Annotated in this window: 211 protein-coding genes, 6 pseudogenes and 1 riboswitch (1 of these 218 running past the window's edge); of the genes and pseudogenes, 93 read left to right on the top strand and 124 right to left on the bottom strand. The window is 72.4% G+C overall.

Going from position 1 to position 225,521, the window contains the following annotated elements:
• On the top strand, positions 1 to 327 hold the end of the coding sequence (locus tag AB0C04_RS25180) for a cell division protein DivIVA (protein ID WP_357058670.1). The gene continues 369 nt to the left of window position 1, outside the view; the window shows 327 of its 696 coding nt (coding positions 370-696); its start codon lies beyond the left edge, outside the window; its stop codon occupies positions 325 to 327.
• Positions 328 to 395: 68 nt separating this feature from the next.
• On the opposite strand, the gene AB0C04_RS25175 is transcribed toward AB0C04_RS25180, so the two are convergent.
• Positions 396 to 1,052: an SDR family oxidoreductase gene (locus tag AB0C04_RS25175; protein WP_357058667.1), complete on the bottom strand. Its 657-nt coding sequence runs from the start codon at positions 1,050 to 1,052 to the stop codon at positions 396 to 398.
• 50 nt (positions 1,053 to 1,102) lie between these two features.
• Between AB0C04_RS25175 and AB0C04_RS25170 the strand changes: the two genes are divergently transcribed.
• Together AB0C04_RS25170 and gcvP are read left to right on the top strand one after the other, a co-directional pair.
• Entirely contained in the window at positions 1,103 to 1,996 is an 894-nt protein-coding gene (locus tag AB0C04_RS25170; protein ID WP_357058664.1) for an NAD-dependent protein deacetylase, read from the top strand.
• Positions 1,997 to 2,104: 108 nt separating this feature from the next.
• Positions 2,105 to 2,203: riboswitch (glycine riboswitch) on the top strand.
• A 73-nt stretch (positions 2,204 to 2,276) separates the two neighbouring features.
• Positions 2,277 to 5,099, top strand: coding sequence for an aminomethyl-transferring glycine dehydrogenase (gene gcvP / locus AB0C04_RS25165; RefSeq protein ID WP_357058662.1), 2,823 nt, complete (start codon positions 2,277 to 2,279; stop codon positions 5,097 to 5,099).
• 116 nt (positions 5,100 to 5,215) lie between these two features.
• On the opposite strand, the gene AB0C04_RS25160 is transcribed toward gcvP, so the two are convergent.
• Positions 5,216 to 5,416, bottom strand: coding sequence for a DUF5999 family protein (locus AB0C04_RS25160; RefSeq protein ID WP_350874477.1), 201 nt, complete (start codon positions 5,414 to 5,416; stop codon positions 5,216 to 5,218).
• A 146-nt stretch (positions 5,417 to 5,562) separates the two neighbouring features.
• On the opposite strand from AB0C04_RS25160, the gene AB0C04_RS25155 reads away from it, so the two are divergent.
• Positions 5,563 to 6,735: a chorismate-binding protein gene (locus tag AB0C04_RS25155; RefSeq protein ID WP_357058659.1), complete on the top strand. Its 1,173-nt coding sequence runs from the start codon at positions 5,563 to 5,565 to the stop codon at positions 6,733 to 6,735.
• Positions 6,736 to 6,745: 10 nt separating this feature from the next.
• On the opposite strand, the gene AB0C04_RS25150 is transcribed toward AB0C04_RS25155, so the two are convergent.
• Both AB0C04_RS25150 and AB0C04_RS25145 read right to left on the bottom strand, forming a co-directional pair.
• Complete coding sequence (locus AB0C04_RS25150; protein ID WP_357058656.1) at positions 6,746 to 7,558, bottom strand: ABC transporter permease; 813 nt, start codon at positions 7,556 to 7,558, stop codon at positions 6,746 to 6,748.
• Entirely contained in the window at positions 7,555 to 8,514 is a 960-nt protein-coding gene (locus tag AB0C04_RS25145; RefSeq protein WP_357058654.1) for an ATP-binding cassette domain-containing protein, read from the bottom strand. Before AB0C04_RS25145 ends, AB0C04_RS25150 begins: the two co-directional genes overlap by 4 nt.
• 74 nt (positions 8,515 to 8,588) lie before the next feature.
• Between AB0C04_RS25145 and AB0C04_RS25140 the strand changes: the two genes are divergently transcribed.
• The gene (locus AB0C04_RS25140; protein ID WP_357058651.1) at positions 8,589 to 9,377 is read left to right on the top strand and encodes a TetR/AcrR family transcriptional regulator; all 789 of its coding nucleotides are present in this window, start codon (positions 8,589 to 8,591) and stop codon (positions 9,375 to 9,377) included.
• Positions 9,378 to 9,387: 10 nt separating this feature from the next.
• Positions 9,388 to 9,897, top strand: coding sequence for a peptide deformylase (def, locus tag AB0C04_RS25135; protein WP_357058649.1), 510 nt, complete (start codon positions 9,388 to 9,390; stop codon positions 9,895 to 9,897).
• A 104-nt stretch (positions 9,898 to 10,001) separates the two neighbouring features.
• Here the strand turns inward: def and AB0C04_RS25130 are convergent, their stop codons facing one another.
• The 4 genes from AB0C04_RS25130 to AB0C04_RS25115 all read right to left on the bottom strand — a co-directional run bounded on the left by AB0C04_RS25130 (position 10,002) and on the right by AB0C04_RS25115 (position 14,310).
• Positions 10,002 to 11,579 (bottom strand): VWA domain-containing protein, encoded by a 1,578-nt coding sequence (locus AB0C04_RS25130; RefSeq protein WP_357058646.1) that lies wholly within the window; start codon positions 11,577 to 11,579, stop codon positions 10,002 to 10,004.
• A gap of 228 nt (positions 11,580 to 11,807) precedes the next feature.
• The gene (locus tag AB0C04_RS25125) at positions 11,808 to 12,578 is read right to left on the bottom strand and encodes a GNAT family N-acetyltransferase (protein WP_357058644.1); all 771 of its coding nucleotides are present in this window, start codon (positions 12,576 to 12,578) and stop codon (positions 11,808 to 11,810) included.
• A 1-nt stretch (position 12,579) separates the two neighbouring features.
• Positions 12,580 to 13,353 (bottom strand): TSUP family transporter, encoded by a 774-nt coding sequence (locus tag AB0C04_RS25120; RefSeq protein ID WP_350874467.1) that lies wholly within the window; start codon positions 13,351 to 13,353, stop codon positions 12,580 to 12,582.
• Between the two features lie 54 nt (positions 13,354 to 13,407).
• Positions 13,408 to 14,310 carry a LysR family transcriptional regulator gene (locus tag AB0C04_RS25115; RefSeq protein ID WP_357058640.1) on the bottom strand — a complete coding sequence of 301 codons (903 nt, stop codon included), beginning with the start codon at positions 14,308 to 14,310 and terminating at the stop codon, positions 13,408 to 13,410.
• Positions 14,311 to 14,561: 251 nt separating this feature from the next.
• Between AB0C04_RS25115 and AB0C04_RS25110 the strand changes: the two genes are divergently transcribed.
• From AB0C04_RS25110 to AB0C04_RS25095, 4 genes and pseudogenes are all read left to right on the top strand, one after another.
• On the top strand, positions 14,562 to 15,341 hold the full coding sequence (locus AB0C04_RS25110) for an endonuclease/exonuclease/phosphatase family protein (RefSeq protein WP_357058638.1): 780 nt from the start codon (positions 14,562 to 14,564) through the stop codon (positions 15,339 to 15,341).
• 141 nt (positions 15,342 to 15,482) lie between these two features.
• Complete coding sequence (locus AB0C04_RS25105; protein WP_357058636.1) at positions 15,483 to 17,591, top strand: M14 family zinc carboxypeptidase; 2,109 nt, start codon at positions 15,483 to 15,485, stop codon at positions 17,589 to 17,591.
• A gap of 81 nt (positions 17,592 to 17,672) precedes the next feature.
• Positions 17,673 to 18,323 (top strand): fasciclin domain-containing protein, encoded by a 651-nt coding sequence (locus AB0C04_RS25100; protein ID WP_357058634.1) that lies wholly within the window; start codon positions 17,673 to 17,675, stop codon positions 18,321 to 18,323.
• Between the two features lie 219 nt (positions 18,324 to 18,542).
• A pseudogene (locus AB0C04_RS25095) lies at positions 18,543 to 18,830 on the top strand (low temperature requirement protein A); the annotation flags it as partial.
• A gap of 55 nt (positions 18,831 to 18,885) precedes the next feature.
• Here the strand turns inward: AB0C04_RS25095 and AB0C04_RS25090 are convergent.
• Positions 18,886 to 19,881 (bottom strand): tyrosine-type recombinase/integrase, encoded by a 996-nt coding sequence (locus AB0C04_RS25090; protein WP_357058632.1) that lies wholly within the window; start codon positions 19,879 to 19,881, stop codon positions 18,886 to 18,888.
• 54 nt (positions 19,882 to 19,935) lie between these two features.
• Between AB0C04_RS25090 and AB0C04_RS25085 the strand changes: the two genes are divergently transcribed.
• Complete coding sequence (locus tag AB0C04_RS25085; protein ID WP_357058630.1) at positions 19,936 to 20,514, top strand: AAA family ATPase; 579 nt, start codon at positions 19,936 to 19,938, stop codon at positions 20,512 to 20,514.
• Positions 20,515 to 20,876: 362 nt separating this feature from the next.
• Here the strand turns inward: AB0C04_RS25085 and AB0C04_RS25080 are convergent, their stop codons facing one another.
• Entirely contained in the window at positions 20,877 to 21,992 is a 1,116-nt protein-coding gene (locus AB0C04_RS25080) for a DUF4185 domain-containing protein (RefSeq protein WP_357058628.1), read from the bottom strand.
• Positions 21,993 to 22,128: 136 nt separating this feature from the next.
• A complete protein-coding gene (locus AB0C04_RS25075) occupies positions 22,129 to 23,139 on the bottom strand; it encodes a fructosamine kinase family protein (RefSeq protein ID WP_357058625.1) in 1,011 nt (336 codons plus the stop codon).
• A 69-nt stretch (positions 23,140 to 23,208) separates the two neighbouring features.
• Between AB0C04_RS25075 and AB0C04_RS25070 the strand changes: the two genes are divergently transcribed.
• The gene (locus AB0C04_RS25070; RefSeq protein WP_357058623.1) at positions 23,209 to 23,631 is read left to right on the top strand and encodes a DUF6223 family protein; all 423 of its coding nucleotides are present in this window, start codon (positions 23,209 to 23,211) and stop codon (positions 23,629 to 23,631) included.
• Between the two features lie 113 nt (positions 23,632 to 23,744).
• Here the strand turns inward: AB0C04_RS25070 and AB0C04_RS25065 are convergent, their stop codons facing one another.
• The 6 genes from AB0C04_RS25065 to AB0C04_RS25040 all read right to left on the bottom strand — a co-directional run bounded on the left by AB0C04_RS25065 (position 23,745) and on the right by AB0C04_RS25040 (position 29,691).
• Positions 23,745 to 24,407, bottom strand: a complete 663-nt coding sequence (locus tag AB0C04_RS25065; RefSeq protein ID WP_350874451.1) for a response regulator transcription factor — start codon at positions 24,405 to 24,407, stop codon at positions 23,745 to 23,747.
• Complete coding sequence (locus AB0C04_RS25060) at positions 24,404 to 25,543, bottom strand: histidine kinase (RefSeq protein ID WP_357058620.1); 1,140 nt, start codon at positions 25,541 to 25,543, stop codon at positions 24,404 to 24,406. Before AB0C04_RS25060 ends, AB0C04_RS25065 begins: the two co-directional genes overlap by 4 nt.
• Positions 25,544 to 25,635: 92 nt before the next feature.
• Positions 25,636 to 28,017: an excinuclease ABC subunit UvrA gene (locus AB0C04_RS25055; RefSeq protein WP_357058618.1), complete on the bottom strand. Its 2,382-nt coding sequence runs from the start codon at positions 28,015 to 28,017 to the stop codon at positions 25,636 to 25,638.
• A gap of 53 nt (positions 28,018 to 28,070) precedes the next feature.
• Complete coding sequence (locus AB0C04_RS25050; RefSeq protein WP_357058616.1) at positions 28,071 to 28,481, bottom strand: VOC family protein; 411 nt, start codon at positions 28,479 to 28,481, stop codon at positions 28,071 to 28,073.
• 5 nt (positions 28,482 to 28,486) lie between these two features.
• Complete coding sequence (locus AB0C04_RS25045) at positions 28,487 to 28,936, bottom strand: helix-turn-helix transcriptional regulator (protein WP_357058613.1); 450 nt, start codon at positions 28,934 to 28,936, stop codon at positions 28,487 to 28,489.
• Positions 28,937 to 29,022: 86 nt separating this feature from the next.
• On the bottom strand, positions 29,023 to 29,691 hold the full coding sequence (locus tag AB0C04_RS25040; RefSeq protein WP_357058610.1) for a TetR family transcriptional regulator: 669 nt from the start codon (positions 29,689 to 29,691) through the stop codon (positions 29,023 to 29,025).
• Between the two features lie 59 nt (positions 29,692 to 29,750).
• On the opposite strand from AB0C04_RS25040, the gene AB0C04_RS25035 reads away from it, so the two are divergent.
• Complete coding sequence (locus AB0C04_RS25035) at positions 29,751 to 30,617, top strand: SDR family NAD(P)-dependent oxidoreductase (RefSeq protein WP_357058608.1); 867 nt, start codon at positions 29,751 to 29,753, stop codon at positions 30,615 to 30,617.
• A 161-nt stretch (positions 30,618 to 30,778) separates the two neighbouring features.
• Here AB0C04_RS25035 and AB0C04_RS25030 read toward each other — a convergent pair whose 3' ends face one another.
• From AB0C04_RS25030 to AB0C04_RS25000, 7 genes are all read right to left on the bottom strand, one after another.
• Complete coding sequence (locus AB0C04_RS25030) at positions 30,779 to 32,935, bottom strand: FtsX-like permease family protein (protein WP_357058605.1); 2,157 nt, start codon at positions 32,933 to 32,935, stop codon at positions 30,779 to 30,781.
• The gene (locus AB0C04_RS25025; RefSeq protein ID WP_357058603.1) at positions 32,932 to 33,609 is read right to left on the bottom strand and encodes an ABC transporter ATP-binding protein; all 678 of its coding nucleotides are present in this window, start codon (positions 33,607 to 33,609) and stop codon (positions 32,932 to 32,934) included. Before AB0C04_RS25025 ends, AB0C04_RS25030 begins: the two co-directional genes overlap by 4 nt.
• Complete coding sequence (locus tag AB0C04_RS25020) at positions 33,606 to 34,130, bottom strand: PadR family transcriptional regulator (RefSeq protein ID WP_357058601.1); 525 nt, start codon at positions 34,128 to 34,130, stop codon at positions 33,606 to 33,608. The genes AB0C04_RS25025 and AB0C04_RS25020 overlap by 4 nt, the downstream gene beginning before the upstream one ends.
• Positions 34,131 to 34,254: 124 nt before the next feature.
• Entirely contained in the window at positions 34,255 to 35,853 is a 1,599-nt protein-coding gene (locus AB0C04_RS25015) for a beta-N-acetylhexosaminidase (protein WP_357058599.1), read from the bottom strand.
• A gap of 299 nt (positions 35,854 to 36,152) precedes the next feature.
• A complete protein-coding gene (locus tag AB0C04_RS25010; RefSeq protein ID WP_357058597.1) occupies positions 36,153 to 36,728 on the bottom strand; it encodes a GNAT family N-acetyltransferase in 576 nt (191 codons plus the stop codon).
• A gap of 44 nt (positions 36,729 to 36,772) precedes the next feature.
• The gene (locus tag AB0C04_RS25005; protein ID WP_357058595.1) at positions 36,773 to 37,192 is read right to left on the bottom strand and encodes a DUF6086 family protein; all 420 of its coding nucleotides are present in this window, start codon (positions 37,190 to 37,192) and stop codon (positions 36,773 to 36,775) included.
• Between the two features lie 10 nt (positions 37,193 to 37,202).
• Entirely contained in the window at positions 37,203 to 37,970 is a 768-nt protein-coding gene (locus AB0C04_RS25000) for a class I SAM-dependent methyltransferase (RefSeq protein WP_357058592.1), read from the bottom strand.
• 165 nt (positions 37,971 to 38,135) lie between these two features.
• Here AB0C04_RS25000 and AB0C04_RS24995 point away from each other — a divergent pair, with 165 nt between their 5' ends.
• The gene (locus AB0C04_RS24995; RefSeq protein WP_357058590.1) at positions 38,136 to 39,554 is read left to right on the top strand and encodes an OFA family MFS transporter; all 1,419 of its coding nucleotides are present in this window, start codon (positions 38,136 to 38,138) and stop codon (positions 39,552 to 39,554) included.
• Positions 39,551 to 39,676, top strand: coding sequence for a hypothetical protein (locus AB0C04_RS24990; protein WP_350874432.1), 126 nt, complete (start codon positions 39,551 to 39,553; stop codon positions 39,674 to 39,676). The genes AB0C04_RS24995 and AB0C04_RS24990 overlap by 4 nt, the downstream gene beginning before the upstream one ends.
• A gap of 61 nt (positions 39,677 to 39,737) precedes the next feature.
• On the opposite strand, the gene AB0C04_RS24985 is transcribed toward AB0C04_RS24990, so the two are convergent.
• Positions 39,738 to 40,466 (bottom strand): SDR family oxidoreductase, encoded by a 729-nt coding sequence (locus AB0C04_RS24985; protein ID WP_357058588.1) that lies wholly within the window; start codon positions 40,464 to 40,466, stop codon positions 39,738 to 39,740.
• A gap of 76 nt (positions 40,467 to 40,542) precedes the next feature.
• Between AB0C04_RS24985 and AB0C04_RS24980 the strand changes: the two genes are divergently transcribed.
• From AB0C04_RS24980 to AB0C04_RS24970, 3 genes are all read left to right on the top strand, one after another.
• Positions 40,543 to 41,376 (top strand): patatin-like phospholipase family protein, encoded by an 834-nt coding sequence (locus AB0C04_RS24980; RefSeq protein ID WP_357058586.1) that lies wholly within the window; start codon positions 40,543 to 40,545, stop codon positions 41,374 to 41,376.
• A 47-nt stretch (positions 41,377 to 41,423) separates the two neighbouring features.
• Positions 41,424 to 41,876 (top strand): peroxiredoxin, encoded by a 453-nt coding sequence (locus tag AB0C04_RS24975; protein ID WP_357058583.1) that lies wholly within the window; start codon positions 41,424 to 41,426, stop codon positions 41,874 to 41,876.
• A 75-nt stretch (positions 41,877 to 41,951) separates the two neighbouring features.
• The gene (locus tag AB0C04_RS24970; RefSeq protein WP_357058581.1) at positions 41,952 to 42,647 is read left to right on the top strand and encodes a hypothetical protein; all 696 of its coding nucleotides are present in this window, start codon (positions 41,952 to 41,954) and stop codon (positions 42,645 to 42,647) included.
• A 55-nt stretch (positions 42,648 to 42,702) separates the two neighbouring features.
• On the opposite strand, the gene AB0C04_RS24965 is transcribed toward AB0C04_RS24970, so the two are convergent.
• Complete coding sequence (locus AB0C04_RS24965; protein ID WP_357058579.1) at positions 42,703 to 43,161, bottom strand: MarR family winged helix-turn-helix transcriptional regulator; 459 nt, start codon at positions 43,159 to 43,161, stop codon at positions 42,703 to 42,705.
• A 96-nt stretch (positions 43,162 to 43,257) separates the two neighbouring features.
• Here AB0C04_RS24965 and AB0C04_RS24960 point away from each other — a divergent pair, with 96 nt between their 5' ends.
• On the top strand, positions 43,258 to 43,719 hold the full coding sequence (locus AB0C04_RS24960; protein WP_357058577.1) for a MarR family winged helix-turn-helix transcriptional regulator: 462 nt from the start codon (positions 43,258 to 43,260) through the stop codon (positions 43,717 to 43,719).
• Positions 43,720 to 43,799: 80 nt separating this feature from the next.
• Here AB0C04_RS24960 and AB0C04_RS24955 read toward each other — a convergent pair whose 3' ends face one another.
• Genes AB0C04_RS24955 through AB0C04_RS24945 form a run of 3 tightly spaced genes read right to left on the bottom strand, consistent with a single transcriptional unit; the run spans position 43,800 to position 47,328 of the window.
• Entirely contained in the window at positions 43,800 to 44,837 is a 1,038-nt protein-coding gene (locus tag AB0C04_RS24955; RefSeq protein WP_357058575.1) for a nitronate monooxygenase, read from the bottom strand.
• Positions 44,838 to 44,897: 60 nt separating this feature from the next.
• A complete protein-coding gene (gene cydB, locus AB0C04_RS24950; protein ID WP_357058572.1) occupies positions 44,898 to 45,896 on the bottom strand; it encodes a cytochrome d ubiquinol oxidase subunit II in 999 nt (332 codons plus the stop codon).
• Between the two features lie 16 nt (positions 45,897 to 45,912).
• Positions 45,913 to 47,328, bottom strand: coding sequence for a cytochrome ubiquinol oxidase subunit I (locus tag AB0C04_RS24945; protein WP_357058739.1), 1,416 nt, complete (start codon positions 47,326 to 47,328; stop codon positions 45,913 to 45,915).
• 229 nt (positions 47,329 to 47,557) lie between these two features.
• Between AB0C04_RS24945 and AB0C04_RS24940 the strand changes: the two genes are divergently transcribed.
• The 5 genes from AB0C04_RS24940 (at position 47,558) to AB0C04_RS24920 (ending at position 52,298) form a co-directional block, all read left to right on the top strand.
• Positions 47,558 to 48,334 carry a lysophospholipid acyltransferase family protein gene (locus tag AB0C04_RS24940; protein WP_357058570.1) on the top strand — a complete coding sequence of 259 codons (777 nt, stop codon included), beginning with the start codon at positions 47,558 to 47,560 and terminating at the stop codon, positions 48,332 to 48,334.
• The gene (locus AB0C04_RS24935) at positions 48,331 to 49,218 is read left to right on the top strand and encodes an SDR family NAD(P)-dependent oxidoreductase (RefSeq protein ID WP_357058736.1); all 888 of its coding nucleotides are present in this window, start codon (positions 48,331 to 48,333) and stop codon (positions 49,216 to 49,218) included. Before AB0C04_RS24940 ends, AB0C04_RS24935 begins: the two co-directional genes overlap by 4 nt.
• A gap of 106 nt (positions 49,219 to 49,324) precedes the next feature.
• Positions 49,325 to 50,092 carry a glycerophosphodiester phosphodiesterase gene (locus AB0C04_RS24930; protein WP_357058568.1) on the top strand — a complete coding sequence of 256 codons (768 nt, stop codon included), beginning with the start codon at positions 49,325 to 49,327 and terminating at the stop codon, positions 50,090 to 50,092.
• A 15-nt stretch (positions 50,093 to 50,107) separates the two neighbouring features.
• The gene (locus tag AB0C04_RS24925; RefSeq protein ID WP_357058566.1) at positions 50,108 to 51,496 is read left to right on the top strand and encodes an MFS transporter; all 1,389 of its coding nucleotides are present in this window, start codon (positions 50,108 to 50,110) and stop codon (positions 51,494 to 51,496) included.
• Positions 51,497 to 51,581: 85 nt separating this feature from the next.
• Positions 51,582 to 52,298 carry a thymidine kinase gene (locus tag AB0C04_RS24920; protein WP_350874414.1) on the top strand — a complete coding sequence of 239 codons (717 nt, stop codon included), beginning with the start codon at positions 51,582 to 51,584 and terminating at the stop codon, positions 52,296 to 52,298.
• Here AB0C04_RS24920 and AB0C04_RS24915 read toward each other — a convergent pair.
• Complete coding sequence (locus tag AB0C04_RS24915) at positions 52,265 to 53,419, bottom strand: low temperature requirement protein A (RefSeq protein WP_357058564.1); 1,155 nt, start codon at positions 53,417 to 53,419, stop codon at positions 52,265 to 52,267. The two genes, AB0C04_RS24920 and AB0C04_RS24915, sit on opposite strands and share 34 nt — an antisense overlap.
• A 68-nt stretch (positions 53,420 to 53,487) precedes the next feature.
• Entirely contained in the window at positions 53,488 to 53,898 is a 411-nt protein-coding gene (locus AB0C04_RS24910; RefSeq protein WP_350874516.1) for a hypothetical protein, read from the bottom strand.
• A gap of 165 nt (positions 53,899 to 54,063) precedes the next feature.
• Between AB0C04_RS24910 and AB0C04_RS24905 the strand changes: the two genes are divergently transcribed.
• Genes AB0C04_RS24905 through AB0C04_RS24895 form a run of 3 tightly spaced genes read left to right on the top strand, consistent with a single transcriptional unit; the run spans position 54,064 to position 57,393 of the window.
• A complete protein-coding gene (locus AB0C04_RS24905) occupies positions 54,064 to 55,773 on the top strand; it encodes an acyl-CoA dehydrogenase family protein (protein ID WP_357058562.1) in 1,710 nt (569 codons plus the stop codon).
• Between the two features lie 37 nt (positions 55,774 to 55,810).
• Entirely contained in the window at positions 55,811 to 56,986 is a 1,176-nt protein-coding gene (locus tag AB0C04_RS24900) for a hypothetical protein (protein ID WP_357058560.1), read from the top strand.
• 35 nt (positions 56,987 to 57,021) lie between these two features.
• On the top strand, positions 57,022 to 57,393 hold the full coding sequence (locus tag AB0C04_RS24895) for a VOC family protein (protein ID WP_357058558.1): 372 nt from the start codon (positions 57,022 to 57,024) through the stop codon (positions 57,391 to 57,393).
• 306 nt (positions 57,394 to 57,699) lie between these two features.
• On the opposite strand, the gene AB0C04_RS24890 is transcribed toward AB0C04_RS24895, so the two are convergent.
• Positions 57,700 to 58,698, bottom strand: a complete 999-nt coding sequence (locus AB0C04_RS24890; protein WP_357058556.1) for a tyrosine-type recombinase/integrase — start codon at positions 58,696 to 58,698, stop codon at positions 57,700 to 57,702.
• 87 nt (positions 58,699 to 58,785) lie between these two features.
• Here AB0C04_RS24890 and AB0C04_RS24885 point away from each other — a divergent pair, with 87 nt between their 5' ends.
• A complete protein-coding gene (locus tag AB0C04_RS24885) occupies positions 58,786 to 59,799 on the top strand; it encodes a YafY family protein (protein WP_357058554.1) in 1,014 nt (337 codons plus the stop codon).
• A gap of 6 nt (positions 59,800 to 59,805) precedes the next feature.
• On the opposite strand, the gene AB0C04_RS24880 is transcribed toward AB0C04_RS24885, so the two are convergent.
• Entirely contained in the window at positions 59,806 to 60,693 is an 888-nt protein-coding gene (locus AB0C04_RS24880; protein WP_357058552.1) for a dihydrodipicolinate synthase family protein, read from the bottom strand.
• Positions 60,694 to 60,764: 71 nt separating this feature from the next.
• Between AB0C04_RS24880 and AB0C04_RS24875 the strand changes: the two genes are divergently transcribed.
• Entirely contained in the window at positions 60,765 to 61,664 is a 900-nt protein-coding gene (locus AB0C04_RS24875; protein ID WP_357058550.1) for a LysR family transcriptional regulator, read from the top strand.
• An 80-nt stretch (positions 61,665 to 61,744) separates the two neighbouring features.
• Here AB0C04_RS24875 and AB0C04_RS24870 read toward each other — a convergent pair whose 3' ends face one another.
• The 6 genes from AB0C04_RS24870 to AB0C04_RS24845 all read right to left on the bottom strand — a co-directional run bounded on the left by AB0C04_RS24870 (position 61,745) and on the right by AB0C04_RS24845 (position 65,080).
• On the bottom strand, positions 61,745 to 62,170 hold the full coding sequence (locus AB0C04_RS24870) for an Hsp20/alpha crystallin family protein (protein WP_357058548.1): 426 nt from the start codon (positions 62,168 to 62,170) through the stop codon (positions 61,745 to 61,747).
• A 103-nt stretch (positions 62,171 to 62,273) separates the two neighbouring features.
• The gene (locus AB0C04_RS24865) at positions 62,274 to 62,768 is read right to left on the bottom strand and encodes a GNAT family N-acetyltransferase (RefSeq protein ID WP_357058546.1); all 495 of its coding nucleotides are present in this window, start codon (positions 62,766 to 62,768) and stop codon (positions 62,274 to 62,276) included.
• Between the two features lie 183 nt (positions 62,769 to 62,951).
• Positions 62,952 to 63,377, bottom strand: a complete 426-nt coding sequence (locus AB0C04_RS24860) for a DUF6069 family protein (protein WP_357058544.1) — start codon at positions 63,375 to 63,377, stop codon at positions 62,952 to 62,954.
• Positions 63,378 to 63,453: 76 nt separating this feature from the next.
• Positions 63,454 to 63,927, bottom strand: a complete 474-nt coding sequence (locus AB0C04_RS24855; protein ID WP_357058542.1) for a MarR family transcriptional regulator — start codon at positions 63,925 to 63,927, stop codon at positions 63,454 to 63,456.
• 57 nt (positions 63,928 to 63,984) lie between these two features.
• Entirely contained in the window at positions 63,985 to 64,500 is a 516-nt protein-coding gene (locus tag AB0C04_RS24850) for a DUF2087 domain-containing protein (protein ID WP_357058540.1), read from the bottom strand.
• Positions 64,501 to 64,582: 82 nt separating this feature from the next.
• Positions 64,583 to 65,080, bottom strand: a complete 498-nt coding sequence (locus AB0C04_RS24845) for a MarR family transcriptional regulator (RefSeq protein WP_357058538.1) — start codon at positions 65,078 to 65,080, stop codon at positions 64,583 to 64,585.
• A gap of 68 nt (positions 65,081 to 65,148) precedes the next feature.
• On the opposite strand from AB0C04_RS24845, the gene AB0C04_RS24840 reads away from it, so the two are divergent.
• The 3 genes from AB0C04_RS24840 (at position 65,149) to AB0C04_RS24830 (ending at position 69,479) form a co-directional block, all read left to right on the top strand.
• On the top strand, positions 65,149 to 66,387 hold the full coding sequence (locus AB0C04_RS24840; RefSeq protein ID WP_357058536.1) for an MFS transporter: 1,239 nt from the start codon (positions 65,149 to 65,151) through the stop codon (positions 66,385 to 66,387).
• 90 nt (positions 66,388 to 66,477) lie between these two features.
• On the top strand, positions 66,478 to 68,028 hold the full coding sequence (locus AB0C04_RS24835; RefSeq protein WP_357058534.1) for a glycosyltransferase family 39 protein: 1,551 nt from the start codon (positions 66,478 to 66,480) through the stop codon (positions 68,026 to 68,028).
• Positions 68,029 to 68,297: 269 nt separating this feature from the next.
• The gene (locus AB0C04_RS24830) at positions 68,298 to 69,479 is read left to right on the top strand and encodes a low temperature requirement protein A (protein ID WP_357058532.1); all 1,182 of its coding nucleotides are present in this window, start codon (positions 68,298 to 68,300) and stop codon (positions 69,477 to 69,479) included.
• A gap of 21 nt (positions 69,480 to 69,500) precedes the next feature.
• Here AB0C04_RS24830 and AB0C04_RS24825 read toward each other — a convergent pair whose 3' ends face one another.
• Both AB0C04_RS24825 and AB0C04_RS24820 read right to left on the bottom strand, forming a co-directional pair.
• Positions 69,501 to 70,010 (bottom strand): DinB family protein, encoded by a 510-nt coding sequence (locus AB0C04_RS24825; RefSeq protein ID WP_357058530.1) that lies wholly within the window; start codon positions 70,008 to 70,010, stop codon positions 69,501 to 69,503.
• Between the two features lie 17 nt (positions 70,011 to 70,027).
• Positions 70,028 to 71,056: an aldo/keto reductase gene (locus AB0C04_RS24820; RefSeq protein WP_357058528.1), complete on the bottom strand. Its 1,029-nt coding sequence runs from the start codon at positions 71,054 to 71,056 to the stop codon at positions 70,028 to 70,030.
• 336 nt (positions 71,057 to 71,392) lie between these two features.
• On the opposite strand from AB0C04_RS24820, the gene AB0C04_RS24815 reads away from it, so the two are divergent.
• The 3 genes from AB0C04_RS24815 (at position 71,393) to AB0C04_RS24805 (ending at position 78,348) form a co-directional block, all read left to right on the top strand.
• Positions 71,393 to 74,587: an efflux RND transporter permease subunit gene (locus tag AB0C04_RS24815; RefSeq protein WP_357058526.1), complete on the top strand. Its 3,195-nt coding sequence runs from the start codon at positions 71,393 to 71,395 to the stop codon at positions 74,585 to 74,587.
• Between the two features lie 158 nt (positions 74,588 to 74,745).
• Positions 74,746 to 75,111: a hypothetical protein gene (locus AB0C04_RS24810; RefSeq protein WP_357058524.1), complete on the top strand. Its 366-nt coding sequence runs from the start codon at positions 74,746 to 74,748 to the stop codon at positions 75,109 to 75,111.
• A 39-nt stretch (positions 75,112 to 75,150) separates the two neighbouring features.
• Entirely contained in the window at positions 75,151 to 78,348 is a 3,198-nt protein-coding gene (locus AB0C04_RS24805) for an efflux RND transporter permease subunit (RefSeq protein ID WP_357058522.1), read from the top strand.
• Between the two features lie 17 nt (positions 78,349 to 78,365).
• Here AB0C04_RS24805 and AB0C04_RS24800 read toward each other — a convergent pair whose 3' ends face one another.
• The 3 genes from AB0C04_RS24800 to AB0C04_RS24790 all read right to left on the bottom strand — a co-directional run bounded on the left by AB0C04_RS24800 (position 78,366) and on the right by AB0C04_RS24790 (position 81,589).
• Complete coding sequence (locus AB0C04_RS24800; RefSeq protein ID WP_357058520.1) at positions 78,366 to 79,166, bottom strand: AfsR/SARP family transcriptional regulator; 801 nt, start codon at positions 79,164 to 79,166, stop codon at positions 78,366 to 78,368.
• 382 nt (positions 79,167 to 79,548) lie between these two features.
• Positions 79,549 to 80,664 (bottom strand): ATP-binding protein, encoded by a 1,116-nt coding sequence (locus tag AB0C04_RS24795; protein ID WP_357058517.1) that lies wholly within the window; start codon positions 80,662 to 80,664, stop codon positions 79,549 to 79,551.
• Between the two features lie 247 nt (positions 80,665 to 80,911).
• The gene (locus tag AB0C04_RS24790) at positions 80,912 to 81,589 is read right to left on the bottom strand and encodes a response regulator transcription factor (protein WP_357058515.1); all 678 of its coding nucleotides are present in this window, start codon (positions 81,587 to 81,589) and stop codon (positions 80,912 to 80,914) included.
• 169 nt (positions 81,590 to 81,758) lie between these two features.
• Here AB0C04_RS24790 and AB0C04_RS24785 point away from each other — a divergent pair, with 169 nt between their 5' ends.
• Genes AB0C04_RS24785 through AB0C04_RS24775 form a run of 3 tightly spaced genes read left to right on the top strand, consistent with a single transcriptional unit; the run spans position 81,759 to position 84,129 of the window.
• Complete coding sequence (locus AB0C04_RS24785) at positions 81,759 to 82,730, top strand: ABC transporter ATP-binding protein (RefSeq protein ID WP_357058513.1); 972 nt, start codon at positions 81,759 to 81,761, stop codon at positions 82,728 to 82,730.
• Positions 82,727 to 83,569, top strand: a complete 843-nt coding sequence (locus tag AB0C04_RS24780) for an ABC transporter permease subunit (RefSeq protein ID WP_357058511.1) — start codon at positions 82,727 to 82,729, stop codon at positions 83,567 to 83,569. Before AB0C04_RS24785 ends, AB0C04_RS24780 begins: the two co-directional genes overlap by 4 nt.
• Before the next feature lie 17 nt (positions 83,570 to 83,586).
• The gene (locus AB0C04_RS24775) at positions 83,587 to 84,129 is read left to right on the top strand and encodes a hypothetical protein (RefSeq protein ID WP_357058509.1); all 543 of its coding nucleotides are present in this window, start codon (positions 83,587 to 83,589) and stop codon (positions 84,127 to 84,129) included.
• Between the two features lie 13 nt (positions 84,130 to 84,142).
• Here AB0C04_RS24775 and AB0C04_RS24770 read toward each other — a convergent pair whose 3' ends face one another.
• Positions 84,143 to 84,514, bottom strand: coding sequence for a hypothetical protein (locus AB0C04_RS24770; protein WP_357058748.1), 372 nt, complete (start codon positions 84,512 to 84,514; stop codon positions 84,143 to 84,145).
• Positions 84,515 to 84,526: 12 nt separating this feature from the next.
• Here AB0C04_RS24770 and AB0C04_RS24765 point away from each other — a divergent pair, with 12 nt between their 5' ends.
• Positions 84,527 to 85,438: a hypothetical protein gene (locus AB0C04_RS24765; RefSeq protein ID WP_357058507.1), complete on the top strand. Its 912-nt coding sequence runs from the start codon at positions 84,527 to 84,529 to the stop codon at positions 85,436 to 85,438.
• Positions 85,439 to 85,463: 25 nt separating this feature from the next.
• Here the strand turns inward: AB0C04_RS24765 and AB0C04_RS24760 are convergent, their stop codons facing one another.
• From AB0C04_RS24760 to AB0C04_RS24750, 3 genes are all read right to left on the bottom strand, one after another.
• Positions 85,464 to 86,246: a hypothetical protein gene (locus AB0C04_RS24760; RefSeq protein ID WP_357058505.1), complete on the bottom strand. Its 783-nt coding sequence runs from the start codon at positions 86,244 to 86,246 to the stop codon at positions 85,464 to 85,466.
• Between the two features lie 79 nt (positions 86,247 to 86,325).
• The gene (locus AB0C04_RS24755) at positions 86,326 to 87,105 is read right to left on the bottom strand and encodes a class I SAM-dependent methyltransferase (protein ID WP_357058503.1); all 780 of its coding nucleotides are present in this window, start codon (positions 87,103 to 87,105) and stop codon (positions 86,326 to 86,328) included.
• Between the two features lie 31 nt (positions 87,106 to 87,136).
• A complete protein-coding gene (locus AB0C04_RS24750; RefSeq protein ID WP_357058501.1) occupies positions 87,137 to 87,760 on the bottom strand; it encodes a GNAT family N-acetyltransferase in 624 nt (207 codons plus the stop codon).
• Positions 87,761 to 87,803: 43 nt separating this feature from the next.
• Here AB0C04_RS24750 and AB0C04_RS24745 point away from each other — a divergent pair, with 43 nt between their 5' ends.
• Positions 87,804 to 87,899, top strand: coding sequence for a DUF3418 domain-containing protein (locus tag AB0C04_RS24745; protein ID WP_357058499.1), 96 nt, complete (start codon positions 87,804 to 87,806; stop codon positions 87,897 to 87,899).
• A gap of 6 nt (positions 87,900 to 87,905) precedes the next feature.
• Here AB0C04_RS24745 and AB0C04_RS24740 read toward each other — a convergent pair whose 3' ends face one another.
• Complete coding sequence (locus AB0C04_RS24740; RefSeq protein ID WP_357058497.1) at positions 87,906 to 88,625, bottom strand: DinB family protein; 720 nt, start codon at positions 88,623 to 88,625, stop codon at positions 87,906 to 87,908.
• A gap of 182 nt (positions 88,626 to 88,807) precedes the next feature.
• Positions 88,808 to 89,656, bottom strand: a complete 849-nt coding sequence (locus AB0C04_RS24735; RefSeq protein ID WP_357058495.1) for a carbon-nitrogen hydrolase family protein — start codon at positions 89,654 to 89,656, stop codon at positions 88,808 to 88,810.
• Positions 89,657 to 90,171: 515 nt separating this feature from the next.
• On the opposite strand from AB0C04_RS24735, the gene AB0C04_RS24730 reads away from it, so the two are divergent.
• Positions 90,172 to 90,927, top strand: coding sequence for a VOC family protein (locus AB0C04_RS24730; protein WP_357058493.1), 756 nt, complete (start codon positions 90,172 to 90,174; stop codon positions 90,925 to 90,927).
• A 176-nt stretch (positions 90,928 to 91,103) separates the two neighbouring features.
• Positions 91,104 to 91,550: an ATP-binding protein gene (locus AB0C04_RS24725; RefSeq protein WP_357058491.1), complete on the top strand. Its 447-nt coding sequence runs from the start codon at positions 91,104 to 91,106 to the stop codon at positions 91,548 to 91,550.
• Here AB0C04_RS24725 and AB0C04_RS24720 read toward each other — a convergent pair.
• The 3 genes and pseudogenes from AB0C04_RS24720 to AB0C04_RS24710 form a co-directional block, all read right to left on the bottom strand.
• Complete coding sequence (locus AB0C04_RS24720) at positions 91,453 to 92,229, bottom strand: maleylpyruvate isomerase family mycothiol-dependent enzyme (protein WP_357058489.1); 777 nt, start codon at positions 92,227 to 92,229, stop codon at positions 91,453 to 91,455. The genes AB0C04_RS24725 and AB0C04_RS24720 overlap by 98 nt on opposite strands.
• A gap of 49 nt (positions 92,230 to 92,278) precedes the next feature.
• Positions 92,279 to 92,548: pseudogene (locus AB0C04_RS24715) on the bottom strand (S9 family peptidase); the annotation flags it as partial.
• An 80-nt stretch (positions 92,549 to 92,628) separates the two neighbouring features.
• Positions 92,629 to 93,453 carry a nitroreductase/quinone reductase family protein gene (locus tag AB0C04_RS24710; protein ID WP_357058487.1) on the bottom strand — a complete coding sequence of 275 codons (825 nt, stop codon included), beginning with the start codon at positions 93,451 to 93,453 and terminating at the stop codon, positions 92,629 to 92,631.
• Positions 93,454 to 93,913: 460 nt separating this feature from the next.
• Between AB0C04_RS24710 and AB0C04_RS24705 the strand changes: the two genes are divergently transcribed.
• Positions 93,914 to 95,338 carry a transposase gene (locus AB0C04_RS24705; RefSeq protein WP_357058485.1) on the top strand — a complete coding sequence of 475 codons (1,425 nt, stop codon included), beginning with the start codon at positions 93,914 to 93,916 and terminating at the stop codon, positions 95,336 to 95,338.
• Between the two features lie 11 nt (positions 95,339 to 95,349).
• Here the strand turns inward: AB0C04_RS24705 and AB0C04_RS24700 are convergent, their stop codons facing one another.
• The 3 genes from AB0C04_RS24700 to AB0C04_RS24690 all read right to left on the bottom strand — a co-directional run bounded on the left by AB0C04_RS24700 (position 95,350) and on the right by AB0C04_RS24690 (position 100,116).
• Positions 95,350 to 95,835 carry a DUF1062 domain-containing protein gene (locus tag AB0C04_RS24700; protein WP_357058483.1) on the bottom strand — a complete coding sequence of 162 codons (486 nt, stop codon included), beginning with the start codon at positions 95,833 to 95,835 and terminating at the stop codon, positions 95,350 to 95,352.
• A 356-nt stretch (positions 95,836 to 96,191) separates the two neighbouring features.
• Entirely contained in the window at positions 96,192 to 98,789 is a 2,598-nt protein-coding gene (rph, locus tag AB0C04_RS24695; RefSeq protein WP_357058481.1) for a rifamycin-inactivating phosphotransferase, read from the bottom strand.
• A gap of 313 nt (positions 98,790 to 99,102) precedes the next feature.
• Positions 99,103 to 100,116, bottom strand: a complete 1,014-nt coding sequence (locus tag AB0C04_RS24690; protein WP_357058479.1) for a WYL domain-containing protein — start codon at positions 100,114 to 100,116, stop codon at positions 99,103 to 99,105.
• A gap of 151 nt (positions 100,117 to 100,267) precedes the next feature.
• Here AB0C04_RS24690 and AB0C04_RS24685 point away from each other — a divergent pair, with 151 nt between their 5' ends.
• Entirely contained in the window at positions 100,268 to 101,368 is a 1,101-nt protein-coding gene (locus tag AB0C04_RS24685) for a winged helix DNA-binding domain-containing protein (protein WP_357058477.1), read from the top strand.
• Between the two features lie 77 nt (positions 101,369 to 101,445).
• On the opposite strand, the gene abc-f is transcribed toward AB0C04_RS24685, so the two are convergent.
• From abc-f to AB0C04_RS24665, 4 genes are all read right to left on the bottom strand, one after another.
• Positions 101,446 to 103,083 (bottom strand): ribosomal protection-like ABC-F family protein, encoded by a 1,638-nt coding sequence (abc-f, locus tag AB0C04_RS24680; RefSeq protein ID WP_357058475.1) that lies wholly within the window; start codon positions 103,081 to 103,083, stop codon positions 101,446 to 101,448.
• A 222-nt stretch (positions 103,084 to 103,305) separates the two neighbouring features.
• A complete protein-coding gene (locus AB0C04_RS24675) occupies positions 103,306 to 103,866 on the bottom strand; it encodes a GNAT family N-acetyltransferase (RefSeq protein WP_357058473.1) in 561 nt (186 codons plus the stop codon).
• 103 nt (positions 103,867 to 103,969) lie between these two features.
• On the bottom strand, positions 103,970 to 104,449 hold the full coding sequence (locus tag AB0C04_RS24670; RefSeq protein WP_357058470.1) for a DUF1992 domain-containing protein: 480 nt from the start codon (positions 104,447 to 104,449) through the stop codon (positions 103,970 to 103,972).
• Between the two features lie 66 nt (positions 104,450 to 104,515).
• Complete coding sequence (locus AB0C04_RS24665) at positions 104,516 to 105,193, bottom strand: TetR family transcriptional regulator (RefSeq protein WP_357058732.1); 678 nt, start codon at positions 105,191 to 105,193, stop codon at positions 104,516 to 104,518.
• 102 nt (positions 105,194 to 105,295) lie between these two features.
• Here AB0C04_RS24665 and AB0C04_RS24660 point away from each other — a divergent pair, with 102 nt between their 5' ends.
• Positions 105,296 to 106,723 (top strand): DHA2 family efflux MFS transporter permease subunit, encoded by a 1,428-nt coding sequence (locus AB0C04_RS24660; protein ID WP_357058468.1) that lies wholly within the window; start codon positions 105,296 to 105,298, stop codon positions 106,721 to 106,723.
• Positions 106,724 to 106,919: 196 nt separating this feature from the next.
• Positions 106,920 to 107,570: a LysE family translocator gene (locus AB0C04_RS24655; protein ID WP_357058466.1), complete on the top strand. Its 651-nt coding sequence runs from the start codon at positions 106,920 to 106,922 to the stop codon at positions 107,568 to 107,570.
• A 43-nt stretch (positions 107,571 to 107,613) separates the two neighbouring features.
• On the opposite strand, the gene AB0C04_RS24650 is transcribed toward AB0C04_RS24655, so the two are convergent.
• Positions 107,614 to 107,940, bottom strand: a complete 327-nt coding sequence (locus AB0C04_RS24650) for a hypothetical protein (protein ID WP_357058464.1) — start codon at positions 107,938 to 107,940, stop codon at positions 107,614 to 107,616.
• A 53-nt stretch (positions 107,941 to 107,993) separates the two neighbouring features.
• Between AB0C04_RS24650 and AB0C04_RS24645 the strand changes: the two genes are divergently transcribed.
• From AB0C04_RS24645 to AB0C04_RS24620, 6 genes are all read left to right on the top strand, one after another.
• Positions 107,994 to 108,509, top strand: a complete 516-nt coding sequence (locus AB0C04_RS24645) for an MFS transporter (protein WP_357058461.1) — start codon at positions 107,994 to 107,996, stop codon at positions 108,507 to 108,509.
• A 103-nt stretch (positions 108,510 to 108,612) separates the two neighbouring features.
• The gene (locus AB0C04_RS24640) at positions 108,613 to 109,785 is read left to right on the top strand and encodes a hypothetical protein (RefSeq protein WP_357058459.1); all 1,173 of its coding nucleotides are present in this window, start codon (positions 108,613 to 108,615) and stop codon (positions 109,783 to 109,785) included.
• A 153-nt stretch (positions 109,786 to 109,938) separates the two neighbouring features.
• Positions 109,939 to 113,091, top strand: a complete 3,153-nt coding sequence (locus tag AB0C04_RS24635; RefSeq protein ID WP_357058457.1) for an amino acid adenylation domain-containing protein — start codon at positions 109,939 to 109,941, stop codon at positions 113,089 to 113,091.
• Between the two features lie 7 nt (positions 113,092 to 113,098).
• Positions 113,099 to 118,744 (top strand): amino acid adenylation domain-containing protein, encoded by a 5,646-nt coding sequence (locus AB0C04_RS24630; RefSeq protein ID WP_357058455.1) that lies wholly within the window; start codon positions 113,099 to 113,101, stop codon positions 118,742 to 118,744.
• The gene (locus AB0C04_RS24625; protein ID WP_357058453.1) at positions 118,741 to 120,054 is read left to right on the top strand and encodes a phosphotransferase; all 1,314 of its coding nucleotides are present in this window, start codon (positions 118,741 to 118,743) and stop codon (positions 120,052 to 120,054) included. The genes AB0C04_RS24630 and AB0C04_RS24625 overlap by 4 nt, the downstream gene beginning before the upstream one ends.
• 75 nt (positions 120,055 to 120,129) lie before the next feature.
• Positions 120,130 to 120,720 carry a pyridoxamine 5'-phosphate oxidase family protein gene (locus AB0C04_RS24620; RefSeq protein ID WP_357058451.1) on the top strand — a complete coding sequence of 197 codons (591 nt, stop codon included), beginning with the start codon at positions 120,130 to 120,132 and terminating at the stop codon, positions 120,718 to 120,720.
• Positions 120,721 to 120,775: 55 nt separating this feature from the next.
• Here the strand turns inward: AB0C04_RS24620 and AB0C04_RS24615 are convergent, their stop codons facing one another.
• Complete coding sequence (locus AB0C04_RS24615; RefSeq protein ID WP_357058449.1) at positions 120,776 to 121,132, bottom strand: DUF1349 domain-containing protein; 357 nt, start codon at positions 121,130 to 121,132, stop codon at positions 120,776 to 120,778.
• A 536-nt stretch (positions 121,133 to 121,668) separates the two neighbouring features.
• On the opposite strand from AB0C04_RS24615, the gene AB0C04_RS24610 reads away from it, so the two are divergent.
• The gene (locus AB0C04_RS24610) at positions 121,669 to 122,010 is read left to right on the top strand and encodes an RNA polymerase-binding protein RbpA (protein WP_007460094.1); all 342 of its coding nucleotides are present in this window, start codon (positions 121,669 to 121,671) and stop codon (positions 122,008 to 122,010) included.
• A gap of 60 nt (positions 122,011 to 122,070) precedes the next feature.
• On the opposite strand, the gene AB0C04_RS24605 is transcribed toward AB0C04_RS24610, so the two are convergent.
• The 4 genes from AB0C04_RS24605 to AB0C04_RS24590 all read right to left on the bottom strand — a co-directional run bounded on the left by AB0C04_RS24605 (position 122,071) and on the right by AB0C04_RS24590 (position 126,810).
• Positions 122,071 to 122,586: an FxsA family protein gene (locus tag AB0C04_RS24605; RefSeq protein ID WP_357058447.1), complete on the bottom strand. Its 516-nt coding sequence runs from the start codon at positions 122,584 to 122,586 to the stop codon at positions 122,071 to 122,073.
• 71 nt (positions 122,587 to 122,657) lie between these two features.
• Positions 122,658 to 123,467 carry a polyprenol monophosphomannose synthase gene (locus AB0C04_RS24600; protein ID WP_357058445.1) on the bottom strand — a complete coding sequence of 270 codons (810 nt, stop codon included), beginning with the start codon at positions 123,465 to 123,467 and terminating at the stop codon, positions 122,658 to 122,660.
• A 36-nt stretch (positions 123,468 to 123,503) separates the two neighbouring features.
• Positions 123,504 to 125,093: an apolipoprotein N-acyltransferase gene (gene lnt / locus AB0C04_RS24595; RefSeq protein ID WP_357058729.1), complete on the bottom strand. Its 1,590-nt coding sequence runs from the start codon at positions 125,091 to 125,093 to the stop codon at positions 123,504 to 123,506.
• A gap of 130 nt (positions 125,094 to 125,223) precedes the next feature.
• Complete coding sequence (locus AB0C04_RS24590) at positions 125,224 to 126,810, bottom strand: FAD-dependent oxidoreductase (protein WP_357058443.1); 1,587 nt, start codon at positions 126,808 to 126,810, stop codon at positions 125,224 to 125,226.
• Positions 126,811 to 126,885: 75 nt separating this feature from the next.
• Between AB0C04_RS24590 and AB0C04_RS24585 the strand changes: the two genes are divergently transcribed.
• Positions 126,886 to 127,470 carry an XRE family transcriptional regulator gene (locus AB0C04_RS24585; protein WP_357058441.1) on the top strand — a complete coding sequence of 195 codons (585 nt, stop codon included), beginning with the start codon at positions 126,886 to 126,888 and terminating at the stop codon, positions 127,468 to 127,470.
• A gap of 528 nt (positions 127,471 to 127,998) precedes the next feature.
• Here the strand turns inward: AB0C04_RS24585 and AB0C04_RS24580 are convergent.
• Genes AB0C04_RS24580 through AB0C04_RS24555 form a run of 6 tightly spaced genes read right to left on the bottom strand, consistent with a single transcriptional unit; the run spans position 127,999 to position 134,759 of the window.
• Positions 127,999 to 129,333, bottom strand: a complete 1,335-nt coding sequence (locus AB0C04_RS24580) for a glutamate mutase L (protein WP_357058439.1) — start codon at positions 129,331 to 129,333, stop codon at positions 127,999 to 128,001.
• Positions 129,330 to 129,722 carry a hotdog domain-containing protein gene (locus tag AB0C04_RS24575; RefSeq protein ID WP_350874356.1) on the bottom strand — a complete coding sequence of 131 codons (393 nt, stop codon included), beginning with the start codon at positions 129,720 to 129,722 and terminating at the stop codon, positions 129,330 to 129,332. Before AB0C04_RS24575 ends, AB0C04_RS24580 begins: the two co-directional genes overlap by 4 nt.
• Positions 129,719 to 130,498 (bottom strand): OAM dimerization domain-containing protein, encoded by a 780-nt coding sequence (locus AB0C04_RS24570; protein WP_357058437.1) that lies wholly within the window; start codon positions 130,496 to 130,498, stop codon positions 129,719 to 129,721. The genes AB0C04_RS24575 and AB0C04_RS24570 overlap by 4 nt, the downstream gene beginning before the upstream one ends.
• A complete protein-coding gene (locus AB0C04_RS24565; RefSeq protein ID WP_357058435.1) occupies positions 130,495 to 132,057 on the bottom strand; it encodes a lysine 5,6-aminomutase subunit alpha in 1,563 nt (520 codons plus the stop codon). The genes AB0C04_RS24570 and AB0C04_RS24565 overlap by 4 nt, the downstream gene beginning before the upstream one ends.
• 22 nt (positions 132,058 to 132,079) lie before the next feature.
• The gene (locus AB0C04_RS24560) at positions 132,080 to 133,645 is read right to left on the bottom strand and encodes an amidohydrolase (protein WP_357058432.1); all 1,566 of its coding nucleotides are present in this window, start codon (positions 133,643 to 133,645) and stop codon (positions 132,080 to 132,082) included.
• Between the two features lie 4 nt (positions 133,646 to 133,649).
• Positions 133,650 to 134,759 (bottom strand): zinc-binding alcohol dehydrogenase, encoded by a 1,110-nt coding sequence (locus AB0C04_RS24555; RefSeq protein ID WP_357058430.1) that lies wholly within the window; start codon positions 134,757 to 134,759, stop codon positions 133,650 to 133,652.
• Between the two features lie 93 nt (positions 134,760 to 134,852).
• Here AB0C04_RS24555 and AB0C04_RS24550 point away from each other — a divergent pair, with 93 nt between their 5' ends.
• Positions 134,853 to 136,259: a lysine 2,3-aminomutase gene (locus tag AB0C04_RS24550; RefSeq protein WP_357058428.1), complete on the top strand. Its 1,407-nt coding sequence runs from the start codon at positions 134,853 to 134,855 to the stop codon at positions 136,257 to 136,259.
• 109 nt (positions 136,260 to 136,368) lie between these two features.
• On the opposite strand, the gene AB0C04_RS24545 is transcribed toward AB0C04_RS24550, so the two are convergent.
• Both AB0C04_RS24545 and AB0C04_RS24540 read right to left on the bottom strand, forming a co-directional pair.
• The gene (locus tag AB0C04_RS24545) at positions 136,369 to 136,710 is read right to left on the bottom strand and encodes a YnfA family protein (protein ID WP_350874351.1); all 342 of its coding nucleotides are present in this window, start codon (positions 136,708 to 136,710) and stop codon (positions 136,369 to 136,371) included.
• Positions 136,711 to 136,787: 77 nt separating this feature from the next.
• Positions 136,788 to 136,982, bottom strand: a complete 195-nt coding sequence (locus tag AB0C04_RS24540) for a CsbD family protein (RefSeq protein WP_357058426.1) — start codon at positions 136,980 to 136,982, stop codon at positions 136,788 to 136,790.
• A gap of 168 nt (positions 136,983 to 137,150) precedes the next feature.
• Here AB0C04_RS24540 and AB0C04_RS24535 point away from each other — a divergent pair, with 168 nt between their 5' ends.
• Positions 137,151 to 137,759 (top strand): histidine phosphatase family protein, encoded by a 609-nt coding sequence (locus AB0C04_RS24535; RefSeq protein ID WP_357058424.1) that lies wholly within the window; start codon positions 137,151 to 137,153, stop codon positions 137,757 to 137,759.
• On the opposite strand, the gene AB0C04_RS24530 is transcribed toward AB0C04_RS24535, so the two are convergent.
• The 3 genes from AB0C04_RS24530 to AB0C04_RS24520 form a co-directional block, all read right to left on the bottom strand.
• The gene (locus AB0C04_RS24530; RefSeq protein WP_350874348.1) at positions 137,692 to 138,195 is read right to left on the bottom strand and encodes an Lrp/AsnC family transcriptional regulator; all 504 of its coding nucleotides are present in this window, start codon (positions 138,193 to 138,195) and stop codon (positions 137,692 to 137,694) included. The two genes, AB0C04_RS24535 and AB0C04_RS24530, sit on opposite strands and share 68 nt — an antisense overlap.
• 110 nt (positions 138,196 to 138,305) lie before the next feature.
• The gene (locus AB0C04_RS24525) at positions 138,306 to 139,448 is read right to left on the bottom strand and encodes an acyl-CoA dehydrogenase family protein (RefSeq protein WP_357058421.1); all 1,143 of its coding nucleotides are present in this window, start codon (positions 139,446 to 139,448) and stop codon (positions 138,306 to 138,308) included.
• Positions 139,445 to 140,560: a Xaa-Pro peptidase family protein gene (locus tag AB0C04_RS24520; RefSeq protein WP_357058419.1), complete on the bottom strand. Its 1,116-nt coding sequence runs from the start codon at positions 140,558 to 140,560 to the stop codon at positions 139,445 to 139,447. The genes AB0C04_RS24525 and AB0C04_RS24520 overlap by 4 nt, the downstream gene beginning before the upstream one ends.
• Before the next feature lie 231 nt (positions 140,561 to 140,791).
• On the opposite strand from AB0C04_RS24520, the gene AB0C04_RS24515 reads away from it, so the two are divergent.
• The gene (locus tag AB0C04_RS24515; RefSeq protein WP_357058417.1) at positions 140,792 to 142,171 is read left to right on the top strand and encodes a glycosyl hydrolase family 18 protein; all 1,380 of its coding nucleotides are present in this window, start codon (positions 140,792 to 140,794) and stop codon (positions 142,169 to 142,171) included.
• Positions 142,172 to 142,283: 112 nt separating this feature from the next.
• Here the strand turns inward: AB0C04_RS24515 and AB0C04_RS24510 are convergent, their stop codons facing one another.
• Entirely contained in the window at positions 142,284 to 143,771 is a 1,488-nt protein-coding gene (locus AB0C04_RS24510; protein WP_357058415.1) for a hypothetical protein, read from the bottom strand.
• A 138-nt stretch (positions 143,772 to 143,909) separates the two neighbouring features.
• Positions 143,910 to 144,818 (bottom strand): winged helix-turn-helix transcriptional regulator, encoded by a 909-nt coding sequence (locus tag AB0C04_RS24505; protein WP_357058413.1) that lies wholly within the window; start codon positions 144,816 to 144,818, stop codon positions 143,910 to 143,912.
• Positions 144,819 to 144,904: 86 nt separating this feature from the next.
• On the opposite strand from AB0C04_RS24505, the gene AB0C04_RS24500 reads away from it, so the two are divergent.
• Positions 144,905 to 146,170 carry an MFS transporter gene (locus AB0C04_RS24500; RefSeq protein ID WP_357058411.1) on the top strand — a complete coding sequence of 422 codons (1,266 nt, stop codon included), beginning with the start codon at positions 144,905 to 144,907 and terminating at the stop codon, positions 146,168 to 146,170.
• A gap of 14 nt (positions 146,171 to 146,184) precedes the next feature.
• Here the strand turns inward: AB0C04_RS24500 and AB0C04_RS24495 are convergent, their stop codons facing one another.
• Positions 146,185 to 147,276: a DUF4037 domain-containing protein gene (locus AB0C04_RS24495; RefSeq protein WP_357058409.1), complete on the bottom strand. Its 1,092-nt coding sequence runs from the start codon at positions 147,274 to 147,276 to the stop codon at positions 146,185 to 146,187.
• Between the two features lie 168 nt (positions 147,277 to 147,444).
• Here AB0C04_RS24495 and AB0C04_RS24490 point away from each other — a divergent pair, with 168 nt between their 5' ends.
• On the top strand, positions 147,445 to 148,365 hold the full coding sequence (locus AB0C04_RS24490) for a 5'-3' exonuclease (RefSeq protein WP_357058407.1): 921 nt from the start codon (positions 147,445 to 147,447) through the stop codon (positions 148,363 to 148,365).
• A 153-nt stretch (positions 148,366 to 148,518) separates the two neighbouring features.
• Here AB0C04_RS24490 and AB0C04_RS24485 read toward each other — a convergent pair whose 3' ends face one another.
• Positions 148,519 to 151,320 (bottom strand): DEAD/DEAH box helicase, encoded by a 2,802-nt coding sequence (locus AB0C04_RS24485; RefSeq protein ID WP_357058405.1) that lies wholly within the window; start codon positions 151,318 to 151,320, stop codon positions 148,519 to 148,521.
• 86 nt (positions 151,321 to 151,406) lie between these two features.
• On the opposite strand from AB0C04_RS24485, the gene AB0C04_RS24480 reads away from it, so the two are divergent.
• Complete coding sequence (locus tag AB0C04_RS24480; protein ID WP_357058403.1) at positions 151,407 to 152,177, top strand: HAD-IA family hydrolase; 771 nt, start codon at positions 151,407 to 151,409, stop codon at positions 152,175 to 152,177.
• A gap of 20 nt (positions 152,178 to 152,197) precedes the next feature.
• Here AB0C04_RS24480 and AB0C04_RS24475 read toward each other — a convergent pair whose 3' ends face one another.
• On the bottom strand, positions 152,198 to 153,052 hold the full coding sequence (locus AB0C04_RS24475) for a LysR family transcriptional regulator (protein WP_357058401.1): 855 nt from the start codon (positions 153,050 to 153,052) through the stop codon (positions 152,198 to 152,200).
• 69 nt (positions 153,053 to 153,121) lie between these two features.
• Between AB0C04_RS24475 and AB0C04_RS24470 the strand changes: the two genes are divergently transcribed.
• On the top strand, positions 153,122 to 154,033 hold the full coding sequence (locus AB0C04_RS24470; RefSeq protein ID WP_357058399.1) for an EamA family transporter: 912 nt from the start codon (positions 153,122 to 153,124) through the stop codon (positions 154,031 to 154,033).
• On the opposite strand, the gene AB0C04_RS24465 is transcribed toward AB0C04_RS24470, so the two are convergent.
• The 6 genes from AB0C04_RS24465 to AB0C04_RS24440 form a co-directional block, all read right to left on the bottom strand.
• Positions 153,996 to 154,922 (bottom strand): diacylglycerol kinase family protein, encoded by a 927-nt coding sequence (locus AB0C04_RS24465; RefSeq protein ID WP_357058397.1) that lies wholly within the window; start codon positions 154,920 to 154,922, stop codon positions 153,996 to 153,998. The genes AB0C04_RS24470 and AB0C04_RS24465 overlap by 38 nt on opposite strands.
• Before the next feature lie 105 nt (positions 154,923 to 155,027).
• Complete coding sequence (gene tatC / locus AB0C04_RS24460; RefSeq protein ID WP_357058395.1) at positions 155,028 to 155,981, bottom strand: twin-arginine translocase subunit TatC; 954 nt, start codon at positions 155,979 to 155,981, stop codon at positions 155,028 to 155,030.
• Positions 155,982 to 155,999: 18 nt separating this feature from the next.
• Positions 156,000 to 156,296 carry a Sec-independent protein translocase subunit TatA gene (tatA, locus tag AB0C04_RS24455; protein ID WP_350874330.1) on the bottom strand — a complete coding sequence of 99 codons (297 nt, stop codon included), beginning with the start codon at positions 156,294 to 156,296 and terminating at the stop codon, positions 156,000 to 156,002.
• A 241-nt stretch (positions 156,297 to 156,537) separates the two neighbouring features.
• Entirely contained in the window at positions 156,538 to 156,786 is a 249-nt protein-coding gene (locus AB0C04_RS24450; RefSeq protein WP_357058392.1) for a hypothetical protein, read from the bottom strand.
• 10 nt (positions 156,787 to 156,796) lie between these two features.
• On the bottom strand, positions 156,797 to 157,852 hold the full coding sequence (locus tag AB0C04_RS24445; protein ID WP_357058391.1) for a YafY family protein: 1,056 nt from the start codon (positions 157,850 to 157,852) through the stop codon (positions 156,797 to 156,799).
• On the bottom strand, positions 157,849 to 158,847 hold the full coding sequence (locus AB0C04_RS24440; protein ID WP_357058389.1) for a WYL domain-containing protein: 999 nt from the start codon (positions 158,845 to 158,847) through the stop codon (positions 157,849 to 157,851). Before AB0C04_RS24440 ends, AB0C04_RS24445 begins: the two co-directional genes overlap by 4 nt.
• 145 nt (positions 158,848 to 158,992) lie before the next feature.
• On the opposite strand from AB0C04_RS24440, the gene AB0C04_RS24435 reads away from it, so the two are divergent.
• A complete protein-coding gene (locus AB0C04_RS24435) occupies positions 158,993 to 159,994 on the top strand; it encodes a cation diffusion facilitator family transporter (protein WP_357058387.1) in 1,002 nt (333 codons plus the stop codon).
• A gap of 60 nt (positions 159,995 to 160,054) precedes the next feature.
• Positions 160,055 to 161,146: a DUF3866 family protein gene (locus tag AB0C04_RS24430; RefSeq protein ID WP_357058385.1), complete on the top strand. Its 1,092-nt coding sequence runs from the start codon at positions 160,055 to 160,057 to the stop codon at positions 161,144 to 161,146.
• Positions 161,147 to 161,161: 15 nt separating this feature from the next.
• Here the strand turns inward: AB0C04_RS24430 and AB0C04_RS24425 are convergent, their stop codons facing one another.
• From AB0C04_RS24425 to rfbA, 5 genes are all read right to left on the bottom strand, one after another.
• On the bottom strand, positions 161,162 to 162,304 hold the full coding sequence (locus AB0C04_RS24425) for an oxalate decarboxylase family bicupin (protein WP_357058383.1): 1,143 nt from the start codon (positions 162,302 to 162,304) through the stop codon (positions 161,162 to 161,164).
• A gap of 235 nt (positions 162,305 to 162,539) precedes the next feature.
• Positions 162,540 to 162,734: a hypothetical protein gene (locus AB0C04_RS24420; protein WP_350874321.1), complete on the bottom strand. Its 195-nt coding sequence runs from the start codon at positions 162,732 to 162,734 to the stop codon at positions 162,540 to 162,542.
• Between the two features lie 69 nt (positions 162,735 to 162,803).
• Entirely contained in the window at positions 162,804 to 164,162 is a 1,359-nt protein-coding gene (gene pafA, locus AB0C04_RS24415) for a Pup--protein ligase (RefSeq protein ID WP_350874320.1), read from the bottom strand.
• 68 nt (positions 164,163 to 164,230) lie between these two features.
• The gene (gene rfbC / locus AB0C04_RS24410) at positions 164,231 to 164,854 is read right to left on the bottom strand and encodes a dTDP-4-dehydrorhamnose 3,5-epimerase (RefSeq protein ID WP_357058381.1); all 624 of its coding nucleotides are present in this window, start codon (positions 164,852 to 164,854) and stop codon (positions 164,231 to 164,233) included.
• Between the two features lie 55 nt (positions 164,855 to 164,909).
• The gene (gene rfbA / locus AB0C04_RS24405; RefSeq protein WP_357058379.1) at positions 164,910 to 165,797 is read right to left on the bottom strand and encodes a glucose-1-phosphate thymidylyltransferase RfbA; all 888 of its coding nucleotides are present in this window, start codon (positions 165,795 to 165,797) and stop codon (positions 164,910 to 164,912) included.
• Positions 165,798 to 165,885: 88 nt separating this feature from the next.
• Here rfbA and rfbB point away from each other — a divergent pair, with 88 nt between their 5' ends.
• Genes rfbB through AB0C04_RS24375 form a run of 6 tightly spaced genes read left to right on the top strand, consistent with a single transcriptional unit; the run spans position 165,886 to position 171,156 of the window.
• Complete coding sequence (gene rfbB, locus AB0C04_RS24400) at positions 165,886 to 166,887, top strand: dTDP-glucose 4,6-dehydratase (RefSeq protein WP_357058377.1); 1,002 nt, start codon at positions 165,886 to 165,888, stop codon at positions 166,885 to 166,887.
• Positions 166,884 to 167,765, top strand: coding sequence for a dTDP-4-dehydrorhamnose reductase (gene rfbD / locus AB0C04_RS24395; RefSeq protein WP_357058726.1), 882 nt, complete (start codon positions 166,884 to 166,886; stop codon positions 167,763 to 167,765). The genes rfbB and rfbD overlap by 4 nt, the downstream gene beginning before the upstream one ends.
• A complete protein-coding gene (locus AB0C04_RS24390) occupies positions 167,762 to 168,133 on the top strand; it encodes a DUF2304 domain-containing protein (RefSeq protein ID WP_357058375.1) in 372 nt (123 codons plus the stop codon). Before rfbD ends, AB0C04_RS24390 begins: the two co-directional genes overlap by 4 nt.
• Positions 168,126 to 168,827, top strand: coding sequence for a glycosyltransferase family 2 protein (locus AB0C04_RS24385; RefSeq protein WP_350874314.1), 702 nt, complete (start codon positions 168,126 to 168,128; stop codon positions 168,825 to 168,827). Before AB0C04_RS24390 ends, AB0C04_RS24385 begins: the two co-directional genes overlap by 8 nt.
• Positions 168,824 to 170,131, top strand: a complete 1,308-nt coding sequence (locus AB0C04_RS24380; protein ID WP_357058373.1) for a polysaccharide biosynthesis protein — start codon at positions 168,824 to 168,826, stop codon at positions 170,129 to 170,131. Before AB0C04_RS24385 ends, AB0C04_RS24380 begins: the two co-directional genes overlap by 4 nt.
• On the top strand, positions 170,128 to 171,156 hold the full coding sequence (locus tag AB0C04_RS24375) for a glycosyltransferase family 2 protein (RefSeq protein ID WP_357058371.1): 1,029 nt from the start codon (positions 170,128 to 170,130) through the stop codon (positions 171,154 to 171,156). The genes AB0C04_RS24380 and AB0C04_RS24375 overlap by 4 nt, the downstream gene beginning before the upstream one ends.
• Positions 171,157 to 171,585: 429 nt before the next feature.
• Here the strand turns inward: AB0C04_RS24375 and prcA are convergent, their stop codons facing one another.
• From prcA to arc, 7 genes are all read right to left on the bottom strand, one after another.
• Entirely contained in the window at positions 171,586 to 172,413 is an 828-nt protein-coding gene (gene prcA, locus AB0C04_RS24370) for a proteasome subunit alpha (protein WP_357058369.1), read from the bottom strand.
• A gap of 56 nt (positions 172,414 to 172,469) precedes the next feature.
• Complete coding sequence (gene prcB, locus AB0C04_RS24365) at positions 172,470 to 173,309, bottom strand: proteasome subunit beta (RefSeq protein ID WP_350874310.1); 840 nt, start codon at positions 173,307 to 173,309, stop codon at positions 172,470 to 172,472.
• Positions 173,228 to 173,680, bottom strand: a complete 453-nt coding sequence (locus AB0C04_RS24360; RefSeq protein WP_357058367.1) for an endonuclease VII domain-containing protein — start codon at positions 173,678 to 173,680, stop codon at positions 173,228 to 173,230. The genes prcB and AB0C04_RS24360 overlap by 82 nt, the downstream gene beginning before the upstream one ends.
• 127 nt (positions 173,681 to 173,807) lie before the next feature.
• Positions 173,808 to 174,023: a ubiquitin-like protein Pup gene (locus tag AB0C04_RS24355; RefSeq protein ID WP_088993750.1), complete on the bottom strand. Its 216-nt coding sequence runs from the start codon at positions 174,021 to 174,023 to the stop codon at positions 173,808 to 173,810.
• A gap of 105 nt (positions 174,024 to 174,128) precedes the next feature.
• Positions 174,129 to 175,646: a depupylase/deamidase Dop gene (dop, locus tag AB0C04_RS24350; protein WP_357058364.1), complete on the bottom strand. Its 1,518-nt coding sequence runs from the start codon at positions 175,644 to 175,646 to the stop codon at positions 174,129 to 174,131.
• 123 nt (positions 175,647 to 175,769) lie between these two features.
• Positions 175,770 to 177,659, bottom strand: a complete 1,890-nt coding sequence (locus tag AB0C04_RS24345; protein WP_357058362.1) for a hypothetical protein — start codon at positions 177,657 to 177,659, stop codon at positions 175,770 to 175,772.
• Between the two features lie 256 nt (positions 177,660 to 177,915).
• Positions 177,916 to 179,697 carry a proteasome ATPase gene (gene arc, locus AB0C04_RS24340; protein ID WP_350874307.1) on the bottom strand — a complete coding sequence of 594 codons (1,782 nt, stop codon included), beginning with the start codon at positions 179,695 to 179,697 and terminating at the stop codon, positions 177,916 to 177,918.
• A gap of 178 nt (positions 179,698 to 179,875) precedes the next feature.
• On the opposite strand from arc, the gene AB0C04_RS24335 reads away from it, so the two are divergent.
• Positions 179,876 to 180,172: a ferredoxin gene (locus AB0C04_RS24335; protein WP_357058723.1), complete on the top strand. Its 297-nt coding sequence runs from the start codon at positions 179,876 to 179,878 to the stop codon at positions 180,170 to 180,172.
• A gap of 72 nt (positions 180,173 to 180,244) precedes the next feature.
• Here the strand turns inward: AB0C04_RS24335 and AB0C04_RS24330 are convergent, their stop codons facing one another.
• From AB0C04_RS24330 to AB0C04_RS24320, 3 genes are all read right to left on the bottom strand, one after another.
• Entirely contained in the window at positions 180,245 to 180,817 is a 573-nt protein-coding gene (locus tag AB0C04_RS24330; protein WP_357058360.1) for a hypothetical protein, read from the bottom strand.
• Positions 180,818 to 180,901: 84 nt separating this feature from the next.
• Positions 180,902 to 181,915: a tRNA (adenine-N1)-methyltransferase gene (locus AB0C04_RS24325; RefSeq protein ID WP_350874305.1), complete on the bottom strand. Its 1,014-nt coding sequence runs from the start codon at positions 181,913 to 181,915 to the stop codon at positions 180,902 to 180,904.
• Positions 181,912 to 182,970 (bottom strand): M50 family metallopeptidase, encoded by a 1,059-nt coding sequence (locus tag AB0C04_RS24320; protein WP_357058720.1) that lies wholly within the window; start codon positions 182,968 to 182,970, stop codon positions 181,912 to 181,914. Before AB0C04_RS24320 ends, AB0C04_RS24325 begins: the two co-directional genes overlap by 4 nt.
• Positions 182,971 to 183,152: 182 nt before the next feature.
• Between AB0C04_RS24320 and AB0C04_RS24315 the strand changes: the two genes are divergently transcribed.
• The 5 genes from AB0C04_RS24315 (at position 183,153) to AB0C04_RS24295 (ending at position 189,720) form a co-directional block, all read left to right on the top strand.
• On the top strand, positions 183,153 to 184,067 hold the full coding sequence (locus AB0C04_RS24315; protein ID WP_357058358.1) for a RecB family exonuclease: 915 nt from the start codon (positions 183,153 to 183,155) through the stop codon (positions 184,065 to 184,067).
• Positions 184,068 to 184,143: 76 nt separating this feature from the next.
• Entirely contained in the window at positions 184,144 to 185,337 is a 1,194-nt protein-coding gene (locus AB0C04_RS24310; protein WP_357058356.1) for a sensor histidine kinase, read from the top strand.
• A gap of 25 nt (positions 185,338 to 185,362) precedes the next feature.
• A complete protein-coding gene (locus AB0C04_RS24305) occupies positions 185,363 to 186,043 on the top strand; it encodes a response regulator transcription factor (RefSeq protein ID WP_357058354.1) in 681 nt (226 codons plus the stop codon).
• Positions 186,044 to 186,397: 354 nt separating this feature from the next.
• Positions 186,398 to 187,165, top strand: a complete 768-nt coding sequence (locus AB0C04_RS24300; RefSeq protein WP_357058352.1) for an ABC transporter ATP-binding protein — start codon at positions 186,398 to 186,400, stop codon at positions 187,163 to 187,165.
• A complete protein-coding gene (locus AB0C04_RS24295) occupies positions 187,165 to 189,720 on the top strand; it encodes an FtsX-like permease family protein (protein WP_357058350.1) in 2,556 nt (851 codons plus the stop codon). Before AB0C04_RS24300 ends, AB0C04_RS24295 begins: the two co-directional genes overlap by 1 nt.
• Positions 189,721 to 189,771: 51 nt before the next feature.
• Here AB0C04_RS24295 and AB0C04_RS24290 read toward each other — a convergent pair whose 3' ends face one another.
• The 3 genes from AB0C04_RS24290 to AB0C04_RS24280 form a co-directional block, all read right to left on the bottom strand.
• A complete protein-coding gene (locus AB0C04_RS24290) occupies positions 189,772 to 190,425 on the bottom strand; it encodes an HAD family phosphatase (protein WP_357058717.1) in 654 nt (217 codons plus the stop codon).
• Positions 190,426 to 190,547: 122 nt separating this feature from the next.
• Positions 190,548 to 191,291 (bottom strand): neutral zinc metallopeptidase, encoded by a 744-nt coding sequence (locus tag AB0C04_RS24285; protein WP_357058348.1) that lies wholly within the window; start codon positions 191,289 to 191,291, stop codon positions 190,548 to 190,550.
• A 149-nt stretch (positions 191,292 to 191,440) separates the two neighbouring features.
• Positions 191,441 to 191,647: a hypothetical protein gene (locus AB0C04_RS24280; protein WP_357058346.1), complete on the bottom strand. Its 207-nt coding sequence runs from the start codon at positions 191,645 to 191,647 to the stop codon at positions 191,441 to 191,443.
• Positions 191,648 to 191,696: 49 nt separating this feature from the next.
• Between AB0C04_RS24280 and AB0C04_RS24275 the strand changes: the two genes are divergently transcribed.
• From AB0C04_RS24275 to AB0C04_RS24265, 3 genes are read left to right on the top strand one after another with little or no spacing between them, the layout of a single operon-like run.
• The gene (locus tag AB0C04_RS24275) at positions 191,697 to 192,557 is read left to right on the top strand and encodes a class I SAM-dependent methyltransferase (RefSeq protein WP_357058344.1); all 861 of its coding nucleotides are present in this window, start codon (positions 191,697 to 191,699) and stop codon (positions 192,555 to 192,557) included.
• A gap of 45 nt (positions 192,558 to 192,602) precedes the next feature.
• A complete protein-coding gene (locus AB0C04_RS24270) occupies positions 192,603 to 192,995 on the top strand; it encodes a YciI family protein (RefSeq protein WP_357058714.1) in 393 nt (130 codons plus the stop codon).
• Between the two features lie 3 nt (positions 192,996 to 192,998).
• Entirely contained in the window at positions 192,999 to 194,243 is a 1,245-nt protein-coding gene (locus tag AB0C04_RS24265; RefSeq protein WP_357058342.1) for a DUF6596 domain-containing protein, read from the top strand.
• Between the two features lie 48 nt (positions 194,244 to 194,291).
• Here the strand turns inward: AB0C04_RS24265 and AB0C04_RS24260 are convergent, their stop codons facing one another.
• The 3 genes from AB0C04_RS24260 to AB0C04_RS24250 form a co-directional block, all read right to left on the bottom strand.
• On the bottom strand, positions 194,292 to 195,392 hold the full coding sequence (locus AB0C04_RS24260; protein ID WP_357058340.1) for an ionic transporter y4hA: 1,101 nt from the start codon (positions 195,390 to 195,392) through the stop codon (positions 194,292 to 194,294).
• A gap of 103 nt (positions 195,393 to 195,495) precedes the next feature.
• On the bottom strand, positions 195,496 to 195,684 hold the full coding sequence (locus AB0C04_RS24255) for a hypothetical protein (protein WP_357058338.1): 189 nt from the start codon (positions 195,682 to 195,684) through the stop codon (positions 195,496 to 195,498).
• Between the two features lie 124 nt (positions 195,685 to 195,808).
• Positions 195,809 to 197,659 (bottom strand): glycoside hydrolase family 15 protein, encoded by a 1,851-nt coding sequence (locus AB0C04_RS24250; RefSeq protein ID WP_357058336.1) that lies wholly within the window; start codon positions 197,657 to 197,659, stop codon positions 195,809 to 195,811.
• A gap of 286 nt (positions 197,660 to 197,945) precedes the next feature.
• On the opposite strand from AB0C04_RS24250, the gene AB0C04_RS24245 reads away from it, so the two are divergent.
• The 5 genes from AB0C04_RS24245 (at position 197,946) to AB0C04_RS24225 (ending at position 201,471) form a co-directional block, all read left to right on the top strand.
• Positions 197,946 to 198,554 (top strand): DJ-1/PfpI family protein, encoded by a 609-nt coding sequence (locus tag AB0C04_RS24245; protein ID WP_357058334.1) that lies wholly within the window; start codon positions 197,946 to 197,948, stop codon positions 198,552 to 198,554.
• Positions 198,555 to 199,074: 520 nt separating this feature from the next.
• A complete protein-coding gene (locus AB0C04_RS24240) occupies positions 199,075 to 199,251 on the top strand; it encodes a hypothetical protein (RefSeq protein ID WP_357058332.1) in 177 nt (58 codons plus the stop codon).
• A 193-nt stretch (positions 199,252 to 199,444) separates the two neighbouring features.
• Positions 199,445 to 199,684 (top strand): hypothetical protein, encoded by a 240-nt coding sequence (locus tag AB0C04_RS24235; RefSeq protein WP_357058330.1) that lies wholly within the window; start codon positions 199,445 to 199,447, stop codon positions 199,682 to 199,684.
• A 279-nt stretch (positions 199,685 to 199,963) separates the two neighbouring features.
• Positions 199,964 to 200,281 carry a hypothetical protein gene (locus AB0C04_RS24230; protein ID WP_357058328.1) on the top strand — a complete coding sequence of 106 codons (318 nt, stop codon included), beginning with the start codon at positions 199,964 to 199,966 and terminating at the stop codon, positions 200,279 to 200,281.
• Positions 200,282 to 200,310: 29 nt separating this feature from the next.
• Positions 200,311 to 201,471, top strand: coding sequence for a hypothetical protein (locus AB0C04_RS24225; protein WP_357058326.1), 1,161 nt, complete (start codon positions 200,311 to 200,313; stop codon positions 201,469 to 201,471).
• A gap of 440 nt (positions 201,472 to 201,911) precedes the next feature.
• Here AB0C04_RS24225 and AB0C04_RS24220 read toward each other — a convergent pair whose 3' ends face one another.
• Positions 201,912 to 202,319 carry a DUF2267 domain-containing protein gene (locus tag AB0C04_RS24220; protein ID WP_357058324.1) on the bottom strand — a complete coding sequence of 136 codons (408 nt, stop codon included), beginning with the start codon at positions 202,317 to 202,319 and terminating at the stop codon, positions 201,912 to 201,914.
• 417 nt (positions 202,320 to 202,736) lie between these two features.
• On the opposite strand from AB0C04_RS24220, the pseudogene AB0C04_RS24215 reads away from it, so the two are divergent.
• The 5 genes and pseudogenes from AB0C04_RS24215 to AB0C04_RS24195 form a co-directional block, all read left to right on the top strand.
• Positions 202,737 to 202,952, top strand: a pseudogene (locus tag AB0C04_RS24215) (hypothetical protein); the annotation flags it as partial.
• A gap of 121 nt (positions 202,953 to 203,073) precedes the next feature.
• Positions 203,074 to 204,054, top strand: a complete 981-nt coding sequence (locus AB0C04_RS24210) for an SRPBCC family protein (RefSeq protein ID WP_357058322.1) — start codon at positions 203,074 to 203,076, stop codon at positions 204,052 to 204,054.
• 11 nt (positions 204,055 to 204,065) lie between these two features.
• On the top strand, positions 204,066 to 205,241 hold the full coding sequence (locus AB0C04_RS24205) for a zinc-dependent alcohol dehydrogenase (RefSeq protein WP_357058320.1): 1,176 nt from the start codon (positions 204,066 to 204,068) through the stop codon (positions 205,239 to 205,241).
• Between the two features lie 151 nt (positions 205,242 to 205,392).
• A complete protein-coding gene (locus AB0C04_RS24200) occupies positions 205,393 to 205,605 on the top strand; it encodes a hypothetical protein (protein ID WP_357058317.1) in 213 nt (70 codons plus the stop codon).
• 153 nt (positions 205,606 to 205,758) lie between these two features.
• Positions 205,759 to 206,505 (top strand): annotated as a pseudogene (locus tag AB0C04_RS24195) (glycosyltransferase); the annotation flags it as partial.
• Here AB0C04_RS24195 and AB0C04_RS24190 read toward each other — a convergent pair.
• On the bottom strand, positions 206,502 to 206,693 hold the full coding sequence (locus AB0C04_RS24190; protein WP_357058315.1) for a hypothetical protein: 192 nt from the start codon (positions 206,691 to 206,693) through the stop codon (positions 206,502 to 206,504). The pseudogene AB0C04_RS24195 and the gene AB0C04_RS24190 sit on opposite strands and share 4 nt — an antisense overlap.
• Positions 206,694 to 207,016: 323 nt before the next feature.
• Positions 207,017 to 209,017, bottom strand: a complete 2,001-nt coding sequence (ctaD, locus tag AB0C04_RS24185) for a cytochrome c oxidase subunit I (RefSeq protein ID WP_357058313.1) — start codon at positions 209,015 to 209,017, stop codon at positions 207,017 to 207,019.
• Between the two features lie 636 nt (positions 209,018 to 209,653).
• Here ctaD and AB0C04_RS24180 point away from each other — a divergent pair.
• The gene (locus AB0C04_RS24180; RefSeq protein WP_357058310.1) at positions 209,654 to 210,847 is read left to right on the top strand and encodes a low temperature requirement protein A; all 1,194 of its coding nucleotides are present in this window, start codon (positions 209,654 to 209,656) and stop codon (positions 210,845 to 210,847) included.
• Between the two features lie 610 nt (positions 210,848 to 211,457).
• Here the strand turns inward: AB0C04_RS24180 and AB0C04_RS24175 are convergent.
• Complete coding sequence (locus AB0C04_RS24175) at positions 211,458 to 212,171, bottom strand: SDR family NAD(P)-dependent oxidoreductase (RefSeq protein ID WP_357058308.1); 714 nt, start codon at positions 212,169 to 212,171, stop codon at positions 211,458 to 211,460.
• A gap of 152 nt (positions 212,172 to 212,323) precedes the next feature.
• Between AB0C04_RS24175 and AB0C04_RS24170 the strand changes: the two genes are divergently transcribed.
• Both AB0C04_RS24170 and AB0C04_RS24165 read left to right on the top strand, forming a co-directional pair.
• Positions 212,324 to 213,181 (top strand): helix-turn-helix transcriptional regulator, encoded by an 858-nt coding sequence (locus AB0C04_RS24170; RefSeq protein ID WP_357058306.1) that lies wholly within the window; start codon positions 212,324 to 212,326, stop codon positions 213,179 to 213,181.
• The gene (locus AB0C04_RS24165; protein WP_357058303.1) at positions 213,178 to 214,035 is read left to right on the top strand and encodes an oxidoreductase; all 858 of its coding nucleotides are present in this window, start codon (positions 213,178 to 213,180) and stop codon (positions 214,033 to 214,035) included. Before AB0C04_RS24170 ends, AB0C04_RS24165 begins: the two co-directional genes overlap by 4 nt.
• A 107-nt stretch (positions 214,036 to 214,142) precedes the next feature.
• Here AB0C04_RS24165 and AB0C04_RS24160 read toward each other — a convergent pair whose 3' ends face one another.
• Both AB0C04_RS24160 and AB0C04_RS24155 read right to left on the bottom strand, forming a co-directional pair.
• Entirely contained in the window at positions 214,143 to 215,219 is a 1,077-nt protein-coding gene (locus AB0C04_RS24160) for an MBL fold metallo-hydrolase (RefSeq protein WP_357058301.1), read from the bottom strand.
• Between the two features lie 89 nt (positions 215,220 to 215,308).
• Positions 215,309 to 216,256, bottom strand: a complete 948-nt coding sequence (locus AB0C04_RS24155) for an NmrA/HSCARG family protein (protein ID WP_357058299.1) — start codon at positions 216,254 to 216,256, stop codon at positions 215,309 to 215,311.
• A 766-nt stretch (positions 216,257 to 217,022) separates the two neighbouring features.
• Here AB0C04_RS24155 and AB0C04_RS24150 point away from each other — a divergent pair.
• Positions 217,023 to 217,207, top strand: a pseudogene (locus tag AB0C04_RS24150) (MerR family transcriptional regulator); the annotation flags it as partial.
• Positions 217,208 to 217,321: pseudogene (locus AB0C04_RS24145) on the top strand (IS5/IS1182 family transposase); the annotation flags it as partial.
• A 321-nt stretch (positions 217,322 to 217,642) separates the two neighbouring features.
• On the opposite strand, the gene AB0C04_RS24140 reads toward AB0C04_RS24145, so the two are convergent.
• The 9 genes from AB0C04_RS24140 to AB0C04_RS24100 all read right to left on the bottom strand — a co-directional run bounded on the left by AB0C04_RS24140 (position 217,643) and on the right by AB0C04_RS24100 (position 225,190).
• Positions 217,643 to 218,122 carry a Rieske (2Fe-2S) protein gene (locus AB0C04_RS24140; RefSeq protein ID WP_357058297.1) on the bottom strand — a complete coding sequence of 160 codons (480 nt, stop codon included), beginning with the start codon at positions 218,120 to 218,122 and terminating at the stop codon, positions 217,643 to 217,645.
• Positions 218,123 to 218,433: 311 nt separating this feature from the next.
• Positions 218,434 to 219,168 (bottom strand): alpha/beta hydrolase, encoded by a 735-nt coding sequence (locus AB0C04_RS24135; protein WP_357058294.1) that lies wholly within the window; start codon positions 219,166 to 219,168, stop codon positions 218,434 to 218,436.
• Positions 219,169 to 219,408: 240 nt separating this feature from the next.
• Positions 219,409 to 220,203, bottom strand: coding sequence for an FAD:protein FMN transferase (locus AB0C04_RS24130; protein ID WP_357058292.1), 795 nt, complete (start codon positions 220,201 to 220,203; stop codon positions 219,409 to 219,411).
• A 50-nt stretch (positions 220,204 to 220,253) separates the two neighbouring features.
• Positions 220,254 to 220,760: an FMN-binding protein gene (locus tag AB0C04_RS24125; RefSeq protein ID WP_357058290.1), complete on the bottom strand. Its 507-nt coding sequence runs from the start codon at positions 220,758 to 220,760 to the stop codon at positions 220,254 to 220,256.
• A 115-nt stretch (positions 220,761 to 220,875) separates the two neighbouring features.
• The gene (locus tag AB0C04_RS24120) at positions 220,876 to 222,258 is read right to left on the bottom strand and encodes a ferredoxin reductase family protein (RefSeq protein WP_357058288.1); all 1,383 of its coding nucleotides are present in this window, start codon (positions 222,256 to 222,258) and stop codon (positions 220,876 to 220,878) included.
• A 50-nt stretch (positions 222,259 to 222,308) separates the two neighbouring features.
• On the bottom strand, positions 222,309 to 222,746 hold the full coding sequence (locus tag AB0C04_RS24115; protein ID WP_357058286.1) for an ATP-binding protein: 438 nt from the start codon (positions 222,744 to 222,746) through the stop codon (positions 222,309 to 222,311).
• Between the two features lie 35 nt (positions 222,747 to 222,781).
• Entirely contained in the window at positions 222,782 to 223,432 is a 651-nt protein-coding gene (locus AB0C04_RS24110) for a VTT domain-containing protein (protein ID WP_357058284.1), read from the bottom strand.
• Positions 223,433 to 223,990: a phosphatase PAP2 family protein gene (locus tag AB0C04_RS24105; protein ID WP_357058282.1), complete on the bottom strand. Its 558-nt coding sequence runs from the start codon at positions 223,988 to 223,990 to the stop codon at positions 223,433 to 223,435.
• Positions 223,991 to 224,122: 132 nt separating this feature from the next.
• Complete coding sequence (locus tag AB0C04_RS24100; protein ID WP_357058280.1) at positions 224,123 to 225,190, bottom strand: PQQ-dependent sugar dehydrogenase; 1,068 nt, start codon at positions 225,188 to 225,190, stop codon at positions 224,123 to 224,125.
• Positions 225,191 to 225,521 lie beyond the last annotated feature (331 nt).

Raw genomic sequence — 225,521 nt, 5'->3', positions numbered from 1 at the left:
CGGCGGGTCGCCGAGTACGCCCGGGTGCAGTACGAGAGCTACATGCGGGCGGCGGCGGAGGAGGCGAAGCAGGAGGCCGAGCGGGCGGTGACGGAGTATCGCAGCGCGGCCGGGCCGAGCTTCGACGACACGGTCGCCACCCGGGAGGCGCTGCGGATCTTCGGCGAGATGATGATCTCGCACATGCAGGCCGCGGCGCGTCATCTCGACGACGGCAGTGAGCATCTGGCCCGGACGATGGACCGGATCGCGAGGGAGACCCCGGGGGCGCCGTTCGTCTCCGGTGGGCCGCAGCCGGCGGCGTTGCCCCGGCACCAGCAGCGCTGAACGGTCTCCGGTCGGCCTGCGGCTTTGCGCGGGTCGACCGGAGCCGCTGGTGGCGGTCGGGAGGGTGCTCAGGCGGTGGCGGTGGCGACCGCCTCGCCCAGCGGAGTGTTCCCGCCGACGAGTTCCAGGATCCGCCCGGCGCTGGCCGGCCGGTCGAGCAGCGCGACCAGTACCTGGGCGACGTCGGCGCGGGTGACGGCACCCCGCGGTGCGTGCCGGGCCAGGGTGACCCGCCCGGTCGGCTGCTCGTCGGTGAGGCGCCCGGGGCGTAGCACCGTCCAGTCCAGGTCGCGGGAGGTCACGTCGTCCTCGGCGGCCTTCTTCGCCCGCAGGTAGGCGACGAACACCTCGTCGGTGCCGGGCGCCGGGTCGCGCTCCACGCCCATCGAGGAGACCAGCAGGTAGCGGCGCACGCCGGCGCGCTGCGCGGCGTCGGCGAGCAGGCCGGCGGCGGCCCGGTCGACGGTGTCCTTGCGGGCGGCGCCGCTGCCCGGGCCGGCGCCGGCGGCGAAGACCACCGCGTCGGCGCCGGAGAGGTGCCCGGCGACCTCGGCGACGTCGGTGTGCTCCAGGTCGCAGACGACCGGTTCGGCGCCCGCCACGGTCAGCGCAGCGGCGTGTTCGGGGTTGCGGATCAGGCCGACGGCGGTGTCGCCGCGCCCGGCGAGTTGCCGCTCCAACAGTCGGGCGATCTTGCCGTGGCCTCCGGCGATGACGACGCGCATACCCGCCAACCTAGCCCGCCGGTGGGCGCGGGGGTGCGGGCTGAGGCAGCATGGACGCCGTGACGGAGACGATCGACGCGTTGGCCGAGCGGATGGCCGGCGGTGGTGTCGTGGTGCTGAGCGGGGCGGGGCTCTCCACCGAATCGGGCATCCCGGACTACCGGGGGCCGAGTGGCGTGGCCCGCCGGCACACCCCGATGACCTACCAGGTGTTCACCCGTGACCCCTTGGCGCGGCGCCGCTACTGGGCGCGCAGCCACCTGGGGTGGCGACTCATGGCCCGGGCGCTGCCCAACGACGGGCACCGGGCGGTGGCCCGGCTGCAGCAGCACGGCCTGGTCGACGCGGTGATCACCCAGAACGTCGACGGGCTGCACACCGCCGCGGGCAGCCCGGCCGTGGTGGAGCTGCACGGCCGCCTCGACGAGGTGATCTGTCTCGACTGCGGCAACCAGACCTCACGCGAGGAGTTGGACCGGCGGCTGCGGGAGGCGAACCCCGGGTTCGACGCGCGGGTCGCGGCCGTCAACCCGGACGGTGACGTGGACCTCGACGAGGCGGCGGAGGGCCGGTTCCACGTCGTCGACTGCACGTTCTGCGGCACCGGCACCCTCAAGCCGGACGTGGTGTTCTTCGGCGAGACGGTGCCCGCGCCGCGGGTGGCGCGCTGTTTCGAGCTGGTCGAGCGGGCCCGGCTGCTGCTGGTGCTGGGTTCGTCGTTGACGGTGATGTCGGGCCGCCGGTTCGTGCTGCGCGCGGCGAAGCTCGGCATCCCGGTGGTGATCGTCAACCAGGGGCCGACCCGCGGTGACGGGTACGCGGCGCTGACCGTCGACGCGCCGCTGGGCCGGCTGCTGACCGGGCTCGCCGAGCGCACCGCAGGCGCGGTGCGCCCCGGTGCGGTGCCCGCCGGGCTCGACGCCGCCGCGCCGGTGGCCGGCTGACCGCGCTCCAGCCGGGCCACGTCCGGCCGTCCGCAGGCCCCGATGATCACACTTGGGGGTACGACATCGGCCGGAAACATGTGCGCTGGTAGCGTTGGCAATGCCGGTAACACCCACGTGGGAGAGACCGCCCAACAGCACCCGGGGCGGCGCCGAAGGGGCAAATCCTCCCCGGAACCTCTCAGGCAAAAGGACCTCGTGGGTCAGGCACTGTGGAGCGCTGCGCGGCGCGACAGAGGGGGAGGCCGACCTGTCGACCTCGCCCTCGGGAGCGCCGCCCATGACCACAGAGCAGTTCGCCACCCGTCACATCGGCCCCGGCCCCGACGGTGAGCGCCGGATGCTGCAGGCCGTCGGCTACGACTCGATCGACGAGTTGATGGACGCGGCGATCCCCGAGGTGATCCGCTGGCACGGCACGCTGGACCTGCCGGAGCCGGCCAGCGAGGCCGAGGCGCTCGCCGAGCTGCGCGCGCTGGCCGCCCGTAACACGGTCGCCGTCTCCATGATCGGCCTGGGCTACCACGGCACGCACACCCCGGCGGTGATCCGCCGCAACGTGCTGGAGGATCCGGCCTGGTACACCGCCTACACCCCGTACCAGCCGGAGATCAGCCAGGGCCGCCTCGAGGCGCTGCTGAACTTCCAGACCATGGTCACCGACCTGACCGGGCTGGCCACCGCGAACGCCTCCATGCTCGACGAGGGCACCGCCGCGGCCGAGGCGATGACCCTCGCCCGCCGCGCGTCGAAGAGCAAGAGCCCGGTGTACGTGGTCGACGCCGACGCGCTGCCGCAGACCGTCGCGGTGATCGCCAGCCGGGCCGAGCCGCTCGGCATCGAGGTGCGGGTGCTCGACGTCGAGCGCGACGAGTTGCCGGCGGAGTTCTTCGGCCTGCACCTGCAGTACCCGGGGGCGTCCGGGGCGGTACGCGAGCACGCCGGGCTGGTCGAGGCGGCGCACGCCGTCGGTGCGCTGGTCACCGTCGCCGCGGACCTGCTCGCGCTGACCCTGCTGCGCGCGCCGGGGGAGATCGGCGCCGACATCGCCGCCGGCACGACCCAGCGCTTCGGCGTACCGATGGGCTTCGGTGGCCCGCACGCCGGCTACCTGGCGGTCCGCTCGGGGCTGGAGCGGATGCTGCCCGGGCGTCTGGTCGGGGTGTCGAAGGACGCCGACGGCAATCCCGCCTACCGGCTGGCGTTGCAGACCCGCGAGCAGCACATCCGTCGGGAGAAGGCGACCAGCAACATCTGCACCGCGCAGGTGCTGCTCGCGGTGATGGCCGGCATGTACGCCGTCTACCACGGCCCGGACGGGCTGCGCGCCATCGCCCGGCGTACCCACGAGATGGCGGCCCGGCTCGCGGCGGGCCTGCGCGCCGGCGGGGTGGACGTCGCGGACGTCGCGTTCTTCGACACCGTCACCGCGACGGTGCCCGGGCGCGCCGGCGAGGTCGTCGCGGCGGCCGCCGAGCGCGGCGTGAACCTGCGGCTGGTCGACGCCGACCGGGTCGGGGTCTCCTGCGACGAGACGACCACCGCCGCGCACCTGGCGGCGGTGTGGGCCGCGTTCGGCGTCGCCGGGGTCGACGGGGACGTCGACGCCCCGCTGCCTGCCGAGTTGCGCCGCTCGTCGGACTTCCTCACCCACCCGGTGTTCCGCAGCCACCACTCGGAGACGGCGATGCTGCGTTACCTGCGCCGGTTGTCGGACTTCGACTACGCCCTGGACCGGGGCATGATTCCGCTCGGCTCCTGCACGATGAAGCTCAACGCGACCACCGAGATGGAGCCGGTGAGCTGGGCCGAGTTCGCGCATGTGCACCCGTTCGCGCCGGCGGAGCAGACCGCCGGCTACCGGGAGATGATCGGCCAGTTGGAGGGGTGGCTGGCCGAGCTGACCGGCTACGACGCGGTCAGCGTGCAGCCCAACGCCGGCTCCCAGGGTGAGCTGGCCGGCCTGCTGGCGATCCGCGCCTACCACCGCGACCGCGGCGAGCAGCACCGCGACGTGTGCCTGATCCCGTCGTCGGCGCACGGCACCAACGCGGCCAGCGCGGTGATGGCCGGCATGCGGGTGGTCGTGGTGGCCTGCGACGACGAGGGCAACGTCGACCTGGTCGACCTCGACGCGAAGATCGACAAGCACCGGGACGCGCTCGCCGCGATCATGGTCACCTACCCGTCCACCCACGGGGTGTACGAGACGGGCATCGCGCAGTTGTGCGCGAAGGTGCACGACGCCGGCGGGCAGGTGTACGTCGACGGGGCGAACCTCAACGCGCTGGTCGGGTTCGCCAAGCCGGGCCAGTTCGGCGCGGACGTGTCGCACCTGAACCTGCACAAGACGTTCTGCATTCCGCACGGTGGCGGCGGGCCGGGCGTCGGCCCGGTGGCGGTGCGCGCGCACCTGGCGCCGTTCCTGCCCGGCGATCCGCTGGGCGGGCAGGTCGAGGGCCGGCCGGCGATCTCCGCGGCCCGGTACGGCTCGGCGGGGATCCTGCCGATCCCGTGGGCGTACCTGCGGATGATGGGCGCGGCGGGGCTGACGCGGGCGACCGGGGTCGCGGTGCTGGCGGCGAACTACGTGGCGGCGCGGCTGCGGGACCACTTCCCGGTGCTGTACGCCGGCAACAAGGGCCTGGTGGCGCACGAGTGCATCCTGGACCTGCGGCCGCTGACCAAGGCGACCGGGGTGAGCGTCGACGACGTGGCGAAGCGGCTGATCGACTACGGCTTCCACGCGCCGACGATGTCGTTCCCGGTGGCCGGGACGCTGATGGTGGAGCCGACCGAGAGCGAGGACCTGGCCGAGCTGGACCGGTTCTGCGACGCGATGATCGCGATCCGGGCGGAAATCGACAAGGTGGGCGCGGGCGACTGGCCGGCGGGGGACAATCCTCTCGCGAACGCGCCGCACACCGCGGCGATGGTCAGTGGCGACGAGTGGCCGCACGCGTACCCGCGGTCGGTGGGCGCGTACCCGGCCGGGGTGGACCGGGCAGGGAAGTACTGGCCGCCGGTGCGGCGGATCGACGGCGCGTACGGCGACCGGAACCTGGTCTGCTCGTGCCCGTCGCCGGAGGCGTTCGAGAGCTGACGGCGGCGCGCCGGGGCGGTCATCCGCCGCCCCGGCGGGGTCGACCTGGGCGTGGCTGTCCCGTACCGGGGAACTAGCCTGGTCGACGCTGGCAGGTGTTACGCAGCGTGTTCGTGTCAGGCCACGAGGGCGTGGCGGGCGGGGCCACGGTGCGGTGCGATGCAGCTGCCGTCGGGGAGCAGCTCGCCGGTGTCCTCGAAGACGATGACACCGTTGCAGAGCAGGCTCCAGCCCTGTTCACGGAAGCAGGCGATGACCCGGGCGGCTTCCCGGTCAGTCGCGTCGGCGGAGGGGCAGGTCGGTTGGTGCTGGCACATCGGGTTCTCCGGACTGTGGGGGCACTGTGTCATGGTTCACATGACCAGTGACGCACAGTACCAAGCGAAAGTGGCCAACATCGAGCAGGTGTACGCGTGGGTGGCGCGAATCCACTGAACGGACGAGGGAGAATGGGCCGGACGGCGTGGAAACCCTTCCAATTGCGGTGATCGATGTGCCGGGGGCGCCGGCGGGGTGCCGCCGCACCCTGGTCGAACGGGCCCGGTGGGAGTGGCGCCCGGCCGACGGCGGCGACCCCGCCGCCACCGCGCAGGAGTTCCTCGCCGCGTACGGGCTGCCCCTGCACGACCTGGGCCGACCGGCCCCCGAGCACGACCCGGCCGGGCCGTGCGGCGCCGCCCTCTACGTCTCCGCCGCCGCCGGCGCGCTGCTGGCCGGCGCGCCGCCCGGCGCGGCCAACCCGGCGCCCGCCCTGCCGGAGGTCGCCGTGGTCGTGTACGGCCACGCCGACCAGCCGACCCCGCCTGCCCGCCCGGCCGCCGGGCGCTGGTGGCTCGGCGACTGGGCGGAGAGCTGGCGCCCCGCCGAGCACGCCGCCGCGGTGCAGGCGGTACGCGACGCCATCGGCCGGGGCGACGTCTACCAGGTCAGCGTCGTCGGGCACGCCGCCGCCCGGTACGCCGGCGACCCGCTGCCGGCGCTGGCCCGCCTCGGCGCGCTGCCCGGCGCCCGCTACGGCGGCACCCTGACCGGCGCCGGGTGGGCCATCGGCTGCGCCTCACCGGAGACGCTGATCGAGCTGACCGACGGGCGGCTGGTCACCCGACCGATCAAGGGCACCCGGCCGGCCACCGCCACCGGCCGGCGGGAGCTGCTGGCCAGCGCGAAGGAACGCGCCGAGCACGTGATGATCGTCGACCTGGAGCGCAACGACCTGGCCCGGGTCGCCCGCACCGGTTCGGTCCGGGTCGACGAGCTCTTCGCGGTACGCCGCTGGTGCGACCTGTGGCAGGCCGAGTCGACCGTGTCGGCGCAGGTCGGCGACGGCTTGGGCCTGGCCGACCTGCTGCGCGCGGTCTGCCCCGGCGGGTCGGTGACCGGCGCGCCGAAGCGCGCCGCGCTGGAGCAGGTCGCCGCCTTGGAGCCGGTGGGCCGCGGGGCCAGCATGGGCGGGCTCGGCTGGGTGGCCCCCGGCCGGATCGACCTGGGCCTGACCATCCGCACCGCCGCCGCCGACGCCGAGCGGCTGCACGTCTGGGCCGGCGGCGGCATCACCTGGGGCAGCGAGCCGTGGGCGGAGGTGGCCGAGGCCGCGGCGAAGACCGTCCCGGTGCGCGCCGCCCTCGCCGGGCACTGACCCACCGGGGTCAGCGGCTCAGCTGCCGGTAGCGGCGCACCGACAGGGGCAGGAACACGGCGATGAGCAGCACCGGCCACGCCACCGCGAGGCCCAGCGCGTGCTGCGCGGCGAACGACTCCCCACTCCAGCCGGGGTTGCCGAACAGCTCCCGGCAGGCGGCCACGGTCGCCGACAGCGGGTTGAACTCGGCGATCGCGGCGAGCCAGCCCGGCATGGTCTGCGGGGCGACGAACGCGTTCGAGGTGAACCCGACCGGCCAGACGAGGATCTGCAGCACCATCACCGACTCCGGTCGGCGCAGCACCAGCGCCAGGTGGATGCCGACCCAGATCAGCGCGAACCGCAGCAGCAGGAGCAGCCCCACCGCCGTCAGGGCGGCGCCCAGCCCGTTGCGCCACTGCCAGCCGACCAGCCGGCCGCAGGCCAGCATGACGGCCAGGCCGGCGGCGGAGTGCAGCAGGTCCGCGGCCGCGCGGCCGGTGACCACCGCGCTGCGGGCCATCGGCAGGGACCGGAACCGGTCGGTGACGCCGCGGGCGGTGTCGGTGGCCACCGCGGTGTAGCTGGCCTCGAGGCCGAAGGCCATGGTCATGGCGAACATGCCGGGTAGCAGGAACTCCCGGTAGTCGCCGCCGCCGGGCACCGCGATCGCGCCGCCGAAGAGGTAGCCGAACATCAGCACCAGCAGCACCGGGAAGAGCAGCCCGATGATCAGCTCTGCGGGTTGCCGGGCCCAGTGCGTCATCGCCCGGCCGGTGAGCACCAGGGTGTCGGCCACGGCCCAGCGCAGCCGGCGCGGGGCGAGGGAGAGGCTGCTCATGCCGGCACCTGCTCGCGCTCGCCGGTGAGGCGCAGGAACACCTCGTCGAGGGTGGGACGGCGTACCGCCACGTCGGCGGCGCGCAGCCCCGCCTCGTCCAGCCCGCGCAGCACCGCGCTCAGGGCGGTGACCCGGTCGTCGACCGGCACGCTGACCCGCAGGGCGCCGGGGTCGACGTCGCAGGTCGCGGCGGTGCTCGCGGCGATCACCGCGGCGGCGCGCGGCAGGTCCTCGGCGCGCGGCAGCAGCACGTCGAGGCGGTCGCCGCCGAGCTCGTCCTTGAGTTGTTCGGGGGTGCCGGCGGCGACGACCCGGCCGGCGTCGACCACCGCGACGGTGTCGGCGAGCTGGTCGGCCTCCTCCAGGTACTGGGTGGTGAGCAGCACGGTGGTGCCGTCGGCGACCAGGGCGCGGATGGCGTCCCACATCTCGCCGCGCCCGCGCGGGTCGAGCCCGGTGGTGGGCTCGTCGAGGAAGAGCACCGGCGGGGCGAGGATCAGGCTGGCGGCCAGGTCGAGGCGACGGCGCATGCCACCGGAGTAGCCGGCGACCGGCCTGGCCCCGGCCTCGGTCAGGGCGAACCGGTCGAGCAGTTCGTCGGCGCGGGTCCGGGCGGCGCGCCGGGTCAGGTGGTGCAGCCGGCCGAAGAGCACCAGGTTCTGCCGGCCGGTGAGCACCTCGTCGACCGCGGCGTGCTGCCCGACGAGTCCGATCGCGGCGCGCACCCGGTCGGGGTGGCGCGCCACGTCGTGCCCGGCGACCCGGGCCCGGCCGCCGTCCGGGCGCAGCAGGGTGGTCAGGACCCGCACCGCGGTGGTCTTGCCGGCGCCGTTGGGGCCGAGCAGCCCGCACACGGTGCCGGCCGGCACCGTGAGGTCCAGCCCGGCCAGGGCGGTGGTGCCGCCGTAGCGCTTGCGCAGCCCCTCGGCCTCGATGGTTGGTGTTCCGCTTCGCATCCCGTGCTCCTCCCGACGTACACCGTACGACGTACCGTACATCGTACGGTGAGGGCGTCGGTAGAGTCCGGGGAGTGACCACGGAGTACAGCGGCACCGGCGACCCCGCGCGCAGCCTCGCCCTGCTCTGGCGCACCCGGGAACCGGCCAGCCGCCGAGGTCGCACCGACCTCACCGTCGACCGGATCGTGCGGGCCGCCATCGAACTCGCCGACTCCGAAGGGCTCGCCGCGCTCTCCATGCGCCGGGTCGCCGAGCGCCTCGGCGTCGGCACCATGTCGCTCTACACGCACGTGCCGGGCAAGGGCGAACTGCTCGACCTGATGCTCGACACCGTCTACGGCGAGACGGTCTCGCCCGACGCGCCATCCGCCGGCTGGCGGGCCCGACTGGAGGACGTCGCCCGGCAGAGCTGGGCGCTCTACCTGCGCCACCCGTGGCTGCTGCAGGTGGCCACCACCCGCCCCCCGCTGGGGCCCAACCTGATCGCCCGCTACGAACAGGAGCTACGCGCCGTCGACGGCATCGGCCTGACCGACCTGGAGATGGACGCCGTGGTAACCCTGGTCGGCGGGTTCGTGCACGGCACCGTACGCGGCGCGGTCGAGGCCGCGCAGGCCGCCGAACGCACCGGGATGACCGAGGAGCAGTGGTGGGGGGCGCACGCCCCCTACCTGGAGAAGGCGATGGACCCGCGCCGTTTCCCGCTCGCCGCCCGGGTCGGCGCCGCGGCCGGTGAGGAGTACCAGGCGGCCAGCGACCCGGCACGCGCGTTCGAGTTCGGCCTGGCCCGCATCCTCGACGGCATCGAGACGCTGGTCCGCGACCGCCCGGGCGCACCCGCCCCGTCCGCCGACGGTTAACCTTTCCGACATGACGATGCGCCCCATCCGGATCATTGGCGACCCGGTGCTGCGCACCTCGTGTGCGCCGGTGACCAGCTTCGACGCCGAGCTGCAGGCCCTGGTCAGCGACCTGATGGACACCCTGCTCGGCGCGCCCGGCCGGGCCGGCGTCGCCGCCCCGCAGATCGGGGTCGACGCCCAGGTTTTCGTCTACGACGCCGACGGGCACCGCGGTCACCTCATCAACCCGACCCTGGAGCTCTCCGACGAGCTGCAGGACGACGACGAGGGCTGCCTGTCCATCCCCGGGCTGTACTTCCCGACCCAGCGGGCCCTGCACGCCACCGCACGCGGCTTCGACCAGCACGGCGAGCCGTTGACCATCTCCGGCAGCGGCTTCCTGGCCCGCGCGTTGCAGCACGAGACCGACCACCTCGCCGGGCGGCTCTACGTGGACACCCTGCGCGGCGAGACCCGCCGGCGGGCGCTGCGGGAGATCCGCGCCGGACGATTCGACTCACCGAGCCGCCGCGGCTGACCCCGGCCCGCCCCGACACGGGCTGACGGACCGGTCGCGCCGCGCCCCGGCCGGCCGGCGCGATGGTGCGGGGGTGATCGACCGGCCACCCCCGCACCGCCGGCTCACTTCGGCGGAGGCGCCACCAGGCACACCGCCGCGGTGGAGACGTTGCCCGCGTCGTCCACCCCGGTGATCAACGCGTCACCGCGCAGCGTCACCTTGTAGTCGATGTCCCCGGTGCCGTCCTTCACCCTCGACTGCCCACCCGGCGCCTGCACCAGCTTGATCTTGGTGCCGGCGACGAACGGCCCGAACCGCACCGACGGGGCCGCCCCGTCGGCGATGTAGACCGCCACCGCGGTGTCCACGATGTCGGTCGCGGTCAGTTCGTAGAACCCGTCCGGGTTGTACGAACCGGGGGTGTTGCCGCCGCTGGGGTTGTTGGTCGGCACGCAACCGGTGCTCGGCGCCGTGGTGTCGACCACCCGCATCACCGCCGTGTCGTTGCCGGTGTTCCCGGCGGCGTCGGTGGCGGTGCAGGTGACCGTGGTGGCGCCGAGCGGGAACGTGGCGCCCGACGGCGGCGCGCAGGTCGGGGTCAACGGCCCGTCGACGTTGTCGGTGGCCGTCGCCGGGTAGTCGATCACCGCGCCGGCGGGGCCGGTCGCCTCCACCGTCCGGTCGTCGACCACCACGCCCGGCGGGGTGACGTCGTTGACCCGTACCCGGATCCGCTGCACGAACGCCGGACCGCCGGCGAGGCCGTTGAGCAGGAACTCCACCGTGCAGGTCAGCACCGCGCCCTGCGCGGCGTCGGCGGCCACCGTGATGGTCTCGGCGATCGGCACGTCCGTGCCGGACTGCTGGGTCCGCGACGCCGCGTCGAAGCTCACCGCCAGGCCCGCGTCGCACGAGGTCACCGTCGGGGTGACGGTGACGTCGAGGTCGCGCAGGCCGTCGAGGATCGCCGCGGTGACCGTGTCCGGGGAACTGCCGACCAGTTGCCCGCCGGTGGCCGCGACCACCGCGGCGGCCTGACCGGTGGCGTCCAGGCCGCCGGCCCCGCCGGAGACGTCCACCGCCAGCACCCGGGTGTCGTCGGCCTGCAACGCCGCCGTGGCCTGGCCGAGGGTGTGCCCGGCGCTCGGGTCGTGGCTGGGCGCGTCACCGACCAGCACCACGATCCGGCTGCTTCCGGCCCGGTAGGCGATCGCCCCGTCGGAGACCTGGAACAGCGCGTTCACCCATCCCTCCGGGGCGTCCCCGCCGCCGCCGGCGGCCAGGGCGTCGACGGCGTCCTGCAGGGCCGTCGCGTCGTCGGTGACGTTCTGCCGGACCCGGAACAGCTCCGCGCCGTCACCCTCGTCCCGGTACGAGGCCACCGCGAACTGTGCCCCGGGCTGCGCGGCCCGTACGTCGGTGATGACCTGCTGCAGGTTGGTCCGTACGTTGGCGATCGCCCCACCCATGCTGCCGGTCGTGTCGACCAGCAGGACCACGTCGGGCTTCGGGGGGATCGGCGGGGTGGAGACCACCTTGCTGACCGGGATCGTCGTACCCGGGTCGGTGTCCTGCTCGACCGTCGCCGGGGTGACCCCCGGCGCGGCCATGGCGGGCGTCGCCAACCCGGTCAGCAGGGCGGTGACGGCGGCGGCGATCACCGTCCGTTGTCGGTGTGTAGGTCGTGCGGATGGCGCCATGTGGTGCTCCTTCAGCTCCGCCGCGCGCGGTACGCGCGGCCTCTGCCCGCAGACGCTAGGCGCGCGAAGCCGACTCGCCACCGCGACATCAGACCAGCTCAGGGTCGGGTTGCTGACCCTGCGTGGCGGCTGGACAAGGTACCGGGGAGCTGCTGGCCGCCACCGCTGGGCCGGGCGTGCCAATCCGCGCGAACGAACGGCCGGCCGGCTCCACCGGACGGCCGGGGCTCAGCGCCGAGCGGTCAGCGAGTACTCACCGTAGTCGGCGACCGTGGTGAAACCGAGTCGCTCGTAGAGCCGCACGGCGGCGGTGTTGTCCGCCCGCACGTTCAGCGTGAGGTGATCGACGGTGCCGAGCAGCCGCCGGCACAGCGCGGCCACCACCGCGCCCGCCACACCCCGCCCCCGGGCCGCCGGGTGGGTGGTGACGTTGCCCAGCGCCGCGACCCGGTACGTCGGTGACCAGACGTGCACGCCCGCCACCGCGACCAGCGCGTCACCGTCGCGCACACCCAGGTACTGGCCGGTGTCCAGCATCCGCGCATCGAACCAGTTGCCCGGGTACGCCTCGGCGTAGAGCGTCCGCAGCCGCGGCAGGTCCGCCGCCCCCAGCGGCACCCCGGCCGGCGCGACGAGGGCCAGCCGCGCCGGGTCGGTCAGCGCCATCTTGCAGTGCGCGGCGCCGCCCCCGTCAAACCACGGGGACAGCGCCGCGTCCAGGCCGGGGGAGAGGTGCGCGTACAGCCGGGCGGGCAGCAGCGGGCCCAGTTCGCCGAGGAGCGCGGCCAACTCGGCGACGTCCGGGGGCGCGGCGAACGCCAGCAGCGTCGGCGGGTCCGCGCCGTGGTAGAGCAGCGCCACCTGATCACCGCGGCGGAACCACGAGGTGTACGGCCAGAAGAAGTCGTCCAGGTCGCCGAGCTGGTAGGCGTGCAGCACCGGATCCCGGCCCAGCAGCCCGGCCAGGACCTCCCGATCGTGTTCGGCCCGCACCGGCATGTCAGCCCGCCAGCCACTGGTCGTAGCCGAGCTTGCCGACCAGCGCCAGCACCACCACCAGCAGCACGATCCGTACGAACCCGGCGCCTCGCCGCAGCGCCATCCGCGCCCCGAGCACCGCCCCGGCGATGTTGCACACCGCCATCCCCGCGCCGAGCAGCCACCACACGTGCCCGGTCGCCGCGAACACCACCAGCGCGCCCAGGTTGGTGCCGGCGTTGACCACCTTCGCCATCGCCGAGCCGTGCACGAAATCCGCGCCGATCAGCGCGGTGAACGCCAACACCAGGAACGTGCCGGTGCCCGGACCGATCAGCCCGTCGTACAGGGCGATGCCGACGCCGGCGACCGCGATCGCGACGACCACCCGGGTCGGGGTGCGCCGCTGCGGCGCGGCCACCACCCCCAGCCGGGGACGCAGCAGCACGAACACCGCCACCGACAGCAGCACCACCAGCACCACCGGCCGGTACGCCGAGGCCGGCACCGAGCCGGCCAGCGCGGCGCCCAACCCGGCGCTGAGCACCGCGAGCCCGGCCGCCGGCCCGACCACCCTCCAGTCGACCTTGGTGCGTCGCGCGTACGTCGCCGCCGCCGTGGCGGTGCCGGCGATCGCGGCGAGCTTGTTCGTGCCCAGCGCGGTGGCCACCGGCAGACCCGGCGCACCCACCAGCAGCGCCGGCAGCAGCAGCAGACCCCCGCCGCCCACCACGGCGTCCACCCAGCCGGCCATCGCGGCCGCGGCGAGCAGGGTGGTCAGCGATACGGGGTCCACGGCCGGCAATTCTTCCCACCCGCCCACCACACACGCCGCCGCCTGTGTCCAGCCTCACCCGGCATGGGGACCGGCGACGGCGCGCAGCGCGCCCAGCAGGGTGTGCACGGCCGGGGTGGTGGGGGCGGACTCGCGCAGCGCCGCCCAGATCACCCGGACCGGCCGCGGATCGCGCACCGGCCGGACCCGCACCGCCGGGTGCACCCCACCCAGCCCGGTCTCCGGCAGCAGGCTGACACCCAGCCCGGCGGCCACGAACCCCTGCGCGGTCGGGTAGTCCTCGCTCTGCACCACCACCCGCGGGGCGAAGCCGGCCGCGGCGCAGGCGGCCAGCACCGCGTCGCGGCACGAGCCCGGCCCCTCGCTGCCCACCCACGGTTCGTCGGCCAGCTCGGCCAGCTTCAGCACCCGCCGATCGGCGAGCCGGTGCCCGGCCGGCACCACCGCCCGGTAGGCGTCGTCGCGCAGGTGCACGAAACGGATCCCGTCCACCGGCGGTGCGTCCGCAGCGCGTACCACCAGCGCCACGTCGGCGCGCCCGTCGCGCACCTGCGGCAACGCGTCCTGCGGGTCGGCCAGCCGCAACTCGACCCGGACGCCGGGCAGCTCGCGGCGCAGCGTCGCCACCGCCGGGGCGACCAGGCTCGCGCCGACGGTGGCGAAGTAGCGCAGCGCCACCCGACCGGCCCGACCCGCCCGCAGGTCGTCGAGCCCCGCCTGCGCCTCGGCCAGCTGCTCGCCGATCACCGCCGCGTACCCGGACAGCAGCCGCCCGGCCTCGGTCGGGCGTACCCCCCGCCCGGAGCGCTCCAGCAGCTGCGCCCCGGCCTCCCGCTCCAGCACGGCCAGCTGCTGGCTCACCGCCGACGGGGTGTAGCCCAGCTCCCGGGCGGCCGCGCTGACCGACCCGTTGACCACCACCGACCGCAGCACCTGCATCCGCCGCACATCCAGCATGCAGCGCAGCTTAACGACACCTGGAGAAGCTGTTGCTCGGCTAACGAGACGCGACGGGGGAGCGCGCCACGGACCGGCCGGGCTCACCCCGGAGGAGCTCCGGTCACCCGACGGAGCCCGGCGGCGCGCTCACCGGCCCCGGCGCCGCCGCAGCCACACGCCCACGGCCCCCACCATCACGAACACCAGCACGGAACAGAGCAGCACCTTGACCACCCGGCAAGAGTGCCACGGGGACGTAGGGTGCAGGAGTGCGCCTGGCCACCTTCAACCTGCTGCACGGTCGCTCGCTCACCGACGGGCTCGTCGACCCCGACCGGCTCACCGCGGCCGTCACCGCGCTCGACGCCGACGTGCTCGCCCTGCAGGAGGTCGACCGGGACCAGAGCCGCAGCGGCCACCTCGACCTCACCGCCATCGCCGCCCGCGCCCTCGACGCCCCGCACCACCGCTTCGCCGCCGCCGTCGTCGGCACCCCCGGCGAAGGGTTCCGCCCGCTCAACCACGACGACGACGGCCACGGCGAACCCTGCTACGGCATCGGGCTGATCAGCCGCTACCCCGTACGCACCTGGCAGGTCACCCGGCTCAAGCCCGCGCCGGTGCGCTCCCCGGTCTACGTCCCCGGCCCCGGCCGGGGGCTCGTCCTGCTCCACGACGAACCGCGGGTCGTGCTCGCCGCCGTCCTGGACACCCCCCACGGGCCGCTCACCGCTGCCGCCACCCACCTGTCCTTCGTGCCCGGGTGGAACCTGCGTCAACTGCGCCAGGTCGTCCGCGCGCTGCGGGCCCTGCCGGCGCCGCGCGTCCTGCTCGGCGACCTCAACCTGCCCGCCGGTGTGGTACGCGCGGTCTCCGGCTGGCGACTGCTGGGCCGTCGCCCCACCTACCCGTCCGGGGAGCCCCGGGTGCAGCTGGACCACATCCTCGCCGACCGGCACGCCCACCATCGGCTGCCTGCGGTCACCGCCGTCAGCACGCCGCTGTCCACCATCTCCGACCACCGGCCCCTGCTGGTCGACCTCGGCTGACACCGTCAGCGGCGGCGGGGGAGAGGACCCCTTACTGTTCCCAGCCGCAAGATTCCCTCAAGATCGTTGCGTCGCAGATCCATGCCGATCATGCTGGTGCCCACCGCGCCAAGGTCAACCAGTCCGCGCCATGGAGGCCAGATGAAACGCCAGCGGTCCCTGCTGATCGCACTGTCCACACTGCTCGCCGCAAGCCTCGCGACCGTCGCGACCCCGGCCAGCGCCCAACAGGCAGCCGAACCCAACCAGGTCAGCGCACTCACCGTGCGCCAGGCCGACGGCTACGCCACCCTCGCCTGGCAGCCCGTCGACGGCGCCACCGACTACCAGATCGAACGCACCGCCGTCGACGCCAACGGCACCGCCACCGGCACCCCCACCATCGTCGGCGTGTGGCGCCCCAACCGGCAGATCAACCAGCAGTCACCCACCTTCGCCGACGCCGGCTTCAACCCCGGCGACCGCTTCAGCTGGCGGGTACGCGCCCGCACCGGCACCACCGAACAGCCGTACTCCGAGCCCGTCGTCGGCACCACCACCGCCCCCTGGGGCAACCCCGCCACCCCCGGCGAGCAGCTGCGCACCCAGTGGGAGACCACCCACGCCGCGCAGTACACCAGCGACACCGACGAATACGCCTACACCGCCGCCATCGACCAGCTCAGCGACCGCGTCCGGGTCGTCGAGATCGGCCGCACCGTACTCAACCGGCCGATCAACATGTTCGTCATCGGCTACCCCACGCCGCCGGCCACCCCGGCCGCCGTCGCCGCCACCTCACCGCTCGCCGTCAACTGCAACGTGCACGGCAACGAGCCCGGCGACCGCGAAGCCTGCCTCATCATGGCGCGGCAACTCGCCTTCAGCACCGACCCCCGCACCATCGACCTGCTCAGCCACACCACCGTCCTGATCGTCCCCACCATCAACGGTGACGGCCGCGCCGCCAACACCCGGGGCAACTCCACCGGCCAGGACCTCAACCGCGACTACTCGCTCATCCGCCAGCCGGAGACCGCCTCGTACGTCAAGATGATCCGCGAATACCGGCCCATCGCCGGCTACGACGGTCACGAGTTCGGCAACTCCCGCGCCGGCGACCTGCCCATGCTGCCGCCCCGGCACCAGAACGTCGCCCAGGCCATCTTCGACGAGTCCCAGAACATGATCGAAGGCCACATGTACGCCAAGGGCGCCGAAGCCGGCTGGTGGCCCTGCCCCTACGGCTGCGAAGGCGGCGGCAACGTCGGCCTCAGCGAGGAAACCATCCTGCGCAACACCCTCGGCCTGAAGAACGTCGTCAACAGCCTGCTCGAACTGCGCAGCTCCGGCGGCCAGACCCGACCCGACGAGGGCAACAGCGCCAACAACCGCCGCCGCAAGACCTTCTCCGCCCTCTGGACCTTCCAGCAGTTCCTCGACTACCACCGCGCCAAGCTCGCCGACATCACCGGCGCGCGCGCCGAAGCCATCACCTTCCAGGCCGCCAACACCGGCCGGCTCGTCTTCCGCGGCTCCCGCCCCATCCCCGCCCACCCGGCGCCGCACCCCGGCGACAGCCCGCCGCCGATCGACGCGCCGCCGGCCGACCTCATCCTCGACAACGCGCCCTGCGCCTACAAGCTCACCGAGGAGCAGTACCGCGGTGCCCGCACCGACGGACCCGGCGGCGTCGGCACCACCGTCGCCGACCGCATCGCCGCGCACGGCTGGAAGGTCGTCAAGACCGCCGACGGCTACTACGTCCCCCTCAACCAGCCCGAACGCGGCCTCATCCCGCTGCTGCTCGACGGCCAGGGCGTGGAGAACCTCACCGACGGCGAACGCGTCTACCCGACCCTCACCGGCCGACGCAACGGACCACTGACCGTCACCGGGTTCACCTGCCTCGCCGACGCCACCGTCAACGGCCCGATCACCGTCCGGCCCGGCTCCGCACTCGTCGCCACCGGCAGCACCGTCAACGGCCCGATCGCCGCCACCGGCGCCGCCGGCGTCCTGCTCGCCGACAGCACCGTCAACGGCCCGCTGCGGGTCACCGGCACCACCGGCGCGGTCTCCGTCATCGACGTCACCGTCACCGGCCCGGTCGACCTCTCCGCCAACACCACCGGCACCGACACCCCGCTGATCGCCGGCAGCACCGTCCGCGGCCCGCTCAACTGCACCGCCAACACCCCCGCGCCGATCAACCTCGGCATCCGCAACACCGTCCAGGGCCCCCGCGCCAACCAGTGCGCCACCCTGTGACACCCACCCGGTGACAGGTGCCGGCAGGACGGGCCCCACGCCCGTCCTGCCGGCACCACACCCGAGCCAGTGGAGACCGCCGTGTCGTACCCCCGCACCAACACCCCGCGGCGCGCCGCCCGCCTCGCCGCGGCGGCCCTGCTGCTCGCCGCCACCGCCGCCTGCACCAGCGCCGACACCAACCCCGACCCCAGCCCGGCCGCCGCAGCGGCAGTGCAGGTCAGCGGGCCGCTCTGCGCCGCCCTGCCCACCGGCACCGAACCCGGAAACCCCACCTTCCTCGCCGGCCAGCCCGTCGACGACGCGCTGCGCTGGATCCCCACCATCACCACCTTCGAGGCGGCGATGCGCGCCAGCGGCCTGCTCACCGACCTCGACCGCGACGGCATCACCGTGCTCGCACCCACCGACGACGCCTTCGCCGCGAAGTTCAACGACGACACCTGGGACACCCTGATGACCCGGGACCACGAGAAGCTGCGCACCCTGCTCAAAGCGCACCTGATCACCGGCACCCACACCGTCGACGAACTCGTCGCCGCCGGCACCGCCACCACCGTCGACGGCACCAGCCTCACCGTCACCCGCACCGGTGCGAGCGCCCGCTTCGCCGACAAGGCCGACGCCGTCTGCGCCGACTACCAGGCCACCGGCGCCCGCATCCACCTCGTCAACGCCGTGCTCGGCCCGCTACCCACCACCGCCGACGGCACTGGACACCGCGCCCACTGACACGTCGCCGCCCGCCGCCGGGTCGACGCGCCCCCTGCGCACCAGGGGCAGCTGCTCCAGCCGGCCCTGGCGGCCGGAGCACCGCCGAGCGGCCAGGCCCGGACGGCAAGCCGGGCGAAGAAGCCCGCTCGGCGTGGCGAAGCACGAAGTTGACGTGATGGGGCGGATCCAACGGTCACGGGCGGTCATGACGCGGAGACCCACCGGACGACCCTCTTCGAGATCTTCTTCGACCTGGTGTTCGTCTTCGCCCTCATCCGGGTCACCCAGTTCATGACCGCGCGGCCCACCCCGGTGACCCTGATCCAGGGACTCGTCGTCCTGCTGCTGTTGTGGATCTCCTGGCTGGTCTACGCCTGGCTGAGAAACTACGCCCGAATCGACGCCGGGCTGCTCCGCGTCGGCACCACCCTCGCGACGGCCGCCGTCTTCCTCAGCGCCCTGGTCATCCCCGAGGTCTGGGAATCCGGTCCAGGAACGGCGGAACCCCGGCTGACCATGGTCCTGGCCTACATCGTGAGATGCTCGCCCCGCACCGGCCCCCGGCCCACCGTGACGACAGCTACCTCGCGGTTGCGGGGACGGCCAGCGCGCGGTTGGTCCGGTTCGACCGCACCGCCGCGCGCTGCTGACCCGCCGTCACCTCGATGTACGCCTGCGACGCCGCCAACGACGCGTGCCCCAGCAGGCGCATGATCTCCGCCGCGCTCGCCCCGTCCTCCGCCAGCCGCGTCGCGAACGTGTGCCGCAACGCGTGCAACCGCGCCCCGCGCGGCACCCGGTCGGTGATGCCCGCGCGCCGATAGCATGACTCCACCAGGTACTGGAGCCCACCCCGGCGCAGCGGCTCGCCCCGGCGGTCCACCATCAACGGCGAATCCGGCCGCACGCTGCGCGCCCCGAACCGACGCCGGCGGCTGTCCAGGTAGTCGGCCAACACCCGGTCCAGACCGTCCTCGATCGGCACCGAACGCGGCCGCCCACCCTTGCCGAGCACCTCGATGCGGCGTTCACCGGCGCGACCGGCCAGGGACGCCACCCGCAGCGCCAACAACTCGCTCAGCCGCAGCCCGGCGCAGAGCGCCACCGCCAGCACGGCGAGGTCGCGCTCCGGCCAGGGGTCGCGCTGCCGGCCGGCCTCGCGGACGACCGCGGCGAGCAACTCTTCCGGCGTGTCCTCACCTCGCAGTGGCTTGGGCTGGGGGAGCGGCGCGCGAGGGCGGCCCACCGCCGGCATCGGATTTCCCGCTACCACCCCCTCGGCGACGAGAAAGGTGAAAAAGGTGTTCCAGGTGGACCAGGCACGGTGGACGGACGCGGCGGCGCGGGGCGCGGCGAACCCGGCGAACGCGGCCCGCATGACGCGGGGGGAGAGGGCGCCGACCGGCAGCACGTCGAGGGGGAGGGGAGGGGTGAGCACGTCCCCGGCCAGCGCCGCGACGCTGCGCAGGTCTCGCCGGTACGCCTCCAGCGTGTGTGGGGAGGGCTTGCGGGTGGCCCGGGCGGTCAGGAACTCCTCGATCAGGTCGGCCACCGAGTTGTCCTGTTTGTCATGCATAAGGGATATTATGCATGATTTTCGCGTTTCCGGACAGGCGGGGGGAGTGCGGAGATGCGCCGATATGTGCTGACCGGCGCGCCGGGGGCGGGCAAGACCAGCATCGCCGAGGAGCTTCGGCGGCGGGGATATCCCGTCGTCGCCGAGGCGGCGACCGATGTGATCGCCGTGCAGCAGGGGCGGGGCAGCGACGAGCCGTGGAGCGAGCCCGGCTTCGTCGAGGCCGTCGTGCGCCTTCAGCGACACCGCCAGCAGGCGGCCGACGCGCGAAGCCACGTGCAGGTGTACGACCGCTCACCACTGTGCACCCTGGCGCTGGCGCGTTACCTGGGTCGGCCGGTGGGTCCCGAACTGGCCGCCGAGGTGAACCGGGTCATCCGGCAGGAGATTTACCAGCGCCAGGTTTTCCTGGTCGAGCCGTTGGGCTTCGTGACACCGACGGCGGCGCGCCGGATCAGCCTCGCCGAGTCACTGGAGTTCGCGCGGGTGCACGCCCACGTGTACGTCGAGCACGGCCACGAACTGGTCGCGATCCCACCCGGCTCCGTCATGCAGAGGGCGACCGCGGTGGCGACGTATCTCGGGCCACCAACCCCGATCGAGGAGACCCCCGATCCGGTCTACTTTACATAATGTACATTATCGAACTTGCGAGGTGCTGACCGACGCACCACGCCAACCCTCGTGAGACAGCTGTCCTTTCTCATTCGTCCCGAGCCACCTTCTCGACAACCTGAGCCTCTTGAGCCCTGCCCACTCGGCGCGAGGTCGAATTCCTCGCCGCCGAGCGGCGCTGGGTGCGGGAGGCGGTGTAGACGCCCGGAAGGCATCCAGCGCGGCCCTACCGGTCACCCGCTTGTGGTGGCCCTCGGCCGGAACGTGAAGGTCGAGGCGGCCATCGAGATGTGCTGCGCTCCCCCGTCGCGTCAAAGGCGAGGGCGGCGCGCCTTCGGGCATGCCCATCGTCCGAGCGTGGACCGGGCGGCCGGCGCCGCTCAGGCGGTGCCGACGAACTGGCTGACGTGGTAGGCCGTGCTCCGGCCGTCGGGCATCCTGGTCCACTTCGAGACCATCAGGTGCAGGTCGTTGGTCTGCCGGCTCGAACGCGGGTGGATGAAACCGCCGTAGAGCCCCGGCTCCTGCCAGGAGGTGACCTGCACCTTCTCCGGCGTCCAGACCTGGTCGGGCCCGCTCGCCGTGCGGGTGACGATGCAGCCGGTGGCGCAGTTGAGGTAGGACATCACCCAGGTGCCGTCGGCCAGCCGCCGGACCGACGGCTCGCCGAAGCGGCCGCTCAGGATCGGTGTGCAGGGCCGGCCCCACCCCCAGTTGCTGCCGTTCCAGCCCCAGCCCTCGTACGACTCGGGGTAGAACAGCCGGTCCCAGCGGACCCGGCGCAGCATCATCGGGCCGTCCTGGCGTCCCGAGCGCACCGAGAAGACGTACACCCAATCCCCGTCGCGTTGCATCGTCCACATCTGGAACGGGTCGGTGTTGGTCCCGTTGTTCCACCACTTCAGCGGCGTACGGATGAAGTCGTTGCCGTTGTCGCTATAGGCCAGGCCGGCGTAGCGCGACCGCCAGTGCGGCCCGGCGGGCCCGGCGGAGGCCCAGTTCTCGATGCTCATGTACGAGATGAGCTGACGGCCGGTCTCCGGGAAGCTGATGCCGTCGTTGGGGATGACGGTCACCTCCCACAGATCGTCGATGCCGATTCCGTTGTGGCCGTTGTGCATCAGCTCCGGCGCCCGCCCGTTGCCGGCGATCCGGGCCGCGCTGTCGAAGACGACGCCGCCGGCGGCGCCGGGGTGGATGTCGGAGCGCAGCATCACCGGCGAGCGCCAGTCGTTGGGCAGCGGCGGACCCTCCGGCCACGGAGTGTTGAAGGTGTCGCCGAAGAGGTAGCCGATGGAGCCGTTCTCCAGCACGTAGGGGATGCCGAGGTCGGTGCCGGCGACCCGCCACCGGTGGTTGGTGTCCAGATCCGCGCCGGTGAGGCGCTTCTTCCAGGACGCGGCCCGCGCGGCACCGGGGGTGAGCAGAGCACCGGTCGCCGTGGCAGCGCCGACCACGGCGACCCTGCCGAGCAGGGTGCGGCGATTGATGGTCATGACGGTAGTCAAGCGGTGCCGGGACGCCGGAGGATGTTTTCGGGCGGCCCTTCTCGCTCTGACGGAATTTTTCGCCATTCCATTGACATGTGTCGTGGTGTCTCTTGAGAAGGGACATCAGCCGTCGGGCCCCTGGTCAGGTTCGCGTCCGGAACGGCGCGAGGGTGGCACGGATCTGGTCGGCCGCGCCCCAGTCGTCGTCGAACTGGGCCAGCACGGCGAGGTGTTGCCGCAGCTGGACAATCGGCATGCGGGCCCGCCAGTCGTCATCGAGGGAGGTCAGCTCCGCATAGACGTCGAAGAACCGTTGCGCCTCGGGCGGAGGCGCGGTGGACCACACATGCGCGAGGTCGACCTCGGCCCACATGTAGGACACGGCCGGGTCGATCAGCGCGGGCTGCCCGTTCGGGGTGGCCAGGACGTTCTGTGCCCACAGGTCGCCGTGCGTCAGGCAGGCCGGCCGGTCCGGCAGCAGGTCGGGCAGCCGGTGACACAGCCGCTCCAGCGCCGCCCGGTCTCCGCGGTCGAGCGCCGCCTCGACGCGGGGCTCTCCGAGCCACCGAAGCAGCCGGTGCTGCGCGAAGAATGCGAACCCGTCGTCATCCCACGTGTTGATCTGCCGGCGCCGACCCAACCAGTTGTCGCGGCGCCATCCGAAGCGCGGATGAGTTGTGCTCAGGTGCAGGCGGGCGAGCGCGTGCGCGAACTGCTCCCAGAAGCTCTCGCTGCGCGGCCTCGGCCGCAGCACCGACAACACCAGCAGTTCCCGGTCCGCCACGATCACCTCCGGTGTCGCCACGCCTCCGAGCTCGTGCAAGGCGGCCAGGCCTTCGGCCTCCGCGACGAAGACGTCATCGGCCGGCGGGTCGGCGAAGGCTTTGACGAACACCGGTGGCGCCTCTCGACGGGTGACTATGCCCGCGAGCGCCGCGACCCCGCCCGTCGCCGGCTCCACTGTGACGACATCGCGCATCCCGGCGCGGAGCAGACACTCCCGCAAGAAGATCGTCGACCGCATGAGGAAATGATCGACTTCCGGCGGTCGAAACGCACACTCGCCGCTTGACTCCGCGGCGGGACAACCCCGGAGGTACGCGGCCCCGAGCGTTGACAACCCCGGTGGTACGCCCACCCGCAACTGCGGCATGACGACGGGTGACCACGCCGGTACATACGCTGCCGCCTGTACCCGTCATGCGAGCAAAGGGGATCCTCGATGTACGTCCGTCACCTGCTTGCCACCACCCCGACCGCCCTGCTCGGGGCCTTCGGGTTCGCCGCCCCGGCGGCCGCGCACTCCTCGCTCCAGCCGGCCGCCGCCGATGCCTTCACCATGAGCGCCGGGCGACTCGGGGCCTCCGTGGCCGCCGTGGTGGGCCTGATCGGCGTGGTCATCGGTGGGCTGGCGCTGGCCCGTCCGGCCACCCGGATCGGCACCGCCAATGGCCGAGGCGGCGCCGTCGTGGCCCTGGTGGCGGGGCTGATCGGCATCGTCCTCGGCGGGCTGGTGGTGGCCACCTCCGACGGTGGTATCGGCACCGGCAACGGCCGAGGCGGGGCCTTCGTGGCCCTGGTGGTGGGGGTGGTCGGCATCGTTCTGGGTGGGCTGGCGCTGGCCCGCGCCCGCCGCGCCGGCTGACCAACTTCCGGCTGGCGGCTCGGGCACCTTGCCGGTACCCGTCCGCCCGAGCAGGCGGGCGTCGGCACGCCTGCTCGGGCGGGCGATTGCCGAGGTGGTGTCTCCCCGCCGCGTCAGGGGCCGGCGAGCCAGCCGGGGACGGTCAGGCCCGACTCGTACGCGAGGATCACCAGCTGGGCCCGGTCCCTGACCTGGGCCTTGGTCATGATCCGGCTGACGTGCGTCTTCGCGGTGGCCGGGCTGAGCACCAGCCGCGCGGCGATCTCGTCGTTGGACAGGCCGGCGGCGACCAGCGCCATCACCTCACGTTCCCGCTCGGTGAGCGCGCTCAGCCGTGGCCTCGGGTCCGGATGTGTGGCCCGGGCGGCGAACTCGGAGATCAGCCGGCGGGTGATCGACGGCGCGATCAGCGCGTCGCCGCGCGCCACCACCCGCACCCCATGGATCAGCTCCGCCGGCTCGGTGTCCTTGACCAGGAAGCCGCTCGCGCCGGCGCGCAGCGCGCCGTAGACGTAGTCGTCCAGGTCGAAGGTGGTCAGGATGATCACGCGGACGTCGGAGTTCGCGGTGATCTCCCGGGTGGCCGCCAGGCCGTCCAACCGCGGCATCCGGATGTCGAGCAGGGCGACGTCCGGTCGCAGCTGCCGGGCGAGCCGGACCGCCTCGGCGCCGTCGACGCCCTCGCCGACCACCTCGATGCCGTCCTCGCCGTCCAGAATGGATCGGAAGCCGGCGCGTACCAGGGTCTGGTCGTCGGCGAGCAGCACCCGGATCACGCCGGCGCCCCTGCCGGCACCGGGCGCAGCGGGAGGCGGGCGTGCACCCGGAAGCCGCCGTCCGGCCCGGGGCCGGTGGTGAGCGAGCCGCCCAGGGCTCGGGCCCGCTCCCCCATGCCGAGGATGCCGTTGCCGGGCCGGCCCGGTGTGCCGGTGCCGTCGTCGTCGACCTCTACGAGCACGTCGTCGCGGTCGGGTCGGACCCGGATCACCGCGGTGGTCGCGCCGGCGTGCCGGGTCACGTTGGTCAGCGCCTCCTGGACGATCCGGTACGCCGCGAGGTCGAGCTCCGGCGGCAGCGGCCGGGTCTCGGTGAGTTCGGTGCGGATCGCCAGCCCGGATTGCCGGGCCGTGGTGACGAGTTCGTCGAGGCGGTTCAGGCCGGGTGTGGGCGTGTTCGGCGCCTCGCCCTCCTGTCGCAGGATGCCCAGCGTCGTGCGCAACTCGCGCAGCGTCTCCTTGCTGGTCTGTTTGATGGCGGTGAGTGCCTGCAGGGATCGGGTGGGGTCGGGGCGGTGCAGTGCGGCGCTGGCCTGCACGTTGATCAGTGAGAGGTGGTGGCCGAGGGCGTCGTGCAGCTCGCGGGCGATGCGCAGCCGCTCCTCGGTGGCCCGGCGCCGGGCCTCCTCCTCCCGGCCCTGCTCGGCGGCGAGGGCCCGGGCCTGCGACTCGGCGAGGTAGGCCCGGCGGTTGCGGGTCACGCCGACGATGACCGCGACGAGCCAGCCGGCGTGCAGCAGCGTGGCCCCGTTCGCGGTGTTGGCCGTGGGGTCGTAGTTGTCCGCGAGGGCGAAGGCGGCCACGGAGGCGAGACCGAGCCCGATGGCGACCGCGAGGTGGCCCTCGTCGACGACGGTGTAGAGCGCGACGACGAAGACCAGCATGATGGGGCCGGGGCGGTGCAGCAGCGCCCCGTACGCGCCGACGGCGGCCAGCGCCACCACGCCCACCGCCACCGGGTGACGGCGGCGCAGGTGCAGCGCGCCGGTGGCGGCCAGCACGGCCAGCAGCGCTGCCCAGTCGGCGGTGGTGTCGATGCCGCGTGACTGCGCCAGCAGGCCGACGAGGGCGACCAGGCCGACTCCGAGTATCAGGGCCGTGTTCGCCGCCCGGCCGTGCCATCGCCAGCTGGACATGCGTCGAAGCCTAACCTCCGGTGAGGGGTGGAAGAAGGCCCGGCCGGGCGGGGCGGCGCTGCGGCCTCCCCGCCTCGGGCTGCGGATGAAGGTCAGCGGCCGACGTAGTCCGCGAGGTGTTCCCCGGTGAGGGTGGAGCGGGCCGCGACGAGGTCGGCGGGGGTGCCTTCGAAGACGATCCGGCCGCCGTCGTGGCCGGCGCCCGGGCCGAGGTCGATGATCCAGTCGGCGTGGGCCATGACCGCCTGGTGGTGTTCGATGACGATGACCGACTTGCCGGAGTCGACGAGCCGGTCGAGCAGGCCGAGCAGTTGCGCGACGTCGGCGAGGTGCAGGCCGGTGGTCGGTTCGTCGAGGACGTAGACGTCGCCCTTGTCGGCCATCTGGGTGGCCAGCTTGAGCCGCTGGCGTTCGCCGCCGGAGAGGGTGGTGAGCGGCTGGCCGAGGGTGAGGTAGCCGAGTCCGACGTCGGCGAGCCGCTCGAGGATCTTGTGGGCGGCAGGGGTGCGGGCGTCGCCGTCGGCGAAGAACTCCTCGGCCTCGGTCACCGACATCGCGAGCACCTCGGCGATGTTGCGGCCGCCGAGCGTGTATTCCAGCACCGATGCCTGGAAGCGCTTGCCGTCGCACTCCTCGCAGAGGGATTCGACGGTGGCCATGATGCCCAGGTCGGTGTAGATGACGCCGGCGCCGTTGCAGGTGGGGCAGGCGCCTTCGGAGTTGGCGCTGAACAGGGCCGGTTTCACGCCGTTGGTCTTCGCGAACGCCTTGCGGATCGGCTCGAGCAGGCCGGTGTAGGTGGCGGGGTTGCTGCGTCGCGAACCGCGGATGGCGCCCTGGTCGATGACCACCACGCCGTCGCGGCCGGCGACGGAGCCGTGGATCAGCGAGCTCTTGCCGGAGCCGGCGACGCCGGTGACCACGCAGAGCACCCCGAGCGGGATGTCGACGTCGACGTCTCGCAGGTTGTGGGTCGAGGCGCCGCGCACGGTGAGCGCGCCCGAGGAGGACCGTACGGTCTTCTTGAGGGTCGCCCGGTCGTCGAGGTGGCGGCCGGTGGTGGTGTCGCTGCGCCGCAGTTCCTCGACGGTGCCCTCGAAGCAGACGGTGCCGCCCTGCGCGCCGGCGCCGGGGCCGAGGTCGACGACGTGGTCGGCGATGGCGATCGTCTCGGGCTTGTGCTCGACGACGAGCACGGTGTTGCCCTTGTTGCGCAGTCGCAGCAGCAGGTCGTTCATGCGTTCGATGTCGTGGGGGTGCAGGCCGATGGTCGGTTCGTCGAAGACGTAGGTGACGTCGGTCAGCGACGAGCCGAGGTGCCGGATCATCTTGGTGCGCTGGGCCTCTCCCCCGGAGAGGGTGCCCGCCGGGCGGTCGAGTGAGAGGTATCCCAGGCCGATCTTCGCGAAGGAGTCGAGGAGGTGTTGCAGGCCGGTGAGCAGCGGGGCGACGGACGGTTCGTCGAGGTCCCGGACCCAGTCGGCCAGGTCGCTGATCTGCATCGCGCAGACGTCGGCGATGCTCTTCCCGTTGATCTTCGAGGACCGGGCTTCCGTGCTGAGCCGGGTGCCGTCGCATTCGGGGCAGGTCGTGAAGGTCACCGCGCGTTCGACGAAGGCGCGGATGTGCGGTTGCAGCGCGTCGACGTCCTTGGACAGGAACGACTTCTGGATCTGCGGGATGAGGCCCGCGTACGTCAGGTTGATCCCGTCGACCTTGATTTTGGTCGGTTCCCGGTGGAGCAGGTCGTGCAGTTCCTTCTTGGTGTATTTGCGGATCGGCTTGTCGGGGTCGAAGTAGCCGCAGCCGCGGAAGATGCGGCCGTACCAGCCCTCCATGCTGTAGCCGGGGATGGTGATGGCGCCTTCGTTGAGCGACTTGCTGTCGTCGTAGAGCTGGGTCAGGTCGATGTCGTTGACCGAGCCCATTCCCTCGCAGCGCGGGCACATGCCGCCCAGCCGGTGGAAGGTCGCCTTCTCGGTCTTCGTCTTGCCGGCGCCGCGTTCGACGGTGATCGCACCGCTGGCCTTCACCGAGGGGACGTTGAAGGAGTAGGCGTTGGGCGAGCCGATGTGCGGCTGCCCGAGCCGGCTGAACAGGATGCGCAGCATCGCGTTGGCGTCGGTGGCGGTGCCGACGGTGGAGCGGGGGTTGGCGCCCATCCGTTCCTGGTCGACGATGATCGCCGTGGTCAGGCCCTCCAGCACGTCGACCTCGGGGCGGGACAGCGTCGGCATGAAGCCCTGCAGGAAGGCGCTGTAGGTCTCGTTGATCATCCGCTGTGACTCCGCGGCGATGGTGCCGAACACCAGCGAGCTCTTGCCCGAGCCGGAGACGCCGGTGAACACGGTCAGCCGGCGCTTCGGGATCTCGACGCTGACGTCCTTGAGGTTGTTCTCGCGCGCGCCCTGCACGCGGATCAGCTCGTGGCTGTCGGCGTCGTGCAGCCCGGGCGACCGGGTGGCCATGCTCATCGTGTCTCCATCTGTGCAGGTGGTGCGGACCAGGGTGGTGAGCGCGGGGCGGCTCAGCGCAGCTCGTTGATGCGGATGAGGTTGCCGGTGGGATCGCGGAAGGCGCAGTCGCGAACACCGTACGGCTGCTCGGTGGGCTCCTGGACGACCTCGGCGTCGCTGGCCTGCAGTCGCTCGAAGACGCCGTCGAGGTCGTCGGTGGCCAGGGTGATGGCTCCGTAGCTGCCCTTGGCGATCAGTTCGAGGATGGTGCGGCGCTCGTCGTCGGTGATGCCGGGATCGGCGGCCGGCGGGTGCAGGACGATGGAGGTGCCCGGCTGATCGGCGGGGCCGACCGTGAGCCAGCGCATCCCGGAGTAGCCGACGTCGTTGCGAACCTCGAAGCCGAGGGTGTCGCGGTAGAAGGCCAGGGCGGCCTCCGGGTCGGTCTGCGGGAGGAAGGCGTAGTGAATGGTGATGTTCATGGCCGTCACGCTAGTTGCGGCTGGCTGGCCCGCGCTTCTCGATTCCTGATCGGTCTGGTGACCTGTTTGGCCAGGCACGGGGGGATCTCCGCGGTGGCGGGGGCGGTCTGGGCCCGGTAGGTGCTCGGCGGCACGCCGACCAGCTCGGTGAAGCGGGTGCTGAAGGTGCCCAGCGACGAGCAGCCGACGGCGAAACAGACCTCGGTGACGGTGAGGTCGCCGCGGCGCAGCAGCGCCATCGCCCGTTCGATGCGGCGGGTCATGAGGTAGGAGTAGGGCGATTCGCCGTAGGCCTGGCGGAACTGGCGGCTGAGGTGCCCAGCGGACATGTTGGCCCCGCGGGCGAGCGCCTCGACGTCGAGGGGTTTGGCGTATTCCCTGTCGATGCGGTCGCGGACGCGGCGCAGCCGGGCGAGGTCGCGCAGGTGCTGCTCCTCGGCGGGTCTGCTGGTCACGTGCTGGATGGTGCCACACCGGGCCGACAGTTGCCCACGCCCCGCGCCGGGTGGGCGTGGTACGCCGGTGGTGCGGAGCTCGCCGGTCAGGTGGTGGCTTCGGCGCCGGCCCGCATCCCGGTCAGCAGCGCGGTGAGGATGCGGGTGAGCTGGGGGCCGAGGTCGACCGCGGCGTGGGCGAGCTCGGGGTGGGTCTCGTAGAGGGTGCGCAGCTGGGTGCCGGGGGCGGCCATCTGCCAGAGGGCGCCGGCCATGCTCGTGGCGGTGGCGACGACGTCGACCGCTTGGCGCTCGGTGACGTCGAGGTGCCGGCGTAGCTCCTCGACGATCGCGGCGACCTGGCTCAGGGCGATCGTCTTGAACCGGTGGGCGGCGTCGAGTGACACGTTGCGTTCGAGGTTCAGCGGGGCCTGGGAGAGCAGGTCGCAGAAGAAGGGGCGAGCGGTCAGCGTGTCGGCGAGGGCGGCCCCGATGGTCTCGGGGGTGGCCGGGTCGAGGGTGTCGAGGGCCGCGCGGACGGCGGCGGACCACTCGCGCCACCCCTCGGCGGTGAGGGTCAGGAAGATCTGCTCGCGGGTCTCGAAGTAGCGCAGCATGGCGGACTTGTGCATGCCGACGGCTGCCGCGATGTCGGTGAGGGTCACCTCGCGGACGGTGTGCTGGGCGCCGAGGGTGCGCGCCGCGTCGAGGATGGCGCGTTCGCGAAGCTGCTTGGCCTCGCCGCTGCGGGCACGTTTCGGAGGGGTCGTGAACATCACATCCAGCTTAACACAACCCGGTTGCACTAATAACGAAACCGTGTTTCGCTAGATGCATGGCAAGGACATGGTTCATCACCGGCTCGACCCGCGGCTTCGGGCGGGCCCTCACCAGCGCCGCCCTCGATGCCGGCGATCAGGTCGTCGCCACCGCGCGGACGCCTGAGCAACTCTCCGACCTGGTCGAGCAGTACGGCGACCGCATCCTGCCGGTGGCCCTCGACGTGAGTGACCAGGCTGCGGCCGTGGCCGCCATCCAGACCGCGGTCGACCGCTTCGACCGCATCGACGTCATCGTCAACAACGCCGGATACGCGAACCTCGCACCGATCGAAACCGGCGCCGACGAGGACTTCCGACGCCAGTTCGACACGAACTTCTGGGGCGTCTACCACGTGTCGAAGGCGGCGCTGCCGGTGCTGCGGGCGCAGCGCGGCGGCACGATCATCCAGTTCTCGTCGATCGGCGGGCGGGTCGGCGGCAGCCCCGGCCTGGGCTCCTACCAGGCGGCGAAGTTCGCCGTCGACGGCTTCACCCGGGTCCTCGCCGCCGAGACGGCCCCGTTCGGCATCCGCACCCTCGTCGTCGAGCCCAGCGGCTTCGCCACCGACTGGGCGGGCTCGTCGATGACGGTGCACGACGTCCCGCCGGAGTACGCGGACACGGTGGGCCTGCGTCGGCAGAACAACCCGCTGCTGACCGCCGGCGACCCCAAGCGCGCCGCCGAGATCCTGGTGCGCATGGTGCACCGCGGCGACCTGCCGTCACACCTGCCGATCGGCGCCCTCGCGGCGACGATGGCACTGGACTACTCGCGGCAGCAGATCGCCGAGGCCAGCGCGTGGGAGCAGGTCAGCCGGTCGGCCGACTTCGACCAGCCGTACCCGGTCGACCTGCCGCCGCAGCCCGCGGCGAACGGCTGAGCCGGCCGCACCGCCGCGTCGCCGCGGGTCCGGGTGACCCGCGGCGACGCGAATGCGATCAGGACCGCCTCGAGGGAGGTCAGCGGCGGCGCGGCCGGGTGCGGAGCGACGGGGCGCCGATCGGCCCGCGCCCGCCCACCCGGCCGCGCCACGTGGGAGGGCTACTCGCTGCGTGCGGTCTCCGGTCCGGTGACGCGCTCCAGCAGCGGCATCGTGGCGGCGATGACGCCGAGGCAGGTGGCCAACCCGACGACGATGATCAGGTAGAAGCGCGGTTCCGGAGCGACGAGCGTGTAGTCCATCTGCGCCCGGAGGAACAGGTGGGCGGCGAGCAGGCCCATCCCGACGGCGACGGCGGCGACGGCGAGCATCGGTACGGCGCTCTCCAGCGCGACGACCCTGCGCAGGACCCGCACCGGTGCGCCGCTGAGGCGCAGCAGGCTGAACGGTCGTCGGCGCTCGGTGAGGCCGCCGATCACGCTGACCGCGAGGCTGCACCCGCCGAGCGCGAGGCTCGCGATGATGATGACGTTGGCCAGCTGTTCCCAGCCGCGCAGCGTGTCGGCGAAGTCCGACTCGAAGTCGCCGGGCACGTTCGGCCCCACCCAGAAGGTCGGGTACGCGATCTCGAGCACGGTGCGCGTGCGTTCGATGGCGGTGGCGGAACCGTCCGTACCGACGACGATCGACATGACCGGCAGCCGCTGAAGCTCGTCGAGCGTGAGCGACGCGGCGTGCCAGACCTTCGTGGACGACGCCGATTCCCCCCAGAGGCTGAGGCCCAACGGCACCTCGGCGACGGTGGCGCCCTCGGCGCACCGGCCGTACGCGCTCGGAAGGTCGGTGCACGCGATCACCCCGACCTCGCTGGAGGTGGTCAACTCCGGGTTCTCACGGATGGCGGTCGCGGACCGCACGCCGGTGATCGCGTGCAGGTCGGCGATCAGAGTGTCGGGCACCGACGGTGCCTTCTCGTCGAAGACGGTTGTCACCGTGCCCGCGTCGGTCGAGCCGACCGGGGCCGGGCCGCGGTTCGCGACGATCGTGGTGATCACGCCGACGGCCACGCTCGTGACGAAGAGCGCGAGCATGATCCCGCTGATCGCGCGGAAGCCGGCCTTCGGGTTGTCGGCGAGACGTCGCGCGGCGATGAGCGTGGCCGGGCGACTGGCGTAGCGGGCCATGACGCGGGCGCCGACCATCGTCAACCACGGGCCGGCGAAGACCAGGCCGGCCATGATGAGCAGCAGGCCGGGCAGGAACACCGCCGTCTGACCGTCGGACGTCTCGGGCCGCAAGCCGATGGCGAAGAACAGCACCGCGACACCGAGCAGGGCCGGGATCAGCCGGTACGGGCGCGGGGCGCGGGGGGTGACCCGGCGGGTGACGCCCAGCGGCGAGATCCGTACGCGGCGCAGCGATACCTGGGCCGCCACCGCCGCGCCGGCGGGTACGCCGAGGGCGACGAGCAGGACGTCCAGCACGCCCAGCGACATGTCGCTGGGGTAGAACGGCATGCCGGTGAACGGGATGCCCGCGAGCGGGCCGCGGAAGGCGTAGAACAGCAGGAAGCCGACGGCGGTGCCGGCGACTGCCGCGGCGGTCGCCTCCACCGCGGCGACCACCGAGATCTGCTTCGGTGTGGCGCCGACCAGGCGCATGGCGGCGAAGCGCTGCTCCCGGCGGGCCGCGCTGAGCCGGGTGGCGGTGCCGATGAAGATCAGCACCGGGAAGAGCAGCCCGCCGGCGATGACGCCGAGGATGAGGTTCACCGTGGTCTCGGGAAGCGCGGGGGTGTCGCCGACGCTGGTGAGCTGCCTCGCGTTGGGCAGTTCGGCGACCTGGTCGGGGGTGCCGCCCACGATGGCGAGCAGGGTGTCCGGTGAGGCGAGCCCGGTCGGGCCGACGGTGCCGAGGTCACGCCCGGGGTAGCGGTCGCCCAACTGGTCGGCCGGGTGGGCGGCCAGCAGCCGCTGCAACGAGGGCGAGGCGTAGTACTCACCGGGGCCGGGAGTGCTCGGGATGCCGACCGGGGTGGGCGCGCTCGCCCCGGTGGCGGCGACGTCGATCCGGATGATCTGTTTGCCGTGGAAGTAGTCGTCCCGGGTCGACCACCACAGCGGGTCGGCGTCGCCGCCCGCCGAGGCGCTGGGATAGATCGACGCGTACCGAGTGAGCTGCGCGTTGACGGCATTGACCCCGGCGAGGGTGGTCAGCAGCAGCCCCGCGCCCACCGCGACGGCGGCGGCGATGACGGTGAGGCGGGTGAGCGCCTCCCGGCCGCCGGCCACGGCGAGGCGTAGCCCGAAGCGGATCACGACGCGATCCTGTCCGGCGCGTTGACGCGCCCGTCGCGGACGATGACCTCGCGGTCGGCGTACGCGGCGACCCGTGGCTCGTGGGTGACCAGGATGACCGTGGTGCCCTGCTCGCGGGCCGCGGCGACCAGCAGGTCCATGACCTGCTCGCCGGTGAGCGAGTCGAGCGCGCCGGTCGGCTCGTCGGCGAAGAGGACCTCCGGACCGGCGACCAGGCCACGGGCGAGCGCGACGCGCTGCGCCTGCCCGCCGGACAGCTCGCCCGATCGGCGGTGTTCCAGACCGTCCAGGCCGAGGCGCTCGAACCAGGCGTACGCCTTGTCGAGCGCCTGCTTGCGGCGGACGCCGCTGAGCAGCAGCGGCAGGGCGACGTTCTCCACCGAGGTGAGCTCGGGGACGAGCTGGCCGAACTGGAACACGAACCCGAAGCGGTCCCGCCGCAGGCTGCTGCGGGAGGTCTCGGGCATGGCGTCGATGCGGGCGCCGCCGAACAGGACCTCGCCGGAGTCGGGCACGAGGATGCCGGCCAGGCAGTGCAGCAGGGTCGACTTGCCCGAGCCGCTGGGGCCCATGATGGCGAGGATCTCGCCCTGGTCGACGGCGATGCTCGCGCCGCGCAGCGCCGGGGTCTCGCCGAACGAGAAACTCACGTTCTTCGCTTCGATGATGGTCATGGCCGCACGGTCCGCTTCAGGGCGTCCAGCCGGGCGCCGGTCATCTCGATCCATCGCAGATCGGCCTCCAGGTGGTAGAGGCCGTGGTCGGCGAGGAGCGCGTCGACGAGGCTGCCGCTGCGTTTGATCTCGGTGAGCTCGCGCATCCGCTGCAGGTGTGCGGCGCGCTGGGTGTCGAGGTACTCGCCGGCGGGGCGGTCCAGCATCAGCGCGAGCACGACCTTGGCGAAGAGCGTGCTCTGCAGGTGCGGCTCCGGCTCGACCGGCTGGGTCAGCCACTGCTCGACCTCGGTCGCGCCCAGGTCGGTGATGATGTAGCGCTTGCGGTCGGGCCCGGCGCCCGGGCCGACCTCACTGATCATCACCTTGCCGTCGCGGGTCAGGCGGCTGAGGGTCGAGTAGACCTGGCCGAACGGCAGCGGCTTGCCGCGCCCGAAGTAGGTGTCGTAGTCGCGCTTGAGGTCGTAGCCGTGGCTGGGCTCGCGTTCGAGCAGGCCGAGGAGGGTCAGTGGAACGCTCATGCCAGCAGACTACACCGAGGGTATACCTCGCGTATATACACTCGGGTAGAGGTGCCGCCGGGTGGTGGCACAGGAGAACGGACCGCGCGGGTGGGGGCCCGGTGCGGACCCCCACCTCAACTGCTCAGACCCACGGCACCTGCGGCGACGGGTAGAAGTCGACCTGCTGCAGGCGCCAGCGCGGCGCCTGCTCCCCCAGCCGCGTCCGGAACGACTCCCAGTCGTGGCTGGCCGCCGTCGACCAGCCGAGTTCGGCGATCGCGGGCAGCCGCGGGAAGGCCATGTACTCGATGTCGTCGAGGCTGCGCAGCGTCTCCGACCACAGTGGCGCCTCGACGCCCAGGACGGCGCTCTCGCCCACGCCGGCGACCCGCTGCGCCGGATCCCAGTCGTAGGCGTCGCGAACCTCGATGTAGGCCGCCCACGACAGGCCGAGACGGGTGTTGCGGTCGTACTTCATGTCGAGGTACGCCTTGTTCGCCGGTGACATGACCACCTTGTTGCCCCGGGCGGCGGCCTCGGCCAGGTCGGCGTTGGTCGTGCCGGTGCCCCAGAACTGGGCCACCACGTCGGTCGGCGGGTCGACCTGCATGACCTCGTTCCAACCCGAGGCGCGCTTGCCGTACTTGGCGACCAGCGGCAGCACCCGCTGCATGAACGTGCGGTACTCCTCGTCGGTGGTGGCGTGCGCCTCGTCGCCGCCGATGTGCAGGAACGGCCCGGGCGTGATCGCGGCGAGCTCGCGGATGACGTCCTCGACGAACCGGTAGGTCACCTCGTCGTCGATGCAGAGCGAGCTGTAGCCGACCGCGATGTCGGTACGCGGCGCCGGGGCGACCCCGTCGCAGTTGAGCTCGGCGTAGGTGGACTGGGCGGCGTTGGTGTGCCCCGGCATGTCGATCTCGGGGACGATGGTGATGTGCCGGGCGGCGGCGTAGGCGACCACGGCCTTGTAGTCGGCCTTGGTGAGGTAGCCCGGCCCGACGCCGTCGACGCCGGTGCCCGGGCCCCCGCCGACCGTGGTGAGCCTCGGCCAGGAGTCGATCTGGATGCGCCAGCCCTGGTCGTCGGTGAGGTGCAGGTGCAGATAGTTGATCTTGTATTGGCTGAGCAGGTCCACGTAGGCGGTGATCTCGTCGACGGTGTGGAAGTGCCGGGCCAGGTCGAGCATCGCGCCCCGGTAGGCGAAGCGCGGGTAGTCCACGATCCGGCCGCCGGGAACGCTCCAGGTGACCCGCTGCCGCTGCGACGCCTCGATCTTGGCCGGCAGGAGCTGGCGCAGCGTCTGGGTGCCGGCGAAGAGCCCGGCGGCGGTGTTCGCCCGGATCGTCACGCCGCGGCGGGTGACGTCGAGCTGGTAGCCCTCCTGGCCGACGCGTGCGTCCGCGCCGCCCAGCAGCAGGGCGATCTCGGGCAGCGGGGTGGCGCGCACCGGCAGGACGGGCAGCGGATAGCCGGTCGCGGGGCGCAGTGTCTCGGCGAGCTGTCGGCCCACCCGCCAGGCGGCGCCCGAGCCGGGCGAGGTGCGGATGACGGTGTGCCGGCCGAGCGTGAAGGTGCCCCGGGCGTCGGGGCGGGTCTCGACCGGCGCGGGGATCACCTCGCCCAGTTGTCGGGCCGGAGTGGCGGGCGTGGCGACTGCCGGAGCGCCCGGGAGGACGAACGGCAGTCCGAGTGCGGCTATGGCCAGCAGCCGCGTCATGGTGGTGGGTCGGCGACGCACGGATACCTCCAGGCCTCGTCTGATCGGCGGTGATCGATCTGACCCGCACGCTACCCGCGCCGCCTTCGGACTGTAAACCTTCCTTATGGAAGCCGGCCCGGTCAGGGCACCTGCCCCGACCGGTCGACGATCGCCATCCGGACGACGGCGACGTCGCCGTTGCACCCCTTCATTGGTCCGGCGGCGCCGCCGCGTTACACCGCGAACCCACCGTCGTGCCAGCCAGCTCCGCCAAGGCGCGGGCGCCGCTGCCCGGCGAATCTTCAGCCACGGCTCCCGCGCGCGGGGCGGCCCGTCTTTCAGGCCGGGTCGGTGGCGAGGCGGGCGTGCACGTGCATGTCGTGCCAGCCGTCGGCATGCAGCGCCGCACCGCGCATGGTGCCCTCGGCGAGGAAGCCGGCGCGCTGGGCGACCCGGCACGATGCCGGGTTCGCGGTCGAGTGCGACAGCTCCACCCGGTGCAGCCCCAGGGTGGTGAAGCACCAGCCGGCCAGCGCCGACAGGGCGCGGGGTGCGCTGCGCCGGCCCCGGGCGGCGGGCAGCACCCAGTAGGAGACCTCCGCCAGGCCGTCGGCGAGGTCGAGTCGACGAAGACTGATCTGGCCGAGCACCTCGCAGCCGTCGACCATGGCCCAGCCGGCGCCGGTCTCCCGCCGCCACCGCTCGGGCCAGGCGGCGATCCAACCGCGGGCCTCGTCGTCGTCCATGGTGCGGCAGTGCCAGCGTTGGATGGCCGGGTCGGCGTAGCCGGCGAGCACCGTCGGCCGGTCGCCCGGCTGCCACGGCCTCAGCCGTAGGCCGTCCGCGGCGATCTCGGGTTGGGGCAGGCGGGCCATCAGGCCCGGGGCGAGGGCGGGTGCGACGGTCAGCGGCATGGGGGTGATTCTCACCGGTGCCCGCCGCACCCAGGGGCGCGAGATCAGCAGGGCATCGAGCGGGCGTGCTCGGCCACGAGCGCGCGCAGCCGGCCCGGCTCGGCCTGCCGGCCGAAGCCGTCGGGGCCGACGGAGACGTCACGCGGATGCGGCGCGGCCGCGCCGTCCAGGTCCGGCACGGCGCGCCCGGCTCGGCCCAGCATGACGATGGCGGTCACGAGATGCCCCTCGATCAGCGAGCGCAGGATCAGGTGGGTGCTCGAGCGGTACCGGTCGGCCAGCGCGCTCACGAAGGCGCCGAAGGCGTCGAGGTCGATCTCGTAGTCGTCGTTGACGTTCGGGCCGACGCCGGTGGGCAGGCCGACCAGCGGGCTGAGGGCGTCGCCGGTGCGGACGAAGAGTTCGGCGACGTTGTTGGACGGGTTCCACAGCACCTGCGGGCCGACCTGGAAGTACTGGCTCATACCACCATGATCACGCAGCGGAAGTGTGGCTGTCGACGACGCGGCGGCGGGCCAGGACCAGGGTGGTGCGCACATCGAGCACGACGGTGCCGCCGAAGCCGTCCACCAGGGCGCCGACGGCGTCGAGTCCCCGGGTCTGCTGTTCGGCGGTGCGGGTGCGAAACGGGCCGAAGGTGCCGATCAGGCGCAGGTAGCGTTCGGTGCTCATCGGCAGGTGCCGGCTGGTCACCTCGGCGCGGACGTCGGCGAACAGCCCACTGCCGCTGATGTCGTCGTGCAGCCAGGCCGCCGGTCGACTCCGGACGGTGGGGTCGACCGCGCGCAGCGCGGCGTCGATGGCGCGCGCCTGCCCGGGATCGGCGTAGCCGTAGGCGTGGCCGAAGGCGGCGAGGGTGCCGCCGGGGGCGAGCGCGGCGTACGCGCGTTGGTTGCGGGTCGCGGGGTCGAGCCAGTGCCAGGCCAGCGCGGCGGCGATCACCGGTACGCCGCCGGCCGGTGGCTGCCACTGCTCGAAGGTCTCGATGCGGATGGTGACCTGCGGGAACTTCGCGGTCAGCCGGGCGGCCATCCGTGCATCGGGTTCCAGGCAGGTCACCGGCGCGCCGAGTCGCAACAGCACCTCGGTGCCCTTGCCGGTGCCGGCGCCGATCTCGAGCACCCCGGCCGGGACGCCGCCGTGGTGCTCGGCGATCGCGCGGGCGATTCCGGTGCGATAGCCGGGACGGACGTCGTCGTAGACGTCGGCGACCTCGCCGAAGACCAGGCTCACGCGCACCATCCTGGCACGGTGCGAGCCGGCGGTGAGTGGGGCGCGAGGTGACCGTTCGGCTCACCGGGTCAACCGTCCGGCGACGGGCCACCCCCGGGCGGGTTTGCCGCGAGCCTTGATCAGGGGCATGAATTCCGGGAAGGTTTCTCGCCATCACCGGAGAGGAAGCAGCGCATGCTTTCCGCACTCGATCGTGGGCACACCGTCGCGCCGCCGGGCTACAGCCGTTGGCTGATTCCGCCCGCGGCGTTGGCGATCCATCTCTGCATCGGCCAGGTCTACGCGACGAGCGTCTACAAGAACTCGTTGATCGCGCACTTCGACGCGAGTCAGACCGCGATCGGGGTCATCTTCAGCATCGCGATCGTGATGCTCGGTCTGTCGGCCGCGGTGGCGGGCACCTGGGTGGAGTCGAACGGGCCGCGTAAGGCGATGTTCGTCTCGGCGTGTTTCTGGGCGGCGGGCTTCGGAGTCGGCGCGCTGGGTATCGCGACGGAGCAGCTGTGGCTGCTGTACCTGGGGTACGGCGTGCTGGGCGGCATCGGCCTGGGAATCGGCTACATCTCCCCCGTCTCCACGTTGATCAAGTGGTTCCCGGACCGGCCCGGCCTGGCGACCGGGCTGGCGATCATGGGCTTCGGTGGTGGCGCGATGGTGGCCTCCCCGCTGTCGCGGCAGCTGCTGTCGTTCTACGACCCCGGGTACGACCCGGCGAACGCGGGCTCGACGGCCTCCGGCAGCGCGCTGGTGTGGCTCTTCGTGACGTTGGGCGTCGGCTACTTCCTGATCATGATGTTCGGCGTGTTCAACGTCCGGGTGCCGGGGCCGGACTGGCGCCCGGCGGGCTTCGACCCGGCGCAGGTCGCGGCGAAGCCGCTGGTCACCGCGGCGAACGTGTCGGCCGCCAACGCGGTGAAGACCCGCTCGTTCTGGCTGCTCTGGGTGGTGCTGTTCTGCAACGTGACCGCGGGTATCGGCATCCTGGAGCAGGCCAGCCCGATGATCCAGGACTTCTTCCGGGACGACGGGACCTCGGCGGTGTCGGTGGCCGCGGCGGGCGGCTTCGTCGGGTTGCTGTCGCTGTTCAACATGGCCGGCCGGTTCGTGTGGTCGTCGACGTCGGACGTGATCGGCCGCAAACCGATCTACCTGGTCTACCTGGGCGTCGGCATGGTGCTGTACGCGCTGCTGGCGCTGGTCGGGCACGCAGCGACGGCGCTGTTCGTGCTGTTGGCGTGCGTGATCCTCTCCTTCTACGGCGGCGGGTTCGCGACGGTGCCGGCGTATCTGCGGGACCTGTTCGGCACGTTCCAGGTGGGCGCGATCCACGGTCGGCTGTTGACGGCGTGGTCGGCGGCGGGGATCGCGGGGCCGCTGATCGTCAACGGGTTCCTCGACGCGCAGGGTGAGCCGGGGACGTTGACGGCGGCGGCGTACCGGCCGGCGCTGTTCACGATGGTCGGGGTGCTGGCGGTGGGATTCATCGCGAACGTGTTGATCCGCCCGGTGCCGGAGCGGTTCCACGAACCCGCGGCCCGGGACGTGGCGGGCGATGTCGAGACGGAGACGGCGCAGAGGAGCGGTACGCGATGAACGAGGTGGACCCGCGCGGGCAGCAGGCCCGGTTGTGGATTTCCTGGCTGGTGGTGTCGGTGCTGCTGGGCTACGGGGTGGTCCAGACGGTGATCACGGCGGCGAAGTTGTTCACGAGTTGACCGCGACGGCCCGGGGCGCACGCCCCGGGCCGTCGTTCGTCGCCGTGCTGTTCGCCTGCGCTCACAGACCGCCGGCGACGCGCAGCACGGCGCCGGTGGTGTACGAGGCGTCGGGACCCAGCAGCCAGGCGATGGCCCCGGCGACCTCGTCGGCTTCCCCGGCGCGGCCGAGCGGGACGCGTCCGGCGGCGGAGTCCGCGCGGTCGGGTACGCCGGAGACGGCGTGGATGTCGGTGCGGATGATGCCCGGGGCGACCGCGTTGACCCGGATACCGCGTGGGGCGAGTTCCTTGGCCAGACCGATGGTGAGGGTGTCGGTGGCGGCCTTCACGGCGGCGTAGTGCACGTACTCGCCCGGGCTGCCCAGGGTGGCGGCGGCGGAGGAGACGTTGACGATGGCGGCGCCGGTCTGCATCCGGCGGGCGGCGTGCTGGGCGCAGCGTACGTAGCCGATGAGGTTCACGTCGACCACGCGGCGCAGGTCGTCGGGGTCGAGGTCGACGAACGGGCCGATCGGGCTGGTGATGCCGGCGTTGTTCACCAGGCCGGTGAGCTGGCCGAGGTCGGCGGCCGCGTCGAAGAGCGCGGCCACCTGGTCGGGGTCGGTGGTGTCGGCGGGCAGCGCGAGGCCACGGCGGCCGGCGGCGCGGACGTCGGCGAGCACCGCTGCGGCGGCGTCGTGGTCGCGCCGGTAGCCGAAGGCGATGTCATGCCCGGCGCGCGCGAGACGCCGGGCGGTGGCGGCGCCGATGCCACGGCTGCCGCCGGTGATGACGGTGACGGAACCCATCGAGCCTCTCCCCTGCCGTTGCCGGTGCGCCGACGCTACCGTGACCGGCACGTGGCGACGGGGAGGCGATGATCACATGACGCGGGCGTTGGTGCTGGGCGGTGGCGGGGTCACCGGAGTGGCGTGGGAGTGGGGGGTGCTGGCCGGGCTGGCCGAGCGGGGGGTGCAGCTGGCCGACGCCGATCTGGTGGTGGGCACCTCGGCCGGCTCGGTGGTCGGCGCCCAGCTGTGCTCGGGCCGGCCGGTGCAGGAGTCGTACGCGGCGCAGTTGGCGCCGCCACAGGGCGAGGTGGCGGCGCGCTTCGGGTTCGCGGCGGTGGCGCGCCTGGTGTGGGCGGGTGGCCGTACCCGGGACGCGGCCCGGTCGCGGGCCCGGATCGGGGCGATGGCGCTGGCCGCGCGTACCCCGTCGGAGGCGTCGCGGCGGGCGGTGATCGAGTCGCGGTTGCCGGCGCGGGAGTGGCCGGCGCGGCGGCTGCTGGTCACGGCGGTGGACGCGTCCTCCGGTGAGTTCGTGGTCTTCGAAGCCGGCTCCGGGGTGTCGCTGGTGGACGCGGTGGGGGCCAGCTGCGCGGTGCCCGGAGTGTGGCCGCCGGTCAGCATCGGTGAGCGGCGGTACGTGGACGGGGGGATGCGCTCGCCGGTGAACGCGGATCTGGCGGCCGGGGCGCAGCGGGTCGTGGTGCTGGCGCCGACGGCGGCCGCGTTCGGGCCGATGCCCCGGCTGTCGGCGCAGGTGGCGACGCTGCGGGCGGCTGGGGCTCAGGTGGCGGTGGTGGCACCGGACGGCGCGGCGCGCTCGGCGATCGGGCGCAACATGCTGGATCCGGCGCGCCGGGCGGCCGCGGCGCGATCGGGGCGGGCGCAGGCGGCCTCGGTGCTGGACGAGGTGTCAGCGGTGTGGGGCTGATCCCTTAGGCTCGCCGCGCGTCGGTGTCGAGGTGGAGGTGCGCGGTGGTGAGTGTCGGGGACGTGGTGGAGGATTTCGCGCTGCCGGACCAGACCGGGGCGGTGCGGCGGTTGTCGGAGTTGCTCGCCCCGGGACCGGTGGTGCTCTTCTTCTATCCGGCGGCGATGACCCGGGGGTGCACGGCGGAGAGCTGCCACTTCCGGGACCTGGCCGCGGAGTTCGCGGCGCTGGGCGCGCAGCGGGTGGGAATCAGCCGCGACCCGGTGGCGAAGCAGGCGGAGTTCGCCCAGTTGCACGGCTTCGACTATCCGTTGCTGTCCGACCCGGACGGTGCGGTGGCCGACCAGTTCGGGGTACGGCGGCGGCTGCCGTTGGGGCCGTTGAGCACCAAGCGGATGACCTTCGTGATCGGCCAGGACCGGCGGGTGATCGAGGTGGTCCACAGTGAGCTCAGCATGACCGGGCACGCGGACCGTGCGTTGCGGGCGCTGGGCGGCTGAACCCCCCGCTCGGGTGGTGTCGCAGCCGGCTGGTATCAAGGCAGGAATCAAACAGGTGTACGGAAGAGGTAGCAGATGAGTGCCGCGGGCCAGGGGTTGTCCGAAGACGACGTGCGCAACTTCCGGGAGGCGTTGGCGGCCGGGCGTAAGCCGAAGGTGGTGTTCACCGCCGCGGCCGGGCAGATCGCCGGGCAGGTCGGTCAGGTGGTGGAGCTGACCGATCCGGCGGCGTCGGACGAGTTCGTTGTGGTCCGGTTCGGTCGTGACGAGTTGCCGTTCTCTCCCGCCGACGTGGCGGTGGCACCGCGGGGCGCGGGGCGTAAGCCGGTCGAGGCGCCGGCGGAGCCGCCGGCCGAGGAGGCGCCGGCGGTCGCGGAGCCGGAGTTCGTCCTGGACCGGGTGCCGGCGCAGCGCTCGGAGCGGCGAGAGGAGCCGAAGGTGGAGACGGTGGAGGCGGCGAAGCCGGCGCGCCGGCCGGTGAAGGCGGCGAAGCCGAAGGGACCGGCCGGGTTGACGGTGACCCTGGCCTACGCCGACGGCGAGTGGACGGTGGCGGCGCAGCAGGGCAGCAAGGCCCTCGCCAAGCCGTACGTGGTGAAGCCGGCGGAGGCGTTGCGCATGGTGGCGCTGGTCGACGTGCCCGGGGTACACGAGGCGGTGGAGCAGATCCTGGCCGCCGAGCGGGCCGAGGCGGAGCAGCAGGCCGAGAAGCTGCGCGCCGAGCTGGCCGAGATCGAGGCCCGGCTGGCGGAGCTGCGCGAGGCCGGCTGAGGGCCGCCGACGGCGGGGCGGCGGCGCCGTACGCCCCGCCGTCGTCGTTTGCCGGTCAGTGCCGCTGCCTGTGGTGCGCGAGGAGTTTGCCGAGCAGGCGGGTGAGCTGGTCGCGCTCGGTGGGCGTGAGCGGGGCGAGCAGCGTGTCCTGGGCCCCGGCGAGGGTCTTCTCCATCCGCCGCAGCTCGCGGTGCCCGGCGGGCGTGAGGGTGATGACGTTTCGCCGTCGGTCCGCGGGGTCGGGCGCGCGCACGACGAGGTTCTTCGCGGCGAGTTCGTTGAGGGTGGCCACCACGTCGCTGCGGTCGATGCCGCCCCGTCGGCCGAGGTCGGCCTGGCTGGCGGGGCCGAGTTCCTCGATAGCGGCGAGGATCCGGTAGTGATAGCCGCGGGCGCCGATGGCGGCGAAACCGTCGCTGATCAGCCGGCCGGCGTGGGCTGCGGTCTGGCTGAGCAGCCAGCTCGGGGTGGTCAGCAGCCGGGTGAGGGTCTCCTGCTCGCCGGTGTGGTCCATGCCGCAAGCCTAACCTAATCGTTGGTCCGACCCACGAACCCTGCTATGTTGGCGGAACCAACGTTGGCCCTTCCAACGACTGCGGCGAGGAGTGTCATGACCACCTTGAACGGCCAGATCATCGGCCTGGCCCACTACGCCACCCGGACCCTGCTGGAGCGGGAGCTGACCGGGCTCGGCCTCACGTTCCCACAGTCGCTCGCGCTGAGCGCGGTCGCCGCGCAGGACGGGGCCGTCGAACCGGCGCACCTCGTCCAGCGGATGACCGGCGCTTTGAAGATCGACGCGTCGGTGGTGCTGGCGGTGGTCGGTGACCTGACCGACGCCGGTCTGCTGGGCAGAGCGCCCGCCGGCGGCGCCGGCCTGGTGCTCACCGACGCCGGGCGGGCGGTGCAGCGCCGCGTCGCCGAGGCGGTCACCGCCATCACCGCCCGGCTGTACGGCGACATCCCCGCCGACGACCTGGCCGTGGCCGGACGCGTCCTCACCCTGGTGCGGCAGCGGGCCGACGCCGAACTCGCCCGGGCCGCCGGCGGAGCACCGCCCACGGCGGTGTGAGGCGCGGGTGGCCGCGTCCTCGGTCCGAGCCCCGGTCGACGGCGCGCCCACCGGCGCTCGTCGCGATCGCGGCGGCCGCGTCAGAGCGTCGCGGTGAGCCGCTCGACCACCGCGGCGGCCGGTCCGGTTCCGGCGTGGCGGTAGCCCGTGCCGGCCCACAGATGCAGCCGGTCCGGGTGCCCGGCCGCGGCGGCAGCCGCACGCAGCGGCCGGGTCAGGTGGTGCAGCTCCGGGTAGCCGAGCGGCGCGATCGGCTCGTAGCGGTCGATGAAGGCGTTGCGCAGCCCGCGCGCGGGCCGGCCGGTGAAGGCCCGGGTCAACACCGTGCCGGTCCGCGCCGGGTCCGCCAGCGCGGCGCGGTGGGTGTCGCTGGCCCCGCTCTCGTCGGTGCGCAGAAGCAGGGTGCCCACCGCCACCGCGCTCGCGCCGGCGGCGAGCAGGTCGCGTACGTCGGCGGGGCCGGCGACGCCGCCGGTCGCCAGCACGGGTAGCCCGGTGGCTCCGGCGACGTCACGCACCAGCGTCCGGGTCGTCACCGGCGGGGCGGGCCGGCCCGGGGTGTGCGTGCCGCTGTGGCCGCCGGCCTCGGTGCCCTGGGCGATCAACCCGTCGACGCCGAAGTCCCGGGCGGCGAGGGCCTCGGCCACCGAGGTCACCGTGACCAGCACCCGGGAGCCGGCCCGGCGCAGCGCGGCGAGCACCACCGGGTCGGGCAGCCCGAAGGTGAAGCTGACCACCGGCACGGGCTGGCGCACCAGCAGGTCGATCTTCTCGAGCCAGTGGTCGTCGTCGTGCAGCAGCGGCGCGTCGGTCAGGTCCAGGCCGTAGGGCTCGCCCTCGACGGCGAGCTGGCGGGCGTAGCGGCGGAAGCTGGCCTCGTCGATCTCACGCGGGCCGGGTACGAAGAGATTCACCCCGCACTCGGTGCCGGTGGCTGCCAGCGCGGTCAGGTCGGCGGCGACCGACTCGGGGGTTCGGTAGCCGGCGGGGAGGAAGCCGAAACCGCCCGCCGCGGTGACGGCCCGCACCAGGGCGGGGGTGGTGGCGCCGCCGGCCATCGGCGCGGCGACGAACGGTGTCGCGGCGCCGAGCAGCGGGGTCCACGGCGCACCGGTCACGCCTCACCTTAGCCGCGACGCACCGGGGCCCACCGCGCGGACGCGGCGGGCCCGGCCCGGTCAGTGCCGGGGAATGTGCACCACCCCGATGCGCTTGCGGAACACCCAGTACGTCCAGCCCTGGTAGGCCAGCACGATCGGGGTGAACACCACGGCCACCCAGGTCATGATCTTCAGGGTGTAAGGGGTGGAGGCGGCGTTGGTGGCGGTCAGCGTGCCGGCCGCGTCCAGGGTGGAGGGCAGCACGTTCGGAAAGAGCGCGGCGAACAGAGTCGCCACGGCCAGGCCGATCGCCACGGCGGTGCCGGTGAACGCCCACCCCTCCCGGCGTACCCGGGCGGCGGCGAGACCACCGAGCAGCGCGAGCGCCGCGCCGACGGCCAGCACGACGGCGGCGGTGCTGGAGCGGATGTCCAGCGTCCAGGTCAGGAACGCCACGGCGAGGACCGCGGCGACCACGCCGACGCGCACCGCGAGCGCGCTGGCGCGCTCGCGGATCTCACCGACGGTCTTCAGCGCGACGAACACCGCGCCGTGGGTGAGGAAGAGCGCCGCGGTGGTCGCGCCGCCGAGCAGGGCGTACGGGTTGAGCAGGTCGAACAGCCCGCCGACGTACTCGTGCTCGGCGTTGAGCGGCACGCCGCGCAGGATGTTGGCGAACGCCACCCCCCACAGCACCGCCGGCACCAGCGAGCCGAAGAAGATCGCCGCGTCCCAGCGCCGCTTCCAGGACGGCTCGGGGCGCTTGTGCCGGTACTCGAAGGCCACGCCACGGGCGATCAGGGCCAGCAGGATCAGCAACAGCGGCAGGTAGAAGCCGGAGAAGAGGGTGGCGTACCACTCGGGGAACGCGGCGAACATGGCGCCGCCGGCGGTGATCAGCCAGACCTCGTTGCCGTCCCAGACCGGGCCGATGGTGTTGATCAGGACGCGGCGTTCCCGGTCGTCGCGGCCGAGCACGGGCAGCAGCATGCCGACGCCGAAGTCGAAGCCCTCCAGGATGAAGTAGCCGGTGAACAGCACGGCGATGAGCAGGAACCAGATGGTGGTGAGGTCCACGGTGCGCTCCCCGGGGTCAGTAGGCGAAGGCGAGCGGGCGCTCGGCGTCGTCGTGGCTGTCGTCGATCTCGGGTTCCGGGGTCAGGTCGGGTACGCCGGCCTTGGCGTAGCGGACCAGCAGCTTGAACTCGATCACGGCGAGGGTGGCGTAGATCAGGGTGAACGCGGTGAACGAGGTGAGCACCTCGGCCAGCGACACGCTGCGGGAGACGCCGTTGCGGGTGAGCATCTCGCCGAAGACGATCCACGGCTGGCGGCCCATCTCGGTGAAGATCCAGCCGAAGGAGTTGGCCAGCAGCGGGAGCACGGGCATGGCCAGGCCGGCGCGCAGCAGCCAGCGGCTGGTCGGGGTGCGGCCCTTGCGGTGGGTCCAGAGCACCAGCAGGGCGATCGCGGCGGCGGCCATCCCGAAGGCGATCATGAAGCGGAAGCTCCAGTAGGTGACCGGGATGATCGGGGCGTAGTTGCCGGGGCCGTACTGGCTGGCGTACTGGGCCTGCAGGTCGTTGATGCCGTGCACGGTGCCGTTGACGTCGCCGGTGCCGAGGTAGGACAGCAGGTACGGAATCTTGATGGAGAAGATCTCGCGGGAGCCGTCGAGGCTGCCGACGGTGAGCACCGAGAACGAGGCGGGGCTCTCGGTGCCGTAGAGGCCCTCGGCGGCGGCCATCTTCATCGGCTGCACCTGGGTCATGATCTTGCCCTGGATGTCACCGGTGATCAGCACACCGGCGGCGGCGACCAGGGTGACCCAGGAGCCGAACTTCGCGGCGAAGCGGTAGGTCGGGGCCTCGGCCGAGTCGCGGTGGCGGATCAGGTGCCACAGGGCGACCGAGACGAGCAGCGAGCCGGCCACCAGGAAAGCCCCGGCGATGGTGTGCGGGAAGGTGATCAGGGCGACCTTGTTGGTGAGCACCGCGACGAAGTCGGTCAGCTCGGCGCGGCCGGTGTCCGGGTTGATCCGGTAGCCCACCGGGTTCTGCATGAAGGAGTTCGCGGCGAGGATGAAGTACGCGCTGAGGTTGGTGCCGATCGCCGCGGCCCAGATGCTGGCCAGGTGCGCCCGCTTGGGCAGCCGGTCCCAGCCGAAGATCCACAGTCCGATGAAGGTGGACTCGAGGAAGAAGGCGACCAGCGCCTCGATGGCCAGGGGCGCGCCGAAGATGTCGCCGACGAAGCGGGAGTAGTCGCTCCAGTTCATCCCGAACTGGAACTCCTGCACGATGCCGGTGACCACACCCATCGCGAAGTTGATCAGGAAGAGCTTGCCGTAGAACTTGGTGAGCTTGAGGTAACGCTCGTTGCCGGTGCGGTGCCACATCGTCTGGAGGATGGCGACCAGCACGGAGAGGCCGATGGTCAACGGCACGAAGAGGAAGTGGTAGACGGTGGTGACACCGAACTGCCAGCGGGCGACGTCCAACGCGTCCACCTGGAACCCCCAGCTATTCATACTACGAGACGTAGTAAATACTACTGCTCGTCGTAGAAGAATAGGCAGGGGCGGGGGTCCCGAACCGGCCCGGGACCAATGACCCTGATCACCCCGGGTCGCCCGACCCGGCCGGCGGGCACCGCCCGCCCCGCTGCGGGGCTGTCGAGAGGGAAAGAATCGCCCTCACCGCCGCGAGGCCGGCAGCGCGTGCGACCATTCAGCGCTGATGGACACCGCCCACGCCACCTGGCAGCCGCCCGCGATCTGGCGCGCCGCCCAACTGCTCGCCCGCGGCGTCGTCGCCGCCGTGGCCCGACTCGAGGTCAGCGGCGAGGTGCCCGAGGCGCTGCGCCGGGGGCCGCTGATCCTCGCCGCCAACCACATCAGCCCGTTCGACCCGGTGGTGCTCACCGCGGCCTGCCGGAGTCGGGGCGTCGCTCCCCGGATCATGGCCACCGCCGGGCTGTTCCGCGCCCCGGTGATCGGAGCCGCGATGCGCCACGCCGGGCACATTCGCGTCGACCGGGGCACCGCCGCCGTCGGCAAGGCCCTCGACGACGCCGCGTCGGCCGTCGCCGCCGGCTCGGTGATCCTCGTCTACCCGGAGGGCCGCATCGGCCTGGACCCCGGGATGTGGCCCGAGCGGGGCAAGACCGGCGCGGCCCGGCTCGCCTTCTCCTGCGGCGCCCCGGTGATCCCGGTGGCCCAGTGGGGCTCGCACGAGGTGCTGCCGTACCGGGCGCCGAAGGGGCTGCTGCGCGGGCTCGCGCGCGCGGTGGTGCGCCGCCCGGTGATCCGGGTGCACTTCGGCGACCCGATCGACCTCAGCAGCCTGGCCCCCGGCACGCCCGGCGCGGCCCGCCGCGCCACCGACCGGATCATCGACCGGATCACCGACGCGCTGGCCCCGCTGCGTCCCGACGAACCCGAGCGCCCCCGGCACGTCGACCCCGGCCGCCCGGCCGACACCAGCCGAAGGCACCGCCGCCGCCCGCCGGGCTGACCTGGAAGTCGACCGGCGGCGCGTCCGGCATCGGCCTGGAGACCGCCCGCGCGCTGGCCGACGCCGGCGCCGAGGTGACGCTGGCCGTACGCGACACCGCCGCCGGCGAGCGCGCCGCGGCCGACATCAGCGCGGGCTCGAGCCGCGGCACGGTCCTCCACGTCGCCCGCCTCGACCTGGCCGACCGCGCCAGCATCGACGCCTTCGTCGCCGGCTGGACCGGTCCGCTGCACATCCTCGTCAACAACGCCGCAGTCATGGCCCTGCCGGAGGTGAGCAGGACCGTCGAGGGCTGGGAGCGGCAGTTCGCCATCGACCACCTCGGTCACGCCGCGCTGACCCTGGGTCTGCACGACGCGCTCGCCGCCGCACGGGGCGCCCGGATCGTCGTCGTCAGCTCCTCGGCCCACCAGCAGTCCCCGGTCGTCTTCGACGACATCCACTTCACCTCCCGGCCCTACGAGGCCTGGTCGGCCTACGGGCGGTCGAAGACCGCGAGCATCCTGTTCACCGTCGCCCTGGCCAGCAGGTGGGCCGCCGACGGTATCACCGTCAACGCCCTGCACCCCGGCGGCATCATGACCAACCTGCAGCGGCACCTCGACGACGCGCAGCTGCGGTACGTGGGCGCGGTGGACGAGCAGGGCAACCGCCTGGAGGTGCCGCCGGGCTGGAAGACGCCGCAGCAGGGCGCCGCCACCTCGGTCCTGCTCGCCGCCTCCCCGCAGGTCGACGGCGTGACCGGCCGCTACTTCGAGGACGGCAACGAGGCCGTGCCGCTCGCCGAGCGGGCCGACGGGATGAGCGGCGTGCTGCCGTACGCCCTGGACGAGAAGGACGCCGAGCGCCTCTGGGAGGAGACCCTCCGGCTCCTGGGGCGCTGACCCCGGTGGGTCCCCCTGCGGCACAGCGTGCGGGGACCCACCACCGGCTCTGAACAGTCGTCGGCCGGCCACCCGACGGCCACCGGCACCGGGCATACTGCGCTGCGTGCTGACCGGTCATCCCTACCTGGACGCGCCCGCGCCGCTCGCCTTCGCCCACCGCGGTGGCGCCGCCGACGGCGACGAGAACACCGCCGAGGCGTTCGCCCGCGCGGTCGCGCTCGGCTACCGGTACGTGGAGACCGACGTACACGCCACCGCCGACGGGGTGAGCGTCGTATTCCACGACCCCACCCTGCGCCGGGTCACCGGCGAGCCCGGCCGCATCGCCGACCTGCGCTGGGCCGACCTCGCCGCGGTACGCGTCGGCGGCGCCGCCGTGGTGCCCCGCCTCGACGAGGTCCTGGGCGCGTGGCCCGAGGTGCGGTTCAACATCGACGTGAAGTCCGACCCCGGCGTCGAGCCGACCGTGGCCACCGTGGCCCGCGTCGGCGCGGGCGACCGGGTGCTGCTCGCCTCGTTCAGCGACGCCCGGCTGGCCCGGCTGCGGGCGCTCACCGAGGGGCGGGTCGCCACCTCGCTGGGCATGCGCGGGGTGGCCCGGCTGCGGATGGCCTCGCTGACCGGGAGCAGGCTGCGGCTGCCGCCGTCCGTGGTGGCCGCGCAGGTCCCGGTCCGCTACGGCCGGGTGCCGGTCGTCGACAGCCGGTTCCTGCGCTACGCCCACTCACTCGGCCTACAGGTGCACGTCTGGACGATCGACGAACCCGCCGAAATGCACGACTTACTTGATCGTGGTGTGGATGGCATCATGACCGATCACGTCGGCGTGCTGCGCGACGTCTACCGCAGCCGCGGCCACTGGGCCGCCTGACCCGGCGAGGAACCGATGGCCGAGACCGTGACCTCCACGGCGAGCACCCCACCCCCGGCGAGCACCCGCCGCGAACGCACCGGCTGGTACATCTACGACTGGGCGAACTCGGCCTTCCAGACCACGGTCATCACCGTCTTCCTCGGACCGTTCCTCACCACCGTCGCCGAACTCGCGGCCGGCTGCGAACTCGGCGCGGACAGCTGCGACGGCTACGTGCACCCGCTCGGCATCCGGGTCGCCGCCGGCTCGTACTACCCGTACCTGATCTCCCTGTCGGTGTTCCTCACCGTCTTCGTGCTGCCGGTGATCGGCGCCATCGCCGACCGGTCGGCGCACAAGAAGCGGCTGCTGGCCGGCGCGGCGTTCACCGGCAGCGGAGCCACCATCGCGATGGCCTTCGTCACCGGCGACCGCTACCTGCTCGGCGGGGTGCTCTTCCTGATCGCCAACATCAGCTTCGGCGCGGCGATCGTGGTCTACAACTCGTTCCTGCCGCAACTCGGCGGCCCGGACGAACGCGACGGCATCTCCAGCCGCGGCTGGGCGCTGGGCTACCTCGGCGGCGGCCTGCTGCTCGCGCTCAACCTGGTCGCGGTCACCCTGTTCAGCGAGGAGGGCAACCCGCAGCGCACCCTGGACCTGGCCCGCTGGTCGATCGTCTCCGCGGGCGTGTGGTGGGCGCTGTTCACCCTGGTGCCACTGCGCTGGCTGCGCGAGCGTCCCAGCGAGGCGGCGCTGACCGCCGGCGGCAACGTGCTCACCGACGGCTTCCGGCAGCTCGGCCGCACCCTGCGCCAGATCAAGGCGTACCCGCTGACGCTCTTCTTCCTGCTCGCCTTCCTGGTCTACAACGACGGCATCCAGACCGTCATCACCCTGGCCAGCCAGTACGGCACCGAGGAGCTGAAGCTGGAGCAGAGCACCCTGATCGTCACCATCCTGCTGGTGCAGTTCCTCGCCTTCGGCGGCGCGCTGTCGCTCGGCGCGCTCGCCAAGCGCATCGGAGCCTGGAAGACGGTGCTGCTCAGCCTGGTGCTCTGGACCGGTGTGATCATCGCCGCGTTCCGGCTGCCCGCCGAGGCGCCGCTGCCGTTCATGATCCTCGGTGCCGCCATCGGCCTGGTCCTCGGCGGCAGCCAGGCGCTGAGCCGGTCACTGTTCAGCCAGCTCATCCCCACCGGCAAGGAAGGCGAGTACTACGGCTTCTACGAGATCAGCGACAAGGGCACCAGTTGGCTCGGGCCGCTGGCGTTCGGCCTGGTCTTCCAGCTCACCGCGTCCTACCGGGTGGGCCTGGTCTCGCTGCTGATCTTCTTCGTGGTCGGCTTCCTGCTGCTGCTGGCGGTGCCGATGCGCCGGGCCATCGTCGCGGCCGGCAACACCCCGCCCCGGGTGCTCTGACCCCGGTCGGTGCGGCGGCGGACCGGGCCGGGCCACCGCCGCACCGACCGGATCCGGGGCTGTCGATGGGCTAGGCTGCCCGACCGTGACCGACGACGCCGCTGCCGCACCGACCTGCCTGGCCCGCCCCCTCGCCGGACCGGACGACTCCCCCACCGGGTGCGCCGCGTCGCGCGGGCTGGACGGCCGGCCGCTGCACGCCGCCGCGCTGAAGTTCTTCTGGGGGCCGATGGACTGCGGGAAGTCCACGATGGCGTTGCAGATGAACTACAACCACGCCCGGCAGGGACGCCGGGGTCTGGTCACCACCCGCATCGACCGGTCGCTGGGTCCGCAGGTCACCACCCGCATCGGCCTGGCGCACACCGCCATCGAGGTCACCGACGACCTCGACCTGCGGGCGCTGGTGCGCGGCCGGTGGGCCGAGGGGGTACGCGTCGACTACCTGATCTGCGACGAGGCCAGCTTCTACACCGTCGAGCACGTCGAGCAGATGGCCGAGCTGGTGGACAGCTACGACGTCGACGTCTACGCCTTCGGGCTGGCCACCGACTTCCGTTCCTGCCTCTTCCCTGCCGTGCAGCGGCTGTTCGAACTGGCCGACGAGGTGGCCCGCATCCAGGTCGAGGTGCTCTGCTGGTGCGGCCGGGAAGGGCTGCTCAACGCCCGGGTGGTCGAGGGGCGGGTGGCCCGCGAGGGCGAACAGGTGGTGATCGGCGACACCGTGGACAGCGCCGACGTGCGCTACCAGGTGCTGTGCCGGCGGCACTACCGCAGCGGCGACCTCGGCCCGCGCCGCTGAGGCGACCACCGCCCCGGTAGCCGGTCAGCCACGATCACGCCGACCGTCACCAGCAGCGCCAGCCCCGCGGCCGCCGCGAGCGGCACCCGCATCGCCGCCGCCACCGGCGACAACGCCAGCAGCAGCAGCGCCCCCGCACCCCGGCTAGCCCACCCGGGCTGCCCGAGCACCGCCTGGTAGGCGGCGTGCCCGGCGAGGAAGAGCGCCGGGCCGCCCAGCACCACCAGCGCGCTCGCCACATCGGTGCGCTCGCCCGGGCCGCTGAGCAGCCGCTCGTCGCCGACCGCGGTGACGACGATCCCGGCGACCAGCAGCGGGTGCAGGTAGTTGAAGGCCAGCCGGCCCAACCGCCCGGTCCGCTCGCCCGCGCCGGCCAGCACCGCCACCCCGGCCGGCGCCGACCGGTCGAAGTACACCCACCACAGGGCCACCGAGCCGGCGAAGGCGAGCAGGAACGCCGCGATCGTCACCCGGTCCAGCCGCTGCGTCAGGGTGCCGCCGGTGACCAGGATCGACTCGCCCAGCGCGATGAGGATGAACGCCTGGCAGCGTTCGGCCAGGTGCCCGCCCTCCACCTCCCAGTGCTCCGGTCGGGCGCGGCCCAGACCCGGCACCGGGAACCCGGTCGCCAGCCCGAGCACGTCGATGACGATCACCGCGGTCCAGATCAGCTCCCGTGCCGGCACGTCCACCAACCCGCCGGTGACCGCCAGCGCGCCGGTGCCGGTCATCCAGACGGCGGACTTGCGGAAGCCGTCACTGAGCCGGGCCTGACCGCGTACCGCCCACAGGGCGAACACCGTCCGCCCCACCTGCACGACGGCGTAGGTCGCGGCGAAGAGCAGGCCGCTGCCGGTGAACGCGGCCGGCAGCGCCGCAGAGAGCAACAGGCTGCCCAGCGCCACCCCCAGCAGCATGGCCCGTACCGGCGTGCGGTCCGGCTGCAGCCAGTTGCCCACCCAGACGGTGTAGATCCAGACCAGCCAGACCAGACCCAGCAGCACCCCGGCCCGGGCGACGCCCCGCCAGTCCAGGTGGTCGGTCAGGTAGTGCGCCAGCTGGGTGATCGTGAAGATGTAGACCAGGTCGAAGAAGAGCTCGATTGAGGTCGTCCGCTCCACCCCGTGGCGCTGGCGCAGCAGCTCCGGGTGGACCGGCCCGCCGCCCGGCTCATCGCTCGCCGCGCCGCTCAGAGCGGGTCACCGCAGACCCGCCACTGGCCGTCCTCGCGCACCACCGGCAGCTTGCGCTCCTCGGTCGCGCCGCTGTCGCGGGTCAGCTCGACGGTCACCGTGCCCCGGGGACGCCCGCCGCGGGTCGTCACCGACACGTCGGTGATCTCGTAGTCGCGGACCATCGGCGGCGTCCGCATCCAACTGGTGAACCCGATCTCGCTCCACCGACCGCGGGCGTCCGCGCAGAGCCGCTCGTAGGCCCCGTCGGTGTCGCCGACGGTCACCGAGCGCATGAACTCGTCGGTGGTCTCCCGCACCGGCCCGGCGGCCTGGGTGACCAACTGCAGGTTCCACACGCCCAGGCCGGACACACCGACGCAGCACAACGCCACACCGATCCCGGTGAACGCCAGCCCGGTGCGCATCGGGCGGTGCCGCCGGGCCGGCCGGCTCCACGACTGCCCAGCCCCCACGATTCGACGGTAGAGAAACCCGCCCCTCCGCGGGCGGCAAACCGGCTCTGTCGCCGGTACGACCGGATCGTCTACCGTCGGGCGCACCACCCCCCGAGCACCGCCAGGAGCGAGACCATGACCCGCTACGTGCAGCCGGTACCCGCCCCCGCCGACCCGTACGCCGGTGACCCGCTGCTGCGCTCCTGGCTGGAGCGGCAGCTCGGCGCCGCCGGGCACGCCGCCGCCAAGGGGCGACTGGCCGATCTGGCCGCCGACGTGGTGGGGCCGCTGCGCGCGGCGCACGCCGACGCCGAGGCGCACCCGCCCACGCTGGTCCGCTACGACCCGTGGGGGGCCCGGGTCGACCGGATCGACACCTCCGCCGGCTGGCAGGCGCAGCGCGCCGCCGCCGCCCGGCACGCCGTGGTCGCCCTGCCCTACCTGGAGTCGGCGCGCGGCACCTGGGGCGCCGCCGCCCGGGTCGTGCAGCACGCCCTGCTGCACCTGTACGGCCCGGAGTCGGCCACCTTCTCCTGCCCGGTGGCGATGGCCGACGGGGCGGCGGCGCTGCTCAGCCTCCCCGAGGTCGACCCGGGCGTGCGCGACGCCTGGCTGCCCCGACTGATCTCCACCGATCCCGCCACGGCGATCACCAGCGGACAGTGGATGACCGAGTCGACGGGCGGCTCCGACCTGGCCCGCTCCACCACCATCGGCCGCCCCGCCGCCGACCGCTCGTGGCGGCTGACCGGCGAGAAGTGGTTCTGCTCGGCCGCCGACGCGGCGATGGCGGTCGCGCTGGCCCGGCCGGAGGGCGCCGGGCGGGGCAGCCGGGTGCTCGCCCCGTTCCTGGTGCCCCGCTACGCCGCCGACTCGCCTCTCGCGGGCGGCGCCGCCCCGGACGCGCCCGCGCCCGCGCCCGGCGTCACCGTGCACCGGCTCAAGGAGAAGCTCGGCACCCGGGCGCTGCCCACCGCCGAGATCGGGCTGCGCGACGCGTACGCGCTGCCGCTGGGTGACCCGGCGCGGCCCGGCCTGGTCCGGGCGATGACCCTGGTGGTGGTGACCCGGGTGCACAACGCCGCCGCGGCCGCCGGCGGGATGCGCCGCGGCCTGGCCTACGCCCGCGCCTACGCCTCGGCGCGGCACGTCGCCGGCGGAGCGCTCGCCACCTCGCCGCTGCACCGGGCCACCCTCGGCACGCTCGCCGTCGACGCCGCCGGCGCGTTCGTGCTGGCCGGGCACGCCTTCGCGCTGCTCGGCCGGGTCGAGGTGGGCGCCGACCCGGATGCCGCCGCCGAGCTGCGCATCGTGGCGCCGCTGGCCAAGCTGGCCACCGGCCGGCTCGCGGTCAGCTCCGCCAGCGAGTACGTGGAGAGCTTCGGCGGCGCGGGCTACGTGGAGGACACCGGCGTTCCCCGGCTGCTGCGCGACGCCCAGGTGCTGCCGATCTGGGAGGGCACCACCAACGTGCTCGCCTTGGACGTGCTGCGCGCGGTGAGCCGCGAGGATGCCGGTGAGCCGTTGCTGCGCCGGCTGGCCGCCGCGGCCGAACTGGCCCGCCCGCTCTCCCCCGCGCTGGCCGACACGCTGGCCGCCGTCACCGCCGAACTGCGCGACACCCTCGCCGGAATCACCGCCGACCCGCAGTCCGTCGCGGTGCTCGCCGGCGCGCGCGGGCTGGCCCTGCGCCTGGCGCACGCGCTGACCGCCGCGCTGCTGGTCGAGCACGCCGCGTGGGGCGACGAGCAGGCCGAGCTGGCCGCCCGGCTGTGGACCCGGCGCTGGCTGCGGCACGAGGACATCGCCGAGGACGCCCACCACCACCTGGACCTGCTCGGCTGAGCAACCGGCGCGCGACGAGCCGAGGCGGGCGGGGCCGGTGCAGACGTTGATCGAGTTGGGGGCCGACCGGGGCGCCCCGGAGCTGGACCGGCTCAGGCCGCCGACGCCCCGCTGGGGGCGGGCGGTGGCGCTGCTGCTGATGTGCGCGCTGCTGGCCGCGGCCGCCCCGCCGGCCCGGTTGCCGGCGCTGACCGGGCCGGTGCTGCCGGAGCGGGCCGTGCTGTTCGGGGCGGGTCCGCTGCTGCTGGTCGCCGATCCCGGCGTCGACCCGCCGACGCTGGCCGCGTACGACCCGGTGGCGCCGTTGCGCACGGCGCGCTGGCGGGTGGACGTTCCGCCGGCTGCCGGCTGGTCCGCCGAGGCCAGCGGCGACCTGGTGCTGGTCACCGAACGGGATCCGGTGCGGCAGGTGGTGGCCACCACCGCCCGCTCCGCGCGCACCGGCGAGCCGCGCTGGCGCCGCCCCGACCGGGTCTACGCCGCCGGCGACGGCGCCGTCGCGGTGACCGAGGTGCGCAGCGTCGCCGACCCAGGGCGCCGGATCGAGGGCGTCGTGCACGGTGTCGACCTGGCCACCGGGGCGACCCGCTGGTCGGTGCCGGTGCCGTCCACCGCTGTGCTGATCGCGTTGCCCGGCCCGCCCGGGCGGGTGCTGGTGCTGCGCGACGACGGCCTGGCCCGGTTGTACGACGTCCGGAACGGCGCGGTGCGCGGCGTGGGACGACTACCTCCGGCCGACTACGCGCCGGACAACCCGCAGGTGATCGGGGAGCACCTGGTGCTGCGCCACCCGGTCCCGGGCGGCGACGAACTGCTCGGCTACGACCTGCCCACGCTGTCGGTGCGCTGGCGGGCGCCGGCCCCCGGCGGCGAGGTGACGATCCGGGGCTGCCAGGGTCTGCTCTGCGGCGCCGACCGGCGGGACCGGTGGGCGCTCGACCCGGTGACCGGGGAACGGGTGTGGACGTGGCCGGGCGGGGCGGCCTGGCGCGCCGTCCCGGGCGCACGCGGCGGTGGGCCGCAGTTGCTGCTGCGCGGGGAGCGGGACGGCCGGCGCGACCTGGTCGCCGTCGCGGGCCGGGTCGCACCTCGGGTGGTCGGGGTGCTGCCGGGCGGCACCCGGGACTGTCGCGCCGTCGCCGCCGTGCTGGCCTGCCGCGACAGCGCCGGACGGCTCACCGTGTGGCCGACGCCGGCCGCGGAACGTACCTGACAGTGGGTGGCAGGTACCGGGGCCAGACTGCCGGCATGACAGTCAACGCCGACCTCGCCATGGTCAACCTGGACAGCTCCGACCCGGCCGCGCACGCCGCCTTCTACCAGCGGGTGCTCGGCTGGGAGGTCACCCACAGCCAGCCCGAGTACGCGATGCTCACCGGCGGTGGGGTGTCGATCGGCTTCGGCCTGGTCGACGGTTGGCAGCCACCGTCCTGGCCGGACCCGGCCGGCGGGAAGCGCTACCACCTCGACCTCTACGTCGACGACCTCGCCCAGGCCGAGAAGGAGTTCGTCGCCGCGGGCGCGGCGAAGCCGGAGTTCCAGCCGGGCGGCGAGCGGTGGGTGGTGCTCACCGACCCGCTCGGTCAGCCGTTCTGCATCTGCCCCCGACCGCAGGGCTGAGCGCGGTCCGGGCCGGCGTCGGGCCAGCTTCACCGGACGGCGCCGCGGCAGCGGCGTGACGGTGGTGCCGAGCCGGATCCGGTTGGTGCGTCCGGCGATCGCCGCGAGCACCAGCCACGGGTCGTAGGTGGGTGGGTCGTCCGGCGTAATGGACGAGGTAGTCCTCCAGGAACACCCCGTCCCACCCGGCGCGCTCGGCCAGTTCGCCCAGCTCGACCAGGGTGGACACGGTGACGGACGCGCCACCGCAGCAGATCTCCAGTCCGTGTCGCAAGAGCGGACCGTACGGCCGCGGTGTGACGATGCTCAGCCGCGCCGGCGGGAGCGGGCCGCCCAGATGACGTACGCCGGGTCCCGGTCGAGGTTGTGCCGGTCCCGGTCGTAGCGGCGGGTGGTGCGCGGGTCGGCGTGCCCCATCGCGTCCTGCACGTCCTCCAGCGGCACTCCTTCGGCGCGGGCCGTGGTGGCGAACGCGTGCCGCAGCGAGTGTGGGGAGAGCTTCTCCCAGGCCGGGATGCCGGCCGCCCGGGCCAGCCGGCGCACCAGACGGAACACCGAGTGCCGGTCCAGTCGGGCGCCGGTCGTGGTGACCAGCAGCGCGCCGGTCAGGTCGGGCACCGGCACGCCCTGGGCGGCGGCGCGCTGCGTCAGGTAGGCGTCCACCGCGTAGGCGGTTCCCGGGGTGAGCGCCCGCCGGCGCGGCTTGCCGCCCTTGCCGACGAAGCGCACGCTGCGGTGCCCCCGCTCGGCGCCGAGGTCGCTCACGTCGAGGGACACCAGCTCCCCGACCCGCAGGCCGAGGTCGGCCAGGAGCGCGATGGCGGCTCGGTTGCGGGTCGCGGTCGGCCCGTTCTCGGCCTCCGCGGCGGCCAGCAGCGCGTCGACCTGCTCAGGGGTGAGCCCGACCGTGGCCGAGTGGTCCCGGTCGACGCGGGGGCGGTCCGCGCCGGCGACCGGGTTGGCGTCGACCGCCCGCAGCTTGACCAGGAAGTCGTACCAGCTGGACAGCGCGGAGAGCTTGCGGGCCACGGTGGCCGGGGTGAGCGGCCGTCCGGTGCGCGCGCCGACGGTGGACTCCAGGGCGCGGGCGTACTCGTTGACGTGCAGGAAGCTGACCCGCAGCGGGTCCAGCTCCTGGCCGGCGCACCAGGCGAGCCAGCCGGCGATGTCCCGCCGGTACGCGTCGCGGGTGTGCGCCGACAGCCGCCGGTTGCGCAGCCACGCCTCGGTGAAGTCCACCGGGGCGTCGGGCAGCGCGGGACCGGTCGACGGGCGCGCCAGCACCGGGGCGTCGGGGAAGACCATGTGAAAAAGGTTCTCAGCTCCGGGTGCGGAACGGGGTGAGGCGCGCCCGACGGCGATCAGGTCGGACCGCCCGGTTACCGTCGGGCGGTGCGCGCCAGTCGACTGGTTTCCCTACTGCTGCTCCTGCAGAACCGCGGCCGGATGACCGCCCAGGAGCTCGCGGCGCAGCTGGAGGTGTCGGTCCGGACGGTCTACCGCGACGTCGAGGCGCTCGGCGAGGCCGGTGTGCCGGTCTACGCCGAGCGCGGCCCGGCCGGCGGCTACCGGCTCGTCGACGGCTACCGCACCCGGCTGACCGGGTTGACCGCCGGGGAGGCCGAGGCGATCTTCCTGGCCGGCGTCCCGGGCCCCGCCGGTGAGCTGGGGCTCGGGTCGATGCTGAGCACCGCCGAGCTGAAGCTGCGGGCCGCGCTGCCGGCCGAGCTGGCCGACCGGGGCGGGCGGATCCGGCAGCGCTTCCACCTGGACGCGCCGACCTGGTTCCGGGAGCCGGAGCCCACCCCGCACCTGGCCGCGCTCGCCGAGGCGGTCTGGGCGGACCGGCAGGTGCGGGTGCGTTACCGCCGGTCGCGGGGGCCCCGCGAGGTGACCCGCACCCTCTCGCCGCTGGGTCTGGTGCTCAAGGCCGGCCGCTGGTACCTGGTGGCCGCGGTCGATGAGCAGGTGCGCACCTACCGGGTCGGAGCGGTTCTCGAGCTGAGCGTGCTGGACGAGTTGGTCGACCGGCCGGACGGGTTCGACCTGGTCAGCTGCTGGCAGGAGCACGCCGACGGCTACGAGCGCAGCGTCTACCGAGCCGAGGCCCGGGTGCGGATGAGCGTGGCGGCGCTGGAGCTGATGGCGTACGTCTTTCCGCCGGCGATGAGCCGGGCGGCCCGGGCGGCGGCCGGTGAGCCGGACGCCGACGGCTGGCTGCTCACCACCGTGCCGATCGAGTCGGTCAAGCACGGTCACATCGAGTTGCTCAAGCTCGGCGCCGAGGTGCAGGTGCTCGCCCCCGCCGAGCTGTGTGAGCGGTTCACCGCCACCGCGCACCGGCTCGCCGCGCTCTATCCGGCCCCCGTCGCGGTCGAGCCGGTGGCGGACGAGGGGCCTGGCTGACCCCGGTCAGGTCCGCGCGCCGACCGGGGTGTCGACGCCGGCGAGGCGGGCCAGCGCCGCCGCGACCGTCGCGTCGTCGGGCGGCAGCAGCGGCAGCCGTACCGTGGCGGTCGGGATCCGGCCCTCGGCGTGCAGGACGGCCTTGACCACGGTCGGGTTGGGTGCGGCGAAGAGCGCGGCCGACAGCGTGCAGAGCCGGTGGCCGAGCGCCCGGGCCCGCCCAGCGTCGCCGGCCTGCCAGGCGTCGACCAGCTCCACGAAACCGGCGGTGGCGAGGTGCGCGGAGGCGAGGATGCCGCCGTGCGCGCCGAGCGCCAGCAGCGGGGAGATGACCACGTCGTCGCCGCCGAGCACCGCGAAGCCGGCCGGCGGGTCGGCCAGCAGGTCGACGGCATCGGTGTCGAGCGCCCCGACGGCGAGCTTGACGCCGATCACGCCGGGCAGTTCGGCGAGGCGTCGCAGGGTGTCGGCGCGGAGCTGCTGGCCGGTGCGGTACGGCACGTGGTAGACGACCAGCGGGACCGGGCTGGCCGCGGCGAGCGCCGCGAAGTGCGCCACCACCCCGGCTTCGCCGGGACGGACGAAGGGCGGCACCAGGCTGAGCGCGGCGGTCACCTCGGGACGCTCGCCCAGAGCCGTCACCGCCGCCGGGGTGTTCGCGCCGACCAGCAGGGGTGCCTGGCGCTCCCGGCAGACCCGGGTGAGCGTGTCGAGCACGGCCCGCTGTTCCGCCGGGCCTAGCGAGGCCGGCTCGGCGGTGGTGCCGAGCGCGACCAGGCCCGCCGCGCCGGCGTCCAGCACCTGGTGTGCGAGAGCTTCCAGCGCGGCGTGGGCGACCGCGCCGGCGGCGTCGAACGGGGTGATCAGCGGTACGTACACACCGGAGAGCGTCATGACCCCAGCGTCCGACATCCGGACCGGTAAGGTCCAGTTCACATTCCTTGGCAGATGCGTAAGCTGAACTGATGCTCGACGTGCGCCGGCTACGCCTGCTCTGCGACCTGTCCCGCCTCGGCACCATCGCCGCCGTCGCGCAGGCGCACACCTACACCCCGTCGGCGGTCTCCCAGCAGCTCGCGGCGTTGGAGCGGGAGGCCGGGGTGCCGCTGCTGGAACGCACCGGCCGCCGGGTCACCTTCACCGCGGCGGGTCGGGTGCTCGTCACGCACGCCGAGGCGGTCCTCGCCGCGCTGGAGCAGACCACCGCCGCCCTCGCCGCCGTCGCCACCGGGCTGACCGGTCCGCTGCGCATCGGCGCCTTCCCGACCGCAGTCCGTACGCTGCTGCCGGCGACCCTGGTCGCGCTGGGTCGCCAGCACCCGGGCCTGGAGCTGACCGTGACCGAACTGGACCCGGTCGCCGTCCCCGCGGCGTTGCGCGAGAGGCGGCTCGACGTGGGGCTGCTGCAGGACTACGACGTGGCGCCGGCCGAGGCGGACCCGACGCTGGACGCGGTGCCGCTGCTCGACGAGACGGTCTTCCTCGCCATGCCCGCCGCCGCACCGGCCGGCGACGACGCCGACCCGCTACCGGCGACGCGGGACGCGGGCTGGGTCATGGCCAGCCCGGGGACTCTCTGCCACACCGTCACGCTGCACGTCTGCCGCAGCGCCGGCTTCGCGCCCCGGGTGCGGCACCAGGCCGACGACTTCGCCACCGTGCTCGCGCTGGTCGCGGCCGGGCAGGGCGTGTCGCTGGTGCCGCAGCTCGCCGCCGCGGACCCACCCGGTGGGGTCCGGCTGCTGCCGCTGCCGACCCGGCGGCGCACCCGGGTCGCCTACCGCAGGGGCGCCGCCGCCCACCCGGCCGTGGCCGCCTTCGTGACCGCGATCCGGGCGGCGACCGACGAGTTCCTGGCCCGCTGACCGGGACAGTTCTGACCCGCTGACCGGCAGGAAGCGCGGTCGGGACGACCCGGTCCGGCCGCCCCGACCGCGCGTGCTGGTCAGGCGTTGATCTGCTTGCGGCCGTTGCCGTTGCGGGTGATGGGCACCCGCCTCGGCTTCGCCCGCTCCGCCACCGGAATCCGCAGTGTCAGCACCCCGTTCTCGTAGCCGGCCTCGAGGTTGTCGGCGTCCAGGGTGTCGCCGAGGAAGACCTGTCGGGTGAAGGTCCCCATCGGACGCTCGGCGGCGACGAGCTCGACATCGTCGCCGGTGGGCCGGCGCCGCTCTGCCCGGACGGTCAGCACGTTGCGCTCGACGGTGCAGTCGATGCTCTCCGGGTCGACGCCCGGCAGGTCGAACGCCGCGTAGAAGTGGTCGCCGTCGCGGTAGGCGTCCAGGTGCATGACCGCCGGACGGGTGGTGGTGCCGAAGAACTGCTCGGCGAGGCGGTCGATCTCACGGAACGGGTCGGTACGCATCAGCATTGTTCTGCCTCCTCGGTTCTCCTGGCCGAAGGTGTCGGGTTGAGTCTGGGGGACTCAAGTTCCATCTCTTTATTTAGCGCGACCGGCCGTCGTCGTCAACCGCTCAGAGCAACTTCTCGAACCAGTGCTCGGCGTACTCGTCCCGGGAGTACGCCGGGATCTCCACATAGCCGTGCCGGGCGTAGAGAGCCCGGGCCTCGACCAGGTCACTGCGGGTGTCCAGCCGGATCCGGTCGGCGCCGGCGGAACGGGCCCGCGCCTCGGCCGCGGCGAGCAGGGCCGCGCCGCCGCCGCGTCCGCGCCGCTGCGGGCGGACGTAGACCCGGGTCAGCTCGGCCCAGCCGGGCCGGAACCGCAGCCCGGCGCAGCCGGCCAGGCCGCCCTCGTGCCGGGCCACCAGGAAGATCCCGGTCGGGGCGACCAGATCGTCGCTGGGAAACTCGGCCATCGCGGCCTCGACCTCACCCGCTCGCAGCGGGCGGCGGTGGTAGCGCGCCACGATCTCCTCGTAGTACTCCCACAGCATGGTCGCGGCGTCGGGTTGGTCGGGCCGAGCCGGGTCCACCACCCAGGCCGCCTGGAAACCTGTCGTCGTCACCCGCCGATCGTCACCCGCCGGTCAACGGAGTTTCGGCACCGACCGGTATGGGCGGTCGGCTCCGGCTCGGCCATGGTCGGTTGGTTGCCGGTGGCGGGGTCGAGCCGGCGCGTCGCCGGCCCACCGTGGGTGGGCCGGCGGTCGCGCGGCAGTAGGTCGAAAGTGCACCTGGGATCGGTGACGTCAGCGGCGGCGGGTTGGCAGAAGGGAGATCAGCGCGGCGGCCACCGCGAGGTGCATCGCACCGAGCGTGAGCTTCGCGCCGCCGGTGGCCTCGGTGCCGAAGACCGGACCCAGCGAGATCAGCGCCACCACGACAGCCAGCACGGTCCAGACGACGCCTGCCCGCCGGGTGAGGCGCTCCAGGGCGGCGAGCGCCGCCCAACCGAGCAGGGCCGCGCCGAGGGAGGCGGTGACGACCGCGCCGGGCCCGATCACCCGGGCGGGCTGCTCCGGGTACTCGATGGTGAAGTCGACCCCGGCCAACTCTCCGACGGCCCAGATCAGGACGCAGGCCAGCACGGCGGTGGCCACGCCGGCGGCGCGCCGCCGCAGCGACGAGGTGGTGGTGGGGGTGGACGTGCTCGCGGGCGGTGCGGTCGCGCTCATGGCGCCTCCTCGGTCGGCAGCAACGAACAACTGCGACCGTAGCAGATAGTCTTGCGCGGGACTATCTTTCCCGGAACTATTGGACGGGGTTCGCCGGCCCGCACCCCGGAGCGCCGGCGAAGCGGCCCGTCACCAGGGTGCCGAGGGCGCGCAGCAGGGCTTCCCGGTCGCCGTCGGGCAGGGCGGCGAGCACGTCGTCCTGGATGCGTCGGGCGATCTCCCTGGCCTGCTCCAGGACCCGCTCCCCCTCCGGGGTGACGGCCACCAGGCGGGCCCGCCGGTCGGTCGGCGAAAGCCGGCGCTGCGCGAGGCCCGCGGCCTCCAACTGGTCCAGGGTCACCACCATGGTGGTCTTGTCCACTCCGCACAGATCGCCGATCTGCCGCTGGGTGAGCTCGCCGCCCTGCGCCTGCCGCAGCACGCAGTGCGCCCGGGGGGAGATGTTCAGCTCGGCCAGGGCCGTGGCCTGCTCGACCATCAGCGCATGGCTCGCCCAGGAGAGCAGGAGCAGCAGGTCCGGCGTCTTGTCGCCGGCCGAACGGGAGGTCATGCCAGGGAGGCTAACAAGATGGTCCTGGTCGGGATCGTCTCCTCCCGGACCGGCGGCTCACGGTCGCCGGTAGACACCCCGCTCCCGGGTCAGCAGCTGCTCGTCCACCAGGTACCGGCGCAGCGTGACGTGGTCGGACCCGCCGGCCACGCACCAGGGGCGCAACGCCTCGTCCACGGCCCGTTCGGGGTACGACGTGTCCGGCTCGAACGACCGAACCGCGATGTGCTCCAGCAGGATCCGCCGCCGCCCCCGTTGCGCCGGCAGGCCGACCAGCACCCCGTCGCGCAGGAACGTGCGCAGCACCGCGTCCCCCGGCTGCTCCACCGGCCGCTCCGGCCGCGGGGTGCGGGCCAGCTCGCGAAGTCGCCCGGCGTCCACCGCCAGCGTGCCGTCGGCGTCGGTGACCAGGCCGACGTCGGTGAGTCTGCGGACGGCGGTCACCACCTCCCGGGCGGGCAACTCGGCTCGGGTCGCGACCTGTGCCACGTCCGTCGCGCCGAGCACGATCGCGGCGAAGACCCGCCGCCGTCCGTCCTCGGCGAGCGAACCAGCCAGCGCTTGTGTGCTCATGGCGTCACCCTGCCAGCGTCGCCGCGCGCGGCGCCAGGCGATTTCACCGTCGCCCGCGCACGGAACGCGGGGCGCTCGCCGGTCAGTCGTGCGGCTGCTCGGCGACGAGCAGCACGCGGCGCAGCAGGTCGGACAGGAGCTGTCGCTCGTCCGGGTCGAGCGCGCCGAGCAGCCGGTGCTCCTCGGTTCCCCGGGCATCCATCGCCGCGCGCCAGGCCGCGCGACCGGCCTCGGTGAGCGCCACGTCGACCCGTCGCCGGTCCGTCGTGGACGGGATCCGCTCGACGAATCCCCGCCGGAGCAACGTGTCGACCCGGGCGGTGACCGAGGCCGGCGCCATGCCGAGGTCGGCGGCGATGTCGCTGGGGGCGGCGCGGCCTCCTCGGCCGGCAAGCGCGTGCAGGGTGTCGTACTCGTGCGCCGCCAGGTCAACGTCGGCCAGCGCCCGTTCCTTGACGGTGCGCAGGTGGCGGGTCAGGCGGGCCATCCGGGTCACCGCGCCCTCCACGTCCGGGTCGAGGTCGGGCAGCACCGGCAGCCAACGCTGCACGTGCCGATCGGTGTAGTCCTCGCTGGTCACCGGCCCATGGTACTACGATGCCGAATTATTCGTTGCCGAAACGTTCGATGTCGAAGTATCTTCTCTCCATGAGCCATCCCCTGCGCCTGCGCACCTTCCGGCTGCTCTTCCTCGGTCGTACCGTCTCCGCCGTAGGCGACGCGGTGGTCCCCGCCGCCCTGGTCCTCGCCGTGCTGCGCGCCACCGGCTCGACCGCCGCCATCGCCCTCGTCCTCGGGGCGGCGATGGTCCCCCGGCTGCTGCTGCTCCCACTCGGCGGCGTGCTCGCCGACCGGTTCGACGCCCGCCGGGTCGCGATCCTGGCCGACCTGACCCGCTGCGCCACCCAACTCGTGGTCGGCATCGAACTGCTCGGCGGTGACCCGTCGCTGACGTCGATCACGGTGGCCGCGGCGCTCGGCGGCGCGGCTGCCGCGTTCGCCCTGCCCACCGCGTCCCCGCTGGTCGCCGGCACCGTCGACCCGGCCCAGCGGCAGCACGCCAACGCGCTGCTCGGGACCACCGCCAACGCCAGCCGCCTCGCCGGCCCGGCCCTGGCCGGCGCGCTCATCTGGGCCGCCGGGCCCGGCTGGGCCTTCGTCCTCGACGCCGGCTCCTTCGCGCTCAGCGCCGCCCTGCTCGCGGTCATCCGGGTACGGCACGTGCCGCAGCCCGCGCGCCGGTCGCTCACCGCCGACCTCGTGCACGGCTGGCACGAGGTACGCGCCCGGAGCTGGTTCTGGAGCAGCCTGCTCGCGCACGGCGTGTGGAACGGCGCCGCGGCGGTGCTGATCACTCTCGGCCCGGCCGTCGCCGTGGACCGGCTCGGCGGCGAAGGCGTCTGGCTGCTGATGCTGCAGGCCGGGGCGGTCGGCATGCTCGCCGGTTCGGTGCTCGCCGGTCGGCTCCGGCCCCGCCGGCCGGTGCTGCTGGCCAACCTCGGGTTGGCCGGCTACGCCGCACCGCTGGTCCTGCTCGCCGTCGCCGCGCCCGCCCCGGCCGTCGTCGTCGCGTACGGGATCGCGCTGGCCGCCCTGGGTTACCTCAACCCGGTCTGGGAGACCGTGGTGCAGAGCCAGTTCCCGCCCCAGGTGCTGGCCCGGGTCACCTCGTACGATTGGCTGGTGTCGCTGGGGGCGACGCCGGTCGGCTATGCCCTCGCGCCGCTCGCCGCGCGGGCCTGGGGCGAGCCGGCGCCCCTGGCCGCCGCCGGCGTGCTGGTCCTGGTGGCCTGCGCCGGCACCGCGCTGGTGCCCGGTGTACGCCGGCTGGCCTGGCCGGCGCCGGCCACGCCGGAACCGGCCGGGGCGACCGTCGCCGCGCGGTGACGCGGTCCCCCACAGCCCGTGGCCGATCCGTGACCCTCGACGGGGCCGACGGGGCGCCGCGGACCGGCGGGTGCGGGCCATGATATGGACGTGGCCGAATCCGTAGCCGACCTGGACCACCCGCGTCAGCCGGAGCCGGCACCCGGCGGCGCGCCGTCCGAGCAGGGCCCGCGCGCCCGCGGTCCCTGGCTGGTCGCCGGCGTGGTGAGCGCCGTGCTGCTGCTGCTCGCCAACCGCTACGGCTACCACCGCGACGAGCTGTATTTCCTGCTCGCCGGCCGGCACCTCGACTGGGGCTACGTCGACCAGGGTCCGCTGGTCCCCGCGCTGGCCCGGCTCGTCGACACCGTCGCGCCGGGCAGCCTGCTGGCGCTGCGCACCCCGTCGGCGCTGATCGCCGGTGGGTGCGTCCTGCTCGTCGCGGCGATCGCCCGGGAGTTCGGCGCCGGCCGGGGCGCGCAGAGCTTCGCGGCGTTCCTCGCCGGCTCCTCCGGCCTGGTGCTGGCCAGCGGCCACCTGCTCAGCACCACCACCGTCGACATGCTGGTCTGGCTGGGCGCGGCGTTGTGCGCGGTGCGGCTGCTGCGCACCGGCGACACCCGGTGGGCAATCGGCATCGGGCTGGTGCTCGGCCTCGGCATGCTCAACAAACTGCTGCCCGCGCTGCTCGCCGTCGGCCTGCTCGCCGGGGTGGCGATCGCCGGGCCGCGCCCGCTGCTGCGCGACCGGTGGGTGCTCGCGGCCGCCGGCCTGTTCCTGCTGCTCGCCGCCCCGAACCTGATCTGGCAGGCCGCGCACGGGTTCCCGCAGCTCTCCGTGGCCGCCTCGATCTCCGACGGCGACAGCTCCTACAGCGGCCGGCTCGACGCGCTCACCCTGCAGTTCGTCATCATCAGCCCGTACGCCGTGCCGATCTGGGTCGCCGGGCTGGTGGCGCTGCTGCGCCGGCCGGCCTGGCGGGCGTACCGGGCGATGGCCTGGGCCTGTCTCGTGGTGATCGGCGTCGTGCTGGTCGCCGGTGGCAAGGGCTACTACGACGCGCCGTTGCTGCTGGTGCTCACCGCCGCCGGCGCCGTGGTCACCGCCGCCTGGGCCGCTCGTGGTGCGAACGGCCTGCGCCGCGGGCTGCTGGTGCTCGGCGTGCTGCCGCTGGTCGCCCCGAACGCGGTGCTGCTGCTGCCCACCCTGCCCGCCGACCAGCTGCCGGCCTTCGTCGTCGAGGTCAACTACGACGCCGGCGAGACCATCGGCTGGCCGGCGTTCGCCGACTCCGTCGCCGCCGTGCACCGGGCGCTCCCCGCCGAGCAGCGGTCACGGGCGGTCATCCTCACCGGCAACTACGGCGAGGCCGGCGCCCTCGCCCGCTACGGCCCGGCCCGCGGCCTGCCACCCGCCTACTCCGGGCACAACAGCATGGCCGACTTCGGCCGTCCACCCGCCGACGCGGACGTGGTGATCGCCGTCGGCTGGGACCGCCCCGAGCGGCTGCGCGACTGGTTCACCGAGGTCGACCTCGCCGGCCGGGTCGACCAGCGGGTCGACGTGGAGAACGAGGAGAACGGTGGCCCGATCTGGGTCTGCACCGGGCTGCGCCGACCGTGGGCGCAGATCTGGGAGACCGAGGTTCGGCACGCCGGCTAGCCGCGGAGCTGCGCTGGCGTCGACACGGTCGGCCGCCGGCGGCTGCGGGATCGGCCTACTGGGGAGGGCGCGAGCAAGGGCGGGCGGGAATAGCCGATCCCGGGACGAGCCGCGCGCCACCCGCCGATAATCCTCGGAGACGCGGCGCCGCGGCTGAGGGTGACCGGGCGCGCCACGGCCGCGCCGGCGACCGATGCGGTACGCGGTGCCGGCGTCGCCCCGCGAGGCGGAAGCGACGGGGCGATGCCGGATGCGGCAGGAGGCCGGGCATGACGACCGGAGGCAGCACCGAGCTGGTGCGCCGACCGGACGGGTCGGCCCGCGCCACGTTGCTGGAGCTGCTCTTCGACGTGGTTTTCGTGGCCGCCCTGGCGCTGGTCTCGATGCTGGTCGCCGAGCGGGGGTCATGGACCGGCGGCGGGCAGATCCTGCTGACACTGATGGCGATCTGGTGGACCTGGTCGATCACCGCGACCACCACCGACTTCTACGACCCCGACCAGCGTCCGCTCCAGGCCATCCTGATGGTGACCATGCTGGGTTCCGTGGCGACGGCCGCGGCGCTGCCGCTGGCGTCCGACGGACACGCGCTGATCTTCGCCGTCGCGTACGTGATCCCGCACCTGGTGCGGGGGGTGATCCTGGTCAGCGTCCTGCGCCAGCACCGGCACCGGCTGGCCGAGCAGCGCGCGGCGCGGTTCCTCTTCTGGTTCCTGGTCTCCGGGGGCTTCTGGATCGCCGGGGCGCTGCTGCCCGACCGACTGCAATGGCCGCTCTGGATCACCGCGGTGGTCATCGACTACCTCTCGGCCGCGGCGCGGTATCCGACCCCCGGGCTCGGTCGGGTACCCGCCGGGCAGTACTCGCAGACGAGCGATCACCTGGGCGAGCGGTACCAGCAGTTCATGATCCTGGCGCTCGGCGACATCATCCTGGTGCCCACCCTGGAGATCAGCAGTTCGGGCTTCGCCGCCGCCCGGCTGGCGGCCTTCCTGATCGCCTTCATCACCATGCTGCTGCTCTGGCAGATCTACGTCTTCGGGGCCAACGCCTTCCTGCACACGTCGTCCGCTCGGCTCCTCGGCCGGGCGACCCGGCTCGGGCCGTACACCCACCTGGTGATGGTGGTCGGCATCGTGTGCACGGCCGCCGGGTTCGACCTGGTCATCATCCGGCCGACCGGGGACACACCGGTGCGCTGGCTCGCGCTGCTCTTCGGGGGACCTGCCGTGTTCCTGATCGGACGCACCCTGTTCACGTACTTCATCACCGGCGTGCTGGCCTGGCACCGGACCGCCTGGCTGCTGCTGGGGGCGCTGATGCCCTGGGCGGGCGGCTGGCCGCCGGTGCTGGTCGCCGTCGCGGCCGTGCTGGTGCTGGCCGGAATCGCGGTCGGTGACGTGGTGATGAGCCGCTCGATGCCGCCCGTCCTGCGTGGCCGACCGGGCTGACCGGGTCACCGACCCGCCGGATCACTCTCCGGTAGCGCCGCCGGCCAGCTCCGTCACGATGTCGAGGTGACCGAGGTGGCGCGCGTACTCCTGGAGCAGGTGGAACAGCACCCGCTCCAGCGTCGCGGGCTCCGCGCCGTCCCACCGCGGGCCCGGCGCGCCGACCTGCGCCAGATCGTGCGCCGCCACCACCGCGCTGGTGTGCGCGCCCTGCGCACGCAGCGCCGCCACCAGCTCCGCCGTCGTCTCCTCGGCCGTGACGTGCCAGCGGTCCCCGCGGCGGTCGCCCCACGGCTCGGCGACCGCCGCGCCCTGGAAGCCCCACTCGATCCAGCGCAGCTCGACGTAGCGCAGGTGCTTCACCAGCTCCAACGGGGTCCACCCCGACGGCAGGCTGCTGCGACGCAGCTCCGACTCGGGCAGCGCCGACACCTTGGCCAGCACCGACTCCCGGAAGAAGTCCAGGTAGCGCAGGAAGACCTCGGTGCGGTTGTCGGCGGGAACGGTGGGCGAGGGGAAGGGCGTCGTCATCGCGTCTCCAGGGTGGTTCAGCCGGTCGGCAGGTCGCGGGCCCGCTGCTGCACGCCCGCCCGGCCGTACGGGTAGTCGCCCACCACGGGAGTGCTCGCCTCGTCGAGCAGCCGGGTCTGCTCCGCGTCGAGGAGCAGGTCGGCGGAGGTCAGGTTGTCGTCGAGCTGCGTGGTGGTCCGCGCCCCGAGGATCACCGAGGTGACCGCAGGCCGGGCCGCCAGCCAGGCCAGCGCCACCGCCGACATGGACGTGCCGCGATCCTCGGCGACCTGGCGTACCGCGTCGATGATCCGCCAGGTGCGCTCCTGCGCGTTGCGCGGCGCGTACGCCTCGACACCGCGCTTCGGGTTCTCGCCGAGCCGCGTCGCCCCGACGGGTGCGGTGTCGCGCCGGTACTTGCCGGTCAGCCAGCCGCCACCCAGCGGTGACCAGGGCAGGATGCCGATGCCCTCGTTCTCGCAGACCGGCACCAGTTCGAACTCGACCTCCCGGGCCAGCAGGTTGTACTGCGGCTGCAGGGTGACGATCGGGGTGAGGTTGAGGTGCTGGGTGAGCAGGGCGGCCTTCTGCAACTGCCAGCCGGTGAAGTTGCTGACCCCCGCGTAGCGGATCTTGCCCGCGCTCACCGCGTCGTCGAAGAACCGCAGCGTCTCCGGCAGCGGGGTCAGCGGATCCCAGGCGTGCGCCTGGTAGAGGTCGACGGCCTCGACCCCGAGCCGCCGGAGGCTGGCGTCCAGCGCGCGGGTCAGGTGCACCCGGGACAGACCGGCGTCGTTCGCGCCCTGGCCCATCGGGAACCGCCCCTTGGTGGCGATCACCACCCGGTCCCGCAGACCGGGTCGGGCGCGCAACCAGCGCCCCACGATCTCCTCGGAGACCCCCGCGGAGTAGACGTCGGCGGTGTCGACGAAGGTGCCGCCCGCCTCGACGAACCGGTCCAGCTGAGCGAAGCTGCCCGCCTCGTCGGTCTCCGCGCCGAAGGTCATCGTGCCCAGACAGAGGGTCGACACCACCGTGCCGGTGGCGCCCAGGGTGCGGTAGCGCATGTCTTCCTTCCGGTCGAGGGACGGCGCTGATCTTCGCACCCGGCCGTGGCACCCGCCGGGGCACCCCGGCGGTGCCGCCTCCCCTGCCCGGGTCGCCGTGGTCAGTCCACCGGCCCACCGGCCAGGTAGCTGACCTGGCCGGAGACGGCCCCCGCCGCACGGCTCACGAGGTACGACGGCGCGACCGCAGGATCGAGCCGCCGATTGTGAGCCCGGTGTGAGCGAGCCGTGAGCGAACAGTGAGCAGGCAACGTCAATCTTTGGCCCTGGTCGGCAAGCATCGAGTCTCCGGCAGGGAGGTCCAGGGCGATGATGCTGTGGATCGCTGGGGCGAGCGTGAGGTATCAACGGCTGGTACTCGCCGTCGCGGTCGCCCTGATGGCCGTCGGCTTCTACGAGATCCGCAGCACATCGGTCGAGGCGCTGCCGGAGTTCGGGCCGGTGCGGGTGGACGTGCAGGTCGAGGCACTCGGGTTGTCGGCCGAGGAGGTCGAGAATCTGATCACCAACCCGATGGAGAACGAGTTCTTCAACGGCATCCCGTGGCTGGCCAAGCTCGAGTCCCGCACGATCCCCGGTCTGTCGTCGATGGAGATGACGTTCGAGCCGGGCACCGACCCGATCCGGGCGAGGCAGGTCGTGCAGGAGCGCCTCACCATGGTCGCGATGCTGCCCGCGGCCTCGTCGAGGCCACCGCTGGTGGTGCAGCCTCTTTCGTCGACCGGTCGGCTCATGATGATCGGCCTCTCGTCGCAGGACCGCTCACTGATCGACATGTCGCTGCTGTCCCGCTGGACGATCGTGCCGCGGCTGCTGAGCGTCCCCGGCGTGGCGAACGTGGCCATCTGGGGGTTCCGCGACCGGCAGCTTCAGGTACAGGTCGATCCCGCGAAGCTGATGCAGAACGGCGTGACGCTGGACCAGGTTCTGCGCACGTCCGCGAACGCCCTGTGGGTCTCGCCGCTGACCTTCGTGGAGGCGTCGACGCCCGGCATGGGCGGCTTCATCGACACCGCCAACCAGCGGATCGAGATCCAGCACAACCAGCCGATCAAGACCGCGCAGGATCTTGGCAAGGTCACCATCCAGGGCGCCGAGGACCGGGCGCTGCTGCTGGGCGATGTCACCCAGATCGTCGAGGACCACCAGCTCCTCATCGGCGACGCCGTCGTCAACGACGCCCCGAGCCTCATGCTCGTGGTGGAGAGGTTCCCGGGGGCCAAGGTCGCGGACGTGACCCGGGAGGTGGAGGCCGCGCTCGATGAGCTGAGCCCCGCCATGCCCGGCGTCAAGATCGACACGACGGTCTACCGGCCGGCCACCTTCATCGAGAAGACGGTCGACAATCTGACCACGACGCTGATTCTCGGCGCCATCCTCCTACTGCTGGCGCTCGGCGCGTTCCTGTTCGACTGGCGCGCCGCGCTGGTCAGCCTCGTGAGCATCGCGGCTTCCGTGGCGGCGACGGCGCTGGTGCTGTCCTGGTTCGGCGTGGCGCTCAACCTGATGTCCCTGGCGGGTCTGGTGATGGCCCTCGCCATCGTCGTGGACGACGCGGTGGTCGGCGTGGACAACGTGCGGCGACGGCTGCGGCGGCACCGCGAGAAGGCGTCCGACGAGCCGGTCTCCGACATCATCCGGGAAGCCATCCTCGAGGTACGCGGCCCGCTCGTCGTCGCTGCGGTGATCGCCGCCGTGTCGGTGATGCCCCTCTTCGTCCTCGACGGGGTGCGTGGCGCGTTCCTCACACCGGTCGCCCAGGGCTTCCTGGCCGCCACGGTGGTCTCGCTGGTGGTCGCGCTGACCATCGCCCCCGTGCTGGCGACGGTTCTGCTCTCCCGGTCGTCGCTGCCGCAGCGCGGGTCTCCGCTCGCACAAGCGTTGCAATGGGCGTACGCCGCGCTGCTGTCTCGGCTTCTGCGCCGGCCCGTGTGGTCCTACGCGCTGGTCGGCCTCCTCGTGGTGACCAGCCTGGCCGCACTGCCGTTCCTCGGTGCGCGACCGCTGTCCCCGACGCTTCAGGATCGGGACCTACTGATCAGCTGGGAGGCGCCGCCCGGCACGTCCCGGCCGGAGATGAACCGGATCACGAGCGCGCTCAGCGCCGAGCTGCGTGCCGTCCCCGGTGTGCGCAACGTAGGCGCACACACCGGTCGGGCCCTGGCGTCGGACCAGGTCGTCAACATGGACTCGGGCGAGGTGTGGCTCAGCGTCGACTCCGGTGCCGACTACGCCGGCACCCTCGCCGCAGTGCAGCAGGTGGTGGATGGCTACCCCGGCGTGCAGAGCGATGTGTTCACCTACACGGACAAGCGGATCCGGGAGGTGGTGACCCGCGGTGCGGCGGAGGACCTCATCGTGCGCATCTACGGCAACGACTACGAGGTTCTCAACGAGAAGGCAGATGAGGTGCTCGGCATCATCGCCGGCATCGACGGCGTCGCCGAGCCACGGGTACGCACCGCGCAGGTCTCGCCCGCGGTCCAGATCGAGGTCTCCGTCGCCGAGGCCGCGAAGTACGGCCTGAAGCCGGGCGACGTGCGCCGGGCGGCCGCCACCCTCATCTCGTCCACCGTCGCGGGCAACCTCTTCGACGACCAGAAGGTGTTCGAGGTCGTGGTGTGGGGCGTGCCCGAGGTGCGCCAGAACCTGTCCACCGTCCAGAACCTTCTGATCGATGCGCCGGTCGGCGGACCGGGCGGCGGCCCGACCCAGGTGCGCCTGGACGATGTCGCCGACGTCCGGGTCGTGGCGAAGCCGGAGGTCATCACCCACGACCAGGTCTCCCGCAGCATGGACGTCGTCGCGAACGTGCGAGGGCGTGGTCTGGGCGCCGTCACCAGCGACGTCAAGGATCGCCTCCAGCAGGTGACGTTCCCCCGCGAGCACCACCTCGAGGTGCTCGGAGAGGCGCAGGCGCAGGCCCGTTCCGATCTCCGAGTGTGGACCTACGTGATCGGCGCCTTGATTCTGATCTTCTTCTTGCTGCAGGCCGGCCTCGGTAGCTGGCGGCTGGCGGCGCTGTATGCGCTGCTCCTGCCGACGGCACTGGCGGGCGGGCTGCTACTGGCGGCTCTCGACCGGGCCGACGTCTCGGTGGTTGCGCTCCTCGGGCTGCTCACCGTGCTGGCCATGACCGTTCGGGGCGGCCTGCTGCAGATCAAGCGGTACCAGCGATTGGAAGAGGAAGGCGTCACGTCCGGTGCCGAGCTGGTCGAACTCGGGTCGCGGCAGCACTTCACCGCGGCGGTGACGGGCATCCTGGCGGCGGGGCTGGCTCTGCTCCCCATGGTGATCTACGGCAGCGTCTCGGGCCTCGAGATCGTGAGCCCGCTCGCCCTGATCATCCTCGGTGGCCTGGTCACGATGGCGCTGCTGAACCTGATCGTCCTTCCCGTCCTGTACCTGCATTTCGCCGTCCGGCCCAGCCCTGCGGCCCGGGCTGAAGCTCCGGGCGGTTCACCACCCCCGCCCACGCCACGAGCCGGTACGGCGGGCACGGAAACACCCTCGAACCCGGCTCCGGCGTGACCGGGGACCAGGTGAGTGCCATGCGCGGACAAGGAGGCGGCCACATGCGACGCAGTGGTCGATGGACAGCAGCGATGCTGATCACGTTGGGTGGCCTGGCTTCGACGGCCTGTACGGCGCCTGACTCGGCCGCCGGGGGCGGACACTCGGAGAGCCCCGTGACCGTGTCGGCGATCCCCGGCAGGGACGTCAAGAAGGTGGTTCTGAGCTCGCGGGCGGCGCAGCGATTGGACATCCGGACCCTCACCATCGGCGCGGCGCCGGCGGGAGCGCCGAGCCCATCGGCCGGTACGCCGGCGAGCGTCGTGCCCTATGCCGCGGTGCTGTACGACCCGGCGGGCGTTACCTGGGTCTACACCGTTCCCCAGCCGTTGGCGTACGTCCGCGAGAAGGTCGTGGTCACGACCGTTGGCGGGGCCACCGGGACCGACGCGTACCTCTCCGAGGCGCCGCCGGCGGGGACGACCATCGTGACGACGGGCGTGATGGAGCTCTACGGGGCCGAGCTCGGGGTCGGCAAGTAGCCCCGTCCCACTGAGTAGCGAGGGTAGGGAACCCCAACCATGATGCGCTGGATCATTGGAACGAGTTTGAAGCTCCGGTTCCTCGTGGTTGTCGGGGCCTCGATGTTGATGTTCTTCGGCGTCCTGCAGATCCGGGACATGCCGGTCGACGCCTTCCCCGAGTTCGCGCCGCCCCGGGTGGAGATCCAGACGATCTGCATCGGGCTGTCCGCGCAGGATGTCGAGGAACTTGTCTCCGTCCCCTTGGAGCAGGGACTCACCGGGATCGAGGGCCTGGACGTGATGCGCTCCAAGTCGGTCTCCCAGCTCTCCTCGATTCTCCTGATCTTCAAGCCCGGGACGGATCTCATGGCGGCCCGCCTGCTGATCCAGGAGCGTGTCACCGCCATCACCCCGAGACTGCCCCGCTGGGCCAACGCGCCCTTCATGATCCAGCCACTGTCGTCGACCAGCCGGGTCATGAAGATCGGAATATCGCAGGCGGACAAGTCCGACGCCGCTCACATCGACATGGCGCTGCAGGCCTACTGGACGCTGCGGCCCCGGCTGATGCGGGTCCCCGGGGTGGCGAACGTGGCCATCTGGGGTGACCGCTGGTCCACCAAGCAGATCCAGGTCGATCCCGAGCTGATGAGGCAGCACAACGTCACACTGGCACAGGTCATGGAGGCCGCCGGAGACGCGGTGGACGTGGGTCAGCTGAAGTTCAGCGGCGGGTTCGAGATCGGTACCGGCGGGTGGATCGACACACCCAACCACCGGTTCCAGGTGGAGCACCAACTGCCCGCTCTCACCGGGCAGCAACTGGCCGAGATTCCGATCGAGGTGCCGAAGGGCGCCAAGCCGGTATACCTCAAAGACGTCGCTCACATTACGGATGACGTCATGCCGCCGTCCCTGCTCACCGGGGACGCGGTCATCAACGACGGGCCCGGCCTCATGCTCATCGTCGAGAAGCTGCCATGGGGCAACACCCTTGAGGTGACCCGCGGAGTCGAAGCGGCGCTGAAGGACTTCGCTCCCGGCATGCAGGGCCTGAACGTCGATACCGAGATCTTCCGGCCGGCGACCTTCATCGAGACCTCGGTCGAGAACCTCGGTCGGGCGATGGTCATCGGCTTCATCCTCGTGGTCCTGATCCTGGTCTTCTTCCTCTTCGAGTGGCGGGTGGCTCTGATCAGCACCATTTCGATCCCGCTCTCCCTCGTCGCGGCGGGACTCGTGCTCGACTGGACCGGAGCCACGATAAACACGATGATCCTGGCGGGGCTCGTGATAGCCCTCGGCGTGCTCGTCGACGACGCCATCATCGACGTCGAGAACATCGTGCGTCGCATCCGCGAGCATCGGCGAGCGGGCAGCACGAAGTCGACCGCCACCATCATTCTCGACGCGTCGGTGGAGGTGCGAGGCCCGATCGTTCAGGCAACGATGATCATCCTGGTCGCCACGGTCCCGATCTTCCTGCTCACCGGGCTCACCGGCTCGTTCTTCCGACCCCTGGCGTTCGCCTACGGGCTGGCGATCCTGGCCTCCCTGCTGGTGGCTCTGACGGTCATCCCGGCGCTCGCCCTGATGCTGCTGGCCAGGGCGGCGATCGAGCGGCGGGAGTCACCTCTGGTGCGCTGGCTCCAGCGGGGCTATACGGCGCTGCTCGCACGCATCATCCCCCGTCCCGCCGTCGCCTACGCGACCGTCGCGCTCGTCATGGCGGGCGGCGTCGCGGTGGTACCGCTGCTGGGGCAGAACCTGTTCCCAGCGTTCAAGGAGCGGGACTTCCTGATGCACTGGGTGACCCAGCCCGGCACCTCGCGAGAGGAGAGTGTCCGCATCACTGAACAGGTGAGCGGGGAGTTGCGAGCGATCCCCGGAGTCCGCAACTTCGGCGCCCACATCGGGCAGGGCACGTTGGCCGACGAGGTCGTCGGTATGAACTTCACCGAGAACTGGATCAGCATCGACCCGAACGTCGACTACGACAAGACGCTTGCCGCCGTGCAGCAGGTGGTCGAGGGGTACCCCGGGCTGCAGCGCGATGTGCAGACCTACCTCAAGGAGCGCACGAAGGAGGTGCTCACCGGCTCCAGCGAGGCCATCAGCATCCGGATCCTGGGGGACGACCTCGACGTGCTGCGCCAGAAGGCCAACGAGGTCAAGGAGCTCATCGCCGGGGTCGACGGCATCATCGACGAACACGTGACGTTGCAGACCGCCGTTCCGCAGGTGGATGTCCAGGTTGACCTGGCCAAGGCGGCACGGTACGGGATCAAGCCCGGCGACGTACGCCGGACGGCGGCCACCTTCATCGCCAGCGAGGAGGCGGGCGACATCTGGCGGAACGGCAAGAACACCGAGGTGCACGTCTGGAGCGTGCCGAGGGCGCGGTACAGCATCGAGAGCGTCCGTAACCTGCTGATGGATGCGGCGGACGGCAGCAAGGTCGCGGTGGGTGAGCTGGCAGAGGTGAAGATGATCCCGACGCCCAACCAGATCCTGCGGGAGAACGGTTCGCGGTACATCAACGTGGGCGCCAACGTGGCCGCGGGCAAGGCGCTGGGAGACGTCGCCGCCGAGGTCCAGCGTCGCCTGGCGACGGTGGACTTCGCGCCCGGCTACCACCCCCAACTGCTCGGCGAGTACAAGGAGGCGACGAGCGCCCAGGACCGGCTGCTGCTCTTCGCCGGCGTCGCGGTGATCGGGATCCTCTTCCTGCTGACGACCGCCTTCAACAGCTGGCGACTGGCGGTTCTCGTACTCCTCACGCTGCCGATGGCTCTGGTGGGCGGGGTCCTCGCGGCATACCTCGGTGGCGGCATCCTCTCGCTCGGCTCGCTGGTGGGATTCTTCACCGTGCTGGGCATCGCCGCCCGCAACGGCATCCTGATGATCAACCACTTCCAGCATCTGGAGAGGGAGGAATCTGAACAGTTCGGCCGTGGTCTCGTCCTCCGGGGCGCGAAGGAGCGGCTTTCGCCGATCCTCATGACCTCCTTGGCCACCGGGCTTGCCCTCGTTCCCTTGGTCATCGCCGGCAGCCTTCCCGGTCACGAGATAGAACACCCGATGGCGGTCGTGATCCTGGGCGGCCTGGCCACCTCGACGCTGCTGAACCTGTTCGTTCTGCCGTCGCTCTACCTACGCTTCGACCGGGACAGGGATCGGGCCACTCGCGGGCGGCGTCCGCTCGCCCCACGCGGATGGTCCGCGGCCCTGCGGCCCAGGAGGTCCGACGGCTGATCGGCGGAATCGCTGCCTCACGCCGGTGGATGGTCGTCGTCGCCGACGGGGCCGACGGGCGGCTCGGGAAGGTCAAGCGCAGGATCGCCGCGCAGGATCGCTCTCTCCAGCTTCTGCAACTGTGCGCTCGGGTCGAGACCGAGTTCATCGACGAGGCGGCGGCGGGTAAGCCGGTAGGCCACCAGCGCGTCGGGGGCACGGCCGGCGCGATACAGGGCGAGCATGAGCTGCGCGAGCAGTCGTTGACGGTACGGGTGCTGGATGACGAACTCGGCGAGTTCGTCGATGACAGCCTCGTGCCGACCGAGTCGCAACTGCGCACCGAACCACTCCTCCAGGGCTGTCAGCCGCGCTTCCTCCAGCCCTTGGCACAGCGCTTCGATCGGTGGCGTCACCACGTCGGCGAGTGGCGGCCCGTGCCACATGTCGAGCGCACGCCGCAACAACGACGCTTTCGCCACGTCGTCCGTCGCGTTACGCGCATCGCTGAGCAGGGCGCGAAAGCGGTGCGCGTCCACGCACATCGGGTCCGCCCGCAGCACATACAGCGGGCCACGGGTGTGGATCTCCACGCCGTCACGGCCCGCCCCGGCCAGGGTCAGGACGGTGCGCAACAGCGACACGCGCACGTGGATCGCGTGACGAGCGCTGTGTGGTGGCGACTCAGGCCAGGTCAGGTCCACCAGGCGCTCGACCGGAACGAATTGATTCACCTTCAACGCGAGGACCGCCAGCACAAGCCGCTGTTGGCGCGGCCCGAGGTCGAGTCGCCGGCCCTCCACCCACGCCTCCACCGCCCCCAACAGTTGCAATTCCACAGCTTCCCCCTCGCCGTGAAGTGTCTGCACCTCCTCCGCCTCGTTGCGCAGGGCCTCAGATCACGCCGCTGATGTCCGAAGACAGTCACGTTGATCGGCGTCGGCGCCTTCTCCAATTCCGTTGGCTGGGCGAAGATCTGGGCCCGGACCACTGCGCCTGAACGATCCTTAAATCACGCTTTAACAGAATCGACGGAGGGCGGTCAAGCCTTGGACCGGTTTGTGAAACTAAGCGGTGGATCAGCCGTCGTTGTCCGGTTCATCGAGTGTCGTCGCGCTGAGGCCCGCGCATCATTCGTCGCATATTTCCAGCATCTTCCTAAAGAGACCTCGGCGCGCAGCCGCTCCGAGGCGGCGGACCCCTCGAAGGGCCGATGGATGATCAGCGAGCGGGTAGGCGGACGACGAACCGCGCACCGCCCGACGATTCATCGGCGATCATCGACCCCCCGTGCGCCTCGACGATCTCTGTCGCGATGGCCAGACCCAGACCGGTGCCGCCGGTTCGATGGCTCCGGTCGTCATCGAGTCGCGCGAATCGCTCAAAGACTCGCTGACGGTCCGCCGGTGGTATCCCCGGCCCATCGTCCTGGACGACCAACGTGACGCGGTGGTCGTCGCTGGAGAGCTCGACGCTGATCAGGGAGGAGGCGTAACGCTCGGCATTGTCGAACAGGTTGCGCACCGCCCGCGTCAGGTCATCGCGGCGGCCGTCCACCGCCGCCGCCGACACTGCGCCGGTGTCGACCCGCAGGCGACCGCCACCACGGATCCTGCCCGCTTCGGCCAGGACGATGTCGTCAAGGTCGACGGGGCGGGCCGCGGGGCGGGGGGCGCCGGCGTCCGCCCTGGCGAGAAAGAGCAGGTCCCGAACCAACCGCTCCATGCGACCGTTCGCCGCGAGCAGGTCGGCCGCGGTGTCGTTCCAATCGGTGCGGTCGGGGTGAGCGAGGGCAACCTCAAGATCGGTACGCGCTGCGGCGAGCGGGGTCTGCAACTCGTGCGAGGCGTCGGCCACGAAGCGGCGCTGACGCTCAGCGGCGGCATCCAACCGGTCAAGCATCATGTTCATGGTGCCCGCGAGCCGACTGATCTCGTCGTCGGTGGCTGGCACGGAAACACGCCGGTCGAGGGACCGTTCAGAGATGTCGGCGACCTCGGCCCGGATGGCGTCCACCGGCCGAAGGGTGCGGCCGGTCACGGTCCAGGTGGTGAACGCGACGATCGCCAGCAGCAGTGGCGCGCCGGTGGCCAACGCACCCTGGAGAACGTCGACGGCGTCATCGACCGGGGAGAGGCTCGCCGCCACGTAGACGGTCACCGGCCCGGCCGGCGTGCTGGTCGGCAGCGCGATGATCCGGTAGCTGCCTCCCTCGCCGAAGGGAAGATCGTCGACCGTACGGATCTCAGACACCGGACCGGGGGGACGCAACCGTCCAAGCGACTGGTCGCGCCGCAGCCCGGCGGTGGCGGCCACGACCCGGCCGGTGTCGTCCACGACCTGGGTGATGCTGCCGTCGTCGCCCTCGACGGCCAGGTCCACGGGGAGCGTGCCCTGCCGGGCCAACGCCGCGATGTCGTGCGCACGGACCTTCGCGATGTCGTCGACGCGTTCGACGAGCGAACGGCGAAGGAACACGACCAGGCTGACGGCGGTGACCAGGAGAGCGACACCCACGATGACGGTGGCGGCCATGGTGGTGCGGGCCCGCACCGTGGTGAGGCGTGCCCGTGATCGGTTGCGTTCAGCCGCCATCGGGGTCCAGTCGGTAGCCGACGAGGCGTACGGTCTGGATCGCGGACCGGTCGAAGGGCTCGTCGATCTTCCTGCGTAGGTGCCGAATGTAGACCTCGACGATGTTGGGGTCACCATCGAATGCGAAGTCCCACACGTGGTTGAGAATGGTGCCCTTGGAGAGGACTTCGCCTGGGCGTCGCATGAGGAACTCCAGGAGGGCGAACTGGCGGGGAGTGAGTGACACCTCCGTTTCCTGCCGCCAGACACGGTGAGCGGCCGGGTCCAGCCGCAGGTCGCCGACGTGCAGCGTGGCCGGGCGCTCCCGCGAGCCCCGGCGCAGCAGCGCCCGGATTCTCGCGACCAGGACGAGGTAGGAGAAAGGCTTGGACAAGTAGTCGTCGGCGCCCGTGTCGAGCGCCTCCGCCTCGTCGAGTTCACCGTCCTTGGCGGTGAGCATGAGAATCGGCGTCCAGTTACCGGCCGCGCGCAACTCGGCGCACACCCGGTAGCCGTTCATGCCGGGAAGCATGATGTCGAGGAGGATGACGTCGTAATCGCCCTCCTTGGCCCGCCAAAGACCGTCGATGCCGTCGAGCGCGACGTCAGCCGCGAACCCCTCGGCCTCCAGCCCCCTCTTGATTGACCGGGCGAGGTGCTTGTCGTCCTCTATCAGGAGGATGCGCACTCCCCGAGTGTGCCACCTGCCGGCTTACCGCCCGCTGAAGCTGACCAGCGGTTTCGTCCGTTCAGCCAGTGTTCAGCCGGTCGGCCGTACGCTCGCGGCGACGTCCTGGTCGGACGGATCGCGGGTGGCCTCTTGTCACCTTCGCGCCAGGCGAGAAAGGGGGACGCCGATGGTCCCCGCGCAGCTCGAGGCCGTGGGACTCACCAAGCGGTACGGGAATCGCACCGCCGTCGACGGGTTGAGCTTCACGGCACGACAGGGTGAGGTCGTGGGACTGCTCGGCCCGAACGGGTCGGGCAAGACGACGACGATCCGGCTGATCAGCACGATGCTCGCAGCGACGAGCGGAACGTTCTCGGTGGCTGGTGTTCCATCCACTCAGCCGACGGAGATCCGACGGCGGATCGGCGTGCTGCCCGAGAGCACCGGCTATCCCGGACACCAGACCGGGACGGAGTATCTGCGCTATCACGCCAGACTGTTCGGCCTGGCCCCCGCGGACGCCACAGGGGTCGTCCGGCGGCTCCTGACGGACGTGGACCTGGCCCAGCGTGCCTCGTCGCGGATCTCGACATACAGCCGGGGCATGCGGCAGCGCCTGGGTATCGCCCGGGCGCTGGTCAACGATCCCGCCGTCGTGCTCCTCGACGAACCGACGCTCGGCCTCGACTTGGCAGGGCAGCGTCAGGTCCTGACGATCATTCGCGAGATTGCGGCTCGCCGAGGAACCACTGTCATCCTCAGCACCCACACCCTCCCTGAGGTGGAGGAGATCTGCACGAGGGTGCTGATCCTGCACAACGGTAAGACTCTCGCTTCCGGGACCTTCGCCGAAGTCACCGGCACCGTCGCCATCCAGCGGTGCGCTCAGATGCGGGTGCCGGTCGAGCTGGTTGGCCGGGCCAGGGACGCTCTCGCCGGCGTCGCCGGCCTGACGGTGGAGCCGGTCGGCGAACGTCCCGACATCCTCCGGCTCACCCGGCACGACGGGCGGGTCGCTCGACAGGACGGCCCGGATGTGGGCATGAACGAACCGCTGCGGGTGGTGCTGGGCGCCGCGGTGCCCGTCCTGTCCTTCGAGGTCGAAGGCGCACGGTTCAGCGACGCCTTCCTTTCGCTGACTGGGGAGGGTGTCCGATGACCGCGGGGGTGACGGGGCGCGTCCGGGACGCCGTGGCCAGCGCGGGTGCGGATCGCGACCATGGCCGGGGTTGGTGGGTCGTCACGGGTCAGGAGTGCCGCGATCTGTGGGTGAGCGGACGCGGTCCCGGGTTGGTCTTCGCGTTCAGCCTCGTCCTGAGCGTCATGACCTACCTCGCCGGCACCAGCCAGGTGCTCAACTTCCTCGAGCAGCGCGAGGCGGTGAACCTCACCCTGCAGGTCGCGGTGGCTGTCGGCGTCCTCGTCACGCTCGTCGTCAGCGCCGACGCGATCAGCGGCGAGCGGGAGCGGGGCACGCTGGAGAGCCTGCTGCTCGCGCCCATCTCCCGTCGGGCCATCATCGTCGGGAAGATGGCGGCCGCGTTGTCGCTCTGGCTCGCGGCCTTCGTGGTGAGCGTGCCGTATCTGTGGGTGCTCGCACGTGGCGTGTCCATCGTGGGGCGGGCGCTGCTGCTGGGCTTGCTCGTCGGCACACTGCTGGCGGTCGCGCTCGCCGCGCTCGGCCTGCTGATCAGTGCCGTGTCGAGCTCCAACAAGGTCAGTCTCGCGGCGAGCCTGTTCCTGCTGTTCGCGCTCTTCGCGCCGACTCAGCTGCCCGGTGGCGCGCCGAAAGGCTGGTTCGGAGAGGTACTCGTCCGGCTCAATCCGGTCGACGCGGCGCTGCACTACCTGACGGCTGTTCTCGTCAACGGGCATGCCTGGACGCGGGATCTGTCCTATCTGGTCTCGCCGCTGGTGACCGCTGTCCTGGCCGGGGGTGTCCTGATTGCCGTCGGCACCCGGATCGTCCGCCTGCAGACAGGGGTGAGCGGGAGATGAAGACAGGGTTGGTTGGCGTGGCGCTCATCGGACTGCGGCTGGCGCTGGCGACTCCCTTCGGGCTGGCGGCGGCGGAGGCTGCTCCGCCGCCACTGCCGGGCAGCATCGAGGTTGTGCTGGATGAAAATCGGGTCTACACCGTCGTGGGCGAGAGGTTGACGGTTGGGTCCCGGGTGGTGAACTCGGGTGACGCGCCGACCGACCGGCTGGTGGCGCACCTCAACGTCGCGAGCCTGGACGGCGTCTATGTCGACCTCGAGGACTGGTCGGCGGAGGTGTCCCGCGAGGTCGGGCCGGTGGCCCCGGGCGGCAGCACGGTGCTGTCCTGGCAGTTCCAGGCCGTCAACACCGGCAACTTCGACGTTTACGTCGTACTCATGCCCAACGGCATCGCCACGGCGGGGACCGGTCCGCTGCTGGTGAGCCAGCCGGTACACGTCACGGTGGCCGGAAAGCGGACGCTGACCGCCGCAGGCTCGCTGCCGGTCGCCATCGTCGTCCCGCTCGTGCTCGGTCTGCTCGCCGCAGTAGCCCGATACCGCGTCCGGCGATCAGGCTGACCAGGAGCCGAGCTCAGCGTCTTGCTTCCGGTCGAGGGACGGCGCGCCGGGAGCCGACAAGAAGGCGCACGACCTCGGCCGCCAGCTGCCCGGATCGGTAGGGCGACCTCAGGTGGCTGCCGAGCGCGACCGCAGCGAGCAACGCCAGGAATCCGCACACGCCAAGCCGACCGAAGTGGGCGTAGGCGCCGACGCCGAGCCAGGAGCCCACCCCGCCCCCGAGATAGGCGCAGGTCATGTAGGCGGTGTTCAGCGCACGAACCACATCATGCAGTGGACGGAGCACGACCGTGGTGGGCACTTCGCGGCGATGGAGGAACCGGAACTCCTGGTCGACGACATCAGGGCGTTCTTCCGAAAACTTCGCGAGCCAGACATCGACCACTAACCTGACGTCGTGGTGCAACGACGTCGTGGCCTGCCAGAGCGGTACACCGCCAACCGATCGGCCGGGGACAGCGGGCCAGCCCGGCCCGGCGTGGCGCCCGGTTCCCGCGGTTCGGCCGGCGTCGGGTTCGCGGCGCTCTACGGCGAGTTGGCGCGACACCCGTGGCGGCAACCGGACGCCGACCAGGACACGTACCTCCTCTTCTACACCTCGTCGCTGGCCATGGGGTGGCTCGACGACATCGGCGCGACCGTCCGGCAGACCGCCGGGGGTTTCGAGGAGAGCGAGCTCGGGGCGGCCGGTCTGTGGGGCATGAACGACGCCGGGGAAGCTCACCCGCTCGCCGCTCCCGGGTCGTCACTGGTCGCCTGGTTCCAGGTGGGGTTCGAGCTGGTGCCCGGCGACCGGCCGCTGCCCGTGCAGCCGTTCCTGCGCTGCGCGGGCGACGCGGTGGCCCGGATGGGCACCCTGAGGTTGCGGGCGGTGCAGATGTTGCTGCCCGTGCAGGGTCTCGATCCCTCGTCGCGCCCGCGGTACGCCCCGATACCGTCGCTGCGTACCGCCGGCTGGTTCACCGGCGGCGACCCGGGGTCGAGGACACCGGTGCGGGTCACGTTGGACAGCGGCCAGGCCGCGTCCATCCCGTCGGCGGCGCCGCGGATGCGGGAGCAGTTGAGCCGGCTGGACCAGGACGTGTTCGGGGTCGAGTCGCTCTCCCTCACCGATCACGACCCGCTGACCGCACGGCCGCCGTTCGACGACACCTTCTGGAACGGCCCGTCCCGGCACCGGGCGACCTTCCACGGGACGCTCGCCGAGTGGTCGCTGGACGCGCTCGGCTGGCTGGGCGGCTTCCTCGCCGACCTGAGCGCCCGGCACGGGGTCAGCACGCCGCTACTGATCACGGCCAGCCGGTCGTAGTCGGCAGCCCCTCCCTTCCGCTGGTTCAGGGCTGGCCGAGGTCGGTGCAGTACGCGATCGTCGCGTCGTCCGGCGCCACCGCGTCGCGCGCCTCGGCCCGCCGGACCCGACGGATGATCTCGGCGGGTCCGCTCGACGCCAGGACGGCCAGGACTTCCGGCCAGTCGGCGAGGCCGAACCGGTCCACGATGCGGGTGGCGCCGTTGCTGAGCAGGACGGCGCCGGTCAGCTCGGCGACCGGGAGGCTTCCGGTGAGCGCCTCGTCGGCCGCCCGCGGGTCGTCCTTGGCCAGCCAGAAGCCGCCCGGCTGGTTCCGGTTGGCGCGCAGGTCGCGCAGCAGCCGGTGGTACGCGGCGCTGCCCTCGGCGACAGCCGCGAGCGCGGACTCGTACGACCGGCTGATGATCACTTCGCGGGGGTCGGTGACGACGAGCGGGTCACCGTCTGCCCGGTCGAGCACGACGGCCGAGTCGCCGAGCACCAGGTGCTCGGCGAGGCCGTCCGACACGCGCAGGATGGCCACGGTCGCCGACGGGCTGATCGGGTTGGCGACGTCGCAGGTGTCCCGGTGATCGTCCGTCACCTGCCCGATGGCCTCGGCGAGCAGCGCGGACAGGCTATGGCCAGGCACGAGTGACAGGAGGTTGAGGAGGCTGCCGCCCAGGCGGCTGGCGTACCAGGCGACGCCGTGCCGGCAGATCGATTCGGTGCCGGGAATGCCGGCGCCGTCGATCAGCACCGCTGCCGTCGGTACGGCGCCGGTGAAGTCCTCGTTCGCGCGGCCGGTCCGCGCCGCAACGCTCGTCATCGTCACCCGCACGTCGCCGCCGCCCTCCCCCGGACAGGGCGCCGACCTCGACGACGCCGATGCACTTGGGCCGCGCCTTTCAGAGCCGTCGGACGCGCAGCACGCAGGTCAGCATCGGGAGGGTGAATTCGCCGTCCGCCGTCTCCGGCCTGCTCGCGAGGAAGGCGCGGATCCGGTCGAGCGTGGCCGCGTGTTCCTGTTCCGGCATGACCAGCATCCCCGCCCTGGTGGCGAGTGTCGCCACGAGAGAGTCGGCGGTGCGGCGCTGCCCGTGCGGGAACTCGGCCTGCTTCGGCGAGCCGAACCGGGCGGGCTCGCCGGTCTTCGGAAGGTGCGCTCCGGCCGTCTCGGCACGCCAACTGGCGGGCGTGTCACGCGGACCGATGGCCGCGCTCCCGCTGACCCGAGCCAGCCCGGCGACCCAGTCGACCTGGTCGTCCATGACGTTCCACAGCCCGGCAAGGATGCCGCCGGGCGCCAGGACCCTGGCGATCTCGGGTCCCGCGACGGCCATGTCGAACCAGTGCATGGCGTTGCCGGCCAGCACGGCATCGACGGACGCGTCCGGCAGCGGTATCGCCTCGGCGCTACCTGGCAGTGCCCGGGCGTCCGGCAGTTCGCGGCGCAACTCGGTCAACATCGCCGGGTCAGGCTCGACCGCGGTGACGTCGGCGCCCACCGAAGCCAGCGTGGCGGTGAGCTTGCCGGTCCCGGCGCCGAGGTCGAGCACTCGCAAGCCGGGCGCGGGCTCGAGCGCCCAGCGCACCGCGGCCTGCGCATAGTCCGGGCGGTGCTCGGCGTAAGCGGTCGCCGCAGAGCCGAACGACGAGGCGTGCAGGAGCCATTCGTCCTGTTCCATGCGCCGATCCTATCGGCGCTGTGCGGTCCTTCTACTGTCGTGCGGGGTCACGACCCGCCTCCCACATCGCCCGGGTCATCTCATACTCGACTTCACCCAGGTCCGCTCCCGGTGGCGGGTCATCCCAGAGCGGAAAGTACGTGCGCACATAGCGCATGCCGACGGCCTCCATCACGCCCCGAGACCCGGCGTTCACCGTCATGGTCTGTGCGATCACCCGGCTCTGCCCGACGGTGTCGAAGGCATGCCGCAGCAGGGCGCGGGATGCCTCGCTGGCCAGGCCTTTCCGCCAGTACCGACGGACGAGGCGGTAACCCAGTTCCGCGACGGTTGGGTCGTCAGGTTGGTCGGGGCCGTGCGCCGGAGGAAGCATCAACAGCCCGACGAACTCGCCCTCCTCCTCACGCTCCGGCGGTGTCGAGCCACGCGTGCCGCCGTCGGACCCGAACGCCATCCAGTAGCCCAAGCCGTCCACCTTGTGCGCGAAGGCCATCCTCTGCGCATGGGAAGCGACCACCTCGTCCCTGGATCGCCCCCGGCCGCTGAGGTAGCGAAGCACCTCCGGATCGGAGTCGAGCTGGATTTCCAGCTCCAGGTGCCGGTCGGCGAGTGGGACCAGCAGTAGACGGTCGGTGCGCAAGATCAGTTGAGGCACGCGGCAACGATCGCATGCTGGCGCCAGTGGTCAGGCCCGCCGGATGCTCGAGAAGTACCGCGTCCAGCTCTGGGCCCAGCAGCTCGGCACCGCGCAGACGGTCAGCGATGCCCGCATCCGCAAGATGCTGAGGCCGTAGCCGGCCCTACTCAGCGTCCTGTGCCTCGATCAGGTCGAGGTCGCGGACGCAGAAGCCGTGGTGCTCGAAGCTCTCGTTGAGCACTGTGCCGAGGCACTGCCGCACCGAGCGGCCCCGGGCGTACGGCGGCCAGACGTCGTCGTCGGGCACCGGCGCTCGCGCTGCGAGCTGCACAGCGGTGACCTCGTCGAGCCAGGCCTCGAGCTCGGCGGCCTGTGCGTCACGCACGCTCACGACCTCGTCGAGGGTCGGATCGAGCGAGAGGTCAAGCCCGTGCGCTCCACGGTAGGGCTCGACGGTCGTCCCGATGCCCATCGGGGTGAACAGCTCCGTCGAGCCCAGGCAGCAGCGGCGGAACCACGAGTCGTGGACGAAGACCAGGTGGCGCATCGTCTGCACCGCCGACCACTCGTCGTTCACGCTGCGGCGCTCGATGCCGGGGGTACGGCGGATTCGCTCGATCGTGGCGGCCCAGCCGGCATGGAGCTGACGCGATGCCTCGCGCAGATCGGCAGGGTCCTCGGAGCGGATCAGCACCCGCACCGGATGACGCCGGTCGAGCTCTGCCTCGACGTACTCGGTGACCTCGACACCGTTCACCACGAGGTTGGTGATGAGCCCGTCGATCACGGCATCCTGCATGACGACGCCGATCAGGCGTGCCCCGGTCAGATCGCACTCGCGGAACTCCGCACCGTGTAGATCCTCGTCGACATACCGCGTCATGCTCCGCATACTAGGTCCGAGCACCGACAAGCCAGCCTCCCCGGCTTGATTGGCCTCTTCTGGGCTTGCGGTGGGTTCGCCAGAATGTTGAGGTCACCGCGTTCGCGCGGGATCACGGGATCTCCCGCGCGGAAAGCCCACGAACACGGCGTAGCTCCGCGGCTTGATCGGGCACGGTGCCATCAGACACCAGTGCGATCGGTGCTGCGGGGATCGCTGACCCGGCCGGCGGCGTAGATGTCACCGGCACGTGCGGTGTCTCGCCACGGCCGGGCCTTGTTCAGTGCGATGTCGAGCGCGGGGTCGCCGCGGTCAAGGTCAACGCAGATCACATCGGGCCCATTCGGACGGGCGTGCTGCAGCAAATAGCCGTGCGGGCCGACCACCGCCGACGGCCGGGCTGGCGCGCACTCGGCGGGCAGAGCGATGCTGACCCAGAACCCGTTCACGGCAGCGTGCCCGCGGGCGATGACCTCGAAGATCGGGTCCTCGGAGAACGTGGAGAAGAGCACGCAGTCCACGCCGAGAGACCGCTGCTCCATCCACAGCTCGGGGAAATTGACCTCGATGCAGACCAGGCACCCGAACCGGAACCCGTCCACCTGGAAGGTGCAGGCGTGGTCGCCGGGCGTGTAGAAGCCGGTGATCTCAGCGTGGGACAGCAACCGCTTGTCATATCGGTCGGCCAGTTCGCCCCGATCGTTGATCACCCACAGCGAGTTGTGCGGTCGATGATCGCCGGACAACCGGTGGTTGCCTCCCACCACAACCCAGACACCGAGCTCCGCGGCCAGGGCCATCGTGCGGTGCAGTTCCTCGGTGACCGGCGCCCAATCGATACGCCATCCGGCGTAATACGGCTTCGCAGCGCCGGCATAGCCCGACAGCCCGCCCTCAGCGAGGTGAACCAGGCGTGCCCCCAGGTCAGCGGCCTCGCGCATCGCAGCTCGGATTGCAGCGCCGTTTGCAGCCGGATCCGTGGTGACCTCCGTTTGCGCGACGGCAATCCGAATCTTTCCAGTTGTGCTCACCGCGGCACCGTAACGGCTGGACGGTTGGCGGGAGGAGGGCCGGTTACGGGGCTACGCCAAGCACGACGGGCGAAACGCCGCTGATGGCTCGGCTGGGCGATCTGCCCAAGGCGGCCACCGTGCGGTGCAGGCCGGCGACGGAATCCGCGTCATCGCCTTGGCGGCACTGCGACGCCCCGAGGCCCGCCCGTAGTTTCCAGACCAAAGGTTGATCATCGGCCTTGTGAGAGAGAATTCGGGATTCGGTGTCACAAGCGATTAACGGCGGCCCCGCCCTGTCCGGCTGAGAGCGGCACCCCGCGGTGGCCTGAGCTGCGATCGAACGACTTTTGCGCGGGCCCGGATTGAGGCTAGTCGTCCGGCTCCACTAGGTAGGCATCCTTCGGAGGTGAGTGCCGGTAGAGGTCACTGGTGTACCAGCGCACCTTGCGCTATATCGGCCGTTCAGTCGTCTGTGGCTGACGATCGGCCATTTCCATGTGCGTGTGCCCATTCACGACGGCTACGAAGTACGGGTGACCAACGAGGTGACCGTTCCCCTGCTGCCCTGCGCCTCTATCGACGACGTCGTCGCCTTCTACGAGGTGCTCGGTTTCCACACCACTTTCAAGCAGCGCAAGCCCAACCCGGCCGTGGGGTTGCAACGTGAAGATCTACATCTGCAGTTCTTCGAGATCGCGGGGTTCGATCCGGCGCAGTCCTACGGTTCGTGCATCGTGCTGACCTCGGACACGGGGCAGCTGTACCGGGCTTTCGCGGCGGGAATGCGCGCCGCGTACGGCAAGGTGTTGGTCTCCGGGACGCCGCGGATGACCCGGCCCCGGGCGCGGAAGAACGCCGACGGGCTGAGCGGCTTCAGCGTCATCGATCCTGGCGGCAACTGGATCCGCGTCTTCCAAAACGCCCCGGCCTCCCCCGCGCCGGCGCCGACTGGGCGGCTGGGCAAGGCGATGGCGAACGCTGTCGTGCAGTCCGACTCCAGAGGGGACGCCCGGCAGGCGGCTCGGATTCTTGACAGTGCGTTGGCCCGTCCCGAGGTAGATGACGACCCGGTCGCGTTGGTGGAGGTGCTCGTCTACCGCGCTGAGGTTGCGATGGTCCTGAACGATCCGGCCACGGCGGTCGAGATGCTGGCCGGTGTTGACCGTGTCGCTTTGAGCGCGGACGAAGCCACACGGGCTGCTGCTGCGTATGAGGCCGCTACCGACCTTGCGGCAGCGCTGTCCTGGGTGCCGCATTCAGCCGACACCGTGCCCCGCCTGAGACCTTGAGCCAGGGCACGGTCAGCTACTTGCCGGAGCAGTCTCGGTCGGGCCTCGAGGCACACCGCACATAACTGTCATTATGATGTAGTGACGTTATGTCCGAACTGTCCGTCCACATTATCGGATTACTAATACCGACAATCCGATAATGTGGACGCAGAGCGCGCCGCTGGTGTCCGGGGTTGAGGAACGTCCGATCCCTCTGGCGACGGCGACGCTGCCGCGGGCGGCATGAACAACGGCGGGTCGTCAGCCTCACCGAACGGCGCCTGGCCGCGCTGCTCTGCCTGGTCGGCGACCCGGGCACCGGCAAGTCCCACCTGCTCATCGGCCTGGGCGCCGCCGCCGCGATGGCCGGCTTCCGCGTCCGCTACGTACTGGCCGCGAAACTGGTCAACGAACTCGTCGAAGCCGCCGACGACAAGATCTCAACAGGGCCATTTGGCCCAACTATGCGGCTATCGCCGGCCTGCGGCTCATCGTTCCCAGTGTCATCGCGGACGAGCACGAACGGATGCAGCTCCGCGCGTCCTATTCCTCCGGCTCCCAGGCGATCAGCTGGTCGAAGACGCGCCGGTCGCCGTCGAGCCGCAGCGAGTCCATCGGAATGCGGCCGTAGCAGAACATGACCAGCTCATTGGCCGTGCCCCGGGCGGAGACATAGGCCGCCTCCGGGCCCTCGTAGGCGACCGGCGTGGGGAGGCGGGCGGTCCGGGCGCCGTCGGCGGAGAACCAGAGCCGCCAGGAACGGCCCTCGGTGGCGTGGTAGTCGATGACCGCGGGCTTGTGCGGCCACGCGGCCGTCGTCGCGACGCAGGTGGTCAGGAACTCGTCGACACCGTCGAGGGCCACCTCGTCCGGCAGCGGCTGCGGGGCGCCCACGGCGACCTGGGCGTCGTAGGTGTGCACGGCGACCTGCTGGAGCTGGTGCCGGGCGACGGCACCAGTCGTCTGCGGCGACTGCGACGGACCCCACCACGTCCAGCAACCACGATCCGGGCCGGCCTCCCGCAGCGCGTCCAGCAGCTCCCCCGTCGACGCGGCGAACCAGGCCAGCAGGGCCTCGCGCTCCCGGGGCGCCACCGGGGCGGACATCGCCGGCGGAGCGTCGGCGGGCCCCGCGGCCACGATGGCGGCCCACTTGCGGCGCCCCTCGCCCAGGTGCTGCACCAGGTCGAACAACGTCCACTCGGGGCAGGTCGGCACACGCACGTCGAGGCTGGGGGCCGCGGCGACCGCCGCCCGGAAAGCGGTCGATCGTTCGTCCATCAGCCGCAACAGGTCAGCGAACTCCAGAGTCTTTTCCACCGCGGCTTTGTACCACCGCCCCTCCGACGACCGACAGCGGATTTCCTCACGGGGTACCGCGGTCGGCGCGGTCGGACAGGAAGAACAGCGTCTCCGAGTCGGCCGACCAGCGTGGCCGGGACTCGGTTGCGGTGTCGGCGGTCGCCCGGCGCGACGCGACGGCGCCATCGGTGTCGACGAGCCAGAGTTCGGTGTCGAGGTGGTCACCGCTGCGGCTGATGGGAGCGAGGACGTAGCAGAGCAGGCGCCCGTTCGGGGCGAGCGCCGGGGTCTGCGGGTCACGACCATCGACCACGAGCTCGGCGGTCAGACCTGTCATGTGATCAGTCTGCCAGCATCGACAGGGCAACCACGCGATCGATCCGCCTCGGCGGATCGATCGCGAAGCGATATCTGTGGTCAGCCGAGCCCGTCGAGGACCGGGACCAACTGCTCCTCCTCGTACGCCAGGTGACGTTCGAGTTCGTCGGTGAGCTGCTCGACCTCCCGGCGCACCTCGGCCGGGTCGGCGGTGACGTCACCGACCACCGTCTGGAGCCGGTCGATCAGGACGGCGACCCGGCCATGCTCGGCGCGTAGCCGCTCCAGGGTCGGGCCGAGGTCGGGACGCTGCGCGGCCAACCCGACGAACATCCCGTCGTCCTCGTGGGTGTGGTGCTGGTGCAGCCCCTGACAGACGGCCAGGCAGTTCACCCGCAGCTGCACGCCCAGCCGCGGGCCCGACTCCGCGGCCTCACGGCGGATGATCGCCAGCTCACGCCGGAACGCGTCGTGGATCCGGATCAGGGCCGCGCCCCAGGACGCCGCCTGCGGTGGCCCGCCCGCGACCTGCTCGAGCGCGACCACCGGGATCACCCGGCTCGTCTTCTCCTGGTACGCGGCCCAGCCCGGGTCGGCCTCGACCGCTCGGGCGAAGACCTCGTCGCGCTCCGACCCACCGAGGACCACGGCGCGGGCCTGGTAGGTGAAGATGCCGTCCTCGACGGTGACCTTCGGATCGGCCAGGATGTTGCGGAACCAGTCCGGATGCCGCGGCGCACCGCCCGCCGAGGCGATGACCAGGATCCGGCCGCCGGTGTCGGGCAGGTATCCGACCGGGGTGGTGTGCGGCGCGCCGGTACGCGCCCCGGTGGTGGTGAGCAGGACCAGTCGGGCGCCCACGAAGGGGCCGCCGACGCGGCCCCCGTTGGCGCGAAATTCGTCGATCATCTGTTGGTTGAACACGTTCGGCATGCTCCGCTTTCAATGCTCGGCGGTAGACAGGAAACGCCGCCGCCTCGCGCTTGGCGCGTGGGCGGCACGGCGTGGATGAGGGGGGCGCGGCCGGTGCGGCCGCAAGCCGTTGCGCGACAGGGGCCCGGTCGGGACATCGGGCGGCAGGCGACGACGGGGATGGCGGGCCACGGGCCCGCCGCACGGTCACCCGGCGGCCGGGTGCCTTACTCGGTTGTGGCCAATGGCCGACCCGGCAGTCACGTCGACGACCCTAGTTCGCGTACCGCTCACGGGGCAACGGTAATAGCGCGACGAGCCGCGTGGTGCTCGAGGTGATCACCGTTCTCGGAGCGTGTAGCCGGGCGGGCCGGGTGGACCCGGCTACATCCCCGCTAGTGCGGTGGCGACTAACGTTCGCCGGCTGCCGGCAGTCGGGGAATTGTCGTACCGGTGGTGTTGAGTTCGGTTCGTGCCTCGCCGTCGGGATCCTGCCGCGCGGCGGGTCGTGCATCGCACGGCTCGGATCGGGTTGCGGGTGACGCCGGGGCAGCGACGGCGGTGTTTCGGCTTGCTGCGGTCGGCTGGTGATGTGTGGGCGTGTGTGTTGGAGGTCAACGCGTGGCGGCGTCGCCGCAGCGGTACGCCGTTGGCTGGCTATCAGGAGTTGTGTCGGGAGCTGGCCGCGTCGGGGCCGGGCACGTTCGGCGAGTTGGACAGCACGGGCGCGCGGTCGGTGTTGCGGCGCTTCTCCGACGCGTGGTTCGCTGCGGCGAAGCGCCGTAAGGCCGGCGACGAGTCGGCCCGGTCTCCGCGTCGTCGTCGCGGGTTGGTGCCGGTGCGCTGGTATCACGGCACCTTCACCATCGACAGCCGGCGGGTACGCCTCCCCAGCGCGAGAGGCACTGCCCCGTTGTGGGTTCGCCTGGCCCGTGACCTGCCGTACCCGATAGAGCAGGTCCGCTCGATCACCCTGCTGTGTGAGGGTGGTCGGCTGTTCCTCGACGTCACCGCCGAAGTGCCGGTGACCGTCTATCCGCCCGGCGAGGAGCCGGACCCCGGACGAGTCGCCGGGGTGGACCTGGGCATCATCCACCCCTACGCGGTAGCCGGGCCCGACGGGGAGGGGCTGTTGGTGTCCGGGCGGGCGGTCCGCGCCGAGCACCGGATGCACCTGGCCGACACCAAAGCCCGCCGCCAGGCGACGGCCCGGCGGGCCCCGAAGCCAGGCCAGCGGGGGTCACGGCGGTGGCGCCAATACCGCCGCCGGGAACGCGCGGTCGAAGGACGGCATCGGCGGCGGGTCCGGCAGGCCCAGCATGAGGCGGCCCGCACCGTCGTGTCCTGGGCGCAGCAGCAGCGGGTGGGGGTGCTGCACGTCGGCGACCCCCGCGGTGTACTCGACGTTGCGGCGGGGCGGCGGCACAATCTGCGGCTGCGGCTGCGGCAGTGGCAGATCGGTCGGTTGATTCAGGTCCTCACCGACAAGGCCACCCTGGCCGGGATCGCCGTCCACCTGGTCGACGAACGCGGCACCTCCTCCACCTGCCCCGCCTGCCAGCATCGGATACCGAAACCCCGTGGGCGCACCCTGACCTGCCCCCACTGCACCTTCTCCGGGCACCGTGATCTCGTCGCGGCCGCCATGATCGCCACCCGCACCCCGGGCGGCGGACCCACCACCCCCACGGCAGCTGTGCCTGGGGTGGTCACGCACCGTCGAGCCGGCCGGCACCTCCCCGGCGCCGGCCGGTCCCGGCGTGACCCCCGCCGCCCACCTAGGGCGGCGAGAGGATCAGTTGGCCCGCGGAGGCCCGCCCCACCACCTGGTGGGGAGTCGCTCGCCCGCAACGGCGAGGATCCACAACACCACACCGGAACACCCGGTGAACGTTAGTGGACACCGCACTAGTCCCCGGCCATCACGGTGAAGGTGAAGCCGGCGCTCGTCGTGCGGCGCAGCGGAATGTCGCACTTGATCCGGCGCAGTACCTCGGGCCGGCTGAGGCCGAGCCCGTGCGCGATGAGCCGTTCCGGGCGCACCGGTATCGGATCCTCGAAGACGACCTGCACCTGGACCGGCCACGCCTCGTCGAGCCGTGCCGGCGGGATGTCCAGCCGCCAGGCCCCCGTCCAGTCCAGGGTGAAGCGGTTGCGCCGGGCGAGCCACGGATCCAACAACCTGGCGGCCACCAGGTCCGGATCGTTGACGCCGTAGCCGTGCAGCTCGGCCGGATCGAAGGATCTGACCGACGTTCGCTCGTGCACGGTGAGCTTGCTCGTCCGATTGCAGGATACGCAGCGGACCAGCAGCCACACGTCCAGCAGCTTGCCGTTGGCGTTGACGCGGAACCTGCCCTCGCCGGTGGTGGCCGACTCCGAACGGCAGTCCACGCACCGCAACGAGAGGAGGGGCAGCCTGGTCCGACGAACGACCCAGGGCAGCACGATATGAGGTTGTGAAGACATGGTCTCTGATCTCTCTAGACCTGACACGAGGCCGATCAGGCGCGGCCTCGAACGCTGTTTGACCGGGCGCACATGGGCAGCCCGGCATAGCCGACGGGAGCGTCAGCTACGGGTGAGCGGAAAGGTGTCAGGTCTAAAGAGCAGGCGGGGTCACGCGGTTGTGTCCTCTGTCCTCACGGGGATGTGGTTGGAGGGCAACCTACGGGAACGCGGAAAGAAGGCTCAAACGGTTTTTGGCCGAGACATGGTCAGTGCCACCGGGACCCCTCCGACCAGAACCGTCAGGGCAGTATCTCGACGTATCCGTCGGTTCCGTGCACGCGGATCCGCTGCCCATCGGCGATCAGCCGGGTGGCATCGGCCACGCCGACGACGGCCGGCAGTCCGTACTCCCGTGCGATCACCGCGCCGTGAGTCATCAATCCTCCGACCTCCGTCACCAAGCCTGCGATGGCGACAAAGAGAGGCGTCCAGCTGGGGTCCGTGTGGGCCGTGACGAGGATGTCGCCCGGTTCGAGATCAGCCCGTGCCAGGTCCAGGATGACGCGGGCCCGCCCTTCGACGGTCCCGGCGGAGACCGGTAGGCCGATCAGCGCGCCGGCCGGCACGTCGTCGCGTTGGTACGCCCCGGCGATGCCCTCGCCATCCGACGTGAGCACCCGGGGCGGCGTGAGCGCCTGATACGACCTGAACGCGTCCCTGCGCCGCGCGATGAGCTGGTCATCCACCCGGTTCGTACGCACGACGTCGTGCAGTTCCTGGAACGTGAGGTAGAAGATGTCTTCCCTCTCACGAAGCGCGTGGGCCCGCACCAGGCGCTCGGCTTCTTCCCACAGGGCCTGCTTGTACACGAAGTAGCGGCTGACCATGCCGTACTTCGGATACTCCCGGTACCCGATGAAGGTCCGAACCCGGTCGATCATCCGCTTCGTCTCTTCGGCCTTGCGCTCCCCGTCCGGCAGGGCCCGCAAGCGTTCCAGCAGCTCCTGCTCCTTCTCCCAGGCCTCCTGCCGGCCTTGTTCGAAGCGCCGCTCGCCGGCTCCCGGCTCGAAGTTCCTGACGTTTCCGAGGATCATGGGCACGAGCGTGGAGGGGCGTTCACGCCAACGCGGCCGCGTGATGTCGATCTCGCCGACGCAGCGCATGCCGTACCTGTCGAGCCAGGCCTCGATGGCGTCTCGCGCTTCCCGCCCGCCCGCGAGCTTGGGCAGCTCGTCCAGGAAACCCTCGTCCTCGACCTGCTGCAGAAACGCCACCACGTCCGGATGTGGGCGGATCACGTCAGCGACACCCAGCAGCGCCAGCCCCATCTCCGACGTGACGTTGTGGGGCACGGACTGCGTGAGCGTGTCCGCCGCGTTCTTCTCGCCCAGCCACCCCTCCAGCTGCTCGTTGAGCCACCACGTGGCCTCCATCGCCGACATGAACACCTGATGGCTCCGCGGATCGAACAGGATCCGCCTCAGCTCCTGCATGTCCGCCCGGATGAAGTCGAGCAGCGCCTCACCGGACTTCGTCCGGATCTCGCTCTCCGAGGCGGCGACGGATGCCTCGCTGCGCCCGATCAGCTCGGTGACGATGGCCGGATCGGTCTCGATCGGGGCTGGCGCGCCGCCAACCAGTGGCCCGGGGGGACCCTCGTCAGGCAGCGGCCGGATGAAGTCGTCGCGCTTGAGGAGCGTCTGCAGCGCGTCCCCGGTCAGTGGATCGCCTCTTCCGACGAGCTCCAGGAAGCCGGCGCGGCTCGTCGGCGAGGCCAGCCGCTGGGTGACGTCGACGAACAGGCGGCCGCCGGCCTCGGCCATGGGCGCGGGAGTCGTCATCTGCCAGAAGGAGAGCCCCAGGGGCTTCATCGGGTCGGTCATCATCTGCTGATGGCCGACGGAGAGATAGACGTGGTTCTCCCGGTCGCCGGACTCGGGGACGGGGAACAGCGTGGTGATCGGCCGGCTCTGGACGATCTGGAAGCCGTCGTCGACCAGGCACCATTCGATGTCCTGGGGGCGGCCGAAGTGCGCTTCGAGCCGCCGGCCGAGCTGCGCGAGCCGCACGACCTGCGCATCCGTCAGCGCCGGCTGGTTCTGCCGCTCCGGGTCGATCGCCTGTTCCTGCGTCCCGCCCGTCGGCGAGGCCTGGATGGCGAGTTGCTTGGCGCCGACCGTCCTGGCGACGATCGCGCCGTCGCGAACCTTGTAGACGTCCGGGTTCACCAGGCCGGAGACCAGGGCCTCGCCGAGGCCGAAGCTGGCCTCCACGGAGGCGACCTTCCGGTTGCCCGTGACGGGGTCGGCGGTGAACAGGATGCCGGCCGCGTGCGGGAAGACCATCTGCTGTACGACCACAGCCATCTGGACCGTACGGTGGTCGATGCCGTTGCGCTGGCGGTAGGTCACCGCCCGCTCGGTGAACAGCGAGGCCCAGCACCGGCTGACGTGCTGGAGGATCGCCGCCGGCCCCACGACGTTCAGGTACGTGTCCTGTTGGCCGGCGAAGGAGGCCGTCGGCAGGTCCTCTGCCGTCGCGCTGGACCGGACGGCGTAGGCGGCTTGCTCGCCGAGCTGCGCGAGAGCGCGGTTGATCGCCGTCGCGAGCTCGCCCGGGATGGCGATCCCTTCGATGGTGCGGCGGATCTCCGCGCTGAGCGCGCGGATCGCCTCCCGGTCGTCCGGGTTCAGGCGCGACAGCTGATCGAGCCGATCGTCGATCGAGGGCGCTTCGGTCATGATCCGTCGGAAGGCGTCCGTGGTCACGCAGAAGCCAGGCGGCACGCGGACGCCGTCGATCCGCGACAGCGCCCCCAGGTGCGCCCCCTTGCCGCCGACGACCGCGACCTGCATCTCGTCAACCTCTTGAAGGCCCACCACGTACTGCTCGCTCATCGCGATACCTCCGGGGCAGCCGTGCGCCGTCGCCCTGCACTGGCCGATCGAATCATCGGCGCCTCCGTCTCTGGTTGCCCTGCCTCCGCCCAGTCACCGCGTCCCCGTAGGTCGACACCATCCGCACGTCGTGCCCCCGTGAATTCGTCCGCTCCTGGTCCGGCCGACGATTCTGCAACGCGACCCGGGTCTTGCGGCAAGCCCCCCAGTCTGCTGTATGTTCAAAGTGGCAGGGAGTAGATCTCCTTGCCTTCCTTTTTGGGTCGTCCGCCGCGGACTGACACCCTCCGATCCGACCTCCCGGAGGTCGGTCTCATGGGATCGGTCGCGGCGGAGCGGGTACGTCGGTCGCGGCGCTGGCGTAGCGGCGGGCCAGCTGCCCGAAGGCGTCCCTGAGCTCGGCCGGGCCGACGACCTCGATGTCGGCGTCGAACCTGCCGATGCTGGCGGCCAGGCCCGCCCAGGACCACGAGCCCAGGACGAGCCGGCAGCGGTTCGGGCCCAACTCCTCAACGACCCCGTCGCGGGTGTAGCGGGAGACGGCGGCGGCGGGCAGGTCGAGGATCACCTCGCCGCGGCAGGGCCCGTCGCCGGTGCCTTCGGAGCCCTGGAACCTGCTGGCCACGAAGGCGGCCACGTCGCCCCCGGGCAGCTCGCGCGGGGTGAAGCGGGGCCCGGTGGGGGTGCGCGGGGTGATCCGGTCGGCCCGGAAGGTGCGCCAGTCCTCGCGGTCGAGATCCCAGGCGACCAGGTACCAGCGCCCGCCCCAGGTGACGAGGTGATGGGGCTGCGCCCGCCGCGGCGGGCGCTGCGCGCCGTCGCCGGGCACTGCCGGTGGGGACGTCGGGGTGTAGTCGAAGCGCAGCACCTCGCGGGCGTGCACGGCGGCGCTGACTGCCATCAGCACGCCGCTGTCGACCTTCTGCTCCGGTCGGGTCGACCGCTCGACGGCAGTCACCTGCAGGGTGTCGATGCGGCGGCGCAGCCGCGCGGGCATGACCTGCCGGACGGTGTTCAGCGCCCGCACCGCGGCTTCCTCGATGCCGGCGCCGGTGGTGGTGGCGATCTGGAGTGCGATGGCCAGCGCGACGGCCTGCTCGTCGTCGAAGAGCAACGGAGGCAGGTCCTTGCCGGCGTTGAGCCGGTAGCCACCGTCGGGGCCCTTGACGGCCACGATGGGATAGCCCAGCTCCCGCAGGCGGTCGACGTCCCGGCGCACGGTGCGCGGGCTGATCCCCAGCCGCTCGGCCAGCAGCGCCCCCGGCCAGTCCCGGCGCGCCTGGAGCAGCGAGAGCAACGACAGCAGTCGCGCCGAGGTCTTCAACATGATTCCCATCCTGCCCCGAGTAGCGGCCACTTCCTGGCCGCTACTGCTGCGACTGTTGTCGCGTGCCAGTCGACGACCGCAACCCGAACGCCGTGACCGCCTCCACCCCGTCGACCCTCGACCGCACGACGAGCTGCTCCGGCATCAGCCGATGACCGTTCTCGACACCCGGGCGCTCAACCGCGCGACGCTCGCCCGACAGCTGCTGCTCGATCACGCCGACGTGCCGGTCCTCGACGCCGTCGCGCACCTCTGCGGTCTGCAGGCGCAGGAACCGCAGGAGCCGTTCGTCGGGCTCTGGTCCCGGCTGCGCGCGTTCGACCCGACGGTGCTCTCAGACCTGCTGACCCGGCGCAGTGTGGTGCGGACCCACCTGATGCGCCGTACCGTCCACCTGCTCACCGCCGACGACGCCCTGGCCTGGCGGGCCCGCCACGACACCATGCTGCGCCAACGGGTACTGGGGGCCTACCGCGACGAGCTCGCCGGGGTGGACCTCGACGAGCTGGCCGCGGCAGGCCGGGCGGTGCTGGCCGACGACGAGCCCCGCTCGATGACCGAGCTGGCGCGGGCGCTGGCCGAGCGTTGGCCGCAGCCGGGAGCGCGGGCGCTGGGCGAGATGCTGATCGCGGCCCTCGTCCCGACGGTGCAGCTGCCCCCGCGCGGGCTGTGGCGTACGTGGGGCGGAGTGCGCAACGTCCCGCTCTCCTCCTGGCTGGGGCGCGAGATCGACCCGCCGGCCCCGGAAGGCTCCGATCCGGTCGGCGAAGCGCTGGTGCGGCGCTATCTCGCCGCGTTCGGTCCCGCCGCCACGGCCGACCTGCGCGCCTGGTGCGGGCTCGCCGGACTGCCGGCCGCGGTGGCCGCGATCCGCCATGAGTTGGTCAGCTTCCGCGACGAACGAGGTCGGGTGTTGCTGGACCTCCCCGACGCGCCGCGCCCCGACCCCGACACCCCCGCCCCGGTACGGTTCCTGCCGGCGTTCGACAACGCGCTCCTCGGCTACCACGACCGCAGCCGGATCGTCGACGACGCCCACCGCGGCCTGTCAGTCGCCGGCGCGCGCGTTGTCCTGCTCGACGGCCGGGTCGCCGCGACCTGGACGGTGACGGCAGGCACCGTGACGGTCACGCCGCTGCGCCGCTTCACGCGAACCGACCGCACGGCGGTGGCCGAGCAGGGGCAGGCGCTGGCCTTCTTCCTCTCCGACAAGGACAGCGACCGCGTCGAGATCGCCGCGTCTCCCGGCTGAGCACTCGCCCGCGCAGTGCGGACCGGGGTCACCGCCGTGCCGCGGCCTCGGCGAGGGCGCGGCACGGCGGGTCGCGGTCAGGCCACGTCCGGCGAGCCGGTCTCCCTCAGCAGACCGCCGTCGAGCCGCAGCCACCGCTCCACCTTGATCTCGTGCAGGAACCGTTCGTCGTGGCTGACCACCACGAACGCCCCCCGGTACGCCCCGAGCGCACTCTCCAGCTGGGCCACGCTGACCAGGTCGAGGTTGTTGGTCGGCTCGTCGAGCAGCAGGAGCTGCGGCGCCGGCTCGGCGAAGAGCACGCAGGCCAGGGTGGCGCGCAGCCGCTCGCCGCCGGAGAGCACGCCGACGGGCAGGTGGGCGCGGGAGCCGCGGAACAGGAACCGGGCGAGCAGGTTCATCCGCTGCGCCTCGGGCATCGCCGGGGCGAACGCGGCGAGGTTCTCCGCCACGGTGCGGTCGAGGTCCAGCAGGTCCAGCCGCTGCGACAGGTACGCCACCCGTCCGTCGGCCCGCTTCAGCTGGCCGCCCTGCGGTTCCAGGTCGCCGTTCATCAACCGGAGCAGGCTGGACTTGCCGGCGCCGTTGGGGCCGGAGAGCGCGACCCGCTCCGGTCCCCGGATGGTCAGGTCGACGCCGTCGCCGCCGAAGAGCTCCCGCTCACCGTGGCGGATCCGCAGGCCCTCGCCGGCGAAGACCGTACGGCCGGCCGGGACGCTCGTCTCGGGCAGCTCGATGGCGATCTTCTGCTCCTCGCGCAGGGCCCGGCTCGCGTCGTCGAGCCGGGCCCGGGCGTCGCTCACCCGGGCGGCGTGCGTCTCGCGGGCCTTGCCCGCCGACTCCTGCGCGCCTCGCTTCATCGTCCCGGCGAAGATCTTCGGCAGGCCGGCGTTCTTCAGGTTGCGGGAGGCGTTGCTGGCCCGGCGCTCCGCCCGCTCGCGAGCCTGCTGCATCTCCCGCTTCTCCCGCTTGACCTCCTGCTCGGCGTTGCGGACGTTCTTCTCGGCGACCTCCTGCGCGGCGCGGGTGGCCTCCGAGTACGCGGTGAAGTTCCCGCCGTACAGGTGCAGCTCGCCGCGGTCGAGTTCGGCGATGCGCTCCATCCGGTCCAGCAGCGCGCGGTCGTGGCTGACGAGCAGCAGACACCCGCGCCACTCCTCCAGTACGCCGTAGAGCCGGTGCCGGGCGTCGACGTCGAGGTTGTTGGTCGGCTCGTCGAGCAGCAGCACGTCGGGGCGCTTCAGCAACTGGGCGGCGAGGCCGAGCGAGACCACCTGCCCACCGCTGAGCGTGTGCAGGCGCCGGGTGAGGGGGACCTCGCCCAGGCCGAGCCGGTCCAGCTCGGCGCGGGTGCGTTCCTCGATGTCCCAGTCGTTGCCGATGGTGGTGAAGTGCTCCTCGCTGGCGTCGCCGGCCTCGATGGCGTGCAACGCCTCGATCAGCGGGGCGATGCCCAGGACCTCGGCCACGGTCAGGCCGCCGGAGAGCGGCAGGGTCTGCGGGAGGTAGCCGAGCACGCCCTGGACGGACACGCTGCCGCTGGTGGGCTGGTACTCGCCGGCGATGAGCTTGAGCAGCGTGCTCTTGCCCGCGCCGTTCGGGGCGACCAGGCCGGTGCGGCCCTCGCCCACGGTGAAGGAGAGCTCCTCGAAGACCGGGGTGTCGTCCGGCCAGGAGAAGGAGAGGTTCGAGCAGATGATGGATGCGTTGGACATGCCACAGGCCTCAGGAGGTGGTGGGCGCGCCACAGCGGCCGCCCAGCGGGTGGAAAGAGACGACGGAATGGCCACGGCGGCTGCGCTGTCGCGCGCCGGCCGGCGGCCGCGCATGTCCGGTATCACCCGGAGATGTCGTCGTCACCCACCATGTCTGGTCCCCCTGGTCCCGATCTTCGCTGTCCCCACGATAACAGCCGGCGGCGTCGCGGGAAGGCGGGCTCAGCCGTCGGCGTCGGCCCGACGTACGTGGCGGTGCCCGTCGCGCGGGAACGGTGGCTGGGCGGGCAGCACCTCCTGGAACCGGAAGCCGGTCTTCTCGGCCACCCGGCAGGAGGCGGGATTGTCCACCTGGTGCAGCAGCTCCAGCCGGCTCAGCCCACCGTCGGCGAAGCGGGCGAACGCCCAGCGGCTGACCGCGTCCAGCGCCCGGCCGGCGACGCCCCGCCCGCGCGCCGGCGCGGCTGTCCAGTAGCCGACCTCGGCGTCCGGGCGTCCCGGGGTGACCCGCTTGAGCACCACATTCGCCACCAGGCGCTCGCCGATTCCGGGGTCCGGTTCCAGAACGGCAAAGCTGAACTGGTCGCCGTCGCGCCAGCCCTGCCGCATCCGGGCCAGCCACCGGTCTGCCTCGACGGTGGTGGTGACCGGCAACCGGGTCCACTGCCGCAGCACCGGATCCTGGTAAGCGGCCAGCAGCGCGTCCCGGTCGTCGTCGCGCCAGGCGCGCAGGATCAGCTCGGGCGCGGACCGGGTCGCCGGCGCCCGCAGGATGATCGACACGTTCTCCAGTGTGCCTGCTGGCGGGTCGCCGCTGCTGCCCGCTTCGGCCTGCCGTGGGCCGGTCCGCGGGCGAGGCGTGACGGCCGGAGGTCGAGCTCCGGGCTCAGGCCGCGGTGCGGCGACGCCAGGGCAGCCAGGCCCGGCGGGGCGTACTGGCCGAGCCGGTGGCCGGTTGGGGCGTCGGTCGCGCGGCGGCGGCCTGGCGCTCGTCGCGCCAGCGGCGGACCACCTCGTCGACGTTGACCGGACGCACCACCACCTTGGGGCCGGTCGGCATCCGCAGCCACGCCATGACCTCGGTGTTCAGCACGGCGCAGAAGGCTCGCACGGCCTGCTCGGTGGGCAGGTCGCGCACGTCGTGCGGCACCCGCTCGATCTTGCGACGCAGCTGCAGCGGGATCGGGAGCAGCAGCTCGCTGGGAAGCTTCTCCCGCTCCATAAAGCTCTTGATCCACCACGACTCGTCGTAGGGCTGGTTCCGGCCGGGGATCGGCTTACCCGCGCCGGGCAGGTTGTCGAACTCGCCGCGCTCCTGGGCGGAGCGGATCTGCGCCTCCACCGTGGCTTCCCACATGTTCGTCATCCGGCGGCACCTCCCTGACACACGGTAACGCGATCGGCCTCGCGGCCGTTCCCGCATCCGGGCCGGTCAGACGGCGGCCGTCGGGCTGATCCCGCGCATGGCCGCGACCGCGAGATCGAGCCCGACCCGGTAGTAGTGCGCCGGGTCGGCGCAGTAGGCCAGGGTGTCGGCGGCGGCGACGACATTCGGGTAGCGGCGGGCGGGAAGCCCGGCGATGGCGGCCCGGCGGGCGGCGATGGCCTCCTCGGGGCTCTCCTGATCGGGTTGCGGGTCCACCCGCGGCTCCGCGGTGACCAGCGCCACCAGTGCGCAGATGCTCTGCCGGCCGACCTCGGCCGCCTGCGGCACGTCGAATCCGCCCTCGCGTAGCAGCGCGAGGCAGCGTTCCGCCAGGACGAGACCCGGGGTCGAGGTGAGGATCCGAGGCAGGGTGAGTCGGGCCACGCTCGGGTGCGGGCGCAGGGCGTCGAGGAACGCCGTCAGCACCGACCGCATCTGCTCGTGCCAGGGGCGCTCGTCCGGCTCGGGGAGAACGACGTCCGCGAGCAGCCGGTCGGCGAGCGCGTTGAGCAGGTCGTCCTTGTCGGTGAAGTGGCGGTAGAGCGCCATCGGGGTGACCTGGTGCTCCTGGGCGAGGCGGCGGATGGTGACCGCGTCGAGCCCCTCCGCGTCCGCGACGGCGAGGGCGCTGGTCACGATCTTCTCCGGGTCGAGGCCCCGGGGCGCCCTTGTGTTCTGCCTCATGCTCGCCACCCGGCCAGTGTACTACGTACACATCCCGGTATACGTTGTAGATGTACGGCGTAGATCAAATCCGTGTACCGGCTAGCCATCCCGAGGTAGGTAATGCGACGCAGCCCCTGGGCCACCCTGCTCGTACTGGCACTCGCCCAGTTCGTCGTGGTGCTCGACGTGACGATCGTGAATGTCGCGCTCCCGGACATCCAGGCCGACCTGAACTTCTCCCCCGACAACCTGCAATGGGTGATCAGCGGATACACCCTGCTCTTCGGCGGCTTCCTGCTGCTCGGCGGGCGGGCCGCCGACCTGCTCGGCCCACGACGGGTCTTCATCGCCGGGCTCGCCCTGTTCGGCGTGACCTCGCTCGCCGCCGGCCTCGCCACCGACCCGGGCCTGCTCATCGCCGCCCGGGCCGTACAGGGCCTCGGTGGCGCGCTGCTCTCACCCGCGGCGCTCGCGATCCTCACCGTCACCTTCGCCCACGGGCGGGAACGCAACATCGCGATGGGTGTCTGGGGTGGCCTCGCCGGGCTCGGCGGCACGCTGGGCGTGGTCGCCGGTGGCGTCCTCGTCGGCTCGTTGAGCTGGCGCTGGGTCTTCTTCGTCAACGTGCCGATCGTGATCGCCCTGATCGCCGTCGTGCCGGCCGTCGTACGCCGCATCGAGGCTCACCGTGACGGCGCCCGCACCTTCGATCTCGTCGGTGCCGTGCTGAGCACCGTCGGCCTGCTGCTCCTCGCCTTCGGCGTGGTACGCGCCGAGTCCAGCGGATGGGGCTCGTTCCAGGTGTCGGGCAGTCTGATCGGCGGGATCGTACTGCTGGTCGCGTTCGCAGTGGTCGAGGCGCGCTCCCCGGCGCCGCTGGTACCCCTGCAGCTGTTCCGCTCGCGCGCGCTGAGCGTGTCCGGCGGCTCGCTCGCCCTCAACGGCGCCGCCTTCCTGTCGATGTTCTTCCTGACCGCGATCTACCTGCAGCAGGTGCGGGGCGACTCCGCATTGGAGGCCGGCGTGCACTTCCTGCCGATGGGTGTCGCCGCGATCGTCGGCGCGGTCGTCGCGAGCGCCCTGGTCTCCCGGATCGGCACCCGGACGATGCAGCTGGTCGGCACGGCCCTCAGCGTCGCCGGGCTGCTGTTCCTCTCCCAGGCCGGTGCCGACGGCGGCTACGCGAACGAGTTGCTGCCCGGGCTGCTGCTGTTCGGTTTCGGCATCATGTGGGTCGGCGTACCGGCCCAGATCGCCGCGGTCTCCGACGTCGTGCACCACCACGCCGGCGCCGCGTCGGGCGTGGTGAACGCCGTCTACCAGGTCGGCGGGGCGCTGGGGTTGGCGGTCGTGACCACCATGTCGGTCACCCGGGTCACCGACGCGGTCACCGACGGAGCGTCGCAGCAGGCGGCCCTGGTCGAGGGCTTCCACCGAGGACTGCTGGTCGCCGCCGCGTTCGCCCTCGCGAACCTGGTCGTGACGCTCGGCGCCCCGCAGCTACGACCGAGCGCCGACGAGGTCGCCGAGGCCTCCGTCGCGGCCTGACCGCAGGCTGTCAACGCCGCCGACGCGGCGCTGCCCCGAGCCCGAGCCGCTCCCCCGGTGGCGCGGCTCGGGGCTACCCGCCCCAGGTCGGTTGTCGGACGCTTCCCGCAGGCCACGGAGTCGTCGGTGGCTCTCGGTCGGGACCGACGCGACGCGTAGCGTCGGTCCCGACGGTCGACAACGGGGGGTTCTGGCCATGGTCGGTACGGGTGCGCTGGTCGGCATGGTGCTGGTGGCGCTGGGTCTGGTGCTCACACCCGGCCCGAACATGGTCTACCTGGTGTCCCGATCGGTGACCCAGGGCCGCCGGGCCGGGCTGATCTCGCTGCTCGGGGTGGCTGCCGGCTTCGGGGTCTACCTGACGGCCGCGGTCGCCGGGCTGGCCACCGTGTTCGTCCTGGTGCCGGCGCTGTACACGGCGGTGAAGCTGGCCGGCGCGGCGTACCTGCTCTGGCTGGCCTGGAGGACGCTGCGCCCCGGCGGGCAGTCACCCTTCAACCCGGCTCCGCTGCCACCCGACGGGCCCCGGCGGCTGTTCACCATGGGCCTGGTCACCAACCTGCTCAACCCGAAGATCGCGATCCTCTACGTGTCGCTGCTGCCCCAGTTCGTCGACCCGCAGCGCGGGCACGTCGCCGCGCAGAGCCTGCTGCTCGGCCTGACCCAGATCGCCGTGGCGCTGACCGTCAACGCGCTGATCGTGCTGAGCGCCGGCACGCTCGCCGCGTTCTTCGCCCGCCGCCCGCTCTGGCTGCGGGTGCAGCGCTGGGTGATGGGCAGCGTGCTGGGCGCCCTGGCGGTACGCATCGCCGCCGACCGGTCCCGCGCCGCGGTCGCCACGCCCTGAGCTGCCGCGCGTCGCGCGCCGCGCTCGGCCGCTGCCTGGTTGGTCAGCCCGCGGCGTCGCGGTGGCGGCGGAGCATCCCGGCGGCCAGCGGCGCGGCGTCCAGGTCGCCGGCGGTGATCCGCGCGGCCACGGTACGGCGTACCAGCCGATCGGCCAGCCCGGGGGCGTGCCGGGCGAGCGCCAACTCCAGTCGGCCCCTGGTGGTGGTGGGCAGGTCACGTGGCGCCCGGCGGGCGGTGGCGGCACGCTGGATGGCCTTGACCACGCCCTGCACCGGCTCCGGGCGGGACACACCCTGCAGCGACAGCCCGGCTATGGCGGTGCTGTCGTGGATCGGCGACTCCACCATGCTCGGGTAGACGACGCTCACCCCGACGTGGGTGCCGACCTCGTTACGAGCTGGGCCGTCCCGGCCTGACCACGGTGCTGGTCGGGGCGTTCGTCGCGCCGGCGTTGCTGGTCACCCCGGGGTGGCTGGCGGTGGCCCGTCGGGTCGGCAAGCAGCGGGCGCTACTGGCCGCGCAGGGCGCGTTCGCGGTCGGCTCGCTGGTGCTCGCGCTGGGCCGCCCGGCCGGCCTGCCGGTGCTGGTGGCCGCGGTGGCGGTGCTCGGTGTCGCGTTCGCCAGCATGCAGCTGCTGCCGTTCTCGATGGTGCCGGACGTGATCCGGGCCGCCGGCACCGTCGGCGCGGGCACCTACACCGGGGTCTGGACGGCCACCGAGGCCACCGGCGCGGCGCTCGGCCCGTACGCCTACGCCCTGTGCCTGGCCGGCGGCGGTTTCGTCGCCTCCGCGGGGGGCGAGACGGTCGTCCAGCCGGACTCGGCGTTGGCCGCCGTGCGCTACGGCTTCGGTCTGCTGCCGGCCGCGGTGATGCTCGCCGCGCTGCTGCTGCAACGCAGGTACACCCTGGACCGGGCCGCCCGCGCCGGGAACTGAGCCTCGCCTCCCGAGGCGCCCGACCGTCGACCCCGCGCGGCCCTGGTCGCCCCGGCGGCCGCCGCGAGATGGCCGGCCCGCGCGCCACTAGACTTCAGCCTCGATGGACGCCCAGCCCACCCCCACCGACACCCGCCCCTGCGCCCACTGTGGACGGCCGGTGCCGCAGCGCGTCGGCGCGGGCCGGCCGTTCCGCTACTGCCGGGACAACGACGGCGACTGCCAGCGCGCCTCCCGCAACAGCCGGCTGCGCCACCGCAACGCCCCCGGCCTGCCCGGACAGGTGGCCCGCACCTGGGAGGCGGTGGACCGGCTCGACCAGATCGTGGCGTCGCTGTCCGAGGCGCTGCACGCCGAACTCTCCCCGGCCGGGGTGGAGCGGCAGCTCGCCGAGGCCCGCGCCACGGCGGCCACCACCGTGGCCGCCGCGCAGGCCGGGCGGGACGAGGCGCGCCGCGACGCCGAGGACGCCGAGGCGGCCGCGGCGCAGGCCCGGGAAGCGGCCCGCGCTGCGCAGGCCGAGGTCGACGAGGCCCGCACGGCGGCCGACCGCGCGGCTGAGCAGGCCGGCCGCGACGCCGAGCGCGCGCGGCAGGCCGAAGCGGCCCGCGACGAGGCGCGGCACACGGCCAGCGCCGCCGAGGCGCTGCGGGTGCAGGCCGAGCGGGACCGCGACGCGGCCCGGCAGGAGCTGCGGACCGTGCGCACGGAGCGCGACGCCGAGCGACGCCGGGTGAGCGACCTCGCCGCCGAACGGGACAGCGCCCGCGCCGACGCCGAACGGGCCACCCGCACCGCCGCCGAGGCCGCCGCACGCGCCGAGCGGTGGCAGGGCGAGGTCGAGGACGTCCGCCGGCAGATCGAACAGGCACGTACCGACGCCGCCCGGGCCCGCGCCGGCGCGGCCGACGCCGTGCGGGCCCGCGAGCAGGCCGACCGGGCACGGGACCGGGCCGACGCCGACGCCCGCGCCGCCGACGCGGCGCGGCAGGAGGCGCACGCGGCGGCCGTCCAGCTCCGGTCCGAGCTGGCCGCCGCCGCCGCGCAACGCGACGCGCTCGCCGGCGAGTTGGCCGCCGCCCGGCAGGCCACGGCGACCGCCGAGAACCGGCTCGCCGAGCTGACCGTACGGCTGGGCGCCGCCGAGTCCGACCGGGACCTCGCCCAGCAGCGGGTCGCCCAGCTCGCGGGCCAGGTCAGCGACCTCGCCGCGGCGCTGGCCCGGCTGGGTACCGGCCCCGCTCCGGGCGCCGGGGCCGACGTTCCGGTGGGCTGAGCAACCGGCTGCGTCCATGCCTGGTCACCCTCCGTTCATCAACCGTCCATTCAGATATTTACTGGTGGCGATTATCGGGAGGGCGCCGCCGGCAACCTCCCCTAGCATCGGCCTTGACCGATACGGCTTCAACGTGTTCACGGGGGGACGCACGTGCCGGCCAGGCCGAACGAGTACGTCTTCGCTGCCTCTTTCGCCCAGGAATGGATCTGGCTGGCCAGCCAGATCGGGACCGACGCTTCGGCGTACAACCTTCGCGCACCCGTCCTGCTGCCGCCCGGCACCGACGCCGAGGTGCTGCGCGCCGCGCTCACCGAGCTGACCCGCCGGCACGAGCCGTTGCGCACCGCGCTGCGACCCGGCGACAGCGGGCTCACCCAGGTGGTCCGCGCCGAGGTGCCGATCCACGTCGAGGAGAGCGACCTTCGCGGGCTTCCCGAGGCGGCCCGCGCCGCCCGGCTGGCCGAGCTCACCGCCGCCGACCTGGCCGCACCGTTCCCGCTGGACGACGCGCCGCTGTGGCGGGCCCGGCTGGTGCACCGCCCGGAGCGCCCCGCGCTGCTCTTCACCGCGCACCACACGATCTTCGACGGCAGCTCGACGCCGATCCTCATCGCCGAGATCGAGGAGCTGTGCCGGGCGACGCTGGAGCGACGTGCTCCGCACCTGCCCGCCCTCGACATCCAGTACGCGGACTGGGCGGTCTGGCAGCGCGAGCAGGCCGACAGCGCCGCCGCGACGGCCGAGCTGGCGTACTGGCGGCAACGGCTCACCGACGTGCCGCCGGTGCACGGGCTGCTGCCCGACCGGCCGCGCACCGCCTCGGCCGCCCGGCCCGGCGCAGAGGTCACCTTCCCGGTGCCCGCCGGGCTGCGCGACGCGGTGGCCGAGGTCGGTCGCGGGCACGGCGCGAGCAGCGCCATGGTGCTGCTCGCCGGCTACGCCGCGCTGCTGCACCGGCTCACCGGTGACACCGTGCTGCTCGTCGGGCTGCCGGTGGCCGGGCGGAACCGCCCGGAACTCGCCCCGATGATCGGCATGTTCGTGAACACCCTGGTGCTCCGGCTCGACGTCGGCGACGACCCGAGCTTCGGCGCGCTGCTCGGCCGCGTCCGGGAGACCATGCTCGCCGCCTGGGAACACCAGGATGTGCCGCTCCCCCGCCTCGTCGAGGTGCTCAACCCGCCCCGGCTGCCCGGGGTGCAGCCGCTCTACCAGCTCGGCTTCAACTACCTCGGCGAGGTGGGGTTGAGCACCAGCAACGGGGTGGCCCGCGAGGAGCTGCTGCTGGAGGTCGGCGACTCCACCGGTCGGCTGGAATACCGCAGCGACCTCTTCGACGCCGGCACCGCCGAGCGGATCGTCGAGCGCTACCTGATCCTGCTGCGCGCCGGGCTGGCCGAGCCGCAGCGGCCCCTGTCGGCGCTGCCCCTGCTGCCCGAGGCCGAGCGGGAGCTGCTCGTCACCGGCTGGGCCGCCGGTCCGCCCGCCGCGCCGGCCGACCGCACCGTGGTCGACCTGATCCGCGCCCACGCCGCCGCCACCCCAGACGCGGTCGCGATCCGCGACGCCGGCCGGTCGCTGACCTACCGGCAGCTCGACGAGCGCTCCGCCCGGCTGGCCGCCCGGCTACGGGCCGCCGGCGCCGGGCCAGAACGTCTCGTCGGGGTGGCGCTGCCGCGCGGCGCCGACGTGGTGGTCGCGATGCTGGCGGTGCTGCGCGCCGGCGCCGCGTACGTGCCACTGGACCCGGGATATCCGCCGCGGCGGCTGGCCGACCTGATGGCCGACAGCGCCGCCGAGGTGGTGCTGACCTCCGCCGCGGTGGCCGACACGCTGCCCGCCGGGGCGTACCGGGTGCTGCGGGTGGACGACCCCGACGCCGGCCCGGCCCCCGGCGACCGCGAGCCGACCCCGGTGCCCGCGGGCGGCCTGGCCTACGTGCTGCACACCTCCGGCTCCACCGGCCGACCCAAGGGCGCGATGATCGAACACCGGTCCCTCGCCGCGCACGCCACCTGGTTCGCCGACCGGCACGGCATCACCCCCGCCGACCGGCTGCTGGTCCTCGCCTCGCCCAGCTTCGACCTGTTCGGCCAGGAGGTCTATCCGGCGCTGGTCGCCGGCGCCACCCTGGTGATCGCCCCACCGGCGGGCGCGCTCGACCCGGACGCGGTGCTCGACACCGTCCGGGCCGAACGGGTCACCCTGCTCTCCTGCGTGCCGACGGTGCTGCGGCACCTGGTCGCCCACCCCGGCCTCGCCGCCGCCGACGAGCTGCGGCAGGTCGTCTGCATCGGCGAGCAACTCGACGGCGACGTCGCCGCCGGCCTCGCCGCGATCCACCAGGTGCCGTTGCACAACCTCTACGGGCCCACCGAGACGACCATCGCCGTGTCCGCATACACCGTGCGTCCCGGCGCCGCCCGGCCCGGTCCGGTGCCGATCGGCGTGCCGATGCCCGGCGCCCAGCTGTACGTCCTCGACGAGCGCGGCGAGCCGGCGCCGGTCGGCGTGCCCGGCCACCTGCACGTCGGTGGCGGCCCGGTCGGCCGCGGCTACCTGCGCCGCCCCGCGGAGACCGCCGCGGCGTTCGTGCCCGACCCGTTCGGGCCGCCCGGCGCCCGGCTCTACCGCACCGGCGACCGCTGCCGGTGGCGCGCAGACGGAGCGCTGGAGTTCCTCGAACGCCTCGACCGGCAGGTGAAGGTCAACGGCGCCCGGGTGGAACTCGGCGAGATCGAGACCGCGCTGCGCGCCCAGCCCGGCGTCCGGCAGGCCGCGGTGGCGGTACGCCCCGACGGACACGGCGGGCAGCGGCTGGTCGGCTACCTCACCGGCCACGTCGACGCGGCGGCGCTGCGGGCCGCGCTGCGCGACGTGCTGCCGCCGCACCTGGTGCCGACCGCCTTCGTCGCGCTCGACGCACTGCCGCTGATGCCCAGCGGCAAGCTCGACGTCGCGGCGCTGCCCGAACCGACCGACGCCGGGGACGCGCCGGGGTCCTTCACCGCCCCGCGCACCGGGGCGGAGGAGCTGGTCGCGGCGGCCTGGACCGAGGTGCTCGGAATCGACCGGATCGACGTGCACGACAACTTCTTCGACCAGGGTGGGCACTCGCTGCTGGCCAGCCGTGCCGTCACCCGACTCGGCGTCCTGCTGGACCTGGACGTACCGATCCACCTGCTGTTCGCCAACCCGACGGTCGCCGAACTGGCCGTCGAGGTGGAGCGGCTGCTCATCGCCCGGCTCGACGAGCTCTCCGAGGACGAGGCCGCCGCGCTCCTCGCCACGCTGGAAAGGTAGACCCCTCATGTCCGTAGCCCCGGAGTCGGCGGCCCCGGAGATGCCCCTCTCCGCCACCAAGCAGGCCCTGCTGCAACGGCTGCTGCGCCAACCGGCCGGCGCCTCCGCCGGCAGCCTCGACCGGGCGCCCGCCGACGCGCCCCGGACCCTGTCGTACGCCCAGGAGCGGCTCTGGTTCATGGACCAGTTCGCGCCGGGCGCCACCGCCTACCACGTGCCGGTGGCGGTGTGGCTCGACGGTGACCTCGACCCCGACGCGCTGCGCGACGCGCTCGCCGACGTGACCGCCCGGCAGGAGAGCCTGCGGATGCGGTTCCCGGCCACCGACGGCGGCCAGCCGAGCGTGCTGGTCGCCGAGCCGGGGCCGGTGCCGCTGGAGCAACGGACGGTCACCGCCGACGACCCGGACGACGCCCGCCGGGAGGCCCTGGATCTGGCCCGGGAGCAGGCGGCGGTCCCCTTCGACCTCGCGACCGGCCCCCTGCTGCGGGCCCTGCTCGTCGACTACGGCGACCAGCGTCGGCTGCTGTCGCTGGTGACCCACCACATCGTCAGCGACGGCTGGTCCATCGACGTGCTCGTCGGTGACCTGCTCACCGCCTACCGGGCCCGCCGGGACGGGACGGCGCCGGACTGGCCGCCGCTGCCGGTCGGCTACGGCGACTACGCCTACTGGCAGCGGCACCGGTCCGGCACGGACCGTGGGCTCGCCCACTGGACGCAGCAACTGGCCGACGTGCCCGCGCTGGAGCTGGCGACGGACCGGCCGCGCCCGCCGACGCAGCGCTTCGACGGCGCCACGCACCGCTTCGAGGTGGACGCCGCGCTCACCGACGCGGTCACCGCGCTGGCCCGGCGGCACGACGCGACCCTCTACATGATCCTGCTCGCGGCCTACCAGGTGCTCCTCGCCGGGCACGCCGACCAGCGCGACTTCGCCGTCGGCTCACCGGTGGCCGGGCGGGGCCGCCCCGAGTTGGAGGGCCTGGTCGGCATGTTCGTCAACATGCTGCCGCTGCGGGCCCAGCTCGACCCGGACGAGTCGTTCGGCGACCTGCTCACCCGCACCCGTCAGCGGGTGCTGGACGGCCTGACCCACCAGGAGGTCCAGTTCGAGCAGCTGGTGGCGGAGCTGGACGTGGCCCGCGACGTCAGCCGGTCGCCGCTGTTCCAGGTCACCTTCGCGCTGCAGAACTACCAGATGCGCGACCATGGCGCCGCCGGCGCCGGGCCGGCCGTGCACTGGGAGGTCCTCGACCTGGCGGCCACCCGCTTCGACCTGGAGCTGCTGGTCGTGCAGACCCGCGCCGGCGAGCTGTGGTGCGAGTTCACCTACAACAGCGTGCTGTTCGACGCCGCCACCGTCGGCCGGATCGGCGAGCGGTTCGTACGGTTGGTGCGCACCGTGGTCGCGCACGCCGACGCGCCGCTGCGCGGCGTGGACCTGCTCACCGACGCCGAACGCACGCAGGTGCTCGACGACTGGGGCCGGCGGGTCGCCCGGTTCCCGGTCCAGCGGACGCTGCACTCGCTCTTCGAGGAGCAGGCGGCGCGCCGCCCCGACGCGGTCGCCCTGGTGCACGGCGACGAGCAGCTCAGCTACGCCGAGCTGGACGCCCGCGCCGAGCGCCTCGCCGGGCGGCTGCGCCGTCTCGGGGTCCGCCCCGGCACCCTGGTCGCGCTGCACCTGCGGCCCGGTGCGGGCACTGTGACGGCGATCCTCGGCGTGCTGAAGGCCGGCGGGGCGTACGTGCCGCTGAACCTGGCCTACCCGCGCGAACGTCTCGAGTTCATCCTCGCCGACACCGCTGCGCCCGTGCTGGTCACCGACGAGAGCTCCCCCGCCGAACTGCCGACGTACGACGGTCGGGTGCTGTGGCTGGACGCGCCGCAGGACGACCCGGCTCCGGCGTCGGCGGACCCGCACCGCCCGGTCGGCCCCGCCGACCTGGCCTACGTCATCTACACCTCCGGCTCCACCGGCCGACCCAAGGGTGTGCTGGTGGAGCACCGGCAGGTGGTGCGGCTGCTCACCGCCGCCGAGGCGCACTTCGACTTCGGCGTCGACGACGTCTGGGCCCTGCTGCACTCCTACGCGTTCGACTTCTCGGTGTGGGAGATGTGGGGGGCGCTGGCCTCCGGCGGGCGGCTGGTCGTGGTGCCGCCGGACGCGGTCCGTGACCAGGAGCGGCTGCTGGACGTGCTGGCCGAGCAGCGGGTCACGGTGCTCAACCAGACCCCGGCGGCGTTCCGTGCGCTGCGCGCCACGCTCACCGAGACCGAGCGGTCCTTCGCCGAGCTGTCGGTGCGGACCATCGTCTTCGGCGGTGACGCGCTCTATGTGCGCGAGCTGCGGCACTGGTTCAGCCGCTACGGCGACAGCGCCCCGGTGCTGGTCAACATGTACGGCATCACCGAGACCACGGTGCACGTCACCGCGCAGCGGCTACGCCGCGCCGACGTGCGCCGGGGCGCCGCCTCACCGATCGGGCGGCCGCTGGACGACCTGCGCGCGTACGTGCTGGACGGGCACCTCAACCCGGTGCCGGTCGGGGTTCCCGGTGAGCTCTTCGTCGCCGGTGAGGGGCTGGCCCGCGGCTACCTGAACCGGGCCGGGCTGACCGCCGAGCGGTTCCTGCCGGAGCCGTTCAGCGGCGAGCCCGGCGCCCGGATGTACCGCACCGGCGACCGGGTGCGCTGGTGCGCCGACGGGACGTTGGAGTACCTCGGCCGCGTCGACCGCCAGGTGAAGATCCGCGGCTACCGCATCGAGCTGGGCGAGATCGAGGCCACCCTGCAACGCCACCCCGACCTGCGGGCCTGCGCGGTCGTCGTGCAGCCGGACGGCACCGGCGACCGGCGACTGGCGGCCTACGTGGTGCCGGCCGACGACGCGCACCGGCCCACCCCCGCGCAGCTGCGCGAACACCTCGGGCGCAGCCTCGCCGACTACCTGGTGCCGGCCGCGTTCGTGCTGCTCGACGCGTTGCCGCTGACCCCGAACGGCAAGCTGGACCACCGGGCGCTGCCCGATCCGGACCTGACCCAGCAGGAGACCGAACGGGAGTTCGCCGCGCCGGGCACCGCCAACGAGCGGCTCATCGCCGAGGTGTGGACCGAGCTGCTGCCGGTGCAGCGGGTCGGCATCGACGACGACTTCTTCCTCCTCGGCGGGCACTCGCTGCTGGCCGCGCAGGCCGTCACCCGGATCCGGCGCGCCCTGGCCACCGGCGGCGGCACCGGCGCGGTGTCCCTGATGGACCTGTTCCGCTGCCGCACCGTACGCGAACTGGCCCGGCTGCTCGACGAACCGGCCACCGACGACCAGCCGGCCCGGCTGCTGCACGAGCTGACCCGCCCGGTGCCCGACGCCGGGCACGTCCGCTCGCTGGTCTGCGTCCCGTACGGCGGCGGCAGCGCGGCGGTCTACCAGGCCCTGGCCGACGCGATGCCGCCCGGGCACCGGCTCTACTCGGCGGCGATCCACAACCAGGAGGCCGGCGGCACCGAGGACACGCTGCCCTTCGGCGACCTGGTCGACGCCGCGGTCACCGAGATCCTGCGGGACATTCCCGGCCCGCTGGTGCTCTACGGGCACTGCGGCATCGGCAGCGCCCTCGTGGTCGAGGTGGCCCGCCGCCTGCAGGCCGCCGAGCGTCCGGTCGAGGCGGTGTACGTGGGCGGCATCTTCCCGTTCGCCCGCCCGCGCGGCGTGCTGTCGCGGCTGTCCCGGCTGGCCGAGCTGGAACGCTTCCGCAGCAACCGCACGTTCATCAACCGCCTCGTCGGCCGGGGCGTCGACATCGAGGAGCTGGGCCTCGACGAGGTCGACCGGGTGATCCGCAACATGCGCCACGACACCCGCAGCGCCGAGGACTACTACAGCGGCCTGCTCGACAGCCGGATCGACCGCATCGACGCGCCGGTCATCTCGGTGATCGGCGAGCAGGACCCGGCCACCGACTACTACGAGGAACGCTTCCGGGAGTGGGACTTCCTCTCCGACACCTGCGCGCTGGTGGTGCTGGACGAGGGCGGGCACTACTTCAACCGGTACCGGGCCGCCGAGCTGGCCGAGGTCGTCACCCGTACCCACGTGGCGCTGGCCGACGACGACGCCGCCGCGCTGACCCGCGCGGCCCGCGGACCGGACAGCGACTGGTGGCTGCACGGCGTGCACCGGGCCGGCGCGCAACCCGATCCGGCCGCGGCATCCGGCGGCGACCGGCCACCGGGCGGGGACCCGCCGCCGCGCCGCCGCCCCGCCGAGCCGAGCATGCCCCGGTTCCTCGGGGTGGCCACCGGGCAGATGGTCTCGCTGATCGGCTCGGCGTTCACCCAGTGGGCCATCCCGATCTGGATCTACCTGAGCACCGGCTCGGTCATGCAGCTGGCGCTCTTCGTGACGTTGGCCCTGGTGCCCGGCCTGGTGATCGCCCCGCTCGCCGGCGCGGTCGTGGACCGTTCGCACCGCAAGCGGGTGCTGATCGCCGGTGACGTCGCCGCCTGGGCCACCCAGTTGGCTCTCGGGGTGCTGCTGTGGACCGACGCCCTGCAGATCTGGCACATCTACGGCCTGATGGTCGGCCTGTCGGTGGCCACCGCGTTCCAACGCCTCGCCTACGTCGCCTCCGTCCCGCAGCTGGCACCGAAGCGCTACCTGCGGCACGCCATCGGTGTCGTCGAGATGGTCAACGGCGCGGGGACGCTCTTCGTGCCCCTGTTCGCCGCCGGCATGCTCGCCACCGTCGGGCTGGACGGCATCCTCGTCATCGACATCGCCACCTACGCGGTCGCGGTGCTGGTCACCGCGTCGATCCGCTGGCCGGCCCGGTTGGGCTGGCACCGGCGGGAGACCCTGACCGCGGAGATCGCCAACGGCTTCCGCTTCTCCTGGGGCCACCGGCACTTCCGGGCGATGCTGCTCTTCTTCCTGGTGCTCAACGTGTTCCTGGCGCCCCCGCTGATCCTGCTGAGCCCGCTGGTGCTCTCGTTCGGCGCGCTGGCCGACGCAGCCCAGGTCTCCTTCGTCTCGGGGCTGGGTGCGACGCTGGCCGGGCTGGCGGTGGCCCTGTGGGGCGGGCCGTCGCGGCGGCCGATGCACGGCGTGCTGCTGGCCATCCTCGCCATGGCGGTGGCCTGCCTGGTGATCGCGGCCCGCCCCGACCCGCTGCTGGTCGCCGTCGGCGCGTTCGGCCTCACCGCCGGGTTGACCCTGACCACCGGCATCTACCGGGCGATCGTCCAGGTGAAGATCCCCCAGCGCTACCACGGTCGGGCCGCCGCGCTGAACCAGATGATCTCCTGGTCGACGTTGCCGCTGGGCTTCGCGGTGGTGGCGCCCGCCGCGACCGCGCTCTTCGAGCCGATGCTGATGCCCGACGGTCGACTCGCCGGCAGCGTCGGGCGGCTGATCGGGGTGGGTGAGGGACGCGGCATCGCGTTCGTCTTCCTGCTGTGCGGGCTGATCATCGCGGTGCTGGTGGCGGTGGCCGCGCGGATCCGGGCGATCGCCCGGTTCGACACCGAAGCCCCGGACGCGATCGCCGACGACCTGGTGGGGGTGGAGTCGCTGCGGCACCGGCGGGAGCCGGTGGGGCCCGGTCCGGTGGTGCCGTCCCGGCCGCGCGCCGCCGCGGAGCGGGCGGCATGAGCCTCCCGGATACCTCGCCCGCGGTGGCGACCACCGGCCCGGTCGACATCGACGTGATCATCTGCGCCACCGACCGTCGCCGGGTGCTCGGCCACCGCCTGGGTGCCGAGGTGACGCTGCCCCGACTGCGGCTGACCGAGGCGTGGCCGCCGCCGAGCAGCCAACTGCCCGCCGCGATCGCCGCCGAGACCGGCCTGCGGGTGGCGCTGCTCGAACCGCTGGACAGCACCCTGTTCGTGGCCGAGCCGCTCGACGGGGAACCGTCGCCCGGGTACGCCTGGCACGACGTGGCCGCGTTCGACGGCGGCCCGGTGCAAGCCTGGTGCCGCCGGCGCGCACCGGAGCAGACGCCACCCTGGTACCGGGCGGGCTGGTTGGCCGCCGCCACCGACTGGTGCGACACGGCGCTGGCCGAGCGGGGCGTACGCCGCACCGGGCCGGCGGCCCAGATCCGGCACTGGACGACCTCGACGGTGCTGCGGGTGCCGACCACCGACGGGGCGGTGTTCCTCAAGGCCTCCCTGCCGCACCTGGCCGCCGAGCCGCGGGTGGTCGCCGAACTCGCCCGGTGGTGGCCGCACGCGGTGCCCGACGTGCTGGCCCACTCGAGCGCGCACGGCTGGTGGCTGAGTGCCGACTTCGGGGCCCAGCCGCCGGCCCGCGACGGCTCCGCCGCGCTGCGCACCCTGGCCGAGATGCAGACCGCCACCATCGAGCGCACCGACTCGTTGCGGGCCGCCGGCGCCCCGCTGTCGACGTTGGACGACCTGGCCGCCCGGGTGCCCACGCTGACCCGCCGGAGCGAGCTGTGGGACGCCGCCCGCGCCGGCGCGGACCGGGCCGCCCTGACCGGCGTGGCGATGTGGTTGCAGGACCGCTGCGCCGAGCTGGACGAGTTCGAGCTGCCGCTGACCCTGGCCCACGGCGACCTGCACCCGGGCAACGTGGCCGACCGCGCGGACGGGCCGCTTCTCTTCGACTGGAGCTTCGCCCGCGTCGCACACCCGCTGCTGGACCTGGGCGGGTGGCTGCACGCGGCGCCCGAGCCGCTGGCGCGCCGGCAGGTCAGCGCCTACCTCGACGGGTGGCGCCACCTCGCCGCCCCCGCTGAGCTGCGGGAGGCGTGGCAGGTCGCCAAGCCGGTCGCCGCCCTGGCCGAGCTGGCGAAGTTCGCCGACCTGATCGACGCGACGCCCGGGTACGAGTTCGACCACCTGCCGATGGCTGGCCGGTGGGCGCGGCGGATCCTCGACGCGGTGGCCGGACGCGACGCCCACCTGACCGGCTGGCTCGACCCGCACCCCGGCTGAGCGTCGGCAGTCTCACGAGGCGGTCCCGGCCGCTCGGGGTACCGGTGCCCGGGCGGCGCGGACGATGATGGTGGGGTGGGAAAGACACATGAGCGCATCGAGGGCCGCCTGCGCAGCTTCATCGAGGAGCAGCCCATCTTCTTCACCGCCACCGCGCCGCTGGCCGGCGACGGCACCATCAACCTCTCCCCGAAGGGGCTGCGCGGCTCGTGGGCGGTGCTCGACGAGCAGACGGTGGCCTACCTCGACTTCGCCGGCAGCAACGCCGAGACGATCGCGCACCTGCGGGAGAACGGCCGGATCACGCTGATGTGGTGCGCGTTCCAGGGCCCGCCGAACATCGTGCGGGTGCACGGCCGGGGCGAACCGGTGTTCCGCGACGACCCGCGCTGGGCGGGGCTGCTGGGCCACTTCCCGGACATCGACACCGGCGAGCACGGGCTGCGGGCGGTCATCGTGGTGCACGCCGAGCTGATCCGGGACACCTGCGGCTACGCGGTGCCCTACCTGAGCTACGACGCCGACCGTGACCTGCACGGCAAGCGTTTCGCCCGGGAGGACGACGCGTCGCTGAGCGCCTACTTCGCCAAGAAGGAGCACGTCGCGCGCAGCATCGACGGCCTGCCCGGGTTGCCGCTGCCGCTGCCGCCGACCCCGGCGGCCTGATCCGCCGCATCCGTTTCCGGGGCGGCGGGACGGCCGCCTCTGCAGGGTGGCGGGGTCAGGAGCCGTCGCGCAGGTCGGTGAGGCGGGTGGCTGCGAAGCGGATCTCGTCGAAGGTCACCTGGCAGCCGTCACCGGTCGGCGCCTGGGCTTCGAAGCCGATCCGCTCGGGCGCCGGGCCGCCGTCGAGGGCGAAGTAGCGGATCATCTGCCACACCGTTCCGTCGACGGAGGCGTGGTAGGCGTAGGCCGGGCCGATGCGGGAGACCCGCAGCCACAGCGATCGTCCGGAGACGACGAAGGAGTTCGCGTCGTCCGCGGCGCCGCGGCAGACCACGGACACGACCATCGGCTCCCCGGCGGGAGAGAACTCGAAGCAGAGCTTGCCCCAGTGCCGCTCGTCGATCCAGATCATGCACGCCGGCGTCGTAGGTCGCGGCGAAGTCCACGCTGACCCGGGCGCTGAGCTGGAAGTCGCCCGCCGGCGGGAGACCGAGCAGCGTCGCCGCGTTCAGCGTGCCGGCGTTCTCCGCGCCGGCGGCGCCGCCCGGGTCGACGAAGATGTCGGTGCGCGGCGCCGCCGACACCGACACGGCGCCGGTCGCCTCGTCGAGTCGCCACTGCCCGGCGGGCACGAGTGGAAATGGGAGCCCGGGCACGTTCAGCTGGTTCGCCACAGCACCAGACCGTACCGGAGGCGGGCAGGCCGCCGACGCGCGTCGCCGCCCGGGCGCAACCTGCGGGCCGCCCGGGCGGTTAACATCGCCGGTGACATCGGAAACACCGCACCGTTCCGACCCGGCCGGAAGTGATCGCGCCGGGCTATCGTGACGGCCGGCTACCCTTGTTCAGGCCCGGCCGTGGGCGGCACACGCCCTCGGGCGGGAATGGCCCACCGGGGACGGACCGTTACACCAGAAGACCAGCACCACGAACGAGGGGAAGTCGATCATGGGCGAGCGTATGCTGCGCGGAAGCCGCCTGGGCGCGGTCAGCTACGAATCCGACCGCAACACGGAGCTCGCGCCACGTCAGACCCGCGAGTACCTGTGCGCCAAGGGCCACCAGTTCGAGGTGCCGTTCGCCGTCGACGCCGAGGTCCCCACGACCTGGGAGTGCAAGTTCGACGGCAGCGTCGCCCGGCTGGTCGACGGCAACGAGCCGGAGCAGAAGAAGGCCAAGCCGCCGCGTACCCACTGGGACATGCTGCTGGAGCGCCGCTCCATCGCCGAGCTGGAGGACATCCTCGCCGAGCGGCTCCAGGAAGTGCGCACCCGCCGCGGCCGGGCCTGACCCGTACGAGACGACACGGCGCCCCCGGGAAACTTCCCGGGGGCGCCGTCGTGTCCGCGCTCAGCGCTCCACGATCTCGCCTTCGATCGCCCGGCCGCCGTCGACCACCACCGGCTGCTCCGGCTCCGGACGGGGGGCGGTCTGCGGCTCACCGCGGCGTACCCGCACCCGGCGGGGCCCGAACAGGTCACCGGCGACCATCGACGACACCCGGCGCTCCGCGGCCCGCTGCGCACCGCCGCGGGCCAGCCGGCGCACCGGCGGCACCAGCAGCAGCAGCCCGACGGCCCCGCTGACCAGGCCCGGAACCGCCAGCAACAGGGCCCCCAGCAGACCCACCAGACCATCGGTAACCTGCCGGCCCGGCGGCTGACCGGCCTGCGCGGCGGCTTGGAAGCCCCGCCACGCGCGCATCCCCTCCCGGCGCAGCAGCACCAGACCCAGCAACGACGCCGCGAACACCAGCAGCACCGCGAGGCCGAACCCGACGGCCCGGCCGACCAGCACGAACACCGCCAGCTCCAGCACCACCGCGACCAGCAGACCCAGTGGTACGAACCTCAGTCCTCGGCGCATCTCACCTCATCGGTCATCCCGGGGCGCCCGACGGGCCGGTGTCGCCCCCGTCAAGCATGACACGACCGGGCTCAGGGCCACCGGACCTGACCGTCGGGGGTCCCGTGCACGCCGCGCCGGATCGCCTGCCGCCGGTCCTGCACCGCCCACCTGGTGATCCGCCACAGCGCCTCGGCCACGATCAGCGGGCTCATCTTGCTGCTGCCGCGTTCCCGCTCGGCGAAGGTGATCGGCACCTCGACGATGCGCATCCCGGCCCGGTGCGCCAGCCGGGACAGCTCGACCTGGAACGAGTAGCCCTGCGAACAGACCGACGTCAGGTCGATCGCGTCCAACGCGCTGCGCCGGTAGACCCGGTAGCCGCCGGTGGCGTCGGAGACCGGCATGCCCAGCGCCAGGCGCGCGTACAGGTTGCCGCAGCGCGACAGCGCCAGGCGGCGCAGCGGCCAGTTCACCACCTGCGCGCCGCTGGTCCAGCGGGAGCCGATCACCACGTCGGCCTGCCGGGCGGCGTCGAGCAGGGCGGGCAGGTCCTCCGGGGCGTGTGAGCCGTCGGCGTCCATCTCGACGACCGCGTCGTAGCCGCGTTCACGCGCCCACTCGAACCCGGCCAGGTACGCCGCGCCCAGGCCCTGCTTGCCCTCCCGGTGCAGCACGTGCACGTGCTCGTCGGTGTCGGCGAGCGCGTCGGCGATCACCCCGGTGCCGTCGGGGCTGTTGTCGTCGGCGACGAGGATCTGCACCGCCGGGGCGGCGCGGCGTACCCGGGCCACGATGTCGCTGACGTTGTCGGCCTCGTTGTAGGTGGGGATCACCACCAGCACCCGGCCGACGCCGTGCACCCCCGTGCTACGCCGTCGCGTTTCGGTCGCCACGTTCACGGTCCCCCTCCGCTCCCGCCGGCGTACCGGCTGGTCCTATCCGGGTTGCCCGCGCCGGCGGCGCAGCACCGCCGCACCGGCCAGGGCGGCCAGGGCCAGCGCGGCCAGCGCCACCTCGGGCCAGTACCCGAGCCGGGTGGCCAGGGTGCGCCCGTCGGCGAGGTGCACCTGCCGCAGCACCACCTCGCGGGTGTTGAACCCGGTGGCGTCGCTTACCCGCCCGTCCGGGGCAACGAACCCGGACACACCGACCGTCGAGGCCATCAACGCCGGCCGGCCGTGCTCCACCGCCCGCAGCCGCACCATGGCCAGCTGCTGGCGGGCCTCGGCCACGTCGAAGGTGGCGTTGTTGGTCTGCACCACGAGCAGCTGCGCGCCGCCGGTGACGGTGTCCCGGACCACCTCGTCGTAGGCCACCTCGAAGCAGATCACGTCGCCCAGCACGGCGGGGCCGGCGCGTACCACGCCGGGGGTGCTGCCGGGCACGAAGTCCGCCCGCACCCGGTCGACCTGCTTGCTCACCATCCGGGCGAGGTCACGCAGCGGCACGTACTCGGCGAACGGCACCGGGTGCCGCTTGGTGTACAGCTGATCCAGGTCGGGGCCGGTGCCGGGACGCCACAGGATGCCGGCGTTGCGGACCTGCCCGGCGCCCGGGCCGAGCAGCACCGCGCCGACCAGGATCGGCGCGTCGATCGCGTCGGCGGCCTGGGAGATCCGCGCCCCCGCGGTCGGGTTGCGCAGCGGGTCGATGTCGCTGGAGTTCTCCGGCCACACCACCAGATCGGGTCGGGCCCGCTCGCCGGCGGCGACCCGCGCGGCCAGCTCGATGGTGGCGTCGACGTGGTTGTTCAGCACCGCCTGCCGCTGGGCGTTGAAGTCCAGGCCGAGCCGCGGCACGTTGCCCTGCACGATCGCCACGGTCACCGCCGTGCCGCCGCCGGCGCGTCCCACCGGCACCAGCAGCCCCACCGCGCAGACCAGCACCGCGCCGAGGGCCAGGCCGGCCACCGGCCGCCACCGCGGGGTACGCCACACTCCGGCGTCCCACCGACGCCACCCGGCGGCCACCAGCAGCCCACCGGCGAGCGCGACGGCGAAGGTGACCAGCGGCGCGCCGCCGATCGCGGCGAGGCGCAGCAGCGGCGCGTCGCCCTGGCTGAACGCCAGCCGCCCCCACGGGAACCCGCCGAACGGGGTCCGGTCGCGCAGCGCCTCCTGCCCCACCCAGAGCACCGCGGTCAGCGGCGCCCAGCTCCAGCGCAGCCGGTCGGCCAGCGGCGACACCCAGGCGGTGGCGGCGCCGAGCAGCGCCAGGTAGCCGGCCTGCAGCAGCGACAGCAGCACCCACGGCAGGTAGCCGGTGTGCAGGTTCGTCCAGGCCAGCAGCGGCGCGAAGAACGCCACCCCGGTCAGGAAGCCCAGCCCGGCGCCGGCGCGCAACCGCCGCCGGTGCGCCGCCACGGCGAGCAGCGCCACGCCGACCGGCGCCAGCGGCCACACCCCGTACGGGGGGAACGCCAGCAGCAGCGCCAGCCCGGCCGCCACCGCCGCAGGCACCGCGACCCGCAGCGGCAGCGGGCGGGGCGGCTCGCCGCCGGACGGCGGGGCCGGCTCGGCGCGCATCTCGTCCCGGTCGATGGTCGTCACGGGCGCTTCACCACGATCACGGGGGTGAAGGCTACCCGGCCCGCCCGGCCGGGCGCCCGCCGCCGCCGACGTGGGGCGGGTCCCGGCGGCGGGCAACGCCGCGCGGTCAGGACGGGCGGCGACGGGCCACCAACACCGCGTCGTGGATGGTGATGTCCCGCCCGTCCGGGTCCTTCGCCGCACGGGGCCGCGCCTCGGCGGCCCGCACCTCCCAGGCACCCGGGTCGAGCGCCGCGGCGAGCTCCTCACCGGTGTACATCATCTCCGGCAGGTGCATCCGGTGCGCGGTGGTACGCAGGTCCAACGGGTGGTGACCGACGATCAGCAGGGTGCCACCGGGCGCCACCGCGGCGGCCAGCCGGGCGAACAGCTCGCGCCGCTCGTCGCCCGGCAGGTGCATGAAGTGCGAACTCACCAGGTCGTAGCCGGCCTCGGTGGGTGGCTTCTCCCGCAGGTCGCGGTGGGTCCAGTCGATGCGGGCGGCCACCTCGGCGCCGGCCGCGTCGGCGTGCTCGGCGGCCCGCTGCAGCGCGACGGTCGAGATGTCCACCGCGGTGACCTGCCAGCCCCGCTCGGCGAGCCAGACGGCGTCGGCGCCCTCGCCGCTGCCGACGTCCAGCGCCCGGCCCGGGGTCAGCTCGGCGGCCTCGGTGACCAGCTGCGCGTTCGGTCGGCCGCTCCACACGCTCGGACGCGACCGGTAGCGCTCCTCCCAGGCCTCCTCGGTGAACATGGTGGCGATCTGGTGGCGACGGGCGTGCACGGCCTCGCGGGTGTCCTCGGCGATCAGGTCGGCGTTGATCGCCGCGCCGGCGCCCAGGCCGGCCGCGGCGGAGGTGATCACCTGGGCGCGGACGTCGGCGACGTTGCCGGCCACCCACACGCCCGGCACGCTCGTCGCGCCGGTGGCGTCGGCGGGGATCTGCCGGCCGATGACGTGCCCGCCCAGCTGCACCTCCTCCGGCTGCAGGCCGAGGGAGGCCAGCACGTCGGCGCGGGCGGTGAACGTGGGCGTCACCGCGATCGCGCCGAGTTCGATCACCTCGCCGGAGGCCAGCCGCACCCCGCTCAGCGCGTCGCCGGTGACCACCAGCTGCGCCACCGGCTCGTCCACCACGGTGATCTCCCGCGCGGCGAGCTGCTCGGCCTCCTCGGCGGTGGGCTCCGGCGCGTCGTGGCGCAGCAGCACCACCTGGGGGCTCCACTGCCGCCACAGCAGCGCCTGGTGCACCCCGAACGGCCCGGTGGCGAGCACCCCGATCCGCTGTTCGCGCACCTCCCACCCGTGGCAGTACGGGCAGTGCAGCACGTCGCGGCCCCAGCGCTGTGCCACACCGGGCACGTCGGGCAGCTCGTCGAGCAGGCCGGTGGCCACCAGCAGCCGCCGGGCCCGCACGGTACGCCCGCCGTCCAGGCTCAGCACGAAGCCCGCGCCGTCGCGGGCGGCGGAGGTGACCCGGCCGGTGACGATCTGCCCGCCGTAGCCGGTGACCTCGTCGCGCCCGGCGGCCAGCAGCTGACCGGGCGGGGTGCCCTCCCGGCCGAGGTAGTTGTGCACGTGCCCGGCCGGGGCGTTGCGCGGCTCACCCGCGTCGACCACCAGCACCGAGCGGCGGGCCCGCGACAGCGTCAGCGCCCCGGACAGCCCGGCCGCGCCGCCGCCGACCACCACCACGTCGTAGCTCTGCTCCACCTGAATTCCCCCTCGTTCGTCGTCCCCGCCCACGCTGCACCCGACCCGGCCACTGCGACAAGTATTGTTGCCGTTATGGCAAACGATGAGGCGGCGGTGCTCGCGGCTGTCGGCCCGCGGCTGCGGGCGCTGCGCAAGCAGCGCGGCACCACCCTGGGTCAGCTCGCCGAGGCCACCGGCATCTCGGTCAGCACCCTGTCCCGGCTGGAATCCGGCGGGCGCCGCCCCACCCTGGAGCTGCTGCTGCCGCTCGCCCGCGCCCACCAGGTGCCCCTCGACGAGCTGGTCGGCGCGCCGGCCACCGGCGACCCGCGGGTCCGCGCCAACCCGATCGTGCACCACGGTGTGACGTTCCTGCCGCTGACCCGCCGCCCGGGCGGCCTGCAGGCGTTCAAGCAGATCCTGCCTGCCGGCACCCCCACCGGCGACACCGAACAGCAGACCCACGAGGGCTACGAGTGGCTCTACGTACTCTCCGGCCGGGTGCGGCTGTTGCTCGGCGAGCACGACCTGATGCTGGCCCCGGGGGAGGTAGCCGAGTTCGACACCCGGGTGCCGCACCGGCTCCACAACCCGGGCCCGGACACCGCCGAGGTGCTCACCCTCTTCGGCCCGCAGGGCGAACGCCTGCACGTGCGCGCCCGCCCCCGCAGCCGCTGAACTTCTCACCCGGGAACGAAAATCGGGGCGCGGCTCGCGCCGCGCCCCGATGCTCCCAGGCCCTCCCCGGCCGGTGGGGCGAGAATGCGGCACGCCGACCTTCGGACCGACCAGACGCGGACTGGCTGCCCCCGCCGGGCCGTTGTCTACTGGCCGTGCACCTCACCCTGCCCAAACACCGGTAACCGCGGCCGGTTCGCGCCGCCCCGCCGACCCCCGCCCGCTGGACCTGGCCGCCGCGACGAAGTGCACCGTGTCGCTCGGCCAGCGGACGAAGGGACGAAGCGAACAACAGCCGCTTCCCGTAGTAGGACTCAAAGACGGTACGTGCTGCACCCCCGGCGCTGTCAACCCACCCCCGACGAGTCGCCTGCGCCACATCGGCGTGTCGCGCCGGCGAGTCCCGTCCGCCCCGCCGTCGGCACCGCTTCACCGCCCGTCCACTCCCCCGCGGCCGGCACCGGCGGGGTGACCCACCACAGTGCTCGCCCCGCCGCCGCAAGCCGGCCCCGGACGGCCGGGCGGCGGTCAGTCGTCGAGGTTGCGGGCCAGCACCGCGGCCGCGGCCGCCGGATGCTCGGCGGCCAGCAGCCCACCGGCGGCCAGCACGTACCGCGCGTCCACCACCGCCCGCGCGGCCCGCGGCAGCGCCCACCCGCCGGCGTGATCGGTCAACACCGCCGTGAGCACCTGCGCCGCGTCCCCCGCCGGCGCGTGCCGCAACACCCCGCCCGAACCCACCAGCAGCCGCACGTCACGCAGGTCCCGCCCGCCACGCTCCCCCGTGCCGCCACCGCGGGCGTGCCGGCGCAACGCCACCGTCGCGGCCAACGCCGCGATCCGCCGCTCCGCGGCCCGCTGCCCGTCATCGGCGGGCAGGAACCCGGGCTGCGCCGCCCGCACCGCCGCCGCCCGCACCAACTCCGGCTCCTCCCCCGGAGCCAGCAGCCGCTCCTCCGCGGCGGCCCGCACCACACCGGGCGCGCTCCACCGCATGCCCAGGTCCCCCTCCACGGTGCGGGCCCGCCACAGCGTGCCGGCGACCTCCCGCCCCGGCCCGGTGGCCCGCTCGTCCGGGGTGAGCACCGAGTACACGTCCGTGGTCGCGCCACCGACGTCCACCACCGCCAGGTCCCCGCCCACCCGGTCGGCGAGCACCTCCACCCCGGTCAACACCGCGTCCGGAGTGGCCGCCCGCACCAGCCCGGCGAACCGGCCACCCCGGGAGAGCCGCTTACCGCCGATCACGTGCCGCAGGAACACCTCCCGGATCGCCGCGCGCGCCGACGCGGGCGCCAGCACCCCGATGCGGGGCAACACGTTCCCGGCCACCGTCACCGGCACCCCCGCGCCGGCCAGCAACCCGGCCAACTCGTCGCGGACGTCACCGTTGCCGGCCAGCACCACCGGCACCCGCCAACGGGCCCGCGCCAGCCGCGTCGCGTTGTGCGTCAACGTGTCGGCGTCCCCGCCGTCGGTGCCACCGACCAGCAGCACCACGTCCGGGCGGGCCGCCCGCAACGCCGTCAGATCCGCAGCACCCAGCCGACCCGCGGCCACGTGCACCACGTTCGCCCCGGCCGACAACCCGACCCGCCGGCCCGCCTGCGCGGTCACCAGCTGCTCGTAGCCGAGCACCGCCAGCCGCAACCCGCCCCCCGCCGACGAGCACACGTACCAGGGCGCGTCCCGAACCCGCAGGCCCGCGGTGGCCGCCGCGACCGCGGCGTCCAGACCGTGCAGCACGTCGGTGGTGACCGTGGTGGGCGCCGCGGCCGCGGCGACCAGCGCACCGTCGGCCAGGTCCACCACCGCCACCTTCGTGTACGTCGACCCGACGTCGGCGCAGACCGCGACGTTCACGCCGCCGGCGGAACGACCACCGTGCCGGTCGCGGTCACCGCCACGATCGGCGGATCGAGAACCTCCGCCGCCGACTCCGACCGCTCCGGCCGACCCCGGCACACCACCCGCGCCTCGAAGTCGAGCGTGCGGCTGCGGCTGCCCACCCGGGTCACCGTCGCGGTCACCTCCAACACGTCCCCGGCCCGCATGGCGGCCCGGAACTGCACGTCCGAATAGGACGCGAACAGCCCCTCGTCGCCGTCCGTGCGGATGCACACCTCCGTCGCCACGTCACCGAACAACCCCAGGGCGTACGCCCCGTCGACCAGGTTGCCCGCGTAGTGGGCGTGCGAGTACGGCACGTACCGCCGATGCGTCACCGTCAACCCGAGCCTCGTGTCGCTCATACCGCCGCCCTCCTGTTCGCCACCAACGCGTGCACCAGATAGCTGGCCACCTCACCCGGAGTGGTGCCCCGACCGAAGATCTGGTCCACCCCCAACTCCTCGGCCATCGTCTCGTCGAAGCGGGGCCCACCCACGATCAGCAGCGGACGCCGACCGGCCGGCATCGCCTCCCGGAACGCCGCGGACATCTCCCGGGTGTTGTGCAGATGCGCGTCGCGCTGCGTCACCACCTGCGACACCAGCACCGCGTCGGCCTTCTCCACCCGCGCCGCCTCCACCAACTCCGGCACGCTGACCTGCGCGCCCAGGTTGGTGACCTTCAACTCCCGGTAGTACTCCAGGCCCTTCTCACCGGCGATGCCCTTGACGTTCAGGATCGCGTCGATGCCGACGGTGTGCGCGTCAGTGCCGATGCACGCCCCGACCACCGACAGCTTGCGCCGCAGCCGCTGCTTCACCAGCGCGTTGACCTCCTTCGCCGACAACAGCGGAAAGTCGCGCTCCACCACCTGCACCGAGGCCAGGTCCACCAGGTGGTTCACCCGCCCGTACACCACGAAGAAGGTGAAGCCGTCGCCCATCTGCTTGGCGTGCACCAGCATCGCCGGATCCAGGCCCATCCTGTTGGCCAACTGGACCGCCGCGCCCTCGGCCCGCTTGTCGTGCGCCACCGGCAACGTGAACGACACCTGCACCATGCCGTCACCGGTGGTGTCCCCGTACGGCCGCACGATCTTCTTCTCGGCGCCCCCGGCGCCCTTCGCCACAGCGCTCACTCGCCCGGCCCTTCCAGGATCTCCGTGGCCGGGTTGTAGTAGTCACCCTCGTGCCGCGCCACCCCGGCCAACCCCTTGCCCCGGTCCGCGGGTCGCTTCATGATCCCGAACGTGCCCTCGGCGATCGCCGTCAGCAACGACTGGTCACCGATGCGCTCCAACAGATCCAGCGCCTCACCCAGCACCCGGTTGGCCCGCTGCTGGATGAACCCGCCCGGCGCCGGCACGAAATCCTCGTGCAACCCACCCGCCGCGCCCAGCACGTAACGGACGTTCTGCAACGCGATGTCCCGATCGGACAGCCACGGCGTCACCACCGCCTCGGTCATCATCCCCACCAGCAGGATGCCCTGACCGGTCATCGCACCCACCAGGTTGAAGAACCCGTCGAGCAGGTTGCCCCGGAACACGTCCCCGGTCATGTGCTTCGTCGGCGGCATCCACTTCAACGGCGCGTCCGGGAACAACTCTCGGGCCAGCAGCGCGTGCGCCAACTCCAACCGGAACGACTCCGGCAGATCCGGGTTGATCTCGAACGCGTGCCCCAACCCCAACTGCCAGTCCGCCAACCCCGCCTCGTGCGCGAAGAACTCGTTGAGCAGCTGCGACACCGTCACCGTGTGCGCCTCCTCCACCGCGTCGGCGGTGGTGAGGTAGTTGTCCTCGCCGGTGTTGATGATGATCCCCGCCCGGGCATGCACCTGCCGGGAGAACCGCTGGTCGACGAAGGTCCGGATCGGGTTGATGTCGCGGAACAGGATCCCGTACATCGAGTCGTTGAGCATCATGTCCAGCCGCTCGAGACCCGCCAGCGTCGCCATCTCCGGCATGCACAGCCCCGACGCGTAGTTCGTCAGCCGCACGTAGCGACCCAGCTCCCGCGACGACTCGTCCAGCGCCGCCCGCATCAACCGGAAGTTCTCCTGCGTGGCGTACGTGCCGGCGAAACCCTCCCGGGTCGCGCCCTCCGGCACGTAGTCCAACAACGACTGCCCCGTCGAGCGGATCACCGCGATCACATCCGCGCCGGCCCGCGCCGCCGCCTGCGCCTGCGGGATGTCCTCGTAGATGTCCCCCGTCGCCACGATCAGATAGATCCACGGCCGCTGCCGCGGATCCCCGAACCGCTTCACCAGCCGCTCCCGCTCGGCCCGACGACGGTCGATCAACCGCACCCCCGCGCCCACCGCCCTACGCGCCGCCCGGCGGGCCGCCGTCGCCGCCTTGCCGCTCGGCAGCGCGAAACGCACCGACCCGGCCGCCGCCTTCTGCGCCAGCAGCGTCACATCGGTGATCTGCTCCCGCGCCAGGGCGTCGAACACCGGCAAGGCCACCCCGTGCCCCAGGCCGACGTCCGCCACCACCGCGTCGACCAACCGGTTCACCCACGGAATGCCGTCCGGGTCGGCGCCGGCCACCCCGGCCAGGCGCAGCACCGCCCGCTCCACCGACACCGTCGTGTGGCTGCGCGCCAGATCCACCACCGGCTGCCCGGCACGGCGCGCCAACTCCCGCGCCCGGCGCACCAGCACCGGATCCAGGTCAAGCTTTCCCGTCACGCCGCCACCTCGACAAACCCGCTCACGACGACCCTTCCTCATAGATCACGTCACCGCGCAGCACCGTGCGCCGGCACACCGGCAACGGCGTCGGATCGGCCGGACCCCGCAGCTCCGGATCCTCGGCCAGCAGCACCGGCAAACCCCGCTCCACCCCCGCCGGCGTCGACCACACCGCGAACGTCGCCGGGGCGCCCAACGCCAGCACCCCCTCGTTGTCCAGGTGCACCGCCCGCCACCCACCCCGGGTGTGCGCCGCGAACGCCGCCCGCACACTCATCCGCTGCGCCGGGTTGTGGTGCGCCGCCGCCGCCCGCACCGAACCCCACGGGTCCAGCGGCGTCACCGGCGAATCCGACCCGAACGCCAACGCCACCCCGACCGAATGCATCGCCCCCATCGGGTTCGACGCCAACGACCGGTCCAACCCCAACCGCGACTCGTACATCCGGCCCGCGCCACCCCACAACCGGTCGAACGCCGGCTGCATGCTCGCCACGATCCCGTACTCCACGAAACCCGCGATCAACCGCTTGCTCATGATCTCCGCGTGCTCCACCCGGTGCCGGGCCGCGCGCACCCGCTCCACGCCCAACGTCCCGGCCGCCGCCGCGAACCCCTCCAGCACCGTGCCGATCGCCGCGTCACCGATCGCGTGGAAGCCGCCCTGCAACCCGTGCGCCGCGCAGTCCAGCAGATGATCACGCACCTGCTCGACCGAGAGATACCCGTGCCCGCACGAATCCCCGTCGCCGTACGGCTGCGACACGTGCGCCGTACGCGAGCCCAGCGCACCGTCGGCGAACAGGTCACCCCCGGCACCCACCGCACCCAGCTCCCGCGCCCGCGACGCGCCGCCCAACTCACCCCAGTACCCGTACACCTCGGGCAGCCCGGCACCGGAGATGCCCAGCAGCCCGGTGAAGTCCTCCTCGTCGGAGATCTCCGGCCCACCACACTCGTGCACCGCAGCGATGCCCAACGACGCCGCGTGCGCCAACGCCACCCGCTGCGCCGCCACCCGCTGGGCCCGACTCACCGAGCCCTGCGCAGCCGCCCGCACCACGTGATGCGCGTCGCGGCGCAGCCACCCCGACGCGTCGTAGCCCGCCGCGTCCGCCACCTGCGGCACCGCCGCCAGCAGCGCCGACGACACCAGCGCCGAATGGATCGACGCCTGCGACAGGTACACCCGCCGACCGCCGGCCGCCCGGTCCAACGCCGCCGCGTCCGGCAACTCCCGCACCGGCCACGTCGACTCGTCCCAACCGTGCCCCAGCACCACCGCGTCGCCCGGCAACCCCGCCGCGAACCCGGCCACCGCGTCCAGCAACTCCCCCGCCGAACGCACCCCGGACAGCTCCAGCCCCGACAACGCCAACCCGGTGTCGGTCGCGTGCACGTGCGCGTCCACGAACGCCGGCGTCACCAACGCACCGGCCAGGTCCACCACCCGGTCCGCCGGCGGCGCGTCCGCGTCCGCCCCCAACCAGGTGATCCGCCCGTCGGACACCAGCAACGCGGTGGCGCTCGGATCGGCGGGGCAGTGCAGCACGCCGCCGCGGTACAACGTCGAGGGGTTCGTCATGACCTCAGTCTGCCGCCAACCGGGACTCGAAGAGCCGACGCACCCCCGGCTCGGCCCGCAGCAACCCCAGCGCCAACTCGGCGTGGCCGGGCACGTACCCGTTGCCCACCAGCATCGTCACATCCGCCGCCAGGCCCTCCGCGCCCAACGCCGCCGCCGCGAAGCTCGTCGCCATCGAGAAGAAGATCACCGTGCCGCCGTCCGCGGTCGCCAGGACCGCACCGTGCTCGCAGCCCGGCACGTCCACGCAGACCACCGTGACGTCCGCCGGCACCCGCAGCGCCGTGGTCACCGCCGTGGACAGGGCCACCGGATCCCGCGCGTCGGCCAACGCCACCTCGTCGGCCAGACCGGCCGCCACCAGCGCGTCCCGCTCCGCCGCCACCGGCACCACCCCGACCGTACGGGCCGCGCCCGCCCGCCGCGCCGCGGCGAGGGACAACGACCCGCTCTTGCCCGCCCCGCCGATCACCGCCACCGTCACCGGCCGGGCGTCCCCCTCGCGCGCCCGGTCGGCCACGTACCGCGCCACCACCCGCCCGGTCAACGCCGGCGCCCCACACACGTCCAGCACCGCCAGGGACAGCTGCGGATCCTCGTCGGCCGGCAGCACCGCGGCGATCGAACGGGCGAACAGGATCGCGTAGCCGTCGCAGGGCACCTGCTCGCTGCGCCCGTCCCACCGGGCCAGACCGTCGGTGATCATCAGCGGGGTCAACGTCAACGACACCAGGGTCGCCACCCGCTCCCCCGGCTTCAACCCCAACGGCGAGCGCCGGCCCGCCTCGTCCACCGTGCCGATCAGCATCCCGCCCGACCCGGTCACCGGGTTCTGCATCTTGCCCCGGGTCGACACGATCTCCAGCACCTCGGCGCGCACCGCGTCACCGTCACCGCGGTGCTTCTCCCACAACTGCCGGAAGCTCGCCGCGTCCAGGTTCAGCCGCTCCACCCGGATGCGCACCTCGTTCGCGGCGATCTGCGGGCTCGTGTCGAGCCGCCACGCCCCCTGCGGCAGCACCCCCGCCGGTTCCAGCACGCGATGCAGTCCCACCGGTGACGTCACGCCGACCTCCCCTGTCCAACCGCCCGAAGCCCCGGTCAAGGCTCGCATCGCGGGAAAACTTACGGCAGACTAATTTCTTCACCGGATATTTTCCAGTAGCCTTCGGGGTCGCTGATCAGCCGAGACGCACAAGGAGGGGCCGTGACCCAGACCCAACCGGTGGAGACCATCCCCGCGGCCCGCCCCGCGCCGATCGCGGTCCCCACCGCCGGACAGCCCTACGAATACCGCCGCGCGCCCCTGGTCGAACCCGACTGGACCCGCTTCCCCGGCTGGCGCCACGTCACCCGCGACCAGTGGGAATCCGCCCAGTGGCAGCGCGTCAACTGCGTCAAGAACATCAAGCAGCTGCGCGCCGTCCTCGGCGACCTCGTAGACGAGACCTTCTACGCCGACCTCGAGGCCGACCAGAAGGCACTCGCGACCATGTCGATGCTGGTCCCGCCGCAGATGCTCAACACTATGGTGCCGTTCGCGCCGATGAGCACCGAGGCCTTCCTCGCCGACCCGGTCCGCCGCTACATGATCCCGGTCGCCTCCGACCGGCGCACCGACTGGCCGTCACACCCCTACGCCAGCCGCGACAGCCTGCACGAACACGACATGTGGGTCGCCGAGGGCCTCACCCACCGCTACCCCACCAAAGTCCTCGCCGAACTGCTCTCCACCTGCCCGCAGTACTGCGGCCACTGCACCCGTATGGACCTGGTCGGCAACTCCACCCCCGCCGTCGACAAGCTCAAGCTCACCCTCAAGCCCGTCGACCGCTACGACGCCCACATCAGCTACCTCAAGGCCCACCCCGGCGTACGCGACGTCGTCGTCTCCGGCGGCGACGTCGCCAACGTGCCGTGGAAGAACCTCGAGTCGTACCTGATGCGGCTGCTGGAGCTGGAGACCGTCCGCGACATCCGGCTCGCCACCAAGGCCCTCATGGGCCTGCCCCAGCACTGGCTGCAGCCCGACGTCGTCGAGGGCCTGGAACGCGTCGCCCGCACCGCCGCCCGCCGCGGCGTCAACCTCGCCATCCACACCCACGTCAACCACGCCCAGTCGCTCACCCCGCTGGTCGCCAAGGCCGCCCAGACCGCCCTCGACGTCGGCGTCCGCGACGTCCGCAACCAGGGCGTCCTCATGCGCGGCGTGAACGCCACCGCCCCCGACCTGCTCGACCTCTGCTTCGCCCTGCAGGGCGAAGCAGGCATCCTGCCGTACTACTTCTACATGTGCGACATGATCCCCAACGCCGAGCACTGGCGGGTTCCCGTCTGGCACGCCCAGCAGCTCCAGCACGACATCATGGGCTACCTGCCCGGCTACGCCACGCCACGGATCGTCTGCGACGTCCCCTTCGTCGGCAAGCGCTGGGTGCACATGCTGACCGACTACGACCGCGACCGCGGCATCTCCTACTGGACCAAGAACTACCGCACCTCCATCGAGTCAGCCGACCTGGAGGCGCTCAACAAGCGCTACGCCTACTACGACCCGATCGACACCCTGCCCGAGGTCGGGCAGAGCTGGTGGGCCGCGCACCGCGACGACTGACGCCCGCCGGGCGGCGGGTGGGTCGACAACGAGCTTGATGCCGCTGAGGTATCAATATGCCGCTGCGGCATCAAGCTCGCGGGCAGTCCCGCCCCCGACGGCGGCAGGACTATGCCGGGCCGCCGCGCGGGGCGTACATGATGACCGCGACACCGAGCAGACAGAGGGCCGCACCGGCCAGGTCCCACCGGTCCGGACGGAACCCGTCCACCACCATCGCCCAGGCCAGTGAGCCGGCCACGAACACCCCGCCGTACGCGGCGAGGATCCGGCCGAAGTGCGCGTCGGGCTGCAGCGTCGCCACGAAGCCGTAGAGGCCCAACGCGATCACGCCGGCCGCGATCCACCACAGCCCGCGATGCTCCCGCCAACCCTGCCAGACCAGCCACGCCCCGCCGATCTCGGCGAGCGCAGCCAGGACGAAGAGCAGCAACGAGCGGAGCACGGTCACGCCCGCGAGCCTAACCGCACATGAAGCGGCGGTCCGGGGCGTCATCGCCCCGGACCGCCGCCCAAACGAGCCGATCGTCAGCCGCGGAAGGTGTCGCGCGCGTTGCGCCCGACGTCCTTGGCGCTCTCCCCGGCCTTCTTGGCGCGCGCCTCGCTCTGCTGCGTGGCGCCCTCGGCGCGCATCCGCTCGTTGTCGGTCATGTCGCCGATCCGCTCCTTAGCGGCACCGGTCATCTCTTCCATCTTGTTCCTCGTCTTGTCGGCGAAGCTCATGCCGCCTCCTCCGTCTCTGGCGAGTGTCCAGGTCGCTTGCCCGTTCGTCTGGGCGCCAAACGCGTTCGGGTGCCGGCTGGCACACCCGCTAAGGCATCCTAGGAAGATAGGATCTGGGGGTTCGTGGCCCGGCGGAGCCGGACCACGGCGCGATGGTTAACTGGGCCCATGGGAGAGCTCCTGCTGATCCGGCACGGCGAGACCACCTGGAGCGCCAGCCACCGGCACACCTCGTACACCGACCTGGAGCTCACCCCGGACGGCGAGCGGCAGGCCCGCACCCTCGCCGCGTTCCTGGCCGGCCGGCGCTTCGTCACGGTGCTGGCCAGTCCCCGGGCCCGGGCGCTGCGCACCGCCCAGCTCGCCGGCCTCACCGTCGACGCGGTCGACGAGGACCTCGCCGAGTGGAACTACGGCGAGTACGAGGGGCGCACCACGGTGGACATCCACCAGGACGACCCGCACTGGAACATCTGGACCGACGGCTGCCCCGGCGGGGAGTCACCCGGCCAGGTCGGCGACCGGCTGGACCGGGTGCTCAGCCGGGTCGCTCCCCTGCTCGACCGGGGCACCGTCGGGCTGGTCGGCCACGCGCACAGCCTGCGGGTGCTCGGCGCCCGCTGGATCGGCCTGCCACCCTCGGCCGGCGGACGGCTGCGGCTGGACACCGCCACCGTCAGCGTGCTCGGCTACGAACACCAGCGGCAGGTCATCCTGCGCTGGAACCAGCCCGCTCCTCCGGCGCCCGGGACCGTCGACCCGACGGCTCGGTACTGATCTTCGGCGGCCGGTTCTCGTACGGCGTGGAGAGCACCACCGTGGTGCGGGTGGTGACGTTCGCCGCGGTACGGATCTCCTGGAGCACCCGTTCCAGGTCGGCCGGGCCGGCCACCCGCACCAGCAGCATGTAGAAGTCCTCCCCTGCCACCGAGTAGCAGGAGTCGATCTCGGGCAGGTGGGCCAGCCGCTCCGGCGCGTCGTCCGGCTGGGACGGGTCGAACGGCCGGATCGCCACGAACGCGGTCAGCGGCAGGTCCAGCGCCTCGAAGGAGACCCGCGCGCCGTACCCTTTGATCACGCCTCGCTGCTCCAGCCGGCGCACCCGCTGATGCACGGCGGAGACCGACAGGCCCACCTTCTCCGCCAGGTCCGTGTACGACAGCCTGCCGTCGGCGGTCAACGCGGCGACGATGGCACGGTCGGTCTCCTCCACGGCGTGCAACCTACCGGGAAAAACGCCGCACGGCGACGAGGTGACGTGCCCGGGGCCCGTCGGCGCGCAACTCTGCACGCAGCGCACCGGGCCCACGACACTCGGTCCGGTCAGCCCTTCGCCAGCGCCCGGGAGATCACCACCCGCTGGATCTGGTTGGTGCCCTCGACGATCTGGAGCACCTTCGCCTCGCGCATGTACCGCTCCACCGGATGGTCGGCGACGTAGCCCGCGCCGCCGAGCACCTGCACCGCGTCGGTGCTCACCCGCATCGCGACGTCGGTGGCGAAGAGCTTGGCCTTGGCCGCCTCGATGGCGTACGGCCGGCCCGCGTCGCGCAGCCGGGCCGCGGCGAGGGTCAACGCCCGGGCCGCGGAGATCTGGGTGGCGTGGTCGGCCAGGGTGAAGCCGAGCCCCTGGAAGTCGATGATGGAACGGCCGAACTGCCGCCGCTGCTTCGCGTAGTCGACCGCGTAGTCCAGCGCGGCCTGGGCCAGCCCGACCGCGCAGGCGGCGATGCCGAGCCGCCCGGAGTCCAGCGCGGACATCGCGATGGTGAAGCCCCGACCCTCCCCGCCGATCAGCCGCTCGGCCGGCACCCGCGCCTCGTCGAACGCGAGCTGCGCCACCGGCGAGGCCCGCAGGCCCATGGTCCGCTCGGCGGCCTGCGGGATGATCCCGGCCGTGCCGGCGTCGGCGAGCAGCAGCGAGACGCCCTTGGGGCCGGGCCCGCCGGTGCGGCAGAAGACGTTGTAGAAGTCCGCCACCCGGGCGTGGGTGATCCACGCCTTGGTGCCGGAGACGACGTACGCGTCGCCGTCGCGCACCGCCTTCGTGGTCAGCGACGCGGCGTCCGAACCACCCTGCGGCTCGGAGAGGCAGTACGCGCCCAGCTGCTCGCCGCCGAGCATGTCGGGCAGCAGCTTGCGCTGCTCGTCGGTGCCGAACGCGGCGACCGGGTAGCAGGAGAGGGTGTGCACACTGACCGCCTCGGCGACCGCGAGCCAACGGCTGGCGAGGATCTCCAGCACCTGCAGGTAGACCTCGTACGGCTGGGCCGACCCGCCGTACTCCTCGGGATAGGGCAGGCCGAGCAGCCCGGCACGGCCCAGGGTGCGCAGCACCTCGCGCGGGAACTCGGCGCGCTCCTCGAACTCGGCGGCCCTCGGGGCGAGCTCCCGGTCGGCGAGTTCGGTGGCGAGGTCCAGCAGGTCGTGGGCCTCGTCGGTCGGCAGGATCCGGTCGACAGTCATAGCGCGATGAGCTCCGTGGGGGTGGTGTTGAGCCGTTGCACGCCGTCCGTGGTGCAGACGACGATGTCCTCGATGCGGGCGCCGTGCCGACCCGCCAGGTAGATGCCGGGTTCGACGGAGAACGCCATGCCCGGTTCCAGGGCGCGCGGGTTCCCGGCCACCACGTACGGCTCCTCGTGGCCGTCCAGGCCGATGCCGTGCCCGGTGCGGTGCAGGAACTCGGCGCCGAACCCGGCGTCGGCGATGGGCGTACGGGCGGCCGCGTCGACAGCCTCGGCGCTCACCCCGGGGCGCACCGCGGCCACCGCGGCCGCCTGGGCGTCGCGCAGCACGGTGTAGTAGTCGACGAACTCGGCCGGTGCCGGCCCGCCGGCGACGTAGGTGCGGGTGCAGTCGGAGCGGTAGCCCGAGGGCATGGTGCCGCCGATGTCCACCACCACCGGCTCGCCGGCCCCGATCGGCCGGTCGGAGGTGCCGTGGTGCGGGCTGGCCCCGTTCGGGCCGGCGGCGACGATGACGAAGTCGACCGTGACGTGCCCGGCCGCCCGGATCGCCGCGGCGATGTCACCGGCCACCTCGGCCTCGGTGCGCCCGGGGCGCAGCCACTGCCCCATCCGCCGGTGCACGGCGTCGATCGCCGCGCCGGCCTCGGCGAGCGCCGCGACCTCGGCGGGGGACTTGCGGATCCGCAGCTCGCGCAGCACCTCCCCGGCCAGTCGCTGCGCCGTGCCGGGTAGCGCGGTGCGCAGCGCCAGGACCTGCTCGGCCCACATCCGGTCGGCCAGCCCGACCGCGGCCACCGGCCCGCCGAGGGCGGCGCTCACCAGCGGGTACGGGTCGGTGCCGTCGACGTGGTCGACGATGCGCACCCCGGTGCCCGGGGCCGGGGACGCCTCCGCGGCGGGGCGTTCCAACGTCGGCACGATCAGCGTCGGCTCTCCCTCAGCCGGCAGCACCAGGCAGGTCAGCCGCTCCCCCACGTGCGCGTCGTAGCCGGTCAGGTAGCGCAGGTCGGCGCCGGGGGTGAGCAGCAGCGCGTCCAGCCCGGCGGCGGCGGTGGCGCGGCGGGCGGCGGCGAGCCGCTCCGGGGGGTAGAGGTCGTCGATTCCCACGCGGTCAGCTTAACGGTCGTTTGGGCGCCGACCTAGCCGGCCGCGCGGACGGGAAGCGCTCTCCCGTTCATCGAACGACATCATTGACGCGGACAGTTAACACTCTTTAGGATTTGGCTGCCTCGAGGAAGTACATCCCCTGTCCCACCCGTACGCCCGGTTTGACGGCTGGCCGACCCAGCCGTCGCCACGGCCGCACGGCGCCGCAACTCGCCCACGGGAAGGCCCTCGATGTCCTCACCACGTCCCCGCCGCCGCTCGGCACTCGCCGCCGGCCTGCTCGCGCTGGCCACCGCCGGCGCCACCCTCGCCCTCACCCCGACCGCCGCCGAGGCCGTCGTGCTGCCCAACAACTTCAAGAGCGTCGGCTACATGCCGTCGTGGACCGGCAACGTCAACACGGTCCAGTACAACAAGCTGACCCACATCAACTACGCGTTCGTGCTGCCCAACAGCAACGGCACCCTGCGCGCGGTGGAGAACCCGAGCAAGCTCTCCTCGTTGGTGTCGCAGGGGCACGCCAACAACGTCAAGGTGTCGATCGCGATCGGCGGCTGGAACAACGGCGACGACTCCGCGTTCGAGGCGCTCGCCGCCAACGCCGGCTCCCGCACCACGTTCGTCAACAGCGTGGTCAGCTTCGTCAACCAGTACGGCCTGGACGGCGTCGACATGGACTGGGAGTACCCCGACCCCGGCGCCTCGGCCAACAACTACTCGGCGCTCATGCAGCAACTCAGCAACGCGCTGCGCCCGCAGGGCAAGCTGCTCACCGCCGCCGTCGTCTCCGAGGGTTACTACCTGCAGGGCGTGCCGCCCGCGGTCTTCGGCTACGTCGACTGGCTGAACATCATGGCCTACGACGGCGGCACCCCGCACGCCAACTACGACTGGTCGATCGCCAGCGTGAACGGCTGGAAGGCGCGCGGCCTGCCCGCCGGCAAGGCGGTGCTCGGCGTGCCCTTCTACAGCCGGCCCGGCTACCAGACCTACGCCCAGTTGGTCGCCCGGGACCCGGCCAACGCCAACCGGGACTGCACGACGATCAACGGCGTCCAGGAGTGCTACAACGGCATCCCGACCGTCAAGCGCAAGACCCAGTGGGCGCTGGCCAACGCCGGCGGCATGATGAACTGGGAACTCACCCAGGACACCACCGGCTCGACCTCGCTGGTCAGCGCGATCTACGACACCGTCATGGGCGGCACCACCCCGCCGCCGACCGGGCGGACCGGCCCGATCACCGGCATCGGCGGCAAGTGCGTGGACGTCGCCGCGGCCAGCAGCGCCAACGGCACCGCCGTGCAGCTCTACACCTGCAACGGCACCAACGCGCAGAACTGGACCGTCGCCAGCGACGGCAGCCTGCGGGCGCTGGGCAAGTGCGCCGACGTGACCAGCGCCGGCACCGCCAACGGCACCAAGATCCAGCTCTGGGACTGCAACGGCAGCGGCGCCCAGGTCTGGCAGGCCCAGTCCAACGGCACGCTGCGCAACCCGGCGTCGAACAAGTGCCTGGACGCCACCGGCAACAGCTCCGCCGACGGCACCCGGCTGCAGATCTGGGACTGCTTCGGCGGTGCCAACCAGGTCTGGCGCCTGCCCGCCTGAGCTCGGACAGCGACGGCCCCCGTTCGCGCCGATACGGCGCGGCGGGGGCCGCTCTGTCGTTCGGCGCCGGGGCGTGCGCCGCCGGGCAGCGCCGGGTTCGCGGCCGGGCCGGTCAGGCCCGGGCGCCGCCGAGGCCGAGCAGGACGGCCAACCCCAGGGCGCTGCGCGGCGCGTACGGCACCCGCCACAGCCCACCGTGCGCCGCCGCGTACGCCTCGTCCTGCCACGGGTGCTCCAGCGCCGGGCCGCCACCGGTGCGCAGGTCGTGCACCAGCAGCGCGGCCATCAGGGTGTTGCTGGTCGCCGGCTCGAATACCTCGATGCCGAACCGGTGCGCCCCGGCGTACGCGGCGGCGAGCGCCCGGTTGCGCAGCACCGAGCGGGTGCGGGTGGGCGGCGCGACGGTGAACGACACCGTCGACCCGGCGGCCCGGGCGGCCGTGGCCCGCCACCGCTGCAACCTCTTGGCCAGGGCGTAGTTGGGCCCCTGCTGCGGGACCAGGCTGTCGTTGATGCCGGGGTCGGCGTCCGGCGGATAGTTGCGGTGCAGCAGCCGGCCGCCCGAGAGCAGGCGCAACGACCTGCGCGCCAACCCACGGGCCGCGTAGCCGCGCTCGGCGTGCCGCACCGCCTCGGCCGGCACCGCGAAGACGTCGGTGGGGGTGGCGAGGAAGGCCAGCGCGACGTCGTCGCGCTCGCGCTGCAGGTGGCAGGTGAGCGCGTCCACCGCCATCGCGACCCGCACGTTGGTCGCCCCGTCGGCGTAGACGTAGTTGCCCAGCACGAGTCGGCCGTCGAGGCCGCTCAGCCACGCGGCGACCTGCGGCAGGCGGTGCAGCAGGTCGGCGCCGGCCCGGCCGGCCAGGGCGCGGTCGTCAGCCGCATCGGCGGCAGTAGCGGTGGCGGTGGCGTTCACCGGCAGGTGCAGGCGGCCGCCGTGCCGGTGCGCGGTCTGCAGCACCCGCCGCCACAGCTCCGGGCGCGGCAGGTCGACCGCGACCACGTCGCCACCCCAGCGCAACAGGGACGGCAGCGGGCCCATCTCCGCGCCCGCCCCGAGCACGACCACCCGCTGGTCGCGCAGGTCGAGCCAGTCCGGATTGGCCAGCACCGTGCCGACCGCCTCGGCACAGGACGGTTCGACGACCCCGGCGCTCACCCAGGCGTCGAGTTGGCGGCGCAGGTCGTCGCCGCGCAACCGCCGCCCCCGGTAGGGCACGGACAGCTCCCGGTCGACCTCGCCGGTGCCGGTGACCGTCGCCGTCTCCAGGTCGTCGTCGCCGTGGGGCGCGTCGAAGACCTGCGCCAACCCGGTCTCCCGACCGTCGGCGTCGATCACGCTCATCCGCGAGTGCAGCGAGGCGAGCCCGTCCCGGGCGATGGTGAGCGCGGCGTCGCGGGAGAGCAGCCCCGCCTCGACCAGCCGGCGGAAGTGCCCGAGGTAGCCGTGCCGCCAGTTGGTCTCGTGCTCCGCCGCCCGCGACCCGACCGGGTCGACCGCGCGCAGGGCGTCCGCGACGACCGCCCGGCCCAGCGCACTCGTGCTGCGTCCCTCACCGGTACGGGGAAACACCACCCCGGTCGGACCCTCCACGGCCACCGCCCCTCCGCTGACGCTCGTGCCGGTGCGGTCCCGGCGCGGTGCCACTCTGCCTCATCCCGGTGGGGCCCGCAGCCCGGGACGTCGGCCCGGGTGCGGCACCGGCCCGCCCCGCGCCGCGGTCTCGGGTCGCGCCGTTCAGTCGGTGCGGGCCGGGACCGCCGGGGCCGCGCCGGCGTGCCGCCGGACCAGGTCGAGCATCTCGTCGACCGAGCCGGCCGGATCGGTCACCGGGAACTGCACCGCGCGGATCACCGCGCCCGGCCCCACCAGCAGGGTCAGCCGCTTGAACCGCTCCACCCCGCCGGCCCGGAAGGTGGGCAGCAGCAGCCCCGCGCCGAGCCGTCCGTCCTGGTCGGACAGGAGCGGGAAGGGCAGCCGGGCGTACGCCACGAAGTCGGCGAGCTGGTCGGGCCGCTGGGTGCTGATGCCGCGGACCTCGGCCCCGGCGGCCCGGAAGTCCGCGTACCGCGCGGCGTAGGTGGTCGACTCCAGCGTGCAGCCACGGGCGCCGGGGGTCTCCGCCCAGCCCGGCGGATAGCCGCCGCTGTCCGGGGCGTACGCCCCGGGGAAGAAGTAGAGGACGCTCCAGCCGTCCGCGTCGGCAGGCGGCACCGGTCGCCCGTCGGACCCGGTCAGGAGCACGTCCGGCAGTCGCCGGCCGAGAAGTTCGTGCGTCCGCCGCGCCTCGGCCGAGGACGCGTCGGCGGTCGCGGTGAGTTCGCCGTCGCCCATCAGGTGCCGGGTGCCCCAGTCCTGCAGCGCGACGAGCACCGGCAGCAACCCCTCGCCCTTCGGCGTGAGCAGGTAGTCGTAGCGGGGCGGGTGCTGCGAGTACGGCCGGCGTCGCAGCACGCCGTGCCCGACCAGCGCGGCCAGCCGCTCGGTCAACGCCCGCCGGCTGACGCCCAGCTCCCGCTGGAGGGCGTCGAAGCGGGTCGTCCCACCCGCGATGTCGCGCACGATCAGGAAGGTCCACCAGTCGCCGAGCACACCGAGGGCCTGCGCGATGCCGCAGTCCGCGTCTCCGAGGTCACCCCGCCGCACATCCCACCTCCACCGTCCGCTCCGCCTCGACTATAGTCCGTTTCAGATTGGAACTGACTGGCTCGCGCGGAACGGGGGCGGACGACATGGACGTCGGTGGGCGGGCCGGGGTTTTCTGGCGCTGGTGGACCGCCGGCACGACCAGTCAGGTCGGGTCGGCGGTCGGTGCGGTGGCGCTGCCGTTGACGGCGCTGACCGTCCTGGACGCCACGCCCTTCCAGATGGGTCTGATCGCCGCGGCGAGCTACGTGGCGTGGATCGTCATCGGGCTACCGGCCGGGGTGATCGTGCAGCGGTTGCCGCTGCGCGGCGCGCAGGTGGGCGCCGACCTCGCCCGCGCGACCGCCGTCGCGTCGGTCCCGCTCGCCTGGTGGTGGGGGCAGCTCACCGTCACCCACCTGGTGGTCACCGCGCTCGTGGTCAGCTTCGCCAACGTGCTCTTCGACGTGGCCAACTCGACCTTCCTGCCGAGCATCGTCGAGGCGGACCAACTCCAGTCGCGCAACAGCCTCACCTCGGCCACCCACGCCGCCACCCAGCTCAGTGGGCCCGCGCTCGGCGGGCTCGCCGTGCAGGCGCTCGGCGCGGTGCCGACGCTGCTGGTGGACGCGGCCAGCTACCTGTTCTCGGCGGCGCTGCTGCGCACCCTGCCGGCCCGCCGCAGCGACGCGCCGGACCGCTGGCCGCCGATGGCCGAGCTGATCCGCGAAGGGTGGCGCTTCGTCTCCCGGCACCCGTTGATCGGCCCCAGCATGTGGGCCGCGACCGCGATGAACTTCGTCTGCGGGGCACAGTTCGCGCTCTACCCGCTCTACCTGGTCCGCGAGCTGCACACCCCGGCCGGCCTGGTCGGTGTGCTGCTCGCCGTCGAGGGCGTCGGCGCGCTGGTCGGGGCGGCGCTCACCACCCGGATCACGAACCGGATCGGCACCGCCCGGGCGCTGATCGTCTCCGGCCTGGTCACCGTCGCCGGGGCGTTCCTCATCCCGCTGGGGACCGGCTGGCCCGCGTACGCGGCCTTCGCGGCCGGCAACGTCGTCTTCTCCCTCGGGACGGTGGTGCTCAGCGTGACCACCCGGACCTACCGGCAGATCGCCAGTCCGCCCGACCTGCTCTCCCGCGTGATGGCCACCGTCCGGTTCGTCTCCTGGGGCGCGATCCCGGTGGGCGGCCTGATCGCCGGCGCGCTGGCCGGTTTCATCGGCGCCCGGGCCACCCTGCTGGTCTTCGCGGCCACGCTGGTATGCGCCCCGCTGGCGGTGCTGCTCTCCCCGGTGCGCCGGCTGCGCGACCTCACCGACCACGACGCGCCGCGGGAAGTGCCGCCGCCGCGGGTGCCCGTCGGCGGCTGACCGCCACCCGCCGGTCAACCCGCCCCGGGCTCCTCCGGACGCAGAGCGCCGGCCAGCCGACGGACGTGCCGGGCGTCGGTCAGCACGTCGACGTTGTGCAGATACTGGTCCACCGCACCGAGCAGCGGACGCTCCCGCAGCCCAGGGTCGGTGATCGCGGCGCGCAGGGCGGCGGCGACCCGGCCGGCGTCCAGCACCAGGAACGGACGACTGTGAAAGGTGCGGGCCCGGGCGCGCACCGGCGCGGCCAGGTGGGTCTCGTCGGTCCACCCGGCCAACGCCTCCAGCGCGTCGACCAGCCCCGCCTGCCGCCGCGCCCAGTCGCCCGGGCCGAGCGCATCGGCCAGCCCGGCGACCACCGGGGCCGCCTCCGGCAGCCGGGCGAAGGTGGTGCCGAGCCACTTGTCGTACGGCGGCCAGCGGCGGCGCAGCAGCAGACCGAGCCGCATCAGGTCCCGAGCCAGGCCGGCGGTGACCACCCGGCTGCCCAGCTCGTCGCCGACCTCGGCGCAGCGGCCGGGCAGGTGCTCGGCCTGGGCGACCCGGGTCCACCCGGCAGCGAGCACGTGCCGCCAGACGTCGTCCGGATACCAGGCGAGCGCGGCACGGCCGGCGGTGAGCGCGCCACCCAGGCCGTCGTGGAAGACCGCGCCGCCGGTGACCTCGGCCAGCCGCTGCGTCGGCGTGGCCAGCCAGTCCTCCACACCGACCCCGGCCGCCGGGTCGAACCCGAGCCGCTCGCGCCACCAGCCGCCCAGCTCTGTCACGCTCACCCCGTGCCGGGCACCCGCCGGATCCACGACGCCCAGCCGCGCGTCGTCGCCAGCAAACCGGGTCGGCCAGCCCAGGAACTCCGCCGGCAGCTCGGCCTCCAGCACGGCGCGTACCTCCGGTAACCGCCCGGCGTCGCCCGCCGCGACGAAGAGCTGCGCGCGCGGGCCCCAGTCGTGGTCGGTGGAGCGGGCGGTGTCCAGGCCGAGCAGCTCCGAGCCGCCGTCGAGCCGCCCGGCCGCGTACCGCAGGTCGGGGCACCGCCGGCGCAGGATCGGCGCGAGCACCTCGTCGTGGTACCGGCGGGCCAGCGTCAGGCCGGGGAGAAACGCCACGTCAGGCAGTCTGCCCCCGCCCGACGCGAGCCGCAGCCCGGTTCCGCCGTCCCACCGGCGACGACCCCGACCATGAAGGGCCGCCACCGGTGCCGTCGCCGAACGCCGGGCTCGTTCCCGCCGTGCCGCGCTGTCGTTTCGTCGGTGGGCTGTGCCAGGCTGTCCGGCGTGGCACAGCGACCCCCGATCCTGCTGATCGACTCCCCGAGCCTCTACTTCCGGGCCTACTTCGGCATCCCCGAGTCGGCCGCCCGGGCCGAGGACGGCACCCCGGTCAACGCGGTGCGCGGCTTCCTCGACATGTTGGCGACCCTGATCCGCACCCGCCGGCCCGACCGGATGGTCTGCGCGATGGACTTCGACTGGCGGCCCGACTGGCGGGTGGCGCTGCTGCCGTCATACAAGGCCCACCGGCTCGCGCCGGAGGGGGGCGAGGTGGTGCCCGACACGCTCACCCCGCAGGTGCCGGTGATCCTCGACGTGCTCACCGCCATCGGCATCACCACCGTCGGCGCGACGGGCTACGAGGCCGACGACGTGCTCGGCACGCTCTCGGTCACCCAGCCGGCGCCGGTCGAGGTGGTCTCCGGCGACCGCGACCTCTTCCAGCTGGTCGACGACGCCCGGCCGGTGCGGCTGCTCTACATCGGCCGGGGCGTGGCCAAGCTGGACGACTGCGACGACGCCGCGGTGCGGGCCCGCTACGGCGTACCCGCCGCGAGCTACGCCGACTTCGCGGCGCTGCGCGGCGACCCCAGCGACGGGCTGCCCGGGGTGCCGGGCGTCGGTGAGAAGACCGCCGCCCGGTTGATCGACCGCTACGGCGACCTGGCCGGCATCCTCGCCGCGCTCGACGATCCGAAGTCGGGCTTCGCGCCAGGGCTTCGCGCCAAGCTCGCCGCGGCCGGCGACTACCTGGCGGTGGCCCCGAAGGTGGTCCGCGTCGCCCTCGACGTGCCGCTGCCGGAGCTGCCGACCGCGCTGCCGAGCGCCCCAGTCGACCCCGACGGCCTGCTGGAGCTGGCCCGCCAGTGGAACCTGGCCGGCTCCACCCGGCGCCTGGTCGACGCGCTCGCCGGGCACCCCTGACCCCGAGCACCCCTGACCTCGGGCGGCCCCTACCCGGCCAAACCTGACCCGGCCGGCCCGGACCGGCCAGACCTGACCCCGGACGGTCCCGACCCGCATCGGCCCGGCCCCGAGCGTGCTCGGGGCCGGGCCGATGGTTTTCGCTCCGAGCGCTCAGGCGGCGGTGTGGTAGGCCAGCACCCCGCGGTTCACCGCGCCGATCGCCTGCCGGGCGGTGGACCGCAGCTCGGCCGACGCCCCGCCGGAGTCGGCGAGCTGGCCGAGCAGGTCGACCACCTGGCGGGACCAGCGGACGAAGTCGCCGGCCGGCATCTCCCCGTCGAGCTCGTGACCGCTGGCGAGCACCTTGGCCAGCGCCTCGCCCCGGGCCCACCGGTAGATCGGCCAGGCGAAGCCGAGATCCGGCTCCCGGGTCACCGTCAGCCCCCGGGCGGCCTCGTCCGCCTCGATGTCGCTCCACAGCTTCAAGGTCTCGTCCACCGCGTCGGCGACCGGGCCGCGCGGCAGCGACGCCCGCTCGTCGACATCCCGGCGGGCCTCGAAGACCACCACCGACACGGCGGCGGCCAGCTCCGCCGGGGAGAGCCCGTCCCAGACCCCCCGGCGCAGGCACTCGGCGACCAGCAGGTCCGCCTCGGTCCAGATCCGACCGAGCATCCGACCCGCGTCGGTGACCGTCCCGTCGGAGGTCAGGTAGCCCCGGGTGGTGAGCAGCGCGACGATCCGGTCGAAGGTACGGGCCAGCGAACCGGTCCGCCCGGCCACCCGCTCCCGCAGCTCCTCGGTGTCCCGCTCCAGCCGGCGCCGCCGCTCGGCCCAGCGGGCGTGCTCCTCCCGCTCGGGGCAGGCGTGGCACGGATGCCGGCGCAGCTCGGAGCGGAGCTGGGTGAGCCGGTGGTCCTCGCCCACCGGCTGCCGGGACCGACCGCCCCGGCGCCCGGCGTGCCGGTCCAGGCCGGTGCCGCTGACCTCGGCGGCCAGGTCGCGCCGGGCCGCCGGCGAGCGGTGGTTGAAGTGCTTCGGCACCCGGATCCGGGCGAGCACCTCGGCCGGGGTGGTGAAGTCGCCCGGGCTGACCCGCCCGGCCCAGCGGTCCTGGGTGAGCACCAACGGCCGAGGCTCACCGAACCCGCCGGTCGCCGGGTCCAGCACCACCGCCAGGCCGGCCCGCCGCCCGGCGGGCACCCGGATCACGTCGCCGACCCGCAGCCGCTCCAGCGACGCGACGGCGGCCGCCTTGCGCTGGCTCTGCCCCTGCCGGGCGATCGCCCGCTCCCGGTCGGCGATCGCCACCCGCAGCGCGAAGTACTCGTCGAAGTCGCCGTGGTGGCAGGCCGCTTCCGCGCCGTACGCCTCGATGGTCTCGGTGTTGCGCTGCACCTGGCGGGCCAGGCCGACCACCGAGCGGTCCGCCTGGAACTGGGCGAAGGAGGACTCCAGCAGCGCCCGGGCCGGATCCGCGCCGACCGTGCCGACCAGGTTCACCGCCATGTTGTACGAGGGCCGGAAGCTGGACCGCAGCGGGTAGGTGCGGGTGGATGCCAGCCCCGCCACGTGCCGCGGGTCGGTCTCCGGGGACCACACCACCACGGCGTGCCCCTCGACGTCGATGCCCCGGCGCCCGGCCCGCCCGGTGAGCTGCGTGTACTCCCCCGGGGTGAGGTCGACGTGCGCCTCGCCGTTGTACTTGACCAGCCGCTCCAGCACCACGCAGCGGGCCGGCATGTTGATCCCCAGGGCCAGCGTCTCGGTCGCGAAGACCGCCTTGACCAGACCCCGGACGAAGAGCTCCTCGACGATCTCCTTGAACACCGGCAGCATGCCGGCGTGGTGGGCGGCGAGGCCGCGCTCCAGCCCGTCGAGCCACTCCCAGTAGCCGAGCACGGTCAGGTCCTCGCCGGGAATCGCGGTGACCCGGGACTCGACCACCCGACGGATCTCCGCCCGCTCCTCGGGCGAGGTGAGCCGCAGGCCGGCGGCGAGGCACTGCTGCACCGCGGCGGCGCAGCCGGCCCGGCTGAAGATGAACAGGATCGCCGGGAGCAACCCCTCGCGGTCCAGCCGTTCGACGATGTCCGGTCGCAGCGGGCCGCGCCAGCGCGGTCCGCGCCGGCCGCCCCCCGGACCGGCGCTGCGTCCCTCACCCAGCTCCAGCCGGCGCGTCGTGTCCCGGGTGTAGCGCAGCAGCTCCGGGTGCACGTCGTGCTTGCGGGCCGCGTCGGCGTCGTGGAAGAGGTCGAACATCCGCTTGCCGACCAGCATGTGCTGCCACAGCGGCACCGGCCGGTGCTCGCTGACCACCACCGCCGTCTCGCCGCGCACGGTGACCAGCCAGTCGGCGAACTCCTCGGCGTTGGAGACGGTCGCCGAGAGTGAGACCAGGGTGACCGAGGCGGGCAGGTGGATGATCACTTCTTCCCACACGCCGCCCCGGAACCGGTCGGCGAGGTAGTGCACCTCGTCCATCACCACGTACGCCAGCCCCTCCAGGGTGCTGGAGCCGGCGTAGAGCATGTTGCGCAGCACCTCGGTGGTCATCACCACCACGGGCGCGTCGCCGTTGATCGCGTTGTCGCCGGTGAGCAGCCCGACCTGCTCGGCGCCGTAGCGGTTGACCAGGTCGTGGTACTTCTGGTTGGAGAGCGCCTTGATCGGCGTGGTGTAGAAGCACTTGCGCCGGGTGCCGCCGGGGGCGGGCTGCGCGCCGTCGGCCGGCGTCGTCGCCCCACCGGTCAACGCCAGGTGTACGGCGAACTCACCGACCACCGTCTTGCCGGCGCCGGTGGGCGCGCAGACGAGCACGCCGCTGCCGCGCTCCAACGCCTGACACGCCTCCCGCTGGAAGTCGTCGAGATCGAACCCCAGGTCAAGGGCGAACTCTTCCAGCGCCGGGAACTGTGAGGCCTGCGCGGCCCGGCGGCGCGCCGCGGCGTACCGCTCGGCGGGGCTCGACATAGCACCAAGATTAATGCGTACCCGGACCGGACATCGGACAAGGCCGACCGGAAGGGCCGTCGGAGGCGGTCGGTAGGGTGCACGACGTGCCGGACCAACCCGAACCGACCCAGCCTCCTGTCCCGGGCCGCGCCGACGCCGGCCGCCCGTCGCGGCCGTCGCGCCGGCAGGTCAAGGCGGTGCTCTTCGACTTCCACGGCACCCTCGCCCAGGTGGAGGAGCCGCGCGAGTGGGTGCGCCAGGCCGCGGCGGCGTGCGGCGTCGACCTGGAGCGGGTCCGGGCGACGGCGCTGGCCGACCGGCTGCTCACCGCCGGGCGGGCCGGTGGGCCGCTGCCCGCCCGGGTGCCGCCCCGGCTGGCCGAGCTGTGGTCCACCCGCGATCTCTACCCGCACGCGCACCGCGCCGCCTACACGGGGCTGGCCGAGGCGGTCGACGCCGGGATCGAGGGGTTCGCCGACGCGCTCTACGACCGGGTGCTGGTCCCCGAGGGCTGGGTCCCCTACCCCGACGCCGCCCCGACGCTCGCCGCGCTGCGCGACGCGGGCGTACGGGTGGCGGTGGTCAGCAACATCGGCTTCGACCTGCGGCCGATGTTCGACGCGTGGCAGCTCACCGAACTGGTCGACGCGTTCGTGCTCTCCTACGAGGTGGGCCGCTGCAAGCCCGATCCGGCGATCTTCTGGCGCGCCTGCGGGATGCTCGGTGTCGACCCGGAGCAGACGTTGATGGTGGGCGACACCCCGGCCGACGCGGGCGCGGCCGCCGCCGGCTGCGCGGTGCTGGTGCTGCCGGCCGCCGAGCCGGGCCGGGAGAACGGCCTCGGCGCGGTCCTCGACCTGGCCCTGCCGGCCTGACCCACCGACTCCGGCGAGGGTCAGTCGCGCACGACCTCCCGGGTCAGGGCCACCAGGTCGGGCACGGCCGGGTGGCTCGGCGGGTGCCGCCAGGCGAGCAGCACGGGCACCGCGGGCGCGTCCACGAGCGGCCGGTACGCCACCGCCGGGCTGGGATACATGGCCGCCGTGGCGGTGGTGGTCACCCCCACGGCGCGGCCGGAGCTGATCGCGGCCAGCCAGTCGTCGGTGTTGGCCACCGGCACCACGGTGGCCGGGGCGGCGCCGTTCGGCCACAGCCCGAGGGTGGTGGTGCCGGTCTCGCTGTTCACCGCGATCGGCTGGTCGACCAGGTCGGCCAGGGTCAGCTCGGCCCGGCCGGCGAGCGGGCTGTCCGCCGGCACGGTGGCCAGCCGCGCCTCGGCCAGCAGCCGCACCGTCCGTACGTCGGGCAGCTCGACCGGCTGGCGCAGCACGGCGACGTCCACCGCGCCCCGGGCCAGCCCGGCCGTCCGGTCGTCGATGCGCAGCAGCTCCAGCGGCGTCTGCGGGTAGGCCTGCCGCCACCGACGCAGCAGCGTGACGGTGTGCCCGCCGAGCGCCGACCAGGCGTGGCCGAGCCGCAGCGGCCAGCCGACGCCCTGCCCGGGGGTCAGCACGTCGTCGACCGCGGCGACCGCCACGGCGGCCCGGTCCCGGAACGAGCGGCCGGCCACGGTGAGCGCCAGGTGGTGGGTGGAGCGCTCGACCAGCCGTACGCCCAGATGGTCCTCGAGCTGGCGCAGGGTCCGCGACAGGGCGGGCTGGCTGACCCGCAGCCGGGCGGCGGCCCGGGTGATGCCGCCCTCCTCCGCGATGGCGAGGAAGGCGCGCAGGTGCCGCAGCTCGACGGTCATAACCGGGAAGCATAAGCGCTGTCGAATCGGCATTTCCCTGGCAGCGCGCCAGCTCATAGCGTCGCAGGCGTGACCGACACCCTGCTGCCCGACCGGCCCGCCGCCAGCACCCCGCCGGCCCGGCAGGGTGGGGTGGGCGCGGTCGGGCTGGTGCTCGGCGGGGCGCTGTCGGTGCAGTTCGGCTCCGCGGTCGCCGCCCTGCTCTTCCCCCGTACCGGCGTGTTCGGCGCGGTCACCCTGCGGCTGGCCATCTCCGCGGTGCTGCTGCTGGTCGTCTGCCGGCCGCGGCTGCGCGGGCACGACCGGGCCGACTGGGTGGCCGCCGGAGCGTTCGGGTTGGCCCTGGCCAGCATGAACTCGATCTTCTACCAGGCCATCGAGCGGATCCCGCTCGGCCCGGCGGTGACCCTGGAGGTGCTCGGCCCGCTGGCGCTGTCGGTCTTCGCCGCGCGCCGGGCGGCCAGCTGGGCCTGCGCCGCGGTGGCGCTGGCCGGGGTGGCCCTGCTCGGCCAGGGCGGCTTCAACCGATTGGACCCGCTCGGCGCCGGCCTGGCGCTGGCCGCGGGCGCGCTCTGGGCGGCGTACATCGTGCTCAGCGCGCGGGTCGGTGCGCGCTTCCGGGGCGCCGACGGGTTGGCCCTGGCGCTGGCCGTCGCCGCCGTGGTGACCCTGCCGCCCGGGCTGGCGACCGCCGGTACGGTGCTGCTGGACCCGCCGGTGCTGGCGCTCGGGACCGCCCTCGCCGTGCTCGCCTCGGGGCTGCCCTACACCCTCGAACTACTGGCGCTGCGTCGGCTGCCCACCGCCACCTTCGCGGTCATGATGAGCCTCGGCCCGGCGATCGCCTCGCTCGCCGGCTACCTGGTGCTGGAGCAGCAGCTCACCGTCGTGGAGGTGCTGGCCATCGCCCTGGTGATCGCGGCCAGCATCGGCGCGGTCCGGGTCAACGCAGCAGCCGCAGGGCGCCCGGCACGGCGCTGACCGTCAGCGGCAGCTCCAGCGACCGCTCCCCGTCGGCGTACGTGGTGATGCCCTCGGCGGCCAGCTCGACCGTGCGGACCCGGTAGCTGTGCACCAGCGGGTGCCGCAGGTGGGTGCCCTGGTAGATGCTCGGCTTGACCCGGATCAGGGTGCGCCGGTCCAACCGACCGCCGACCACCACGTCGAGCAGGCCGTCGGTCGGGTCGGCGTCCGGGCAGATCCGCATCCCGCCGCCGTAGCTCGGGCAGTTGCCCACCGCCACCAGCACCGCGTCGACCTCGTGCGGTTCGCCGTCGAGGCGCAGCTTGTACCGGCGTGGGCGCAGCCGGGCCAGCTCGACCATGATCGCCAGGTCGTAGCGGCGCGGGCCCCGCGGCCAGCTCATCCGGTTGGCCCGCTCGTTGACGATCGCGTCGAAACCGGCGGCGAGCACCGCCCCGTACCAGCGGGGCGGACCGGTCGGGCCGGTCATCCGGGCCAGGTCCACCGGGCTGCTGCGGCCGTCACGCAGCGCGGCGGCCATCACCTCGGCGGCGGCGAGCGGATCGGTGGGGAAGCCGGTGTCGGCGGCGAAGTCGTTACCGGTGCCGGCCGGCACCGGGCCGAACGGGATCGTGGTGCCGGCGACCGCCTGGATCCCCCGGTGCATCGTGCCGTCGCCGCCGACCGCGACCAGGGCCGCGACCCCGTCGGCGACCGCGTCCCGGCAGACAGCCTCGGCCTCGTCGGCGGTGTGCGCCTCCAACAGCCGGACCGGCCGGCCGCCGGTGGCGAGCCGGGACAGCAGCGGCGCCAACAGGCCCCGGTGCCGGCCCCGGCCGGCGCTCGGATTGGCCAGTACCGCGACGGGACCGTCGGGGGTGACGGAGGGGTGAACTTCTGCGGTCACGGCGAGGAAACTACCGGCACGAGAAACGCCGCCCGAGTCGGGCGGCGTTTCCTCGTCAGCGTGTCGGACCGGCACTTCGGCCGGTACGGCGGTGGCTACCGTACGTCAGGTCATGTCGTCGTAGCGGCGGTCGATCGGCGCCGGCGCGGCGATCGGGTCCGGCGCGGCGACCGGGGCGGTCGCGTCGACCCGCTGTCCGGCCTCGACCGGCTCCGGGTCGAACTCCAGCGGCGACACCTCGTCGTCGCCGATGCCGGCGTAGACCTCCTTGCCCCGCCCGCGCCGCTTGTCGTTGATGAACGCGACCCCGACAGCGGCGAAGTAGAGCGCGCAGAGGCAGATCGCCAGCGCGGTCATGCCGAACGGGTCCGGAGTGGGGGTGACCACCGCGGAGAAGGCGAAGAACACGAAGACCGCGATCCGCCACCAGCTCAGCAGCCGCTTGGCGCTGGCGATGCCGACGAAGTTGAGCATCAGCACCAGCAGCGGGAACTCGAACGCCACCCCGAACAGCAGGATCAGGTTGGTGACGAACGAGATGTAGCGGGTGACCTCCAGAGTGGTCGCGATGTCCGGCCCGGAGATGTTGAGCAGGAACTCGAGGCCCTTGGTGGTCACGAAGAACGCCAGCACGGCGCCCGCCGCGAACAACGGCGCCGCGAGCGAGGTGAAGATGTAGGCGTAGCGCCGCTCGTGCTTGTGCAGCCCGGGGGCGATGAACGCCCAGAGCTGGTAGAGCCAGACCGGCGCGGCGACGATCAACCCCACCCAGAGCCCGATCTTCAGGTTGAGCAGGAAGACGTCCGCCACGCCCAGCTGCACGAACTTGCAGACACCGGTGGTGGGGTCGATCGCCTGCGGCAGATCGCAGTAGGGCTTGGAGAGCAGCACCCGCACCTTGTCGGCGAGCCAGATGCCGACGCCGAAGCCGACCAGGATCGCCAGGGAGGCGCGGAACAGCCGGTTGCGCAGGTCGCGCACGTGCTCGATGAGCGTCATCGAGCCGTCGGCGGCCTGCTGGAACTTGCTCGGGCCGCGCTTACGCAGTGCCAAGGCCACGGTCGTCGGGCCCTTCGGTCAGTTGTCGCGGACGCGCTGCACCGGGTCGGCGACCGGCTGCTGCGGCGGGGCCTGGTACGGGGCCTGCTGCGGCTGCTGCTGACCCGCGTACGGCGGGAGCGGCTGGTAGCCGGCCTGCGCGTCGGCCTTCTCGGCCAGGTCGCGGTCGTCGTCCTGCAGGCTCTTGGTCTCTGCCTTGATGATCCGCAGCGAGCGGCCCAGCGAGCGGGCCGCGTCGGGGAGCCGCTTCGCGCCGAAGAGCAGGATCAGCACGACCACGAGAATGGCGATGTGCCACGGCTTGAGGGCACCCATGGGAAGCTCCAGTCGAATGTGAGACAGCGTGGGGTGTGTCGGAGCCCATCGTACGTGCGTATCGGCCCGTTGCCACCCGCCGGGGCGGTGATGGTTGATCCCGGCCGGTGAAGTCTTGACCAACCTGGGATGTTCCGTCAACCGACGTCGCCGCTCGGTTTCTGCCCACTTCTCCAACGGCTCGCGCGGCGATTCGACCCGCGCCGATCACCGCCCCGCCGAGCGGCGCGACGCCCGTCGATCAGTCGCCCCGATTGGCCCTGATCAGCTCGACCCGGAGCTGCGCGTCGGCGAGCTGCCGGGAGACCGTCTCGGCCCGCGCCTGGAGCGCCTGGGCCGACCCCGCGAGGGCCTCCGCCTCGGCCTGCCGGCGCTGCAACGCCACCGCCGCCCGGCGCAGCCCGGGCAGCCGGGCCAGCACCGCCCGGACGGCCAGGGCGAGCACGAGGAGGGCGAACAGCACCACCGCGAGCACGATCCACTTCACCACGGCGGTCAGCCTACCGGGGTCCGGCGGCGACCGCCGGATCGGCGGCCGGCGGCGCGGCGGCGGCGTCCGGTGCGCCCTGTCGGGCGGCGGGCGCGGGACTGGCGTACGCGTCGAGCGCGGCCGTCGCCGCCGCCCGGACCTGCTCGGCCAGCTCGGCCGGGGCGACCACGGTCACGTCCGGGCCGAGGCCCAGCACGAACCGGCGCGCCCAGGCCAGGTCGGTGACCCGCAGCGAGACCAGCCAGTGGTCGCCGTCGCCGGCCTCCACCCGCTCGCAGGGGTAGTACTCGGTGATCCACCGCTCGCCCCGACCGACCCGCAGGGTGATCAGCGGCAGGTCCGGCGAGGGCCGGAACACCCCGTCGGTGAGGTCGTGCGGGCGCGCCTGCGGCGGTACCACGGCCGGCTCGTCCAGCTCGGTCACCGCGTCGATCCGGTCGGCCCGGAACAGCCGGACCGCCTCGACCCGGCGGCACCAGGCCTCCACGTACGCCCGGCCGCCGACCATCAGCATCCGCAGCGGGTCAATGGTCCGTTCGGTGGTCTCGTCCCGGGCCGCGGTGTAGTAGGTGATCCGCAGCGCCCGGCCGCCCTCCACGGCGGCCCGCAGCGCCTCCACCCGGCGGGTGTCCGCCGGCAGCCGCACCTCCACCGGCGCGCCGACCAGGTCGCCGGCCGCGTCCTCGATCTTGGCGAGGGCGCGCTCCACCGCCTCCCGGTTGGTCACCCCCGGCGTCTCGGCGAGCATCCGCAACGCCACCACCAGCGCGAGGGCCTCGTCCGGGGTGAGCCGCAGCGGCCGGTCGATGCCGGCGTCGTAGGTGATGGTCACCCGGTCGCCGTCGAAGGCCATGTCGATCAGGTCGCCCGGGCCGTAGCCGGGCAGGCCGCAGACCCAGAGCAGCTCCAGGTCCTCGCGCAGCTGCCGCTCGGTGACCCCGAGGTCGTCGGCCGCCTCGGCGATCTCGATGCCGGGGCGGGCCAGCAGGTAGGGCACCAGGTTGAGCAGCCGGGCCAGTCGGTCGGCGGAGGCGCGGGAGCCGCCCCGGGCGGCGGGCCGGGTCACCGGGCGCCCCCGGCCACCGCCAGCTCGTCGTGCCGCACCGCGATCTCCTTCAGCCGTTGGATGACCGCCTCACGCACCTCCGGCGGGTCGATCACCCGCACGTCCGGGCCGTAGCCGACGAGCTGGCCGGCGAGCGAGTCCGGGTCGGCGTACGGCAGGACGAGCCGGTCGCCGTCCGGTCCGGCGGCGACGTCGACGGCCCAGCGGCGCAGCCCGGCGGCCCGGCCCGGGGCGGCCAGCACGGTCGCCCGCCCGGTCCGCTCCACCGGCCCAGACCAGCGGGCGACGTGGCTGATCAGGTCGACCCCGGCCGGCGGCTGGTAGCCGCCGGGATCACCGGTGACGCGCACCGCGCCGACCACCCGGGACAGCCGGAAACAGCGGGTGGCGGCCCGGTCCAGGTCGTGGCCGACCACGTACCAGCGGCCACGCCAGCAGACCACGCCCCACGGCTGCAGCCGGCGGCGGGTCGGCGCGTCCCGGTCGGGCACCCGGTAGTCGAAGCCGACCTCCCGGCGGTCCCGGGCGGCGGCGGTGAGCGGCGCGAAGGCCGGGTCGACGGTGACCATCGGCTCCAGGCCGAGGGTCGCCTGCGGGTCGACGTCCACCCCGGCGGCGCGCAGCTTGGCCAGCCCGGAGGACGCGGCGGCGGCCAGCCCGGCGTGCTGCCAGAGCCGGGCGGCGATGCCCACCGCGGCCGCCTCGTCCGGCTCCAGCGGGATGTCCGGCAGGGCGTACTCGCGCGGCGCGATGCGGTAGCCGGGCTCGGCGTCGAAGACGCTGGCCGTGCCGGTCTCCAGCGGGACGCCCAGCTCACGCAGCTCGGCCTTGTCCCGCTCGAACTTGCGCTGGAAGGCCTCGTGGTCGCGGGCGTCGTTCGGGTCGTGCTCGTAACCGGGCACGGTCGCGGCGATCTGCGCGGCGGTCAGGAACCGGCGCGTGGAGAGCAGACAGATCACCAGGTTGACCAGGCGTTCGGTACGGGTCCGGGACACGGGTAGACGCTAGCAGCCGACGCGCCGTAGCCGTGCACCCACGCGGGCGCGCCGGATGGTACGTCGAACCGGTCCTGTCCCCCCGTCGCCCGGCCACCTCCGGCTCGGCCGGCGAGGGGGCCACGGGCGGCCATAGGGTTGCCTCATGTCCCAGCCGGAGGTCAAGAGCGAGAGCGTCGGCACCGTGGTCGTCGCCGGCACGGCGAACCTCGCCATCGCGGTGGCCAAGCTGATCGCCGGCCTGATCTCCGGTTCCGCGTCGATGCTCTCCGAGGCCGCGCACTCGGTCGCCGACACCACCACCGAGGTGCTGCTCTTCATGGCGCTGCGTCGCGGCGCCCGGCCCCCGGACGCCCGGCACCCGTTCGGCTACGGCAAGGAGAGCTACATCTGGGCCTTCTTCGCGGCCCTGTTCACCTTCGTCGCCGGCGCCGGCTTCGCGATCACCCACGGCGTGACCACCATCCTGGTGCACGAGCACAGCGGGGACTACCTGGTCTCGTACCTGGTGCTGGCGGTCTCCTTCGCGATCGAGTCGATCTCGCTGGCCCGGGCGGTACGCCAGGTTCGCCGCGAGTCGCGGCGCTGGCGGACCACCCCGCGGCGGTACCTGCGGCTGACCGCCGACACCACGGTCAAGGCGGTCTTCCTGGAGGACAGCGCGGCGCTGATCGGGCTGCTGCTGGCCGGGTTGGGCGTGGGCCTCTCCGAGCTCACCGGCGACGAGCTCTGGGACGGCGTCGCCTCCGTCCTGATCGGCGTGCTGCTGCTGGTGGTCGCCGGGATCCTGGCGTACAGCAACCTGTCGCTGCTGGTCGGGCGGGGGGTGTCGGACCGGCTGCGGCGCGAGATCGAGCACTCCCTGGCGAGGCTGCCCGAGGTGCGGCAGGTCGGCACGCTGCTCACCATGCAGCTCGGCCCGACGGACATCCTGGTCGCCGCCAAGGTCGACTTCAACGACCAAGCCACCGGCGCGGCCATCGAGGCCACCGCCGACGAGGCGGAGCGGCGGCTGCGGGACCGCTACCCGGAGATCCGCTACCTCTTCCTCGACCCGACCGGATCGCTGACCGAGGCCGACCCACCGGCCCAGTCGACCGGGCAACCCTTGCCGGACGGCGGGCCCACCGAGACCGACCCGCGCTGAGCCGATCGCGCGCCGACCCGGGCGCGGGCCGTGGTGGACGCGCCGACTAGCGTGCCCGTCATGGTGCGATGGCGGTCCGGGACGGTGACGGCGCTGCGGCGAGGGTGGGCCGGGGCGGTGGAGCTGGACGTGGCGCTGCCCGACGGCTCGACCATGCGGGCGCTGGCCTACCCGGAGCTGGTCGGCCGACCGGAACCCGGCGACCGGGTGCTGCTCAACGCCGGCGCGCTGCTGATGGGGCTCGGCACCGGCGGGTACGCGCTGGTCGTCGCGCTGCCCGACCGGCTACCGCCGGACCCGCCCGTGTCCGGCGACAGCCGCGACGCCGGGCACCTGGTGAAGGCCCGCTACACGCCACTGCAGCCGATCCTGCTCGGGGTGGACGAGGAAGCCTCGCCGCACCGGGCGGTGCTGGAGAGCGCCGATGACCTCGCCGGGCTGCCGGTGGTCACCGCCGACCTGCACTCGGCCCTGCCGGCGATCCTGGCCGGCATCCGCGCCGACGCGCCGCACGCCCGGGTGGCGTACCTCCTCACCGACGGCGGCGCCCTGCCGGCCTGGTTCTCCCGCACCCTCGCCGGGCTGCGCGACGAGCTGGTCGGCACGATCAGCGTCGGGCAGGCCTTCGGCGGTGACCTGGAGGCCAGCACCCTGCACAGCGGGCTGCTCGCCGCCCGGCACGTGCTGGACGCCGACGTGGCGATCGTCGCCCAGGGGCCGGGCAACCTCGGCACCGGCACCCGCTGGGGCTTCTCCGGGGTGGCGGTCGGCGAGGCGGTCAACGCGGTCGCCACGCTGGGCGGGCGGCCGGTCGGCTCGCTGCGCATCTCCGCAGCCGACCCCCGCCCGCGGCACCGGGGCGTGTCGCACCACAGCCTCACCGCGTACGGCCGGGTGGCGCTCGCCGCCGCGGAACTGGTGGTGCCCGACGGCCTCGACCCGGCACTGGCCGCCGAGGTCGACGCGGCGCTCGTCCCGCTCGCGACGCGGCACCGGATCGTACGGGTGCCCACCGACGGGCTGGACGCCGCGCTGCGGGCCAGCGCCGCGCCGCTCTCCACCATGGGCCGCGGCCTGGACGCCGACCACGCCTACTTCCTCGCCGCCGCGGCCGCCGGTCGACACGCCGCCGCCCTGTTCGGCGGGGAGTGACGCCCGCTCCGGCGGTCAGCGGACGACCGGACGCTTGTCCCGGGGCAGCCCGGCGATCACCTCCCGGGGCAGGTTGAGGGTGTCGGCCACCACCTCGGCCGGGGTGTTCGCCATCCACTGGGTCAGAGAGATGTCGGCGAACCGGGGCTTGCGGAACATCTCCAGGTAGACCAGCGGCTCGGGCCCGAGGTTCTCGATGTAGTGGCCGTAGGCGAACGGCACGTACCCGACGTCGCCGGCGCGGAAGTCGAAGGTCCGCGCCACCCCGGTGCTGCCGAAGACGCCCATCCGGCCCTGCCCCGAGATGTAGTACTGCCACTCGTCGTCGTTGGGGTGCCAGTGCATCTCCCGCAGCCCGCCCGGGTCGATCTCGACCAGCGCGGCACAGATGGTGGTCGCGGCGGCGAAGTTCGCCACATCGGCGATCCGGACCGTGCCGCCGGGAAACCGCTGCGGCTGCTGGGTCAGCATCCGATGGCTGAACGTGCTGGGCACGTTGCCGGTCGGGCTGATCACCCGGTCCTGGTCCAGCGACGGTGGGACCTGCCCGGCGAAGATGTACTTCTCCCGCTCGGGCAGCCGATCCAGCAGCTCCGGCGCCCAGCCGAAGTTCTTCGCCAGCACGTCCCGGGGGGTGTGCGCGAACCAGTCGCTGATCAGGAACGTGCCGTTCTCGGAGAACGCGCCGTCGTCGAAGACCAGCAGGAACTCCACCCCCTCGTCGAGGGCCTGGATGTGGTGCGGCACCCCCTGCGGGAAGAACCACAGGTCCCCGGCCCGCACGTCGTCGACGAAGTTGCGCCCCTCCTGGTCGACCGCGCTGATCCGGCAGCTGCCGCTCAGCACGTACGCCCATTCGGACTGCTTGTGCCAGTGCAGCTCCCGGTACGCCCCCGGCTCCAGGGCCATGTCCACCCCGGAGAGCTCGGTGGCGATCGGCAGTTCCCGCTGGGTGATCTCGCGGGTCCAGCCGCCCTGCTCGATGCGGGTGTGCGCGTCGGCGAAGGAGAACCGCATGTTGGGCAGCGTGCCCGCGTCGGTGACCGGTGGGACCAGCAGGTCGGGGTTCTCCCGGTCCCGCGTGACGTCCCGTGGCCCGGGGTCACGCCAGCCCTTGCCGCCGCGCACCGGCTGCGGCACCCTCGTGTCGTCGTCCATGATCGCCTCCCGCGTCGTCGCGTCCCGGTGACCGCCGACGCGGGTGCACGGGAACGCTGAACCGCGGCGGCGACGCCGGGCGGGTACCCGCGGCGGCGACCCGACCGGGCCAACCGCTGGCCCGCGCGGGTCACGCCGGCCGGCATCCGGGCGACGGTTCGACGGCGCGATTGAGGCGATTGGGCTGGCGCGGGCGGCGGAGGCGCGAACAGCCGGCCGAGGGCGGGCGATGGGGTCAGGCGAGGAAGATCAGGGCGAGCCAGGCGCCCACGATCAGCACCAGCGCGAGCGCCAGCACCCAGGTGGGCACGGTGTACTCACCGCGCCGGTTGCGCTCGATCTCGGCGCGGATCTTCTCGCGGCGGCGTTCGACCCAGTTCTGTCGCTGGCGGCCGCCCTCGGTGGGCTCGGGGCTCGGAGACGTCGTCATGGCCCGGCCAGCCTACCGGGCCGGCCGGGCCGGTGACGGGCGCCACCGCCGCCGGCCCGGTCCGCCCGGTCACATGCTGGCGATCAGCCGCTCGACGCGCTCGTCGTAGGCCCGGAACGGGTCCTTGCACAGCACGGTGCGCTGCGCCTGGTCGTTGAGCTTCAGGTGCACCCAGTCGACGGTGAAGTCGCGGCGCTTCTCCTGGGCGTGCCGGATGAACTCGCCCCGCAGCCGGGCCCGGGTGGTCTGCGGCGGGGTCTCCTTGGCCTCGAAGATCTCCGGGTCGGTGGCCACCCGGTCCACCTCGCCGCGGCGCTCCAGCAGCCCGTAGAGACCGCGGCCGCGGCGCACGTCGTGGTAGGCGAGGTCCATCTGGGCGACCCGGGGGTGCGACAGCGGCAGATCGTGCTTGCGCTGGTAGCGCTCGATCAGCCGCAGCTTGGTCACCCAGTCGATCTCCCGGGAGACCGGCTCCAGGTCACCGGACTCCACCGCGTTCAACACCCGGCCCCACAGCTCGACGACCCGCTTGGCGGTCTGGTCGCCGCCGCGGCGCTCGACGAACTCGGTCGCCTTGGCCAGGTATTCCTGCTGGATCTCCAGCGCGCTGACCTCCTTGCCGGAGGCGAGGCGCACCTTGCGCCGGCCGGTGATGTCGTGCGACACCTCGCGGATCGCCCGGATCGGGTTCTCCAGCGACAGGTCGCGCATCACCACCCCGGCCTCGATCATCCGCAGCACGATGTCGGCCGTGCCCACCTTGAGCAGGGTGGTGACCTCGTTCATGTTGGAGTCGCCGACGATCACGTGCAGCCGCCGGTAGCGCTCGGCGTCGGCGTGCGGCTCGTCGCGGGTGTTGATGATCGGGCGGCTGCGGGTGGTCGCCGACGAGACGCCCTCCCAGATGTGCTCGGCGCGCTGGGAGAGGCAGTAGACCGCCCCCCGCGGGGTCTGCAGCACCTTGCCGGCACCGCAGATCAGCTGCCGGGTGACCAGGAACGGAATCAGCACGTCGGCCAACCGGCCGAACTCGCCGTGCCGGGAGACCAGGTAGTTCTCGTGGCAGCCGTACGAGTTGCCGGCCGAGTCGGTGTTGTTCTTGAACAGGTAGATCTCGCCCGCGATGCCCTCGTCGTGCAGCCGCTTCTCGGCGTCGACGAGCAGGCCCTCCAGGATCCGCTCACCGGCCCGGTCGTGGGCGACCAGGTCGACCACGGAGTCGCACTCGGGGGTGGCGTACTCCGGGTGGGAACCGACGTCCAGGTAGAGCCGGGCCCCGTTGCGCAGGAACACGTTGCTGGACCGGCCCCAGGACACCACTCGACGGAAGAGGTATCGGGCGACTTCGTCAGGGGACAGCCGCCGCTGTCCGCGATAGGTACAGGTGACGCCGTACTCGGTCTCGAGGCCGAAGATTCGCCGCTCCATGGTGTGACATTAGCCGCCCGGAGGCCCCGTTCGTCACTGTCACACCACAGGTCGTGCCGGCGCTACGGTCAAATACCGTCCGAGTGCGACATACCGTCCGGGCCAAGCGACGCCACGAACGCCCGGCACGCCTGGTAGTCCGGCAGCAGGCCGGACTCACGCGCCTCGGCCAGCGTGGGCGCCGCGGCGTCCCGAGCGGACAACTGCGCGACGTCGGCCGGCCACTCGATGCCCAGCTCCTCGTCGAGCGGGTGCACCGCGTGCTCGCCGGTCGGGTTGTAGGTGGCCGAGCAGAGGTAGCTCAGGGTCGCGTCGTCGCTCAACGCACAGAAGCCGTGTCCGAGCCCCTCGCTGAGGTAGACCGCGCGGCGCTCCACGTCGTCCAGCCGGACGCCCTCCCACCGACCGAAGGTGGGCGAGCCGACCCGCAGGTCGACCACCACGTCGAGCACCGCCCCGCGTACGCAGGTGACGTACTTGGCCTGACCGGGCGGGACGTCGGCGAAGTGGATGCCGCGGACCACCCCGCGGGCGGAGACGGAAAGGTTGGCCTGCGCCAGCCGCATCGGATGGCCGACCGCCTCGGCCAGCCGGTCGAAGCGGTACCACTCCATGAACAGCCCGCGCGGGTCGCCGTGCTGCTGGGGGGTGATCTCCCAGGCGCCCTCGATGCTCAGCGGTGCGATCTTCACCGGGCCATCTCCGTTCGCGACTGCGGGGCTCGCAGACCCGGCTCACTCCTCACGCTCACCGAATCAGCGCCTGTTCGGTCTTCTCGGTGAGCAGGCCGAGCAGGTAGTCGCCGTAACCGCTCTTGGTCAGCGGCTCGGCCAGCGACCGCAGCTGCGCGTCGTCGAGCAGGCCTGCCCGCCAGGCCACCTCCTCCACGCAACCGATCTTCAGACCCTGCCGCTCCTCGATCACCCGGACGAACTCGGCGGCCTGCATCATCGAGGTGAAGGTGCCGGTGTCCAGCCAGGCGGTGCCCCGGTCGAGCACGGTGACCGACAATTCGCCCATCTCGCGGTACGCCTCGTTGACCGCGGTGATCTCCAACTCGCCCCGCGCGCTCGGAGTGAGCTTGCGGGCGATGTCGACCACCCGGTTGTCGTAGAAGTAGAGCCCCGGCACCGCGTAGCGGGACTTCGGCCGGGCCGGCTTCTCCTCGATCGAGAGCACCCGGCCGTCGGCGTCGAAGTCGACCACGCCGTACGCCTCCGGGTTGGCCACCGGGTACGCGAAGACCCGACCGCCGACCAGGTCGCCGTGCGCGGTCAGCTGCCGGCCCAGGCCGACGCCGTGGAAGATGTTGTCGCCGAGGACGAGCGCGACCGCCTCGTCGCCGATGAAGTCCGCGCCGAGCACGAACGCCTGCGCGATGCCCTCCGGCCGGGCCTGGGTGACGTACTCCAACCGAAGGCCCCACTGGCTGCCGTCGCCGAGCAGCCGGCGGAACTGGTCCTGGTCCTCCGGCGTGGTGATCACCAGGATCTCCCGGACCCCGGACATCACCAGGGTGGAGAGCGGGTAGTAGATCATCGGCTTGTCGAAGACCGGCATCAGCTGCTTGGACACTGCCCGGGTGATCGGCCAGAGCCGAGATCCGGTGCCGCCGGCGAGTAGGATTCCGCGCACCGGGGGAGCCTACCGGCCACGCCGGCAATCGGACACCGGGGTCGCCGTCCCCCGGCCGCCGGTTCACTTCGCGTACACTTTCGGACCCGTGAGGATCCTCGTCACCGGCGGAGCCGGATTCATCGGGTCGGAGTACGTTCGCCTGCTGCTGGGCAAGCCCCTGGGCAGCGCCGCCGACGTACCCGCGATCGAGCCGGCCACCGTCACCGTGCTCGACAAGTTGACCTACTCGGGCAATCTGGCGAACCTCGACCCGGTCCGCGACGACCCGCGGTTGCGCTTCGTGCAGGGCGACATCTGCGACCCGCAGGTGGTCGACGAGGTGGTCGCCGGACACGACGTGATCGTGCACTTCGCCGCCGAATCGCACGTCGACCGCTCGATCGCCGGCGCCGCGCCGTTCGTCACCACCAACGTGCTCGGCACCCAGACCCTGCTCGACGCCGCGCTGCGCCACGGCACCGGCCGGTTCGTGCACGTCTCCACCGACGAGGTCTACGGCTCGATCGACGAGGGTTCCTGGACCGAGACCTGGCCGCTGGCGCCGAACTCGCCCTACTCGGCGTCGAAGGCCGGCTCGGACCTGCTCGCCCTGGCCTACCACCGCACCCACGGCATGGACGTGGTGGTCACCCGCTGCTCCAACAACTACGGGCCGTACCAGTTCCCGGAGAAGGTCATCCCGCTCTTCGTCACCAACCTGCTCGACGGCGGCACCGTGCCGCTCTACGGCGACGGCGGGAACGTGCGGGACTGGCTGCACGTGCACGACCACTGCCGGGGCATCGCGCTGGCCCAGCAGAAGGGCCGCGCCGGTGAGGTCTACAACATCGGCGGCGGCACCGAGCTGACCAACAAGGAGCTCACCGGCCTGCTCCTGGAGGCCTGCGGCGCCGGCTGGGACCGGGTCGTCCCAGTCGCCGACCGCAAGGGCCACGACCGCCGCTACTCGCTGGACATCACCAAGATCAGCGACGAGCTGGGGTACGCCCCGAGCATCGACCTGGACCGCGGGCTCGCCGAGACCGTGCGCTGGTACCGGGAGAACCGGGCCTGGTGGGAGCCGCTGAAGTCGGCCCCGGCCGCATGACCCGGGTGCTCGTCACCGGCGCGGGCGGCATGCTCGGCCGGGACCTGCTCGACGTGCTCGCCGACCGGCCCGACCTCAAGGTGACCGCCGCCACCCGGGCCGAGGTCGACATCACCGACGGCGACGCGGTCCGCGCCGCCGTCACCGGGCACGACGTCGTGATCAACTGCGCGGCGTGGACCGACGTCGACGGCGCCGAGCAGCAGGAGGAGGCCGCCACCGCGGTCAACGGCCACGCCGTGGCCCACCTCGCCCGGGCCTGCGCGGGCACCGGCGCGCGGCTCATCCAGGTCTCCACGGACTACGTCTTCGCCGGCGACGCCGAGCAGCCCTACCCGGAGGACGCGCCCACCGCGCCGGTCAACGCGTACGGCCGCGGCAAGCTCGTCGGCGAGCAGAGCGTCACCCGGCTGCTGCCCGACGCCGGCTACGTCGTGCGCACCGCCTGGCTCTACGGCGCGCACGGGCCGAACTTCGTGGCCACCATGCTGCGGCTGGCCCGGCAGCGCGAGCACCTCGACGTGGTCGACGACCAGCACGGCCAGCCCACCTGGTCGTACGCCCTCGCCAGCCAGCTGGTCGCGCTCGCCGACGCGGCGCTCGCCGGCCGGGCCGCGCCCGGCGTCTACCACGGCACCTGCACCGGCCAGACCACCTGGTACGGCCTGGCTCGGGCCGCGTTCACCCTGCACGGGCTCGATCCCGAGCGGATCCGCCCCACCACGAGCGACCGGTTTCCGCGTCCCGCACCCCGACCGGCGTACAGTGTGCTAGGGCACAGCCGCTGGATCGCCGCGGGCCTGTCAGCGATGCCGGACTGGCAAGCCACCCTGGCAGCCGCCTTTGCCCCCTCCGCTCCCCCGTGGAAGGTCACATGAAGCTCACCCTTGTCACCGGTCTGACCGGCCTGATATTGCTGGCAACCATCGTCGAGCTGCTGCGCCGCCGCCAGCTCCGCGAGAAGTACGGCATGCTCTGGTTCGGCGTCCTGCTGATCGTGATCCCGCTGTCGCTCTTCCCCCGGCTGCTGGACAACGTCGCCGAGCTGCTCGGCGTCGCCGCCGGCGTCAGCCTCGTGCTCTTCCTCGGCATCGTCTTCCTGCTCTTGGTGTGCGTGCACCTGAGCTGGGAGGTCAGCGCCCTCGAGGAGGAGACCCGCACCCTGGCCGAAGACTTCGCCCTGCTCCGCGCCGAGATCGACGCCGAGCGGGCGGCCCGGAACGAACTGGTGTCCAACGATGGTTAACGGCAAGCGCGTCCTGATCATCATTCCGGCGCTCAACGAGTCCGGATCCATCGCCGACGTGGTCGGCGAGGTCCGCGGCGAGCTGCCCGGCGTCGAGGTGCTCGTCGTCGACGACGGCTCCACCGACCGCACCGCGGCCGTCGCGGCCGCCGCCGGCGCCCGCGTCGCCCAGCTGCCCTACAACCTCGGGGTGGGCGGGGCCATGCGGCTCGGCTACCGCTACGCCCGGGAGCACGACTTCGACGTCGCCATCCAGATCGACGCCGACGGGCAGCACGACCCCCGCTACGTGCCGAAGCTCGTCGACCTGCTCGACGAGAACGACCTGGTGATCGGCGCCCGGTTCGCCGGCGAGGGCGACTACTCGGTCCGCGGCCCCCGCCGCTGGGCCATGGTGATGCTCTCCGCGGTGCTCTCCCGGGTCGCCAAGACCAAGCTCACCGACACCACCTCGGGCTTCCGCGCCGCCAACCGGCGGGTCATCGACATGTTCGCCACCTGGTACCCGGTGGAGTACCTCGGCGACACGGTCGAGACGCTGGTGCACACCGCCCGGCGCGGCTACCGGATCCGTCAGGTGCCGGTGGCCATGCGCAAGCGGATGGCCGGCACGCCCAGCCACTCCCCCGCCAAGGCGATGATCTACCTCGGCCGGGCCTTCGCCGTGCTCACCCTGGCGCTCATCCGCCGGTGATACGTCGCCTGCTGAACCTCGTCCCGCCCGGCACCATCGCCGTTGGTGCCGGGCTGGGCCTGCTGGGGCTCGCCTCCTACGTCCACCTGGCGGTCGCCGGGCACAGCCTGACCGAGGCGGACTACTCGTCCCTGTCGGTGCTCTGGTCGATCGTCTTCACCCTCGGCATCGGCGTGTTCATGCCGGTGGAGCAGGAAGTGGCCCGGATCGTCGCCGCCCGGCGCAGCCAGGGGCTGCCGCCGGGGCCGGTGCTCGCCCGGGGCGCCGCCCTCGCCGCCGGGGTGCTCGCGCTCATGGTGCTGGTGGTCGTCGCCGGTTACCGCGTCCTCACCGACCGGCTCTTCGCCGGCGACGGCGACATGGTGCTGGTGCTGATCGGGGCGCTCGCCGCGATGGCGGTGGCCTACACCACCCGCGGCATCCTCTCCGGCCTGCAGCTCTTCCCCTGGTACGGCGGGCAGCTCGGCGTCGACGGCGGGCTGCGCATCGTCATGGTCGCCCTGCTCGGGCTCGCCGGCGTCACCTCCCCCCTGTGGTACGGGCTGGTGCTGGTGATCGCGCCGCTGGCCGGGGTGCTGCTCACCCTGCCGCCGGTGCTGCGGGCCATCGGCGGCGGCGCGCCCGTCGCCTGGGGCCTGCTTCTGCGCGGCCTCGGCCTGCTCACCATCTCCAGCCTGCTCTCGCAGGTCGTGGTCAACGTGGGCGTGATCAACGTACGGCTGCTCGACCCGTCCGACGTCGAGACCGCCGGAGCGCTGCTCTCCGCGCTGGTGCTGGTCCGCATCCCGCTGTTCGTCTTCGCCTCGCTGCAGGCCTCCCTGCTGCCCGGGTTGGCCACCTCGGCGACCACCGGCGACCACACCGCCTTCCACAGCCTGCTGCGCAAGGCGCTGGGGGTCGTCACCGCGCTGGGCCTGCTCGGCGCGCTCGGCGCGGTGCTGCTCGGCCCCTGGCTGGTCGGCACTCTCTTCGACGCGCCCGACGTCCTCGGCCACGGCGACTTCGCCTGGCTGGCCGTCGCCACCCTGGCCTACCTCTGGGCGATGGTGCTCGGCCAGGCCCTGCTCGCCCTCAACCGGCACCGCGCGCAGGCCGCCGCCTGGGCCGTCGGCGTGGCCGCCTTGGCGGTGGCCACCCTCGCCCCGCTGTCGGTCGCGCTGCGCGTCGAGCTGGGCTACACGGTCGGCTCCGTCGTGGTGGCCGCCACCATGGCGCTGCTGCTGCGCGGCGCCACCCGACCCACCCCCACGGCGCCCCCGACCCGGGAGGCCGCCACGACCGGCGTTTCCGGAGGCGTCCGATGAACCGACCCCAGGTCAGCGCGGTCATGCTCGCCTACGGCGCCGAGCCGTGGCTGGTCGACGCCGCTCAGGCGGTGCTGGCCAGCACCGACGTGGAGATCGAGCTGATCGTCGTCGACAACGGCTGCACCGGCGACGGCATCGACATCGTCAAGGGCCTGCCCGGCGTCCGGGTGCTGCGGCCCGAGGAGAACACCGGCTACTCCGGCGGCTGCCGGGTCGGTGCCGCGGAGGCGACCGGCGACTGGCTCGCCTTCGTCAACTCCGACGCGATCGTCGCGCCGGATGCCCTGGCCAAGACCGTCGCGGTCGCCGCCGAGCCGGGGATCGGCGCCGCCATGGCCTCCATCCGGCTCGCCGACACGCCCGAGCTGATAAACACCTCCGGCAACCCGCTGCACTTCACCGGCCTCTCCTGGGCCGGCGGCAACGGCGAGCCGGCCACCGCGCACGCGGTGCGCACCAGCGTGCCGTCGCTGAGCGGCTGCTGCTTCGTGATCAGCCGGCAGCGCTGGCAGGAGCTCGACGGCTTCGCCGCCGAGTACTTCGCCTACCACGAGGACACCGAGCTGAGCCTCCGGCTCTGGCAGCGCGGGCTGCGCCTGGAGTACGTGCCCGACGCCGTGGTCCGGCACCACTACGAGTTCTCCCGCAACGACCTGAAGCTCTACCTGGTCGAACGGAACCGGCTGGTCACCCTGCTCACCGCGTACGAGACGCGGACCCTGGTGCTGCTCGCGCCGGTGCTGCTGCTGACCGAGGCCGCCATGCTGGCCGCGGCCCTCGCCGGCGGCTGGCCGAAGCAGAAGTTCCGGGGCTGGGGCTGGCTCTGGCGCAACCGGGCCTGGCTGCGGGCCCGCCGGCGGCAGTTGCAGACCGAGCGCACCGTTCCGGACGGCGTCATCGCCGAGCTGATGACCGCCCGGGTCGCCCCCTCGAACGTCGACTCGCCCCCCGGCATGGGCGTCTTCAACGCGGTAGCGGCCGGCTACTGGGCCCTGACCAAGCCGCTCCTGCGCCGCCGCTGACCCGCCAGCGGGTGGCCCGGGTCCGGGCCACCCGCTGGGAGCCATCTGCCGGTGCTCCAGAACCGCAGGTCCCGCCGATTCGGGGGTGGGTGAGCCAGGATCGGAACGCCACCCGCTGACCACCTGCGGTGGCCCGAGGTCTCGCAGCCGCCCGCTGACCGCCTGCCGGTGGTTCAGACTCGACAGGCCGCCCGCTGATCCGCCAGGGTGGCCTGGGCCTCGGAGGCCCGCCGCGTGGCGCTGACGGGCTCCGGGCCCTCGCAGGCGCACGGGGCCCGGCCCAGGTCCGGCAGGGCCTCCTGGGCTTTCCTGCGGGCTGGTCGAGGCCGGCCGGGGCGTGCCCGTCCCGACGCGCCCCGAGTGGCACGGCACCCGGACGCGAAACGCCGGGGCCCGGGCGGACCCGGACCCCGGCGGCAGTGCGACGGTCTACTCGGCCTGGTTGCCGGGCTTGTCCTCCAGGTCCGCGGAGGCCGCGGAGGTGGTCGGCTTCTGCGCCTCCTCGGTCGGCGTCGCCGGCGTCTCCGGACCGCCGGCGGCCGGGCCCTCGGCCTTCGCCGCCTCCCCGTCCAGCAGCGCGGTCAGCGCGGCCCCGGTGATCCGGCGGAACGTCCGACCCACCCGACGGCGGTCGAGCACGGCCACCTCGAGCTGGTGGGCGGCGATGGTCCGGGCGCCGTTCTCGCCACCCACGCTGCCCAGCGCCCGCACGGCCACCCGGACCGCCTCGCCGAGCGACATGTCGGCGCGGTGCTCGGACTTGAGCACCCCGGTGATCGACTCGGCCTGCCCGCCCATCGCCATCCGGCCCGGCTCGTCGTTGACGGAGCCGTCGTAGGTGAGCCGGTAGAGCTCGTCGGCGTCGGCGGTGGCGCCCACCTCGGCCACGCAGATCTCCACCTCGAACGGCTTCGACTGCTCGGTGAAGATCGCGCCCAGGGTCTGCGCGAACGCGTTCGCCAGGCCCCGGCCGGTCACGTCCCGCCGGTCGTAGCTCAGCCCGTTGAGATCGGCCATCCGGACGCCGGCACGGCGCAGGTTCTCGAACTCGTTGTAGCGACCGACGGCGGCGAAGCCGATCCGGTCGTAGATCTCGCTGACCTTGTGCAGGGCGCTGGAGAGGTTCTCGGCGACGAAGAGCACCCCGCCCTCGTAGCTGAGGACCACCGCGCTGCGCCCCCGAGCGATGCCCTTGCGGGCCAGCTCGGAGCGGTCGCGCATGATCTGCTCGGGCGAGGCGTAGAACTGCATGGCCACGGCGGCTGGTTCTCCTTAGCGCTGTGCGGACGACTGCTGACGGTGCGAACGGCGGCTCAGCCGCCCGGGTTCTCCATCCGGCTGGAGACCACGCTCTCCGCGATCGCCGCCGTCTCGGCGTCGGTGAGCCGGTGGGTGCCCTCCGCGGTCGCGGTCATCACCACCGGGTAGATGCGGCGGGTCAGATCGGGGCCACCGGTGGCGGTGTCGTCGTCGGCGGCGTCGTAGAGCGCCTCGACCGCCAGCCGGGCGGCCTCGTCGGTCGACAGCCCGGCCCGGAACCGCTTCTTCAACGCCGACTTGGCGAAGAGCGAGCCGGAGCCGATCGCGTCGTAGCCGGTCTCCTCGTAGGGGCCGCCGGTGACGTCGAAGCTGAAGATCCGGCCGGCCCGCGCCGGGTCGCTGGCGGCCAGGTCGAAGCCCGCGAAAAGCGGAATCACCGCGAGGCCCTGCATCGCCGCGCCGAGGTTGCCCCGGATCATCGAGGCGAGCCGGTTGGCCTTGCCGTCGAGCGAGAGCATCGCGCCCTCGATCTTCTCGTAGTGCTCCAGCTCCACCTGGAACAGTCGCATCAGCTCGATGCCGATGCCGGCCGTGCCCGCGATGCCCACCAGCGAGTAGGCGTCGGCCGGGTGCACCTTCTCGATGTCACGCTGGGCGATCAGGTTGCCCATGGTGGCCCGCCGGTCGCCCGCCATCACCACACCGTCGGCGGCGGCGATGGCCACGATGGTGGTCGCGTGCGGCGCCATGTCGGCGGCCATGCCCGGGGGCAGCGGCCGGCGTCCGGGCAGCATCTCGGGAGCCACTCTGCTCAGAAACGTGGTGAAGGAGGACGTCCCCGCGTTGGTGAACACATCTGGTAGACGCCCGGATGGATCAAAGCCCGCTGCCACGTGGTTCCTCTCAGGTACGTGATCGCCCTGGCCAGCCTCGTGGGACTGTCACGGAACTGGCCAAGACCACCGTTGCAGTTGAAGCAGAGTATCCCGCGCACCCATCCGGTGCGATGATCGTGGTCCACATGTTCCGGATCGGGGTCGCCGCAGACCGCGCAGACCCCGCCCGGCCCGGCCAGCAGCTCGTCGAACTCCCGCTGCCCGATGCGGTAACGCCGCCGCAGGTGGTAGTCGCGGCTGCCACCGTGCGGCCGGTGTCTGCCGGCAGCCCGGGCACCACTTGAGACCCTGCCCGACCGGGTCGGCGGCCCGGCGTGGCCGGGCCACCCCGCGCTTGCGGCGGCTCGCCTCCGAGCGGGCCGCCGCACAGGTCTCAACAGTAGAGCGCGGGCCCGTCGAGCCGACGCGTGTTGCGGCGGAAGGCTGACGCGGGGAGCGACGTTCCGCCATGAGGGCACATCTCGTCCGGCGTTCTCAACGAACCGGACATATGCCTCATTCTCCCCCCTTTTGCACGTAACCCCTCACAAACTCCTCGGCGTTCTCCTCGAGGACGGAGTCGATCTCGTCGAGCAGGTCGTCGACGTCCTCGGTGATCTCGGCGTGCCGCTCGGCGACCTCCGGGTTCGCCTCGGTGGTGACGTCCTCGATCTCCTCGCCCTGGCGCGACTTGCCCGACTGCGACTGACCGCCGCTGTCACGAGTGGCCATCTGCTGCCTCCTCCACGATCTCTTGCGAGAAACTTACCTCGCGGGAGTGACGAAAGGGCCCGCCGCGCGCCGTTGTCGGCGTACGACGGGCCCTCGCGGCGCGGGTCAGCCCCCGGTCAGCGTCTCGAGCAGGTCCTTCGCGCTCGGGCACCGGTCGAAGAGCGCGCCGACGTGCTTGCGGGTGCCGCGCTCCGGCTCCATCATCGGCACCCGGACCAGCGACTCGCGCCCGACGTCGAAGATGACCGAGTCCCAGCTCGCCGCCACCACCTCCGAGGCGTACTGGGCCAGGCAGCGGCCGCGGAAGTAGGCCCGGGTGTCCTCCGGCGGCTCGGTCATCGCGGCCCGCGTCTCCTCGTCGCTGAGCAGCGTCTTCATCGCCCCACGGGTGACCAGCCGGTGGTAGAGGCCCTTCTCCGGGCGGACGTCGGAGTACTGCAGGTCGACCAGCTGGAGCTTGTGCGAGCCCCAACCGAGCCGCTCGCGCTCCCGGTAGCCCTCCAGCAGCCGCAGCTTGGCCACCCAGTCCAGCTCGTCGGCGCAGAGGAACGCGTCGCGGCCGAGCCGGTCCAGCACGCTCTCCCACCGGTCCAGCACGTCCGCGGTCTGCGCGTCCACGTCGGTGCCGTACCGGTCGTCGACAAAGGACCGGACCCGTTCGAGGTACGCCCACTGCACGTCCAGCGCGGTCAACCGCCGCCCGTCGCGCAGCCGCATGAGGTGGGTCAGCGACGGGTCGTGGCTGACCGCCCGCAGCTCCCCGACCGGGTCGGCGATGCCCAGGTCCGCGCCGAGCGCCTTCTCCTCGATCATGCTGAGGATCAGGGCGGTGGTGCCGACCTTCAGGTAGGTGGAGATCTCCGAGAGGTTGGCGTCGCCGATGATGACGTGCAGCCGCCGGTACTTGTCCGCGTCCGCGTGCGGCTCGTCGCGGGTGTTGATGATCGGTCGCTTGAGGGTGGTCTCCAGACCCACCTCGACCTCGAAGAAGTCGGCCCGCTGGGAGATCTGGAAGCCGTTCTGGCCGCCGTCCTGCCCGATGCCGACCCGGCCGGCGCCGCAGACGATCTGCCGGGTGACGAAGAACGGGGTCAGGTACGCCACGATGTCGGCGAACGGGGTCTGCCGCCGCATCAGGTAGTTCTCGTGCGCGCCGTAGCTGGCGCCCTTGTTGTCGGTGTTGTTCTTGTAGAGGTGGATCGGCTGGGTGCCGGGGATGGTGGCGGCCCGGCGGGACGCCTCGGCCATCACCCGCTCGCCGGCCTTGTCCCAGCGCACCACGTCCAGCGGGTTGGTCACCTCCGGAGTGGAGTACTCCGGGTGGGCGTGGTCGACGTAAAGGCGGGCGCCGTTGGTGAGTATCACGTTGGCCAGCCCGAGATCCTCGTCGGCGAGCGCCTCGGCCGGGTCGTAGGCGGCGCCGGAGTAGGTGAAGCCGCGGGCGTCGCGCAGCGGCGACTCCTCCTCGTAGTCCCAACGGGCCCGGCCGCCGCGGTTGAGTTCCGGGCGCGCCCCGTAGGCGTTGACCACCTGCGAGGAGGTGACCATCGGGTTGGCCCCGGCCTGGCCCGGCACGGAGATGCCGTACTCGACCTCGGTGCCCATGATCCGTCTAACGCTCATCGACTGCCCGCTCCCGCTCGCCCGTCCGGTCCCCCGTCCCGTCGAGCGTAGTCGGCCGCACGGCGGATGGGGGCGTGGCGGTGCGGTCGGTCGCGGTGTCGCGGAGGCGCGGTGGTCGGCAGCTCAGCTGTACGGGTCAGTGATGATCATGACCTCGACGGTGACCCGGGGGCGAAGCTCCGGTTCAGCCTCGAGCAGTTTCTCGACGCGACGTCGGGAGCCGGGGTCGGCCACCACGAACCGGACCGGGCCGGGCACCCGGCGCAGCATCTCCCGGGTCCGGTCCGGTTCGAAGAACACCATGCCGTAGACGCCGTGCTCGGTCTGCGCGGTGGTGCCCTGCAGGGCGGAGAAGCAGAGCCCTTCGAGGTAGGAGCGGTAGGGGCCACGGTCGAGCACCAGCGTGGTGGCCCAGGGCACCGGCGGGTAGCGACGGCTGGCCTCCTGGCAGACCACCGCGGCCCGGACCGGTTGGTCGAGCTTCTGGTGCACCCAGCGTTGGGCCCAGCTCTGCTCGTCGGTGAGCAGGACGCTGCGGTGCCAGCCGGTGACGCCGCAGACGGTCACGGCGGTGACGGCGAGCGCGACCGCGGTGAGGGTGGCCGCGGCGGTGGTGAGGATCCGCCGGAGCAGGCCCCGGCCGCGCTGTGGGGCAGGCAGCAGCCGGACCAGGCCGACCGTGCCGACGATCAGCAGCACGGTGGCCAGGTGGCCGGCCTTGTTGAAGTAGTACGCGGGTTGTCCGCCGGCGTTGATGCTGAGCTGCGCGATGGCGAGGGCGAACAGGATGCCGACGAGCATCACGAGCAGGGTGCGGCGCCAGGCGCGGTCGGTGCGCCGGACCTGCACGGCCAGGGCGAACACGACGATGCCGCCCAGCCAGAGCAGGGCGCGCCAGGTCTGGGTGACGTCCCGGCCGATCAGGGCGGTGAGCGCCTCGGTCTGGCCGGCGCGCAGCACCCCCAGCAGGGGCGCGGTCGAGGCGAGGGCGGCGGTGGCGAGAGCGACGACCGACAGGGTCGGCCAGACCCGCAGCGCCTCCCTCCAGTGGCCGACGAACCAGCAGAGCGCCAGGACGGCGGCGGCCGGGAGGAACAGGTAGTAGGTGAAGCCGATGCCGGTCAGCAGGGCGCCCAGCAGCACCAGCTGCTCCCGCGTACCGCCCAACGGTCGCGCGACGAGGCCGGCCAGGGCGACGGTGAACGCCAGTCCCAGCACCTCGGCGGGGTAGCCGGCGATGAGCAGCCGGGGCAGCTGGGTGCCGAGGATGAGCGCGCCGACGACGATGGTGAGCACCGTGCGGTGCAGCGGGTGCAGCGGGCCGGGTATCCGTTGGGCGGCCCACTGCATGGTCAGTGCCAGCAGGCCGAAGCCGGCGACGCACCACCACAGGTAGTGCCCGGCGACGTGGGTGCCGCCGGGGGCGTCGTCGATTCCGGTGAGGTGGCCGTCGAGCAGGGCGGTGACCAGGTGCCAGCCCTGCGGGTAGTAGACGAGGGCGGAGACGATCTGTTCACGGGCGGCGGCGGGGTCGACGAAGAGGTAGCCGCCGGCGCGGCCGATGGCGTCGAAGAGGGCCAGGTGGCGGTAGTTGTCCTCGCCGCGGCCCAGCAGGGTCAGCTGGGTGGCGAGGTCACCGGCGCGCAGCAGGGGTTGGGCGAGGTAGCCGACGATCGCGGCGGTGCCGAGGACGCAGAACAGGTCGGGCCAGCCGGGCCGGGGCAGCTTCGGGCGGCGGCGGGTGCCGAGGGCGACGCCGACGAGCACGGTCAACGCGGTGCCGACGACCGGCACCGGGTGCAGTCCCCACGGCCAGACCGCGAAGAGCAGCCCGGCGCCGGTGGTGGCACCCAGCAGGAGCATGGTCGCCAGCATCAGCCGGTCGAGCAGGGTGCGACCGCCGCGCAGCAGGCTTGCGGTGGCGAGCAGGACCAGCGGGGGCAGCAGCCAGTAGCGGTGCAGCAGATGCGCCGCGACGGGCACCACCCAGGCCACCAGCAGGGCCGCTGCCACCAACGCGGGAGTGCGCCAGCGGCGGGCGGGGGACGACGGGTGTGGTGCAGCGGCCGCCGGGGGGACCGGCGGGTCGATGACAGTGAGCTCGGACGGCACGCGGATCCTCGGCGGGTCGACGAAGCGGCGAAGGCAGCTTACCGACCGGCCCGGCATTTCGCCCATCGAGGTGCGGACCCGGCAGGATGAACCGGTGGTGACATGGTCGCGGGGCCCGCGGCGCGTGTCGCGCCACGGGCCCCGCCGGCCTGGACCGTCAGAGGTACTGGCCGGTGTTGCTCGCCGTTTCGATGGAGCGGCCGGCCTCGGTGCCCTTGCCGCCGGAGACGAGCGTGCGGATGTAGACGATCCGCTCGCCCTTCTTGCCGGAGATCCGGGCCCAGTCGTCCGGGTTGGTGGTGTTGGGCAGGTCCTCGTTCTCCCGGAACTCGTCGACGCAGGCGTCGAGGAGGTGCTGCAGGCGAAGGCCCTTGCGGCCCGAGGTGAGGAACTCCTTGATGGCCATCTTCTTGCCCCGGTCGACGATGTTCTGGATCATCGCGCCGGAGTTGAAGTCCTTGAAGTAGAGCACTTCCTTGTCACCGTTGGCATAGGTGACCTCGAGGAAGCGGTTCTCCTCGGTCTCCGAGTACATCCGCAGCACGACCGCGTCGATCATGGCCGCGACGGTGGCCTGCGGGTCGCTGCCGTGCTCGGCCAGGTCGTCGGGGTGCAGCGGCAGCCCGGAGAGGATGTACTTCGAGAAGATGTCCTTGGCCGCCTCGGCGTCCGGCCGCTCGATCTTGATCTTCACGTCGAGTCGGCCCGGGCGCAGGATGGCCGGGTCGATCATGTCTTCCCGGTTGGAGGCGCCGATGACGATGACGTTCTCCAGCCCTTCCACGCCGTCGATCTCGCTGAGCAGCTGCGGGACGATGGTGTTCTCCACGTCGGAGGAGACGCCGGAGCCGCGGGTGCGGAAGACCGAGTCCATCTCGTCGAAGAAGACGATCACGGGGGTGCCCTCGCCGGCCTTCTCCCGGGCACGCTGGAAGATCAACCGGATGTGCCGCTCGGTCTCGCCGACGTACTTGTTGAGCAGCTCGGGGCCCTTGATGTTGAGGAAGAAGCTGGTGTGCTTCTCCTCGCCCCGCCGTTCGGCGATCTTCTTGGCCAGCGAGTTGGCCACCGCCTTGGCGATCAGCGTCTTGCCGCAGCCGGGCGGGCCGTAGAGCAGGATGCCCTTGGGCGGACGGAGCTGGTGCTCACGGAACAGGTCGGCGTGCAGGAACGGCAGTTCCACCGCGTCGCGGATCTGCTCGATCTGCGAGTGCAGGCCACCGATGTCGCCGTAGTCGACGTCGGGCACCTCCTCGAGGACCAGCTCCTCGACCTCGCTCTTCGGGATCCGCTCGTAGGCGTAGGCCGAGCGGGGCTCGATCATGAGCGAGTCGCCGGCCCGGATCGGCGAGCCGATCAGGGTCTCGGCCAGGTGCACGATCCGCTCCTCGTCGGAGTGCGAGACGACCAGCGCCCGGTCGCCCGGGCTGCCGTCGGGACCCGCGAGGATCTCCTTGAGCATCACCACCTCGCCGACCCGCTCGTAGCCGAACGCGTCGACGATGTTGAGCGCGTCGTTGAGCAGCACCTCTTGCCCGCGCTGCAGCTCGGCGACGTCCAGCGAGGGCGAGACGGCCACCCGGAGCTTGCGCCCACCGGTGAAGACGTCCACCGTGCCGTCGTCGTGCCGCGCGAGGAAGACGCCGTAGCCACTCGGTGGCTGTGCGAGGCGGTCGATCTCCTCCTTGAGCGTCACGATCTGCGCGCGAGCCTCCTTGAGGGTGCTCACGAGCCGGTCGTTGTTCTCGGTCAGCCGCGCCAACTGTGCCTGGGTGGCCGCCAGCCGCTCTTCGAGCTGCCGTACGTGTCGGGGGCTTTCGGTCAACTTGCGCCGCACCAGAGCGAGTTCCTCTTGCAGGAACGCGACCTGCGTGGAGAGATCGTGGGCCTCCTTCTCCCACCGTGCGGCGCGCGAGTCCGCGTCGTCGCTGCGTGCCACGTCCCACCTCCCCGGGGGGCTTGAACGTTCTGCCCTAACACTAGCCGCTATGAGCGCGATTCGGTCCCGCGCAACGCCCTCGTCACCGAACCTTGATCGCCAAGGGTGGCCGACGGGGCCGGTCCGGGCATTCGGGTACCGTCAGGGCGTGGGACGCGAGAACATGGGGGGTGCTCCGGTGGCGGAGGTCGCGACGGACCAGCTTCAGGTCTGGGTGGACCAGGATCTCTGCACCGGCGACGGTCTCTGCGTGCAGTACGCGCCGGAGGTCTTCGAGTTCGACGTCGACGGCCTGGCCTACGTCAAGGGCCCCGACGGCGAGCTGCGCCTGACCCCGGGCAGCCGGGTCGACGTGCCCGAGCACCTGCGTCTGGTAGTCATCGACTCCGCCAAGGAGTGCCCGGGCGAGTGCATCCACGTGGTGCGCGCCAGCGACGGCGCCGCGGTCGCCGGCCCGGACGCCGAGGAGGACTGAACTCCCCCACCCGGTCGGCGCGCGACGCCGCCGGGCCGGCGCCGGCGTCCACGGCGTACGGCGGCCGAGCGCTCAGAGCAGCGGGCGGCCCACCACCGAGGCGACCAACCGGGCGAACTCCTCCAACCGGGCGATCTGCCCGGCGCCACCGTCGTCGAGGGTCTTGCCGAAGCGCAGCGCGTCGTGCCGCGGCGCGCCGGCCATCTCCTCCGCCGGCGGCGCCTCGTCCAGCGAGGTGAGCAGCAGGTAGACGTCGATGCTGTCGACCCGGACCGCGCCGCTGTCGGCGCGGGTGAGCCGGCGCCGGCAGCCCACCTCGGTGACCGTGGAGACCGGCACCACCCGCAGCGACGAGGTCATCGACCCCGGCGGCCCCTCCCCCGGCGGCACGTCCTCGCCGTGCCAGAGCACCAGCCGGCTGCCGTCGCAGACCACGACCTCCTGCCAGACCCCGTTGACCTCGTTGACGAAGCGCTCCAGGGTGAAGCCGAGCACCGAGGCGCCGCGCAGCACCCCGCCGAGCGCCTCCAGGGCGATGTCCGGGTCCCGCAGGTAGGCCCGCGCGGCCGACTCGAGATCCTGGTACGGCGACCAGTCCGGGAAGACCGCGGGCAGGTCGCCACCGCCGTAGCCCGGGCTGCTCATGCCGTCGCTTCCCTCCGGTCGACGCTGTCGTGGATCCGATCCGCGCGGAAGACCCGTCCGCTCATGCCCGGGCGCCCGTGCGCGTCACGGCGTGTCCACCTCCGTCGGCTCCGCCGGCGCCCCGGCCGCCTGCGCGGCCGCCGCCTGCCGGGCCTCCGCCTCGCGCAGCACCTGGCGGCGCTGCACGTATGCCTCGGTGCCCTTGCTCGGCTTGCGCCGCCGCGGCGGCGCGGTGACCCCGGGGGCGAGCTTGCGGGCGGAGACCAGGAACGCGGTGTGCGCGATCATCCGGTGGTCCGGACGCACGGCGAGGCCCTCGGCGTGCCAGTCGCGCACCAGCGACTCCCAGGCCCGCGGCTCGGTCCAGCCGCCCCGCTCGCGCAGCGCCTCGACCAGCTCGGAGAGCTGTGGGGTGGTGGCCACGTAGCCGATGAACACCCCGCCGGGCACCAGCGCCCGCTCGACCATGTCGAGGGTCTCCCAGGGGGTGAGCATGTCGAGGATGATCCGGTCGAAGCCGGTCTCCCGACACTGCGCCACGTCACCGACGTGCAGGTGCCAGGCCGGGTGCGGCCCGGCGAAGAAGGACTCCACGTTGCGCCGGGCGATCTGGGCGAAGTCCTCGCGCAGCTCGTACGAGTGCAGCTCCCCCTCGGTGCCGACCGCGCGCAGCAGCGAGCAGCTGAGCGCGCCGGAGCCGGCACCGGCCTCGAGCACCTTCGCGCCGGGGAAGATGTCGCCCATCGCGACGATCTGCGCCGAGTCCTTCGGGTAGATGACCTGCGCGCCGCGCGGCATGGAGAGCACGTAGTCCGACAGCAGCGGACGCAGGGCGAGGAACGCCGTGCCGCCACCGGTGGTGGTGACCACGCTGCCGTCGGGCAGCCCGATCAGGGTGTCGTGCTCGAGGATGCCGCGGTGGGTGTGGAACGCCTTGCCGGGCTCCAGGGTGACCGTGTGCATCCGCCCCTTCGGGTCGGTCAGCTGCACCCGGTCGCCGACCCGGAACGGGCCCCGGTGCACGGGTGTCAGGCCCGGTCGGTCGGTGGGGGCGGGTGCGCCCGCGTCGGCCGGCACGGCGGAGGGAGTTGCGGTCACGTGTTCATCTTCCGGTCGGGTTCGAGGAGCTGGGCGAGATCCGCGATGTGCAGAACGCCGACGACATCTTCGCCTGCGGTCACCACGTACTGCGCGCCCGGGTGGGTCTGCACGCTCTCCATCACCCGTTCCCCGTCCAGCCCGACCGGCAGGGTCGGCAGGGTGGCCAGCGACCGGGACACCGCGTCCACCGCCAGCCAGGGCCGGCGTTCGACGGGCACCGCCGCCGCGGCGACCGGGTCGACCAGCGCGACCGGCCGGCCGACGCCATCGGTGACCAGCAGCGCGGCGCCGGGCGGGCCGGACTCGGCGTGGCGGCGCTGCGCCTCGGCCAGCGGGGTGCCGGTCGGCACCGGGCAGACCGGCCGGGCCAGCCGGGACAGGTCGATCAGCGGGAACCGGCGGCTGACCCGGGCGTACCGGATCGACTGGCCGGCGCCGCGCCACAGGGTGAACGCGACCAGCAGCATCAGCGGCAGCGCCAGCGGGGCGAGCTGCCGGTTGAGGGTGAGCAGGGCGACCAGCGCCGCGGTGCTTACGGCGACCGCGCGACCCACCCAACCGGCCACCTCGGTGCCCCGGTGCCGGTCCCGGGTCACCGCCCAGACCACCGCGCGCAGCGCCCGGCCGCCGTCGAGCGGCAGCCCGGGCAGGACGTTGAAGATCGCGACGATGACGTTGCTCACCGCGAGCTGGAAGGCGAGCTGGTTGGCGACCGTACGGTCGGGCAGGGCCAGGGTCGCGGCGACCGCCACCGCGCCGAGCACCGCGGAGACCGCCGGCCCGGCCAGCGAGACCAGCAGGTCGACCCGGGGCGACGGGGCGTCGCGGTCCATCTCGGTGTAGCCGCCGAGCAGTTCGAGGGTGATCCCGCGCACACCGATGCCGTAGCGACGGGCGGTGAGGGCGTGGCCCAGCTCGTGCAGCAGCACCGAGCCGAGCAGCGACACGACGAACCCGATGCCGATCAGGTAGCCGCTGAGCTGGGACAGGGCGAGCTGGTGGCGGGCGAATTCGGCGTAGAGCACGGCCACCAGCACGGCCAGCAGGAGCATCGAGCCGTTGAGGTGCACCGGCACCCCGAACAGCCGTCCCACGGTCACGCCGGGGCTGCGGCCGGGCCGGCGTCGCGGCCGGGAGGTCTGCTCCATCGGGTCGATGCTACGGACCGCGGATGGGACGGCGCGCGGGCGGCGGGGCGCGGGCGGTGTCACACCGGTGCCCTAACCTTCCGGACATGACGGCGGAACCGGTGACAACCCAGCAGCCCGCGACCCCGGCGGAGGTGCCGGCGACGGTGCGGGCGTCGCTGTCGCCGTCCCGGGCGGCGGATTTCAAGACCTGCCCGCTGCTCTACCGTTTCCGCAGCATCGACCGGCTGCCCGAGCGGCCCACCGTCGAGCAGGCCCGGGGCACGCTGGTGCACGCCGTGCTGGAACGGCTGTTCGACCTGCCGGCCGGCGGGCGCACCCCGGCCGCCGCCGGTGACCTGGTCGCCCCCCAGTGGGACCGGTTGGTCACCGAGCAGCCGGAGCTGGCCGGAATCTTCGCCGACGGCGACCCGGCCGCGGCGGCCGAGTTCCTCCGCTCCGCCGCGGCGCTGCTCGAGGGCTACTTCGCGGTGGAGGATCCGAGCCGGCTGGAGCCGGCCGAGCGGGAGGCACTGATCTCCGCGGTGGTCGACGACGAGTTGCTCATCCGGGGCTACCTCGACCGGCTCGACGTCGCGCCGGACGGCGCGCTGCGGGTGGTCGACTACAAGACCGGCGGCGCGCCGCGCGAGGCGTTCGAGGCGCGCGCGCTGTTCCAGCTGAAGTTCTACGCCCTGGTGCTCTGGCGCACCCGCGGGGTGGTGCCGCGGGTGCTGCGGCTGCTCTACCTGCGCGACGCCGAGGTCCTCGACTACACCCCCGACGCCGACGAGTTGCTGCGCTTCGAACGCACGGTGGTCGCGCTGTGGCGGGCGATCGAGCAGGCCACCGAGCGGCAGGATTTCCGGCCCCGGCCGAGCCGGCTCTGCGACTGGTGCAGCCACCAGGCGCACTGCCCGAGCTTCGGCGGCACCCCGCCGCCGTTCCCGGCCGGCGTGGGCGGCGCCGACCCGCTGCGCGACGCCCGCTCCCGGCCGGCCACCCCCGGCGCCGACGAGTGAGCGTCCTTCCCAGGTAGGAGGACGGGCTCACCATCGGCGACGATCATCTTCGCCGGGCGGCGACTAGCGTCGCGGTATGACCGAGGGTCCGAGGGCGCTGCTGCGCCGGCATCCGCTGGCCGCCGACGCGCTGCTCGCCGTCGGCCTGGTGGCGTTGGAGCTGCTGTTCACCCTGCTCACCCCGCGCGAATACTGGCCGCGCCCGCTGCCGGCCACGCTCGGCTGGAGCGTGCTCTGCGCGGCCCCGGTGGCGCTGCGGCGGGTGGCGCCGTGGCCGGCCGTCGGGGCGGCGGTGGCCACCCTGGCGCTGCCGGCGCTGACCGGTGACGGCACGACCGCCCAGGGCGTGACCCTGGCCGTGCTGACGTACACGATGGCGGCGCGGCGGCCGGCCCGCGCGGCGGCGCTGGCCGCGGCGCTGCTCTGGGTGCCGGCGATGGTGGCCAACGCGCTCGCCCCGCCCAGCGTCGCGCTCGCCGTCGGACCGGCCTACCTGGTGCTGAACAACGTGCTGCTGGGGCTGCTGTCGTTCGCGGTGGGTCGGGTGGTGAACGCCCGCCGGGCGGCCACCCGGGCGCTGCGGGAGCGGGCCCGGGTGGCCGAGGAGCGGCAGCGGTCGCTGGCCGAGCAGGCGGTCGCCGACGAGCGCCGCCGCATCGCCCGGGAGCTGCACGACGTGGTGGCCCACCACGTGAGCGTGATGGGGGTGCTGGCCACCGGGGCCCGCCGGGTGCTGCGCCGCGACCCGGACGCCGCCGACGAGGTGATCGGCACCATCGAGGAGACCGGCCGGGCGGCCCTGCGGGAGCTGCGCCGGCTGCTGGACGTGCTACGCACCGACGCCGAGCCGGTCGCCGAGCTCGCCCCGCAGCCGGGGCTGGCCGGCATCGACGCGCTGACCGAGCAGGTGCGCGAGGCCGGCCTGCCGGTGACGCTGCGCGTCGAGGGCACCCCCGGGCCGCTGGAGGAGGGGGTGGCGCTGGCCGTCTACCGGATCGTGCAGGAGGCGTTGACCAACGCGTTGAAGCACGCCGGGGCGGCGAGCGCCCAGGTGCGGCTCAGCTACGGCGCGGACGCGCTGGAGGTGGAGGTGACCGACACCGGGCGCGGCCCGCGACCGGAGCCGGACCGGATCGGGCACGGCCTGGTGGGCATGCGGGAGCGGGTCGGCCTCTACGGTGGTGTTCTGCGGACCGGCGCGCGTGCCGGCGGCGGCTTCCGGGTGTACGCGAGAATCCCGGTGGAGCAGCCCGGGCCGCTCGCGGCGTGACCGGACGGCAGGACGGGGAGACGAGATGACCGATCAGGCGGCACGGCCGGTGCGCGTCCTGCTCGCCGACGACCAGCCGCTGCTGCGCACCGGGTTCCGGATGGTGCTGGGGGCGGAGGACGACCTGGACATCGTCGCCGAGGCCGGTGACGGGGTGGAGGCGGTGGACCTGTCCCGCCGGCTGCTGCCCGACGTGGTGTTGATGGACATCCGGATGCCTCGGATGGACGGGGTGGCCGCTACCCGAGCCATCGTCGACGCCCGACTGCCGGTGCGGGTGCTGATCCTGACCACCTTCGACCTCGACGAGTACGTGGTGGGCGCGCTGCGCGCCGGTGCCAGCGGCTTCCTGGCCAAGGACGTGCCGGCCGAGGACCTGGTCACCGCGATCCGTACCGTGGCCGCCGGCGAGGCGGTGGTGGCCCCGCGCATCCTGAAGCGGCTGCTGGTCCGCTTCGCCGACGTGCTGCCCGATCCGGCCGCCGCACCGCCGCGGTCACTGAGCGCGCTCACCGAACGGGAGCGCGAGGTGCTGGTCCAGGTGGCCCGAGGGCTCTCCAACGCCGAGATCGCCGCCGAGCTGTCGGTGAGCGAGACCACGATCAAGACCCACGTCGGGCATGTGCTGACCAAGCTGGGCCTGCGCGACCGGGTCCAGGCGGTGGTGCTGGCGTACGAGACGGGGCTGGTCCGTCCCGGGGCGTAGCGGCACGGCGCCGACTACCTCCTGCGGCGTACCCGAAGATCCCCCGTCGGTGCGATGGCCCGGTTGTCGCGGTCACCTACCGTGACCGGAGACGGCCAGACGCGGTTGACACTCACGTGGCGTCAGCTCCTAGCGTCGGGCCCGGTGCCGTCCCGCCCGTACGGGCGGGCGGCGCGCCCGGCGCGGATCAGGGTCAACCCTGAGCCGGGATGGGGGGCACCCGCAGCGCGGAAATCCGCACCGGCTCCGCCCGGAGTCGGACGGAACCGGGCCGGGCAGCACAGATGATGGGAACGGCCACGCCGGACCAGCGGGGGTGGCGTGGATTCCGAGCAGACGGAAGAGGTAGATGACGTGACCGCGACGGTAGGCCACCAGGCGCAGGCCGCGGCCCGGGCGAACGACGTGTGGAAGGTGTACGGCAGCGGCGAGGCCCAGGTGATCGCGCTGCGGGGGGTCAGCGCGGAGTTCGAGCGGGGCCGGTTCACCGCGATCATGGGCCCGTCGGGCTCCGGCAAGTCGACGCTGATGCACTGCCTGGCCGGCTTGGACACGGTGACCCGGGGGGCGGTGTCGATCGGCGAGACCACGGTCACCGGCCTCGGTGACGCCGGGCTGACCAAGCTGCGCCGGGACAAGGTGGGCTTCATCTTCCAGCAGTTCAACCTGCTGCCCACCCTGACCGCCAAGGAGAACATCCTGTTGCCGATGTCGATCGCCGGGCGCAAGCCCGACCCGGCCTGGTACGACACGGTGATCGACACGGTCGGTCTGCGGGACCGGCTGGACCACCGACCGGCGCAGCTCTCCGGCGGCCAGCAGCAGCGGGTCGCCTGTGCCCGCGCGCTGGTCTCCCGTCCCGAGGTGATCTTCGCCGACGAGCCGACCGGCAACCTGGACTCGCGCTCCGGCGCGGAGGTGCTCAACTTCCTGCGCAACTCGGTACGCGAGCACGGCCAGACCATCGTCATGGTCACCCACGACCCGACCGCCGCCGCGTACGCCGACCGGGTGGTCTTCCTCGCCGACGGGCAGATCGTCTCGGAGCTGATCGAGCCGACCGCCGACACCGTGCTGGACACCATGAAGAAGCTGGACGCGCCGGCCGAGGTGAGCGGCTGATGTTCCGGGCGACACTGAAGAGCCTGCTGGCCCGCAAGCTCCGGCTGATCCTCTCCGGGCTGGCCGTGGTGCTCGGGGTGATGTTCGTCTCCGGCGCGTTCGTACTCACCGACACCCTCGGCCGGTCGTTCGACGCGGTCTTCGCCGACGGCTTCTCCGAGATCGACGTGAACGTCGCGGGCAAGCCGAAGGTCGCGGTCAACGAGATGGAGGGCGAGCAGGTGGCGGCGCCGCTGCCCGCCGCCACCGTCGACCGGGTGAAGCAGGTGCCCGGGGTGGCCGACGCGGTCGGCGTCGTCAACGCCGACGGCGCACGGCTGATCGGCAGCAACGGCAAGGTGGTCACCTCGTTCGGCCCGCCGCAGCTGGGCGAGAACTGGACCGGCGAGAGTGAGCTGCTCCGGCTGCGCGAGGGCCGCGCTCCGCAGGCCGACGACGAGATCGTCATCAACGCGGGGCTGGCCCAGGCCGCCAAGGTCAAGGTCGGCGAACGGGTGGGGGTGCTCACCGCGTTCGAGTCGAAGCGGCGGGACTTCACGCTGGTCGGGCTCTTCGGCTACAGCGGCGACCGGGACTCGATCGGCGGGGTGAACGAGGTCATGTTCACCACCCCGGTGGCGCAGAAGCTGATGCTCGGCACACCGGACACGTTCAGCAGCATCACCGTCACCGCCGCCGGCGGGGTGACGCCGGAGGCGCTGCGCGACGACGTGGCCGGCGCCCTCGGCGCGGATTTCGACGTCAAGACCGGTGAGCAGGTCGCCGCCGACCAGGCCGCCGGCCTGAAGGAGGGCCTGCAGTTCTTCAACCGGATCCTGCTCGGCTTCGCCGCGGTGGCGCTGCTGGTGGGGACGTTCCTGATCCTCAACACCTTCTCGATCATCGTGGCGCAGCGCACCCGGGAGCTGGCGCTGATGCGGGCCATCGGCGCCAGCCGTCGACAGGTCATCGGCTCGGTGGTGCTGGAGGCGATCGCCGTCGGCCTCATCGCCTCGGTGCTCGGCCTGGCCGCCGGCATCGGCATCGGCGCGCTGCTGGCGTGGGTCTTCGGCAACCTGGCCGGCGGGCTCACCCTGGCCGGGCTCGGCGTGCCGGCCGCCGCGGTGATCGGCGCGTTCAGCGTCGGCACGGTGATCACCGTGGTGGCGGCGCTGCTGCCCGCGCTGCGGGCGTCCCGGATCCCGCCGATCGCGGCGATGCAGGACGTGGCCACTCCGGACCGGCCGCTGACGAAGATCACGGTCGCCGGCGGCCTGGTCACCGCGGTCGGCGCGGTGCTGCTCTTCCTCGGGCTCAGCGGCAACGCCGGCGGGCAGACCCTGCCCACCATCCTCGGTGGGGTGCTCTTCGCCTTCATCGGCGTGGCCCTGCTGACCCCGCTGATCAGCCGGCCGGTGGTGAGCCTGCTCGGTGCGATCTTCGCCTGGTCGGTGCCGGGCAAGCTGGGCCGGCTCAACTCGGGGCGCAACCCACGCCGCACCGCGATCACCGCCGCCGCGCTGATGGTCGGCATCGCGCTGGTCACCGGCGTGACGGTCATCCTGGATTCGGCGAAGGGCAGCATCAGCGCGCTGGCCCAGGACAACATCAAGGCCGAGCTGGTCATCGCTGGGGTGCAGGGCGGGCCGCGCCCGCCGAGCTTCGACCCGTCGGTGCTGGAGAAGGCGGCGGCGATCCCCGGGGTCCAACTGGCCGACGGCGAGTACGGCGACATGGTGAAGATCGACGGGCAGAGCACCTGGGCGGGTGCGAGCAGCGACGACGCCGCGCTGCAGCAGATTTTCGGCGCGAAGGCGACCGCGGGCGACATCAGCCGCCTGGCGCCGGGGCAGCTGCTGATCAGCTCCGACACCGCGACGTCGCGCAACCTGTCGGTCGGCTCCACCGTCACCGTGCAGCCGCAGCGCGGTGAGGCGCGCACGTACACCGTCACCGGCATCTACGAAAGCTCCCAGCTGCTGAACCCGGTGACCCTGCCGGCCGAGGCGGCTCGGGAGTTCACCGTCCCGCAGCCGATCCAGGGCTTCGTGCAGCTGGCCCCGGGCACCTCGGTGTCGGCCGTGCAGCCGCAGGTGGAGGCGCTGGTCGCGGACTCCCCCGAGGTGTCGGTGGCCGACCGGGACGCGTTCATCGAGCAGCAGGCCGGTCAGCTCGACGGGCTGCTCACGATGATCCAGATCCTGCTGGCGCTGGCCATCGTGATCGCGGTGCTGGGCATCGTGAACACGCTGGCGCTGTCGGTGCTGGAGCGCACCCGGGAGCTGGGCCTGCTGCGGGCGATCGGGCTGCGCCGGGCGCAGACCATGCGCATGATCACCGTCGAGGCGGTGGTGATCTCGGTGTTCGGCGCGCTGCTCGGCGTCGTCGTGGGCACCGGCCTCGGCGCCGCGGTGGTCGAGGCGCTCAAGGACGAGGGGATCACCGACCTGATCCTGCCCTGGTCGCAGATGGGGATCTTCCTCGGCCTCGCCGCGATCGTCGGCGTGGTCGCGGCGGTCCTCCCCGCGATCCGGGCCGCCCGGATCAACGTCCTGGGCGCCATCGCCCACGACTGACCCGCCCAACGACGAGGGGCCCCCGCCGACCGGCGGGGGCCCCTCGTTCCGTCAACGCCGGGCGGGTCGCTGCCCCAGCAGCGCGGCGAGCAGCTCCAGGTCCACGCCGGTCAGGCTCGCCAACTGGTGTACGCCCTCGGTGGCGGGCAGCGGCACCTCGGCGGGTACGGCCAGCACGGCCGCGCCGGCGGCCAGCGCGCTCGCCACGCCGGTGGCCGAATCCTCGATCGCCACGCACCGCTCGATCGGCACGTCCAGCAACCGGGCGGCGGTCAGGTAGGGCTCGGGGTGCGGCTTGGCCGCGTCGACCTCGTCGCCGCAGACCACCGCGTCGAAGCTGTCCCGGCCGAGGGTGTCCAGGGCCACCTCGACCAGCGGCCGGCCGCTGGAGGTGACCAGGGCGGTCGGGATGCCGGCCGCGCGGACCGCCGTCAACAGCGCCAGCGCACCCGGACGCCACCGCAGCCCGGTGCGGAACAGCTCCAGGATCCGCGCGTTGATCCACGCGGCGCTGGCCTCCGGATCCCGCTCGGGCTGACCGAGGTCGTCGTGCACGATCTGCATCGACGCGGCCATGCTGGTACCGATGATCGCCCGGCGGGCGGCGTCGGAGAGCGTTCCGCCGTACTCCTCGGCCAACTCCTGCAGCGCAACGTCCCACAGCTTCTCGCTGTCGACCAGAGTGCCGTCCATGTCGAAGAGCACGGCGGCGGGGCGCGGGCTGCTCAGCGTTTCCTCAAGCGTGGTGACCGACATGCCCGGATCCTCTCAGGGCCCGGTTCGGCAGGTCGGGCCGGCATCGGCCGAGGTGACGAACACCAACCGGCTCAGCTCAGGCCGCAGGCCTTCAGTGACTGCTCGTAGCCGCGGAAGAACGAGTCGGTCCGTTGCTCGGCGGTGCCGTGCGAGCCCTCGGCGAACCAGGGCTGGTCGGGGTCGTCGCCGACCGCGGCCAGCCCCTCCCGGAACTCCTCCAGGTCGCCCTCGGCCAGGGTGAGGGCCTTCGCGCGCACCGAGTCGCCGAGGTAGGCGCCGGCCATGCAGTCGGCCTGCAGCTCCTGCTGAATGGTGAAGTCGTAGCGGATGCCCAGGCGCACCTGGACGCCGTGCGCGTACTCGTGGCCGAGCAGGTAGAAGACGAACGCGTCACCGATCTGCCGGAACGCGGCGACCGACCAGTTCACGTCGTAGGCGATGAAGTCGCCCTGCGAGCAGTAGACGGCGTTGTTGCGCGGCAGCGGTTGCCCGCCGCAGGACACCTGCCCCTCCCGCTGGTAGGCGGTGATCCGCCGGATCGGCTGGAACCGCTCCCCCGAGGCCCGGAACTGGGCCGTCCAGTAGCGTTCGGCCACCGCCTGCGCGTCGGCGACGTCCTGGGTGAACTCCTCGACGCTGGTGGTGCCGTCGGCCCGGGTGGCCGACGGGTCCGGCGACGCCGCCGAGGGCTCACCGCCCGGCTCCTGGCTCTGCGGGTCGGACACACCGCCGACGAAGCAGCCGGCCGAGGCGACCAGCGCGACCAGGAAGCCGGCCAGTAGGCCACGCGAATGACGTGTTGGGCGTGTCCCCACAGTGGCCTCCCCGGCGTCCATGTCTGCCGCAGCCAGTACCCCGACGCTCAGTCCGGCATGCGGAGTGCTCTACGGCCGGGGAACCCAGCCGGTTCAACAGGGTGACGACCTGATCGACCCACCCGACGGGCGGGGCCGTGCCGCAGACCTCATTGATGGTCGCGGATGTTGCGCAGCCAGGTCCCCTCCCGCGACGAGTGCCCTCCGGCCTCGTGCCGGTGCTGGGCGTCCCGGGCGGCCGCGTCGTCGTCGGGAGAGCTGAGCCGGCGACGATCCCGCCAGGCGACGTAGCCGAAGCAAGCGGCCATGATCAGCGCGATCGGTGCGATGGTGCCGAGTACCACCCACGCGGTCATGCCTCGACGGTAAGCGGGCCGAGCACGTCGGCCGCTACGCTCGCCGGCCATGACCAGCTTCGACGATCACGAGCGCCGCCGGTGGGTCGGCCGCGCCGAGGCGTACGCCCGCAGCTTCGGGCGGCTCTGCGCCCACCCGGCGGACGCGCTGCTGGACGCGGCCGGGGCTCGGGCGGGCTCCCGGCTACTGGATGTCGGCACCGGGCCGGGCACCGTCGCGGCGCTCGCCGCCGGGCGGGGCGCCACGGTTACCGCGGTCGACGCCGAGGAGAGCATGATCGCGTCGGCCCGGGGCTCCGCCGCCGACGCCCGCTTCGTCCGGGCCGCGCTGCCGCACCTGCCATTCCCCGCGGGCACCTATGACGCGGCCGTGGCGAACTTCGTGCTCAACCACGTCGGCGACCCGGCCGCCGCCGCGTGGCAGCTGCGCCGGGTGGTACGCCCGGGCGGGCTCGTGGCGTTCACCGTCTGGCCGCACCCGCAGCCGCCGCTGCAACGACTCTGGGGGCAGGTCTACGAGGCGGCCGGCGGTCCACCGCGCCCCGACCTGCCTCGGGTGGCCGTCGAGCGGAACTTCGACCGGACCCCGGCGGGAGTGAACGAATTGCTGCGTGGCGCGGGGCTGACGGACGTGCGCTGCGAGACGCTGTCCTGGGTGCACCGCGCGGACCGGGAGGACTGGTGGGCCGGGCCGGCCAACGGCATCGGCCAGCTCGGCCTGCTGCTCACCGGCGCGCCGGCGCAGCTGCGCCGGCGAATCCGGGAACAGTACGACCGACTCACCGCCGCCCACCTCGGCCCGGACGGACTGCTCGGGCTGCCCACTGCCGCCCTGCTCGGCACGGGACGGGTTGCGTTGACGCGCAGTCGGATGTCCGGAACCGGGGGACGGCCTCGACGTCCCCGGTGAGCGGCGCCGCGCCGGCGTCGACGGAAGGAGCGCAAGGTGAAGTACATGATCATGCTGTACGGCTCGCAGCAGGACTACGACCAGCTGTCCGGGCTGCCCAGCGACAAGCCGGCGATGACCGCCGAACAGGTCGCGGCGATGCACGCGCACATGGAGAAGGTCCACCAGGCGCTGGCCGAGTCCGGTGAGCTGGTCGACGCGCGTGGGCTGAGCGCCCCCGCGCACGCCCGGCGGGTGCAGTTCACCGGCGGCCTGCCGGTGGTCACCGACGGGCCGTACCCGGAGACGCAGGAGGTGCTCGCCGGCTACACCATCGTCGAGTGCGCCAGCTTCGACCGGGCCACCGAGATCGCCGCCGGGTTCGTCGACCCGGACGCGGCCGGCGGGTACGTCGACGTGCGTCCGGTGCTCGACGGCCTCGAGGACCTGGCTGGCTGACCGGTGACCGGCGAACGCGTCGAGGAGCTGCTGCGCCCGCTGGCGCCGCAGGTCCTCGGCGCGCTGGTCCGCCGCTACGGGCACTTCGACACCGCCGAGGACGCCACCCAGGAGGCGTTGATCGCCGCGGCGACCGGCTGGCCGCGCGACGGCGTACCGGAGAATCCGCGGGCCTGGTTGATCGCCGTGGCCGCGCGCCGGCTGACCGACCTGCTCCGCCGTGAGCAGGCGCGGGCCCGGCGGGAGGACACCGTCTATCGGTGGGTGCTGCCCGGGGACCGGGTGGCGTCGGCCGCCGACGAGCCGCCGGCCGACGGCGACGACAGCCTCATTCTGCTCTTCCTCTGCTGCCATCCGGCGCTCTCCCCGGCCTCCCAGATCGCGCTCACCCTGCGCGCGGTCGGCGGGTTGAGCACCGCCGAGGTGGCCCGGGCGTTCCTGGTGCCGGAGGCGACGATGACCCGGCGGATCACCCGTGGCAAGCAGCGGATCCGGGACAGCAGCCTGCCGTTCCGGATGCCCACCGGGGCGGAGCGGCCGGACCGCCTCGCCGCCGTGCTGCAGGTGCTGTACCTGATCTTCAACGAGGGGTACGCCCGCACGTCCGGGCCCGGACTGCTCCGCGCGGACCTCTCGGCCGAAGCGATCCGGCTGGCCCGGCTGGTGCACCGGCTGCTGCCCGACGATCCGGAGGTCACCGGGCTGCTGGCGCTGATGCTGCTCACCGACGCCCGCGCACCGGCCCGGATCGGGCCACACGGCGAGCTGGTGCCGATGGCTGAGCAGGACCGCCGCCGGTGGAAGGCCGACCAGATCGCCGAGGGCGTCGCGCTGGTCAGCGCCGCGCTACCCCGCGGGCCGGTCGGGCCGTACCAGGTGCAGGCGGCCATCGCCGCCGTGCACGACGAGGCGCCGAGCGCCGCGGCGACCGACTGGGCGCAGATCACCGCCCTCTACGAGGTGCTGCTCGGGTTCTCCGACAACCCGGTGGTGGCGCTCAACCACGCCGTCGCGGTGGCCATGAGCCGGGGTGCTCCAGCGGGACTGGAGCTGCTTGACCGGCTCCGCGCCGAGGGTCGGCTCGCCGACGATCCACGGCTGCCCGCCGCCCGGGCGCACCTGTTGGAGCTCATCGGCGACCGGTCCGGCGCCCGGGACGCCTACCGCGCGTCGGCCGCCCGTTCGACGAACCTGGCGCAGCAGCGCTACCTGCACGCCCGCGCCGACCGGCTGCGCGACGGCGACTGAGCGCCGGGCCGGACCTGACGCAGGCCGGCGCTGCCGCCGGGATGGACGTCAGGGGCTGGCGGCCAGGAAGACGAAGGCGGCCAGCAGGACCAGGTGCACGCCGCCCTGCAGCAGGGTTGCCCGGCCGGGCACCACGGTCAGCACGCCGGTCACGGCGGTGAGCGTGAGCAGCGCGAGCTGGGTGCCGCCGAGGCCGAGCAGCAGCGGCCCCTCCAACCAGATCGAAGCGATCGCGATAGCCGGGATGGTCAGGCCGATGCTGGCCATCGCCGAGCCGAGTGCGAGGTTCAGGCTGATCTGCACCCGGTCACGGCGGGCGGCGCGAGCAGCGGCCAGGGTCTCCGGCAGCAGCACCAGCAGGGCGATGATCACGCCGACGAAGGCGTGGGGCAGGTTGGCCGCGGCCACCCCCGCCTCGATGGTCGGGGAGACGGTCTTGGCATCGCCGACCACCGCGACCAAGGCCACCAGCAGCAGTCCCAGGCTGATCAGCGCGGCGCGGGTCGACGGCGGTTTGGCGTGCGCCTCCTCGTCGACCACCTGGCCCTTGCTGTCGACCGGCAGGAAGTAGTCGCGGTGCCGGCCGGTCTGCACCAGCACGAAGAGCCCGTAGAGAGCCAGCGACGCGATGGCGGCGAAGGTCAGCTGCGCCGGGCTGAACTCCGGGCCTGGCCGGCTGGTGGTGAAGGTCGGGATGACCAGGCTGAGGGTGGCCAGGGTTACCACGGTGGCCAGCGCCCCGCCGGTGCCCTCCGGGTTGAACAGCGCGACCCGCCGGCGCAACGCCCCGAGCAGCAGAGACAGGCCGAGGATGCCGTTGCAGGTGATCATGATGGCGGCGAAGACGGTGTCCCGCGCCAGCGACTGGGTCTTCTCCGGCCCGCTAATCATCAGCGTGACGATCAACGCGACCTCGATGACGGTGACCGCCACGGCGAGGACCAGCGAGCCGTACGGCTCCCCCACCCGGTGGGCGACCACCTCGGCGTGGTGCACGGCCGCCAGCACCGCGCCACCCAGCAGCACCGCGACCACCACGACGAGAGGCCCGGCCAGGTCCCGGCCCCAGGTCACGAGCAGCACCAGGACGGCGAGCACGGGTACGGAGACAGTCCAGTCGGTCAGTCGGGAGCGGAGCAGCGCGGCCATGTATCAACCCTGCCAGGTGAATGGATCATGTGCCCACTGCCGGCGGCAATCAATTCAGTACCGATCGTGACGATCGGGCCGGCCGAACCGTCAGCAGCCGGAGCTAGCTGTGCAGCGCGTTCTCGAAGCCGCTGGTGTAGCTGGCCCAGAAGGCGGCGAAGGCAGGGCGAGCGGCGCGTATTCCGGTAGCGCACGCGTCGACGGTCTCCGGGTGGCGCAGCGCGGCCGATATCACTTCCCGGACGGCGTCGGGCGGCGCGAGACGAAGCGCATGCAGTGCCGCGTCGAGCACGGGTGCGGTTCAAGGCCGTTCAGGGCTCAGCGCTGCTCCCAACCTGCTCCCCGATCCAGGTTTCGTACGGGCCGGCTCCGCCCGGCCGTGGCGCTTCGCCAGATCCCAAGCGAACCGCTCCCACCTAACTCCGCGCGACTCCTCGAGGGCGGGCGTCGAGCAGGCGGTCGAGGCTCACGGCCGCGCCGATCAACGAGAGGTGGCTGAACGCCTGCGGGAAGTTGCCGGTCTGCTCACCGGTGGGTGCGATCTCCTCGGAGTAGAGGCCCAGTGGACTGCTGTAGGTGAGCATCTTCTCGAAGGTCAGCGTGGCGTCGTCGAGCCGTCCGGACTCGGCGAGGGCCCGGACATACCAGAAGCTACACATGGTGAAAGTGCTCTCCTGGCCGGGAAGGCCGTCGGGCGAGGCGGCCGGGTCGTAGCGGTAGACCAGGCTGTCGGACACGAGCTCCGCGTCCATCGCCCGCAGGGTGGACTGCCACATCGGATCCATTGATGAGATAAATCCGACGCCGGGCATGGCGAGCAGCGAGGCGTCCAGGACGTCGGTCGCGTAGTGCTGCACGAAGGCACCGCGTCCGGGGTGGAAACCACGGGCCATGATCTGTCGGTAGATCTGGTCTCGGGTACGCACCCACCGGGCGGTGTCGGCTGGTCGTCCGCGCTGATGCGCGAGGCGGACAGCCCGGTCGAGAGCGACCCAGGACATCAGTCGCCCATAGGTGAAGTCCTGGCGGCCGCCGCGGGTTTCCCAGATCCCGTCTTCGGGCTGGTCCCAGTGCTCGCAGACCCAGTCCACCAGCCGCACGGTGTTCAGCCACACCTGGTGAGAGGCCTGCAGACCATGGCTGTCGGCCTCAAGGAGGCCGTTGAGGATCTCGCCGTAGATGTCGAGTTGCAGCTGGTTCGCGGCGCCATTGCCGACCCGCACGGGCGCTGATCCGCGGTAACCCTCGAAGTGGTCGAGCATCTCCTCGGTGACATCGGGTGAGCCGTCTATGCGGTACATGATCTGCAGCGGCGTCTCCCGATCCCTGGCCTCCCGGACCCGGTCGTCGACCCAGTGCATGTACTGCCACGCTTCGTCGGTGAAGCCCAGCTTGAGCAGGGTGTGTACGGAGATTGACGCGTCGCGGATCCAGGCGTAGCGGTAGTCCCAGTTGCGCTGGCCGCCGATCTGCTCGGGCAGCCCGGCGGTGGGGGCGGCGATGAGCGCGCCGGTCGGCGCGTACGTCATGAGCTTGAGCGTCATCGCCGACCGCTCGACCGTCTCCCGCCAACGGCCGGTGTAACAGGAGCGGCCGAGCCAACGCCGCCAATAGTCGCGGGTCTGCTCCAGCAGCTCCTGCACCTCCCCCGGCGTGTAGAAGCGCGGCGGGTCAGGCGACACTCCTGTTTCCAGAACGGCGCCTCCGGCCTCGCCCTCGCGCAGGGTGGCGACGGTCCATATGCCACCGTCCTTACGTTGAAATTCCTCCTCCGCGGGCCGGGTCTCCGGGTATCGAACGAGGCTCACGGCGAGGGAGAGCGCAGGGCTGCGGAAAACGTGACCCGCGGGGTACGCGTCGAGTTCATGCGGATCCCGCCCGAAGTTGAAGCGGGGTTGGCAGTCGACACGGAACCGCATGACTCCTCGGACAACCCGCAGCATCCGCACCAGGCGGTGGCGGTCGGTGGGCTGATCTCCCGCTACGGGCATGAAATCCACGAGCTCCCCCACGCCGTCCGCGCTCAGGAAGCGGGTGATGAGGATCGGCGTGCGGGGCAGGTACAACTGCTTACTTACGTAGTCGACGCCCTCTGGCGACACCTGGACGTGCCCACCGTTGTGCCGGTCGAGCAGGCCGCCGAACAGGCTTGGCGAGTCGAAGCGAGGGGCACAGAACCAGTCCAGCGTCCCGTCCTTCGCCACCAGCGCCGCGGTCTGCAGATCACCGATCAAGCCGTGGGCTTCCACCGCAGGGTAGTAATCCACCCAAGCCTCCCCGCGTTATCCCACCACTCGCAGACTACTTTCTACCGGACGAAACGCCTACGCCTGCTCGCGGCATACAAAAAGACCATTTCTCACCTTGTTCCTCGGCGCCTAGCGCTGCGAAAGGTCTGCTCGCGATAGCGCACATGGACAGAGCTCTTCGGCCGGGCAGGGTCGTAGCTTGGAACGCGGGCGACAGCCATGCCGCCAGCCGCTGATTGGCTCTCGACTCGGAACGGTCCGCCACGGAGATTGCAGATCTGATGCCGCGCTTCAAGGAGTTGTGATGCAGGTAGCCGTGGTGACCTTCGACGGGTTCAACGAGCTCGACAGCTTTATAGCTTCCGCGCTGATCAACCGGTGCCGTAAGGACGGTTTGGAGGCCTTCATTACGACGCCGACGCCGGTAGTCACGTCGATGAACGGCGTCGAGGTGACTGGGCAGCGCCCGATCGAGTTCGTGACCGAGGCCGACGTCGTGCTGATCGGTAGCGGGGTGAAGGCGCGAGACGTGGTCGCCGACGACCGGCTGATCTCCAGGCTGGTGCTCGACCCTTCGCGACAGCTGATCGGTGCGCAGTGCTCCGGCGCGCTGGTGCTCGCCCGGCTCGGGTTGCTGCAAGGCATGCCGGCTTGCACGGACATGAAGAGCCGTCCTTTTGTCGAGGCCTGCGACGTCACCGTGCTGGACGCGCCGTTCCACGCCGAGGGGAACATCGCTACAGCCGGCGGTTGCCTGGCGTCCCAGTACCTCGCCACCTGGGTGATCACGCGAACGCTTGGGCAGGACGCCGCGCGCGACGTCATCGACTACGTGGCTCCGATCGGCGAAAATCAGGAGACTGTCGAGCGCGCCCTGCGTGCCGTCCACGCGGGCGAGGTCGCACTGCCCTAACGCCCCGTGATAAGCCTGCCTGAGGTACCTCGTCCAGGCTATTAGATCCGATGGTCATCTTGTCCGCGAACATGCAGCGCACCTCGGCGGCGATACCGCGCCCGGCGGCCTCCACGGCTCGCGGTGTCCCCGCCGGTCGTTGAAAGTCTCGGTGAACAAGGCAGGTAGCCGCGAGTTGCGCACGAGCGGTCCGTCCGTCATCGTCCGCCCTTCCGCTGCCTCTTACCGCCGCTTCCAGGAGCCCCCGGACTCAAGAGGTCACCCGACCGGTGTCGGGCTTACCGCTCAAGGTCCACTACATCGGCGTCAACTGGCCGCACCACATCTTCGTCGACCAGGACTTCCACGTCATGGGCGCGAGTAGCCGCCGCGGCTGGGCATACCTCAGGTCCGAAGAAGGCCAGTTCGGGGACCAGTTACGCGGATTACCTTCACCTTCGGCTCGTCAGCCCTCTACACGCGTTTCCGCTGTCGGTTGTGACGGATCTGTGCCCGATGATCTCCGGTTACGGTGAGGACCATGGATACATTCACTCGCGTAAACCTCGCGGTCGTCGCCTTCATCTTCGCCGGCTGCCTCAGGTTCAGCGCGTCCATGGCGGTGGGCCGGCATGACCAGCGGGAGGCGCAGTGGCTCCGACGGTCGGCGGGCGCGGTGGCGCTCGTCGGCATCGGGCTGCTGTGCTCGGCGCTCTAGGGCGACGGTGAGAAGCAGCTCACCGCCTCGATGGCAGAGCACGCCCAGGTCGTGTGGGTCGCGACAGATCAGCCGTGGAAGCTTGAGGAGGAGCTGATCCGATCGCGCCCCCGCTCAACCTCGATCAGAACCAGCATGGCTCATACCACGCCAACTGGTCGAGTCCTCACCGCTATGGCATCGAGACCAGTGGGTGCTCCAGATGGTCGACGCCACCCCGCAGACCGTGGTCATCCAGATGCAGGCCTCGGCGGCCGACGGCGCCAACGCCTGGGACATGCGCTGCGACCTACGCGAGGGACTGATCCGCTGCCTGCGGGACCAGCACCCCCAGTGGCTGTCCCGGCGCCCGCGACCAGTACCAGCCCTGCCCGGCGGGTCCGGCGTGGCGACCCGGGCTCGGATGAATGAGTCGGCGCATACCGGGGACTAGCTGGACCAGGCCGATAGGGACGGGAGGCGGCGATGGGCGTCGACCGGGACTGCACCGAGATGGGGGACGACTTGGTCCCGGTCACCCGTGCCGTCAACGGTCCCATCGGCCAGGTCTTCGAGTACATCATCGACGTCGACCTGAGCCACATCTTCCGCAGAACCGGACACTCGCCGGCGATCGTGGCCAGCAGGTTCACCACCGACCGGAACACCCCTGGCCTGCGCCGGGAACATAGCCTCCGGCGACGGCTCGACGAACGAGGAGGAACTGCTGACGGTGGAGCCGCCGACCTCGTTTTCGTACCGTATCGACAACTTCAGCTTGCCGCGGCTGCGCGAGGTCGTCGACAGCATCGAGGGACCGTGGTACTTCGACCAGGAGGATGGCGCCACGAGCATGGAGTGGACGTACGCCCTGAACACGATGGACGAACCGGGCCGGGCGGTCATCAAGGAGGACCTGCTGCCGCTCTACACCGAGCGGCTGAAGACGGCGACGAACAGCCTTGAAGGACGACCTCGAGTGTTGACGACGGCGCCACGGACCGGCTCCACACCAGGGGGAGCGGCCGGGCCGGCTCCGGGAGTGTGGTGACCGGGCGCGGGTCCGTCCTCGTGGGCGTCGTGGCCGCCCCCGGGGCCGCGGCCGACCTGGCGCAGGAGGCCGCCACGGAGCTCGCCGACCGGCTCCGCAACCGGGTCCCGGAGGTCGACTGGGCGGTACGCCTCCAGGTGGCGCGGCTCGTCGAAGGGCCGGCCGACCTCGGCCAGCTCATCGAGGCAACGCGGCGCCGGATGCTGGCCGAGGGTTGGAGTCTCGTCCTCTGCGTGACAGACCTGCCGTTGCAGACCGCGCGGCGGCCCGTGGTCGCGCATGCCAGCACCACCCACGGCGTCGCGGTGCTTTCCATGCCCGCGCTCGGGCCCGTGGCCGTGGCCCGGCGGATGGCCGAGGCCGGGGTGCGGCTCCTCGCGGCACTGCTCGGCGATACCGACGCGGTCGGTGACGGGGTACGGGCCGGCCCGCGCCGCCGGCGCCTGGCCACCGGACGGCGAGCCCGGCAACTCGGCGCGCGCGTGGACCCCCAGGCGTCGGGCATCGGCCTGCTGGCCGGGGTGATCGGCGGCAACCTGCGGCTGCTGCTCGGCATGCTCCGGGCGAACCGGCCGTGGCGGCTGGCCGTCCGGCTCTCTCGGCTGCTGGTCGGTGCCTTCGCGACCGCCGTCCTCGCCTTGGTGAGCGCCGATATTTGGCAGCTGTCGGCGGCCTCGGGCAACCTGCGGCTCGCCCTGCTCGCGGTCGGCTCCGTCCTGGCGGTGGTGCTGACCATGGTGCTCGGCGCGCGCCTCTGGGAGCGGGTTCCGCGTGACCCGGGTGCCCGAGAGCAGGTCGTCCTCTTCAACGTGGTCACCTTGCTCACCGTGGTGATCGGCGTCCTCGCGCTGTACGTGGCGCTCGCCGCGCTGACCATCATCGGGGCGGTCGCACTCGTCCCCTGGGACCTGCTCGCTGAATCCACCGGCCGACCGGCCGGCGTCGCCCACCAGGTCAAGCTGGGCTGGCTGGCCAGCTCGCTGGCGACGGTCGGCGGCGCGCTGGGCGCCGGACTAGAGTCCGACTCGGCGGTACGGGAGGCGGCGTACCGCTACCAGCCCGACGCGGAGCTGACCGGCGAGCAGGGTGGGCCGGACCCGACCGGCGGGGCCGAGTCGGGACCGAGCGGCGAGTCCGTATCGTCGCGCAGGGACAGGTCCGAGCCGGAGCGGAACCACGAGGCCGGCTGACGGCCCTCGTCGGCGCTGTGTTCGAGACCCGGTCGCCTCGTTGCCCTCGGCGGCGCGCGCCGCCTCAACACAGCCGCCCGGCGCGAGAAAGGTGGCGCTGGAGCGATGGGGCGTGGTGCCGGATGAAGATTCACCGTTCGCGCCGGCCGACGAACTTGGTGATCGACGGACAGTCAAAGCGCTCGGATGGCCAAACTGGCTTCCAACCGCCACGACGCGAATACCAGCATTGTGGTGATGAGCAGCACCAAGGCGAACAAGTTGCGACGCGCTCCAGGCCGTCGAGGGCGTCACGGCGGCGCAACCAGTTGACCACGTTCTATAAGTAGGCGGTTCAACATTGGACCGTGTGGTCATCGGATGGACCCGCACAAGCGGGCGGTAGCGGCGCATCCGGCGCCGCTACCGGCCCGAGCTCTCTGGCGGATCCGCGCGCCTAGCTAGGTGCCGACCCGGCGGGTCTCGAGCCGTCCCGTCCCCGGCCCGGTCAACTGCCAGAACTCCTGCGGCAGCTGGTCGACAAGGTCCCCGTACTCCTTCGCGCTGGCCGACTCACGAAGGGTATCCAGCACGGCCCGTGCTCCGTCGGTGGCCAGTTGGCGATCCACCCCGGCCCGTGACTGCACCCGTTCGAAGAACTCGGCCAGCCCGAACCGTTCCGGATCTTCGGTGGGCCTACGCGCCAGGCCTCGTAGCTCCTCCGGGAGTTGGGAGGCGAGGTCCCTCGCCTGGCCGCCAGTGATCCGTTCTGCCAACGTCTCGAGCGTGGCGCGGGTGATCGGTTCCGCCTGCCCCGGCGGAACCTTCGGTCGCGCTGCCACGGACTGGATGAACTCGGTGTAGTTCACCTCGGATCCCCTCTCGAACCGGATTGCGGCGGGTACCCGCGCCCGCCGGGGTAAAACGGGGTCCGCGCGCCCTCAGTCGAGTGGTGGCGGAGGACAGTGGGCGAGCCGGCGAGCCGGCCGAAACTGGCGCAAACCGCCGCCGGTGACGGCGTAAAGAGGGGCAGGAGGAGGAAGATGGCGATGCCGACCAGCGGCGTCACCAGGTAGCCCACCACCCCTGCCAGGACGTACAAACGACCCCGGCGAGGGCCCGGAACATGCGGTTGAACGCCGCCTGTGGTTGAGCCAGACGACGGCCACGTACGAGTAGGACGCGAGATATGCGACCTACGCCGACCACTGCCGGGCAGTCCGGACAGCAGGCGGCTGGGCGGGACGTTCAGCGCCTGGAGGTCCAGGACCAGCAGCGTGGCGAAGATGGCGTCGCTGAACGCACGGCGCGGCTGGTGTCCGACCGGGTGCCATGGTCCGTCGGAGGTGCCGGACGCCCGGATAGAGCGACCGGCGGATGCTCTCGTCCGGATCACCACGATCAACATCTGCGGTTCTGATCTGCACACGTACGGCTCCGCGGACATGGCTCCGTACAACGGCGGGCAGGCGGAGTTGCTCCGCGTGCCGTGGGCCGATTTTCAACCGCCTAGTCCTGCCGCCGGAGGCCGCCCATGACTCGGTGCGTGAATCCCGCGGTTTCGGGAAGCCTGCGCCGGGCCGACACCGAAGACGTCATCGGTCGGATTGAGATGGGGATGATATGGGTCGGAAGAGCACGATGGGCGTCCGGTCGGTGACCGACGCCCTGGGCATCGAGCGGGAAACTCCTGACCGCAAATCACAAGGCACAGCTCGGGTGCTGGGTTGGTTCAGTCTCGGCCTCGGCGCGGCCGCCGTTGGCGCGACGCCGAGGCTCAGCCGGCTGTGCGGCATCGACGACTCCAGCACGGCGCGGGCTGTGCTGCGGGCCGCCGGGGTACGGGAGCTGGGCCATGCCGCCGCACTGCTGGTCCCGCGCCGGGCCGGGTGGGGGACGTGGACGCGGGTCGCCGGGGACATCATGGACTTGGCGGCCTGCGGTTGGGCCATGAGCCGCCGCAGGGGGGAACGACGGCGGCGTCTGATGTACACCACCGCCGGGGTCGCCGGGATCGCCGTCGTCGACCTCTACACGGCGCTACGGACGACCCGGGGCGGCCTGATGACAGGGCGCAACAGGGTACGTGGCGTGGTGACGATCAACCGAAGTGTCGAGGAGGCGTACCGGTTCTGGCATGACTTCGAGAACCTGCCGCGCTTCATGTACCACCTCCAGTCGGTGCGGATGACCGGGGTCCGGCAATCGCACTGGACGGCGAAGGCCCCGGCCGGGCGGAGCGTGGAGTGGGACGCGGAGGTCGTCGAGGACCGGCCCGACGAGTTGATCGCGTGGCGCTCGACCGAGGGCGCGACCGTGCCGAACTCTGGATGCGTGCGCTTCATGCGCGCGGCCGGCGGCCACGGCACGGAGGTGCGGGTCGAGCTCGAGTACTCGGTGCCGGGGGGCAAGCTCGGGGCCATGGTCGCCAAGGTCTTCGGCGAGAACCCCCAGCAGCAGGTCAGCGACGAGCTGCGGCGGTTCAAGCAGATGATCGAAACGGGCGAGATCGTGCGCTCGGACGGCAGCCCGCAGGGCACCAGCATGCAGCAGCAGGCGAAGCAGCGGCCGGCGCGGCCGCTGGCTACGCCGCGGGTCGGTTGAGGAGGAGATCGATGAAAGCCAACTGCTGGATCGCCCCGAACAATGTGGCCGTCGAAGACGTTTCCGACCCGCAGATCCTCAACCCTCGCGACGCCGTCGTGCGGGTGAGCTCGGCGGCGATCTGCGGCTCCGACCTGCACCTGCTCGACGGCTTCATCCCGGCCATGAAGAAGGGCGACATCCTCGGGCATGAATTCATGGGCGAGATCGTGGAGCTCGGCCCCGGCGTACGAGACGGGCTGAGCGTCGGCGACCGCGTGGTGGTCGGCTTCCCGATCGCCTGCGGCAACTGCAGGTCCTGTCAACGGGGCCTGTACTCCATCTGCGAGAACTCCAACCCGAATGCCGCGATAGCCGAGGTAGCGATGGGCCACTCCCCGGCCGGCATCTACGGCTACTCCCATCTGATGGGTGGATACGCGGGGGGCCAGGCACAGTATGTGCGGGTGCCCTTCGCCGATGTCGGCGCCCTCAAGATCGAGGACGACCTGCCGGACGAGAAGGTGCTGTTCCTGTCCGACGTCCTGCCGACCGGGTACATGGCCGCCGAGATGTGCGACATCAAAGCGGGGGACATCGTCGCCATCTGGGGTGCCGGGCCGGTCGGCCAGTTCGCCGCCGTCAGCGCGTACCTGCTCGGGGCGGAACGGGTCATCGTCATCGACCGGTTCCCGTACCGCCTGCAGATGGCGCGGACGAAGGCGGGCGCGGAGACGATCAACTACGAGGAGACCGACGTCATGGACGCGCTGCGGGACATGACGGCCGGCCGCGGGCCGGACGCCTGCATCGACGCCGTCGGCATGGAGGGGCACCACCCGTCCGCTGCGCTGCACGCCTACGACCGGGCCAAGCAGGCGATGAAGGTGGAGACGGACCGCCCACACGCGCTCCGGGAGGCGGTGCTGAGCTGCCGTAACGGCGGGACCATCTCCGCGATCGGCGCGTACGGCGGCTTCATCGACAAGTTCCCGATGGGGTCGTTCATGAACCGCTCCCTGACCATGCGGTCGGGACAGGCGCACGTACAGCGCTACATGCGGCCGCTGCTGGAACGCATCCGCAAGGGCGAGATCGACCCGAGCTTCATCATCACCCACACGATGCAACTGGACGACGCTCCCCGCGGCTACGACATCTTCAAGAACAAGCAGGAGGACTGCGTCAAGGTGATGCTCAAGCCGTAGCGGTTTCGCCTCGTCGTCGCCTCTGGATCACTCTGCCGGGGGCGATGACTTAACTGCGCGGAAGAGTGGTTCCGGCCCAAACGGGGCCCGGTCTGTGCATCATACATAGGGTCGGTGAGTCATCCTTTGCGCGCCGCGTACCGGGGTAGGCATGGCCAACCAGCCAAGCACTGAGCTTCGCCAGGACCATCAGCCCGCGATGCTGGCACCGACGGGGTTCGGCGCCTTTCGCGACCCGGTGCGAGCGGCGCCGCGGCGCAACAAACTGATCAAGCTGCTTGGCACCACCGATGCCAAGCAGACCGGCCTGCCTTACCTGATCTCGTCGTTCTTCTTTTCATCGTCGCCGGGATCGAGGCGCTGATCATGCGGGCGAAGCTGGCTCGCCCGAGCATGCAGTTCCTCTCGCCCGAGCAGTACCCACAACCTGGCCTTTCCCGGCTGAACGGGATCGCCTCTGGCTGTGCCTGCTCGGCGGTCTGACCGTGCTGGGTTCGTTCGCGACGCCGGAAGGCCCACCACCATCGGCCCGATGATCGCCGGCCGGCGCGCCGTGCCCACCGTGGCGACGGTGCACGGCAACCCGGTAGGCGAGTACGGCGACGTGCTCAGCCTCACCGACCAGGGCGCCGTCCTGGTCGCCATCTCGCACGCCCAACTCCGAATGAACCCGCGGCTGCCCTGGGTCGGCGCCGTGCACAACGCGATGGACCTCGCCGGCATCCCCCGCAAGACGGCGCCCGGCCGGGGTCCGGTGCTTTGGCTGGCCCGGTTCAGCCCTGACAAGGGACCGGACGTTGCCATCCGGGCGTGCCGGGCCGCTGGCCTGCCGCTGATACTGGTCGGCAAGTGCAATGAGCCGATCGAACGCCGCTACTACGACGAGGTCGTCCGGCCGCTGCTCGACGAGGACGTCACGGTGGTGTTCAACGCCGACCGGGAGGCCGTGCTGCAGCTGCTGGTCGACGCCCGCTCCCTGATCATGCCCATCCGGTGGGAGGAGCCCTTCGGCATGGTCATGCTGGAGGCCATGGCGACCGGCACCCCAGTGGTCGCGCTCAACCGCGGCGCCGTCCCGGAACTCGTCCGACCCGGCCTGACCGGCTTGGTGTGCGAGGCAGACCAGGAACTGCCGGCGGCGCTGCACGAGGCGACCACCCTCGACCCGGCGGCCTGCGTCGCCCACGTGGCGGAGAACTTCTCCACGCAGCGGATGGCCCGCGGCTACGAGCCGATCTACCGGCTCGCTGCCGCGAATGTCTAGGACTGCTTGAGCAAATCTCTGCAGCCGACCAACCAGATGAACTGGCAGCTCGATACGAGGTCGGACTCGGCACGATCAATGTCGCACAAGTTGCTCTGGATGTCGTACCGGCCCTGACCGCGCTGCTCGGCGCCCGGGTATGCGTCGTCCTTGACGCACCGGTTGCGCAGGTCGGTCAGCACGCTCATCCAGAACTTCGCGAACTCACCACCCGTGTCTTCGTGATCAGGGGCGGTTGAGCAGGCAGGCGGTGGCGGCATGTTTCTGCTCCAGATAGGAGCTCCCGCTAGGACAGCGGTCGGCCAAGAACGACCGCGAGGCAGCTTCGGTGCTGACCTATCCTGCCGGCATCCCGCTATCCACGCGCAGCCTGACCCGCCTGATAGAGCTGATCCGCGACTCACCGAGGAGGACTACCGCTACCTGCACGACACCCACGGGTTGCCGCGCGACCTGGTGGACGGGCTGCTGGCGAGTACGGAGTGACCGGGCGCGCGGCGACGTGACGTCCTCAGTTCCTCTCGTCGCCCTGATCGCCGGGATGGCGCCACTGCGGCGGGGCCTCCTCGCTCCGTTGAGAGTCCAGCGGGTCCTTGTCGGCCTCCGTGGTCCGCTCGAAGCTCGGGCGGCGGGTCTCCTCCGGCTCGGGTACGTCGACGGGGCGGGCACCGGACTGCGGAATCGGTTGGTATCTGGCCGCGGCCTCGGCACCGTGGGCGCCGTCGACACTGGGCGACTCCGGCACATGACGTTCGCGGTGCAGTTCGTCGTGGAGTTGCTGCGGCGGCTTGGCGGCGCGTTGCGGAAGGTCGCGGCCGAGGTCGGCGACCAGGGTGCCGTACTTGGCGTCGAAGGCGGGGCGTTCGGAGCGGATCCGGGGGATGCGGTCGAAGTTCCGCAGCGGTGGCGGGCAGGTGGTGGCCCATTCCAGGGAGTTGCCGTACCCCCAGGGGTCGTCGACGGAGACGGCGCTGCCGAAGCGCCAGGACTTCCACACGTTGTAGAGGAAGAAGAGGGTGGACACACCGAGCAGGAACGACCCGATCGTGGAAACCGTGTGCATGGTGGTGAAGCCGTCCTGGGGCAGGTAGTCCGCGTAGCGGCGCGGCATTCCGCGGTTGCCCAGCCAGTGGTGGACCAGGAAGGTGGTGTGGAACCCGACGAACATGGTCCAGAAGTGGACCTTGCCGAGCCGTTCGTCGAGCAGCCGGCCGGTCATTTTCGGGAACCAGAAGTAGACACCCGCGAAGGCAGCGAAGACGATGGTGCCGAACAACACGTAGTGGAAGTGGCCGACGACGAAATAGCTGTCGTGGACGTGGAAGTCGACCGGCGGGCTCGCCAGCAGCACGCCGGTGAGGCCGCCGAAAAGGAACGTAACGAGGAAGCCGACGGAGAACAGCATCGGGGTCTCGAAGGTGAGCTGCCCTTTCCACATGGTGCCGATCCAGTTGAAGAACTTCACCCCGGTCGGCACGGCGATGATGAAGGTGGTCGCTGAGAAGAAAGGCAGGAGGACCTGGCCGGTGGCGAACATGTGGTGCGCCCACACGTTCAGCGAGTAGAAGAAGATGACCCACAGCGCGAGGACCATGCTCTTGTAGCCGAACAGCGGTTTGCGTGAGAAGACCGGAATGATCTCACTGATGATGCCGAAGAACGGCAGGGCGACGATGTACACCTCTGGGTGGCCGAAGTACCAGAACAGGTGCTGGTAGAGCACCGGACCACCGGTGGCCGCGTCATAGATGTGGCTGTTGAGCACGCGGTCGGACAGCAGGGCGAGAAGCGTCGCCGACAGCAGCGGGAACACCACGATGGCCATCAACGCGGTGATGAACATGGCCCAGGTGAACAGCGGCATTCGCCACATCGTCATCCCAGGGGCGCGCAGGGTCAGGGTGGTGGTGATCAGGTTGACTGACCCGAGGATTGTCCCGACGCCCGAGAGCACCAACCCGATGACCCAGAGGTTTCCGCCCACCCCTGGTGTGTGTTCCACCTGGCTCAGCGGAGGATAGGCCGTCCATCCGAAGTCCGCGGAGCCTGCCGGGCTGATGAAGGAGCCGAGCACCATCAGGCCGCCGAACAGGTACAGCCAGTAGGCCAACGCGTTCAGCCTGGGGAAGGCGACGTCAGGTGCGCCGATCTGCAGGGGTACGAGGTAGTTGCCGAACGCGAAAGCGAGCGGGGTGGCGAACAGGAACATCATGATCGTGCCGTGCGAGGTGAACAGCTGGTTGTACTGCTCCTGGGAGAGGAACTGCAACCCCGGTCGGGCCAGCTCGCCGCGCATGAGCAGCGCCTCGATGCCCGCGGCGATGAAGAAGAAGAACGACGAGATCAGGTAGAGCAGGCCGATCTGCTTGGCGTCGGTCGTGGCGAGCAGCCTGAGCAGGGTGTTGCCGGGCACTGCTCGACGTAGCGGCCCGGGGTAGCCGCCGAACGCCGCCGGGGCCAGGATCACCGGTTGACGATCTTCGCCAGGCTCAGTACTCGCTGACTTTGGCATTACTAACTCCGAGACCTGGGTCCGTAAGACGCTCAATCGATCGTAAACGGTCCGGCTTGGAACGAACGGGGCTTCTCCGGCAAACTGCACTGGCCGCAGGGGAAGCCGTGTCGACTGGATTGACGCGGGTCCAGTCGGTGGCGCGGATGTCGCCGAGGTTGGGCACGCCGGGCCAGTGGAGGGCCAGGACGGTACGGGCGTGACGGTCAGTTTCGGCGTACCAGGTGAGCCGGCCACCGAGCACCAACTCGACGGCCAGGTCGGGGCCGCCGTAACCGGTGCACAGGGATCTGATGCGCGATGGGGTCGCCGGTCAATCACGCACCCCCGCGTCGCAGGTCCGCCAACAGCATGATCGCCACGTTCGGTCGGCCGACTTGTCGGTCTCGTAGGTGCGGACCCTGACGCCCGGTCGGCGGCATAGCGGTCGTCGACTCGCCTTGGAGGAATGGGCGAACGAGCCGGTTCAGCACACGCCACGGCCGGATCCGTGACAAGGTCATCCGAGGCGGCCAGACCACCGCTTCAGACCTGGTCGATCGGGTCCCTCCGCGCCCTCTGTTTGGCAGCTCCGGGGCTCCGCGTTGTGGTACGGCTCCTCCAATATAGTACGAAGCCGACAGAACTGGCGAGTCGATGGCGACGATCAGGGCGAAGGTTCCGATACGCCCACCCGAGGCTCCACGTCGGGCGACGTTCCTGGAACTGGCCTTCGACCTGGCGCTTGTCGCCGCGCTGTTCCAACTCTCGCACTACCTGGTCCAGCATCTGCACTGGAGCGGCGCCCTCCAGACCGCGGTCATGCTGCTGACCGTATGGCGGATCTGGATCGTCACGACGTGGATCACCGACCGGCTGGATCCGCAGCGGCTGGCGGTCCAGCTATCTGTCATCGGGACCCTGACCGGCACCCTGCTCCTGAGCGCCGCAATGCCCCAGGCGTTCGGCGAATATGGCTGGATCTTCGCGGGCGCCTACGTCGCGATGCACATCGGCCGCCACGTCTTCCTCACGCTGGTCTTGCGTGGTCGGCTGCAGCGCGTCGCCTTGGCGGCGCTGGTGTGGGCTGGTGTGTCCGCCGTGCCCTGGATCGCTGGCGCCGTGACTCACGGAGCCGCGCGGGTGGCGCTGTGGGGATTCGCGATAGCCCTCGACTACGTGGTCCACACGCTCGACTTCCCCTTTCCCGGGGCCGGCCGCAGCGCCGACTGGGACCCGCCGGTCGCGGCCGACCACCTGGCCGAGCGGTACCAGCAGGTCTTCATCATCGCGCTCGGCGAGTTGATCCTGGTCAGCGCATTGACGCTCGGCGACCGCGGCTTCGCACCCGACCGGACCGCAGCGTTCCTGGTGTCGATCGCCACCGCTGCGCTGCTGGCGCGCATCTACAGCTACCGCGCCGGGGATTTGCTCTCCGCCGCGATTGGCGCGGTCACGGAGTCGACCCGCCTTAGCCGCTGGGCGGGATACATCCACCTCGTATTTATCGCCGGCATCGTCGTCACCGCCGTCGGGGACGAGCTCGTCATCGCCGAGCCGTCCGGACGAACGGCACCCGCCTTGGCCATCGTCATTCTCGGCGGGCCGGCGCTGTACCTGGCCGGCCGCGCGTGCTTCGAATACACCGTGTACGAACGGGTGTCCTGGACCCGGACGATCGGGTTGCTGGTGTTGGCCGCCCTCACCCCGCTGGCGATGCACTTGCCGCCGCTGCTTGCCGCTACCGCCGCCGCAGCGGTCCTGGTCAGCGTCGCCGTCGCCGACGCCCATTCCCTGGCAGCCCCAGCCGCGGCGCCATCACCGCGAGCAGGCGAGCCTGACCACAATTAGACCACCGGCAGCTCGCGCCATTCCACTGTTCACGCTGTGGTGGCGGGTCGCCCTGACCGGCCGTGGCCGCGGCGAGGTCGCCGCGCTGAGGTGGTCAGACGTCGACATCGACAGCGCGACGCTGAGTCAAACGTGGCCCTCGCGCGTGCCCTTGATCAGTGCACGTTCATCGGTTGCTTGTTTCATTGACCTACGACCGTTGCCCGGCCAGGCTTCGGTCGAGGCGCCCGGGCTGTCGCTCTCATTTCGCCTGCCCACGCTGGTCGTGTGGCTTTCATACCTGGTCAGCGGGGAACCGCACCGCTTGCTCTCGCTGCGATGCCGGGCCTCGCTTGAAGCCCATCGCCTGCCTCCGCTCGTACTTCTGCTGCGCAGCTCGTGCAGCGACACCGCTGTCAAGCTGTCAACCGATACGGCGCTTCGCCCGGTTCAACCAGTACGACCGCGCGGGTTGCGGAGTGGGTCACCGGCGTGGTCGCCGACGCTGGTGAGCACCTGACCGGTGGCGGCGGCGCCCTGCGGGTCAGCCGGTCGATGTGGCCCTGGACTGCGGAGTGGGACGGTGCTCAACCGAGGTCGACAAGCAGGGCCGGTGGTGGTCACCAGACGGTCACCAGGGCAGGATGCCGCTCGCGTCGTGGAACTCGCCGCTGGGACCGTTGTCGTCGAGCAGCGCGAACCGTACGGCGACGGCCGCGCCGTGGGCGGGGTCACCGGCACCGGGCGTCGGCGTGCCGCCGTAGAGGTCGGTCGCGACGTACCCGGGTGTGACTGCGTTGATCTTCACTGGCGTGTCGCGGAGTTCCTTGGCGTAGAGGATGGTTAGCGCGTTCAGCGCCGCCTTCGACGACTGGTACGCGCCGACGTTGATCGGTATCCGGTTCCTCATCAGGGTGAGGGAGCCGACCTCGCTGGACACGTTGACGATCCGCGGTGACGGGGAGCGCAGCAGCACGGGCAGGAAGGCGTTGGTGACGGCGACGACGCCGAACACGTTCGTCTCGTAGGTGCGGCGTAGGTCCTCCGGCGACGTCCGGGACGGGGTGTCGTAGCCGCTGCTGATGCCGGCGTTGTTGACGAGGATGTCCAACGCCGTGACCTGCGCGGCGGCAGCCGCGACGGAGGCGGCGTCGGTGACGTCCAGCTGGAGCAGCTGCACGTCGAGCCCTTCGGCGCGCAGTTCGTCGACGGTGCGCTGGCCGCGCGGGGTGTCGCGGGAGCTTGCCAGCACGCTGACCCCTGCCTGTGCCAGCTGCCGGGTGATGTGTCGGCCGACACCCTTGTTCGCCCCGGTGACGAGCGCGATCTTGCTTTGGTGAGTCATGGCTCGAGGCTGCCCGGCCGGTGGGCCGGGCGACAGGCCCAGCCAGTACCAGTCCCGGCGGGCGCCTTTGGGTGGTATATAGCGGACTATCTGTTTCATCCAGGTATCGTTTGTACCTGGCAGCTGGGCATGCGCGGGCGATACTTGCGGGCATGGACCGTAGCGAGCTTGGCGAGTTCCTGCGCAGCAAGCGGGAGCGAACGCGACCGCAGGACGTCGGCCTGCCGGCCGGAACCGTGCGCCGGACCCCGGGGCTGCGCCGGGAGGAGGTCGCCCGGCTCGCGCACATCTCGGTCGAGTACTACACGCGGCTGGAACAGGCCCGCGGGTCCAGCCCGTCCCGGCGGGTGCTCAGCGAGCTGGCCCGGGCTCTGCGCCTGAGCGCGGACGAACGCGACCACCTGTTCGACCTTGCCGGTGTCGCACCGGAATCGGCGGCCGGACCCCGCTCCGACGTCCCGGCGACCGTGTTGAACCTGCTGGAGCACATGACGGACGTCGCGGCGTTCGTGGTCAACGCCCGCTACGACGTGATTGCGTGGAACGGTTTGGCCGCGGCCCTGTTCGAGGACTTCTCTGCGGTTCCACCGACCCGCCGCAACCTCGTCTACCGCCACTTCCTGCACCCCGACCCCGCCGCCCGGCACTACGGGATGAGCGGCGGGGAGGAGTTCGGCAGGCTGGCGGTGGGTCAGTTGCGCGCGGCCGCTGGCCGGTACCCGACCGACCCACAGATCCACGCGATGGTCGACACGCTGTACCGGCGCAGCGCCGAGTTCGCGCAGCTGTGGGACGTCCACCATGTGGAGACCGGGCACCACCACCGCAAGACGATGCACCACCCGATGGTGGGCACCCTTGATCTGGACTGCGACACGCTCGCCGTGCCTATGCGCGACCAGTACCTCGTCTGCTTCACCGCCCAGCGGGGTAGCCCCTCCCATGACGCACTGCGCCTGCTGTCGGTGGTCGGCACCCAGGACATGAGCGCTGCCGTGGACAACGAGTGACGACGTTCCGGCTGGGGCGATTTTCGGTCGCGCGCGTCGGGTACGGCGCCATGCAGCTGACCGGGCCCGGTGTGTTCGGCCCACCGGCCAGCCGTGACGACGCCATCGCCGTACTCAGGACCGCGGTGGAGATCGGCGTGAACCACATCGACACCGCCGAGTACTACGGACCCCGGGTCGTCAATGAGCTGATCCAGGAGGCGTTGCACCCGTACCCGGGCGGGCTGGCGATTGTCAGCAAGGTGGGCGCCCGGCGGGACGACACGGGTGCGGTACTGCCCTACGACCAGCCCGACGAACTGCGCAGGGGCATCGAGGACAACCTCCGGACGCTGCGGGTCGACCGCCTTGCCGCGGTCAACCTCAGGCTGATGGACGGCTCACCTCCAGACGGCCGGTTCGATGCCCAGCTGGCCGCGATGGTCAGGGCTCGAGACGAAGGTTTGATCGACGGGATCGGGCTCAGCAATGTCTCGCTCGCCCACCTGCGGCGGGCGCTCGCGGTCACCGAGATCGTGTGCGTACAGAACTCGTTCAGCCTGCTCGACCGCGCTTCGACGTCAGTTCTGCGGGAGTGCGCGCGGCGTGGCATCGCGTTCGTGCCCTACGTTCCGCTGGGCTGGCCACGAGATCGGCGCGCGGCCATCTTCAACAACCCGGCGGTGGACCGCCTCGCCCGCCTGCACCAGGCCACGCCGGCGCAGATCGCGCTGGCATGGCTGCTCGCGCTGTCCCCGAACGTCCTTCTGATACCGGGCACCGCCTCGCTGCGGCACCTGCGGGAAAACCTGGCGGTGGATCGCATCGAGCTGGACCGGGACGCCGTGAACCAGCTCGACTCGGCGTTCGCCTGATCGGCCGGGCGGCTGGGACGTACCGCTGAAGGCCCCGGTGTCCCGCGACCCCCGGGAGCCGGCGGCTGGCCGGCGCCCGGGGAGAGCGGCGTTGCTGCGGGCATGGGTCAGGGATGGATCTGGGATCCGAAGCCGAGGTCGAGGCGGACGGATTCGAGGATGGTCAGGGTGCTGCTCGTGGTGAAAACGTCGGCCGCGGCCAGCACCCCGGTGTATTTCGCGATGACGGGGGCGGCGGCCTGGTCGGTGACGGCGTCCAGGTAGGTCTTCACCGCCGCCCACGGGTTCGGGCCGTACTTCACGAAGTATGGCGTCGGATCGACCGTGGCGAGCGCGGTCTTCACGTTGGCGACGATGTCGGTCACGTACTGCTGATGCAGGCCGATGTCAGCGCGGGTGCCGAGCCGGCCCAGGTGGCCACCGATGTAGTGCTTCCAGGGGTAGGAAAGAGCGGTGGTGGGGGCGGCGATGAATCCGGGTATGTCGGTGCTGAGGTTGAGGTTGTAGATGGGTACCCAGCCGGGCAACGCGATGTCGACGAGCATGAGGGTGTCGTGGTCCGGCAGGTGGATGTAGATGTTGTCTGGCGCGTGGTTGGAGCCGCGCCAGGCCAACTCGACGCGTTCCCCGCCGACGCGCAGGGTGCGACGGTCCTGCAAGGTGACATCGGGGGCGGGTCGGGCCGGGTCGTTGTACTGCTTTAGCAGCCGGCGGGTCTCCGCGTGGCCGACGCGCACGACATCCTTGCCGAACAACGCCGACGCGCCGATGTGGTCGGCATGGTGGTGTGAGTACACCAGGTGCGTCACCCTGTTGCTGACGCCGTTGGCGGCGGCGATCTCGTCCACGGCCCGCCGGAGGTTGTGGCCGATGGTCGGCGGCGCGTCGAACAGCACGACGCCGTCGCGGGTGGTCAGGAACGCGGACTGGTAGGTGCCGTCGGTGACCCAGTACAGGTTCCGCTCCACCCGTCCGACGTAGTAACCCTGACTGTTGAGGGCGGGTCCGAGCGCCGACGGGGGTACGGGTGCGTAGTCCGGCAGGGCCGGGTCGGCCTCGGCCGGCGACGGTCCCGCCACCGCGGCCATGATGGCGCCGAGCGACGGCACCGCCGCGAGCGCCGCGCCGCGGGCGAGCAACGACCGCCGGGTCGTACCGGACGGGTCGGTATTGGTTGGTGTCACCGTGACTCCTTGGAACGTGAGATCTGAGCTTCGCGAGTCCACCGCGAGCGTCCATAGCGGGAAGCCCGCGGTGGACAGGGGTCCGATGGCTAGTCGACGCTGACGTCGTCCTTGTGTTCGAGCAGCCACTGGTGGAATGTGCGCAGTCCGGGGTGCAGCGCGCGCACCACGGTCAGGTCGCGGGCGCCGGTGAAGGTGTCGGCGGCCTCGGTGTAGTACTGGAACATGTTTCCGATCTCCGCCGCGGCGGGGATGCCGAGAGCTCGGAACTGGTCGTGGGTCAGCGGCCGGTAGGCCACCGGCTCGCCCAGCACGTCGGCGAACACGGCCGCGAACTGCGCGCCGGTCAGGTGCTCGCCGGCGATGCTGACCGTCGCGCCGAGGTAGTCCTCGCCGGCGGCGAGGATGCCGAGCGCGGTACGGCCAATGTCCTCGGCGGCGATCCCGGCCAACGCGCTGTCACCCATCGGCAGCGTGAGCACCAACTGTCCGGACTCGTCGCGGCGCGGCCCGAACCCTTGCAGAAACGCCTCCCAATAGAAGGTTGTGCGTAGGAACGTCGTCGGCACACCGAGGTCGACGAAGAACCGGTCCGCCTCCGCCTTCGCGTCGAAGTGCGGCACGGTGTAGGAGCCGTCGAACACCGGTACCCGGGGGTCGGTGACCGGGAGCCGTTCGCGAGTGTCCTCCAGCGTTGACCAGATCACGTGCCGCAGGTCGGCCTGCTTCGCCGCCCGGGCCGCGTTGCGTGCGTGGCCCAACTCGGTCTGCGCCGACATGCCTTCCCAGTAGTTCGTCACCACATAGGCGCCGTACGCACCGGCGAACGCGCGCCGCAGGCTCAACTCGTCGTCGAGGTCAGCCTCAACAACCTGCGCGCCACGCGAGGCCAACTCACGGGCGGCATCAGAGTCCGGCCGGCGGGTCAGCGCCCGGAGCGTGAATTCGCCGCGCGGCTCCGCCAGGATGGCGTTGGCCAGGCCACCGCCCTGCGCGCCGGTGGCGCCCACCACCGCGATGATTTTCGTTTCGGACATGTCAATTCCTCCCCTACCGAAGTTCTTGCGCGAAACCCATGCGCCGGATTGCGCACGGGCGACGGGGAGCCGTGTGCGCTGTGTCAGCTCGCCATGGGTCGAGCGTCTCGTGCCGGTGGGCGAGCAACCAGGTACAGCCTGGGCACGGCTCGCGGCAGGAACATCCGTATGCCGGGAATAGCGGGTTCAGTGGCCGACGGCCGCGGGGACGACCCGCGGCGGAACCTACTGCTGCTTGTCCGCCGGCCGCCCCGGCGCGCGCGGTCCCCGCGAAATATCTGTGGGCCCGGGTGCCGGTGCGGATCTGCTGGCGGCCGGGGCGCGGGCACTGGCTGCTCGCCAGACGCAGCGTCACCACGCGAGATCGCGTGCCGTCCTGGCCGAACTGCACGCCGTCACCATCCGCGACCCCGTCAGCCGTCTTCGCCGCCCCGTCGAGTCGGACCGCGGGCGCAGCCGGTGCCGTCCATCACGTCTAAGCCGTTGACCAGGATCGACGGTGACGAATAGTCCCCCACAACCTCGGTGACAACCTCCAGTGGCAGCCCGACGTCGGTCAGCGCGGCGCGCAGCTCCTGCCGAGCCGGGTCAAGGTTCGGACACTCGGCACGGAACGAAGCTCAACAGCCCGCTGGCTCATCACAGCCCCTTCCGCTTAGTGACCGGTGGCATCACGCACACCGCTTGGCCGTTACGGCTCTACCGGTACCAGACTGGACCTTCCAGTGCAGGGGGAAGGCCGAGGCGCGACGGCAGGAGGCTACGAATGCGGATCGGGGAACTCCCCCAGGCAATCGGCACCACCAAAACAAGACGCTACGCTTCTACGAAGCCAGCGGCCTGCTCCCACCCGCGGGACGTTGCGGGCACGGCTACCGCGACTACGACGACCGGCCGGTCGCGCGGCTCGACTTGATCCGCCGCGGTCGCGTCGCCGGATTCACCCTCGCCCTGGCCAGGATGAAGACCTGGAAGATCCCACGTGACCACCGCCGCGCCGCCCGCACATCGACCGACACCGCCTCCGGCATCGCCCACCTGCAAAGCATCGCGCTCGCCGGGTGAGTACCAACCCCGTCGCGGGCAACGCCTTCACCGAGTTGCGAGACGTCCCTTAGTCCGCCGGGACGGACCAGCAGCACCGGTCCGGGAGGGTCAATCACCACAAAGGCCCAGGTAGCAGGCCCGTCTGATGGCGAAACGGCAAATCCTGGACTCCGGTGGCCGCCTGATCGCCTTGACCGCGCAGTCGGCCACTTCCGGGCCAAAGGGGGACACCGCCGCGAATGGCTGCAACGGTCGCCCTCGACTCGGGGTATTGCGCACATCCGTCACGGCGGGCCACCACAGTGCCAGGAATTCCGGGGCTGTGATGTGCAGCGCGGGTCAGGCCAGAGAGATCTGGTCGCCGGTGAGCTTGATCTCCCTAGGCGGGAGCGGCCGCGTGGCCGGGGGCGACTTGACCGAGCCATCCACGATGGAGAACTTGCTGCCGTGGCAGAGGCAGTCGATCGTGCCGCCCTCGACGCGCGAGACCGTGCAGTTCTGGTGGGTGCAGATCGAACTGAAGCCCTTGAATTCGCCCGGATTCGGCTGCGTGACCACGACGCCTTCCTTGGCGAAGATCTTGCCGCCACCGACCGGGATGTCGGTGGTCTTGGCTAAAGGCCGACCGGCCGCCGGATCGCCGCCGCCTGTACTCGTGGCGGTGGGGCTAACGGCGGTGGTGGGGGCGCCGGCCCCGTCGCCCGAGTCGTCGCCGCCGCAGGCGGCCAGGACCGCCGCCGCGCCGACGGCGCCGGCACCCGTGAGCAGGGCCCGACGGCTCTGCGTACCCGGCCCGGTGAGCACCTGATCGTCGCTCATGCCTCGCCCCTCTCTGCCGCCATGCCCGTCATGATTCGCGGTCGCATTCCTGCGCACAGAGACCACTCTGTCAGACGGTTCACCCGGTTTGCGGGGATTCTGGCCGGCCCGATGGGCCGGCTGGCCCGAGGCTAGCCCTGCGCCTGAGGCGTCCTAGCCGTAACCCCGCGACCGCCGCCAACTCGCCGATGCTGCCGGCTTCCGCTCCCCCACGCCGCGCGGGGGTCTAGGCCCAGTGGCATGACATGGAAGACCTTGCCGCGGGCTGCCCGGTGAGAGACGGGCGACCAGCAATTCCACCGCGTGGCAGACTAGCCCGCGCTGTTCACGCCGTTGGCCGCATCCTTGATCAGCGTTGCCACCGCCGCTGGCTGGGACACGTAGATCGAGTGGCTTCCGGACACCTCCACCACCGTCGCGCCGGTGCGCTCGCTCATCGCCCGCTGCGCCGGCGGCGGGATCATCTTGTCCTCCGTGGCGACCAGGTACCAGCTCGGCTTGCTGCGCCAGGCAGGCTCGGTGACCTGACCACCCAACGCGTCCACGCCCCACGGGACCTGGGAGCCAGCCATGAAGGCGGCCTGCTGCGGGGGGAGATCGCCCGCGAACGAGTCGGCGAACTTCTCCCGGTCGAGCAGCAGGAGGCCGTCCCTGGGGGGCAGGATCGGCGGCACGGGGGCGCCGGGCGGCGGGTTGGCGATCAAGGTGTTGACCGACTCCCCCTTGTCGGGGGCGAACGCCGCGATGTAGACGAGCCCTGCCACCTTGGGGTGGTTTCCGGCCTCGGTGATGACCGCTCCACCGAAGGAGTGGCCGACGAGGATGACCGGCCCGTCTTGCACATCGAGGACCCAGTGGGTGGCGGCTACGTCACCGGCGAGCGAGGCAGTGGGGTTCTGCACGATGGTGACGTGGTAGCCGTCCTTGGTGAGCTCGTCGTAGACGCCCTGCCAGCCGGACCCATCCACGAAACCGCCATGCACGAGGACGACGTTCTTCGCCGTCGAGCCTGAACTCATTGTGTTCCTCCAGTTCCAGAGCGCCACCGTCCGGCGCGTCCTTGACAGTAGGCCGACGTCGTGACCGCCGATTCAGTCATTTGTGGCATCCGGGAGGCCCCGGGAGGGCGGAACTCTGCCCCAGGGCAGGCAGGGGGCAAGCGGGCGCAACATCGGCCAGACTCCGGCCAGCGGTTACTTACCTGCTTTTCTCGCCTTTATGCCTGAATGCGCGGTCGTGCGGTCCTGGGCGGAGCCTCGTGTGGCAGGTGCCGATTCTTAGCCGCGTCACTGGGAGGGTCGGATCGTTCGGACTGCGTCGGCGATTGGGCGGATAGCGCCCGGTCGCGAGCGCGGCGCGGTATCGGCGCGTAACGTGGATGAACCGGTTTCGTGATCGACTGCCATTGCCCGGTAACCCGTCTGCCTCCGCAGCCACGACAGGCTGCGGGAACCTCCGGCGATCGCAGCCGTGGCGTAGACGTCCGCCCAGGTCAAGGAGGGGCCGGTCACGGTCACTGAGGCCAGGGCGTTGACCGGCCGGCCGGTGTGTGGGTCGAGGATGTGGGCGCCCCGGCGACCGGTACCGGATGTGGCGACGGCGCCGTGGCGTACCGGCAGCACGGCCAGCAGCCGGCGCGGGTCGGCGGGGTCCTCCACTCCGACCCGCCACTCCGGCTGGCCCGGCCCGGTGCGCAGGATGATGTCCCCACCGGCGTTGAGGCTGAAGTCGGCCACTTCCCGCTCGGCGAGCAACCGGCCGGCCCGCTCCACCGCCCAACCCTTGACCAGGCCGGACGGGTCGAATCGAACCCGTCCGTCGACGCCGGGCAACATCGCGTCAAAGTAGCCGTCGGTGCGTCGGCGGGCCTCCTCGCACAGCTCCAGCACCTCCCGCACGGGCTGGTCACAGTCCGCGAGGTGCCGCAGGCCACGGTTCAGCTCGCTGATCTGGCTGTCCGACCGGTACGTGCTGAACATCCGGTCGACCGCGCGCAACTCGTCGAAGGCTGCGCCCACTGCGGCGGCAACGCCGGGTGTGTCCGCCCCGGCTCGCACGTGAATCGAGATCGGCATGCCCATGATTTGCTCCACCCAGGCCCGCCGAGCGGTGGCTTCCAGTCGGGACGTCGTCACGATCCACCGCCCAGGTGCGCCGCGTCCAACGCGGCCTGGATCGACTGGAGGTAGGCGTCGGTGGTGGCGGTGGCCCCGCTGACGGTATCCACCTGCACGTCCTGCGCGCTGAGCACCTCCTGGCGCAGTTGCGGCACCGCCTGGGAGTTGATCCGCCGCGAGTGGCCGTCCTCGGGCAACGCCAGCGTCGTCACGTCGGTGATCCGGCCGGCCGTGATCTGCAGCCGCACCTGGACCGGGCCGTATCCGTTGTCGACCACGCTTCCGTTGACCGTCATCGTGTCGGTGGGCCGAGCCGGGGCCGCACCGCTTTGGGCGGCGCCGCTGGGTGACGCGGTGCCGCTCGAACCGGTTGGCGGCGCCTCGGTCGGCACGGCCGGACCGACGATGCCGGGTGGGGCGGTGTCGGATCCGTTGGGGATGCCGGAGGTACTGGTCCGGTAGCTGAATAGCAGCACCAGTACGGCGACGGTGCTGACCAGGGCGAGGGTGATTCGCCTCATGCCACTTTCTCCTCGTCTCCCCGGCGAACATCCGGCTCACCGGATGAATGTCTGTGTGCCTCGGTGCAGGCCGTCTCTTCAGGTGCACGGCCATCTGACCTGGCAGGCGTCCGGCTTACCAGGCGAATGCTTCGCAATGGATCTGCTTGGCAGGTACGCGGGCCGCTCGCAATGCGGCCCGTACAGCGGCCATCCACTGCGGCGGGCCGCACAGGTAGACGTCACGCTCCCGCACGTCGGGCGCTATTCGCAGCAATGCCTCCTGGTCGGACAGGTGCGCCAGCTCGGCGGGCAGCCACGACCCGCGGGCCAGCGCCGGACCGACGAGGTAATGGACCGACGCGCCCCGGCGGCGGGCAACGGCGTCCAGCTCGGCGCGGAGGGCGAAGTCGTCCGCGCGGTTGGCGCGGTACACCAGGGCAGCCTCGCCGGGTTGGTACGGCAGATCCTCCAGCAGTGCGCGCAGCGGGGTGATCCCGATTCCGCCGGCGAGCAGCAGGATCCGCGGCCGGCTGCGTACGGCACTGGTGAGGCGCCCGTACGGGCCTTCGATGAGGACGCGGGTTCCCGGGCGGGCGCGGGCGATGCGGTCCGCGTCGTCGCCGTTGGCCCGTACCGTGATCCGGAGCAGGTCTCCCCCGGCTGGGGCGGACAGCGAGTACGGGTGTGCCCGGCTCCAGCCCCTACCGGTGAGGAACCGCCAGTTGAGGAACTGCCCTGCGCGGATCGGCAGCCGGTGCAGGTCGCGACCGGAGATGTCGACCGAAAAAACGCCGGGCGACTCCCAGGTGACCTGCCGCACTCGCAACCGGTGCCGCTGGCTGCGCCACAGCGGCAGGCCCAGGCGAAATACCAGCACGCTGCCCGCGCAGAGCAGGTAGCTGGTCCACCAGTAGATACGGGTGGCCGACGAGCCGATGAGTTCCGCCCCGCTCCAGAGTTGGTGCGGCAGGGCCAGGCCGACGCCCAGGTAGGCGTACAGGTGCAGGAGATGCCAGGACTCGTAGCGCAGCCTGCGCCGCGCCGCCCGGATGGACAGGCCCACCACCGCGATCAACAGAACGGTGCCGGCGACCGCGAGCAGCATCCCAGGGTAGGCGGTGGTCAACTGCCAGGACTCGGACACCACGTTGGTCTGGCCGGCTCCGGCGTAACCGACGACGATCAGCACGATGTGCCCCAGCATCAACCAGAACGAGCTGAACCCGGTGTACCGGTGCCACCGAGTCAGCCGATCCTGGCCGAAGGCGCGCTCCAGCCAGGGCACCCGGGCCATCAGGAGGACCTGGACCAACAGCAGGTCACTTGCGAGCAGGCCGGACAATCGGCCCAGCGACGACGTTGCCGCGACCCCGCCCATGGTCAGCGCCTGCAGTCCGGTGCCGTGCAGCCACAGCGCGAGCACCACGACCAGGGATGCGATTGCTCCGGCGCCTACCGCGTCCGCCCGCCACCAGGCCGCTTCCCGCAGCCGCTCCGCCGTATGTCGACCGATCACGCGGCAAGCCTGACGGCGGAACCTAAGATGTCGATGAGGAATCGCTGTGGTCAGGTTGTGAACGCCGGCAGACGCACCGTGAGCAGGGTGCCCCTGGTCTCCGACCGGCCCGGCGTCACGGTGCCGCCGTGCAGCTCCACTGCTTGGGCCACGATCGGCAGGCCGAGCCCGGAACCGGGCACTCCGTCAGTCGGTGTCGTTCGCTCGGCCGCCGGTTCTGCGGGTGGGCTGAACGTATGTCGATGGGCGGGGTGGCGACGGATCCGCCAGGTGATGACGGCGGCGACCGCGATCGCGAGGATGATCAGGGCGGCGGCCCGGCCGAAAGTCTTCTCCATCGTGCTGTAGGAGTTCCTCGGCAGGTAGCCGAGTACGACGGTGCCGGTTCCCCAGACCAGGGCACCGGCGGCGTTGAAGGCCAGAAATGGCTTCCCGTCTTCGGCCCAAACGGCGCTGCAACAGGCGCGCAGGCGTGCCGGGAGAGGCATTGCGTTTCGCGCCCCGCTTTCACGGTGGCGGCCGGTCAGCGCCCGAGACCGCCCGGCCCGGGACGCACGTCGGGTGCGGAGCTGTGCGCGCGACGCCGGGCGCGCAGCAGTTCGATGGCGATGGGTACGACCGAGACCAGCACGATGCCGATGAGGATGAATTCGATGTGGGAGCGGACGAACGTGACCTGCCCGAGAAGGGCGCCGAGCACGGTGACTCCAGCTCCCCAGAGGCTGCCGCCGATGATGTTGTAGGCGACGAACCTGCGGTAGTGCATCCGGCTCGCGCCAGCGACGATCGGAGTGAAGGTGCGCACGATCGGCACGAACCGGGCCAGCACGATGGAGCGGGCCCCATACCGGTCGAAGAAGCCCCGCGCCCGGTGCAGGTTCTCCTGGCGAAACAGTCGGGAGTTCGGCCGTCGGAACAGCCGCGGTCCGACGCGGCGCCCGAACAGGTAACCGACCTGGTCACCGGCGATGGCCGCCACCACGACGAGGAGGCACACCAGCCACAGCGGATACGGTAGGTAACGGCTGCCGGCGACCAGCAGCCCGGTGGTGAACAACAGCGAGTCGCCGGGCAGGAAGAACCCGATCAACAGTCCCGATTCGGCGAACACGATCGCGAGGATGCCGACGAGGCCGAAAGTGGAAATGAGCCACTGCGGGTCCAGGGCGTTCATTCAGCTGCTCCATCCGCTCAATCCGGAAGCGCCGGGCGTCGGTTGATCAAGCTCCCGTGGTCGGGCTATTGCCCAGGTGACCGCCACGGCGAGGGCAGCGATGGCGAGGCCAGCAAGGATGTCGGCCGGGTAGTGCACCCCTACCCAGACCCGCGACGCACCGATCATCGTGGCCAGCACCGCGAGCATCATGCCCCAGCCCCTGCTCAGAAACACCGTGGCACCGAACGCCACGGTGAACGCCGCAGTGGCGTGGTCGCTCGGCAGTGATACCCCGTTGTCGTGGGGGATCAGCTGGTGGACGTGGTGGGTCTGGAACGGCCGCACCTCGCCATTGAGGTGGGACACAATGAGCGTCGCGAGAAGGGCCACGGCGAGCGCGGCGCCCAGGGCGATGACCGGCCGGAGTCGCCCACGCAACAGCGCCACCGCCCCGAGGACGGCTGCGACGGCGAACACCAGGTAGATCAGGTACCGCGCGGCGAACTCCATCACGTCGTCGATGCCGTCCACCTGTCCGGCATGGCCGTTGACCAGCTCGAAAAGTCTGTAGTTCATGCCACCTGCTTTCGCCTGTCGTGTGGGGAGCTGCCGGCCGCTCGGTTTTCGCCTCTGTCACTATGCGTGCCAAGGTTCTGCGTCGGCGGTAGCCCCTCCGGGTCGGCCGGTAAGGCCTCCCTCCTCGGCGGGCTAGCGTGCGGGGAAGCGCAGGATGCGGTCATCACCATCGCGTACTGCCCTGTGGCCGTCGGTGTTAGACGTGGTCACCCAGAGCGCGCCGTCCGGGGCGATCTGCACTGTCCGCAGGCGGCCGTAGCGTCCTACCAGCTGTGCGGTGGGGTCACCGGCCTTGTCGCCGTTGAGGGGGATGGTCCACAGCCGCTGACCCCGCAAGGCCGCCACGTACGCCGTGTCTCCGGCAATCGCGATGCCCGACGGCGAGGCGTCGCTGACTGGCCAGGTGACGACCGGGTTCGTGTACCGCCCCCCGTCGCTGTCGCCGTCCCCTTCCACCTGAGGCCAGCCGTAGTTGTGTCCCGGCTCGATGCGGTTGACCTCGTCAAGCTCGTTCTGCCCCAACTCGGCGGCGAACAGCCGGCCGTCGGAGTCCCAGGCGAGACCTTGCACGTTGCGGTGTCCGAGGCTGTACACCGGTGATCCGGCGGTCGGGTTTCCCGGCGCCGGCTTGCCGTCGGGTGTAAGGCGGAGGATCTTGCCGTTCGGGCTCGTCGGATCCTGCGACCGGCCCGTGTCGCCGGCGTCTCCGGTGCCGACGTACAGCATGCCGTCGGGGCCGAAGGCGATGCGTCCGCCGTTATGGTTTCCGCCCTTGGCGATACCGTCGAAGATCACCTCGGGCTGTCCGCCGTCGAGGTGGAAGCGGACGATCCGATTGTCGTGCTCGGCTGTGTAGTAGGCGTAGATCAGGTTGTCTGCGGCGAAGTGGGGCGACACGGCAAGGCCGAGTAGGCCGCCCTCACCGCCTGCCACCACACCGGGCACCTGGTAGACCTGCCGGGGGGCGCCGCCGCCGGGAGTCAGCTGCAGCACCAGGCCGGTGTTCCGTTCGGCGATCAAGGCGTCGCCGTTTGGCAGGAACGTCAGACCCCACGGGACGTTGAAGCCCTGCGCGATCTCTTCGCCGGCGTCCAGATCCGGCGTTCCGGACCGGATGCTGGCCGCGATACTGGTGGCGGTGGCCGTTGGAGTGTGAGCTCGGTCGCCGACGCCATCACACCCGGCGACGGCGCCCAACACCAATAGAGCCGCGCACAACCGTTGCCACCGTTGGCCTGCCCTAAGGACTGTCATGCTGATCCTCCGAAGCCGTGATGAGGTGCCCTTTCCGTGGCCGCCGGGCGTCTGCCGGGGCCCAGCGAACGAGGAGCCGTCGGTTTCCGGCTGCCGACGGCGACGGCGGCAGCTGGCGCCTTAGAACGGGGAGCTAGGGGCTGAGGTTGGCGGTGGGTGTCGGGGATGGCGCCGCAGTGCTTAGGTACTGCTGCACCGTGTCGTGGGCGACCGCCTGGTAGAGCGCCTTTGCCTTCGCGGTGTCCGGCAGCACCACGCTCTGGCCGCTGCGCATGCC

The sequence above is a fragment of the Micromonospora sp. NPDC048909 genome, from assembly GCF_040649635.1.
Taxonomy (GTDB): domain Bacteria; phylum Actinomycetota; class Actinomycetes; order Mycobacteriales; family Micromonosporaceae; genus Micromonospora.
Note: the sequence above shows the minus strand (reverse complement) of the source record. Positions and strands in the feature narration are given on the sequence as shown.

What these genes read in the sequence shown, in the direction of transcription:
- AB0C04_RS25175 (WP_357058667.1), bottom strand. Translation starts at nt 1,052, where the DNA reads ATGCGCGTCGTCATCGCCGGAGGCCACGGCAAGATCGCCCGACTGTTG.
- AB0C04_RS25170 (WP_357058664.1), top strand. Translation starts at nt 1,103, where the DNA reads ATGGACGCCGTGACGGAGACGATCGACGCGTTGGCCGAGCGGATGGCC.
- gcvP (WP_357058662.1), top strand. Translation starts at nt 2,277, where the DNA reads ATGACCACAGAGCAGTTCGCCACCCGTCACATCGGCCCCGGCCCCGAC.
- AB0C04_RS25160 (WP_350874477.1), bottom strand. Translation starts at nt 5,416, where the DNA reads ATGTGCCAGCACCAACCGACCTGCCCCTCCGCCGACGCGACTGACCGG.
- AB0C04_RS25150 (WP_357058656.1), bottom strand. Translation starts at nt 7,558, where the DNA reads ATGAGCAGCCTCTCCCTCGCCCCGCGCCGGCTGCGCTGGGCCGTGGCC.
- AB0C04_RS25145 (WP_357058654.1), bottom strand. Translation starts at nt 8,514, where the DNA reads ATGCGAAGCGGAACACCAACCATCGAGGCCGAGGGGCTGCGCAAGCGC.
- def (WP_357058649.1), top strand. Translation starts at nt 9,388, where the DNA reads ATGACGATGCGCCCCATCCGGATCATTGGCGACCCGGTGCTGCGCACC.
- AB0C04_RS25130 (WP_357058646.1), bottom strand. Translation starts at nt 11,579, where the DNA reads ATGGCGCCATCCGCACGACCTACACACCGACAACGGACGGTGATCGCC.
- AB0C04_RS25125 (WP_357058644.1), bottom strand. Translation starts at nt 12,578, where the DNA reads ATGCCGGTGCGGGCCGAACACGATCGGGAGGTCCTGGCCGGGCTGCTG.
- AB0C04_RS25115 (WP_357058640.1), bottom strand. Translation starts at nt 14,310, where the DNA reads ATGCTGGATGTGCGGCGGATGCAGGTGCTGCGGTCGGTGGTGGTCAAC.
- AB0C04_RS25105 (WP_357058636.1), top strand. Translation starts at nt 15,483, where the DNA reads ATGAAACGCCAGCGGTCCCTGCTGATCGCACTGTCCACACTGCTCGCC.
- AB0C04_RS25090 (WP_357058632.1), bottom strand. Translation starts at nt 19,881, where the DNA reads ATGCATGACAAACAGGACAACTCGGTGGCCGACCTGATCGAGGAGTTC.
- AB0C04_RS25085 (WP_357058630.1), top strand. Translation starts at nt 19,936, where the DNA reads ATGCGCCGATATGTGCTGACCGGCGCGCCGGGGGCGGGCAAGACCAGC.
- AB0C04_RS25080 (WP_357058628.1), bottom strand. Translation starts at nt 21,992, where the DNA reads ATGACCATCAATCGCCGCACCCTGCTCGGCAGGGTCGCCGTGGTCGGC.
- AB0C04_RS25075 (WP_357058625.1), bottom strand. Translation starts at nt 23,139, where the DNA reads ATGCCGCAGTTGCGGGTGGGCGTACCACCGGGGTTGTCAACGCTCGGG.
- AB0C04_RS25070 (WP_357058623.1), top strand. Translation starts at nt 23,209, where the DNA reads ATGTACGTCCGTCACCTGCTTGCCACCACCCCGACCGCCCTGCTCGGG.
- AB0C04_RS25060 (WP_357058620.1), bottom strand. Translation starts at nt 25,543, where the DNA reads ATGTCCAGCTGGCGATGGCACGGCCGGGCGGCGAACACGGCCCTGATA.
- AB0C04_RS25055 (WP_357058618.1), bottom strand. Translation starts at nt 28,017, where the DNA reads ATGAGCATGGCCACCCGGTCGCCCGGGCTGCACGACGCCGACAGCCAC.
- AB0C04_RS25050 (WP_357058616.1), bottom strand. Translation starts at nt 28,481, where the DNA reads ATGAACATCACCATTCACTACGCCTTCCTCCCGCAGACCGACCCGGAG.
- AB0C04_RS25040 (WP_357058610.1), bottom strand. Translation starts at nt 29,691, where the DNA reads ATGTTCACGACCCCTCCGAAACGTGCCCGCAGCGGCGAGGCCAAGCAG.
- AB0C04_RS25035 (WP_357058608.1), top strand. Translation starts at nt 29,751, where the DNA reads ATGGCAAGGACATGGTTCATCACCGGCTCGACCCGCGGCTTCGGGCGG.
- AB0C04_RS25025 (WP_357058603.1), bottom strand. Translation starts at nt 33,609, where the DNA reads ATGACCATCATCGAAGCGAAGAACGTGAGTTTCTCGTTCGGCGAGACC.
- AB0C04_RS25020 (WP_357058601.1), bottom strand. Translation starts at nt 34,130, where the DNA reads ATGAGCGTTCCACTGACCCTCCTCGGCCTGCTCGAACGCGAGCCCAGC.
- AB0C04_RS25010 (WP_357058597.1), bottom strand. Translation starts at nt 36,728, where the DNA reads ATGCCGCTGACCGTCGCACCCGCCCTCGCCCCGGGCCTGATGGCCCGC.
- AB0C04_RS25005 (WP_357058595.1), bottom strand. Translation starts at nt 37,192, where the DNA reads ATGAGCCAGTACTTCCAGGTCGGCCCGCAGGTGCTGTGGAACCCGTCC.
- AB0C04_RS25000 (WP_357058592.1), bottom strand. Translation starts at nt 37,970, where the DNA reads ATGGTGCGCGTGAGCCTGGTCTTCGGCGAGGTCGCCGACGTCTACGAC.
- AB0C04_RS24995 (WP_357058590.1), top strand. Translation starts at nt 38,136, where the DNA reads ATGCTTTCCGCACTCGATCGTGGGCACACCGTCGCGCCGCCGGGCTAC.
- AB0C04_RS24990 (WP_350874432.1), top strand. Translation starts at nt 39,551, where the DNA reads ATGAACGAGGTGGACCCGCGCGGGCAGCAGGCCCGGTTGTGGATTTCC.
- AB0C04_RS24985 (WP_357058588.1), bottom strand. Translation starts at nt 40,466, where the DNA reads ATGGGTTCCGTCACCGTCATCACCGGCGGCAGCCGTGGCATCGGCGCC.
- AB0C04_RS24980 (WP_357058586.1), top strand. Translation starts at nt 40,543, where the DNA reads ATGACGCGGGCGTTGGTGCTGGGCGGTGGCGGGGTCACCGGAGTGGCG.
- AB0C04_RS24970 (WP_357058581.1), top strand. Translation starts at nt 41,952, where the DNA reads ATGAGTGCCGCGGGCCAGGGGTTGTCCGAAGACGACGTGCGCAACTTC.
- AB0C04_RS24965 (WP_357058579.1), bottom strand. Translation starts at nt 43,161, where the DNA reads ATGGACCACACCGGCGAGCAGGAGACCCTCACCCGGCTGCTGACCACC.
- AB0C04_RS24960 (WP_357058577.1), top strand. Translation starts at nt 43,258, where the DNA reads ATGACCACCTTGAACGGCCAGATCATCGGCCTGGCCCACTACGCCACC.
- AB0C04_RS24940 (WP_357058570.1), top strand. Translation starts at nt 47,558, where the DNA reads ATGGACACCGCCCACGCCACCTGGCAGCCGCCCGCGATCTGGCGCGCC.
- AB0C04_RS24925 (WP_357058566.1), top strand. Translation starts at nt 50,108, where the DNA reads ATGGCCGAGACCGTGACCTCCACGGCGAGCACCCCACCCCCGGCGAGC.
- AB0C04_RS24910 (WP_350874516.1), bottom strand. Translation starts at nt 53,898, where the DNA reads ATGCGCACCGGGCTGGCGTTCACCGGGATCGGTGTGGCGTTGTGCTGC.
- AB0C04_RS24905 (WP_357058562.1), top strand. Translation starts at nt 54,064, where the DNA reads ATGACCCGCTACGTGCAGCCGGTACCCGCCCCCGCCGACCCGTACGCC.
- AB0C04_RS24895 (WP_357058558.1), top strand. Translation starts at nt 57,022, where the DNA reads ATGACAGTCAACGCCGACCTCGCCATGGTCAACCTGGACAGCTCCGAC.
- AB0C04_RS24890 (WP_357058556.1), bottom strand. Translation starts at nt 58,698, where the DNA reads ATGGTCTTCCCCGACGCCCCGGTGCTGGCGCGCCCGTCGACCGGTCCC.
- AB0C04_RS24880 (WP_357058552.1), bottom strand. Translation starts at nt 60,693, where the DNA reads ATGACGCTCTCCGGTGTGTACGTACCGCTGATCACCCCGTTCGACGCC.
- AB0C04_RS24875 (WP_357058550.1), top strand. Translation starts at nt 60,765, where the DNA reads ATGCTCGACGTGCGCCGGCTACGCCTGCTCTGCGACCTGTCCCGCCTC.
- AB0C04_RS24870 (WP_357058548.1), bottom strand. Translation starts at nt 62,170, where the DNA reads ATGCTGATGCGTACCGACCCGTTCCGTGAGATCGACCGCCTCGCCGAG.
- AB0C04_RS24860 (WP_357058544.1), bottom strand. Translation starts at nt 63,377, where the DNA reads ATGAGCGCGACCGCACCGCCCGCGAGCACGTCCACCCCCACCACCACC.
- AB0C04_RS24855 (WP_357058542.1), bottom strand. Translation starts at nt 63,927, where the DNA reads ATGACCTCCCGTTCGGCCGGCGACAAGACGCCGGACCTGCTGCTCCTG.
- AB0C04_RS24850 (WP_357058540.1), bottom strand. Translation starts at nt 64,500, where the DNA reads ATGAGCACACAAGCGCTGGCTGGTTCGCTCGCCGAGGACGGACGGCGG.
- AB0C04_RS24840 (WP_357058536.1), top strand. Translation starts at nt 65,149, where the DNA reads ATGAGCCATCCCCTGCGCCTGCGCACCTTCCGGCTGCTCTTCCTCGGT.
- AB0C04_RS24830 (WP_357058532.1), top strand. Translation starts at nt 68,298, where the DNA reads ATGACGACCGGAGGCAGCACCGAGCTGGTGCGCCGACCGGACGGGTCG.
- AB0C04_RS24825 (WP_357058530.1), bottom strand. Translation starts at nt 70,010, where the DNA reads ATGACGACGCCCTTCCCCTCGCCCACCGTTCCCGCCGACAACCGCACC.
- AB0C04_RS24820 (WP_357058528.1), bottom strand. Translation starts at nt 71,056, where the DNA reads ATGCGCTACCGCACCCTGGGCGCCACCGGCACGGTGGTGTCGACCCTC.
- AB0C04_RS24805 (WP_357058522.1), top strand. Translation starts at nt 75,151, where the DNA reads ATGATGCGCTGGATCATTGGAACGAGTTTGAAGCTCCGGTTCCTCGTG.
- AB0C04_RS24785 (WP_357058513.1), top strand. Translation starts at nt 81,759, where the DNA reads ATGGTCCCCGCGCAGCTCGAGGCCGTGGGACTCACCAAGCGGTACGGG.
- AB0C04_RS24780 (WP_357058511.1), top strand. Translation starts at nt 82,727, where the DNA reads ATGACCGCGGGGGTGACGGGGCGCGTCCGGGACGCCGTGGCCAGCGCG.
- AB0C04_RS24760 (WP_357058505.1), bottom strand. Translation starts at nt 86,246, where the DNA reads ATGACGAGCGTTGCGGCGCGGACCGGCCGCGCGAACGAGGACTTCACC.
- AB0C04_RS24755 (WP_357058503.1), bottom strand. Translation starts at nt 87,105, where the DNA reads ATGGAACAGGACGAATGGCTCCTGCACGCCTCGTCGTTCGGCTCTGCG.
- AB0C04_RS24745 (WP_357058499.1), top strand. Translation starts at nt 87,804, where the DNA reads ATGCTCGAGAAGTACCGCGTCCAGCTCTGGGCCCAGCAGCTCGGCACC.
- AB0C04_RS24740 (WP_357058497.1), bottom strand. Translation starts at nt 88,625, where the DNA reads ATGACGCGGTATGTCGACGAGGATCTACACGGTGCGGAGTTCCGCGAG.
- rph (WP_357058481.1), bottom strand. Translation starts at nt 98,789, where the DNA reads ATGAGCGAGCAGTACGTGGTGGGCCTTCAAGAGGTTGACGAGATGCAG.
- AB0C04_RS24690 (WP_357058479.1), bottom strand. Translation starts at nt 100,116, where the DNA reads ATGTTGAAGACCTCGGCGCGACTGCTGTCGTTGCTCTCGCTGCTCCAG.
- AB0C04_RS24685 (WP_357058477.1), top strand. Translation starts at nt 100,268, where the DNA reads ATGACCGTTCTCGACACCCGGGCGCTCAACCGCGCGACGCTCGCCCGA.
- abc-f (WP_357058475.1), bottom strand. Translation starts at nt 103,083, where the DNA reads ATGTCCAACGCATCCATCATCTGCTCGAACCTCTCCTTCTCCTGGCCG.
- AB0C04_RS24670 (WP_357058470.1), bottom strand. Translation starts at nt 104,449, where the DNA reads ATGACGAACATGTGGGAAGCCACGGTGGAGGCGCAGATCCGCTCCGCC.
- AB0C04_RS24665 (WP_357058732.1), bottom strand. Translation starts at nt 105,193, where the DNA reads ATGAGGCAGAACACAAGGGCGCCCCGGGGCCTCGACCCGGAGAAGATC.
- AB0C04_RS24660 (WP_357058468.1), top strand. Translation starts at nt 105,296, where the DNA reads ATGCGACGCAGCCCCTGGGCCACCCTGCTCGTACTGGCACTCGCCCAG.
- AB0C04_RS24655 (WP_357058466.1), top strand. Translation starts at nt 106,920, where the DNA reads ATGGTCGGTACGGGTGCGCTGGTCGGCATGGTGCTGGTGGCGCTGGGT.
- AB0C04_RS24640 (WP_357058459.1), top strand. Translation starts at nt 108,613, where the DNA reads ATGGACGCCCAGCCCACCCCCACCGACACCCGCCCCTGCGCCCACTGT.
- AB0C04_RS24630 (WP_357058455.1), top strand. Translation starts at nt 113,099, where the DNA reads ATGTCCGTAGCCCCGGAGTCGGCGGCCCCGGAGATGCCCCTCTCCGCC.
- AB0C04_RS24625 (WP_357058453.1), top strand. Translation starts at nt 118,741, where the DNA reads ATGAGCCTCCCGGATACCTCGCCCGCGGTGGCGACCACCGGCCCGGTC.
- AB0C04_RS24615 (WP_357058449.1), bottom strand. Translation starts at nt 121,132, where the DNA reads ATGATCTGGATCGACGAGCGGCACTGGGGCAAGCTCTGCTTCGAGTTC.
- AB0C04_RS24610 (WP_007460094.1), top strand. Translation starts at nt 121,669, where the DNA reads ATGGGCGAGCGTATGCTGCGCGGAAGCCGCCTGGGCGCGGTCAGCTAC.
- AB0C04_RS24605 (WP_357058447.1), bottom strand. Translation starts at nt 122,586, where the DNA reads ATGCGCCGAGGACTGAGGTTCGTACCACTGGGTCTGCTGGTCGCGGTG.
- lnt (WP_357058729.1), bottom strand. Translation starts at nt 125,093, where the DNA reads ATGCGCGCCGAGCCGGCCCCGCCGTCCGGCGGCGAGCCGCCCCGCCCG.
- AB0C04_RS24585 (WP_357058441.1), top strand. Translation starts at nt 126,886, where the DNA reads ATGGCAAACGATGAGGCGGCGGTGCTCGCGGCTGTCGGCCCGCGGCTG.
- AB0C04_RS24575 (WP_350874356.1), bottom strand. Translation starts at nt 129,722, where the DNA reads ATGAGCGACACGAGGCTCGGGTTGACGGTGACGCATCGGCGGTACGTG.
- AB0C04_RS24560 (WP_357058432.1), bottom strand. Translation starts at nt 133,645, where the DNA reads ATGACGAACCCCTCGACGTTGTACCGCGGCGGCGTGCTGCACTGCCCC.
- AB0C04_RS24555 (WP_357058430.1), bottom strand. Translation starts at nt 134,759, where the DNA reads ATGCGAGCCTTGACCGGGGCTTCGGGCGGTTGGACAGGGGAGGTCGGC.
- AB0C04_RS24540 (WP_357058426.1), bottom strand. Translation starts at nt 136,982, where the DNA reads ATGAGCTTCGCCGACAAGACGAGGAACAAGATGGAAGAGATGACCGGT.
- AB0C04_RS24535 (WP_357058424.1), top strand. Translation starts at nt 137,151, where the DNA reads ATGGGAGAGCTCCTGCTGATCCGGCACGGCGAGACCACCTGGAGCGCC.
- AB0C04_RS24525 (WP_357058421.1), bottom strand. Translation starts at nt 139,448, where the DNA reads ATGACTGTCGACCGGATCCTGCCGACCGACGAGGCCCACGACCTGCTG.
- AB0C04_RS24515 (WP_357058417.1), top strand. Translation starts at nt 140,792, where the DNA reads ATGTCCTCACCACGTCCCCGCCGCCGCTCGGCACTCGCCGCCGGCCTG.
- AB0C04_RS24500 (WP_357058411.1), top strand. Translation starts at nt 144,905, where the DNA reads ATGGACGTCGGTGGGCGGGCCGGGGTTTTCTGGCGCTGGTGGACCGCC.
- AB0C04_RS24485 (WP_357058405.1), bottom strand. Translation starts at nt 151,320, where the DNA reads ATGTCGAGCCCCGCCGAGCGGTACGCCGCGGCGCGCCGCCGGGCCGCG.
- AB0C04_RS24475 (WP_357058401.1), bottom strand. Translation starts at nt 153,052, where the DNA reads ATGACCGTCGAGCTGCGGCACCTGCGCGCCTTCCTCGCCATCGCGGAG.
- tatA (WP_350874330.1), bottom strand. Translation starts at nt 156,296, where the DNA reads ATGGGTGCCCTCAAGCCGTGGCACATCGCCATTCTCGTGGTCGTGCTG.
- AB0C04_RS24435 (WP_357058387.1), top strand. Translation starts at nt 158,993, where the DNA reads ATGTCCCAGCCGGAGGTCAAGAGCGAGAGCGTCGGCACCGTGGTCGTC.
- AB0C04_RS24430 (WP_357058385.1), top strand. Translation starts at nt 160,055, where the DNA reads ATGGTGCGATGGCGGTCCGGGACGGTGACGGCGCTGCGGCGAGGGTGG.
- AB0C04_RS24425 (WP_357058383.1), bottom strand. Translation starts at nt 162,304, where the DNA reads ATGGACGACGACACGAGGGTGCCGCAGCCGGTGCGCGGCGGCAAGGGC.
- AB0C04_RS24420 (WP_350874321.1), bottom strand. Translation starts at nt 162,734, where the DNA reads ATGACGACGTCTCCGAGCCCCGAGCCCACCGAGGGCGGCCGCCAGCGA.
- pafA (WP_350874320.1), bottom strand. Translation starts at nt 164,162, where the DNA reads ATGGAGCGGCGAATCTTCGGCCTCGAGACCGAGTACGGCGTCACCTGT.
- rfbD (WP_357058726.1), top strand. Translation starts at nt 166,884, where the DNA reads ATGACCCGGGTGCTCGTCACCGGCGCGGGCGGCATGCTCGGCCGGGAC.
- AB0C04_RS24390 (WP_357058375.1), top strand. Translation starts at nt 167,762, where the DNA reads ATGAAGCTCACCCTTGTCACCGGTCTGACCGGCCTGATATTGCTGGCA.
- AB0C04_RS24385 (WP_350874314.1), top strand. Translation starts at nt 168,126, where the DNA reads ATGGTTAACGGCAAGCGCGTCCTGATCATCATTCCGGCGCTCAACGAG.
- AB0C04_RS24375 (WP_357058371.1), top strand. Translation starts at nt 170,128, where the DNA reads ATGAACCGACCCCAGGTCAGCGCGGTCATGCTCGCCTACGGCGCCGAG.
- AB0C04_RS24355 (WP_088993750.1), bottom strand. Translation starts at nt 174,023, where the DNA reads ATGGCCACTCGTGACAGCGGCGGTCAGTCGCAGTCGGGCAAGTCGCGC.
- dop (WP_357058364.1), bottom strand. Translation starts at nt 175,646, where the DNA reads ATGAGCGTTAGACGGATCATGGGCACCGAGGTCGAGTACGGCATCTCC.
- AB0C04_RS24330 (WP_357058360.1), bottom strand. Translation starts at nt 180,817, where the DNA reads ATGAGCAGCCCGGGCTACGGCGGTGGCGACCTGCCCGCGGTCTTCCCG.
- AB0C04_RS24320 (WP_357058720.1), bottom strand. Translation starts at nt 182,970, where the DNA reads ATGCTCCTGCTGGCCGTGCTGGTGGCCGTGCTCTACGCCGAATTCGCC.
- AB0C04_RS24315 (WP_357058358.1), top strand. Translation starts at nt 183,153, where the DNA reads ATGACGGCGGAACCGGTGACAACCCAGCAGCCCGCGACCCCGGCGGAG.
- AB0C04_RS24310 (WP_357058356.1), top strand. Translation starts at nt 184,144, where the DNA reads ATGACCGAGGGTCCGAGGGCGCTGCTGCGCCGGCATCCGCTGGCCGCC.
- AB0C04_RS24305 (WP_357058354.1), top strand. Translation starts at nt 185,363, where the DNA reads ATGACCGATCAGGCGGCACGGCCGGTGCGCGTCCTGCTCGCCGACGAC.
- AB0C04_RS24295 (WP_357058350.1), top strand. Translation starts at nt 187,165, where the DNA reads ATGTTCCGGGCGACACTGAAGAGCCTGCTGGCCCGCAAGCTCCGGCTG.
- AB0C04_RS24280 (WP_357058346.1), bottom strand. Translation starts at nt 191,647, where the DNA reads ATGACCGCGTGGGTGGTACTCGGCACCATCGCACCGATCGCGCTGATC.
- AB0C04_RS24275 (WP_357058344.1), top strand. Translation starts at nt 191,697, where the DNA reads ATGACCAGCTTCGACGATCACGAGCGCCGCCGGTGGGTCGGCCGCGCC.
- AB0C04_RS24270 (WP_357058714.1), top strand. Translation starts at nt 192,603, where the DNA reads ATGATCATGCTGTACGGCTCGCAGCAGGACTACGACCAGCTGTCCGGG.
- AB0C04_RS24260 (WP_357058340.1), bottom strand. Translation starts at nt 195,392, where the DNA reads ATGGCCGCGCTGCTCCGCTCCCGACTGACCGACTGGACTGTCTCCGTA.
- AB0C04_RS24245 (WP_357058334.1), top strand. Translation starts at nt 197,946, where the DNA reads ATGCAGGTAGCCGTGGTGACCTTCGACGGGTTCAACGAGCTCGACAGC.
- AB0C04_RS24240 (WP_357058332.1), top strand. Translation starts at nt 199,075, where the DNA reads ATGGATACATTCACTCGCGTAAACCTCGCGGTCGTCGCCTTCATCTTC.
- AB0C04_RS24210 (WP_357058322.1), top strand. Translation starts at nt 203,074, where the DNA reads ATGGGTCGGAAGAGCACGATGGGCGTCCGGTCGGTGACCGACGCCCTG.
- AB0C04_RS24205 (WP_357058320.1), top strand. Translation starts at nt 204,066, where the DNA reads ATGAAAGCCAACTGCTGGATCGCCCCGAACAATGTGGCCGTCGAAGAC.
- AB0C04_RS24200 (WP_357058317.1), top strand. Translation starts at nt 205,393, where the DNA reads ATGGCCAACCAGCCAAGCACTGAGCTTCGCCAGGACCATCAGCCCGCG.
- AB0C04_RS24190 (WP_357058315.1), bottom strand. Translation starts at nt 206,693, where the DNA reads ATGAGCGTGCTGACCGACCTGCGCAACCGGTGCGTCAAGGACGACGCA.
- ctaD (WP_357058313.1), bottom strand. Translation starts at nt 209,017, where the DNA reads ATGCCAAAGTCAGCGAGTACTGAGCCTGGCGAAGATCGTCAACCGGTG.
- AB0C04_RS24180 (WP_357058310.1), top strand. Translation starts at nt 209,654, where the DNA reads ATGGCGACGATCAGGGCGAAGGTTCCGATACGCCCACCCGAGGCTCCA.
- AB0C04_RS24175 (WP_357058308.1), bottom strand. Translation starts at nt 212,171, where the DNA reads ATGACTCACCAAAGCAAGATCGCGCTCGTCACCGGGGCGAACAAGGGT.
- AB0C04_RS24170 (WP_357058306.1), top strand. Translation starts at nt 212,324, where the DNA reads ATGGACCGTAGCGAGCTTGGCGAGTTCCTGCGCAGCAAGCGGGAGCGA.
- AB0C04_RS24155 (WP_357058299.1), bottom strand. Translation starts at nt 216,256, where the DNA reads ATGTCCGAAACGAAAATCATCGCGGTGGTGGGCGCCACCGGCGCGCAG.
- AB0C04_RS24140 (WP_357058297.1), bottom strand. Translation starts at nt 218,122, where the DNA reads ATGAGCGACGATCAGGTGCTCACCGGGCCGGGTACGCAGAGCCGTCGG.
- AB0C04_RS24130 (WP_357058292.1), bottom strand. Translation starts at nt 220,203, where the DNA reads ATGGGCATGCCGATCTCGATTCACGTGCGAGCCGGGGCGGACACACCC.
- AB0C04_RS24125 (WP_357058290.1), bottom strand. Translation starts at nt 220,760, where the DNA reads ATGAGGCGAATCACCCTCGCCCTGGTCAGCACCGTCGCCGTACTGGTG.
- AB0C04_RS24115 (WP_357058286.1), bottom strand. Translation starts at nt 222,746, where the DNA reads ATGCCTCTCCCGGCACGCCTGCGCGCCTGTTGCAGCGCCGTTTGGGCC.
- AB0C04_RS24110 (WP_357058284.1), bottom strand. Translation starts at nt 223,432, where the DNA reads ATGAACGCCCTGGACCCGCAGTGGCTCATTTCCACTTTCGGCCTCGTC.
- AB0C04_RS24105 (WP_357058282.1), bottom strand. Translation starts at nt 223,990, where the DNA reads ATGAACTACAGACTTTTCGAGCTGGTCAACGGCCATGCCGGACAGGTG.